At 58.3% G+C, this 228696-nt stretch carries 210 protein-coding genes, 6 tRNA genes and 1 pseudogene (1 of these 217 running past the window's edge); 53 read left to right on the forward strand and 164 right to left on the reverse strand.

Annotated features, from left to right (window positions below; translation table 11 throughout):
- Together ACOYXH_RS16770 and ACOYXH_RS16775 are read right to left on the reverse strand one after the other, a co-directional pair.
- Positions 1 to 870: the 5' portion of a putative 2-dehydropantoate 2-reductase gene (locus tag ACOYXH_RS16770; protein ID WP_095048465.1), read on the reverse strand. The gene continues 87 nt to the left of window position 1, outside the view; the window shows 870 of its 957 coding nt (coding positions 1-870); its start codon is at positions 868 to 870; the stop codon falls past the left edge of the window.
- Complete coding sequence (locus tag ACOYXH_RS16775; RefSeq protein ID WP_194933999.1) at positions 867 to 1253, reverse strand: thioredoxin family protein; 387 nt, start codon at positions 1251 to 1253, stop codon at positions 867 to 869. Before ACOYXH_RS16775 ends, ACOYXH_RS16770 begins: the two co-directional genes overlap by 4 nt.
- Here ACOYXH_RS16775 and ACOYXH_RS16780 point away from each other — a divergent pair.
- Entirely contained in the window at positions 1252 to 1695 is a 444-nt protein-coding gene (locus ACOYXH_RS16780; RefSeq protein WP_095048467.1) for a PilZ domain-containing protein, read from the forward strand. The two genes, ACOYXH_RS16775 and ACOYXH_RS16780, sit on opposite strands and share 2 nt — an antisense overlap.
- Before the next feature lie 130 nt (positions 1696 to 1825).
- Complete coding sequence (locus tag ACOYXH_RS16785) at positions 1826 to 2902, forward strand: 3-deoxy-7-phosphoheptulonate synthase (RefSeq protein WP_007908583.1); 1077 nt, start codon at positions 1826 to 1828, stop codon at positions 2900 to 2902.
- 60 nt (positions 2903 to 2962) lie between these two features.
- On the opposite strand, the gene ACOYXH_RS16790 is transcribed toward ACOYXH_RS16785, so the two are convergent.
- On the reverse strand, positions 2963 to 3244 hold the full coding sequence (locus tag ACOYXH_RS16790; RefSeq protein ID WP_003226804.1) for a GNAT family N-acetyltransferase: 282 nt from the start codon (positions 3242 to 3244) through the stop codon (positions 2963 to 2965).
- A 638-nt stretch (positions 3245 to 3882) separates the two neighbouring features.
- Between ACOYXH_RS16790 and oprI the strand changes: the two genes are divergently transcribed.
- Positions 3883 to 4134 carry an outer membrane lipoprotei OprI gene (gene oprI / locus ACOYXH_RS16795; protein ID WP_003199355.1) on the forward strand — a complete coding sequence of 84 codons (252 nt, stop codon included), beginning with the start codon at positions 3883 to 3885 and terminating at the stop codon, positions 4132 to 4134.
- Positions 4135 to 4260: 126 nt separating this feature from the next.
- Here oprI and ACOYXH_RS16800 read toward each other — a convergent pair whose 3' ends face one another.
- The 3 genes from ACOYXH_RS16800 to ACOYXH_RS16810 all read right to left on the reverse strand — a co-directional run bounded on the left by ACOYXH_RS16800 (position 4261) and on the right by ACOYXH_RS16810 (position 6369).
- On the reverse strand, positions 4261 to 5232 hold the full coding sequence (locus ACOYXH_RS16800) for a L,D-transpeptidase family protein (protein ID WP_093435185.1): 972 nt from the start codon (positions 5230 to 5232) through the stop codon (positions 4261 to 4263).
- A gap of 180 nt (positions 5233 to 5412) precedes the next feature.
- Positions 5413 to 5706, reverse strand: coding sequence for a hypothetical protein (locus tag ACOYXH_RS16805; protein ID WP_007908575.1), 294 nt, complete (start codon positions 5704 to 5706; stop codon positions 5413 to 5415).
- 57 nt (positions 5707 to 5763) lie between these two features.
- Complete coding sequence (locus ACOYXH_RS16810; protein ID WP_016985507.1) at positions 5764 to 6369, reverse strand: arylesterase; 606 nt, start codon at positions 6367 to 6369, stop codon at positions 5764 to 5766.
- A gap of 10 nt (positions 6370 to 6379) precedes the next feature.
- Between ACOYXH_RS16810 and ACOYXH_RS16815 the strand changes: the two genes are divergently transcribed.
- The 3 genes from ACOYXH_RS16815 to greB are packed head-to-tail and all read left to right on the forward strand — an operon-like array spanning position 6380 to position 10099.
- A complete protein-coding gene (locus tag ACOYXH_RS16815; protein ID WP_220556660.1) occupies positions 6380 to 7063 on the forward strand; it encodes an ABC transporter ATP-binding protein in 684 nt (227 codons plus the stop codon).
- Complete coding sequence (locus ACOYXH_RS16820; protein WP_460409824.1) at positions 7063 to 9567, forward strand: ABC transporter permease; 2505 nt, start codon at positions 7063 to 7065, stop codon at positions 9565 to 9567. The genes ACOYXH_RS16815 and ACOYXH_RS16820 overlap by 1 nt, the downstream gene beginning before the upstream one ends.
- Before the next feature lie 34 nt (positions 9568 to 9601).
- Complete coding sequence (gene greB / locus ACOYXH_RS16825; RefSeq protein WP_003226818.1) at positions 9602 to 10099, forward strand: transcription elongation factor GreB; 498 nt, start codon at positions 9602 to 9604, stop codon at positions 10097 to 10099.
- Between the two features lie 6 nt (positions 10100 to 10105).
- Here the strand turns inward: greB and ACOYXH_RS16830 are convergent, their stop codons facing one another.
- The 3 genes from ACOYXH_RS16830 to ACOYXH_RS16840 all read right to left on the reverse strand — a co-directional run bounded on the left by ACOYXH_RS16830 (position 10106) and on the right by ACOYXH_RS16840 (position 12631).
- Positions 10106 to 10414, reverse strand: coding sequence for a hypothetical protein (locus ACOYXH_RS16830; RefSeq protein WP_093435191.1), 309 nt, complete (start codon positions 10412 to 10414; stop codon positions 10106 to 10108).
- Positions 10415 to 10663: 249 nt separating this feature from the next.
- The gene (locus ACOYXH_RS16835) at positions 10664 to 11098 is read right to left on the reverse strand and encodes a DoxX family protein (RefSeq protein WP_007908568.1); all 435 of its coding nucleotides are present in this window, start codon (positions 11096 to 11098) and stop codon (positions 10664 to 10666) included.
- Positions 11099 to 11209: 111 nt separating this feature from the next.
- Positions 11210 to 12631, reverse strand: a complete 1422-nt coding sequence (locus ACOYXH_RS16840) for an MltF family protein (RefSeq protein WP_095048524.1) — start codon at positions 12629 to 12631, stop codon at positions 11210 to 11212.
- Positions 12632 to 12867: 236 nt separating this feature from the next.
- Here ACOYXH_RS16840 and ACOYXH_RS16845 point away from each other — a divergent pair, with 236 nt between their 5' ends.
- From ACOYXH_RS16845 to ACOYXH_RS16855, 3 genes are all read left to right on the forward strand, one after another.
- Positions 12868 to 13674, forward strand: a complete 807-nt coding sequence (locus tag ACOYXH_RS16845; RefSeq protein ID WP_095125143.1) for a TatD family hydrolase — start codon at positions 12868 to 12870, stop codon at positions 13672 to 13674.
- Between the two features lie 175 nt (positions 13675 to 13849).
- Entirely contained in the window at positions 13850 to 15331 is a 1482-nt protein-coding gene (locus ACOYXH_RS16850) for a methyl-accepting chemotaxis protein (protein WP_095048526.1), read from the forward strand.
- 213 nt (positions 15332 to 15544) lie between these two features.
- Entirely contained in the window at positions 15545 to 15910 is a 366-nt protein-coding gene (locus ACOYXH_RS16855) for a DUF962 domain-containing protein (RefSeq protein WP_095048527.1), read from the forward strand.
- Between the two features lies 1 nt (position 15911).
- On the opposite strand, the gene ACOYXH_RS16860 is transcribed toward ACOYXH_RS16855, so the two are convergent.
- The 3 genes from ACOYXH_RS16860 to ACOYXH_RS16870 all read right to left on the reverse strand — a co-directional run bounded on the left by ACOYXH_RS16860 (position 15912) and on the right by ACOYXH_RS16870 (position 18062).
- Positions 15912 to 16706, reverse strand: coding sequence for an acyl-CoA thioesterase (locus ACOYXH_RS16860; RefSeq protein WP_093435202.1), 795 nt, complete (start codon positions 16704 to 16706; stop codon positions 15912 to 15914).
- 234 nt (positions 16707 to 16940) lie between these two features.
- The gene (locus ACOYXH_RS16865; protein ID WP_220556665.1) at positions 16941 to 17705 is read right to left on the reverse strand and encodes a CHAD domain-containing protein; all 765 of its coding nucleotides are present in this window, start codon (positions 17703 to 17705) and stop codon (positions 16941 to 16943) included.
- 78 nt (positions 17706 to 17783) lie between these two features.
- On the reverse strand, positions 17784 to 18062 hold the full coding sequence (locus ACOYXH_RS16870) for a hypothetical protein (protein ID WP_007908543.1): 279 nt from the start codon (positions 18060 to 18062) through the stop codon (positions 17784 to 17786).
- A 216-nt stretch (positions 18063 to 18278) separates the two neighbouring features.
- Here ACOYXH_RS16870 and ACOYXH_RS16875 point away from each other — a divergent pair, with 216 nt between their 5' ends.
- Entirely contained in the window at positions 18279 to 19328 is a 1050-nt protein-coding gene (locus tag ACOYXH_RS16875) for a patatin-like phospholipase family protein (protein ID WP_258708621.1), read from the forward strand.
- Between the two features lie 141 nt (positions 19329 to 19469).
- Here the strand turns inward: ACOYXH_RS16875 and ACOYXH_RS16880 are convergent, their stop codons facing one another.
- From ACOYXH_RS16880 to kdpF, 6 genes are all read right to left on the reverse strand, one after another.
- The gene (locus ACOYXH_RS16880) at positions 19470 to 20168 is read right to left on the reverse strand and encodes a response regulator (protein ID WP_095048530.1); all 699 of its coding nucleotides are present in this window, start codon (positions 20166 to 20168) and stop codon (positions 19470 to 19472) included.
- A gap of 48 nt (positions 20169 to 20216) precedes the next feature.
- On the reverse strand, positions 20217 to 22868 hold the full coding sequence (locus ACOYXH_RS16885) for a sensor histidine kinase (RefSeq protein WP_095048531.1): 2652 nt from the start codon (positions 22866 to 22868) through the stop codon (positions 20217 to 20219).
- A 130-nt stretch (positions 22869 to 22998) separates the two neighbouring features.
- A complete protein-coding gene (gene kdpC, locus ACOYXH_RS16890; RefSeq protein ID WP_095048532.1) occupies positions 22999 to 23544 on the reverse strand; it encodes a potassium-transporting ATPase subunit KdpC in 546 nt (181 codons plus the stop codon).
- Positions 23545 to 23999: 455 nt separating this feature from the next.
- The gene (gene kdpB, locus ACOYXH_RS16895; protein WP_258708622.1) at positions 24000 to 26063 is read right to left on the reverse strand and encodes a potassium-transporting ATPase subunit KdpB; all 2064 of its coding nucleotides are present in this window, start codon (positions 26061 to 26063) and stop codon (positions 24000 to 24002) included.
- 10 nt (positions 26064 to 26073) lie between these two features.
- Entirely contained in the window at positions 26074 to 27768 is a 1695-nt protein-coding gene (gene kdpA, locus ACOYXH_RS16900; protein ID WP_095125148.1) for a potassium-transporting ATPase subunit KdpA, read from the reverse strand.
- 8 nt (positions 27769 to 27776) lie between these two features.
- Positions 27777 to 27866 (reverse strand): K(+)-transporting ATPase subunit F, encoded by a 90-nt coding sequence (gene kdpF, locus ACOYXH_RS16905; protein ID WP_007899818.1) that lies wholly within the window; start codon positions 27864 to 27866, stop codon positions 27777 to 27779.
- 399 nt (positions 27867 to 28265) lie between these two features.
- Here kdpF and eat point away from each other — a divergent pair, with 399 nt between their 5' ends.
- The 3 genes from eat (at position 28266) to ACOYXH_RS16920 (ending at position 30711) form a co-directional block, all read left to right on the forward strand.
- Complete coding sequence (gene eat / locus ACOYXH_RS16910) at positions 28266 to 29630, forward strand: ethanolamine permease (protein ID WP_095125149.1); 1365 nt, start codon at positions 28266 to 28268, stop codon at positions 29628 to 29630.
- A 221-nt stretch (positions 29631 to 29851) separates the two neighbouring features.
- Positions 29852 to 30019: a DUF2897 family protein gene (locus ACOYXH_RS16915; RefSeq protein ID WP_007908505.1), complete on the forward strand. Its 168-nt coding sequence runs from the start codon at positions 29852 to 29854 to the stop codon at positions 30017 to 30019.
- Between the two features lie 137 nt (positions 30020 to 30156).
- Positions 30157 to 30711 carry a TetR/AcrR family transcriptional regulator gene (locus tag ACOYXH_RS16920; RefSeq protein ID WP_258708623.1) on the forward strand — a complete coding sequence of 185 codons (555 nt, stop codon included), beginning with the start codon at positions 30157 to 30159 and terminating at the stop codon, positions 30709 to 30711.
- On the opposite strand, the gene fabF (ACOYXH_RS16925) is transcribed toward ACOYXH_RS16920, so the two are convergent.
- The 37 genes from fabF (ACOYXH_RS16925) to mtnA form a co-directional block, all read right to left on the reverse strand.
- Positions 30708 to 31982: a beta-ketoacyl-ACP synthase II gene (gene fabF, locus ACOYXH_RS16925; protein WP_095048537.1), complete on the reverse strand. Its 1275-nt coding sequence runs from the start codon at positions 31980 to 31982 to the stop codon at positions 30708 to 30710. The genes ACOYXH_RS16920 and fabF (ACOYXH_RS16925) overlap by 4 nt on opposite strands.
- A gap of 22 nt (positions 31983 to 32004) precedes the next feature.
- The gene (locus ACOYXH_RS16930) at positions 32005 to 32808 is read right to left on the reverse strand and encodes an SDR family NAD(P)-dependent oxidoreductase (protein WP_220556668.1); all 804 of its coding nucleotides are present in this window, start codon (positions 32806 to 32808) and stop codon (positions 32005 to 32007) included.
- Positions 32809 to 33024: 216 nt separating this feature from the next.
- On the reverse strand, positions 33025 to 33360 hold the full coding sequence (locus ACOYXH_RS16935; protein WP_093435238.1) for a ComEA family DNA-binding protein: 336 nt from the start codon (positions 33358 to 33360) through the stop codon (positions 33025 to 33027).
- Between the two features lie 110 nt (positions 33361 to 33470).
- Positions 33471 to 35465 (reverse strand): polysaccharide biosynthesis protein, encoded by a 1995-nt coding sequence (locus tag ACOYXH_RS16940; RefSeq protein ID WP_460067268.1) that lies wholly within the window; start codon positions 35463 to 35465, stop codon positions 33471 to 33473.
- A gap of 114 nt (positions 35466 to 35579) precedes the next feature.
- Positions 35580 to 36599, reverse strand: coding sequence for an MraY family glycosyltransferase (locus tag ACOYXH_RS16945; RefSeq protein ID WP_460409825.1), 1020 nt, complete (start codon positions 36597 to 36599; stop codon positions 35580 to 35582).
- Complete coding sequence (locus ACOYXH_RS16950; protein WP_460409826.1) at positions 36596 to 37567, reverse strand: UDP-glucose 4-epimerase family protein; 972 nt, start codon at positions 37565 to 37567, stop codon at positions 36596 to 36598. Before ACOYXH_RS16950 ends, ACOYXH_RS16945 begins: the two co-directional genes overlap by 4 nt.
- Before the next feature lie 460 nt (positions 37568 to 38027).
- Complete coding sequence (locus tag ACOYXH_RS16955; RefSeq protein WP_309475297.1) at positions 38028 to 39137, reverse strand: glycosyltransferase family 4 protein; 1110 nt, start codon at positions 39135 to 39137, stop codon at positions 38028 to 38030.
- Positions 39134 to 40279 carry a glycosyltransferase family 4 protein gene (locus ACOYXH_RS16960; RefSeq protein WP_095125155.1) on the reverse strand — a complete coding sequence of 382 codons (1146 nt, stop codon included), beginning with the start codon at positions 40277 to 40279 and terminating at the stop codon, positions 39134 to 39136. Before ACOYXH_RS16960 ends, ACOYXH_RS16955 begins: the two co-directional genes overlap by 4 nt.
- Positions 40276 to 41175: a GDP-mannose 4,6-dehydratase gene (locus ACOYXH_RS16965; RefSeq protein WP_336463929.1), complete on the reverse strand. Its 900-nt coding sequence runs from the start codon at positions 41173 to 41175 to the stop codon at positions 40276 to 40278. Before ACOYXH_RS16965 ends, ACOYXH_RS16960 begins: the two co-directional genes overlap by 4 nt.
- A complete protein-coding gene (gene gmd, locus ACOYXH_RS16970) occupies positions 41175 to 42206 on the reverse strand; it encodes a GDP-mannose 4,6-dehydratase (protein WP_095048546.1) in 1032 nt (343 codons plus the stop codon). Before gmd ends, ACOYXH_RS16965 begins: the two co-directional genes overlap by 1 nt.
- A gap of 764 nt (positions 42207 to 42970) precedes the next feature.
- Positions 42971 to 44941 (reverse strand): hypothetical protein, encoded by a 1971-nt coding sequence (locus ACOYXH_RS16975; protein WP_460409827.1) that lies wholly within the window; start codon positions 44939 to 44941, stop codon positions 42971 to 42973.
- Positions 44931 to 45743: a glycosyltransferase family 2 protein gene (locus ACOYXH_RS16980; protein ID WP_460409828.1), complete on the reverse strand. Its 813-nt coding sequence runs from the start codon at positions 45741 to 45743 to the stop codon at positions 44931 to 44933. Before ACOYXH_RS16980 ends, ACOYXH_RS16975 begins: the two co-directional genes overlap by 11 nt.
- 11 nt (positions 45744 to 45754) lie before the next feature.
- Positions 45755 to 46111 (reverse strand): SMR family transporter, encoded by a 357-nt coding sequence (locus ACOYXH_RS16985; protein ID WP_460410881.1) that lies wholly within the window; start codon positions 46109 to 46111, stop codon positions 45755 to 45757.
- Positions 46112 to 46113: 2 nt separating this feature from the next.
- Positions 46114 to 46950 carry a sugar phosphate isomerase/epimerase family protein gene (locus ACOYXH_RS16990; protein WP_460409829.1) on the reverse strand — a complete coding sequence of 279 codons (837 nt, stop codon included), beginning with the start codon at positions 46948 to 46950 and terminating at the stop codon, positions 46114 to 46116.
- Positions 46947 to 47741: an NAD-dependent epimerase/dehydratase family protein gene (locus tag ACOYXH_RS16995; RefSeq protein ID WP_460411477.1), complete on the reverse strand. Its 795-nt coding sequence runs from the start codon at positions 47739 to 47741 to the stop codon at positions 46947 to 46949. The genes ACOYXH_RS16990 and ACOYXH_RS16995 overlap by 4 nt, the downstream gene beginning before the upstream one ends.
- Before the next feature lie 22 nt (positions 47742 to 47763).
- On the reverse strand, positions 47764 to 48915 hold the full coding sequence (locus tag ACOYXH_RS17000; protein WP_460409832.1) for an NAD(P)/FAD-dependent oxidoreductase: 1152 nt from the start codon (positions 48913 to 48915) through the stop codon (positions 47764 to 47766).
- Positions 48915 to 49940 (reverse strand): glycosyltransferase, encoded by a 1026-nt coding sequence (locus ACOYXH_RS17005; protein ID WP_460409833.1) that lies wholly within the window; start codon positions 49938 to 49940, stop codon positions 48915 to 48917. The genes ACOYXH_RS17000 and ACOYXH_RS17005 overlap by 1 nt, the downstream gene beginning before the upstream one ends.
- 1230 nt (positions 49941 to 51170) lie before the next feature.
- Positions 51171 to 54797, reverse strand: a complete 3627-nt coding sequence (locus ACOYXH_RS17010; protein ID WP_460411478.1) for a glycosyltransferase — start codon at positions 54795 to 54797, stop codon at positions 51171 to 51173.
- Positions 54797 to 56116 (reverse strand): FkbM family methyltransferase, encoded by a 1320-nt coding sequence (locus ACOYXH_RS17015; protein ID WP_460409836.1) that lies wholly within the window; start codon positions 56114 to 56116, stop codon positions 54797 to 54799. Before ACOYXH_RS17015 ends, ACOYXH_RS17010 begins: the two co-directional genes overlap by 1 nt.
- Positions 56113 to 57336, reverse strand: a complete 1224-nt coding sequence (locus ACOYXH_RS17020) for an ABC transporter ATP-binding protein (RefSeq protein WP_460409837.1) — start codon at positions 57334 to 57336, stop codon at positions 56113 to 56115. The genes ACOYXH_RS17015 and ACOYXH_RS17020 overlap by 4 nt, the downstream gene beginning before the upstream one ends.
- Entirely contained in the window at positions 57336 to 58133 is a 798-nt protein-coding gene (locus tag ACOYXH_RS17025; protein ID WP_460409838.1) for an ABC transporter permease, read from the reverse strand. The genes ACOYXH_RS17020 and ACOYXH_RS17025 overlap by 1 nt, the downstream gene beginning before the upstream one ends.
- Positions 58130 to 59497 carry a phosphohexomutase domain-containing protein gene (locus ACOYXH_RS17030; RefSeq protein ID WP_460410882.1) on the reverse strand — a complete coding sequence of 456 codons (1368 nt, stop codon included), beginning with the start codon at positions 59495 to 59497 and terminating at the stop codon, positions 58130 to 58132. The genes ACOYXH_RS17025 and ACOYXH_RS17030 overlap by 4 nt, the downstream gene beginning before the upstream one ends.
- 126 nt (positions 59498 to 59623) lie before the next feature.
- On the reverse strand, positions 59624 to 61066 hold the full coding sequence (locus tag ACOYXH_RS17035; RefSeq protein WP_220556679.1) for a mannose-1-phosphate guanylyltransferase/mannose-6-phosphate isomerase: 1443 nt from the start codon (positions 61064 to 61066) through the stop codon (positions 59624 to 59626).
- Positions 61067 to 61504: 438 nt separating this feature from the next.
- On the reverse strand, positions 61505 to 62401 hold the full coding sequence (gene rfbA, locus ACOYXH_RS17040; protein ID WP_460409839.1) for a glucose-1-phosphate thymidylyltransferase RfbA: 897 nt from the start codon (positions 62399 to 62401) through the stop codon (positions 61505 to 61507).
- Positions 62398 to 63291, reverse strand: coding sequence for a dTDP-4-dehydrorhamnose reductase (gene rfbD / locus ACOYXH_RS17045; protein WP_258708631.1), 894 nt, complete (start codon positions 63289 to 63291; stop codon positions 62398 to 62400). Before rfbD ends, rfbA begins: the two co-directional genes overlap by 4 nt.
- Positions 63288 to 64364 carry a dTDP-glucose 4,6-dehydratase gene (gene rfbB, locus ACOYXH_RS17050; protein ID WP_095048559.1) on the reverse strand — a complete coding sequence of 359 codons (1077 nt, stop codon included), beginning with the start codon at positions 64362 to 64364 and terminating at the stop codon, positions 63288 to 63290. The genes rfbD and rfbB overlap by 4 nt, the downstream gene beginning before the upstream one ends.
- Before the next feature lie 203 nt (positions 64365 to 64567).
- Entirely contained in the window at positions 64568 to 64828 is a 261-nt protein-coding gene (locus tag ACOYXH_RS17055; RefSeq protein WP_095125174.1) for a lipopolysaccharide assembly protein LapA domain-containing protein, read from the reverse strand.
- Positions 64829 to 64855: 27 nt separating this feature from the next.
- Positions 64856 to 65152 carry an integration host factor subunit beta gene (ihfB, locus tag ACOYXH_RS17060; RefSeq protein WP_003189779.1) on the reverse strand — a complete coding sequence of 99 codons (297 nt, stop codon included), beginning with the start codon at positions 65150 to 65152 and terminating at the stop codon, positions 64856 to 64858.
- Positions 65153 to 65304: 152 nt separating this feature from the next.
- A complete protein-coding gene (locus ACOYXH_RS17065; protein ID WP_460409840.1) occupies positions 65305 to 65583 on the reverse strand; it encodes a hypothetical protein in 279 nt (92 codons plus the stop codon).
- Between the two features lie 203 nt (positions 65584 to 65786).
- Positions 65787 to 67472 carry a 30S ribosomal protein S1 gene (gene rpsA / locus ACOYXH_RS17070; RefSeq protein ID WP_093435292.1) on the reverse strand — a complete coding sequence of 562 codons (1686 nt, stop codon included), beginning with the start codon at positions 67470 to 67472 and terminating at the stop codon, positions 65787 to 65789.
- Between the two features lie 119 nt (positions 67473 to 67591).
- A complete protein-coding gene (gene cmk / locus ACOYXH_RS17075; RefSeq protein WP_064391442.1) occupies positions 67592 to 68281 on the reverse strand; it encodes a (d)CMP kinase in 690 nt (229 codons plus the stop codon).
- On the reverse strand, positions 68278 to 70485 hold the full coding sequence (locus ACOYXH_RS17080) for a bifunctional prephenate dehydrogenase/3-phosphoshikimate 1-carboxyvinyltransferase (RefSeq protein WP_256587195.1): 2208 nt from the start codon (positions 70483 to 70485) through the stop codon (positions 68278 to 68280). The genes cmk and ACOYXH_RS17080 overlap by 4 nt, the downstream gene beginning before the upstream one ends.
- A 28-nt stretch (positions 70486 to 70513) precedes the next feature.
- Complete coding sequence (hisC, locus tag ACOYXH_RS17085; RefSeq protein ID WP_186620523.1) at positions 70514 to 71626, reverse strand: histidinol-phosphate transaminase; 1113 nt, start codon at positions 71624 to 71626, stop codon at positions 70514 to 70516.
- 12 nt (positions 71627 to 71638) lie between these two features.
- Positions 71639 to 72733 (reverse strand): prephenate dehydratase, encoded by a 1095-nt coding sequence (gene pheA / locus ACOYXH_RS17090; RefSeq protein WP_016770924.1) that lies wholly within the window; start codon positions 72731 to 72733, stop codon positions 71639 to 71641.
- Complete coding sequence (gene serC / locus ACOYXH_RS17095) at positions 72733 to 73818, reverse strand: 3-phosphoserine/phosphohydroxythreonine transaminase (RefSeq protein WP_095048564.1); 1086 nt, start codon at positions 73816 to 73818, stop codon at positions 72733 to 72735. Before serC ends, pheA begins: the two co-directional genes overlap by 1 nt.
- A gap of 231 nt (positions 73819 to 74049) precedes the next feature.
- The gene (gene gyrA / locus ACOYXH_RS17100; RefSeq protein ID WP_093435302.1) at positions 74050 to 76824 is read right to left on the reverse strand and encodes a DNA gyrase subunit A; all 2775 of its coding nucleotides are present in this window, start codon (positions 76822 to 76824) and stop codon (positions 74050 to 74052) included.
- A 434-nt stretch (positions 76825 to 77258) separates the two neighbouring features.
- Positions 77259 to 78335 (reverse strand): S-methyl-5-thioribose-1-phosphate isomerase, encoded by a 1077-nt coding sequence (gene mtnA, locus ACOYXH_RS17105; protein WP_095048565.1) that lies wholly within the window; start codon positions 78333 to 78335, stop codon positions 77259 to 77261.
- Between the two features lie 108 nt (positions 78336 to 78443).
- Between mtnA and ACOYXH_RS17110 the strand changes: the two genes are divergently transcribed.
- The 5 genes from ACOYXH_RS17110 (at position 78444) to ACOYXH_RS17130 (ending at position 83312) form a co-directional block, all read left to right on the forward strand.
- Positions 78444 to 79778, forward strand: a complete 1335-nt coding sequence (locus tag ACOYXH_RS17110; RefSeq protein ID WP_220556684.1) for a TRZ/ATZ family hydrolase — start codon at positions 78444 to 78446, stop codon at positions 79776 to 79778.
- A gap of 56 nt (positions 79779 to 79834) precedes the next feature.
- The gene (gene ubiG, locus ACOYXH_RS17115) at positions 79835 to 80533 is read left to right on the forward strand and encodes a bifunctional 2-polyprenyl-6-hydroxyphenol methylase/3-demethylubiquinol 3-O-methyltransferase UbiG (RefSeq protein WP_093435309.1); all 699 of its coding nucleotides are present in this window, start codon (positions 79835 to 79837) and stop codon (positions 80531 to 80533) included.
- 4 nt (positions 80534 to 80537) lie between these two features.
- Positions 80538 to 81209: an N-acetylmuramic acid 6-phosphate phosphatase MupP gene (gene mupP / locus ACOYXH_RS17120; protein ID WP_095048567.1), complete on the forward strand. Its 672-nt coding sequence runs from the start codon at positions 80538 to 80540 to the stop codon at positions 81207 to 81209.
- A gap of 72 nt (positions 81210 to 81281) precedes the next feature.
- Positions 81282 to 82022, forward strand: coding sequence for a YciK family oxidoreductase (locus tag ACOYXH_RS17125; RefSeq protein WP_095048568.1), 741 nt, complete (start codon positions 81282 to 81284; stop codon positions 82020 to 82022).
- 363 nt (positions 82023 to 82385) lie between these two features.
- Positions 82386 to 83312 (forward strand): GGDEF domain-containing protein, encoded by a 927-nt coding sequence (locus ACOYXH_RS17130; RefSeq protein WP_220556685.1) that lies wholly within the window; start codon positions 82386 to 82388, stop codon positions 83310 to 83312.
- Between the two features lie 135 nt (positions 83313 to 83447).
- Here ACOYXH_RS17130 and ACOYXH_RS17135 read toward each other — a convergent pair whose 3' ends face one another.
- The 7 genes from ACOYXH_RS17135 to ACOYXH_RS17165 form a co-directional block, all read right to left on the reverse strand.
- Positions 83448 to 84209: a TenA family transcriptional regulator gene (locus ACOYXH_RS17135; protein ID WP_371857736.1), complete on the reverse strand. Its 762-nt coding sequence runs from the start codon at positions 84207 to 84209 to the stop codon at positions 83448 to 83450.
- 79 nt (positions 84210 to 84288) lie between these two features.
- Positions 84289 to 86748: an EAL domain-containing protein gene (locus ACOYXH_RS17140; RefSeq protein WP_460409841.1), complete on the reverse strand. Its 2460-nt coding sequence runs from the start codon at positions 86746 to 86748 to the stop codon at positions 84289 to 84291.
- A gap of 201 nt (positions 86749 to 86949) precedes the next feature.
- Positions 86950 to 88776 carry an ABC transporter ATP-binding protein gene (locus ACOYXH_RS17145; RefSeq protein WP_460065531.1) on the reverse strand — a complete coding sequence of 609 codons (1827 nt, stop codon included), beginning with the start codon at positions 88774 to 88776 and terminating at the stop codon, positions 86950 to 86952.
- On the reverse strand, positions 88769 to 89371 hold the full coding sequence (locus ACOYXH_RS17150; protein WP_176471270.1) for a DsbA family protein: 603 nt from the start codon (positions 89369 to 89371) through the stop codon (positions 88769 to 88771). Before ACOYXH_RS17150 ends, ACOYXH_RS17145 begins: the two co-directional genes overlap by 8 nt.
- A gap of 35 nt (positions 89372 to 89406) precedes the next feature.
- The gene (gene trhO / locus ACOYXH_RS17155; RefSeq protein ID WP_095048574.1) at positions 89407 to 90348 is read right to left on the reverse strand and encodes an oxygen-dependent tRNA uridine(34) hydroxylase TrhO; all 942 of its coding nucleotides are present in this window, start codon (positions 90346 to 90348) and stop codon (positions 89407 to 89409) included.
- A gap of 102 nt (positions 90349 to 90450) precedes the next feature.
- Positions 90451 to 90750 carry a BolA family protein gene (locus ACOYXH_RS17160; RefSeq protein ID WP_007908388.1) on the reverse strand — a complete coding sequence of 100 codons (300 nt, stop codon included), beginning with the start codon at positions 90748 to 90750 and terminating at the stop codon, positions 90451 to 90453.
- Positions 90751 to 90762: 12 nt separating this feature from the next.
- Positions 90763 to 91284 carry a DUF2059 domain-containing protein gene (locus tag ACOYXH_RS17165; RefSeq protein ID WP_095048575.1) on the reverse strand — a complete coding sequence of 174 codons (522 nt, stop codon included), beginning with the start codon at positions 91282 to 91284 and terminating at the stop codon, positions 90763 to 90765.
- Between the two features lie 193 nt (positions 91285 to 91477).
- On the opposite strand from ACOYXH_RS17165, the gene ACOYXH_RS17170 reads away from it, so the two are divergent.
- Positions 91478 to 92872, forward strand: coding sequence for a class II fumarate hydratase (locus tag ACOYXH_RS17170; protein ID WP_007908383.1), 1395 nt, complete (start codon positions 91478 to 91480; stop codon positions 92870 to 92872).
- Between the two features lie 85 nt (positions 92873 to 92957).
- Here ACOYXH_RS17170 and ACOYXH_RS17175 read toward each other — a convergent pair whose 3' ends face one another.
- A complete protein-coding gene (locus ACOYXH_RS17175) occupies positions 92958 to 93911 on the reverse strand; it encodes a DMT family transporter (RefSeq protein ID WP_095048576.1) in 954 nt (317 codons plus the stop codon).
- A 210-nt stretch (positions 93912 to 94121) separates the two neighbouring features.
- Between ACOYXH_RS17175 and ACOYXH_RS17180 the strand changes: the two genes are divergently transcribed.
- Positions 94122 to 94316, forward strand: a complete 195-nt coding sequence (locus ACOYXH_RS17180) for a DUF6316 family protein (RefSeq protein WP_095125185.1) — start codon at positions 94122 to 94124, stop codon at positions 94314 to 94316.
- A 135-nt stretch (positions 94317 to 94451) separates the two neighbouring features.
- Here ACOYXH_RS17180 and ACOYXH_RS17185 read toward each other — a convergent pair whose 3' ends face one another.
- Together ACOYXH_RS17185 and pap are read right to left on the reverse strand one after the other, a co-directional pair.
- On the reverse strand, positions 94452 to 95636 hold the full coding sequence (locus tag ACOYXH_RS17185; protein ID WP_460409842.1) for a thiolase family protein: 1185 nt from the start codon (positions 95634 to 95636) through the stop codon (positions 94452 to 94454).
- Positions 95637 to 95738: 102 nt separating this feature from the next.
- A complete protein-coding gene (gene pap, locus ACOYXH_RS17190) occupies positions 95739 to 97253 on the reverse strand; it encodes a polyphosphate:AMP phosphotransferase (protein ID WP_095048579.1) in 1515 nt (504 codons plus the stop codon).
- A 172-nt stretch (positions 97254 to 97425) separates the two neighbouring features.
- On the opposite strand from pap, the gene mnmC reads away from it, so the two are divergent.
- The 5 genes from mnmC (at position 97426) to ACOYXH_RS17215 (ending at position 104862) form a co-directional block, all read left to right on the forward strand.
- On the forward strand, positions 97426 to 99405 hold the full coding sequence (mnmC, locus tag ACOYXH_RS17195) for a bifunctional tRNA (5-methylaminomethyl-2-thiouridine)(34)-methyltransferase MnmC2/FAD-dependent 5-carboxymethylaminomethyl-2-thiouridine(34) oxidoreductase MnmC1 (protein ID WP_320413349.1): 1980 nt from the start codon (positions 97426 to 97428) through the stop codon (positions 99403 to 99405).
- Positions 99406 to 99567: 162 nt separating this feature from the next.
- Entirely contained in the window at positions 99568 to 101340 is a 1773-nt protein-coding gene (locus ACOYXH_RS17200; protein WP_093435339.1) for an N-acetylglutaminylglutamine amidotransferase, read from the forward strand.
- Positions 101341 to 101343: 3 nt separating this feature from the next.
- The gene (gene ngg, locus ACOYXH_RS17205) at positions 101344 to 103089 is read left to right on the forward strand and encodes an N-acetylglutaminylglutamine synthetase (protein WP_194934054.1); all 1746 of its coding nucleotides are present in this window, start codon (positions 101344 to 101346) and stop codon (positions 103087 to 103089) included.
- A gap of 156 nt (positions 103090 to 103245) precedes the next feature.
- The gene (locus tag ACOYXH_RS17210; RefSeq protein ID WP_077574040.1) at positions 103246 to 104436 is read left to right on the forward strand and encodes an osmoprotectant NAGGN system M42 family peptidase; all 1191 of its coding nucleotides are present in this window, start codon (positions 103246 to 103248) and stop codon (positions 104434 to 104436) included.
- Between the two features lie 198 nt (positions 104437 to 104634).
- Entirely contained in the window at positions 104635 to 104862 is a 228-nt protein-coding gene (locus ACOYXH_RS17215; RefSeq protein WP_003199186.1) for a YheU family protein, read from the forward strand.
- Positions 104863 to 104867: 5 nt separating this feature from the next.
- On the opposite strand, the gene csrA is transcribed toward ACOYXH_RS17215, so the two are convergent.
- From csrA to ACOYXH_RS17230, 3 genes are all read right to left on the reverse strand, one after another.
- Positions 104868 to 105053, reverse strand: coding sequence for a carbon storage regulator CsrA (gene csrA / locus ACOYXH_RS17220; protein WP_016985988.1), 186 nt, complete (start codon positions 105051 to 105053; stop codon positions 104868 to 104870).
- A gap of 135 nt (positions 105054 to 105188) precedes the next feature.
- The gene (locus ACOYXH_RS17225) at positions 105189 to 105521 is read right to left on the reverse strand and encodes a YnfA family protein (protein ID WP_008088571.1); all 333 of its coding nucleotides are present in this window, start codon (positions 105519 to 105521) and stop codon (positions 105189 to 105191) included.
- A 63-nt stretch (positions 105522 to 105584) separates the two neighbouring features.
- Complete coding sequence (locus tag ACOYXH_RS17230) at positions 105585 to 106400, reverse strand: SDR family oxidoreductase (protein WP_095048583.1); 816 nt, start codon at positions 106398 to 106400, stop codon at positions 105585 to 105587.
- A 323-nt stretch (positions 106401 to 106723) separates the two neighbouring features.
- Between ACOYXH_RS17230 and ACOYXH_RS17235 the strand changes: the two genes are divergently transcribed.
- Positions 106724 to 106882: a DUF3309 family protein gene (locus ACOYXH_RS17235; protein WP_169432680.1), complete on the forward strand. Its 159-nt coding sequence runs from the start codon at positions 106724 to 106726 to the stop codon at positions 106880 to 106882.
- 74 nt (positions 106883 to 106956) lie between these two features.
- Here the strand turns inward: ACOYXH_RS17235 and ACOYXH_RS17240 are convergent, their stop codons facing one another.
- From ACOYXH_RS17240 to ACOYXH_RS17285, 10 genes are all read right to left on the reverse strand, one after another.
- On the reverse strand, positions 106957 to 109050 hold the full coding sequence (locus ACOYXH_RS17240; RefSeq protein ID WP_095048584.1) for an LTA synthase family protein: 2094 nt from the start codon (positions 109048 to 109050) through the stop codon (positions 106957 to 106959).
- A gap of 300 nt (positions 109051 to 109350) precedes the next feature.
- Positions 109351 to 109956, reverse strand: coding sequence for an START domain-containing protein (locus tag ACOYXH_RS17245; protein ID WP_095048585.1), 606 nt, complete (start codon positions 109954 to 109956; stop codon positions 109351 to 109353).
- Positions 109957 to 109997: 41 nt separating this feature from the next.
- Positions 109998 to 110252 carry a YkgJ family cysteine cluster protein gene (locus ACOYXH_RS17250; protein WP_007908349.1) on the reverse strand — a complete coding sequence of 85 codons (255 nt, stop codon included), beginning with the start codon at positions 110250 to 110252 and terminating at the stop codon, positions 109998 to 110000.
- Positions 110253 to 110418: 166 nt separating this feature from the next.
- The gene (locus ACOYXH_RS17255; protein WP_095048648.1) at positions 110419 to 110889 is read right to left on the reverse strand and encodes a translation initiation factor 2; all 471 of its coding nucleotides are present in this window, start codon (positions 110887 to 110889) and stop codon (positions 110419 to 110421) included.
- A gap of 79 nt (positions 110890 to 110968) precedes the next feature.
- Positions 110969 to 112408: an aminotransferase-like domain-containing protein gene (locus ACOYXH_RS17260; protein WP_016985994.1), complete on the reverse strand. Its 1440-nt coding sequence runs from the start codon at positions 112406 to 112408 to the stop codon at positions 110969 to 110971.
- Between the two features lie 201 nt (positions 112409 to 112609).
- Complete coding sequence (locus ACOYXH_RS17265; RefSeq protein ID WP_460065544.1) at positions 112610 to 113422, reverse strand: OmpA family protein; 813 nt, start codon at positions 113420 to 113422, stop codon at positions 112610 to 112612.
- Complete coding sequence (locus ACOYXH_RS17270) at positions 113419 to 113775, reverse strand: DUF4398 domain-containing protein (RefSeq protein ID WP_093435356.1); 357 nt, start codon at positions 113773 to 113775, stop codon at positions 113419 to 113421. Before ACOYXH_RS17270 ends, ACOYXH_RS17265 begins: the two co-directional genes overlap by 4 nt.
- Before the next feature lie 9 nt (positions 113776 to 113784).
- Positions 113785 to 114606, reverse strand: a complete 822-nt coding sequence (locus ACOYXH_RS17275; RefSeq protein ID WP_095048587.1) for a substrate-binding periplasmic protein — start codon at positions 114604 to 114606, stop codon at positions 113785 to 113787.
- A 79-nt stretch (positions 114607 to 114685) separates the two neighbouring features.
- Positions 114686 to 115615 carry an electron transfer flavoprotein subunit alpha/FixB family protein gene (locus ACOYXH_RS17280; protein WP_093435361.1) on the reverse strand — a complete coding sequence of 310 codons (930 nt, stop codon included), beginning with the start codon at positions 115613 to 115615 and terminating at the stop codon, positions 114686 to 114688.
- Positions 115616 to 116365 carry an electron transfer flavoprotein subunit beta/FixA family protein gene (locus ACOYXH_RS17285; protein WP_095048588.1) on the reverse strand — a complete coding sequence of 250 codons (750 nt, stop codon included), beginning with the start codon at positions 116363 to 116365 and terminating at the stop codon, positions 115616 to 115618. It lies immediately after the preceding gene.
- 548 nt (positions 116366 to 116913) lie between these two features.
- Between ACOYXH_RS17285 and ACOYXH_RS17290 the strand changes: the two genes are divergently transcribed.
- Complete coding sequence (locus ACOYXH_RS17290; RefSeq protein WP_064120345.1) at positions 116914 to 118578, forward strand: electron transfer flavoprotein-ubiquinone oxidoreductase; 1665 nt, start codon at positions 116914 to 116916, stop codon at positions 118576 to 118578.
- 183 nt (positions 118579 to 118761) lie between these two features.
- Here the strand turns inward: ACOYXH_RS17290 and ACOYXH_RS17295 are convergent, their stop codons facing one another.
- Positions 118762 to 119652: an AraC family transcriptional regulator gene (locus tag ACOYXH_RS17295; RefSeq protein ID WP_007908334.1), complete on the reverse strand. Its 891-nt coding sequence runs from the start codon at positions 119650 to 119652 to the stop codon at positions 118762 to 118764.
- Between the two features lie 192 nt (positions 119653 to 119844).
- On the opposite strand from ACOYXH_RS17295, the gene ACOYXH_RS17300 reads away from it, so the two are divergent.
- Positions 119845 to 120897, forward strand: a complete 1053-nt coding sequence (locus tag ACOYXH_RS17300) for an NAD(P)-dependent alcohol dehydrogenase (protein WP_007908332.1) — start codon at positions 119845 to 119847, stop codon at positions 120895 to 120897.
- On the opposite strand, the gene ACOYXH_RS17305 is transcribed toward ACOYXH_RS17300, so the two are convergent.
- From ACOYXH_RS17305 to ACOYXH_RS17350, 10 genes are all read right to left on the reverse strand, one after another.
- A complete protein-coding gene (locus ACOYXH_RS17305) occupies positions 120894 to 121697 on the reverse strand; it encodes an IclR family transcriptional regulator (RefSeq protein ID WP_460410883.1) in 804 nt (267 codons plus the stop codon). The genes ACOYXH_RS17300 and ACOYXH_RS17305 overlap by 4 nt on opposite strands.
- A gap of 61 nt (positions 121698 to 121758) precedes the next feature.
- Entirely contained in the window at positions 121759 to 123069 is a 1311-nt protein-coding gene (locus tag ACOYXH_RS17310) for an MFS transporter (RefSeq protein WP_095048589.1), read from the reverse strand.
- A 174-nt stretch (positions 123070 to 123243) separates the two neighbouring features.
- Positions 123244 to 124392, reverse strand: coding sequence for a galactonate dehydratase (gene dgoD, locus ACOYXH_RS17315; protein ID WP_007908327.1), 1149 nt, complete (start codon positions 124390 to 124392; stop codon positions 123244 to 123246).
- Between the two features lie 47 nt (positions 124393 to 124439).
- Positions 124440 to 125060 carry a 2-dehydro-3-deoxy-6-phosphogalactonate aldolase gene (locus ACOYXH_RS17320; protein WP_449123076.1) on the reverse strand — a complete coding sequence of 207 codons (621 nt, stop codon included), beginning with the start codon at positions 125058 to 125060 and terminating at the stop codon, positions 124440 to 124442.
- A 19-nt stretch (positions 125061 to 125079) separates the two neighbouring features.
- Positions 125080 to 126069: a 2-dehydro-3-deoxygalactonokinase gene (locus ACOYXH_RS17325; protein WP_460409844.1), complete on the reverse strand. Its 990-nt coding sequence runs from the start codon at positions 126067 to 126069 to the stop codon at positions 125080 to 125082.
- A 105-nt stretch (positions 126070 to 126174) separates the two neighbouring features.
- Positions 126175 to 126705, reverse strand: a complete 531-nt coding sequence (locus tag ACOYXH_RS17330) for a hypothetical protein (protein WP_460409845.1) — start codon at positions 126703 to 126705, stop codon at positions 126175 to 126177.
- Positions 126702 to 127436 (reverse strand): alpha/beta hydrolase family protein, encoded by a 735-nt coding sequence (locus tag ACOYXH_RS17335; RefSeq protein WP_077574055.1) that lies wholly within the window; start codon positions 127434 to 127436, stop codon positions 126702 to 126704. Before ACOYXH_RS17335 ends, ACOYXH_RS17330 begins: the two co-directional genes overlap by 4 nt.
- Positions 127437 to 127441: 5 nt before the next feature.
- Positions 127442 to 127936, reverse strand: coding sequence for a PAAR domain-containing protein (locus ACOYXH_RS17340; protein WP_016986005.1), 495 nt, complete (start codon positions 127934 to 127936; stop codon positions 127442 to 127444).
- Complete coding sequence (locus tag ACOYXH_RS17345; RefSeq protein ID WP_460409846.1) at positions 127933 to 128595, reverse strand: hypothetical protein; 663 nt, start codon at positions 128593 to 128595, stop codon at positions 127933 to 127935. Before ACOYXH_RS17345 ends, ACOYXH_RS17340 begins: the two co-directional genes overlap by 4 nt.
- Positions 128596 to 128754: 159 nt before the next feature.
- On the reverse strand, positions 128755 to 129234 hold the full coding sequence (locus tag ACOYXH_RS17350) for a GNAT family N-acetyltransferase (protein ID WP_007908312.1): 480 nt from the start codon (positions 129232 to 129234) through the stop codon (positions 128755 to 128757).
- Between the two features lie 230 nt (positions 129235 to 129464).
- Here ACOYXH_RS17350 and ACOYXH_RS17355 point away from each other — a divergent pair, with 230 nt between their 5' ends.
- The 4 genes from ACOYXH_RS17355 (at position 129465) to ACOYXH_RS17370 (ending at position 132149) form a co-directional block, all read left to right on the forward strand.
- Entirely contained in the window at positions 129465 to 130118 is a 654-nt protein-coding gene (locus tag ACOYXH_RS17355) for an HD domain-containing protein (RefSeq protein WP_460409847.1), read from the forward strand.
- A 108-nt stretch (positions 130119 to 130226) separates the two neighbouring features.
- Positions 130227 to 131423, forward strand: a complete 1197-nt coding sequence (locus ACOYXH_RS17360; protein WP_460409848.1) for an MFS transporter — start codon at positions 130227 to 130229, stop codon at positions 131421 to 131423.
- An 82-nt stretch (positions 131424 to 131505) separates the two neighbouring features.
- Complete coding sequence (locus ACOYXH_RS17365; RefSeq protein ID WP_007908306.1) at positions 131506 to 131847, forward strand: hypothetical protein; 342 nt, start codon at positions 131506 to 131508, stop codon at positions 131845 to 131847.
- Between the two features lie 44 nt (positions 131848 to 131891).
- Positions 131892 to 132149 carry a hypothetical protein gene (locus ACOYXH_RS17370; protein ID WP_016986009.1) on the forward strand — a complete coding sequence of 86 codons (258 nt, stop codon included), beginning with the start codon at positions 131892 to 131894 and terminating at the stop codon, positions 132147 to 132149.
- Positions 132150 to 132315: 166 nt separating this feature from the next.
- Here ACOYXH_RS17370 and ACOYXH_RS17375 read toward each other — a convergent pair whose 3' ends face one another.
- The 27 genes from ACOYXH_RS17375 to ACOYXH_RS17505 all read right to left on the reverse strand — a co-directional run bounded on the left by ACOYXH_RS17375 (position 132316) and on the right by ACOYXH_RS17505 (position 157246).
- The gene (locus ACOYXH_RS17375) at positions 132316 to 133245 is read right to left on the reverse strand and encodes a PfkB family carbohydrate kinase (RefSeq protein ID WP_460409849.1); all 930 of its coding nucleotides are present in this window, start codon (positions 133243 to 133245) and stop codon (positions 132316 to 132318) included.
- Positions 133238 to 134704 (reverse strand): purine-cytosine permease family protein, encoded by a 1467-nt coding sequence (locus ACOYXH_RS17380; protein WP_150775188.1) that lies wholly within the window; start codon positions 134702 to 134704, stop codon positions 133238 to 133240. The genes ACOYXH_RS17375 and ACOYXH_RS17380 overlap by 8 nt, the downstream gene beginning before the upstream one ends.
- A 227-nt stretch (positions 134705 to 134931) precedes the next feature.
- Positions 134932 to 135930 carry an ADP-ribosylglycohydrolase family protein gene (locus tag ACOYXH_RS17385; protein WP_320413358.1) on the reverse strand — a complete coding sequence of 333 codons (999 nt, stop codon included), beginning with the start codon at positions 135928 to 135930 and terminating at the stop codon, positions 134932 to 134934.
- Positions 135927 to 136640: a GntR family transcriptional regulator gene (locus ACOYXH_RS17390; protein WP_095048600.1), complete on the reverse strand. Its 714-nt coding sequence runs from the start codon at positions 136638 to 136640 to the stop codon at positions 135927 to 135929. Before ACOYXH_RS17390 ends, ACOYXH_RS17385 begins: the two co-directional genes overlap by 4 nt.
- 312 nt (positions 136641 to 136952) lie before the next feature.
- On the reverse strand, positions 136953 to 137921 hold the full coding sequence (araH, locus tag ACOYXH_RS17395; protein ID WP_026000669.1) for an L-arabinose ABC transporter permease AraH: 969 nt from the start codon (positions 137919 to 137921) through the stop codon (positions 136953 to 136955).
- Between the two features lie 12 nt (positions 137922 to 137933).
- Complete coding sequence (araG, locus tag ACOYXH_RS17400) at positions 137934 to 139481, reverse strand: L-arabinose ABC transporter ATP-binding protein AraG (RefSeq protein ID WP_095048601.1); 1548 nt, start codon at positions 139479 to 139481, stop codon at positions 137934 to 137936.
- Positions 139482 to 139534: 53 nt separating this feature from the next.
- On the reverse strand, positions 139535 to 140539 hold the full coding sequence (locus ACOYXH_RS17405) for a substrate-binding domain-containing protein (protein WP_095120568.1): 1005 nt from the start codon (positions 140537 to 140539) through the stop codon (positions 139535 to 139537).
- A gap of 136 nt (positions 140540 to 140675) precedes the next feature.
- A complete protein-coding gene (locus ACOYXH_RS17410) occupies positions 140676 to 141494 on the reverse strand; it encodes an SDR family oxidoreductase (protein ID WP_095048603.1) in 819 nt (272 codons plus the stop codon).
- A 270-nt stretch (positions 141495 to 141764) separates the two neighbouring features.
- Positions 141765 to 142640, reverse strand: a complete 876-nt coding sequence (locus ACOYXH_RS17415; protein WP_460065567.1) for an SMP-30/gluconolactonase/LRE family protein — start codon at positions 142638 to 142640, stop codon at positions 141765 to 141767.
- A 132-nt stretch (positions 142641 to 142772) separates the two neighbouring features.
- Positions 142773 to 143489: a FadR/GntR family transcriptional regulator gene (locus ACOYXH_RS17420; protein ID WP_095048605.1), complete on the reverse strand. Its 717-nt coding sequence runs from the start codon at positions 143487 to 143489 to the stop codon at positions 142773 to 142775.
- A gap of 136 nt (positions 143490 to 143625) precedes the next feature.
- The gene (locus ACOYXH_RS17425) at positions 143626 to 144186 is read right to left on the reverse strand and encodes a DUF1285 domain-containing protein (RefSeq protein WP_053122580.1); all 561 of its coding nucleotides are present in this window, start codon (positions 144184 to 144186) and stop codon (positions 143626 to 143628) included.
- A gap of 15 nt (positions 144187 to 144201) precedes the next feature.
- Positions 144202 to 144807: a DUF4823 domain-containing protein gene (locus ACOYXH_RS17430; protein ID WP_007908280.1), complete on the reverse strand. Its 606-nt coding sequence runs from the start codon at positions 144805 to 144807 to the stop codon at positions 144202 to 144204.
- Between the two features lie 170 nt (positions 144808 to 144977).
- Positions 144978 to 145946, reverse strand: coding sequence for a GTP 3',8-cyclase MoaA (locus ACOYXH_RS17435; protein ID WP_220556707.1), 969 nt, complete (start codon positions 145944 to 145946; stop codon positions 144978 to 144980).
- Between the two features lie 137 nt (positions 145947 to 146083).
- Positions 146084 to 146722 (reverse strand): TetR/AcrR family transcriptional regulator, encoded by a 639-nt coding sequence (locus ACOYXH_RS17440; RefSeq protein ID WP_007908276.1) that lies wholly within the window; start codon positions 146720 to 146722, stop codon positions 146084 to 146086.
- Between the two features lie 351 nt (positions 146723 to 147073).
- Positions 147074 to 147865: a TatD family hydrolase gene (locus tag ACOYXH_RS17445; RefSeq protein ID WP_095048607.1), complete on the reverse strand. Its 792-nt coding sequence runs from the start codon at positions 147863 to 147865 to the stop codon at positions 147074 to 147076.
- A 14-nt stretch (positions 147866 to 147879) separates the two neighbouring features.
- A complete protein-coding gene (locus tag ACOYXH_RS17450; protein ID WP_093435417.1) occupies positions 147880 to 148236 on the reverse strand; it encodes a PilZ domain-containing protein in 357 nt (118 codons plus the stop codon).
- 42 nt (positions 148237 to 148278) lie between these two features.
- Positions 148279 to 149262 carry a DNA polymerase III subunit delta' gene (locus tag ACOYXH_RS17455; RefSeq protein WP_064120369.1) on the reverse strand — a complete coding sequence of 328 codons (984 nt, stop codon included), beginning with the start codon at positions 149260 to 149262 and terminating at the stop codon, positions 148279 to 148281.
- The gene (gene tmk, locus ACOYXH_RS17460) at positions 149255 to 149887 is read right to left on the reverse strand and encodes a dTMP kinase (protein WP_095048609.1); all 633 of its coding nucleotides are present in this window, start codon (positions 149885 to 149887) and stop codon (positions 149255 to 149257) included. The genes ACOYXH_RS17455 and tmk overlap by 8 nt, the downstream gene beginning before the upstream one ends.
- A 19-nt stretch (positions 149888 to 149906) precedes the next feature.
- Positions 149907 to 151082 (reverse strand): endolytic transglycosylase MltG, encoded by a 1176-nt coding sequence (gene mltG, locus ACOYXH_RS17465; protein WP_095048610.1) that lies wholly within the window; start codon positions 151080 to 151082, stop codon positions 149907 to 149909.
- 3 nt (positions 151083 to 151085) lie between these two features.
- On the reverse strand, positions 151086 to 151901 hold the full coding sequence (pabC, locus tag ACOYXH_RS17470) for an aminodeoxychorismate lyase (protein WP_258708665.1): 816 nt from the start codon (positions 151899 to 151901) through the stop codon (positions 151086 to 151088).
- Positions 151901 to 153145, reverse strand: a complete 1245-nt coding sequence (fabF, locus tag ACOYXH_RS17475; protein ID WP_093435430.1) for a beta-ketoacyl-ACP synthase II — start codon at positions 153143 to 153145, stop codon at positions 151901 to 151903. Before fabF (ACOYXH_RS17475) ends, pabC begins: the two co-directional genes overlap by 1 nt.
- A 108-nt stretch (positions 153146 to 153253) precedes the next feature.
- On the reverse strand, positions 153254 to 153490 hold the full coding sequence (gene acpP / locus ACOYXH_RS17480; protein WP_003175607.1) for an acyl carrier protein: 237 nt from the start codon (positions 153488 to 153490) through the stop codon (positions 153254 to 153256).
- A gap of 196 nt (positions 153491 to 153686) precedes the next feature.
- The gene (gene fabG, locus ACOYXH_RS17485; protein ID WP_034155354.1) at positions 153687 to 154430 is read right to left on the reverse strand and encodes a 3-oxoacyl-ACP reductase FabG; all 744 of its coding nucleotides are present in this window, start codon (positions 154428 to 154430) and stop codon (positions 153687 to 153689) included.
- 16 nt (positions 154431 to 154446) lie between these two features.
- Complete coding sequence (gene fabD, locus ACOYXH_RS17490; RefSeq protein ID WP_258708666.1) at positions 154447 to 155385, reverse strand: ACP S-malonyltransferase; 939 nt, start codon at positions 155383 to 155385, stop codon at positions 154447 to 154449.
- Between the two features lie 122 nt (positions 155386 to 155507).
- Positions 155508 to 156518 carry a phosphate acyltransferase PlsX gene (gene plsX, locus ACOYXH_RS17495; protein ID WP_095125201.1) on the reverse strand — a complete coding sequence of 337 codons (1011 nt, stop codon included), beginning with the start codon at positions 156516 to 156518 and terminating at the stop codon, positions 155508 to 155510.
- 4 nt (positions 156519 to 156522) lie between these two features.
- Positions 156523 to 156705, reverse strand: coding sequence for a 50S ribosomal protein L32 (gene rpmF, locus ACOYXH_RS17500; protein WP_003179396.1), 183 nt, complete (start codon positions 156703 to 156705; stop codon positions 156523 to 156525).
- A gap of 13 nt (positions 156706 to 156718) precedes the next feature.
- Positions 156719 to 157246 (reverse strand): YceD family protein, encoded by a 528-nt coding sequence (locus ACOYXH_RS17505; RefSeq protein WP_038364482.1) that lies wholly within the window; start codon positions 157244 to 157246, stop codon positions 156719 to 156721.
- Positions 157247 to 157351: 105 nt separating this feature from the next.
- Here ACOYXH_RS17505 and ACOYXH_RS17510 point away from each other — a divergent pair, with 105 nt between their 5' ends.
- Complete coding sequence (locus ACOYXH_RS17510) at positions 157352 to 157930, forward strand: Maf family protein (protein WP_095048614.1); 579 nt, start codon at positions 157352 to 157354, stop codon at positions 157928 to 157930.
- 86 nt (positions 157931 to 158016) lie between these two features.
- Here ACOYXH_RS17510 and ACOYXH_RS17515 read toward each other — a convergent pair whose 3' ends face one another.
- The 3 genes from ACOYXH_RS17515 to rluC are packed head-to-tail and all read right to left on the reverse strand — an operon-like array spanning position 158017 to position 160639.
- Positions 158017 to 159006 carry a S49 family peptidase gene (locus ACOYXH_RS17515; RefSeq protein ID WP_095048615.1) on the reverse strand — a complete coding sequence of 330 codons (990 nt, stop codon included), beginning with the start codon at positions 159004 to 159006 and terminating at the stop codon, positions 158017 to 158019.
- Positions 159007 to 159030: 24 nt separating this feature from the next.
- Complete coding sequence (locus ACOYXH_RS17520; protein ID WP_099756910.1) at positions 159031 to 159693, reverse strand: HAD-IA family hydrolase; 663 nt, start codon at positions 159691 to 159693, stop codon at positions 159031 to 159033.
- Positions 159680 to 160639, reverse strand: coding sequence for a 23S rRNA pseudouridine(955/2504/2580) synthase RluC (rluC, locus tag ACOYXH_RS17525; protein ID WP_034155359.1), 960 nt, complete (start codon positions 160637 to 160639; stop codon positions 159680 to 159682). Before rluC ends, ACOYXH_RS17520 begins: the two co-directional genes overlap by 14 nt.
- A gap of 699 nt (positions 160640 to 161338) precedes the next feature.
- Between rluC and rne the strand changes: the two genes are divergently transcribed.
- Entirely contained in the window at positions 161339 to 164578 is a 3240-nt protein-coding gene (gene rne / locus ACOYXH_RS17530) for a ribonuclease E (RefSeq protein ID WP_460409850.1), read from the forward strand.
- Between the two features lie 269 nt (positions 164579 to 164847).
- Here the strand turns inward: rne and ACOYXH_RS17535 are convergent, their stop codons facing one another.
- The 12 genes from ACOYXH_RS17535 to ACOYXH_RS17590 all read right to left on the reverse strand — a co-directional run bounded on the left by ACOYXH_RS17535 (position 164848) and on the right by ACOYXH_RS17590 (position 176309).
- Entirely contained in the window at positions 164848 to 165444 is a 597-nt protein-coding gene (locus ACOYXH_RS17535; RefSeq protein WP_220556711.1) for a nucleotidyltransferase family protein, read from the reverse strand.
- Entirely contained in the window at positions 165441 to 166421 is a 981-nt protein-coding gene (locus tag ACOYXH_RS17540) for an XdhC family protein (RefSeq protein WP_095048619.1), read from the reverse strand. Before ACOYXH_RS17540 ends, ACOYXH_RS17535 begins: the two co-directional genes overlap by 4 nt.
- The gene (locus ACOYXH_RS17545; RefSeq protein ID WP_095125206.1) at positions 166421 to 168742 is read right to left on the reverse strand and encodes a xanthine dehydrogenase family protein molybdopterin-binding subunit; all 2322 of its coding nucleotides are present in this window, start codon (positions 168740 to 168742) and stop codon (positions 166421 to 166423) included. Before ACOYXH_RS17545 ends, ACOYXH_RS17540 begins: the two co-directional genes overlap by 1 nt.
- Positions 168739 to 169209, reverse strand: a complete 471-nt coding sequence (locus ACOYXH_RS17550; RefSeq protein ID WP_095048621.1) for a (2Fe-2S)-binding protein — start codon at positions 169207 to 169209, stop codon at positions 168739 to 168741. Before ACOYXH_RS17550 ends, ACOYXH_RS17545 begins: the two co-directional genes overlap by 4 nt.
- Positions 169210 to 169454: 245 nt before the next feature.
- Positions 169455 to 170474 carry a UDP-N-acetylmuramate dehydrogenase gene (gene murB / locus ACOYXH_RS17555; RefSeq protein WP_095125207.1) on the reverse strand — a complete coding sequence of 340 codons (1020 nt, stop codon included), beginning with the start codon at positions 170472 to 170474 and terminating at the stop codon, positions 169455 to 169457.
- Positions 170471 to 170935 (reverse strand): low molecular weight protein-tyrosine-phosphatase, encoded by a 465-nt coding sequence (locus ACOYXH_RS17560; protein ID WP_093435454.1) that lies wholly within the window; start codon positions 170933 to 170935, stop codon positions 170471 to 170473. The genes murB and ACOYXH_RS17560 overlap by 4 nt, the downstream gene beginning before the upstream one ends.
- Positions 170935 to 171699, reverse strand: coding sequence for a 3-deoxy-manno-octulosonate cytidylyltransferase (gene kdsB, locus ACOYXH_RS17565; RefSeq protein ID WP_220556714.1), 765 nt, complete (start codon positions 171697 to 171699; stop codon positions 170935 to 170937). Before kdsB ends, ACOYXH_RS17560 begins: the two co-directional genes overlap by 1 nt.
- The gene (locus ACOYXH_RS17570; RefSeq protein WP_003174668.1) at positions 171696 to 171881 is read right to left on the reverse strand and encodes a Trm112 family protein; all 186 of its coding nucleotides are present in this window, start codon (positions 171879 to 171881) and stop codon (positions 171696 to 171698) included. The genes kdsB and ACOYXH_RS17570 overlap by 4 nt, the downstream gene beginning before the upstream one ends.
- Before the next feature lie 21 nt (positions 171882 to 171902).
- The gene (lpxK, locus tag ACOYXH_RS17575) at positions 171903 to 172913 is read right to left on the reverse strand and encodes a tetraacyldisaccharide 4'-kinase (protein ID WP_095048624.1); all 1011 of its coding nucleotides are present in this window, start codon (positions 172911 to 172913) and stop codon (positions 171903 to 171905) included.
- Positions 172913 to 173341, reverse strand: a complete 429-nt coding sequence (locus tag ACOYXH_RS17580) for an ExbD/TolR family protein (RefSeq protein ID WP_093435463.1) — start codon at positions 173339 to 173341, stop codon at positions 172913 to 172915. Before ACOYXH_RS17580 ends, lpxK begins: the two co-directional genes overlap by 1 nt.
- Positions 173338 to 173973, reverse strand: a complete 636-nt coding sequence (locus ACOYXH_RS17585; RefSeq protein WP_042560451.1) for a MotA/TolQ/ExbB proton channel family protein — start codon at positions 173971 to 173973, stop codon at positions 173338 to 173340. Before ACOYXH_RS17585 ends, ACOYXH_RS17580 begins: the two co-directional genes overlap by 4 nt.
- A 101-nt stretch (positions 173974 to 174074) precedes the next feature.
- Positions 174075 to 176309 carry a DNA internalization-related competence protein ComEC/Rec2 gene (locus ACOYXH_RS17590; protein ID WP_460409851.1) on the reverse strand — a complete coding sequence of 745 codons (2235 nt, stop codon included), beginning with the start codon at positions 176307 to 176309 and terminating at the stop codon, positions 174075 to 174077.
- Between the two features lie 136 nt (positions 176310 to 176445).
- Between ACOYXH_RS17590 and ACOYXH_RS17595 the strand changes: the two genes are divergently transcribed.
- Entirely contained in the window at positions 176446 to 176964 is a 519-nt protein-coding gene (locus ACOYXH_RS17595) for a DUF2062 domain-containing protein (RefSeq protein ID WP_095048627.1), read from the forward strand.
- Between the two features lie 143 nt (positions 176965 to 177107).
- On the opposite strand, the gene ACOYXH_RS17600 is transcribed toward ACOYXH_RS17595, so the two are convergent.
- The 4 genes from ACOYXH_RS17600 to ACOYXH_RS17615 form a co-directional block, all read right to left on the reverse strand.
- The gene (locus ACOYXH_RS17600; RefSeq protein WP_008087860.1) at positions 177108 to 177887 is read right to left on the reverse strand and encodes an ABC transporter permease; all 780 of its coding nucleotides are present in this window, start codon (positions 177885 to 177887) and stop codon (positions 177108 to 177110) included.
- On the reverse strand, positions 177884 to 178816 hold the full coding sequence (locus ACOYXH_RS17605; protein ID WP_093435472.1) for an ABC transporter ATP-binding protein: 933 nt from the start codon (positions 178814 to 178816) through the stop codon (positions 177884 to 177886). The genes ACOYXH_RS17600 and ACOYXH_RS17605 overlap by 4 nt, the downstream gene beginning before the upstream one ends.
- A gap of 123 nt (positions 178817 to 178939) precedes the next feature.
- Positions 178940 to 179563, reverse strand: coding sequence for a glutathione S-transferase family protein (locus ACOYXH_RS17610; RefSeq protein ID WP_095048628.1), 624 nt, complete (start codon positions 179561 to 179563; stop codon positions 178940 to 178942).
- Between the two features lie 43 nt (positions 179564 to 179606).
- Positions 179607 to 180266 carry a transglutaminase-like domain-containing protein gene (locus ACOYXH_RS17615; RefSeq protein WP_093435478.1) on the reverse strand — a complete coding sequence of 220 codons (660 nt, stop codon included), beginning with the start codon at positions 180264 to 180266 and terminating at the stop codon, positions 179607 to 179609.
- Positions 180267 to 180514: 248 nt separating this feature from the next.
- Between ACOYXH_RS17615 and ACOYXH_RS17620 the strand changes: the two genes are divergently transcribed.
- Both ACOYXH_RS17620 and ACOYXH_RS17625 read left to right on the forward strand, forming a co-directional pair.
- Positions 180515 to 182962, forward strand: coding sequence for an acyl-CoA dehydrogenase (locus tag ACOYXH_RS17620; protein WP_095048629.1), 2448 nt, complete (start codon positions 180515 to 180517; stop codon positions 182960 to 182962).
- Between the two features lie 74 nt (positions 182963 to 183036).
- Positions 183037 to 183444 (forward strand): PA2817 family protein, encoded by a 408-nt coding sequence (locus tag ACOYXH_RS17625; protein WP_095048630.1) that lies wholly within the window; start codon positions 183037 to 183039, stop codon positions 183442 to 183444.
- 108 nt (positions 183445 to 183552) lie between these two features.
- On the opposite strand, the gene ACOYXH_RS17630 is transcribed toward ACOYXH_RS17625, so the two are convergent.
- Complete coding sequence (locus tag ACOYXH_RS17630) at positions 183553 to 184551, reverse strand: LysR family transcriptional regulator (RefSeq protein ID WP_095048631.1); 999 nt, start codon at positions 184549 to 184551, stop codon at positions 183553 to 183555.
- Between the two features lie 90 nt (positions 184552 to 184641).
- Here ACOYXH_RS17630 and ACOYXH_RS17635 point away from each other — a divergent pair, with 90 nt between their 5' ends.
- From ACOYXH_RS17635 to ACOYXH_RS17645, 3 genes are all read left to right on the forward strand, one after another.
- The gene (locus ACOYXH_RS17635; RefSeq protein WP_095048632.1) at positions 184642 to 185268 is read left to right on the forward strand and encodes an alanyl-tRNA editing protein; all 627 of its coding nucleotides are present in this window, start codon (positions 184642 to 184644) and stop codon (positions 185266 to 185268) included.
- 88 nt (positions 185269 to 185356) lie between these two features.
- Positions 185357 to 186127: a 2OG-Fe(II) oxygenase gene (locus ACOYXH_RS17640; protein WP_095125212.1), complete on the forward strand. Its 771-nt coding sequence runs from the start codon at positions 185357 to 185359 to the stop codon at positions 186125 to 186127.
- 1 nt (position 186128) lies between these two features.
- Complete coding sequence (locus tag ACOYXH_RS17645; RefSeq protein ID WP_095048634.1) at positions 186129 to 186767, forward strand: LysE family translocator; 639 nt, start codon at positions 186129 to 186131, stop codon at positions 186765 to 186767.
- Positions 186768 to 186894: 127 nt separating this feature from the next.
- Here the strand turns inward: ACOYXH_RS17645 and ACOYXH_RS17650 are convergent.
- The 6 genes from ACOYXH_RS17650 to ACOYXH_RS17675 all read right to left on the reverse strand — a co-directional run bounded on the left by ACOYXH_RS17650 (position 186895) and on the right by ACOYXH_RS17675 (position 187518).
- A tRNA-Gly gene (locus ACOYXH_RS17650) sits at positions 186895 to 186970 on the reverse strand.
- Between the two features lie 2 nt (positions 186971 to 186972).
- Positions 186973 to 187048 (reverse strand) — tRNA-Glu (locus tag ACOYXH_RS17655).
- A gap of 57 nt (positions 187049 to 187105) precedes the next feature.
- Positions 187106 to 187181, reverse strand: a tRNA-Gly gene (locus ACOYXH_RS17660).
- Positions 187182 to 187184: 3 nt separating this feature from the next.
- Positions 187185 to 187260, reverse strand: a tRNA-Glu gene (locus ACOYXH_RS17665).
- Positions 187261 to 187364: 104 nt separating this feature from the next.
- Positions 187365 to 187440: transfer RNA gene (locus ACOYXH_RS17670), tRNA-Gly, on the reverse strand.
- Positions 187441 to 187442: 2 nt separating this feature from the next.
- Positions 187443 to 187518 (reverse strand) — tRNA-Glu (locus ACOYXH_RS17675).
- A gap of 383 nt (positions 187519 to 187901) precedes the next feature.
- Here ACOYXH_RS17675 and ACOYXH_RS17680 point away from each other — a divergent pair.
- A complete protein-coding gene (locus tag ACOYXH_RS17680; RefSeq protein WP_176471267.1) occupies positions 187902 to 188660 on the forward strand; it encodes a hypothetical protein in 759 nt (252 codons plus the stop codon).
- 607 nt (positions 188661 to 189267) lie between these two features.
- Here the strand turns inward: ACOYXH_RS17680 and ACOYXH_RS17685 are convergent.
- The 4 genes and pseudogenes from ACOYXH_RS17685 to ACOYXH_RS17700 all read right to left on the reverse strand — a co-directional run bounded on the left by ACOYXH_RS17685 (position 189268) and on the right by ACOYXH_RS17700 (position 193697).
- On the reverse strand, positions 189268 to 190149 hold the full coding sequence (locus ACOYXH_RS17685; RefSeq protein WP_460067272.1) for a methyl-accepting chemotaxis protein: 882 nt from the start codon (positions 190147 to 190149) through the stop codon (positions 189268 to 189270).
- Positions 190129 to 191412 (reverse strand): annotated as a pseudogene (locus ACOYXH_RS17690) (HAMP domain-containing protein); the annotation flags it as partial. The pseudogene ACOYXH_RS17690 and the gene ACOYXH_RS17685, both read right to left, overlap by 21 nt.
- The gene (locus ACOYXH_RS17695; protein ID WP_320413367.1) at positions 191345 to 192745 is read right to left on the reverse strand and encodes an aminotransferase-like domain-containing protein; all 1401 of its coding nucleotides are present in this window, start codon (positions 192743 to 192745) and stop codon (positions 191345 to 191347) included. The gene ACOYXH_RS17695 and the pseudogene ACOYXH_RS17690, both read right to left, overlap by 68 nt.
- Positions 192746 to 192935: 190 nt before the next feature.
- Positions 192936 to 193697 (reverse strand): SDR family oxidoreductase, encoded by a 762-nt coding sequence (locus ACOYXH_RS17700; protein WP_016983635.1) that lies wholly within the window; start codon positions 193695 to 193697, stop codon positions 192936 to 192938.
- Positions 193698 to 193934: 237 nt separating this feature from the next.
- Here ACOYXH_RS17700 and ACOYXH_RS17705 point away from each other — a divergent pair, with 237 nt between their 5' ends.
- Positions 193935 to 194939, forward strand: coding sequence for an NADP-dependent oxidoreductase (locus ACOYXH_RS17705; RefSeq protein ID WP_095048639.1), 1005 nt, complete (start codon positions 193935 to 193937; stop codon positions 194937 to 194939).
- A gap of 125 nt (positions 194940 to 195064) precedes the next feature.
- Here the strand turns inward: ACOYXH_RS17705 and pyrF are convergent, their stop codons facing one another.
- Positions 195065 to 195763: an orotidine-5'-phosphate decarboxylase gene (gene pyrF, locus ACOYXH_RS17710; protein WP_176471268.1), complete on the reverse strand. Its 699-nt coding sequence runs from the start codon at positions 195761 to 195763 to the stop codon at positions 195065 to 195067.
- Between the two features lie 296 nt (positions 195764 to 196059).
- Between pyrF and ACOYXH_RS17715 the strand changes: the two genes are divergently transcribed.
- The 3 genes from ACOYXH_RS17715 (at position 196060) to xopAW (ending at position 198934) form a co-directional block, all read left to right on the forward strand.
- Entirely contained in the window at positions 196060 to 196809 is a 750-nt protein-coding gene (locus ACOYXH_RS17715) for a response regulator (RefSeq protein ID WP_442967424.1), read from the forward strand.
- Positions 196809 to 197858, forward strand: a complete 1050-nt coding sequence (locus ACOYXH_RS17720) for a sensor histidine kinase (protein WP_095048641.1) — start codon at positions 196809 to 196811, stop codon at positions 197856 to 197858. The genes ACOYXH_RS17715 and ACOYXH_RS17720 overlap by 1 nt, the downstream gene beginning before the upstream one ends.
- A 221-nt stretch (positions 197859 to 198079) precedes the next feature.
- Positions 198080 to 198934 carry a XopAW family type III secretion system calcium-binding effector gene (gene xopAW / locus ACOYXH_RS17725; protein ID WP_460065605.1) on the forward strand — a complete coding sequence of 285 codons (855 nt, stop codon included), beginning with the start codon at positions 198080 to 198082 and terminating at the stop codon, positions 198932 to 198934.
- 572 nt (positions 198935 to 199506) lie between these two features.
- Here the strand turns inward: xopAW and ACOYXH_RS17730 are convergent.
- The 9 genes from ACOYXH_RS17730 to ACOYXH_RS17770 form a co-directional block, all read right to left on the reverse strand.
- A complete protein-coding gene (locus ACOYXH_RS17730; RefSeq protein ID WP_460409852.1) occupies positions 199507 to 200559 on the reverse strand; it encodes an AI-2E family transporter in 1053 nt (350 codons plus the stop codon).
- Positions 200560 to 200628: 69 nt separating this feature from the next.
- Positions 200629 to 201435, reverse strand: coding sequence for a DUF4892 domain-containing protein (locus ACOYXH_RS17735; RefSeq protein ID WP_093442271.1), 807 nt, complete (start codon positions 201433 to 201435; stop codon positions 200629 to 200631).
- A gap of 115 nt (positions 201436 to 201550) precedes the next feature.
- Entirely contained in the window at positions 201551 to 202405 is an 855-nt protein-coding gene (locus ACOYXH_RS17740; RefSeq protein ID WP_095051072.1) for an alpha/beta hydrolase, read from the reverse strand.
- Complete coding sequence (locus ACOYXH_RS17745) at positions 202402 to 203208, reverse strand: alpha/beta fold hydrolase (protein ID WP_095051071.1); 807 nt, start codon at positions 203206 to 203208, stop codon at positions 202402 to 202404. The genes ACOYXH_RS17740 and ACOYXH_RS17745 overlap by 4 nt, the downstream gene beginning before the upstream one ends.
- 291 nt (positions 203209 to 203499) lie before the next feature.
- Entirely contained in the window at positions 203500 to 203949 is a 450-nt protein-coding gene (locus ACOYXH_RS17750; RefSeq protein ID WP_460065608.1) for a hotdog fold thioesterase, read from the reverse strand.
- Positions 203950 to 203980: 31 nt separating this feature from the next.
- On the reverse strand, positions 203981 to 205636 hold the full coding sequence (locus ACOYXH_RS17755; protein WP_095051069.1) for an AMP-binding protein: 1656 nt from the start codon (positions 205634 to 205636) through the stop codon (positions 203981 to 203983).
- Between the two features lie 209 nt (positions 205637 to 205845).
- Positions 205846 to 206298: a phosphohistidine phosphatase SixA gene (sixA, locus tag ACOYXH_RS17760; protein ID WP_095051068.1), complete on the reverse strand. Its 453-nt coding sequence runs from the start codon at positions 206296 to 206298 to the stop codon at positions 205846 to 205848.
- Positions 206295 to 206642, reverse strand: coding sequence for a DUF4389 domain-containing protein (locus ACOYXH_RS17765; RefSeq protein ID WP_008087808.1), 348 nt, complete (start codon positions 206640 to 206642; stop codon positions 206295 to 206297). Before ACOYXH_RS17765 ends, sixA begins: the two co-directional genes overlap by 4 nt.
- A gap of 21 nt (positions 206643 to 206663) precedes the next feature.
- Positions 206664 to 207689 carry an NAD(P)H-dependent glycerol-3-phosphate dehydrogenase gene (locus tag ACOYXH_RS17770; protein WP_090285290.1) on the reverse strand — a complete coding sequence of 342 codons (1026 nt, stop codon included), beginning with the start codon at positions 207687 to 207689 and terminating at the stop codon, positions 206664 to 206666.
- 196 nt (positions 207690 to 207885) lie between these two features.
- Between ACOYXH_RS17770 and ACOYXH_RS17775 the strand changes: the two genes are divergently transcribed.
- The 6 genes from ACOYXH_RS17775 to ACOYXH_RS17800 all read left to right on the forward strand — a co-directional run bounded on the left by ACOYXH_RS17775 (position 207886) and on the right by ACOYXH_RS17800 (position 215419).
- Positions 207886 to 210009: a TonB-dependent receptor plug domain-containing protein gene (locus ACOYXH_RS17775; protein WP_220556847.1), complete on the forward strand. Its 2124-nt coding sequence runs from the start codon at positions 207886 to 207888 to the stop codon at positions 210007 to 210009.
- Position 210010: 1 nt separating this feature from the next.
- A complete protein-coding gene (locus ACOYXH_RS17780) occupies positions 210011 to 210943 on the forward strand; it encodes an ABC transporter substrate-binding protein (RefSeq protein ID WP_258708676.1) in 933 nt (310 codons plus the stop codon).
- Complete coding sequence (locus tag ACOYXH_RS17785; protein WP_095125218.1) at positions 210940 to 212844, forward strand: ATP-binding protein; 1905 nt, start codon at positions 210940 to 210942, stop codon at positions 212842 to 212844. Before ACOYXH_RS17780 ends, ACOYXH_RS17785 begins: the two co-directional genes overlap by 4 nt.
- 247 nt (positions 212845 to 213091) lie before the next feature.
- A complete protein-coding gene (gene fabA / locus ACOYXH_RS17790) occupies positions 213092 to 213607 on the forward strand; it encodes a 3-hydroxyacyl-[acyl-carrier-protein] dehydratase FabA (RefSeq protein ID WP_003227150.1) in 516 nt (171 codons plus the stop codon).
- 11 nt (positions 213608 to 213618) lie between these two features.
- Entirely contained in the window at positions 213619 to 214839 is a 1221-nt protein-coding gene (gene fabB, locus ACOYXH_RS17795; RefSeq protein WP_007968959.1) for a beta-ketoacyl-ACP synthase I, read from the forward strand.
- Positions 214840 to 215230: 391 nt separating this feature from the next.
- Positions 215231 to 215419: a hypothetical protein gene (locus ACOYXH_RS17800; RefSeq protein ID WP_077574113.1), complete on the forward strand. Its 189-nt coding sequence runs from the start codon at positions 215231 to 215233 to the stop codon at positions 215417 to 215419.
- Positions 215420 to 215489: 70 nt separating this feature from the next.
- Here the strand turns inward: ACOYXH_RS17800 and ACOYXH_RS17805 are convergent, their stop codons facing one another.
- The 7 genes from ACOYXH_RS17805 to ACOYXH_RS17835 all read right to left on the reverse strand — a co-directional run bounded on the left by ACOYXH_RS17805 (position 215490) and on the right by ACOYXH_RS17835 (position 224050).
- Positions 215490 to 216032 carry a DUF2058 domain-containing protein gene (locus tag ACOYXH_RS17805; protein WP_016987455.1) on the reverse strand — a complete coding sequence of 181 codons (543 nt, stop codon included), beginning with the start codon at positions 216030 to 216032 and terminating at the stop codon, positions 215490 to 215492.
- A 25-nt stretch (positions 216033 to 216057) separates the two neighbouring features.
- On the reverse strand, positions 216058 to 216891 hold the full coding sequence (gene mazG, locus ACOYXH_RS17810; RefSeq protein ID WP_095125219.1) for a nucleoside triphosphate pyrophosphohydrolase: 834 nt from the start codon (positions 216889 to 216891) through the stop codon (positions 216058 to 216060).
- Between the two features lie 148 nt (positions 216892 to 217039).
- On the reverse strand, positions 217040 to 219283 hold the full coding sequence (relA, locus tag ACOYXH_RS17815; RefSeq protein ID WP_077574114.1) for a GTP diphosphokinase: 2244 nt from the start codon (positions 219281 to 219283) through the stop codon (positions 217040 to 217042).
- A 101-nt stretch (positions 219284 to 219384) separates the two neighbouring features.
- A complete protein-coding gene (gene rlmD, locus ACOYXH_RS17820) occupies positions 219385 to 220761 on the reverse strand; it encodes a 23S rRNA (uracil(1939)-C(5))-methyltransferase RlmD (protein ID WP_095051064.1) in 1377 nt (458 codons plus the stop codon).
- Positions 220761 to 221663 carry a cysteine synthase CysM gene (gene cysM, locus ACOYXH_RS17825; protein WP_026000780.1) on the reverse strand — a complete coding sequence of 301 codons (903 nt, stop codon included), beginning with the start codon at positions 221661 to 221663 and terminating at the stop codon, positions 220761 to 220763. The genes rlmD and cysM overlap by 1 nt, the downstream gene beginning before the upstream one ends.
- 253 nt (positions 221664 to 221916) lie before the next feature.
- Positions 221917 to 223341 carry a sensor histidine kinase gene (locus ACOYXH_RS17830; RefSeq protein WP_258708678.1) on the reverse strand — a complete coding sequence of 475 codons (1425 nt, stop codon included), beginning with the start codon at positions 223339 to 223341 and terminating at the stop codon, positions 221917 to 221919.
- Positions 223328 to 224050 (reverse strand): response regulator transcription factor, encoded by a 723-nt coding sequence (locus tag ACOYXH_RS17835; protein ID WP_093442208.1) that lies wholly within the window; start codon positions 224048 to 224050, stop codon positions 223328 to 223330. Before ACOYXH_RS17835 ends, ACOYXH_RS17830 begins: the two co-directional genes overlap by 14 nt.
- A 219-nt stretch (positions 224051 to 224269) precedes the next feature.
- On the opposite strand from ACOYXH_RS17835, the gene ACOYXH_RS17840 reads away from it, so the two are divergent.
- Together ACOYXH_RS17840 and ACOYXH_RS17845 are read left to right on the forward strand one after the other, a co-directional pair.
- The gene (locus ACOYXH_RS17840) at positions 224270 to 227023 is read left to right on the forward strand and encodes a response regulator (protein WP_095051076.1); all 2754 of its coding nucleotides are present in this window, start codon (positions 224270 to 224272) and stop codon (positions 227021 to 227023) included.
- A gap of 82 nt (positions 227024 to 227105) precedes the next feature.
- Positions 227106 to 228095 (forward strand): 2-hydroxyacid dehydrogenase, encoded by a 990-nt coding sequence (locus tag ACOYXH_RS17845; RefSeq protein WP_460409853.1) that lies wholly within the window; start codon positions 227106 to 227108, stop codon positions 228093 to 228095.
- 12 nt (positions 228096 to 228107) lie between these two features.
- On the opposite strand, the gene ACOYXH_RS17850 is transcribed toward ACOYXH_RS17845, so the two are convergent.
- The gene (locus tag ACOYXH_RS17850; protein ID WP_095051074.1) at positions 228108 to 228566 is read right to left on the reverse strand and encodes a hypothetical protein; all 459 of its coding nucleotides are present in this window, start codon (positions 228564 to 228566) and stop codon (positions 228108 to 228110) included.
- Positions 228567 to 228696: the final 130 nt, after the last annotated feature.

The following is a 228696-nucleotide window of genomic DNA, read 5'->3' on the forward strand; positions in this document are numbered from 1 at the left end:
CAATGGCCGAGCGTAGATCGCTTCCAGCTCCAGCGGTCGTTTATGCAAAAAGTCGTGGTACATGCTCGGCCAGTAGTCGGGCATTTTCTCGGTCATCATGAACAGATACTCGGCGTATCCCGGCGGCACGTCGTGGCCGCAGGCCTTGGCGCCCTGCACCACTTCGGCCATCAACGCCTGGATCAACGCGCGGCTGTCGACATCGGCCATCAACGGCGTGGTGCTTGCACCGAGCAACACCGAGAGTCCGTTGTAGGGAATATTCCACACCAGTTTCTGCCAGCGCGCCTGTTGCAGATTGGGCATTGCCTGGGAATCGATGCCGGCAGCGCGAAACAACCCGCTGCCCTCCTCGACAATCGCCATGCGCGCGCCATCATCCATGGCCGGGCCGCTGTGATAGCCAACGTTGACCGCGCCGAGTGCCTGATGGGTCACCAGACCCGGACCTTCGCGGTGTACGCAAATCAGGCACAAGCCGCCCAGCAGATGCAAGGAATCGGGAAGCACCTCACGCAAGCTGTCTTCGACGTCGAGACCGTTTTGCAGCACCAGTACTTTCGCGTCCGGTTTGGCCGCTTGAATGATTGAAGGCGCGAGACCTGCGTTGCTGGTGGTTTTCGCCCCCACCAGCAACCAGTCGCACTTGGGCATGTCTTCGGCGGACGAATAGGCCTGCGCCGGATGCAACGTCAGCGGGCCATGCACCGCGCTGTTGATTTGCAAACCGCGCTCAGCCACCGCCGAAAACTCGCTGCGCAACAGAAAGTGCACGTCGAAACCGGCGCGCGCCAGCATCACACCGTAAAAACCACCAATTGCGCCGGTGCCGATGATCCCTACGACCGGTTTATTCACTGCCCCCATCATGGCAACTCCTCTGCAATTCGCCCCAGTGCCTGCGCCAGCGCCGCGTTCAACGCATCGGCCGTCAGGCGCGTGTGCAATGCCCCAAAGAACTCGCCGTCGCGCACCACGAACAACGCCGGTAAATGAAAGACCTGATAGCGCTCGACCAACCCGCCGTTGTCGCCGGCATCGATCCAGCACAGACGATCAATCCCCAGCGCCATAGCCGGCAACACTTCGCGGGCATAACGGCAACTGGCGCAGCCGACGCTGGTGAAAATCACCAGCGAAACGCCGCTCATCGCCAACAGCCGTTGGTCGGCGTCGAAATCGGTCAGTTCGGATTCGACCACTATACTGGGGGAAACAATGTCAAATGGCTGACACAGGGAGTCTGTGCTCATGGGACGTTTCATTCCTCATCCGGACGAGGTGCCGGTTGAATTAACCTTGCTCAAGCCTGAGTGTATTTCCAGGCAACAGCTACACACTATCAGCCTCGGCGGCATCGCTTGCAATTACCACCGTGCCTGGCGCCATGGCACGGCGCTGCAAGTGCGCATGCCGTCAGTGAATGCCGACATTTGTTATCCGGGCTACGTGGCGTGGTGCCTGCGGCGCAAAAAAGGCTATCTGGTGGGCATCGCGTTTACCGATGAGCAGACGCTGTTCAGTGCGCGAATGGGTGAGCAAGTGTGTCAGATCGAGCGCTACTGCCGCATGCACGACACCCACGATGACCTGCAAGAAATTCAGGCGGTGGCCCTGCAATGGGTCGAGCAACACGCCGACGAGTTCTCCCACGACAGCGTGCGCAAGGCTTTTGCGCAGCCAGCGCTGGACTAAAGCACCTTTTGCCCATTGTCGAGCAGGCGCTTTACGCGCTAAGGTTCCGCTCCCCGACGCGCTTAAATCTGCTGTGCTCCGCCGCGCGGGGATCGCTGGCGGCCGGCACCCGTGACCTGACGAGTAAACGATGGCTGATTTACCGATCAACGACCTAAACGTCGCCTCTAACGAGACCCTGATCACTCCCGATCAGCTCAAGCGTGATATCCCTCTGAGCGATGCTGCCCTGCGCACTGTCACCAAGGGCCGCGAAGTCATTCGCAACATTCTTGATGGCACCGACCACCGTCTGTTCGTAGTGATCGGCCCGTGCTCGATCCACGATATCAAGGCTGCCCACGAATACGCCGATCGCCTCAAGGTGCTGGCTGCGGAAGTTTCCGACACCCTGTATCTGGTCATGCGCGTGTATTTCGAGAAGCCACGCACCACCGTGGGCTGGAAAGGCCTGATCAACGATCCATACCTGGACGACTCGTTCAAGATTCAGGACGGTCTGCACATCGGTCGTCAGTTGCTGCTGGATCTGGCCGAAAAAGGCCTGCCGACCGCGACCGAAGCCCTTGACCCGATTTCCCCGCAGTACCTGCAGGATCTGATCAGTTGGTCGGCCATCGGCGCACGTACCACTGAATCGCAGACTCACCGTGAGATGGCTTCCGGCCTGTCCTCGGCCGTCGGCTTCAAGAACGGCACCGACGGCGGTCTGACTGTGGCGATCAACGCCTTGCAGTCGGTCTCCAGCCCGCATCGCTTCCTCGGCATCAACCAGGAAGGTGGCGTGTCGATCGTCACCACCAAAGGCAATGCCTACGGTCACGTGGTGCTGCGCGGGGGTAATGGCAAGCCGAACTATGATTCGGTCAGCGTTGCCCTGTGCGAGCAGGCGCTGAACAAAGCGAAGATCAAGCCGAACATCATGGTCGACTGCAGCCACGCCAACTCCAACAAGGATCCGGCCCTGCAACCGCTGGTGATGGAGAACGTCGCCAACCAGATCCTCGAAGGCAACCAGTCGATCATCGGCCTGATGGTCGAAAGTCACCTGAACTGGGGCTGCCAGGCGATTCCGAAAGACCTCGCCGACCTGCAATACGGCGTGTCGATCACCGATGCCTGCATCGACTGGTCCGCTACCGAGAACACCCTGCGCAGCATGCACGCAAAGCTCAAGGATGTTCTGCCAAAACGCCAGCGCAGTTGATACACGTTTTACAGGCATAAAAAAACGCCGGGCAATGCCCGGCGTTTTTGTGTATGCGATTCAGATCTTGGCGGCGCGGCGCTGATGACGCTCCATGTAGCGCTCGACGTAGGAGCACGACGGGATCACCGTATAGCCCATTTCTTCGGCGTACTGCAGCGCGCTTTCGGTCAGCGCTGCGGCAATGCCACGGCCACGCAGGGCATTGGGCACGAAGGTGCGATAGATATCCAGGGTCTGTTTCCCCAGATCCATATAGGTCAGGTAGGCACGATGACCGTCCACATTGGTCTCGAACTGATGACCAGCCTGGTCATGGTGGATGGACAACGCCTCGCTCATCACTACTCCTCGCGGGTCTTGAATTCTGACCCCTACCTTACCGATGTTTTTCCGGCGAAGGAACATCTACGCCACCCCGTGCCTGATGGACACCGAGAAGAGCCACACCGATCTCGCGCAACCTGGCACCTGATAAATAGTAGGCACCATTGGCAAAAATGCTCAAGGTACGCTCGTCATCAAGCGGGTTGACGGGGGTTGCTCCGATGGACGCAGGGTGGGCCTGGAAGAAGATCTTGCCAAACCGGTCACCTGAACATTGCCGGATGTTGAGACTTAAGACGTGCAGCCTTTTTTAAAGTCACCTCAACATGGACAAAGATAAGCGAAGCAGCACGCAAATTCGGAACAAAAGTGTCGACGTATTCATCTAGAAAGACTTTAGCCAAGACTGCAAAAACAGCACGTGGCAACGGGAACTTTTTCGCATTAACTCGCTCAGCTCGGGGCTTGTAGCTGTATATTTTTTAAACAGCGCAGTTAAAAGTTGCTCGAAAAAGAATCAACGCCTACAATTTTTTTTGCTTCTTGCCTTACGTCAGTTTACTTACTACAAGTAATGGGTAGTATGTACGCCGGCTATTTCCTCAATCGTGAGGAGACAGCCACTTAATTGAAAGTCCTTGAAGGGGAACACGATGAACAACGTTCTGAAATTCTCTGCTCTGGCTCTGGCCGCAGTTCTGGCTACCGGTTGCAGCAGCGCATCGAAAGAAACCGAAGCACGTCTGACCGCTACTGAAGACGCAGCTGCTCGCTCCCAGGCTCGTGCAGACGAAGCTTACCGTAAAGCTGATGAAGCTCTGGCTGCTGCTCAAAAAGCACAACAGACTGCTGACGAAGCTAACGAGCGTGCTCTGCGCATGCTGGACAAAGCTAGCCGCAAGTAATAATCCTTCGGGGTTGTTATCGAGCCGACCCGATTTTTCGGGTCGGCTTTTTTGTGCCCGATGCTTTTGCCCGGGCATTAAAAAACCCGCCGGCGCTGTACGCATCGGCGGGCCTTTAACCTCGACTTACTGCTGCAAGTCGATCGGTGTACTCGAAACCATCGGGGCCGAGGCACTCGGCGTGCCGATTTCCGTTGGCAGGCCATCTTCGGCCGCGACCACATCACGCACCACATCCCAGTTCACGCGCAGGTTGCTGGTGACGTCTTCACGCTTGAGCATCGCGTTGATCACTGCGGTGTGCTTGTCGACCACAGACGGGTTGCCCTTGTCGTCGATCGGCGTGTGCGCTTCCAGATAAACCTTGCCGCCACTGCTGCCGAACTTGTAGGCATCGTTGAGGATACGCACCGACGTGCCTACCGGCACCATGCCGGCCATTTCCAGCACGTTATTGTTGAACATGCGGAAGCAGCCGTGGCTGGTACGCATGCCGATACCGAATTTCTTGTTCGAACCGTGGATCAGGTAACCCGGCGTACCCAGGGTGAACTTGAACGGGCCTAACGGATTGTCTGGGCCGGCCGGCACTACGTTTGGCAGCGGATCACCGTCTGCGGCGTGTTCAGCCTTGATCGATGCTGGAGGCGTCCAGGTCGGGTTTGGCGTTTTGGCGATGATCGAGGTGTGTGCGATTGGCGAACCCCACCCCTCGCGACCGATACCCAGCGGGAACGTGTACACCACGTTGCGGCCTTTCGGGAAGTAGTAGAGGCGGTATTCGGCAAGGTTGATAACGATGCCTTCGCGCGGGCCCGGCGGCAGAATGAAGCGGGTCGGCAAGACGATTTCAGTGCCGGCACCCGGCAACCAGGCATCGACGCCCGGGTTGGCCGCGACCATCTCCGAGTAGCCCAGATCGTACTTCGTGCCCAAATCGGCGAAGGTGTCTTCGTACTTGGCTTTGATCACCTGCACCTGACCGATGATGTCTTCACCGGGTGGTGGCAGGGGAAACTCCAATGCAGCAACGGGACCGGCCACACACAGGGCGGCAAGTGACAGGCAGCGGGTGACGGCAGGAAAGCGCGGCAACATCCGGAAAATCCTTCGCATGATCAACAAGGGTATAAGAGCGCGATTGTACACCGCACTTTGAATATTCGGGGAGCCACGCCGATGGAGCGTGCTGAATGCGAAAAGATCGCAGCCTTCGGCAGCTCCTACAGGATTACGCGAACCCATGTAGGAGCTGCCGCAGGCTGCGATCTTTTGCTCTTAAAGCTCGAAACGCAGCTCTGGCCAGATCGGCGAGGTGCCGCGCTTCTGCGATTCCAGAATCGCCCGGCACAGCGAACACAGGCGCTGATCCTGAAACACCCGGCGATCAACGCTCGACCAGCGCGGTTGTGCCGGCAGCAAGCTGCCGCACAGGGTGCGATCAGCCGAGCCACCGAGTTCGAGTTGACGGGTCACCAGATGCACCCGCACTTCCTGGCAGGCGAACAGATCCAGCTGTTCGTCAGGCTCGATCAGTTGGTAGGCAAACAGGGACCAGGCAGAACGCGACATCGGGGGCTCCAGATAAGGGGGCGCCACATTAGCCGAAAGCCTGTCCTTAGAAAAGCCTCATAACAGCGGTTTTAGCGTCGGCCAGACATTTTCCAGCAACTTGCCCTGAGCCCCGGCTGCCGGGTGCAGACCATCGGCCTGCATCAGGTCCGGATGACCGCCCACACCGTCGAGAAAAAACGGCACCAGGGGGATCTTTTTATCGTCGGCGAGTTTGCCGTAGACCTCGGCGAAGGCATCGGTGTAACGCTTGCCGTAATTGGGCGGCAGTTGCATGCCGAGCAGCAGCACCTTGGCCCCGCTCTGACGAGAGCTGTCGATCATCGAGGCAAGATTTTGTTGCAATTGAGTTGGCGGCATTCCACGCAAGCCATCGTTGCCGCCGAGTTCGAGGATCACCAGCTCAGGCTTATGCTCTGCAAGCAGCGCCGGCAGCCGTGCCTGGCCTCCGGCGCTGGTGTCGCCGCTGATGGAGGCATTGACCACTTTGTCGTCGAAACCCTCCTGTTTGAGCCGTTGTTCGAGCAACGACACCCACCCCAAGCGGGTATCCAGTCCGAAACCGGCGCTGATACTATCGCCAACGATCAGGACAGTACCCGCCGCTGCGTTCTGGGCCATGCACATCAAGGCCAGGCCAGCACTCAAAAACCACACACGCATCGGATTCTCCATGGGCGCAAGCATTCTCACCGCGAAGAACCTCAGCAAAGTGGTTCCCAGCGCGGAAGGTGAACTGACTATCCTGCACGAACTCAGCCTGGAACTGAACAAGGGCGACAGCCTCGCCATCGTCGGCGCGTCCGGTTCGGGCAAATCCACCCTCCTGGGCCTGCTCGCCGGCCTCGACTTGCCGAGCAGCGGCGAAGTCATCCTCGCCGGCCAGGGCCTGAGCAATCTTGATGAAGACCAGCGTGCACGCATTCGTGCCGAGCATGTCGGCTTCGTCTTCCAGTCCTTTCAGTTGCTCGACAGCCTCAACGCACTGGAAAACGTCATGCTGCCGCTGGAACTCGACGGCCGCAAAGATGCGCGTGACCGCGCCACCGAATTGCTCCAGCGCGTCGGCCTCGGCCAGCGCCTGACGCACTCGCCGCGCCAGCTCTCCGGTGGCGAGCAGCAACGTGTGGCCATTGCCCGCGCCTTCGCAGCCGAACCTGACGTGCTGTTTGCCGACGAACCGACCGGCAACCTCGATAGCCACACCGGTGAGCGCATCAGCGATTTGCTCTTCGAATTGAACAAGGAACGCGGCACCACCCTGGTGCTGGTGACACACGACGAACGCCTGGCCCATCGCTGCCGGCGCCTGATCCGTCTTGAAGCCGGGCTGTTGGTCGCCCCTCTGGAGCCTTGATGGCACGTTTGCCGCTGTTGCGTCTGTTCAGTCTCGCCATACGCCAACTCATGCGCGATGCCCGCGCCGGGGAATTGCGCGTGTTGTTCTTCGCGCTGGTGGTGGCGGTGGCGGCGAGTACCGCCATCGGTTATTTCGGCGCCCGCCTCAACGGCGCCATGATGCTGCGCGCGACCGAATTTCTCGGTGCCGATCTGGTGCTGGAAGGCAGCTCTCCAGCCCGTGAAGAACAGATTCGCAGCGGCACCGAACTGCGCCTGAAGCATGCGCAAGTGGTGGAATTCTCCAGCGTCATCGCCACTGACAACGGCATTCAGCTGTCGAGCATCAAAGCCGTCGACCGCGCCTATCCGTTGCGCGGCGAACTGAAGAGCGCGCCAGCGCCTTTCGCCACTGAAGAAACCGGCGGTGAACCGCAACCCGGCGAAGCCTGGGTCGAGGCACGCCTGCTGACCGCGCTGGATCTGAAAATCGGCGACAGCATCGATGTCGGCATGAAGACATTGAAAATGACCCGCGTGCTGACCTACGAACCGGATCGCGCCGGCAACTTCTATAGCCTTACGCCGCGGGTCATGATCAACCTCGACGACCTCGCGGCCACCGGCGTGGTACAGCCCGGCAGCCGCGTGAGTTACCGCGAACTGTGGCGCGGTGAACCGCAGGCGCTGGAGACTTATCGGCAACTGATCAAACCCGGGCTCGCCGCGAACCAGCGGATTCAGGACGCCCGCGATGGCAACCGGCAGATTGGCGGTGCACTCGGTAAGGCTGAGCGTTATCTGAACATGGCCAGTCTGGTCGCCGTACTGTTGGCCGGGGTCGCAGTGGCGTTGTCGGCTAACCGTTTTGCCAGTCGCCGCTTCGATGCCAGCGCCTTGCTGCGCTGCCTCGGTCTTTCGCGCCGGGAAACCATGGTGCTGTTCAGTTTGCAGTTGACCGTGCTCGGCTTGTTCGCCGCGCTCAGTGGAGCGTTGCTCGGCTGGTTGGCCCAACTGGGCCTGTTCGCGCTGCTGCATGATTTGTTGCCAAGCGACGTGCCACCGGGCGGTCTGTTTCCAGCCATCGCCGGGATCGGCACCGGGCTGGTGGCCTTGGCCGGTTTCGCTTTACCGCCGCTGGCCGCACTGGGTCGTGTGCCACCGTTACGTGTATTGCGCCGCGACATGCTGCCGATTCCGTCGAGCACCTGGATGGTTTACGGCGCCGCCCTGGGTGCGCTCGGCCTGATCATGTGGCGCCTGAGCCTCGATCTGCTGCTGACATTCGCTCTGCTCGGCAGTGGCGTGGTTGCCGCGTTGGTGTTGGGCGGTCTGCTGTTGTTGCTGCTGCAAAGCCTGCGGCGGATGCTCGCCCGTGCTTCGCTGCCGTGGCGGTTGGGTCTGGGCCAGTTGCTGCGCCATCCCTTGGCAGCGGCTGGTCAGTCGCTGGCATTCGGTCTGATTCTGCTGTCGATGGCTTTGATTGCCCTGCTGCGCGGCGAATTGCTCGACACCTGGCAAAACCAGTTGCCGAAAAATGCGCCGAACTACTTTGCTCTGAACATCCTGCCAGCAGACAAACAGGCGTTCACCGATCATCTGATCAAAGTGTCCGCGCAAGCCGCGCCACTGTATCCGGTGGTGCCGGGACGGCTGATCAGCATCAACGGCGACGCCGTGCAGCAAATCGTCAGCAAGGATTCGGCGGGCGACCGCGCCATTCAAAGAGATTTGAGTCTGACCTGGGCCGCTGACTTACCGGCGGGCAACAAGCTCACTTCGGGTGAATGGTGGAAGGATCAGCCGACCGACGATGTTCCCGGCGTATCGGTGGAAGGCAAAGTCGCCGAAAGCCTCAAGCTCAAACTCGGCGATCACATGGTGTTCAGTGTCGGCGGCGTCAATCGCGAGGCGAAGGTCACCAGCCTGCGCGAAATCAACTGGGACAACTTCCAGCCGAACTTCTTCATGATCTTCCAGCCCGGCACATTGAAGGATCTGCCGGCGACTTACCTGACCAGCTTCTATCTGGCGCCGGGCCATGACCAGCAGATCGTCGAACTGTCGCGTACCTTCCCGGCGGTGACCATTCTTCAGGTAGAAGCGCTGCTCGAACAGCTGCGCAGCATCCTCGCCCAAGTCACTTTGGCGGTCGAATATGTGCTGTTGTTTGTGTTGGCAGCGGGTATGGCCGTGCTGTTTTCCGGTTTGCAGGCAACGCTGGATGAACGTATCCGCCAAGGTGCGCTGTTGCGTGCATTGGGCGCGGAACGGCAGTTGCTGATCAAGGCGCGGCGCATCGAATTCGGCCTGCTTGGTGCAGTCAGCGGATTACTCGCCGCGATCGGCTCGGAAGTGGTGAGTCTGGTGTTGTATCGCTACGCGTTCGATCTGCCGTGGCACCCGCATCCGTGGTTGCTGGTGCTGCCATTGATTGGCGCGGCGTTGATTGGTGGCGCCGGCGTGTTCGGTACGCGCCGGGCACTCAATGCAAGTCCACTGACAGTGTTACGTGAGGGTTGATAGACTCAAGCGGTCTTAATCACAAGAAGTTGCCATGAGCCGTTATCGCCCTCCCCGCACCGCCGGCACCGCGCTGATCACCCCTGAAGGTGAAGCGCGGATGCGCGCCGAATTCCATGAGTTGTGGCATGTGCGCCGCCCGCAAGTGACGCAATCGGTCAGCGAGGCCGCGGCTCAAGGCGATCGCTCGGAGAACGCCGAGTACACCTATGGCAAGAAGATGCTGCGCGAGATCGACAGTCGCGTGCGCTTTCTGACCAAACGTCTGGAAGCGTTGAAAGTCGTCAGTGAAAAACCCAGCGATCCGAACAAAGTCTACTTCGGCGCCTGGGTGACCATCGAAGACGAAGACGGCAAGCAATCGCGCTACCGCATCGTCGGCCCCGATGAACTGGATCTGAAACTGGGCCTGATCAGCATCGACTCGCCACTGGCCCGCGCCTTGATCGGCAAGGCGCTGGATGCAGAAGTCCGGGTGCAGACGCCGACCGGCGAGCAGTTCGTTTACATCGTCGCCATCGACTATCCGTAAAGCGAATCAGCGGCGGGTGATCAGGCCCTGCCGCGCAACGCGGACCAGTTGCTTGATCATCTCCGGCGCATCTTCAGCGCTCGGTGTCTGAATCACCGCGAGATCAAAACTGTCACTGGCAAAACGTGACAGCGACTCGCCGTCTTCAACGAACTGGATCAGGAACGCGGCAGGACCGCCACTGCGCCGTGGCCAGCCATCGAGATAACGCAGCAGCGTTGGCTGATGTTTGCCGCCAAGAAGGATTTTCGGGTTGCGCTGGGTGATATGCGCCGTGATCGGTGCGGGACGTGCTGGAGGGCGTAGTGCATTCATCGTGTCGTGTCTCTGCCTCAAAAGTCTGCATGGCAGGTGAGAGGCAACACCGAACCAGCGCTTTAGCGGTATTTCGAAGCCCTGTTCCGGCTTCTGACGGCAACTGTTTAAGTCACCTGGCGCCCCGCAAGTAGCTGTTTAAATCGGCGCATGGGCAACATCCTAGAGAACGTGACCGATCAGTGTCAAGAATCAGCCGCAACAAAAAAAGGCCCGCACAATGCGGGCCTGTTCCTTGAGCCAGAGCGCTTAACCGGCGATGGCGCGATCCACCGAGAGCTTGCCGGCGCCTTCGATCAGGACGGCGAGGCTGCCACCGAGCAGAGCCAGGGCGAACTCGTAACCGTTGTTGGCCATAAACAGACCGTTGCTGATATGTACGGTGAAGATCGCCACCAGCGACAGGAAGGTCAGGCCCAATGCTGCCGGACGCACCAGCAGGCCAATGATCAACGCCAGGCCAGCGAAGAACTCAGTACCGCCCGCCAATGTGGCCATCAGGTAGCCCGGGTGCAGACCGATGCTGTCCATGTACTGCGCCGTGCCTGCCAGACCATAACCACCGAACAGACCGAAAAGTTTTTGCGAACCGTGAGCCGCGAAGATCACGCCGACAGCGATGCGCAGGATGGTCAGACCGTAGCCAGCGCGAGTGAACAGTACTTTGTTGATCAGAGAGCTCATGGGCATTCCTTGTTTTTGCGAGAAGTTGTGTGTGTTGGTTGGCCGCTATATTAATCAATAAATTTCATGTTAAAAGCGCAAATATTTCGCCATAACAATCAGTTTATTAGATCATTTACGTGAGACGACTTTTTGTGCCCCGGGCTCCAACGACTCCCGCTCCCGGTCGAACGCCAAGTAATACTTGTTCACGCTATTAACATAGCTGACCGGCCCCATTCCTACCTGCTCCATGGCGATGCGCTCGACCTGGAAGAACCACTGGTTGGGATTCAACCCGCGCCGCCGGGCCTCTGCGCGCATGCCCTGCACGCGCTCGGGGCCGATGTTGTAGGCCGCCAACGTGAAAGCCATGCGTTCACGCTCATTAAGCTTGGGACTGTTGAAAAACTTGCGGCGGATCATCGCCAGGTACTTGGCCCCGGCCTGCACATTCGCATCGAGATTCTGAATGTTGTTCACGCCGACTCGCTGAGCGGCAGAAGGCGTGATCTGCATCAGCCCGGTCGGACCACTGCCGCTGCGGGCATTGGGTTGCAGGCGTGACTCCTTAAACGCCAGTGCGGCCAGATTCAGCCAGTCCATGTTCTGCGCGTCGGCATGCTTTTGCAGGGTCGGGCGCAGTTTTTCCAGACGCTGGCGATCAGCCTTGGCCAAGGGATAGTGGACTTGATAGAGACGACGATAGATGCGCAAAAACGCCGCATCTTCATTGGATGGCTTCTTGTAACCGCCGAGAAAGCGATCGATGCTCGCGCGCAACATCGAGGCATCGCGGCGTACGAACCAGTACTCCTCGCCCGGCTCGCTGATTATCAGTTGCCGGTCAAAACGCAGCTTCGGCAAGATCTTGCCCCAGCGCTCGGCGATAGGTTGCTCGACGATGGTCAGGTGGAAAATGCCACCCTGAACCATCTCCAGCACGTCTTCGACCGCCAGGGTCGGATCGACCCATTCGATCTTGATCGGCGCCAGTTTGTGCAACGCCAGTTTCTGATTGAGCTGACTGACCGCCTCCCCCGCCGCACTGCCGGTGGGCAACGCCAGGGTTTTGCCGGAAAGCTGCTCGACCTTGGTGTAGCGCCGCTCGCCCTTGATCCCGACCAACACCAGCGGCACATTGCTGGCAATCGGTTCGCTGCTGGCTACGGCATAGCCCGGTTGCAGATCGAGCAATTCACCCGGCGCGACCAGATCACCTTCGCCACGTTGCAAGGCGCCGAGCAGTTGATCCTTGGCTTTGGGAATGATCTTGAGGGTGACTTCCTGACCATCGCGGGCGTGGCCATTGAGGTATTGCTCGAAGGCGCGCAGGCGATGGTATTCGACGCCGATGGCCTGGCCCTGGACTTCGCCGGAGCTGTTGCGGCTCTGATTGACCAGTACGCGCAACACGCGGCTGCTGCGAATCTCGGACAAGTCACGCACCTTGGCCGCCGGCACGGCTTGCAGTGGCCCGGGCAGGCGCGCGACCGCCGTCATCGGCAGTAGCAGCGAGCCACACAACAGGAGCAAAACCGAGGGACGAACCATCCACTCTCCGGAAAGAATACGGGGCGATTTCATCTTTAAAAGGTCGAAATCACCGACGAAAACAGAGCGCCATGAGCGCTGGCAACGTGCGAGAGACTGGCACAGTAATGGCACTTCTACCAAACCGGTCTGCGTCGCGGCATCAACAGACAGCTATAACTCGTTGTAGTTCTTGGCTTTTCTTATGAATCTACAGCTCTGGTATGCTTTCCGGCCTTCGGCCCGAGGTAGCAACCATGCAACTCATCGATATCGGCGTCAACCTGACCAACCCCAGTTTCGCCGACAAACATCAGGCCGTACTCGAGCGCGCCTATGCCGCGGGCGTATGCCAACTGGTGCTGACCGGCACCAGCGTCGAGGGCAGCGAGCAAGCCCTGGAGCTGTGCCAGCAACTCGATGAAAGCGGCCAGCGCCTGTTCGCCACCGCCGGTATTCATCCGCATTCGGCCAGCGACTGGAACGCAGACAGCGCGCGCCGCCTGCGCAATTTGCTGAAAGAATCCAATGTCGTCGCGGTAGGCGAATGCGGGCTGGATTTCAACCGGGATTTCTCCCCGCGCCCACAGCAGGAAAAAGTCCTTGAGGAACACTTGGCGCTAGCCGTTGAACTGCAAATGCCAGTGTTCCTGCACGAGCGTGATGCCAGCCAGCGCCTGCTGGAAATCCTCAGAGACTTCCGCGATCAATTACCCGCCGCTGTAGTGCATTGCTTCACCGGCGAGCAAAAAGCCTTGTTCAGCTATCTCGACCTGGATCTGCATATCGGCATCACCGGCTGGATCTGCGACGAGCGCCGTGGCACGCATTTGCATCCGCTGGTGAAAGAGATCAAACGCGGGCGCTTGATGCTGGAAAGTGACGCGCCTTACTTGCTGCCGCGCTCCTTGCGACCAAAACCGAAAAACGGCCGCAATGAGCCGGCGTATCTGACTGAAGTGCTGCGTGAAGTAGCGTTGCATCGTGGCGAAACCGAGGAAGATCTGGCGGCGCACACCACCGCGTGCGCCCGCGCGTTCTACAACCTTCCCGCATTGGCGTAAGCCACAAAAGATCGCAGCCTTCGGCAGCTCCTACAGGGCATACGCCATCCCAATGTAGGAGCTGCCGAAGGCTGCGATCTTTTGATCTCTTGACCCACATCAAATCGAGCCTTCTGCATAGCGGCACAATAATGGCACCTTGCCAAAACTGTTTCCGCTATCAGAGAAGACCTCCATGGGTGCCTGGCTTAGCAATATCTCGCTGAAATACAAATTCTGGGCGGTCAATGCGGTCGCCTTCGTCACCACCCTGCTGCTGGTGCTGTACGCCGTGCAACTCGAACAACAGGCGCGCAGTCACGCATCACAGGCCTCGGCGCAAGCCCAAGCACAACTGCTTAAAGCCTGGCCGGTCGGTCAGCCATTGCCCAAAGCCGATCAGGTGTTGACCTTCAAACGCGGCGAAGCACCGCGCCTGAACGATCAACCCTTGCTGGAAATCACGGAAAGCAACGGCTGGAACGAGATCAATCACCTGCCGCTGTTCGGCGAAAATCCGTTGATGGGCGCCGAAGTGTTCAGCCGCGCCGATGGCCAGCAGGTTGCGGTGATTGCCTATGGTCCGAGCCTGAGCCAAGTGTTCAGCGAACGTTTCGCCAACTATGCGGTGGCGGTGTTCATCCTGATGTTCGCCATGCTGTGCGCCTCGCAACTGTTAATCCGCTTCCTGCTCAGCCAGCTCAACACCTTGAAAGACGTGATGCTCCACGTCGAGAAAAGCGGCGATCTCTCGGCCCGTGTGCCGCTGGCCGGCAAAGACGAAGTCGGGCAGATGGCCAATGCGTTTAACGCGATGCAGGCCGGTTACCAGCGCGTTGTGACGACCGTCGCCAACACCGCGCGGCAACTGGATGTCGGCGCGGCACGGCTAGCGTCGAGCATGAACGAAGTGCGCCACGGCATGCTCGGCCAGCAGAGCGAAACCGATCAGGCCGCCACCGCGATCAACGAAATGACCGCCACCGTTTACCACATCGCCCAGCACGCCGGCGCCACCCGCGACCTGTCGCAGACCGCCGATGGCCTCGCCGGCAGCGGTCAGCAAGTGGTCGCGCGGGTGCAGCAGTCGATTGCCGGACTCTCCAGCGGAGTGCAGCAGACGGCCGAGATGATTCAACGGCTGGCCGAGGACAGTCAGAAGATCAACGGCGTGGTCAGCGTGATTCACAGCATTGCCGAGCAAACCAACCTGTTGGCACTGAACGCCGCCATCGAGGCGGCCCGCGCCGGTGAGATGGGCCGCGGCTTTGCGGTGGTGGCCGATGAGGTGCGCAACCTGGCCAAACGTGTGCAGACCTCGACCGACGAGATCACCACGATGGTCTCGGCCTTGCAGGCCGGCACTCGCGATGCGGTGGATTTCATGCAGGAAAGTTCGTACAAGGCCGACGATTGTGTGCAGCAGGCGCAGGAGGCTGGTGCGGCGCTGGCGGAAATCACCGGCGCGGTGGCGCAGATGCGTGAAAGCAATACGCAGATTGCCGTGGCAGCGGAGCAGCAAAGTCAGGTCGCCGAGGAGATGAACCGAGCGGTGGTGAGCATTCGCGATGTGACCGAGAACACGGTGCAGCAGACTGTGGATTCGGCGACCACGAGTAATGAACTGGCGACGTTGGCCGGGGAATTGAGCAAGGCGATCGGTCAACTGAAACTCTGATGCCCCCTTCGCGAGCAGGCTCGCTCCCACAAGGGGATTTGTGTGCGCACCGATCCAATGTGGGAGCGAGCCTGCTCGCGAAAGCGTCAGCCCCGGCAACATCGAATCTTGCGATGACGCCTATCACTTCAATAGCCAACCTTGATTCGCCGCCCTCCGTGCCCAGGCCTATTCTTCAACCATGTGTTCAACAAGGATCGAGGAGTAGAAAACATGGGCAAACGTCATCCCAACCTTCCCGCGTGGCAATGGCGCGCGTACCCGGGCAATCATCAGCATCCGACCAATCTGGTGCTGCACCTGATTGCCGTGCCGTTGTTTATCGTCGCGTTTCTGCTGATCGTCTCCGGGGTATTCAGCCTGAGTCTGGCCAGTGTGGCCATCGGCGTGATCGGCATCATCGCGGCGCTGGGTTTGCAGCGCCACGGCCACAGCCTGGAGGCGCAAGCCTCCGAGCCGTTCAGTGATCGTAAAGATGCGATGTCGCGTTTACTGGTCGAGCAGTTCCTGACCTTCCCGCGCTTCTTTCTCAGTGGCGGCTGGTGGCGCGCCTGGCGTGAACGCCACCGTCGGCATTGAGTCAGGCGAAAATCGTAACGGTTTGGCGACTCATCGCAATCAACTCTCCTTCCGCGCTCCACAACTTGGCGGCGACATGGCCGTAGCCGTCGGCGGCGTATTCGATATCGGCGAGATACTGACACCAGTCCAGCGTGCTCAAATCGTGTAGCGGCTGCACGAATTCGATGGTCCAGGTCAGCGTGCTACCCGGTGCCGGCCTCTTCAGATATGGCAACAGCGCGGGCGGCCACGCGTCCACCAGGGCCAGCAGATGCGCCTCGTTGACCGGTTCTTCTTTGACATCTCCGCGTAACCGCACCCAGCCGCCCATCAGCCGCGATTGCGTGCCGGTGAACGGCATGCCGCCGACGCTCCAGCGCATCGCCAAATGACGCATGAATTCTGGGGTCACGCCTTTGATGTAAGGCAACTCCTGGCATTCGTCCCAGTGCTTCATTGATGGCGCCGGATAGGCTTCGACTGCCACCTCCGACGGCCGCGAAGCACCGAAGCTGCCTTGAACGATCGTTACCACCTGACCATTCTGCATCGCCCGGCCCATGACCTGGCTGACGGCCTTGCCTTCGCGCAGTACATCGACTTCGAAACTCACCGGGACTTCAGGCTCGACCGGGCCGACAAAGGTGATCGCCAGCGAACGCACCGGGCGATCTGCCGGGACTTTCGCGCGCATGGCTTCGTATTGCAGCGCAGCCACCAGACCACCGAAACTGGCACGGCCCTGGCCCCATTCGGCAGGGATCGTCAGTTCCGGTTGGCGGCGGACCGCCTCAAGCAGATCGCTAAAGCGCATGGCAACCTCAGAAAACAAGAAAGGAATGCAGGGATCTTAACCAGACCTGCAGAGCGCCGCAGCGTCTATTCCGGTCAAATGGGCTGACAGAAAGGCCTTAGCGTATTTCAAATACAGACACAAAACCCTGTAGGAGCTGCCGAAGGCTGCGATCTTTTGATCTTGTTGTTAAAAATCAAAATCAAAAGATCGCAGCCTTCGGCAGCTCCTACAGGGGATATCGCGGGGCTAAAGTTATTTGAAGCAGGCTGAACTGAGTTTTTCCAGCACGCGATCAGCCTTGCTTTCGGCTTTGATCATGGTCGCCTGCCAAGTGGCGACACAGGGCTGCAGATCCGCCTCAAGCTCAGCCTTCGCCAGCCACTGCCAGCAATCGTGCCAGTCGCCCAGCGCGCCTTGGGCAGACTTGAGGCGAGCCAGCGCCGCCTCGGGCAAGCGATCCAGTTCGGGATAGGCGTCGATGCCGTAGCGCACGCGCTTGATCAACAGGCGCAGGCGATGACGGTCGTGAGCGGGATCGTGCAGCGCCTCGTCGAGTTTCTGCCATTGCTTGCCCAAGCGTTTTTCGATGCGTTTGTCCAAGCCCTTGAGCAAGCCCTGACGCTGAGACGCGCGCAGAAATCGCGGGAAAGCGTCGAGAATCATCAACAGCGAAGCCACCTCGGCGCTCGCCGCCAGCGCCGGATAGGCCTCGGCCATTTGCGCCATGCGCCGTTGCGCGGCCTCAGGCTGATCATGCAGGAGCAGATACGCCGCGAGCACTTCGCGATCGCGCCACGGCGTGGTCAATTGGCCGACCGCCGAGGCGGCATCTTCCAGTTGCTCGACCCCGGGCAAACCGCGCAGTGGCCGCAACAGACTGCGCAAGCGCCGCACTGTGGTGCGCAGATCATGCAGCGCCTCGGGGTCGGTCCGTGCAGTGAGCCGTGCCTGACAGGCTAGCAGGCGCACTTCCAGACTCAGGACATGAGCCACCAACCGGTCAACCAACGCAGACATCACTTGCTCCTGATTCAAATGGCTTGAAGATCATTCTGCTGCCCAGCGAACGCAGCCTCCTTGCTTCACGTCAGCAGCTTAGCGGCCGGCGCGGGATTCGCGAATGTAGAAACGCGCCTTCTCGGCTTTCTTGCTGCAGCCTTCGAACCCTTCGAATTGCTGCTGAGTCTTGGCAGCGGTCAGCAGCGACAACGCTTTGGAGTAGCTGACAGTGCCGGCAAAGCCTTCAGCCTTGGCCAGATCCAGCTCATGCCAGGCCGCGTCGAGCTGGCTGCCGCAGCTGTCGCGGTAAGCGGTTTTACCGGCGCAACCGGCCAATGCCAGAGCCATCAACGGCACACAGATCCAGGCTTTCATCACTCACACCTCAAAATAGGTCAACAGTCGTGCAGGTAAGACGGTAAGGCTGCGAAAAAGTGCCTTGCCGGCGGGTGAAACCGCGCAACTGAGAAGGATAGCGCTGAAGGGCCATGCAGTAGCGAAAAAACGACGTCACCGGCGCACTCAACGACCTCGGCGATTGAGCCTGCCCGGCGATGGGTGCATTGTGGAACCTTGTCGGGAGGACGCTGGATGAAAAAAAAACGTGTCGCGCTGGTACTGGGCTCCGGTGGCGCCCGGGGCTATGCCCATATCGGGGTCATTGAAGAGATCGAGAAACGCGGTTACGAAATCGCCTGCATTGCCGGCTGTTCGATGGGTGCCGTGGTCGGCGGGATCTACGCCGCCGGCAAACTCGACGTTTACAAGAACTGGATCGAAAGTCTCGATTATCTGGATGTGCTGCGCCTGGTCGACGTGAGTTTTCGCCTCGGTGCGATTCGCGGCGAAAAAGTCTTCGGCCAGATCCGCAAGATCGTCGGCGAGGTCAACATCGAAGATTTGCGCATCCCCTACACCGCCGTCGCCGCCGACCTCACCAACCAGCAAGAAATCTGGTTTCAGGAAGGCTGCCTGCATCAGGCGATGCGCGCCTCGGCGGCGATTCCCAGCCTGTTCACCCCGGTGATGCAAGGCAATCGCATGCTGGTCGACGGTGGCATTCTCAACCCGTTGCCGATCGTGCCGGTGGTGTCGAGCCACTGCGATCTGATCATTGCGGTCAATCTCAATTCGACCAATCAGCGTCACTACAAACTGCCGGTGATCCAGCGCCCTGCCGCTTTTCGCTCACGCTTCGATAGCCTGATCAGTTCGCTGGGATCGAAGATGCCATTCCGCCGTACACAGGCCGAGCAATTGTTGCGGCTCGAACAGGAAGCGCTGCGCGCCGAAGCGGCGGACATCAATCCCTGGCTGGACGGCGCCGAGCCGGAGAGCCAGCAACCGGCAGCCGCGCCCGAGCGTGAAGGCGCACCGAAATCGGCGACCGGTTCATTCATCATCGATAACGTCGGACCGGCCTCGTTGCTGGACTTGATCAACCAGAGTTTCGAGGTGATGCAGACCTCGCTGGCGCAGTACAAGATCGCCGGATATCCGCCGGATATCCTGATCAATGTGCCGAAGCGGGTGTGCCGGTTTTTCGAGTTTTACAAGGCGCCGGAGCTGATCGCGTTGGGACGCGAGATTGCCCGGGATACGCTGGATCGGTATGACAGTGAGCAGAGCAGAGAGCCCTGAAGTTTTCCGCAGTCTTTAAGGGCCTCATCGCTGGCAAGCCAGCTCCCACAGTGATCGAGGTGATACACAGATTTCAATCACAGCTGAAAAACCTGTGGGAGCTGGCTTGCCAGCGATGGCGTCTGCCGGGACAACAAATGGCTAAAGAGTGTTGTCACTCAACAGCCGATAGCCAACCCCCGCCTCGGTCACGATAAACCGCGGCCGCGTCGGATCATCCGCCAGCTTCTGGCGCAAATGCCCCACCACAATCCGCAGATAATGGCTGTCCTCGGTGTGGGTCGGCCCCCAGATATCCTTGAGCAATTGCTGCTGGGTAATCACCCGCCCCGGATGCCGTGCCAGTTGCGCCAGCACCGCGTATTCCTTGCGGGTCAGCGCCACTTCGACACCGTCGAGCAACACCCGCCGATAAGCTAGATCCACGGTCAGCGGGCCGAAGCTCAGCGCCGCCTGCTGCGCCTCCCCTGCCGGAGCCTGGCGCAACAAGGCGCGGACTCGGGCGAGAAACTCCTGAATGCCAAACGGCTTGGTCACGTAGTCATTGGCGCCGCCATCCAGCGCCTGGACTTTCTGCCCTTCGCTGGCGCGCACCGACAGCACCAGCACCGGCGCCGTCGCCCACTCGCGAAACTCGCGCAGCACTTGCTGGCCATCCATGTCCGGCAGGCCTAAATCGAGCACCAGCAGGTCCGGTTTGTTCAGCGCCGCTTGCGCCAAACCCTCGGCACCGTTGCCGGCCTCAAGCACTTTATAGCCCTGTGAGGTAAGGCTGATACGCAGGAATTTGCGAATCTGCGGTTCGTCGTCGATGACCAAAATGGTCGTGGTCTGGCTCATGAATTCACATCAACACAAATGATTGGCAAGAGAGTAGCGCAGTCAGCTTCAGCCTTCATCGTCCATCCCCGGTTGCGTCTGCAACGGCAAGTGCAAAGTGATGCAGGTGCCGTGTCCCTCGATGCCGTCGGCGACGCTGATGCGCCCGCCGTGTGCGCCGACCATGCCCTGACAGATCGCTAGGCCGAGGCCCGTGCCCTGGCCGCCACGATCCCCTCGGGCAGCGGTGTAGAACATGTCGAAAATCTTCGCCCGCTCATCCTCCGGAATCCCCGGCCCTTCATCGCTGACCGAGAAGAAAATCTCTTGGTCATCCGCGCCTGCGCTCAGTTGCAAGCGACCGTGAGCGGGTGAGAAACGTGCGGCGTTTTCCAATACATTGACCAGCGCCTGCTCGATCAGCGCGGCATGCACGAACAACAGCGGTAACTCGGCCGGCACATCAGTGCTGACCTGCAACGGCGCGAGCACCGCGCGCAGGCGATTGAGCGAACTGCCGACGATATCGGCCGGCGACACCCAGTCCCGCGCCAGCTTCAGCGCGCCGTGGCCGAGGCGGGTCATGTCGAGCAGATTCTGAATGTAGCGATCGAGGCGCTCGGCTTCATCGCGGGTGCCTTCGAGCAGTTCACGACGATCTTCCAGCGGGATCGCTTCGCCGAGGGCCAACAGGCTGTCGATGCTGCCGCGCATGGCCGTCAGCGGCGTGCGCAAATCGTGGGATACGGAGGCCAACAAGGCACTGCGCAGTTGTTCGGTTTCACCGTGCAGGCGCGCGGCTTCCAGGTCATCAGCCAACTGCGCGCGCGCCAGCGCTTGGGCGAGCGGCTGACTCAATGCGGTGAGCAAGCGCCGACGCTGGCCACTCAAGGTCTGGCCTTCTTTGGCGCAGACACCGAGCAGCGCCAGCGGCCCGTCCTCGACCGACAGCGGCCACCACCACCAGCGTCCGAACGGCAGCGTGCCAGTGCCCATGCCTGCCGGTTGATCGTGTTGCCAGGCCCAGTCAGCGGCGGCGCGTTCGGACTCGGTAAACTCCAACGGCCCGCCGGTCTCGACCTTCCAGCCGCCCTGCCCGTCCCGGTTGAGCAGACATAACTGCAGATCGCTCCAGCCATTGAGGTGTTGCGCGGCAGCGCTGACCACCGCTTGGCGATCCGTCGCGGCAGTGAGTTTGCGCGACAGGTCGAGCAGTTCAGTGGTCTCTTCCTGGGTGTCGCGCAGGGCCTGCAATTGCCGACGCTGACGCGCCGCGAGGTTGCCGGTGAGCGCCGCCATCAACAGGAAAAACAATAGAGTCAGGACGTCTTCTTCGCGCTGAATGCTGAAGGAAAAATTCGGCGGGATAAACAGGAAGTCATAGGTCAGAAACGACAGCGCGGCACAGGCCAGCGCCGGGCCGAGACTGCTGCGCACCGCCACCAACAGCACCGCCGCAAGGAACACCAGCGAGATGTTCGGCAGCGGCAGCACGCTCGACACTGCCCACGCCAGGGCGGTGGCCAATACGGTGGCGACCAGCGCCAAGGCATAGTCGAACCACACCAGGGTCAGCGCGTTGCGCGGGCGCGGTTGATGCTGTTGCTGATCGCTGTCGAGGACGTTGATTTCCAGTCCGTGGGCCTGACGCAGAAGGCGCGCTGCGAGTCCGCCGCCGAACAAACGACGGCGCAGACGTGGCCGGGATTGACCGACTAATACCAAGCTCGCACGGCGTTCGGCAGCGTGCTGGATCAGGGTTTTCGCCACCTCACCGGCGCGCAGCAACACCACTTCACCGCCCAGGCGCTCGGCCAGTTGCTGAGCGCTTTGCAGGCGCAGGCGCGATTGCTCGTCGCGTACGCTGCCGTTATCGACATGCACCAGACTCCACGGTAAATGCCGGCGCTGGGCAACGCGACTTGCATGGCGCACCAGGCGTTCGGCCTGAGCATCACCATCGACGCCGACCAGCAAGCGCCCGCGCACTGCCGGGGCCGCCTGACCGAGTTGGCGATAGCCTTGGGCGAGATCGTTATCGACCTGTGCGGCAGCGGTTTGCATAGCCAGTTCGCGCAATGCGGTGAGGTTGGTCTGGGTGAAAAACGCATCGATCGCCGCACGCGCCTGCTCCGGCACGTAGACCTTGCCTTCACGCAAGCGCTCGAGCAATTCGCGCGGCGGCAGGTCGATCAGCAGCAGTTCGTAAGCTTCTTGCAGCACCCAGTCCGGCAGGGTTTCGCGCACCTGCACACCGGTGATGCCGCGCACCTGATCATTGAGACTTTCCAGGTGCTGGACGTTGACCGTGGTGAACACGTCGATGCCGGCGGCGAGCAGTTCCTGAATGTCTTGCCAGCGTTTCGTGTGGCGACTGCCGGGGGCGTTGCTGTGGGCCAGCTCATCGACCAGCACCAGTTTCGGTTTGGCCGCGAGAATGCCGTCGAGGTCCATTTCTTCGAGCATCACGCCACGGTATTCCGAGCGCACCAACGCTTGCTGCGGCAAGCCGCCGAGCAGCGCTTCGGTTTCGGCGCGGCCATGGGTTTCGACGACGCCAGCGATGACTTTCACGCCTTGGCGCAATTGCGTGTGGGCGGCCTGGAGCATGGCGTAGGTCTTGCCGACACCGGGAGCGGCGCCGAGGAAAACCTTGAGCCGGCCACGGCCGTCACGGGGCAGGTCTGCTAACAGCGCGTCGGCGCGGCCGGAGTCGCTCATGCTTGATGTTCTCTCTTGCTGATAGTTATGCGATGTTCTTTCGGCCCTATTCGCGAGCAGGCTCGCTCCCACATTTGGAACGCATATTCCTGTGGGAGCGAGCCTGCTCGCGAATGGCCGCGCCGCTGATTCAGAGTTTTTCCAGTGCCATATTCAGCTCAAGCACATTCACCACCGGCGGCCCCACCAGCGGCTGTTCGATATGCGCATCGAGCAGTTGCTGAAGAGTCGATACCGGCAAGTTTCGCGCTGCCGCAACTCGCGCCAGTTGATAGGCAATTGCCGCCGGTGGCAAGTGCGGATCGAGGCCACTGCCGGAGGTGGTCAGCAGGGCCAATGGCACTGGGCCTTGGCCGGGAACCTGGAGTTTGTTGGCGTCGTCGATCACGCGGGTTGCCAGTGCCGGATTGCTCGGGGCCAGGTTGCTCGCGCTGCTGGAAACGGTCGCAAACGCACCGGCGGAGGGACGTGGATGAAACCACGCATCGCCGACAAAATCCTGCGCGATCAGGGACGAGCCGCGGACCTTGCCGTCGGCGTCTCGCACCAGGCTGCCATTGGCTTGGGCGGGGAATGCGACTTGCGCAACACCGGTCACCACCAGTGGATAGGCGACACCGGTGACCAGGGTCATCAGCACCAGCAGGCTCAGGGCCGGACGTATCATTGTGGACATTTCAAGATCCTCGAATTCGTTGGGCAAACTTTTGCGGGGTGTCAGGGAGATCTTTTCCCCCTCACCCCAGCCCTCTCCCCCAAGGGGGCGAGGGGGAAAGGGAGCCGATTTCCATGCTTTTCAAGACCTGAGTTCGGCTCGGTATCTCAAGTCGGTGTAGTTCATGCAACCACCTCAATCAGTCCCCTCGCTATAAGTGCGCGAGGGAAAGGGAGCCGATTTCTGTGCTTTTCAAGACCTGAGTTCGGCTCGGTATTTCAGGTTGGTGTAGCTCTCGCAAACACCTCAATCAGTCCCCTCTCCCACGAAGGTGACAAGAGGAAAGGGAGCCGATCCTTGTGCAGTTCAAGACCTGAGTTCGGCTCGGTATTTCAGGTCGGTGTACCTCTGTTGAACCACTCGGTCAGTCCCCTCTCCCTCTGGGAGAGGGTTAGGGTGAGGGGCTTTTTCCGGCCTCACACCAGATGCAGCGCCGTGAGCAACATGTCGATCGCCTTGATCCCCACGAACGGCACCAGAATCCCGCCCAGTCCGTAGATCAGCAGATTGCGTCGCAGCAACGCTGCCGCACTCGCCGCCTGCACGCGCACACCGCGCAGCGCCAGCGGAATCAGCACGACGATGATCAAGGCATTGAAGACGATCGCCGAGAGAATCGCGCTCTGCGGACTGGTCAGTTGCATGATGTTCAGCACGCCCAGTTGCGGATAGATCGAAGCGAACAACGCCGGCAGAATCGCGAAATATTTGGCCACGTCGTTGGCGATGGAAAACGTCGTCAGCGCACCGCGTGTCACCAGCAACTCCTTACCGATCTGCACCACGTCGAGCAGCTTGGTCGGGTCGCTGTCGAGGTCAACCATGTTCGCCGCTTCGCGGGCAGCCTGGGTGCCGTCGTTCATCGCCATACCCACGTCAGCCTGGGCCAGCGCCGGCGCATCGTTGGCACCGTCACCGCACATCGCAACCAGACGACCATCGTTCTGCTCGTGACGAATTCGCGCGAGTTTCTTCTCTGGCGTGGCTTCGGCGAGGACGTCATCAACGCCTGCTTCAGCGGCGATGGCGGCAGCGGTCAGCGGGTTGTCGCCGGTGACCATCACGGTACGAATGCCCAGTTTGCGCAGTTCGGCAAAACGCTCACGAATGCCGGGTTTGACCACGTCCTTGAGATGGATCGCGCCAAGCAGTTTGCCGTCGGCGCAGACCAGCAACGGCGTGCCGCCGCTCTGGGCGATCTTGTCGATTTCCCGCGACAGGGCCGGAGCCAGATCCGAGCGCTGTTGGCCGAGGAAACTCAGCAGCGAATCCACCGCACCTTTGCGGTAGACACGACCTTGATAGTCGACGCCGGACAAACGGGTTTCAGCGCTGAACGGCACAGCGGTCAAGGTTTCCAGCGCCGGCTCAGGCTGCGGGTGCAGACCACGCAGGTATTCGACGATGGATTTACCTTCAGCGGTTTCGTCAGCCAACGAGGCGAACAGCGCGCCTTCGGCCAGCTCGCGACCACTCACACCCGGCGCGGCATACACCGCACTGCAACGACGGTTACCGAAGGTGATGGTCCCGGTCTTGTCGAGCAGCAACACATGCACGTCGCCCGCCGCTTCCACCGCACGACCGGACTTGGCGATCACATTGAGGCGCACCAGACGATCCATCCCGGCGATACCGATGGCCGACAGCAGACCGCCAATGGTGGTCGGAATCAGCGTGACCAGCAGCGCCACCAGAAACACCAGCGGCAGGCTGCCGTTGGCGAAATGGGCGAACGGTTGCAGGGTCACGACCACCAGCAGGAAGATCAGGGTCAGGCCGATCAGCAGAATATCCAGCGCCACTTCGTTCGGGGTTTTCTGGCGTTTGGCGCCTTCGACCAGCGCAATCATGCGATCGAGGGTCGACTCGCCCGGATTGGCGGTGATCTGCACCAGCAGCCAGTCGGAGACCAGTCGCGTGTTGCCGGTGACGGCCGAACGGTCACCGCCGGATTCGCGAATCACCGGCGCCGATTCACCGGTGATCGCCGCTTCGTTGACCGCCGCGATACCTTCAATGACTTCGCCATCACCGGGGATCATCTCCCCGGCTTCGACGCGCACCACATCGCCTTTGCGCAGACTTGCCGCTGGCACCACTTGAAAGCTGCCGTTAGCCTGTTTACGACGTGCGCTGAGGCCTTCGCTGCCGGCCTTGAGGCTGTCGGCACGGGCCTTGCCGCGACCTTCGGCCAAAGCTTCAGCGAAGTTGGCAAACAACACGGTGAACCACAACCACAGGGCAATTTGCGCGGCCACGAAGGTCGGTACATCCGCGTCAGGAATGAAGCACAGCACGGTGGTGAATATCGCCGTCAACTCAACCACCAGCATCACCGGCGAACGCTTCAGTTGCCGTGGGTCGAGCTTGACGAAAGCTTGCACCAGCGCCGGCCGCCACAGGGCCGAGATCGCGGTTTTCGGTGCTTCTGCCGACTTGGTCGGCTCTGCAGGTTTTGCAGGAACGTGCATATTCATGATGGATTCCTTAGAAGCCCATACTTAAATGTTCGGCAATCGGGCCGAGCGCCAGAGTCGGCAAGAAGGTCAGGCCGCCCACCAGCAAAATGGTCACGGTCAACAGGGTCACGAACAGCGGGCCATGAGTCGGGAAACTGTTCTGGCCGATCGGTGCGGTTTTCTTCATCGCTAGACTGCCGGCCAATGCCAGAACCGGAAGGATGTAGCCGAAGCGACCGATCAGCATGCCCAGGCCCAGCATCAGGTTATGGAAAGGCGTGTTCGCGCTCAGGCCACCGAACGCCGAGCCATTGTTGGCGCTCGCCGATGTGTAGGCGTAGAGCAACTGGCTGAAACCGTGCGGGCCAGGGTTGCTGATGGTCGCCGCAGCACTGGGAACCGCGGCGGCAATCGCACCGAGCACCAGCACGCCAACCGGCATCACCAGCAAAGTCACCACCAGCAATTGCACTTCGCGCGCCTGGAGTTTCTTGCCGAGGTATTCCGGCGTACGGCCGATCATCAGACCGGCGAGAAACACCGCGATCAGCACGTTGAGCAACATGCCGTAGAGCCCGGCACCGACACCGCCGAAGATCACTTCGCCGACCATCATGTTGACCAGCGCGACCATGCCGCTGAGCGGGTTGAGGCTGTCATGCATGCCGTTGACCGAACCGTTCGAGGCGGCCGTGGTGGTCACCGACCACAGAACGGTAGCGGTGGTGCCGAAGCGCGCTTCTTTACCTTCCAGCGGCGCGGTCTGTTCGACAGCAGCGTTGTTCAGGGTCGGGTTCGGTTGATATTCAGCCCACAGCGAGGTCGCGCCGCCGATCAGGAACAGCGCGAGCATGCAGGCGATGATCGCGCGGCTCTGACGCAGGTCCTTGACGTAGTGGCCGAAAGTGAACACCAGCGCCACCGGAATCAGAATGATCGAAGCGACTTCGAACAAGTTGCTCCACGCGGTCGGGTTCTCGAACGGATGCGCCGAGTTGACGCCGAAGAAGCCACCACCGTTGGTGCCCAGTTGCTTGATCGCAATCTGACTGGCCGCCGGACCGAGCGGGATCACTTGATCAACGCCCTGCATCGTCACTGCGTTCACATACTGCGCGAAGGTTTGCGGTACGCCCTGCCAGACCAGATACAGCGCCAGCAGCAGGCACAGCGGCAACAGGCCGTAGAGGGTGGCGCGGGTCATGTCGACCCAGAAGTTGCCGAGGGTTTTCGTCGATTTGCGGCCGATGCCACGGCACAGTGCGACCAGAACGGCGAGGCCGGTGGCGGCGCTGACGAAGTTCTGCACGGTGAGGCCGACCATCTGGCTCAGATAGCTGAGCGTCGCTTCACCGCTGTAGGACTGCCAGTTGGTATTGGTCATGAAACTGACCGCGGTGTTGAACGCCTGGGTCCATTCCTGGCCGGGCAGATTTTGCGGGTTCAGCGGTAAGTGATCCTGAAACAGCAGAATCGCGAACAGTAGGAGGAAACCGGCGAGGTTGAAGGCCAGCAGCGCCAGCGTGTACTTCTGCCAGCTCTGCTCGGCGTTAGGATCAACCCCGGCGATGCGATAGCAACCGCGCTCGACCGGGCCAAGAACCGGCGTCAGCCAAGTCCGCTGACCTTCCATCACCTTGTAGTAGAAGCGCCCGAGGAACGGCGCCGGCAGCAAGACCACCGCAAAAAACGCGAGGATCAGCCAATAGTCATAACTGTGCATAGCCGCTCCTAGTTCCGATCCGCGCGCAACAGCGCAACCAACAGATAAATGAACAGCCCCACTGCCAACAGCAGTGACACCCCGTCCAGAACGCTCATGGAAGATCTCCGTGTTACGGCGTATTGCCGCGTGTGGAGGCATTGTCGGAAAGGAGGCTGTAAAGGAACGAGAGCGAGGGGTCTGGCTGGGCATAAAGAAAGCGTAAAGAGTGGGTTTATGCCGGCGTTACAGGTGGGTTTTGCGCCGTATGGGCAGGCCTCTTCGCGAGCAGGCTCGCTCCCACAATTTGAAATGCATTCCCCTGTGGGAGCGAGCTTGCTCGCGAAGACGGCATAACGAGCAACATCGCACTCAACTGGCGCACAAAAAGCAGCTATCCCACCGCGAACATCCCCGATACGACAGCTTTCAACTCATTACGACTTGTTTCACAGCAATGGCACGCCCACTGCACACGCCCTCCCCCGAGCTTTCCAAACCGTTCAGGGAGCAAATGCATGAACACACAACTCAAACCCACACTGGGCACCTTGCACCTGTGGGGCATTGCCGTAGGGCTGGTGATTTCCGGGGAATATTTCGGCTGGAGTTACGGCTGGGGCGTGGCCGGGACACTGGGTTTCCTGGTGACCTCGTTCATGGTCGCGACCATGTACACCTGCTTCATTTTCAGTTTCACCGAACTGACGACCGCGATTCCTCATGCGGGCGGGCCGTTTGCCTATAGTCGTCGAGCGTTTGGTGAAAAAGGCGGATTGATTGCAGGCCTGGCGACGCTGATCGAATTCGTCTTCGCGCCACCGGCCATCGCGCTGGCGATTGGCGCCTACCTGAATGTGCAGTTTCCGGCACTCGATCCGAAGCATGCGGCGGTCGGCGCTTACATCGTGTTCATGGGGCTGAACATTCTCGGGGTGAAACTGGCGGCGACCTTCGAGCTGGTGGTCTGCGTACTGGCGGTGGCCGAGTTGCTGGTGTTCATGGGCGTGGTCGCGCCGGCCTTCAGCTTCAGCAACTTCGCACTGAATGGCTGGGCCGGTTCGGATGTGTTCGGTGCGCCAGCGATTGCCGGGATGTTCGCCGCGATTCCGTTTGCGATCTGGTTTTTCCTGGCGATTGAAGGCGCAGCGATGGCTGCCGAAGAAGCCAAGGATCCGAAACGCACGATTCCAAAGGCCTACATCAGCGGCATCCTGACGCTGGTGTTTTTGGCCATGGGTGTGATGTTCTTTGCTGGCGGCGTGGGTGACTGGCGCACCTTGGCAAACATCAACGACCCGTTACCGCAGGCGATGAAAACCGTGGTCGGCGATAACTCCGGCTGGCTGCATATGCTGGTATGGATTGGCCTGTTCGGGTTGGTGGCGAGTTTCCACGGGATCATCCTCGGCTATTCACGCCAGTTCTTCGCCCTCGCCCGCGCCGGCTATCTACCGGCCTCGCTGGCGAAACTCTCGCGCTTCCAGACGCCGCACCGGGCAATCCTTGTCGGCGGCATCATCGGCATCGCCGCGATTTACAGCGACGGCCTGATCAACCTCGGTGGCATGACCCTTACCGCCGCGATGATCACCATGGCCGTGTTCGGTGCGATCGTGATGTACATCATGAGCATGCTCAGCCTGTTCAAACTGCGTAAATCGGAGCCGAATCTGGAACGCACCTTTCGCGCGCCGTGCTATCCGCTGATTCCGCTGATTGCATTGGTGCTGGCGGTGGTGTGTCTGGTGGCGATGGCGTGGTTTAACACGTTGATCGGCTTGATCTTCCTTGGCTTCATGGCGGTCGGTTTCTGCTACTTCCTGCTGACCGGACAACTGCGTGCCGACGCACCAGCCGATGCGATGCTCACCGGCCTGTAACGACCCGTCTCCTGTAGGAGCTGACGAGTGAAACGAGGCTGCGATCTTTGCTTTTCAAGATCAAAAGATCGCAGCCTTCGGCAGCTCCTACAGGGATTTCGGGTGTACCGGGTGCAAGCGGCCTAGAATGGAACCACTGCGAGTTCACTTCGCTCAAACGTGGTATGCAGCGTTGCACGGCGAAATCCTCGTCCGTCGACCTGCCCTTAAGGAGAGCCGTTATGCCTTGGTATGCCTGGTTGATTCTGGTCGTTGCAATCGGCTCGATCGTGGGTGGATTAATGATGTTGCGCGACACCGCCAATAAGGTCGATCTGACCGATGAAGAACGCCGACGCGTTGCCCAACGCAATGCCGAAGCGGACGCCAAAGACGCCCAAGACCGCTGAACACAACCCCGCCTGATCGGCGGGGTTTGCGCTTTTTATAGCCATTGGAGCTATCTGCACGCTTTTAAGAAGTAGAAGTACAGTCACCATCTAATTTTCCTTGGTTAAGATGGGGACATTGTTGCGGAGAGTTCCAGATGCGTTATTCGCAGGACCATAAAGCCCAGACCCATAAGCGCATCATCAAGGAGGCTTCGGCACGCTTTCGCAAGGACGGAATCGGCGCTACCGGCCTGCAACCCCTGATGAAAGCGCTGGGTCTGACCCATGGCGGTTTCTACTCACATTTCAAGTCCAAGGACGAGTTGGTCGAGAAGGCCTTGCAAGAGGCCGGCAACCAGGTCGACGGGTTATGTGCCGAGATTTTTGCCCAGGACAACGCGCTAGATGTGTTCATCGAGACGTATCTGTCCGAATGGCACCAGACATCACCAGACGAAGGCTGCCCGCTGCTGACCATTTCTTCCGAGTTGGGGCTGCGCGGGCAACCAAGCCCCACCAGCGACGTGGTACTCAACGCACGGCTGGAGCAGATCGAAAACAGCCTCGAAGGCGAGAACAGCGCTGACCGCGCCATCGTCATCATGTCGACCCTGGTCGGTGCACTGCTGCTGTCGCGCAGTGTCGCGGATGCCGGGTTTGCGCAACGCATCCTCGATATCACCCGCGATCACCTCAAGAACCGGGACTAAGCCTGCCAGCGCTTGAACAATACGCTGGCATTGACCCCGCCAAACCCGAAACCATTGGACAGTGCATATTCGATCGGAATTGACCGCGCCTCGCCATGGACGATATCCACACCGGCACTCGCCGGATCCGGGTTGTCGAAGTTGAGCGTCGGCGGCACCACCTGATCACGGATCGCCAATAGAGTGAAAATCGCTTCAAGCCCACCGGCAGCGCCGAGCAGATGACCTGTGGCCGATTTTGTCGACGTCACCGCGATTTTATTCTCTTCGCCGAAAACACTTTTGATCGCCGCCAATTCACCCAGATCCCCGACCGGGGTCGACGTGGCGTGGGCATTGAGATGCTGCACCTGATCCGGCTCGATACCCGCCTGCGCCAATGCCAGCGTCATCGCCCGACGTGCCCCACTGCCATCTTCAGGCCCGGCCGTCAGGTGATAGGCGTCGGCGCTGGTGCCATAGCCGACCAGTTCCGCCAGCGGCGTCGCGCCACGCGCCAGCGCATGCTCCAGGGATTCGATCACCAACAACCCCGCGCCCTCGCCCATGACGAAACCGTCGCGCCCGCTGTCGAACGGCCGCGAGGCGCGCTGCGGGGTGTCGTTGTAACCGCTCGACAGTGCCCGTGCTGCCGCGAAACCGGCCAGACTGACGCGGTCGATGCAGGCTTCCGCACCGCCACACACGGCAATATCCGCTTCGCCGGCGCGGATCAAGCGCGCCGCATCGCCGATCGCTTGGACACCCGCAGCGCACGCCGTCACCGGCGCACCCAAAGGCCCCTTGAGGCCGTGTTGAATGGACACGTGACCTGCCGCGAGATTGACCAGAAACGACGGGATGGTAAACGGTGACAAACGCCGAGGACCGCGACTGTCGGTCGTGCGTACGGCGTCAGCAATCGCGCCGAAACCACCGACACCGGAACCGATGATCGTTGCGCTACGCTCCTGACTTTTGCTTTCTGAAGGATGCCAGTCGGCCTGCTCCAGCGCCTGTCGGGCAGCCTCCATGGCGAACAGAATGAAGCGATCCATCTTCTTCTGCTCCTTGGGCGGCGTGGCGCGATCCGGATCGAAACCTGCTTCAGCGTCCTCTTCCAGCGTCGGCACCGCGCCGCCGACTCGCGTGGGCAAATCAGCGACCGTTGCCTCAGGCAAGTTACGCAAACCAGAACGCCCAGCCAGCAAACGCTGCCATACGACTTCGAGATCGCTGCCCAAGGGTGAAACCAGGCCCATGCCCGTGACGACTATTCGACGCGAATCCATACTGTGGTGACCTCTGATCAATTCAATTGCCGGACTTATAGCGTTGCGCAGCAGCACTGCGGGAAAGGTTCGGCGCCATGACATGGCGAGCCGCAACAAAGGCGTGCCATTCGCCTGCGTCAGGCAGCGAAGGAATGGTGATCAACTCGCCCTGATCCAGACCGGCCAGCGCCGCATCAACCATCTCGCCCGCCTCCATGACCATTTCTGCCGGAATGCCACGGGCATCGATACCGGACCGCTCCCAGATTTCGGTGCGGGTCACACCCGGCAGCACGGCCTGGATCTGCACGCCGGTGCCTTCGAGTTCAGTGTTCAGCGACTGCGTCAGGCTCAGTACATAAGCTTTGCTGGCGCTGTAAGTAGCGTTGAAACGTTCCGGAAACAATGCCACCACCGAGGCGATATTGATGATCGTGCCACGCCCGGCCTTGGCGAAACTGGCAGCAGCCGCCGATGCCAGGCGCGTGACGGCGGTGATATTCAACTGGATCAACCGCTCCAACTGATCCATGTCGGCGTTAGCCAGTAAACCGTCCGACGCCACACCGGCGTTATTGACCAGCAAACTGATGCTGGAATCGCTGCGCAGGCGTTGTTCGAGTTTGAGTACATCATCCTTTTGCGTCAGGTCTGCTTTCAGCACTTCGACCTGAACGCCGTGGGCATCCCGCAACTGGCTCGCAGCACTTTCCAGACGATCCTTGTCACGGGCAACCAGCAGCAAATCAAAACCACGCGCCGCCAGGCGCTGAGCGTAAATCGCACCGATTCCGGACGATGCGCCAGTGACGAGAGCAGTACCTAGAGATTGTGCGGAATTCATGAGAATGCTCCTGGAATGCTTGATGAAGGGAGTTGCCGATGAGATGTGTTGGCTCGACGCAGCGGCAAATTATTATAGGCATAATCCAAACGCAATATGATAGCCGTAATTTTAAATCGTCGGACTGCTGCCCTCTCTTCCACTACCCGCAGCCATGCGCTGCGCAAGTAAAAAAGGCCGGTCAATGACCGGCCCCCTTGACATTAAACACTCAGCTTAGTTGACTTCCAGCTTGTCGCGATTGCGATCCAGAATCGCCTTACCGATACCCTTCACTTCCAGCAACTCATCCACCGACGCAAACGGCCCGTTTGTTTCACGATAAGCAACAATCGCTTTGGCCTTGGCCTCTCCGACTCCCGCCAGTTCCTTTTGCAGCGTTGCCGCATCGGCATCGTTGAGGTCGACTTTTGCGCTTTGGGAAGGTGCAGTTGTCTCCATCACCAACGGCGCCTTGGGTGACTCCGCCGGCGCAACAGGCGCGGCAATAGCGGCGATCGAGGCGCTGGTGAGGAAAGCAAAGATCAGAGAATAGAAGTAACCGGTACGCATTAGTGACGCTCCATCATCGTTTGAGAAAGCAGCTTTTCCGAAGCTGCTCTCCAAACTTAGGTCATGGTGGAGGGATGTCAAAAATGCGTGCGTTACAGAATGTGAAACAATCAGGGTTCGAGACGACGCTGCTGGTAGATCCAGTCGACGATCTCGCCATCGGGGGTATAGCCGCTGACGGTTTCGCGCAATAACTGGCGAACGCGCGAGTAATCATCCTCATCAACCGCCGCCAACAAACTGGCCAACCTAACCTTTAACACTTCCCAAGGTAGATGATCCTCATTGGCCGTCATGATCATCGGATGCGGTGTTGCAGCGACGTTGTCGCCGATCAACAGCTCTTCATAGAGCTTTTCACCTGGACGCAACCCCGTGAACTCGATGGAGATGTCGCCCTGCGGATTGCGGTCGGAACGAATACTCAAACCGGACAAGTGGATCATCTTCTCTGCCAGTTCGACGATTTTCACCGGCTCGCCCATGTCCAGCACAAACACATCGCCACCCTGCCCCATCGAACCGGCCTGAATAACCAGTTGCGCGGCTTCGGGGATGGTCATGAAATAACGGGTAATCTTCGGATGAGTGACGGTCAGCGGCCCGCCGGATTTGATCTGGCTGTGGAACAGCGGAATCACCGACCCGGAGGAGCCCAGCACATTGCCGAAGCGAACCATCGTGAAACGGGTTTTGTTAACCCGGGAAACTTTTGCATTGTCTCCGAACAATACCGGCGCGACTTCACGACTGAGCGCCTGAAGCGTCAACTCCGCCAAGCGCTTGGTACTGCCCATGACATTAGTAGGCCGCACCGCCTTATCGGTCGAGATCAGCACAAAATTTGCTACTCCGGATTGCAAGGCAGCCTGAGCAGTATTGAGCGTCCCGATTGCATTGTTCAACACACCTTCGGCGATGTTGTGTTCGACCATGGGCACATGCTTGTAGGCGGCCGCATGATAAACCGTGTCGACCTTCCAGGTTTTCATCACATCGAGCAATTTATCCTGGTGGCGTATGGACCCGAGTATGGGAAGCAATCGAACCGGAGCCGACTCTCGAGAGCTGCGTTGCTCCAGCTCTGAAAGAATGTTGTAGAGATTGAATTCACTGTGTTCGAACAACAGAAGCGCGGTTGGCTCCAACGCAAAAATCTGCCGACACAACTCCGAACCGATCGAACCGCCGGCACCTGTGACCATGACAGTCTTGCCTTTGATACAACGCTCCAGAAGATCAGGCTGAGCTGGAACGGCATCGCGCCCCAGCAGGTCCGCAATATCGACTTCCTGAATATCTTCGACTTTGACCCGGCCACTCGCCAGATCGGAAAAATTCGGCACACTACGAACATGCAGTGGAAAGCCTTCCAGCAAGTTAAGAATTTCCCGGCGCCGAGCACGAGTCGACGATGGCAACGCGAGAAGGATTTCCTGCGCTCCTGTGACGTCGATCATCTGCTGAATATGCTTGGGTTTGTAAACCTGCAGGCCTGAGATCGAGCGATCGGAAATACCCGGGTCATCATCGATAAAGGCAACAGGGCGCATAACGCGCCCCATACGCAGTGCGGCAACGAGTTGATTGCCTGCTACACCTGCGCCGTATATCGCAACTTTGGTCAGACCATCGTCACGGTTGGCAAAAGGAACATGCTGCGCGGCTGTAAACCAGTCCCCCATGAAGTATTGCCGCATACATAACCGCAACCCCCCAATGATGACCAGGCTCAACCACCAGTAATTGAAAATGATCGAGCGAGGCACAACCGCTTCGTGATTGCTGTACCAATAAACGACAACCGCCAGAATCAGCGAAGACAAACTGACAGCCTTGATAATCGCAATCAACGCGTCATTGCCAAAATAGCGCATGACGGCACGATACATGCCGAAGCGAATGAACAATGGAATGGCCACAACAGGGGCGCAGACGAATAGCCAGAAGTGGACTTTGAAGGGGTTGTACATATCATCGATACCCAAGCGCACGATGAATGCCAACCACAGGGCCACCCAAACCAGAAAGATGTCTGTGCCAACCTGTATCAGTCGTTTGCGCCGCCGTGGAAGTCCAACGAGACGCTCTCTGACTTTATCCATTAACTCTTCAAGCACCTCAGTTTCCCTCTTTCAAATGCTGATCACCGTAATGAATCACCACAAGCCGCCATCATGACTCTAAACCTGGATACCAGAACTGTGTTCTTTTCCATACTAAGCGGTCTTTTCGAGCTCTCCCGCATGAAACCTGATCGCGAGAAAAACCAGAGGGATATAGGCTAAAAGTACACCCCATACGCCGCCCAGCCCAAACCGTGTAACACCTACCGCAATCGGCAACAGCCAGCATAGATTGATCAAGCCTGTTGCCAAGGTTACGGGCAAATGCCGGCCAAATTGCCTGGAAGCAAACTGATAGGCGTGGCTTCTGTGAGCCTCATACAGTTTGTCTCCTCTGAGCAGGCGCCGGAACAACGTGAAGGTGGCATCCACGATAAACACACCGAGCAGGATGAGCCAGCCCCAAAATAGTGAAGGATCATGCCACGCAGCCTGCAGAGAAAGACCGCCCAGAACAACGCCAAGAAATCCGCTACCCGCATCACCCATGAAAATTTTTGCCGGCGGAAAATTCCAGCAGAGAAAGCCCATCACCGCCGCAGCCAACATCAACGGAGCCCAGATCAACGCTGCTGCACCGACAAGCCAATACAACACACACGCCCCAAGACAAACACAAACCGCCTCGACACCTGCGATGCCATCGATGCCATCCATGAAGTTGTAAAGATTGAGCAGCCATACGAGATAAAACAGTGCCAAGAAATGACCAAAGATACCCAGATCGACCTGCGCTCCGAGTACCTCCACCACGGGCATGCCGCCCATCCAGAACAACAGCCATCCCGCAGCCAGAAAATGCCCCAGCAGACGCCAGCGCGCCGCGATATGGCCGTGGTCATCCATGAAGCCAATCACTGCAACCAGACTTCCAGCGCCGGCAACAGCGAGAAAAGCGCTACCCGAAGTAATTCCGACGCCCCATAACATTACTTGCGCAAAAACAAATGCGATCACTATCGCTACGCCACCGCCACGAGGAGTAGGCACAGAGTGCGAACTGCGCGCATTCGGAATATCCATCAAACTGCGCGCCAACGCGTAACGGCGTAACGCCCAAGTGAGGGAGAAGGATAGGCAGAGAACGACGGAAAGGAACCATCCATAAGTCATGATTTGCGGGTTTCCAGAAAATGCTGTGCGGTCAGGCCTAGGCCCTTATCGACACTGATGGGCGGGGTCCAACCCAGTAACTGTCGATTTTTACTGATATCGACCTGCAGAGAGCCGAAAAGCCGCTGAGATATAGACCGCCGTCCTACCAATGCCAACAGCCGCTCCATCATCCATACCGGAACAGGCAAGAGATAACTGGTCTTCCCCAACGCTTGGCCCAGCTTGCGCAACAGGTCACTTGTAGAAACATCTTCGCCATCGCTCGCCATAAAAGTTTGATTGGCAGCACCCGGATGGTCGGCACAGGTCACGATGAGATCCACAAGATTGCCTACTGACACCAGACTGCGGCTATTACGCACTGAGCCAAATGGCAACGGAACACCACGATCCAGCCATTGCATCATAGTGAGAAAATTAGCTTTCACCCCCGGACCGTAGACCAGAACCGGGCGAATAATCACCACTTCCATATCCGTAACCTGCGCCAGTCGCTTCAAGCCCTGCTCGGCTTCAAATTTGGAAATGCCATAAGCGTCAAGCGGGGCAGGCACATCATCAGCGTAAAAAGGAGCGCCTGGAGAAGTGCGCTCGCCGTTAACTTTCACCGAACTGACGAAGATAAACCGTTTAACTCCCGATGCCGCAGCCTGACGAGCGAGGTTCAAAGTCGCGTCGACATTGATTTCCCGGAAGGCAGCCAAGGGATCGACCGCGACTTCGTCCATGACGTGAACGCGCGCTGCCGCATGGACGACAACATCAACTTCTGTGAGGACGCGACTCCAATCGTTAGCCCCACTGAGACCTTCGAAGGGTATAACGTCCACACCTGGAGCATGCTCATGAGTTCTCGTACGCATCGGCGCGACGACAGAACAATCCGACTCCAGTATTAGCCGATCTATGAGTGCTCTCCCCAGAAAACCATTACCGCCGGTAATCAGGAATGTCTTGGATCTCATGAAAGCACCTTGAGCTAAGAAATCAATGCTTGCCTGTCGACAACAGCCTCGTTGAAGCGGCAAATGGACGCGTGACTGTAGCAACCATGGAGATCGCGTCGTCGAGGGATATGCGAGCGGCAGTCTATTGAATTACGCGATTCTTGGCCACTTCAAAGCAGCAGGAAAAGACAACTTGCGCCACGTCAGAAAAACACACCCTGAAACCTGCCTTCATTGAGGCAAAATTCACTGCTACATTTTGCGCGACTGACATACTGTTAACAAACAAGTTCTTTGGCAAACTCGCGCATAGACTCTGCAACAAGCAATATAAACTCAAACAAACTTTTCTGGAGAAAAACTTGCACGCAAGCATCCAGATAATAAAACGCAAAAAACTACGATTCTAATTATCCGCAAACATCCGCCAGACTGGGGTATTGCCCTAACAGCCCATTAACATGGGTTGCGAAAAGTTTTAAAGCAACGAGCGATAAATATCAGCGTAAGATTGCGCCATTAAACTTGAGGAAAACACCTCCTCAAACCGGCGTTCGGCGGCCAAGCCCATCCTGGCAGCTGTAGCGGGTTCGCTCCACAGCCTTGTCATAGCCTGTGCCAATGCAATGGAATCCCTGGGAGGGACGACCAATCCGGTTTCTCCGGCAATATTGATGTAGGTGGTGCCCGATCCAATTTCACAAGAGATCATCGGTTTTCCGTACATAGCCCCTTCGAGCAGGGAAATTCCGAAAGACTCCGATCTCAAATGCGACGGAAAGACAAAAGCGTAGCAAAGTGTCAGCAGCGCAGCCTTGTCTTCGTCAGGTAACAACCCCAGAAAATGCACGTTGGACACACCCGCTTCCGCGGCTTGAGCCTTGAGTTCTGCTTCAAGATGCCCGCCTCCAAGAATGGCCACCGGTAACCCGGTCGTCCTGGCTGCCTCAAGCAAAAAATCCAGGCCCTTGTAATAACGCAGGGCACCTACAAAAAGAAAAAAACGCTCACCCAACCGGTCTCGCCAGAATGCCAGTTTCTCTGCAGAAGGGACGGGATAAGTCGAGCGATCCAGACCGTAAGGAACAACACGTACCTTATCTTCAAATCGGGTCAAAACCGGGCTGCTTGCCAGATAATTTGGCGACGACGCGACAATACAGTCAACACTGGACAGGAAGCGATTCATCAATGGCTGATAAAGTTTGAGCAGCGTTTTCTGCTTGACGATATCGGAGTGATAGCTAACCACACTGGGCTTGCCGACTCGACTCGCAAAATGAACGAGATCCATGTAAGGCCACGGAAAATGGTAGTGAACAATATCCGCTTCTCGAGCCAGCTCGATGAAATCCCTGAGCGCCGAAAACGAGAATCCCGTAGAAGCAACGTGAAGATCCAGTTTTGAGCGATGGGTCAGATGATGCGCAATCGGTTCATTGCGTGCAGCCCCTCGCTCACTGAGATAGAGCACCTGGGACTCGTACCCGTGTTGTAAACCACCTTCGGCAATCTGAAAGATGACTTGTTCGATGCCCCCCATTGTCTCCGGGTAATAAGTCTTGAAGAAGTGCAGAACCTTGATCATCGCCCGTCGACCACCTTCTGATAAACCTCGAACGTTTCTTTTGCGCACCGCTCCCAGGAAAACTTCGCTGCGTGCAGTAATCCCTGTTCAATGGCGCTGGCGCGCCACACCTCATCTTCAAGGCCTCGGCGCAAAAGCTCAGTCAACGCCAGCGTGTCCGTTGCTTCGCACATAAGTGCCGCATTACCGGCAACCTCTGGCAGGGAAGAACTGTTGGAGCAAACGACGGGAACGCCCGAACTCATAGCCTCTAGCACCGGTAAACCGAAACCCTCGTACAACGAAGGGAAGGTAAATAGCCGCGCACCGGCAAACAACAGAGGCAAGTCTTCGCTGGGAACAAAACCGAGATAGTAGGCCCAGCCCTCGCGACGTGCGCTTTCAAGCCGGTTATGAATATCCTCGTTTTGCCATCCATAGTAACCCGTCAACACGAGCGGCCAGCGCTTGCGCAGCTCCAGTGGCAGACGTGAATAAGCATTGAGCAAGGTATCAATATTCTTGCGCGGCTCGATGGTACCCACAAACAAGCTGTAGCCGCCCGCCTCAAGACCATGTCGCGACAGAGTCAACCGGAGGTCGTCCGCGGACCGAGGATGAAACTCGGCAGAACTGGCCAACGGCACAGTGTGTATCCGCTCAATAGGCCAGGAAAAATAGTCGGACAACTCTTTACGCGTGTATTCAGAGTCCGTTATCAAAGCGTCAGCCCTGACCAACGTCGTCTTGAGCTCCTTCTGCAAATAGCGCACAAGTTGCGGCGCATGACAGTGGGACCACGTAAAGGGAGAAAGATCGTGAAAGGTAGCAACACTGCGTCCGGCAAACGGAGGCAGATAATAATTGGGGCTGTGGTAAAGAAATTCACCATGACCTTTAAGCGCTCGCTTCCTGAGCAATGGCATCAGCAAACGATAGGCCTCAACCGCCAGGAAATTCTTCTGAACGGCTCGCTTCAGACCATAACCGTTACCCGACGTATCGGAAGCAGCAGGCAACGACGGTAGAAATCGCCGACCTGCAAAAAACTGCAGGTCAGTAATTTCACGATTCTGCTGCAGTCGCAGCGCCAACTCATAGGTGTAGCGACCAATGCCGGTCAGTGGAAAACGGACCGGCTCAACAGAAAGAATTAACTTCATTTATCAACCGTCAGCATCCAGCTCAGGGTTTCGCTCAAAGGCGCCGTTGCCCATCCGGGAACCAGATCCCGCAGCTTCGAGTTATCCCCGCACAAGGTTTTCACCTCGTTGGCGCGAACAAACGCTGGATTCACGTCGACTTCGATGTCATGCCCAGTCAGCGACTTGCACAACTCGATAACCTCTCGAAGTGAGTGCGTTTGTCCCGAACTGACATTCACGATTTGCCCCAAAGGTTTCGCGTCGATCAAACCACGATAAGCCTTGACCAAAGCCCGAACATCACTGAAGTCGCGCCAAACGTCGAGGTTACCCAATTCAATCCTAGGCGCCTTGCGCAGGAAATGGGAGACGATTTTCGGCAACAGGAAGTTCTCGGCCTGCCCAACACCTGTGTAATTGAATGGCCGCGCGATAACTATGGGAAGACGATCCATCCAGAGCTTGGCCATGTACTCCATGGCCAGCTTGCTAACGGCGTAATCGTTGGCAGGAGCCGGCACTGTAGCTTCCGACAACATGCCACCTGATGCATTGCCATAGACATTGGCGCTGCTGGCAATCAAAACGCAATCCGGAGCCTTCCCGCTAGCGGCAACAGCATCCAGCAGATTACGCGTGCCTATCAAGTTGACTTGATAGAACGCATCCGCCGCACCATGTCCGACAAATGCCAGAGCTGCAAGGTGCACAACGACATCCGGCTGAATCTTTGCCAGCAACGTGCGTAGACCAATACCGTCAGCCAGATCGACTTGATGATAATTGTGATCGTCGGAGGGTTGACTGCCCATCCCGACAACTTCGTAGCCATGAGCTTGCAACTCAGCCGCCATGTAGCGACCGGTAAATCCATGAATACCCGTAATCAGCGCACGTTTGCCAGCATTGATCATCAGAAAGAGAACCCTTGCTTGTTACGGCGCAGGTCAGCCTCGACCATCATGCGGCAAAGCTCTTCAAGCGAAGTTTTCGGTTCCCAACCCAATACTTCCTTGGCCTTGGCCGGGTTGCCGATCAGCAACTCAACTTCGGTAGGACGGTAGAACTTCGGATTGATGGTAACCAGTACCTTGCCGGTAGCAGCATCAGTGCCCTGTTCGGCTTCAGCAGTACCCGACCAGGAAATAGTGATACCAGCGGCCTTGAATGCCATCGATACGAAATCACGGACGGTCTCGGTACGATTGGTCGCCAATACGAAGGTATCCGGTACGTCGGCCTGCAGCATGCGCCACATGCCTTCTACGTACTCCTTGGCAAAACCCCAGTCACGTTTGGCATCGAGGTTGCCCAGCTCCATTTTATCGAGCAGACCGAGCTTGATCTTGGCCACGGAGTCAGTGATCTTGCGGGTTACGAACTCACGACCACGCAGAGGCGATTCGTGGTTGAACAAAATGCCGCTGGTCGCAAAAATACCGTACGACTCACGGTAGTTGATGGTCATCCAGTGAGCGTAAAGCTTGGCGACACCGTAAGGGCTGCGCGGATAGAAAGGCGTGCTCTCGACCTGCGGAATAGCCTGTACCTGACCAAACATTTCAGAAGTCGATGCCTGGTAGAAACGCACCTTTGGATTGACGATGCGGATCGCTTCCAGAAGGTTCACGGCACCAAGGCCGGTGATTTCGGCCGTAGTGATTGGCTGCTCGAACGACACGCCCACAAAGCTCTGCGCGGCGAGGTTATACACCTCGGTGGCTTCAGTGGTTTGCAGCAAACGGATGCTGGCAGAGAGATCTGTCAGATCATATTCGACCAAATGCAGGTTAGGGTTCTGCTGGATACCCAGCTCTTCGATACGCCAGAAATTGACAGAACTGGTACGACGGTAGGTACCGTAAACGGTGTACCCCTTCTCCAGCAGCAGTTCCGCCAGGTAGGCGCCGTCTTGACCAGTGATGCCAGTAACGATTGCTTTCATGCGAATCCTCTAAACTCCATTTATCGCCTAAGCAGGCATGATGAGTAAATATTATGTTTGGCTCCGCAGGAAAATCCGCAGAGCGGCCTAGCTGTGAATCATACAGAAGCCTAAAGGCTTAGACGATAGGCGAAACGAGGTGCTGCGCATGAATGGTCGCACGCGATCCATGAAGCATACGTTCCGCCAGATGCGCTTTCTGTTTACCGCGACATCTCTGGCGAACAGCTCGACGGTAACAGCGCTTCGCACCTTCCACTGACTACCCTTTGAACTTCGCTGTCTCGACAAAGCTGTAGATATCCGAGCTAGCTGCGGCGCAGGGTGTATCGCAGCATCGCCATGCGCCAATACGCTTTGCAGTGGCAAGCCGTCGACATACTGATCACCCCGTACTAATTTCCTACCAGCATTACCCCCATGATTAAATCCAAGCCTTCTCACACCTCTGTAGCAAATTATAAGCAACTATTCTCAGCTCCTACCACGAGTGCTGCCATCGCTATAATTTTTTTCGAAAGGGGCCAATTACCGTGACAACTGAATGCCCTTACAGAAAGGGCTATCTAGAGTTGCGCGAGCGGACTACGACCCTCCCGCTGAAATCACCCGAGCACCACGAGCCGGCGCGCTGAAATGCGTCGGCTCAGTTGGATTTTGCTGTTCTCACTGAATACAATCTCTTGAGAATCTATGTATTCACTCCACAGTTACCGGCCAAAGAAACATAGCTCAAAATAGAAAGCTATTTCAGAGACAGGAAACTAGCGATTGCAACCGAAACTCAAAGAACGCAGAGAAATTGCCAACACCCTGAGATCTCCATTATTTGGTGTGGTTGCGTCTGGCAGATCAAGATCCAACTTAATAGCACTCCTACCACTGGATTCCAATCTGCCTATTTTAATCACACTCTCAAATTGGCCATTTAGCTTCTCTCTACTTACTTCAACCCCATTTATATAAGCAGAAAGCGACTGCTCACCTAGAGTACTTCCACTAATTGCAACAAAGGGAGTACAACCCTCAGGCACGCCATCTATTTTAAACAGCATGGTTGACTTGTATCCTTCCGTCCATAAGTGCCCAGGCTCTGGATATGACCAACCATTAAAAAACAAAACCTTGTCAGTATTATAGCTATAACTCTCACCAACAAAAACTGTTGGAATAGCTATATCGGATAAATTTTGCAAAGAGCAAAGATAAGGATCCCACAACATATTAGTGTGCACCTTCTTGCAACTGAAGACATCATCACCAAATAAACCATTTAAGTAGCTACTACTAGATCGAGGATCTACTCGAGAATACTGCAAAAAATACACCTTTGACTTATTCGATATATCAACACCCTTAGGATCAATTGGATTTCCATACCGATTTGAATCATACCATGGCTGAGAAAACAAATTTCCGAAGGGGATATTTGAAGATTTCAATTGCGGAGAAAGATAAGAAAGTCGCTCATCTGCATAAAAAATAATATCCGCTCTATTTCCACCAATCACATCGACTAAATCACTCTTGTAAAATTCATCTTGCCATACTCGTCTACCCCAGTTCGGGTAAACAGTGATGCAATACAGAAACCAAGACGCTGCTATTACCGCCAAACACTTTTCTAAATATTTTTTTTCCTGTCCAAAAAAGACTGAAATCCCAATTAGAAAAATTACTCCTGACAGCAACTCAAGAACAACGAGATATCGGTATATCCGAAAAATCAGAATCCACGAAAACCATGACACCAAGAAAAAAAACACAATGAAAAATTGTTTTTTTGTGAGGAATTTTTTTTGGAGTGAGGCTGCAAAAATTAACGCAATCCCTATATACGCAAGTAAAAATCTTCCATCTCGAACGTCTTTAGCTTCGGAGAAATCACTAGCGGTGAGCCAAACTAATGGTAGCGACAAATAATAAGGGATTTTTCCAAACTCAAAAGAACTAAAAGACTTCCATTCAACTGGAAAATAGGGTGATTTAAAAATATTGTTTGCCAGTGGAAATACAGGATTTCCAACCACCTCAAATCGTAAGACCATAAATAGGCCATCTGCGACTAAAACCCCAAGTCCAACACCTAGGCATACAAAAAAAATAATTTTCAAATTAAATTTGCTGCACACAGATATCGTTGCCAGGAGCCCGATCGCATACGAAATTGCGGTAAGCTTAAAACCGACAGCGATACCAAGAAAAATTCCTGCAGCAAGAAACGCCCCCCCGCCGCCGACGTCAATATTTCTTACCGCAAGAATTAGAGCTGCCAATACAAACAAAGCTATTACATGCTCATTTGTAAATGATCCAAACAAGGAAACAGTCATCGCACCTGTGGCACCAATGACAACAGCAGCAATAACACCTAATTTATATCTATCTATTGCAACCGAAAAACTTGCCAAAAAATATAAAAAAAGTATCACCACAGAGAGTACAGCAGCATGAAAGGCGGCACCAACATATGGATGCACCGTAAAAGCCTTATAATTTACAATATCTATAAGTGGATTTAAGTAAGTATGATACTGGGCTACCGCACCAAACTCATACGGTGAAAGATTTAAAGCAGCCCAACCTATAAACAAGTGATAGTTAGCAGTATCCCAAAACCCATCCATGCCAAGCGTGTAGTGCAAAAAAACAGCGTAGAGAAAACCCAACACCAAAACAAAAAAATAGTGCGATAGCTGTCCAGCACGAACTTTAAAAGTTGAATCAATCTTCATTATAAAAACCAAAACATGTTTTCAAGAGGACGGTAAAAACCTGAAAGTTACCCTTCACACTACTGATCTTGGTCGGCACTTCACCTTTTGGGTAACGTCGAACTGTCGGCAACTCCACGCAGCGATGACCCAGCTTCGGTGCCCGATAAGAAAGATAAGCTAGCAATTCGTATGTCATAAATACATCACGAAAGGGAGCCACTTTCGGGTCTAACAGCATTTTCCGGCTGTAAGCCCGAAAGCCTTGAGTGGTGTCAGTCCACTCAAATCCGGAGAAAAGACTTAGCATCGGCGCATGAATGAATCGAATGGCAAAATCTCGTGACTTCGGAGTGTTCTCAGCGACGCCTCCCGCAATGAAGCGCGAGGCCTGCACAAAATCAACGCCCTGTTTCAGCGCATCAATAAAGCGCGATATCGCCTCGGGATCATCCTTGTCGTTACCATCAATGGTCACGATTCCCTCATAGCTCTTATCGAGTGCAAAGGCGTATGCACAACGAAGCTGGGCACTGAGTTTTCCGGAGGCGGTCTTGACCAGCAACCCGCGTACGCCGACCCGTTGTAACGCTGACAACTCCAGCGAGCCATCCGTGGTGCCGCCATCGACAATAATGATATCAGCAATATTTTCAATATTAAGCGCTGCCATTCTATCCAGCAGGCTCTTGATTCGTTCACCCTCATTAATAACTGGGATTACCACGCACCAAGGGTGCTGACGGCCAAGCCAGAGTTGCGTGTCAAACGAGGGTACTTGCCACGTTTCGCGGGCAGAATGAGCAATTTCAGGAGAGGTCATCATGTTTACCATCAAGCCACGCGAGCTGTAATCAGCCCTACGCCGGCAATTACCAGTACGATCCCTGCCCCTGTAGTCCAGTGGAAGGATTCACGAAAAAACACGACCGAAAACAGGGCGACAGTAGCCACCGCTCCTGCAGTCAGAACCGGGTGTGCCACATTCAGCGGCAGACGTGCCAGGGCAGCGGCATAAAGCAGAAAGGCCGCACCATATAGCACAAGCCCCAGCCAAAAAGGCCAATTACTCAGCGCGGCCAATGGGTCGCTGAGGGAAGGAAACTTGCGCGGCGACATCATGGCCATCTTAACCAGTACACTGGCGGAAGCATTGGAGAGAATGCCGAGAATAAGGATGAGCCACTTCATACTCATACACTCACTCCAACACCGACACTGCGATAATCCCGCATCGCTACCTGAAGGGATCGTTCAATTGACATCAGATGCGACTCATTCTTGGTCGCCAACATTTCAATGGAGATCACATGAGCAGGCAGATACCGCGACAGCGCGGCAGCCATTTTTCCATGCTCAGTGCCGCCATCACCCAAAGGCAACAGATCGGGCTCACTGACATGTACATGCCCAATCAGAGTGGCACACTCCTGTAATATCACCAGAGGATTTTCGCCATTAATGGTTAGCGCACCTGTATCTAGCTGCATCCGGATGGCCGGATGCGCAACGCATTTCACAACATTGGCTGTTTCCGCACTGGTGGTCATAAAGTTAGCGCCGTAACAGGTTGGGTTGGGCTCAAGGCAGATAGTTACCCCGCAAGCTTGCGCGATATCCCCCAGCTGTCGGAAAAAAGGAATCGCTACGTCCAAAGCCTCTTGATCGTTCAACCCACTGCGATCACGATTCTTGGGTGAGCCAAAAACCAACCGATTTGCCCCCAAACCAGCACCAATGCGGCAAATCGCCGCCAAATGCGTTAGCAAGGTTGCTTGGCTTTCTGCAGAGCCAAAGATATTTAGTCCCGTTGTGCCGAATAACAGCGCCTGCATGCCGGTTATCTCGATGCCACGCTCTGCCCACCAGTCTTTGACTCGAGCAATATCTTCATTCGTAGCTTTATCGGGTTTTGGAAAATACTTTCCAGGCGCGATATCTATGGCATCAACCGCATAGCGTTGAAGCATGGTCGCGATCGCTTCATCTTCGGGGGCGTCCCACGCAATATTGGAAATCGACAACCTCATACGCTCGTCTCCGCATCAGCTTTAATCTTTAGCGGTTCAGACTGCGCGTAGGCTCTAACCGCTTGGATCGTTTCGCGGGCGCTGTATTGATAGCCGCCCGACGAACCAAATACTCGGGCATGCTTGGTCCGGAGGTCATAGGCCGCAACGGGGTGAGCCAAGGTGTTGGTGAAGGCTTTACCGAAGCCCTGTTGGGAAATTTCCTCCACGCGAACGGGCTCTGCGGTGAGATGAACCAATTTCAAACCGGCATTGAGTGCGACTTGAATGTCATACCAAAGGTTAACCATCGGGTAGAACTGGAACACCCCCCGGGTATCAATTGCCTGAAGGTTGTTGTCATTCAGAAAATCGAAGATAACGTTCTTGCGCAGACCTGGACCAACCAGTCCTGGCAGACGAACAATCAGGTGACGCGGGAAATTTTCTTCGACGAATGTCTCCAGCAGTCGTCGATGCAAACCATAGGCATGCAGGCCCGACTCATCTACAGAAGTGTCCTCGTCAACACCAATAGGATTCTTAAAGACATCCACCGTACTGATCAAAATAAAGGTTTTGCACTGGATGGTTTTGAGGTGCGCGATCAGCTCCTCAATTTTTTGTCGATCCGCTTCGGGCTCCCGGTTGGCGATCCACTTCTGTGCCGGAGCACCGGCACACACCACCATATCAAATGACTGGTTGTCGATATCGCCAATATTGGATGAGCGATAAAGAGACGTGAAATTTTCCTGTTTAAGAAGCGTGCCGCCCACGTAACCCGAATAACCAATAAGCGAACTAAACATTCACTTCTCCAAATATATATTTTTATAGACCATCGACACTGACAATGCTCTCAGCTTCAAGCTTTTCAAGAACGTCATAAATATTGTCAATTTTACCCCCAAGCACCGAATAACATCCTGGCAACTCTGCGTGCTTCTCAAAAAGGATTGGCCTTCCGTCATCGCCCTCGTTCTTAACAAGAACGGTTTTAATCTCGAATAATGAGTCGATGTGTTTGGCTTTCAGCACCTCAGGGATATAGCGCCCCACATCCCGGACCATCCGATCCACACGGGTATCTCGTTGGTAGTGGCGCAGCTTTTCGTAGGGGTCGACTCCTTGTTGATCATTCCAGTGCAGGTGCGGCGTATAGCGAACATGTGACAAGGTATGCAGTCGACGCGCGGGAAAGGGCATCATCGAGAAAAACGGACCATCCATTACCGTGATACCCAAACCATCGAGTGATTCGGGCATCTGCATCAGGGTCATTTCCGTGATTTCTTGCTTGAGACCGATACTAACACCGGGAAAATCGCCCTTGAACTGATTAAGGCCGCTATAGGTGCAGTTGAATACATAGCGACAGTTGATGACTTCCTGGCCGCCCTGCGACATCTCGGCCACAACCTTCAACGGCAGCTCTGCCCCTTTCAAGATCGCAGTCACCCGTGTTTGGTAGTGGATCTGCACCCCGCTTTCTCTCAGCTCGCGCTCTGCCCAGTTCACGAGCTGTGTCGTGTCAAACGCATATTCTTCGACCAGGTACACATCTTCGATCAGACGGGGTTCAAATAGAGCCCGCGACACGTGATCTGCTGGCTGGATATCCGCCCCAATGTCCCGACAAAAGCGTTCGAACTGTTTGGCCGTAACTTTCGAGTTTCTACGGGCGATGGCGTAAAGCTTGGTGAAGTCTCGCTTAACAGCAAGCGGCCAGTCCCGTACAAATTTGGGCAAGTTTACCCGGCTTCGATAAGCGGTCGTGAAACTACGTGGGTAGTGATAACCGTTATGCACACGCGCCTGATTGTTGTAAGAGGCACGCATTAGCAACGCCGGCTCACGTTCAATTAGCAGAATGCGCTTAAGGCCGCGCTGCTTGGCAAGATACACAGCGATAGCCGCACCGTAGAACCCACCCCCGATTATCACGGCATCCTGAGTGGATTGGTTTGGATCGAGGTCCAACATCAGGAAATACGTTCAATGGTCGGGTTTTTCGTCTCGGCTGAACCTGACACAACTTCTTCGATGTTCAGCTTTTCAAGCCGGGTCATACGGGCACTGGTAAATTCTTGGCCTACATGATAAAGCGGGCCCTCATTCGACAGGCTAGCCATGTTCAAAATGTATTCACCTAAGACCAGCAGAACTAGCGAGATCAGAAAGAACATCCCCGACTGTTGTAAGGAAAAGCTGATCCAACCCGGAGCAACATCGGTTTTTAGAATGCCAACCGCGAGTACATAAACGCAGTACAGCAGGTTGGCGACCGCACCGAACAGGGAGAGCGAGGTCACCAAACGCATCGGCGCACGAGTGGTCGACACCAGCAAGCGCATGCCACGGTCAATGCTCTCGCCCAATCGCTTTGGCCGAGATGCCCGCGGCGCGGAACTATAATTCAAGTAAGCACGCGCGAACCCACCCGTTGCAGGCAGGTGCCTGTAGGTCATCGCCGGCTGTGGATGCTGCAGGATGAAATTGATCACCCGCTTGCTCAGAATGCGGTATTGCGGCGCCTCCTTAGCCAGATGAACACCATTGAAGTGATTGTAAAGGCTATGAAATACGGCGTAAGCGCCGCGATAAGCAAGGCTCTGAGCGGGTTTTTGCGCATTATTAGCAAACACCACATCAGCACCGCTGACCGCTTGATCGAGCATCTTAGGGACAAAACTAATGTCATCGACCAACGGATCGACAACGACAACGAAATCACCAAGTGCATTCTCCAATCCAACCCACGAGGCGGTATCCGCATCCACCTCTTTGGTCAGGGCATACACTTGTAAATTGGCCAATCCGTTTTCAGCGGTCAACCGCTTCATCATCAAAATACTGTCGTCATCCGAGGCGTTATCCACCACGATCAACTCATAATCACTGACGACATTCGCAACGACTGCTGCCGCGTCGGACAGGATTTTTTCAATATTTGCTGACTGGTTTCTCAACACAAACACAACAGACAAAAAACAAGGAAAAAAGGGCATTTTGGTATTCTTAAAATGGATAACCTAAGACATTGTCAGCTAAAACCAAAATCCAGGGCATCCTGACTGAACGAAAAAATACGCCCTGTTGAAGCGGGGCGTGGCGACACGGCCAGTATTACCTAGCCTCTAGGAGGCGGACCAACGGCTAGCTGCGAGCGTGGGCATTTTTATCTCTGGAATCGCCCCATTAGGAGACTTTTCGAGGCGTCCTAAGGGGGTTGTACGGCTGAAATGGTTCACGTTTTTGCGCTCATCGTAAAAAACCTAATTCTAATGGATAAGAAATTTTTACGCCTTGGGAATAGTGCTCTGTGCTTGATCTTGTCCGTGTCAAGGAACGAAGAATTTACCATAAACAGAGTTAGCAGTGGTCTCGCTCGCTAACCATAACTCGGCTTCGCGGTCGGAAAGCATCGGCTGCTGGGTCGAACCAACGCGGCACAAATCCCATAACCGTTCGCCGGGTTAATATCTGTATTGGCCTAACAAAACCGGATCCATTTAGGCGAGAATGCTTATCAAATAGAGGATTCTGATAACCAACCCGTGTCTTTACTCTCCGCTAAATTCAAGCGCGAGCACTCTGGCCTCGTGATAGATCAAGACTCTCGCCATGTCAACGTCAGCCGCTCGCTTAGAGTTGCCGGGCAAGCGGTGCGCCGCAGGGTCAATCTACTTCAGCGGGAGAGGATTTCCACCGGTCGCAGCGGCAGTTCGGAAAAGCACATAAGGTCGAACGCGGCGACCTTGATATCCAGCTCGACCAGAGCGAACGCGCCACCGGTGGATCTTCACAAGTTCAATCGCTAAGGGTCGAGGTACACTAATTAGAATTTGGCGTCGGGTCGCATCATGAGTTGCCGGCTAATGAAAAGAATCGGAAGCGCAGCATCCGGGAACACTCGATGGCTTTTAATGTAGGATCATAGCTCACTTACGCCGAAGGCAATATATAACTATCTAAAAAAGCTGGTTTTAGGGGTTGATATCGCAGTATCTGATCTGTAACGTGCTGTAGACTGTTGAAATATATCTATCTTAATGCGCCAGAGCAAAAAACCATCACATACTGGAAAGCTCAAAAATAGCATCTCAACAGGAAGCATTAATACGCAGCAAAGACCGCTAACTTTTTTAACAGACTCAACCTGTTGGGCTCTAGCTACCGACAGCCAAACCAATAAAGTGAGTGGCTGTCGAATAGCAATTAAAAAACCGGCTAATTAATCAACGCATCTGAACATGAAGAGCGCGAAGAGTATTGTAAAGTCTGTTCGAAACCTTAGAATAACGATGCGCGGCTCTCCAGCGCTCTGCATTTAATGCAACGTTCTGCCCTTTTTCAGACGCAATATCCCCCATCAATAATTCAATCCCAGATGCAATTGCCTCTGGACTCGTACCCGGCAAATGATGAACGGCTGGTTTTACATCATCAAAAATTGCAAGGGGAGTTACTGCAACAGGCCTCCCCGTAACCAGCCCATATCTCACTGCCGCACTGGATGACTCACCAGTGTCTTGATACGGAAAAACAATAAGATCCATTTTACTTAAAGATTCCAGACACTCACTATCAGGTAAAAAAGCCGTATTCAAGCTTATAGTATCCTGAAGTGACAGTTCCGAAATCTTATCCTTTGCCTGCTGAATTATATTCTTTGACTCTGCCGCCGGATACTCGGCATTTATCATGTGAAGCTCAACTTTCACACCTTTACCACGAAGTAAACCTATCGCCTCGATCAATTCAAGAAGCCCTTTGTGGGGCAAGAAAAAACCATATGATGCGACTTTAAATACAAGATTTTGCGTCGGCGCTTGAATAGAGTGATCCAATACTCCGTGCGGAAAAATCGCAACGTTATCGACTAATGAAAGATCTTTCAATCTATTCATATCCGCAATCGAATGCACGAACACCCTGTGACAACGAGATAACGCGTCTCTGAGCATGCTCAATTTTCTATGAGGTACGTGTATCGGATCTACCGTTGCATGCATAACAACTACAACTACTTTCTCTTTATCCAGTTGCGCATTAAGAAAATCAGAAAAAGCCTGAAAATTATAGAACCCGTAATTAAACTGGATAACTAATATATCAAGATCTAACGATTCAATCTGTGCAGAAAGCTCCGTTAATCGTTCATCCTCAGACATCGTCCAGCAGCGAACTACTGTTTCATCATCGATGGCTACTTGGTCACTAGCATAAGGCGCCAGAATTTTAACAGGGGCAGGAAAATTGTTTACTAGATGCTCTGAATAACTTGCGATGCCGCAGCGTGTATTCCAAGAGGTTATCCAACCAATCGAACCGTTGACAATTTCCGGGTTTGCGGACCATTTTTGTGCAGCTGCAACAAGCCGGGCACAAACAATTTCCCAGGTAAAATTCTTTAAAAGGAGCTCGCTACCTCTTATCGATTTCTGCTTTCTTTCTTCTAGAGGAGTTTTGTAGACCTCCAGCATGATTTCCCCTAGATGAGCCTGCTTCGGTTCAGCCCAAACGGATCCAAATAATCCGAAATGCGTTTCAGCAGGGGAAAAGCTGTAGTCAACCAACCAAGAAGTATCAACGTTGCAAAAATCGGTTTGCCCACCCCAACCTGTTGTAATTACAGGTAGACCAGAAAGCATCGCTTCTGCCATAGGCAAACCAAAACCTTCGGCTCTGCTAGGAGCAACCAACACATCCGAGGCCAAATATAGCGACTTTAATTCACCGTCTGTTAAATCATCTTCTATAATTACAACATGTGGAAAATCTGGCTTCTGGCTGGCAGCGTCGACTAGCCACTCATGAATTAAATTATGAGGATTTTTGAACGTTTTTATTATCAAAGTCACTGGATCTGCACTGCTAAAGACTTCGCCATATGCCTTGAGTAAAACATCCGCCCCCTTTCGCGGAAAGCATGAAGAGACATGCAGAAATTTAAAATCTTTTCCTTCGACAGCAAAAGAGCTATCAGCTTGAATCCGCAACCAATGATCAACCCCGCATCCAGATGTCATTAACGGGACAGAAACACCATTATCAATCAGTATTTTCTCTACGTGACGAGATAGACTTGTAATCCCTTGTAGATACTCATTGAAGTTCTCAACCCACTCTATAGGAAAACCGCCCTCTTCCCAGGCGTAATGATGAAGCATGTTGAAATTACTATCCATATCCTCCACCCTAGGCGGATATAGATTTCGACTTACCACATCAGAGTTCAGAGAGCCAACTTCAAAACTACGATCATACAAACTCTTTAATTTAGGTTCTTTTGTGAAAATGCTTTCATTCGGATAGAAATCCCCCCCCCCTTCCGTTGAATGCAACACGACATGATGCCCCAAAGAATCGAGCGCAATGGCTGTCTCGCGATTCAATAGGGCCAAACTGTAAGAAGAATCAAAAGGCCCTTCAATTCGCCATGTCAGTTTTTCTTGGCGCAACACAGTGCGATGAGCATTCCGAATGACTTCTAAATTTCTATTAATTGCTACGGAACACTTCACCAACTGCTCATCTTGAACATCGGAATATTTAACTGTTAGTGCGGCAACTTCAGAGATAATGCGCTTATATTCCACCTCTTCAATAGCATGACTCTCGGACCACGCAAGTGCCACTGTAGGAGCGGCAAGCTTTTCCATCTCATCAATTATGATGCGAGCACTGTCCTTCCAAGAAAACTTTCCAACTTGCAGTTTGGAATGAGCCTTAAACAGTCGCTTAAACTCTTCGTCGCGCAGCCCTTTTTCAATAGCATCCTTAATGGAACTTAGTGAATAGGGATCAAACAAGGCATCGGAGTAACCGATAACCTCTGGAATACTGGAAATATTCGAGCCCACAACCACCGCCCCACAAAGCATAGCTTCTAACGGTGGCAGGCCAAATCCCTCATGCCAAGAAGGAAATACAAAAAGCTCGCACATATTATAAAGATAAGCCAAGTCTTGATCTTCAATATAACCTACGAATACAAGCTCATCCTGATGCAATCCAGCAGCTTCGGCAGTCGCCTTTAATCTATCGAGTTCAGAGAGGGTCATTCGCCCTGCGAGAACCAATTGATGCGTTTCCCTTAGGTCTTTTGAAATATCAGAATATGACTGAATCAGAGCGTTTAAATTTTTCCGCTCATCTGCACCGCCAGTATATAAAATAAATGCCCCTTTTATAGAGAAGCGTTCTAAAATTTCAGCACGCTCTTCGGAGGAAATATCTTTAATACAAAACAGATTCTCCGAACCGATAGATGCATTAACAATAGAACCACCAAACTCTTCTAAGTGGTCAATTCCTTCCTGCCGCGAAGACTCCGATATAGCCAGAAGCACAGATGCCGACTTCAGACTCTTTATCCTGTCCATGTAAAAACTTTTATAATTTGAGTTAAAATCCAGATACTTATCTGGATTCATCAACGGTATCAAATCATAAAGAGTTACACACACCGGGGCCGTATCGTAGAACCTACCCACGGACACCACCGCATCATCCACATAACCTTCAAATAGGCTAGGTATATAAACCACGTCAGGCTGCAAGGAAGCTATAAAGTGTTCTCTTAATAGCTGCGCAACTTCCTTACGCCAGGCATTACCTTCCTCCATAGAACGAACCGGCCCAACAGCATTCCATACTTTGATGTTCGCAGGATCAATAATTCCGTCAAATTCAGCAAAAACTGCAGAAGTAGTTTCGGACAGCATGCCATTCAACACCAGATAAATTTGGTGTCCGCGGCAATTTTCAATAATGGCCTTTGTTATAGACGTCGTAAAACGGCCGATACCTCGAAACCTGCTTTCCGTTTGAGCGCCTTGAAGATCTATAACTATACGCATCAAACTTCACCCTTCAATTTTTGAATTTCCTGCTTTAAATCAAAAAGCACTTTCCTGGAATTCGGCGAAATAGCCAAATAATCAACCTTCTGCTTCTTGACATGTTCATTAGATACTACAAATCCGGGCGAGGAGACACGATAATAAAACTTTCTGGCCGCGCTATTTAGTCCTAAATTATTTACAAGGAAAAGTATTGATCGACGAAGCTTAGGCGAAACATTTATAAAACCGACCGTTTTTCTGAAACACACGCGAAAAACTTTTTTGGCCAGCCCCAAAACAACACCACTCATAGGTTTGTTTATTGCACCAGTCATACAATTTTTAATATAGCGTAATGGCGCAGTTATGCGCCAAGAGTTACTGGTAACGATGTTATTTATATCAAGATTTAATTTCGCGACCTCGTCACCTAACGGAGTAAACTGCTCGACCAATTTTGCAATCTGGCGGTCTAGCTGTTCAATATGATTATCCAGATGCACAATACGCTTGTCCAGTCGTACAACATGATCATTTAACTGAGCAATATTGTTACCACTCTGAACATTTTGGCTTCTCATATCCTCGACCTCAGCTTGCGCTTTCAGAACTAGAGCCTCGTTATTTTGTGCCCATTCAATTAGAGACTGTTCTTTTTTGGTTGAGAACTCGTCAAATATATTAGGTGGATACTTGAAATACTTCTCAAGAGAGCTTTGCTCTTCGGCCAAATAAAATCTATTAAGTCCATCGGCGTATACAAACTTATAATTATTACTGGTCAGTAAAAACTCCCAGTCTTCATAGTTTTCGATCGCAGTCCCAGGAATTGAGGCCTCTACGACAACCACCCAAGGGCGAAATGACTTGAAATTCGCCCCCCGAAGTACCTGTTTTTCATAACCCTCAACATCAATCTTTAAAAAATGCACCTCTAAAGGTGAGTACTCTTGAGTGATCTCTGCCAGCGTTCTGACCTGAGTAGTCTTCCACTCCCCGTTAAACCCCTTCGCCTCATGCGCATCCGCAACCGATTTATCTAAAGTTTCCCAGCCACGGACATCACACGACCATATATCGAGGCTGCCAGGACTGTCACTCAACGCACATTGAATATTCTTATCGCGAGGTCGGGACTCTTCGAGCAATGCGATATAACTCTCCAGCGGCTCTACATTGATACCCTGCCACCCCAATTCATAAAATGCTTTAGTGACAGAGTCTTCAACAGGATGATTTGCTCCAACATCAATATAAAAGCCATTTGCGACATGCTTTAGCGCTCTATAAAGCATGACATCTTCATAATTTTGGGCATAGGATACAAAGGTCATTGGGTTTCAATACCTACGACAGGGTCAATCCAGGCACACCCAACAAACTTAGATTTGCTGAGGTTGACTACATTAAAGATCAGCGCCAAGTCACGCCACTCGTAATTATTCACCAAATGATTTTCTGTACTCACAAGCGCAGTCTGTATGGAGTATGTGCCCTCTCCTAACGCCGCTTGGAAATCAAAGGTGAATATATGAGAACTGCCGGCTTTAACAGAATATAGCGGCGCACCCTTCAGATCGGTATTGGTTCCGTACACTACTTGGCCGAGTCGATCTTTAATGCCATAACCTAGTACCAGCCGATCGATATCCTCACGTACCAGTACCTCAACCTTCAGCCTGACAGGTTGGCCAACATCTACGACTTCTAATTCATCACCTTGGGCATTCAATATCTTAATATCAGTAACGGTTGCTTCACCAGTTCCCGACACTGTCTGAGTCTGGCCATTCGATAACACTGCCTGTGTAACATTTTGGTTTTGATTGTCAGCTAACATTGCATTGTAGTAATCCATAACAGCTTCTGGATCGCCTTGCATTGCCAGCTTTCCCTTACTCAGCAAAATGGCCCTATCACATATAGACTGAATAGCAGATTTATCGTGTGAAACAATCAATAAAGTTGTTCCTGATCGTCGAAACTCTCGAATTCTCTCAAAACTTTTGTGTTGGAAGTACGCATCCCCTACAGACAGAGCCTCATCGACAATCAGTACATCGGGCCTATGGGCGGTAGCCACGCTAAATGCCAATCGCATTTGCATACCGCTTGAATACATTCTTACAGGCTGATCCATGTATGTGCCAATTTCTGCAAAAGCTTCAATAGAAGGCATTAATCTATTAATATCGTCTACCTGATACCCGAGAAGTTGGCCCGCCATCAGTGCATTTTGTCTACCGGTAAAGTCTGGGTGAAACCCCATACCCAACTCTAGTAGTGCAGCAACTTTACCGGAAAAACTTACCTCACCCGTAGTAGGAAGCGTGGTTCCTGTGATCATCTTTAGGAGAGTACTTTTACCCGCACCGTTGATACCGATAATTCCAACGGCTTCGCCAGCGCCAACTTCGAAACTGACGTCTTCCAACACCCATTTTAATTTGTGTTTCTCCCCGGCAAACGGGAAGACCCATTCAATAAGGCGGGACAAACGATTTGGATATTGCTTGTAAGCCTTCCCTAATCCACGAACACTTATAGTACCCATTATAGTTCGTCCACCAATTCGCCAGAGTGTTTCTTGAACAGGCGCAGCCCCCAAAAGCAAAGCAGAATTCCTAGCAAGGCAACAGGCCATAGTGTGGACCAATGCGGAACAGCACCGTAAACCACTACACCTTGGTAAGCAGCGATTAGAGGCGACATTGGGTTAAACTGCATAAACTTCTGAACACTTTCTGGAAGTATATTTGCAGGATAGACAATAGGCGTGAGCCAAAACCAGAATTGCAGTATGACACCGAACAACTGCCCTACATCCCTAAAAAAAACGTTCAAAACACCTAATGCAATCCCCAACCCTACAGAAAACATTACTTGTATTGCAAGCAATGGAATCAAAGTCAAAATCACCAAACCGGGAAAATTACCGGTAACAATCATAAACACCAAAAACAATCCGAATATGATCGAAAAATTGACAAGAGCATTTAGCACCAGAATCACTGGCAAGCACAGCCTAGGAAAACTTAGCTTCTTGAGTAAGTTAGCATTATCAATGAATACATTCTGAGCTCTCCCCACCACTTCAGAAAAAAGCCCCCAAGTGATAACGCCTGCACACAAATACAGACTATATCCAAACATACCTTCAACACCGGGCAGTTTAGATTTCATTATTTGTGAAAAAATCACCGTATAAACAACAATCATTGCCAACGGCTGAATAACAGTCCAAGCAATCCCAAGAATGGAGTTCGCATACTTAGACTGAAACTCACGCTTCACACTTCCGAGAATAAAGCCTCTATAACTCCACAGGGCTTTCAGTGCTGCCGGGCTCATCCTTCAACCTCAATTATATTGCTTATCTCTTGCACACGCTTTTCCAGCAGCTCAAGATCTCGTCTGGTCTCAACATTCAAACGTAATAGCGGTTCAGTATTCGAACCTCGGACATTCAGTCTCCAAGTCTCAAACTCGAGACTCATGCCGTCGATACTTTCAGCCTTTATAACCGCACCGTCATAGAAAGCTTTAATTCGGTCGATAACCGTCGAAATATCTTTAACCCTAAAGTTAATCTCACCACTGCATGGATAAGCAGATATTCTTTCGTCCACCATCGCAGCCAGACTTGTAGAAGTCTCTGACATCAGTCCTGCGACCAATAACCACGGAATCATTCCACTATCGCAATATGCAAAATCTCGGAAGTAATGGTGGGCACTCATTTCGCCACCATACACCGCGTCTTCGTGGCGCATACGCTCCTTGATAAAGGCATGCCCGGTTTTGCTTTGTACGGCAATCCCCCCTGCCCGCTCAACCTGATCAATGGTGTTCCAAGTCAGACGCGGATCGTGAATGATCTTGCTGCCAGGGTGTTGTTTGAGCAGCATTTCGGCCAGCAGGCCAACGAGATAGTAACCCTCGATGAACCGGCCATCAGAGTCGAAGAAGAAGCACCGATCAAAGTCTCCGTCCCACGCCAGCCCCATGTCGCATTGATTGGCCAGTAGGGCCTGACGAGTCAGCTCGCGATTTTCGGGCAGAAGCGGATTCGGGACACCGTTCGGGAAGTGACCATCAGGTTCTTCATTGATAAATACCCACTCCAGAGGCAGGCGTGCCGCTAGCGCCCGAAGTACAGGCCCGGCAGCGCCATTGCCCGGATCAGCAAGAATCTTTAAGGGCTTCAAAGCACTGACGTCGATGTAGGTCAGCAAATGTTCGATGTACGCAGTTTTGTCGAACGCTTGGCGAACAGAGCCTTTTGCCGCAGCGACGTCCCCCAGATCACCTTGATCTACCCGCACTCGGATCGCGTCCAGCCCCGTGTCGCCGCTGATTGGGCGAGACTCGGCCTTGACGAGCTTCATCCCGTTGTAGCCTTTGGGGTTATGACTGGCGGTAATCATCACTCCGCCATCGACTTTGTAGTGACTAGTAGCGAAATAGACTTCCTCGGTTCCGCATAGGCCGATGTCGATTACGTCGGCACCCGCCTCAGTAATGCCACGCTTCAGCGCTGCCGCCAAAGGAGGACTTTCGAGCCTCATGTCCTGGCCGACTACAAAAGCCTTTCCCTGCAACTCAGTCACGAGTGCTCGACCTATACGGTAAGCGATATCTTCGTTGAGTTGAGCGGGAACCTGACCACGAATGTCATAGGCTTTGAAACACTGCGTCACGATAGGAGGATACATTCTACTCACATAGCTGAAATGTCCGATGCCGCCCTGAGGCGGCAACGGCAAGAATGGACCGCCAGGCTTGATGTCACTGGCGCTTGAACCCTGCAAGGCGCAGGGCTCGCATCGGGTTCAGTGTCGTTATTTGTCGACACGACCATAGTTATCTTCAAAACGCACGATGTCGTCTTCACCCAGGTAATCACCACTCTGCACTTCGATCAGCACCAGATCGATGACTCCCGGGTTCATCAGGCGATGTTGGTGGCCGGCGCGAATGAACGTGGACTCATTGGTGTTCAGCATCAGCTCCTGCTGATCGTTGACCACGATTGCCATACCGCTCACAACGATCCAATGCTCACTTCTGTGGTGATGCATTTGCAGTGAAAGAGAAGCTTTTGGCTTGACCACAATGCGCTTGATCTTGAAACGCTCGCCGTTTTCCAGCGTGGTGTAAGTACCCCAAGGACGATGCACCGTACGGTGAAGCAAATGTACCGTATGACTGCAGGCCTTTAGCTGATTGACAATATGCTTCACGTCTTGAGCGTGATCCTTGTGAGCAATCATCACCGCGTCGGGAGTATCAATGACCAGCAAGTCCTCAACGCCGACAAGCGCAGTCAACCTGTCTTCACTGTTGACATAGTTATTGCGCGAATCATGGGACAGTACCTCGCCCTCAAAGCGGTTACCGTTCTCGTCGGGCTCGGTCAATTCGCTGACAGCGTTCCACGAACCGATATCACTCCAACCAATGTCACAGGGAACAGTCGCAACTTTGGAAGAGCGCTCCATCAACGCGTAATCGATGGAAATATCCGGCACCGCTGCGAATGCTTCGGCATCAAGGGCCAGGCAACGGTATTTGGCGGACGAGGTCAGACGCGAGCTATCGATCGTTTTGCTAACCGCCTCGACTACATCCGGAGCATGTTGACGAAGCTCTTCCAGGACGGAGCCCACACGGAAGCAGAACATCCCGGAGTTCCAGTAGTAGTTCCCCGCGCTGACGTAGTTTTGAGCGGTTTCAAGATTAGGCTTTTCGACAAAACGCGCGACTTTCAAGCCACCTTTAAGAGGGGCATCCTTCTGCGCTTCAATGTAACCGAACCCAGTCTCAGGGTAGGTTGGCTGAATACCAAACGTTACCAACCAGCCGTCGGCAGCCAGCGCCATGGCGCTGGAAACGGCCGCAGCGAAAGCCTTTTCGTCTTTGATCAGGTGATCAGCAGCCAACACCAGCATCTGGGCATCGGGGCCGTGGGTGGATTCGAGTTGAAGTGCCGCTGCGGCAACGGCCGCCGCTGTATTGCGACCAAAGGGTTCAAGAATGAAAGCCTGAGCATGCTTGGCAGAATTGACTGCGCTGTACTCATCTTCAGTCTTGAACAAGAGTTCGCGGTTGGTCACCGTCAGAACTTCCACGACACCTTCCAGACGCGAAGCACGAAGGAACGTTTTCTGGATTAGATTCTGGCCATCTGGCAGTGCCATGAACGGCTTTGGATGGGTTTCTCGAGAAACAGGCCACAACCGGCTGCCCACTCCGCCAGACATAATTACGGGAATCAGTTCCATGCTCTCAATCCTTAGTCCCCTCTCCAGTGGATACTTCCAGAAACGGGTTCAATTATATTTCCGGTCATTTGTGCGTCCTGACTGACGCAAATACTTGCCCCAAGCCGCAAGAAAAAAACAGCCGCTCGGCCTAAATCCAAATCAATACGCAACACCCGGATCCTTGCCGATCAACGATTGGGGCAGGGCTTCTTTTATGAGGCGTACCCAATGAGGCGAAGCTGCCCGCCCACGACCGCGAGTCGTAAGAACCGGTATGATTGCTGATCATTCTACAGCTTGTGCTTGGACATTAATAACTCCCTCCCGGCGGAAGGCACAAAAAAACGCCCTTAAAATTGAAAGCATCCGAACAAGATCGATATCAAACCGACATCAACCCGGCTCGGCGTAACCACATCACAATCTCTACGAAAAATGGCTACTGCGCCAACAATGTCAGCCCTCGCGCACTGCGGAATCCAGAAGCTTCTCCAGGTACTGCCCATAGCCGGTTTTCTTCAGACGCTCGGCTTGAGCACGCAACTGCGCCATGTCAATCCAGCCATTACTGTAAGCAATCTCTTCAAGGCAGGCGACCTTCAAGCCCTGGCGCTTTTCGATGGTATGCACGAAGTGACTGGCCTCTAGCAGCGAATCATGCGTACCGGTATCAAGCCATGCGAAGCCTCGACCGAGCATTTCAACCTTCAGCGACTTCTGTTGAAGATAAGCGAGATTGACATCGGTAATTTCGAGCTCACCGCGCGCGGACGGCTTGATCTTCTTGGCAATATCGACAACCTGATTATCGTAGAAATATAGACCTGTCACAGCGTAGCTGGACTTGGGCACTATCGGCTTTTCCTCGATACTCAATGCTGATCCATTAACGTCAAACTCAACCACGCCAAAGCGCTCGGGATCGGATACGTGATATCCGAAGATAGTTGCACCGTCCTCCTGCAGACCGGCCGAACGCAGGTTGTCCGAGAAGTGCTGACCGTAGAAAATGTTGTCTCCCAGGATCAGACAGCACGGATCATCGCCGATGAACTCCTCACCGATAATGAAAGCCTGAGCCAGCCCGTCCGGGCTTGGCTGTTCGGCGTAACACAGCTTGATGCCATATTGGCTACCGTCGCCCAACAGCTTTTGAAAGCACGGCAAATCTTCAGGCGTGGAAATAATCAGAATTTCGCGCATCCCCGCCAACATCAGCACGGACAAGGGATAGAAGATCATCGGCTTGTCGTAGATCGGCAGCATCTGCTTGGACACGCCAAGGGTCAGCGGGTGCAAACGAGTACCCGAACCGCCAGCGAGGATGATGCCTTTACGATTTATCGTGGTCATTTATTGAGAACTTCCGTAAGCATTCGGGTTACGCCACTGCGCCAATCCGGCAAGTGCAAAGAAAAATTGTCGCGCAGCTTTCCCGTATTCAACCGGGAGTTCAGTGGGCGACAGGCTGGCGTTGGGTAGACAGACGTTTCGATCGCATTGATGCCTTTCACACAGAGCTCTTCCCCATGCGCTTTGGCGAAGTCAATCACGTGAGTTGCATATCCATGCCAAGAGACTTCGCCAGCGGCCGCCAAGTGATAAAGACCCGACAATTCAGGACGCAGAAAAACCTGTCGAAGGGTCAAGGCACTGATGTCCGCAATCAGGTCTGCACCGGTTGGCGCCCCGATCTGATCAGCGATGACACTCAGACTTTCGCGCTCTTTTGCCAGACGCAACATGGTTTTGGCGAAATTATTGCCACGAGCGCCATAAACCCAGCTGGTGCGAAAAATAAGATGCTTGCAGCCGGATTCGATGATCAATCGCTCTCCCGCAAGTTTGCTGGCACCGTAGTGATTCACCGGAGCCACGGCGTCACTCTCCCGCCATGGTGCAGATCCATGCCCATCGAAGACATAATCTGTCGAGTAATGAACCAGCCACCCGCCAAGCGCTCTGACCTCTTGCGCCAATACTCCAACAGCACGCGCGTTCACAAGATCTGCCAGCTCAGTCTCGACCTCAGCCTTGTCGACTGCGGTGTAAGCAGCCGCATTGACAACGACATCTGGCCTGATTGCGCGGAGAGTTGCCCGTAACCCATCAATATTGCTCAGGTCACCGCACAAGCCATCGGTTACTTGACGATCCAGTGCCACCAACTCACCGAGGGGCGCGAGAGATCGCTGCAACTCCCAACCGACCTGGCCGTTTTTTCCCAGAAGAAGGATTTTCATGCCTTGCCCGTACGATCTGCGTAGTTCTGATCAATCCACTGCTGATAGCTGCCGCTCTTCACATGCGCGACCCATTCAGTATTGTTCAGATACCACTCCACCGTTTTGCGGATACCACTATCAAACGTTTCTTCCGGCGCCCAACCAAGCTCTTGCTGTATCTTGCTTGCATCAATCGCGTAACGCTGATCATGACCGGGGCGGTCCTGCACGTAAGTGATCAGACTCGCATGGGGGCAATGAGGCGAAGCCGGGCGCAACTCATCAAGCAGCGCGCAGAGAGCATGCACTACTTCGATATTTTGTTTCTCGTTGTGGCCACCAATGTTGTAAGTCTCGCCGATGACGCCATCGGTGACGACTTTGTAGAGCGCGCGAGCGTGATCCTCCACATACAGCCAGTCACGTACCTGGTCGCCCTTGCCGTAAACCGGTAGCGCCTTGCCTTCCAGAGCGTTAAGTATGATTAGCGGAATCAGCTTTTCCGGAAAGTGGTACGGACCATAGTTGTTCGAACAATTGGTAACCAGGGTCGGCAGACCATAGGTGCGAGACCACGCGCGAACCAGGTGATCGGAGCTAGCCTTGCTGGCAGAGTAAGGCGAACTTGGCTGGTAGGGCGTGGTTTCGGTAAACAGATCTTCAGGCCCTTCCAGATCGCCGTACACTTCATCAGTAGAGATATGATGAAAGCGAAAAACGGCTTTACGACCTTGCTCCAGGCCGCTCCAGTAATGACGCGCTGATTCCAGAAGCGTGTAGGTGCCAATGATGTTGGTCTGGATGAATTCCGACGGACCCGATATGGAGCGGTCAACGTGCGACTCTGCCGCCAAATGCATGATCGCGTCAGGCTGGTGCTCACGCAGAACTCGATCCATTTGACCGCGATCACAAATGTCTACGCGCTCAAATGCATAGCGCGAGCTCTGACTCACATCAGCCAGAGACTCCAGATTGCCGGCATAGGTCAGCTTATCGACGTTAACGACAGAATCGCCGGTATTGGAAATGATGTGACGGATAACTGCTGAGCCGATAAACCCGGCGCCGCCGGTTACTAGAATTTTCACGCGGTACCATGCCTTTGAGCTGCTGACAGCGATTCGGGAGCGCTGTCCAATCCACGAATGCAAAAGCTACCAATCGTAGCTTTTATCAAATTCAGTCTGAATGGGTGTGAAAACCTCACAACCAAAAGAGGATCGCATTTTACAGCTTCATAGGCGTTTTACTATTGGATATAGCTAAGCCTGGAAGCAAGCATATGAGGCTTTCACTCTGTCAAATGCTTGCGCGCAGCTCTGTTTCTACTCGCGACTCTTGATGAGCGCCCCAAAAACCAGCCTAACACCGGCCCGATCAGCATCCCGACAAGCAAAGCCAAAACCACGATCAACGAAATCGGCAACTGAGGCCCAGACAAACCCAGAAACAATAACGAAACCGACTGCTGATTCTCGAGAACAAACGCCAGAATCACCAAAATCAGTAAAAGAATAAAAACGCCAAGAAGTATGCGCTTGAGGTTACGCATCAGCGCCCCCTTGAAAAATAGCGAAGATCAAACCCCCTCCTCCTCTTCCTCATTCACCCGATCACGCAGCTCTTTACCCGGCTTGAAATGCGGTACGAACTTACCGTCCAGACTAACCGACTGACCGGTCTTCGGATTACGACCGACGCGCGGCGCGCGGTAATGCAGGGAGAAGCTGCCAAACCCACGGATCTCGATACGATCACCGGTGGCGAGGCACTGGGACATTTGTTCAAGCATGGTCTTGATGGCCAGCTCCACATCCTTGGATGAGAGTAGCCCTTGATGGGTGACAATTCGTTCGATCAACTCCGACTTCGTCATATTTTTCCCTTCTTTTTCAAGCAGCTAGATCAGCGCTTGAAAGGTTTTAGCACGCCCGGAAGATTTTGAACAGCCCAGGGATTGACATATCTTCCTCCGCGTCGAAACGCCCGTTTTCAGGGCATCACAGCAACAAACAGGGCACAGCATGCTTAACGGCATATCACCAGCATGGTTCGTGTCACGTAGCCTGCCGGGTTGAAGCCAAAAGGAAACTCGTCCTCATCGTTGGCATCATCTGATCGCGTGATCACTTTGTACCCCGCGCCCTTGCACTCCTTAGCCGCGCGCTTCTGGCACTTCTCCCAGCCTGAGCCCAACCCGGAGCAGTCGACCTCTATACCACTGACACCACGCACGGCATGGGTCTTGGCACTGGTCGTACAGCCAGCCAGAGCCAGCACAGCCATGAGGACAATAAACTTGTTCATCCACTTCCTTATGCCAGGCAATGCCCGACCGCTACACGCTTAAGATCAAGCTTAGTCGTGAATAGGCGATTGATCCGATTAAAGAAACAGACCACCCGGAAGCAAGATTGGTTTCACCAAAAACCCTAAACAAGCCGTGAGCACTAAATCGCAGGCACAAAAAAGGGCGACCGAAGTCGCCCTTTTTCATGATCAAGCAGAACTTAGTTCTGTTTGGCCATTGCTTGACGCAGCAGTGCAGCCATAGTGGTATCGGCAGGAGCAGCAGCTTCACCTTCTTTCAGGCTCTGGATAGCTTCTTTCTCTTCAGCATCGTCTTTCGATTTGATCGACAGCTGAATTACACGGCTCTTACGATCAACGCTGATGATCTTGGCTTCTACTTCCTGGCCTTCTTTCAGAACGTTGCGCGCGTCTTCAACGCGGTCACGGCTGATTTCGGAGGCTTTCAGAGTCGCTTCGATATCGTCGGCCAGAACGATGATGGCGCCTTTGGCGTCAACTTCTTTCACGGTGCCAGTAACGATTGCGCCTTTGTCGTTAACCGAGACGTACTCGGAGAACGGATCGCTTTCCAGTTGCTTGATACCCAGGGAGATACGCTCGCGCTCTGGGTCAACCGACAGGATAACGGTGTCCAGCTCGTCGCCCTTCTTGAAACGACGTACGGCTTCTTCGCCCACTTCGTTCCAGGAGATGTCGGACAGGTGAACCAGACCGTCGATGCCGCCGTCCAGACCAATGAAGATACCGAAATCGGTGATCGACTTGATGGTGCCGGAGATTTTATCGCCCTTGTTGAACTGGCCAGAGAAATCTTCCCATGGGTTAGATTTGCACTGCTTGATGCCCAGGGAGATACGACGACGCTCTTCGTCGATGTCCAGAACCATAACTTCCACTTCGTCGCCGACTTGTACGACTTTCGAAGGGTGGATGTTCTTGTTGGTCCAGTCCATTTCCGAAACGTGTACCAGACCTTCAACGCCTTCTTCCAGCTCAGCGAAGCAGCCGTAGTCGGTCAGGTTGGTTACACGAGCGGTAACGCGAGTGCTTTCTGGGTAACGGGCTTTGATAGCAACCCATGGATCTTCGCCCAGTTGCTTCAGGCCCAGGGAAACACGGTTGCGTTCGCGATCGTATTTCAGAACCTTAACGTCGATTTCGTCACCAACGTTGACGATCTCGGAAGGATGCTTGATGCGCTTCCAAGCCATGTCGGTGATGTGCAGCAGGCCGTCCACGCCACCCAGATCGACGAATGCGCCGTAATCGGTGAGGTTTTTGACGATACCTTTGACTTGCTGGCCTTCCTGCAGGGATTCCAGCAGAGCTTCACGCTCGGCGGAGTTCTCGGCTTCCAGGACGCTGCGACGGGAAACGACAACGTTGTTGCGCTTCTGGTCCAGCTTGATGACCTTGAATTCCAGCTCTTTGCCTTCCAGGTGCGTGGTGTCGCGCACTGGACGGACGTCAACCAGGGAACCTGGCAGGAACGCACGGATGCCGTTAACGTCGACAGTGAAGCCGCCTTTAACCTTACCGTTGATAACGCCCTTGACCACTTCCTCGGCTGCGAAGGCTGCTTCCAGAACGATCCAGCATTCAGCGCGCTTGGCTTTTTCACGGGACAGCTTGGTTTCACCGAAACCGTCTTCAACCGAGTCCAGCGCAACGTGAACTTCGTCACCGACATTGATAGTCAGATCGCCAGCGTCGTTGTAGAACTGCTCAAGCGGGATGAGTGCTTCAGACTTCAGGCCAGCGTGAACGGTTACCCAGCGAGCTTGGTAATCGATATCAACGATAACACCGGTGATGATGGAGCCTGCCTGAAGGTTCAGGGTTTTTAGGCTTTCTTCAAAGAGTTCCGCAAAGCTTTCGCTCATTTTAATTCCTGTAAATGAGGGCGAAGGATACGCCCATCTCCACACCCCAGACGGTGTGGGTTAGTTTCATATAGAAGAAGCGTCGCAGGACTATGACTGGTCCCCTGCGGCCTTCTTGGTCACCCGGCGATATCGCGAATGGCGATCTCGCTCATGATGCGTTCAAGCACCTGATCGATGGACAACTCCGTGGAATCCAGCTGTATGGCGTCAGCCGCCGGCTTAAGCGGGGCTACCGCTCGCTGGGTGTCACGCTCGTCGCGTGCACGGATCTCATCTAGCAGACTCGACAGACTAACACCCTCGACTTTGCCCTTCAACTGCAAATATCGACGGCGCGCCCTCTCCTCGGCACTGGCGGTCAGGAAAATCTTCAGCGGTGCATCCGGAAAAACCACCGTGCCCATGTCGCGACCATCGGCCACCAGACCCGGCGCTTCCTGAAAAGCACGCTGGCGCTGCAGCAGCGCCTCGCGTACGGCCGGCAGTGCAGCCACTTGCGAAGCGCCGGAGCCGACGCTTTCGGTGCGGATCACATCGCTGACTTCGTCACCTTCCAGAATGATCCGTTGCAACTGACCTTCGGTCGCCGCAATGAACTGAACATCCAGATGAGCGGCAAGCTTCTTCAGCAGCTCTTCATTGGTCAGGTCGACACCATGGTTATGCGCAGCAAATGCCAGCAAGCGGTACAACGCACCGGAATCCAGCAGGTTCCAGCCCAGACGCTTGGCCAGTATTCCGGCTACGGTGCCTTTGCCCGAGCCGCTTGGCCCATCAATGGTGATGACCGGTGCAATGTTTTTCACGACTGAGCCTCTTGTGCCACACGAATGCCGACCTGCCCGCACAGCGCGAGGAAGTTGGGGAACGACGTCGCGACGTTGGCGCAATCATGGATGCGGATCGGTGCGGTGGCGCGCAGGGAGGCCACACTGAAAGCCATCGCGATACGGTGATCGCCGTGACCATGCACTTCGCCGCCGCCGATCTGGCCGCCGTCGATGATGATACCGTCCGGGGTTGGTTGGCATTTCACGCCCAGCGCCAACAGACCGTCCGCCATCACCTGGATACGATCCGATTCCTTGACCCGCAGCTCTTCAGCGCCAGTCAGCACGGTACGCCCTTCGGCGCAGGCAGCCGCCACGAACAGCACCGGGAATTCGTCGATGGCCAGCGGAACCAGCTCTTCGGGAATCTCGATACCTTTGAGTTTAGCTGCCCGCACGCGCAGGTCAGCCACAGGCTCGCCGCCGACTTCACGCTGGTTTTCCAGGGTGATGTCAGCACCCATCAGGCGCAGGATGTCGATCACGCCGGTACGGGTCGGGTTGATGCCGACGTGCTCAAGCACCAGTTCCGAACCTTCAGCGATCGACGCTGCGACCAGGAAGAACGCCGACGACGAGATGTCGCCCGGCACTTCAATATGGGTCGCAGTCAGCTTGCCACCGGACTCAACCGATGCCGTAGCGCCATCAACGCTTACCGAATAACCAAAACCACGCAGCATGCGTTCGGTATGGTCACGGGTAGGTGCCGGCTCGGTCACTGTGGTCTTGCCTTCCGCGTACAGACCGGCGAGCAGCAGGCAGGATTTCACCTGAGCACTGGCCATCGGCATGGTGTAAGTCAGGCCTTTGAGTTTATGCCCGCCACGAATGGTCATCGGTGGACGACCTTCGGCAGCAGTTTCGATCACGGCGCCCATTTCGCGCAGCGGATTGGCCACGCGGTTCATCGGGCGCTTCGAAAGCGAGGCATCACCCGTCAAAACACTGTCGAAGTTTTGCGCAGCCAACAGGCCGGACAGCAGACGCATCGACGTGCCGGAGTTGCCCAGATAGATCGGGCCCGGCGCCGGTTTCAGGCCGTGCAGGCCGACACCGTGAATGGTCACGCGGCCGTGGTGCGGGCCTTCGATGACCACGCCCATGTCGCGGAATGCCTGCAAGGTCGCCAGGGCGTCTTCACCCTCAAGGAAACCTTCGACTTCGGTGACACCTTCGGCCAGCGAGCCGAGCATGATCGAACGGTGGGAAATGGATTTGTCACCCGGTACGCGAATCCGACCGGACAGGCGGCCACCAGGTTGAGCCAGGAAGATCAGATCGTTGGAATTCATAGCGTCCACATAGGCCCTGCGGGCCAGGATTTTACTGAAATGCTCGCGGGCAACCCGGGCGCGCGTGAAGACGCCCAACAATTGGTGCCCATCCCCTGCATCGACCGCGTCGCGCAAAGCGTCGAGGTCGCTGCGAAATGTATCGAGTGTGCGCAGGACAGCCTCGCGGTTGGCGAGGAAGATGTCGTGCCACATCACCGGGTCGCTTCCGGCGATTCTTGTGAAATCGCGGAAACCGCCCGCAGCGTAACGGAAGATCTCAAGATTTTCATTGCGCTTGGCCAATGAATCGACCAGACCGAAGGCCAGCAGGTGCGGCAGATGACTGGTCGCGGCCAGCACTTCATCATGACGCTCGACTTGCATGTGCTCGACATCGGCACCCAATTCGCGCCACAGACGATCGACCACAGCCAATGCGGCCGGGTCGGTTTGCTCAAGCGGCGTGAGGATCACTTTGTGGCGACGGAACAGCTCGGCATTGGAGGCTTCCACCCCGCTCTGCTCGGAGCCGGCAATCGGATGGCCCGGCACGAAACGCGCCGGCATGCCGCCAAACGCCTCGGTCGCCGCGCGCACCACATTGCCTTTGGCGCTGCCAACATCAGTCAGAATCGCCGCCCCCAGATCAATACTCGCCAAACGCGCGAGCACTTTTTCCATGGCCAGAATCGGCACCGCCAACTGAATTACGTCAGCGCCCTGACAGGCCACCACCAGATCATCTTCACAACGGTCGACCACACCCAACTCGACCGCCAGCTTGCGCGATTGCGGATCGAGATCGACCCCGACCACTTCGCGGCAGATGCCACTTTCACGCAAGCCTTTGGCAAACGAACCACCGATCAACCCCAGACCGACCACCACAAGGCGCCCGATCATAGGTGCAGCAGATTGCAGTGCAGTGACATCACCCACGAGCCAGAACCTTGCGCAGCGCTTCGAGGAAGCGGCTGTTTTCCGCCGGCAGACCAATGGTCACCCGCAGGTGGTTCGGCATGCCGTAGTTGGCCACCGGACGCACGATCACGCCTTCGCGCAGCAAGCCCTGAAATATCGGAGCAGCTACCTGACCGAGATCGACGCAGATGAAGTTGCCTTTGGATTCGATCCAGCTCAGGCCCAACTCACGGAAACCGGCTTGCAGCTGCTGCATACCCGCCTCGTTGAGCTGGCGGCTTTGCGCCAGATATTCCTCATCCTTCAGCGCCGCACAGGCTGCCGCCAAGGCGAGGCTGTTGACGTTGAACGGTTGGCGAACACGGTTCAGCACGTCCGCCACCACCGGGGTCGACAGACCGTAGCCAACACGCAATGCCGCCAGACCATAAGCCTTGGAAAAAGTGCGCGAAACCAGCAGATTGGGGTAAGCCGCGAGGAAATCCAGACCGTCCGGCAGATCGCTGCCTTCGGCGTACTCGATGTAAGCCTCGTCCAGCACCACCAGTACATGCTCCGGAACATCCTGCAGGAACTCGTCCAGCGCTTCTGCGCCGAACCAGGTGCCGGTCGGATTGTTCGGATTGGCGATGAACACGACACGGGTATTGGCATCGATGGCCGCGAGCATCGCCGGCAGGTCATGCCCCCAATCCTTGGCCGGCACCACTTTGGCTTGTGCGCCGACGGCCTGAGTGGCGATCGGGTACACCGCGAACGCGTGCTCACTGAACACGGCATTCAGGCCCGGCGCCAGATAGGCACGCGCGACCAACTCAAGAATGTCATTGGAACCGTTGCCCAGAGTGACCTGGCTCAGTTCGACACGGCATTGCTCGGCCAGCAGGGATTTCAGCGCAAAACCGTTGCCATCCGGGTAACGGGTCAGCTCGGCCAGCTCTTCGCGGATGGCTGCCAAAGCTTTCGGACTGGCGCCTAGCGGGTTTTCGTTGCTCGCCAGTTTGACGATTTTGGCCGGATCCAGGTCCAGCTCGCGCGCCAGTTCATCCACAGGCTTGCCCGGAACGTACGGCGAAAGTTGTTGCACGCCCGGCTGTGCCAGAGCGAGGAAATTGCCACTCATTTGCTACCGCCCTTAGAGAACTGCTTTCGGGTAGGAACCCAGCACTTTGAGTGCTACTGCTTCCTGACTGATCTTTTCCAGCACACCTTTGATCAACGGATCACGGTGGTGGCCGACGAAGTCGATAAAGAACACGTAGGTCCATTTGCCGCTGCGCGACGGACGGGTTTCGATGCGGGTCAGGTCGATCCCGTTGTCATGGAACGGCACCAGCAGCTCGTGGAGCGCTCCCGGCTTGTTGCTCATCGAAACGATGATCGAGGTCTTGTCGTCGCCGGTCGGCGGCACTTCCTGGTTACCGATCATCAGGAAGCGCGTCGAGTTATCCGGACGGTCTTCGATCTTCTCGGCCAGACGGGTCAGGCCATACAGACCGGCCGCCATGTCGCCGGCAATCGCCGCCGAGTTCCACTCGCCCTTGACCCGCTTGGCCGCTTCAGCGTTGCTCGACACCGCGACGCGCTCGACATTCGGGTAATGCGCGTCCAGCCACTTGCGGCACTGGGCCAGCGACTGCGCGTGGGAATAGATACGGCTGATGCTGTCGGTCTTGGTGTTTTCACCGACCAACAGGTGATGGTGAATGCGCAGCTCGACTTCGCCACAGATGACCATGTCGTGTTCGAGGAAGCTGTCCAGCGTGTGGTTGACCGCGCCCTCAGTGGAGTTTTCCACCGGCACCACGCCAAAATTTACCGCACCGGCCGCCACTTCACGGAACACTTCGTCGATCGCCGCCATCGGCTTGCTGATCACCGCGTGACCGAAGTGTTTCATCGCTGCAGCCTGGGTGAAGGTGCCTTCAGGGCCGAGGTAAGCCACTTTCAGCGGCTGCTCCAGCGCTAGGCACGAGGACATGATTTCGCGGAAAAGCCGCGCCATCTCTTCGTTGCCCAGCGGCCCCTGATTGCGCTCCATCACGCGCTTGAGCACCTGAGCTTCGCGCTCAGGACGATAGAACACCGGCACTTCGCCTTCGGCCAGCGAGGCCATCTTTACTCGCGCGACTTCCTGGGCGCAACGCGCACGCTCACTGATCAGCTCAAGGACTTTGGTGTCCAGAGCGTCAATACGAACGCGCAGTGCCTTGAGTTCTTGCTCGGACATCAGCCGTGTTCCTTCTCGAATTCAGCCATGTACGCCACCAGCGCGTTAACGGCGGTGATGTCGACGGCGTTGTAGATGGAGGCGCGCATGCCGCCCACGGAGCGGTGGCCCTTCAGATTGAGCAAGCCGCGCTCTTCGGCACCGACCAGGAAAGGCTTGTCCAGACGATCATCAGCCAGACGGAACGGCACGTTCATCCACGAGCGGTCCGACTTGTTGATCGGGTTGCTGTAGAGGCCGCTGGCGTCGATGAAGTCGTACAGCGTGCGCTGCTTGACGTCGTTGAGCCTGGCGATCGCTTCAACGCCACCCTGCTCTTTCAGCCACTGGAACACCAGACCGGACAGGTACCAGGCCAGCGTCGGCGGGGTGTTGTACATCGAGCCGTTATCGGCCGCGACTTTGTAGTCGAGCATGGTTGGGCACAGCGAACGCGCCTTGCCGAGCAGGTCTTCGCGGATGATGTTGACGACGATGCCGCTCGGGCCGATGTTTTTCTGTGCGCCGGCGTAGATCATGCCGAAACGCGAGATGTCGACCGGACGCGAGAGGATGTCCGAAGACATGTCCGCTACCAACGGCACGTCACCGGTTTCCGGGATCCACTGGAATTCCAGACCGCCGATGGTTTCGTTCGGCGCGTAGTGAACGTAAGCGGCGTCTTTCGACAGTTTCCACTCGTTCTGGCCCGGGATGGCGAAATAGTCGTAAGGCTTGGCGGTGGCGGCAACATTGACGTGACCGTAGCGCGAGGCTTCTTCGATGGCTTTCTGCGACCAGATACCGGTGTCGATATAGTCGGCCGAGCCGTTTTCCGGCAGCAGGTTCAGTGGAATCTGCGCGAATTGCTGGCTGGCGCCACCTTGCAGAAACAGCACTTTGTAGTTCGACGGGATATTCAGCAGGTCACGCAGATCCTGCTCGGCCTGAGTGGCGATGGACACGAACTCATCGCTGCGATGGCTCATTTCCATGACCGACAGACCCTTGCCGTGCCAATCAAGGAGTTCACCCTGGGCACGTTGCAGGACAGCTTCAGGAAGCGCCGCAGGACCGGCGCAGAAGTTATAGGCTCGCTTGCTCACATCCAATCTCGCTCTGATTTGGTGGTATCACGCAATAAATCACACTACCGATCAACACGGCCCTGTGGGAGCGAGCCTGCTCGCGAATGCATCACCGCGGTGCGTCAGAGGTACCGCAGCGCCTGCATTCGCGAGCAGGCTCGCTCCCACAGGGGATCTCCATGATGTCGAAATTTCATACCGGACAAATAACAAGGGGGCGAATTCTCATCCGCCCCCTCGTTTGTCCGCTTATTCTTGCGGTTCTTCGTCTGCTGCGGCGTCGAGTTGCTGGTCTTCGGCAGCATCGTCGATCACGACATTGCCTTCGAACTCCTCGCCCTCTTCACCCTCAAGCTCTTCACCTTCAACTTCCGAAGGCTCCTGAACCCGCTCCAGCCCAACCAGGGTTTCATCCTTGGCCAGCTTGATCAGTGTGACGCCCTGAGTGTTACGACCCAGGCTCGACACTTCGTCGACACGGGTACGCACCAGAGTGCCCTGATCGGAGATCAGCATGATTTCTTCACCGTCCTGCACCTGAACCGCGCCGACCAGACGGCCGTTACGCTCGTTGCTGACCATGGCGATAACGCCCTGACCGCCACGCTTGTATTCAGGGAACTCGGTGATCGCCGTACGCTTGCCGTAGCCGCGCTCGGAAGCAGTGAGAATCTCGCTGCCTTCTTCTGGAATCAGCATTGAGATCAGCTTCTGCCCTTCTGGCAGACGCATGCCACGCACACCGCGGGCGGTACGGCCCATGGCGCGAACTTCGGATTCCTTGAAGCGAGTCACTTTGCCGCCGTCGGAGAACAGCATGATTTCCTGCTCGCCATCGGTAATGGCGGCGGAGATCAGGATGTCGCCTTCGTCCAGTTCCAGCGCGATCAGACCAACGCTGCGCTGACGGCTGAAGGCCACCAGCGGGGTCTTCTTCACGGTACCGTTGGCGGTCGACATGAAGATGAACGGGGCTTTCTTGCGGTCAGCAGCCTTGATGCGAGCACGACGTTCTTCATCGGTCTCGTTGCTGTTTTCGATTTCTTCTACATCAGCCTCGGCGCCTTCGGCTTCTTCTTCATCAGCCTGACGCTTCATGGCTTCGAGATCGACCGGCAGCATGGTGGTGATGTATTCACCTTCGCTCAATGGCAGAAGGTTGACCAGCGGACGACCACGGGCGGCGCGGGACGCTTCCGGAATCTCGTAGGTCTTGAGCCAGTAAACCTTGCCTTTGCTGGAGAACAGCAGCAGCGTGGTGTGGCTGTTGGCAACCAGCAGGTGAGCGATGTAGTCCTCATCCTTGACGCCGGTGGCCGACTTGCCTTTACCGCCACGACGCTGAGCCTGGTACGCAGCCAGTGGCTGGGTCTTGGCGTAGCCACCGTGGGAGATGGTCACGACGCGTTCTTCTTCCGGGATCATGTCACCCAGGGTCAGATCGAGACGGGCATCGAGAATCTCGGTGCGACGCTGATCGCCGTATTCGGCGCGGATCACTTCCAGCTCTTCGCGGATCACTTCCATCAGGCGCACGGCGCTGTTGAGGATGCGGATCAGCTCGCCGATCTGGTTGAGGATCTCTTGATACTCGGCCAGCAGTTTTTCGTGTTCCAGACCGGTCAGACGGTGCAGACGCAGTTCCAGAATGGCTTGCGCCTGTTCTGGCGACAGGAAGTACTTGCCTTCACGCAGACCGTATTGCGGATCGAGGTTTTCCGGACGGCACGAATCGGCACCGGCACGCTCAACCATCGCCACCACTGCCGAGGATTCCCACGGCGTGCTGACCAGCGCTTCTTTGGCTTCCGACGGCGTCGGCGAAGCCTTGATCAGGGCGATGACCGGGTCGATGTTCGACAGGGCAACGGCCTGGCCTTCGAGGATGTGCCCACGCTCGCGCGCCTTGCGCAGTTCGAACACGGTACGACGGGTGACGACTTCGCGACGGTGACGAACGAAGGCTTCCAGCAGATCCTTGAGGTTAAGGATGCGTGGACGGCCGTCGATCAGCGCAACGATGTTGATGCCGAATACCGATTGCAGCTGGGTCTGGGCGTAGAGGTTGTTGAGGATCACCTCAGGCACTTCGCCGCGACGCAGTTCGATCACGACGCGCATACCGTCCTTGTCGGACTCGTCGCGCAGTTCGGTGATGCCTTCCAGCTTCTTCTCTTTGACCAGCTCGGCGATCTTCTCGATCAGACGCGCCTTGTTCAGTTGGTACGGCAGCTCGGTGATGACGATCTGCTGACGGCCACCGACCTTGTCGATGTCTTCGATGATCGAGCGGGCGCGCATGTAAATACGGCCACGACCGGTACGGTAGGCTTCGATGATGCCGGCGCGACCGTTGATGATCGCGGCGGTCGGGAAGTCCGGACCGGGGATGTATTGCATCAGTTCATCGACGGTCAGCTCAGGGTTGTCGATGAGCGCCAGGCAACCGTCGATGACTTCACCGAGGTTGTGCGGCGGAATGTTGGTCGCCATGCCCACGGCAATACCGCTGGAGCCGTTGACCAGCAGGTTGGGGATACGGGTCGGCATGACCGCCGGGATCATTTCGGTGCCGTCGTAGTTCGGCACCCAGTCCACGGTTTCTTTGTGCAGGTCAGCCAGCAGCTCATGCGCCAGCTTGGTCATGCGCACTTCGGTATATCGCATGGCCGCAGCGTTGTCGCCGTCGACCGAACCGAAGTTGCCCTGACCGTCTACCAGCAGGTAGCGCAGGGAGAAAGGCTGTGCCATACGAACGATGGTGTCGTACACCGCGGTATCACCGTGCGGGTGATACTTACCGATCACGTCGCCGACAACACGGGCAGATTTCTTGTACGGCTTGTTGAAGTCGTTGCCCAACTCGCTCATCGCGAACAGTACGCGACGGTGCACGGGCTTGAGGCCATCGCGCGCATCCGGCAGTGCACGGCCGACGATCACGCTCATCGCGTAGTCGAGGTAGGACTGTTTCAGCTCGTCTTCGATATTGACCGGGAGGATTTCTTTGGCCAGTTCGCCCATGAGAAGCCTGATTCCTTTTTCTGGTGAAACTTCGTCATATCCATATGGGACCAACGAAGCTCGTCGGGGCAGACCGAGTGCCATGCACCGACTTACGACAAATCAACATTGGATCGCGGATTTGCGCAGTAAAGACAGCTCCGTGGAGCTGCCTCGGAAAACGCCGGATGTTATCACAAGAGCCGCCACGCACCTATCCCCCTGATGCGCATGGAGCATAGTTAGTTGACCGGTGACAGGCTTAACGGGGACGAGAGAGGCTCAGAGCTTCTTTGAATGCAGAATTGGGGCTTGGTTTAGCGATGTTTATTGACATTTAGGACCCCAAACACCTGTAGGAGCTGCCGAAGGCTGCGATCTTTTGATCCTGACCTGTAAAAAGCAAGATCAAAAGATCGCAGCCTTCGGCAGTTCCTACATTGAGCAGGCCAGCATCAATGCAGGCGTTTGCGGCACATCAACTGGGCCATTTTCGCGGTATCCGGGCGCTCGACGATGCCTTTTTCGGTGACGATCGCATCGATCAGGTCGGCCGGCGTCACGTCAAATACCGGGTTGAACGCTTCAACGTCCGCGCCGACGCGCTTGCCACCCACTTCGAGCAACTCGGCGCCATCACGCTCCTCGATCGGGATGTCGTCACCGCTGGCCAGATTCATGTCGATGGTCGAACTTGGCGCCACCACCATGAAACGCACACCGTGGTGCATGGCGTTGACAGCCAGTTGGTAGGTGCCGATCTTGTTGGCCACGTCACCGTTGGCGGTGATGCGGTCAGCACCGACGATCACCCAGGTCACGCCTTTGGTTTTCATGATGTGCGCAGCGGCGGAGTCGGCATTCAGGGTGACCGGAATGCCTTCGTTGGCCAGTTCCCAAGCGGTCAGGCGCGAGCCCTGCAGCCACGGACGGGTTTCATCGGCGTAAACACGCTCGACCATGCCTTCCAGATAAGCCGCGCGAATCACCCCCAGCGCCGTACCGAACCCGCCGGTAGCCAGCGCACCGGTGTTGCAGTGAGTCAGAATCGCCTGCGCATTGCCCTGGTGCTTGCGGATCAGATCAACGCCGAGCTGGGCCATGGTCAGGTTGGCTTCGCGGTCGCTTTCATGAATGGCAATGGCTTCGGCTTCCAGCGCCGCCAACGGGTCGGCGTTGCCTTTCAGACGATCCAGTCGATCGTGCATACGGCCCAACGCCCAGAACAGATTGACTGCGGTCGGACGAGAATCGGCCAGCAAGGCGAAATCTTCTTCCAGCGCCGCAGCCCAGTCGCCACCTTCGGCCAGACGGGCACGGGCCGCCAGCACAATGCCATAGGCCGCGCTGATGCCGATGGCCGGCGCACCGCGCACCACCATCGAACGAATCGCCTCGGCCACGCCGGCGGCGCTGGTGTAGGCAATCCAGGTTTCCTCGAACGGCAAAATACGCTGATCCAGCAGGTGGAGCGCGCCATCTCGCCAATCGATGGCCTTTACTTTCTCCGCAGCCAACAGTCGATCGCGCATCCCTCACCCCGCACTCATGAACAAAAGCCGCCGATTATAGCGATCCCCCCGCGAAGACGCTCGGGTATACTTCGCCATCCTTTACAAAAGCACTGGAACCGACCCTCGATGCCGAAACCTGCCATTGCGCTCGACTTATTATTGCTGCCGACCTGGCTGGTACCCGTCGAACCTGCAGGTGTTGTGCTCAAGGAGCACGGCCTGGGCATTCGCGACGGTCGCATCGTGTTTATCGGCCCGCGCGCCGAAGCATTGAAGTGTAACGCCACTGAGATCCGGGAATTGCCGGATGTGCTGCTCGCCCCCGGTCTGATCAATGCGCACGGTCACGCGGCGATGACGCTGTTTCGTGGCCTGGCCGATGATTTGCCGCTGATGATCTGGCTGGAAAATCACATCTGGCCGGCCGAGGCCAAGTGGGTCGATGAAGATTTCGTTCGCGATGGGACTGATTTGGCTATCGCCGAGCAGATCAAGGGCGGCATCACCTGTTTTTCGGACATGTATTTCTTCCCGAAAGTCGCCAGCGAGCGTGTGCACAACAGCGGCATTCGCGCGCAGATCGCCATTCCGATCCTTGATTTCCCGATTCCGGGCGCCAGCAGCGCCGATGAAGCCATTCGTCAGGGCGTCGAACTGTTCGGCGATCTGAAGCACCACGAACGCATCAAGATCACCTTCGGTCCTCATGCACCGTACACCGTCGGCGACGAAAACCTGGAGAAAATCCGCGTGATTGCCGAGGAGCTGGACGCCTCGATCCATATGCACGTGCACGAAACCGCTTTCGAAGTTCAGCAAGCGCTGGAGCAGCGCGGCGAACGTCCGCTAGCGCGCCTCGGTCGTCTCGGCCTGCTTGGCCCGCGCTTCCAGGCCGTGCACATGACCCAGATCAGCGATGACGACCTGGCGTTGCTGGTAGAAAGCAACACCAGCGTGATCCACTGCCCGGAATCGAACCTCAAACTCGCCAGCGGCTTCTGCCCGGTCGAGCGTTTGTGGCAGGCTGGCGTCAACGTGGCCGTTGGCACCGATGGCGCCGCCAGCAATAACGATCTCGATCTGCTCGGCGAAACCCGTACCGCTGCACTCCTAGCCAAAGCCGTCGCCGGCTCGGCCACTGCGCTGGATGCCCATCGAGCACTGCGCATGGCCACGCTGAATGGCGCGCGCGCACTGGGGATCGAGGCGCAAGTCGGCTCGCTGGAAATTGGCAAAGCTGCCGACATCGTCGCTTTCGACCTGTCCGGCCTGGCCCAGCAACCGGTATATGACCCGGTCTCGCAGCTTATATATGCCACCGGTCGCGATTGCGTGAAACACCTGTGGGTCGCCGGCAAGCAACTGCTCGACGACCGCCGCCTGACGCGCATGGACGAAGAGCAACTGGGCGCCACCGCCCGGACCTGGGGCCAGCGCATCAGCGGCCACACCGAATCGTAAACACCTTGGCGCAAACGCCAGGGCTACAGCACTTTTAAAGTTTTAGAGGATTTAACATGAGCAACGTCGACCACGCTGAAATCGCCAAATTCGAAGCCTTGGCCCATCGCTGGTGGGACCGCGAAAGCGAGTTCAAACCACTGCACGACATCAACCCGCTGCGGGTCAACTGGATTGACGAGCGGGTCAATCTGGCCGGCAAGAAAGTCCTCGACGTCGGTTGCGGTGGCGGCATCCTCAGCGAAGCCATGGCGCAACGCGGTGCCACGGTAATGGGCATCGACATGGGCGAAGCGCCGCTGGCGGTCGCGCAACTGCATCAGCTGGAATCCGGCGTCAGCGTTGAGTACCGCCAGATCACCGCCGAAGCCCTGGCCGAAGAAATGCCGGAGCAGTTTGACGTGGTCACGTGCCTGGAAATGCTCGAGCACGTGCCGGATCCGTCGTCAGTGATCCGCGCCTGCTTCCGCATGGTCAAGCCGGGCGGTCAGGTGTTCTTCTCGACCATCAACCGCAACCCGAAGGCCTACCTGTTCGCCATCATCGGCGCTGAATACATCATGAAGCTGCTGCCGCGCGGCACCCACGACTTCAAGAAATTCATCCGCCCGTCCGAGCTGGGTGCCTGGAGCCGCATGGCCGGCCTGACCGTCAAAGACATCATCGGCCTGACCTACAACCCGCTGACCAAGCACTACAAGCTGGCCAGCGACGTTGACGTCAACTACATGATCCAGACCCTGCGCGAGGAGTAAGCCGATGGCGATCAGAGCAGTTCTCTTCGACATGGACGGCACCCTACTCGACACGGCGCCGGACTTCATCGCCATCTGCCAGGCCATGCGTGCAGATCGCGGCTTGCCGCCGATCAACGACAAGCACATCCGCGACGAGATCTCCGGCGGCGCCAAAGCGATGGTTGCGGTGACGTTCTCGATGGACCCGGAGTCGCCGGGCTTCGAAGAACTGCGTCTGGAGTTCCTTGAGCGCTATCTGGTTGGCTGCGCCGTGCACAGCAAGCTGTTTGACGGCATGGGTGAACTGCTGGCCGATATCGAAAAGGCCAAGCTGATCTGGGGCGTGGTGACCAACAAGCCACTGCGCTTTGCCGAGCCGATCATGCAGCAACTGGGATTGGCTGAGCGTTCGGCGCTGCTGATCTGCCCGGATCACGTGAAGAACAGCAAGCCGGATCCGGAGCCGTTGATCCTCGCGTGCAAGATGCTTGATCTGGATCCGTCGACGGTGCTGTTTGTCGGCGATGATCTGCGTGATATCGAATCGGGGCGCGATGCCGGTACGAAAACGGCAGCGGTGACGTTCGGCTACATCCACCCGGACGACAACCCGCGGCATTGGGGGGCGGACGTGGTGGTGGATCATCCGTCGGAGCTGCGCAAGGTGCTCGATAGCGCGCTTTGCAGTTGCTGAGACCTGACGCAGAGCGTCATTGGCTGCATTCCCACGCAGAGCGTGGGAACGATCTGACTTGATGAGGTTTTTATGTTTGATTACTCCGCTCGTCCCGAATTGCTCAAGGATCGGGTCATTCTAGTCACCGGTGCCGGTCGTGGCATTGGCGCGGCGGCCGCGAAAACCTACGCCGCCCATGGCGCTACGGTACTGCTGCTGGGCAAGACCGAGGCCAATCTGACGCAGGTGTATGACGAGATCGAAGCTGCCGGGTATCCGCAACCGGCGGTGATTCCGTTCAATCTGGAAACCGCCCTGCCCCATCAGTACGATGAGCTGGCCGCGATGATCGAGACCGAGTTCGGCCACCTCGACGGTCTGCTGCACAACGCTTCGATCATCGGTCCACGCACGCCGATCGAACAGTTGTCCGGTGAAAACTTCATGCGCGTGATGCAAGTCAACGTCAACGCCATGTTCATGCTGACCAGCACCCTGCTGCCGCTGCTCAAACTGTCGCAGGATGCCTCGGTGGTGTTCACCTCCAGCAGCGTCGGTCGCAAAGGCCGTGCGTACTGGGGCGCTTATGGCGTATCGAAGTTCGCCACCGAAGGCTTGATGCAAACCCTGGCCGATGAAGTCGACGGTGTCGCGCCGGTACGCTCCAACAGCATCAACCCGGGCGGCACGCGCACCAGCATGCGCGCCCAGGCGTATCCGGGGGAAAACCCGCTGAACAACCCGACGCCGGAGGAGATCATGCCGGTCTACCTGTACCTGATGGGCCCGGACAGCTCGGGCATCAACGGCCAGGCCTTCAACGCGCAATAACTGCCATACGTCGCTTTTGTTGCCGCGGCAGATTCCTGTCGCGGCATGCATTTGCCGCTGGCGACCGTCATATTTCAGTCAATTTTCCAGCACACTCCTCCCCCTTGATCAGCCAACTTATTGATTCAAAACGGTTTAAATAAAACCGAACCGAATGGCACGACTTTCGCTCTAAATTTCCTCAAAGCATGCCGTGTGAAGGCAGTGGGGCAAAGCCGATTTCGATAGCTGACTAATCGTCTTCAGGCAGACTAAACTTACGCCAAATGTCCTACGGGACTGATGGATCAGTATGACGCGCAGCCCATAGCCGCTCTCACCCAGCCTGTAAGACAGACTTACTGCTTTAGGGGCTCACGCCATATGAAATCACCCTCCCAGACCAATGCAATTGACTTTGACAGTGCCAAATTGCAACGCCTGGGCTTTGGTCAGCTGCCTCCCCTTCTGGAGCGACCGGCCAGTCTTGCGCAATTGCGCCAGCAAATGAGCCTGCAACTGCAAACCAGCCTCGAACCGCAACGCATCCTCGGTCTGTTTTTCCGCGAAGTTCAGCGCCTCGTGCCCCTGGACGCGCTCAGCTACGTGCATCAGGGCAGCGACCTGCGCCTGGAATTCGGTGCCCGCGGCCACCACTCGATCAGCTATACCCTGAGCCACGAAGGCGAGCACATGGGCGAACTGGTGTTCCGTCGCAATCAGCGCTTCAACGACACGGAACAAGGTCAGCTGGAGTCGTTACTCTCATCCTTGCTGTACCCGATGCGCAACGCGCTGCTTTATCGCGAGGCGACTCAGAGTGCCCTGCGCGATCCGCTGACCGGCGCCGGTAACCGCATCGCCATGGAGCAAACCCTGCAGCGGGAGATCGATATGTCTCGCCGACATCAACAACCGTTGTCGCTGCTGATGCTCGATATCGACCACTTCAAGCGGGTCAACGACAGCCATGGCCACAGCGCCGGCGATGACGTGCTTAAAGCCATCGCCGCGACAATCAAGGCGCAACTGCGCAACGTCGATATGGTGTTCCGTTACGGTGGCGAAGAGTTTCTGGTGCTGCTGTCCAACACCAGCCGGGAAGCGGCAGCGATGGTCGGCGAACGACTGCGTTATGCGACGCAGGCGGCCGAATACTATGCGGATGGACATTTGATTGAATTGACGGTGAGCCTGGGCTGCTCGACGTTGTTGCCGGGGGAATCGGCCGACAGCTTGCTGCGCCGCGCTGACAGTGCGTTGTATGTGGCCAAGCGTGAAGGTCGCAACCGCCTGGCGATGGCGGGCTAAGCTATTCAACCAACACAAAACAGTGTGGGAGCGAGCTTGCTCGCGAATGCGATCTGACATTCAACCATGAGTTGACTGGCATACCGCTTTCGCGAGCAGGCTCGCTCCCACATTGGTTTTGCGTGAAGACGAATATCAGCTCTCGACTACCGCCCTGCGCTCTCGGTTGACCAGCAAGCGTTCCGACGTCTCCAGTTGCATGCAACGCTCCAGAAACAGATACATGTAGTCATAGCTCTTGCAGACGGCCTGACGCAACTCGGCCTGCAAGGCCTTGCTAGGGTTCATCCCGGCCAGGGTGCAGATGATTTCCAGCGCCTCCCACGGATGGGCATCGTCGTACTGGGCATGCATCTTCAACCACTTCATCGCGCGCTTGCGATCCTCTTCGGGAAACGCTGCGGCATACACGCCGGTGGAGCAGACCAGCGCCGACCACTCCCCGGTCGCGCCTTCGATGGCATAGTTGGTGGCCGCGATGGCCACAATCAACGAATCGGCTGAGCTGGTGTGCCAGCACCAATGACTCAAGGCATGCAGTTCGGGCGGCACATGTTGGGCCTGAAGGTCTTCCAGACTGACGCCATGTGCACGACTCCAGTGCACCCAATAATCCGCATGATTGAGTTCGACGCGGATATTGCGCATCAGCCAGCGCCGCGCCATGTCTTCGCCCGGATGCCGGGCAAACCTGGTTTTGGTGAGATTCTGCGCCATGTACAACGCAAACTGCTCAACCACCGGCCAGCCCCCGATCAGGTACTGACGCATGGTTCTGGCGCTGAGTTTGTTATCACGCATGCGCAGGTAAAGTTCATGTTCGACAACCCGGCGCTTGCTCTCGCTGCAATCCTCAATGAGCTGTTGTGCCCAGGCAGGATAACTTGCAGCTTCCATGAGTGGTCCGGTTCGGTTGAATGTGTCGATCACTGTTCGGCTCCTTTTGATTTGTGATTGTAAGGATCGGCGAGAGACTTCAACGGAACGTGCCAGGCGCTTTGAATAACAGCGGTTGCGGTCTGGCGGGCCGACTTTGCAAACTGTCGCAGGTAAACAACTGTGGGCGTTCTATAACATAACCCTGAGCGTAATCCACACCAATTTCAAGCAGGGCCTGCTCGATCTGGGTTGTTTCAACAAACTCGGCAATTGTCTTTTTACCCATGACATGCCCGATGTGATTGATCACTTCGACCATTGCGCGGTTAATCGGGTCGTCCAGCATATCCTTTACGAAACTCCCGTCGATCTTCAGGAAGTCTACAGGCAAATGTTTCAGATAAGCGAATGAAGACATTCCGGCGCAAAAATCATCTAACGAAAAATAGCAACCTAAGCCTTTGAGTTCATTAATAAATCTTATTGCACTGCCCAGATTTGAAATTGCACTGGTTTCTGTAATTTCAAAACAAATCATTTCAGGCGGTATTGCATAGTTAACAAACTGTTCCCGCAGAAAGTGCAAAAACGCGTCATCTCCTATAGTAATGCCTGACAGATTAATCGCACACATTGCTAAAGGTTGTTGATGTTCTTGTGCAATACATTGAGCAATAACCTTAAATACATTCTGAACTACCCAACGATCCAGTTGACTCATCAAACCATAGCGCTCGGCTGCGGGAATGAAACTGTCCGGCAGAATCATCCGCCCGGCTTCATCGTGCAGACGCAGCAGAATCTCGATATGCCCACCGTTGTTGTCACCCGACTTGAGCGGAGCGATTTCCTGGGCGTACAGACAAAAACGGTTTTCTTCCAGGGCCATGTGCAAGCGTTGCACCCAGGCCATCTCACCAAAGCGCAGGGACAGTTCGGAATCGTCAGCGTGATAGACCTGCACGCGGTTACGGCCCTTTTCCTTGGCCATGTAACAGGCCATATCTGCGGCACGCAATGAGGCTTCGAGGGTCGTCGGGATTTGTGCGATATGCACCAGGCCAATGCTCACGGTGGTCAGGAACGGCCGCCCCTTCCAGACAAAGTGCAGATTCTGCACAGTCTGACGCAGCGCCTCGGCAATCTTTTCCGCCGCATCCGGCGCGCAGTTCTCCAGCAAGATGCCGAACTCATCACCACCCAGTCGCGCCAGCGTATCGCCCTCGCGCAGTCCGGACTGCAGCAGCGTACAAATGTGCCGCAACAACTCATCGCCGGCGGCATGGCCGCAGGTGTCGTTAACCAGTTTGAATTGATCAAGATCGAGGAACATCAGCGCATGCCGCCCGGTATGGCGCGCGAGATTGTGCAGCGCCTGCTCCAGGCGATATTCGAACTCGCGACGGTTAGCCAGCCCGGTCAGCGCGTCATGGGTGGCCTGCCACGACAGATTGGCGATGTATTGCCGTTCCTGGGTCATATCGTGCAAGACCAGCACCGTGCCACTGACCTTTCCGGCATTACGGATCGGCGCGCCGACCAGGGTCACCGACAATGTCGTGCCATCGAGGCGCTGGATCAGCTTCGAGTGCTCGCTGCCGCCACTAAGCTTGCCGCTGAGAATGTGCTCGATCAGGGTCAGCCCTTCGGACTGGGCGTTGTCGTCGAGCAGATTGAACAATGCCGCCAGCGGCAAACCCGCCGCCTGTTCGGCTTTCCAGTGGGTCATGGCTTCAGCGGCCGGGTTCATGTAATCGATAGCGCCGCTGACGTCGGTGGTAATGACGCCATCACCGATCGAATGCAAGGTAACGTGCGCCCGATCCTTCTCCAGTTGCAGCGCCTCGGCAAAGGCATGGCGCTGTTTGAGCAACTTGTGCGTACGCCACAGGGCCAGCACGATCAACCCCAGCGCCGTGGCGAGATTGGTCAACAGCAGCAGCCGCAGGATCATCCGCGAGCCTTCGCCCAAGGCATCGCTGAAGGCTTTCGCGGCCGGAGTCACGCCATCGTTGATGGCGAAAATCCGTGCCTTCCAGTGCTGGATATCAGTGCTGCTGGCACTGTTTTGCGAAATGCTGCGGTGCATCTCCTGCGCCACGTCATCCAGCTCGACCAGGTAGGCGTCACCGACCGTCCAGCGGTCAATTGCGGTTTCCAGATAACTGAAATGGCGGAAGTTGAGGTACAGCCAGATCAGGCTGGAAACGTCGTCCGGGTGGTTACCACCCTTTAGAATGCCTTCGCGCGCCGCGGCCAGATCCGGTGGTTGATGATCCAGCGCCAGACGCAACTGATGCCCGCCTTGCGGCACACCGATCGCAGTGCGGTACTTGAGGAAAATCGCCTCATCACGGCTGTCGGCGTAGAGATTGAGGTAGTAAATCGCGTCTTTCTGGCCCTTGGACCAGAGGCTTTCACCAGCGACGTAACCGCGAACCGCCGAGAGCACGTAAAGACTCACGCCGCCCAATAACGCTTGAAACAACACGACGGCAATAAATGGCCAGACGATGCCCAACAACCGTGGCGTTCCGAGAGTCCGCTTTTGCTTCATGAGATCCCTTGCGCAAGCACTGCCAGATGAACACCGGAAAATCCCGCTCCTGACAGCTCAGCCTAGGCTAATTTTCGCCAAGTCAAAGGGACAGCTCTGCCGTCCTCTAGGTCGATTGTGCAAATGGCGGGACTGTACGGGCGTTCCGAGTGATTTTACTTAATGCAATTCAAGCACTAAGCACAGAAACCGGCACGAAACTCAAGGGCGCTGGATCTGCTGCAGATGACCATAGAGCTTGGCATACAGGCCACCGTCGGCAATCAACTGCTGATGATCGCCGTCTTCAGCGACCTGGCCACCATCGAACACCAGCACGCGATCAGCCTGTTTCACCGCCGACAGTCGGTGGGCAATGATCAGCGTGGTGCGGCCACTGAGGAAGCGCGCCATGGCCTGGTGCAGGTTGTACTCGGTGGCCGCGTCGAGGGCCGAGGTGGCTTCGTCGAGGATCACGACTTTCGGTTCGGCGAGGATCATCCGCGCGATGGCCAGACGTTGCCGCTGCCCACCGGACAGGCGCACGCCGGAGCGGCCGACGATACTGTCCAGACCATTGGGCAAGGCGCGGATGGTCGCTTCGAGCTGAGCGATTTCCAGCGCCTGCCAGCACGCCTCGTCACTGCGGGTGCGGCCCATGGTCAGGTTGGCGCGCACGGTGTCGTTAAACAGCGCCGGGTGCTGCAACACCACCGCGACGTTTTCGCGAACCGTGTCCAGACCGATTTCCTGCTGGGTCGAACCGCCGAAGCGGATGGTGCCGGACAGTGGCGTATACAGCCCGAGCAGCAATTGCACGAGGGTACTTTTGCCGCCGCCACTGGCGCCGACAATCGCGACTTTTTCACCGGGAGCAATCGACAGATTCAGCTGATCCAGCACTAGGTCATCGCCGTAGCCGAAGCTCAGGCCCTGTACCTGAATACCTACGGTGTCACGGCCCTTGAACGGATCGACACCGCCGGGATATTGCGGCTCATCGGCGCGCGCCAGCAGTTCGTTGATCCGCGCCAGCGCCCCGCCCGCCGCGTAATAGGCGTATTGCAGATTGAGCAGTTGCTCGACCGGGCCGATCATGAACCACAGGTAACTGAACACCGCGAGCATCTGGCCGATCGACAGGTCGGAGAACAACACCGTGAGCATCGCCGCCGCGCGGAAGATGTCGATACCGAACTGGAACAACAAACCGCTGGCACGGTTGGAAGCGTCGGTTTTCCACTGCGAGTTGACCGCGTAGTTGCGCACTTCCTGCGCCCGCAGACCGAGCCGCCCGAGGAAGAAACCCTGACGGTTGCCGGCACGGATCTCCTGAATCGCATCAAGGGTTTCGCTCAACGCCTGGGTGAAGCGCGAGGTGCTGTCGTTCTCGAGTTTCTTCAGGTGTTTGACGCGTTTGCCCAACTGCACCGTGGCGTAGATCACCAGCGGGTTGAACAGCAGAATCAGCAGCGCCAGTTTCCAGTGCATCCACAGCAGGATGCTCGCGGTGCCGACCAGCGTCAGCATCGCCACCAGAAAGCGACTGAGGGTTTCGCCGACGAATTTGTCGAGGGTATCCAGATCGGTGACCAGGTGCGTCGTTACTGTACCGCTACCAAGGCTTTCGTATTCGCCGAGGGAAATCCGCTTGAGGCGTTCGATCAGACGCACGCGAATACGATAGACGATGTCCTTGGCCAGCCGTGCAAACAGCCGCGACTGCAACACGCCGAAGCACAGCGAACTGCAACGCAGGGTAAGGGTCACCAGCAGCATCAGGCCTATATAGCCGGCCGCTTGCTGCCACATCGTCGGCAGCACATGGTTCATGACTTTCAGCGCGGCATCGCCATGGCCGAGAAGGACTTCGTCCACTAGCAATGGCAGCAGCAATGGGATCGGCACGCTGCACAGCGTCGCCAGCACAGCCACGCCGTTGGCAATCCATAGGGATTTTTTGTGAGTGAGTGCCAGTCGCCGGACTTCTGCCCAGCTCAGCCGGTCGACACGCTTTACGGCTGGCGTGTCATCGGCCAGGTCAGGCACAGGCGGCGCGCTCCAGCCAGCGGCCGAGCAATGGCGACAGTTCGCTGAGCGGTTGATAGCCATTGGTCAGCAGCGCCAGTTGGCCATTGCGTTCGGCGAGCAGGGTCGGGAAACCGGCGATGCCCAGATCCTGCACCCAACTGAAATCGGCCTGAGTGGCTTTGTGTTGATCGGCATGATCGAACAACGCCGCGAACTCGATGCGCGGCACACCCGCCTGCTCCGCCAACTCGACCAGTACACTGGCCTGGGTGACATCGCGGCCTTCAGCGTAAAACGCCTGCTGGATCAGGCCGACCAACTTCCACGCGCAATCCGGCGCCAGACTGCGCGCCGTGACGATTGCGCGGCAGGCAGGCTCAGTGTCGTAGACAAAACCGTCGGGCAACGCGCCGTCAAATTTGAACGCCTGGCCGGTGGCATCGGTGACCGCTTGCCAGTGTTCAAGAATGTAGCGACGCGTGGTCGGCTCCAGCGCCGAGCCGCTGCCGGTGCGCAAACCACCGACCACCAGATGCAACTCCACCCCGGCTGCTTGCGCCTGCTCGACCAATGCCTTGGCCACCGGAGCAAAACCCCAGCACCACGAACACATCGGATCCATCACATAGAGCAGGCGCGCAGACATGGTTAAGCCTCGGTGGATGCTTGCTTGTAGTTGTAGCCGATCGGGTGCGGCTGGTTACGCGCCTTGGCCAGTTCGATCTGTTTCTGCCGATCGATGGCGCTGCGGCGGGTTTTCTCGCTCAACGTGTCCCAGCAATGCGGGCAGCTGATGCCGGCAACGTAATGCTCGCTGGTGCGATCTTCAACGCTGACCGGTGTGCGGCAGGCATGACATTGATCGTAGTCGCCTTCGCTGAGGTCGTGACGCACGGTCACGCGGTTGTCGAACACGAAGCAGTCGCCCTGCCACTTGGTTTCTTCCTGCGGCACCTCTTCGAGGTACTTCAGGATGCCACCCTTGAGGTGGTAAACCTCTTCGAAACCCTCGCCGAGCATGTAGCTCGAAGCTTTCTCGCAGCGAATGCCACCGGTGCAGAACATTGCGACCTTCTTGTGCACGGCCGGGTCGAAGTGTTCTTTGATGTAGTCGGGGAATTCGCGAAAACTGGTGGTTTTCGGATCGATGGCGCCTTCGAAAGTGCCGATCGATACTTCGTAATCGTTACGGGTGTCGATCAACAGCACTTCCGGGTCACTGATCAGCGCGTTCCAGTCTTGCGGATCAACGTAGGTGCCGACCTTTTTGTTCGGGTCGACGCCTTCGACACCGAGGGTGACGATCTCTTTCTTCAGTTTGACCTTGGTGCGATAGAACGGCTGCTCGTCGCAGTACGACTCTTTGTGATCGATGTCGATCATGCGTGGGTCGTTCTTCAGCCAGGCGAGCAGACCGTCGATGCCTTCGCGAGTGCCGGACACCGTGCCGTTGATGCCTTCTTCGGCGATCAGCAGGGTGCCTTTGATCTGGTTGTCGACCATCGCTTGCAGCAGCGGCTCGCGCAGGTTGACGTAATCTTCGAGGGTGACGAACTTATACAGTGCCGCCACGACAATCGGTTGTGTCATGGGTATTTCTCCAGGTGGCTACCCTCGCAAAGGGTGAACCGGATTCAAAAAAAAACGCGCCGGGTGAGCGGCGCGTTGCGGATTCTAGCAAAAAACCGAAGCTTAATGCTTACTGCCGCCAGCACAGGTCGGCGATGCCGGAGCGGCGCCGATCTCTGCCCATTCCTGCGGGGTGTAGGTGTGCAGCGCCAACGCATGGAACTCGCCCATCAGCTCACCGAGCGTGCCGTAGACTTTCTGGTGGCGCTTGACCCGGTTCAGGCCGTCGAACTGCGCGCTGACCACTACGGCCTTGAAGTGCGTCTGCAACCCGCGACTGTGCATGTGGCTTTCATCCAGCACTTGCAGGTGCTCAGGCTGAAGCAGGGCCAGCGTCGATTCGATGCGTTGTTGCATGGTCATCACGAACTCCGCTTACTTCTTCTTGGCCGGCGCAGCAGCGCTTTTCGGGTCCAGCTCTTTGGTCATGTCGTCGAGCAGCTTGTTGACGACAGGCACGGCGCTTTCCAGTTTGGCCTGGGTCATCTGGGCCGATTGCTGAGTCAGCTGCGGCATTTTTTCCAGGACTTTCTTGCCCAGTGGCGACTTGTAGAACGCGACCAGATCTTTCAGCTCGGATTCGCTGAAGTTGCTGGTGTAAAGCTTGACCATGTCAGGCTTGAGCTTGTTCCAGCCGATGGCCTGGTCCAGGGCGGCGTTGGCCTTGGCCTGGTAGGTTTCCAGAACGGCTTTCTTGGCTTCCGGGGCTTTGGTCTGTTCAAAACGCTGAGCGAACATTTGCTGCACTTGCATGTACACCGGAGTGCCCAGCTTGTCAGCGTGCGCCAGGGTCAGGAAAGCTTCAGCACTGGCGTTGTGGCTGGCGGTATCGGCAAGCACCTGGCCGCTGGCGCAAACCAGTGCAACCGCGGTGCAGATGGCACGAAGACGAGTCATCGAGTTTCCTTTTCAGCTAGGCGAGGTAAAACCCCAAGGGCGACCATTCTGCGCCTAAAAAACCTCGTGGCTCAACCCCCGAGCCTTGCCGTGCTTGATTGGCCGGGTTTTACCGGTCAACAATCGGTTCGAGGGAACCACCACGGCCGATGCCGGCCTAAACTGCGCAAACAGACCAACAGGAGTGTGCACGATGAGCCGTATCGAAACCGACAGCCTGGGCCAGATCGAAGTCCCGGACGACGCCTACTGGGGTGCTCAGACGCAACGCTCGCTGATCAACTTCGCCATTGGTCAGGAACGCATGCCGCTGCCGGTACTGCACGCTCTGGCCCTGATCAAGAAAGCCGCTGCACGGGTCAACGACCGTAACGGCGATTTGCCCGCCGACATTGCCCGCCTGATCGAGCAGGCTGCCGACGAAGTGCTCGACGGCCAGCACGACGACCAGTTTCCGCTGGTGGTCTGGCAGACCGGCAGCGGCACGCAGAGCAATATGAACGTCAACGAGGTGATTGCCGGGCGCGCCAACGAACTGGCCGGTAACCCGCGCGGCGGCAAGACGCCGGTGCACCCCAACGATCACGTCAACCGCTCGCAAAGCTCCAACGACTGCTTCCCCACCGCCATGAGCATTGCCACCGCCCAGGCTGTGCAGGAACAACTGCTGCCGGCGATCGCCGAGCTGTCCGGTGGTCTCGCCGAACTGGCGGCGCGGCACATGAAACTGGTAAAGACCGGTCGTACGCACATGATGGACGCGACACCGATCACCTTTGGTCAAGAGCTTTCCGGTTTTATCGCGCAGCTGGATTACGCCGAACGCGCAATCCGCGCTGCATTGCCAGCCGTGTGTGAACTGGCTCAGGGCGGCACCGCGGTCGGCACCGGGCTGAATTCGCCGCATGGTTTTGGTGAGGCGATTGCTGCAGAACTGGCGGCGCTGTCCGGCCTGCCCTTCGTCACCGCGCCGAACAAGTTCGCCGCCCTCGCCGGCCACGAACCACTGACCAGCCTGTCAGGTGCGCTGAAAACCCTCGCCGTGGCGCTGATGAAAATCGCCAACGACCTGCGCCTGCTCGGCTCCGGTCCCCGCGCAGGTTTTGCCGAGGTGCGGCTGCCGGCAAATGAGCCGGGCAGCTCGATCATGCCCGGCAAGGTCAACCCGACCCAGTGCGAAGCGCTGTCGATGCTCGCCTGTCAGGTGCTGGGCAACGATGTGACCATCGGCATTGCCGCGAGTCAGGGTCACTTGCAGTTGAACGTGTTCAAACCGGTGATCATCCACAACCTGCTGCAATCGATTCGCCTGCTCGCCGATGGCTGCAGCAACTTCCAGCAGCACTGCATTGCCGGGCTGGAACCAGATGCCGAAGTCATGGCCAGACATCTGGAACGAGGGCTGATGCTGGTGACGGCACTGAATCCGCATATTGGTTATGACAAGTCGGCGGAGATCGCCAAGAAGGCTTACAGCGAAGGGCTGACTTTGCGTGAGGCGGCGTTGGCGTTGGGCTATCTGACGGATGAAGAGTTTGATGCGTGGGTGCGGCCGGAGAATATGATCGAGGCTGGCGCCAAGGGCTAAACAGCAAAAGATCGCAGCCTGCGGCAGCTCCTACATTGGAATGCGTCCTCTGTAGGAGCTGCCGCAGGCTGCGATCTTTTGATCTTCAAGCCATACGCATGCGCCGCGCCTTGAGCCCGGCAATCAACGAAGGCCCCAACGCCACCAGCGCCGAACCCAACACCACTAACACCGCCCCGCCATAGCCAAGCCCATTGATCTGCTCGGCATGCACATAGTCCGGCCAGATCCCAGCCGCAATGGCCACTGCGCCAAACGTCACCAACGGCGTAATCGCCAACGTCGCACTGACCCGCGACGCCTCCCAATGCGCCAGCGCTTCAGCGAACGCGCCATAGGCAATCAGCGTGTTCATACAGCACGCCAGCAGCAGCCAGCCCTGTAACGGGCTGAGGTTCAGCGCTTCGAGCGGATGCACCCACGGCGTCAGCAACAGTGCGCAGAACAGGTAGATCACCATCATCACCTGCAACGAATTCCATACCGTCAGCAATTGCTTCTGGCCCAGCGCATAGAAGGTCCACACCGTCGACGCCAACAGCACCAGCAAAACCCCGGCGGTGTAATCCGACAACGAGGTCAGCAGCTCCGCCAGACGCTGATTGAAAAACAGCACGAAACCGATCAACAGCACCGCCAACCCGATTCCCTGACCAATACTGAAACGCTCCTTGAACACAAACAGACTGGCGATCAACAACATGATCGGGCCCATCTGCACCACCAGTTGCGCGGTGCCGGGGCTGAGCAGATTGAGCCCCATCAGGTACAACACATAGTTGCCGACCAGCCCGAGCACCGCCATCAGCACCAGCCAACCACCCCTGGGACCCAGCACTTTGCGACTGGGCAGGCGTTTTACCACCGCCAGATAAATAAACAGACAGCCACCGGACACCAGCAGACGAAACCAGGTCACCGTGACCGGGTCCATCACCAGCAACACCTGTTTGAGCTTGATCGGCAGGATGCCCCACAGAAACGCGGTCAGCAGCGCCAGGAACAAGCCGTACACCCAGCGACCCGATGAAATGTGCATGGAAACCCCAAAGCCTGCTGACAAGTGCGCTCATTCTAGGCGCGCCATGAACCGACACACAGGGACAGTTAAGGCCAGGACGCGAATGAAACTGTGCAGGTCGCAGCATTAAATTGACGCGCAGCCGTTGATCGGCTAGGTGGGCGCGTCAAGTGCTTCAGGCATAAGCTCATTGGATCCCTTCCAGCACATCCGCCAAGGAGACCGATCATGTTAGCAATGCGCGCGCAGGACCCAGCACCTGCTACGCACTTTCGCAGCGACCGGGTGTGTCGGGTCAATGGTGAACTTTATTTCAGTACACGGGAAAATACCCTTGAGGGGCCGTTTGAGAGTGCCGTACAGATTGAGAAGGAAATCCAGGCTTACATCGCGCGGATGCAAGGACTGAATTCCAGTCGCTAAGCGGTGGTGATCCAATCGCTGGCAAGCCAGCTCCCACAGGATTAGTGGCGTACACAATTTGTGCGACCGCTACGAAACCTGTGGGAGCTGGCTTGCCAGCGATAGCAATGGAACAGACAACAAAAATGCTCTGGCTTAGCTAACCGCCTCAAACAACCCGGTCGCGCCCATCCCGCCACCCACGCACATGGTGACAATGCCATAACGCAAATTACGCCGCTGCAACTCCCGCACCAGATGCCCGACCTGCCGCGACCCGGTCATACCAAACGGGTGACCAATGGAAATCGAGCCGCCATTGACGTTGTATTTCTCATTATCGATCTCCAGCCGATCCCGGCTGTACAGGCACTGCGAAGCAAACGCCTCGTTCAGTTCCCACAGATCGATATCCGCCACCTGCAAGCCTTTGGCTTTGAGCAGCTTCGGCACCGAGAAAACCGGGCCGATGCCCATTTCGTCCGGCTCGCAACCGGCCACGGTGAAGCCGCGAAAAAATGCTTTCGGCTTGAGGCCCAACTGCAAGGCTTTCTCCAGGCTCATCACCAGCGTCATCGACGCACCGTCGGACAGCTGCGACGAGTTGCCCGCCGTGACCGAACCATCCTCAGCGAATACCGGTTTCAACCCGGCGAGACTTTCATAGGTGGTGTCCGGGCGATTGCAGTCGTCGCGATCAACCACACCGTCGAGAATCTGCACTGCACCGGTGTTTTTGTCCTCGACGCGGTACTTCACCGCCATCGGCACGATTTCATCGTTGAACAGTCCGGCAGCCTGCGCCTGAGCGGTGCGGATCTGGCTCTGCAATGAATAGCGATCCTGCGCTTCACGGCTGACGGCATAACGCCGCGCGACCACTTCGGCGGTCTGGCCCATCGTGTAGTAGATGCCCGGCGTTTGCTGTTTGAGCAGCGGGTTGATCAGGTGATCGGTGTTGACGCTTTTCATCGTCAGGCTGATCGACTCGACGCCGCCGGCAACGATGATGTCGCTGCAACCCGAGGCAATCTGGTTGGCAGCAATCGCAATCGCCTGCAAGCCCGATGAACAGAAACGGTTGAGGGTCATGCCGGCGGTGCCGGTGCCCAAACGCGACAGCACCGCGACGTTACGGCCGATGTTGTAGCCCTGCGCGCCTTCGTTGGAGCCGGCGCCGACGATGCAATCCTCGACGCTGGCCGGGTCGATGTCGTTGCGCTCAAGCAGCGCGTTGACGCAATGAGCCGCCATATCATCGGGGCGGGTCTGGTTGAACTTGCCGCGAAAGGACTTGGCCAGGCCAGTCCGCACGCTGTCGACGATCACCACTTCACGCATGGCATACCTCATTGTTGTAGTCGGTTGAGAGTGGACCGAGCATAAGTCCACCGCATCAACCACCGCGACAATCATTCACCCCGCGTATGCGCGTCTATCGGCTCAGTCCTTGTGTTTCTTCGCGTGCTTGTCGGATTTCTCGAAGGCCTCTTCCAGAGCACGGTTGATCGTGCGCAACACCTTCACCCGAGCCCAGCGCTTGTCATTGGCCTCGATCAGCGTCCATGGCGAGATTTCCGAGCTAGTGCGGTCGACCATATCGCCGACGGCAGCGCGATAGGCGTCCCACTTGTCGCGGTTGCGCCAGTCGTCTTCGGTGATCTTGAAGCGTTTGAAGGGGATCGCTTCGCGCGCCTGAAATCGCTCCATCTGCGTGTCTTTATCAATCGCCAGCCAGAACTTGACGACGATCACTCCGGCGTCGGACAGCTGCTCTTCGAAATCGTTGATTTCGCCATAGGCACGCAACCAGTCGGCCGGCGTGCAGAAACCCTCAATCCGCTCTACCAGCACCCGGCCGTACCAAGAGCGGTCGAACACGGTGAACTTGCCGCGCGCCGGAATGTGCCGCCAAAAGCGCCACAAGTACGGCTGAGCGCGCTCCTCCTCAGTCGGTGCGGCGATCGGCACGATGTTGTATTGACGCGGATCGAGCGCCGCCGCGACCCGACGGATCGCCCCGCCCTTGCCGGCGGCATCGTTGCCTTCGAACACCGCCACCAGGGCGTGGCGGCGCATGCGTTTGTCGCGCATCAGCCCAGACAAGCGCGCCTGCTCGGTGATCAGTTGTTCTTCGTAGTCTTTCTTCTCCAGACGCTGGGTCAGGTCGAGGCTGTCGAGCAGGTTCAACTGATCGACCGGCGTGCCCAACGGCGCGGCGCTGACATCGTGCGGATGCACGTCCGGACGCTTCAGCGCATTTTGCAAACCTTCGAGGAGAATCTTGCCGACCGCCAGGCTGCGATAGTTGGCGTCGGCGCCTTCGATCACATGCCACGGCGCGTAATCGCGACTGGTACGGCGCAGCACGCGCTCGCCGTATTTGACGAACTTGTCGTAGGTTTCCGATTGCTGCCAGTCCAGCGGGCTGATGCGCCAGCTGTGCAGCGGGTCATCAGCCAGCGCCTTGAGCCGGGCCTTCATCTGTTTCTTCGAGAGATGAAACCAGAATTTGAAAATCAGTGCGCCTTCATCGCAGAGCATCTTTTCCAGACGCTCGGCGCCGGCGATCGCCTGATCCAGACGCGGATCCTTGAACAGGCCATGCACCCGCCCCTGCAGCATCTGGCTGTACCAGTTGCCGAAAAAAATGCCCATGCGCCCCTTGGCCGGGAGCATTCGCCAGTAGCGCCATGCCGGAGGCCGTGACAACTCCTCATCGGTCTGCTGATCGAAGGTGCGCACTTCGATCAGGCGCGGGTCCATCCACTCGTTGAGCAACTTGACCGTCTCGCCCTTGCCCGCGCCTTCAATGCCGTTGATCAAGATGATCACCGGAAAACGCTTCTGCTGCTGCAGTTCGAACTGAGCTTCGAGCAAGGCTTCACGCAATGCCGGGACGGCCGCATCAAAGGTGTCTTTGTCGATGGCGTGACCGATTTCAGCGGATTCAAACATGGGACGGCTCCTTCCAGGATTCAGCAAGACTAGCGGATTGGGCACAGCAGCGGCGCAGAAATTCCCGCGGCTGGCGGATTGTCCGTGAGTCAACGGGCGCAAGCCTTGCCATGGATCAAGCAGCCCCTGCGCGATCGGCTAGAATGGCCGCCTTGTCGTTGCCGAGCCTGCCATGAAACCTGTATTGCCCCACGCCCAACTCGATTGGGATGACCACGGACGCCCGCGTTCGCGGGTGTTCGATGACGTGTACTTTTCCGATCAGTCGGGGCTGGAAGAAACCCGTTACGTGTTCCTCGAACAGAACCGCCTGGCCGAGCGTTTTGCCGCGCTGCCGGCGGGTGGGCGACTGGTCATCGGTGAAACCGGTTTTGGCACCGGGCTGAATTTTCTCTGCGCCTGGCAGTTGTTCGAGCAACACGCCATGGCGGGTGCGCGCCTGCATTTCGTCAGCGTCGAAAAATACCCGCTGAGCCCCGCCGACCTGAAACGTGCCTTGGCCCTGTGGCCGGAACTCAAGCCACTGGCCGATCAGTTACTACGGCATTACGTGGCGATCCATGCCGGCTTTCAGCGCATCACCCTGGCCCACGGCCGCGTGACGCTGACGCTGTTGATCGGCGATGCCCTGGAACAACTGCCGCAGCTCGACGCGCAGATTGATGCGTGGTTTCTCGACGGTTTCGCCCCGGCAAAAAACCCCGACATGTGGACTGCCGAACTGTTTGTCGAGCTGGCGCGACTGGCAGCGCCCGGCTCAACCATCAGCACCTTCACCAGTACCGGTTGGGTCCGCCGTTTGCTCAACGCCGCCGGGTTCAAAATGAAGCGCACGCCGGGCATCGGTCACAAGTGGGAAATCCTCCGTGGCGAGTTTCTCGGCTGGCCGGCGGAAGTGACGCCGCCGACACCGGAAAAACCCTGGTTCGCTCGTCCTGTACCGATCGCGGCTGAACGTCGAGCGCTGGTGATTGGCGCCGGTCTCGCCGGCTGCGCCACCGCGTCCAGCCTGGCCGCACGTGGCTGGCAGGTGACGTTGCTCGAACGCCATGCGGCGGTGGCGCAAGAAGCCTCGGGCAATCCGCAGGGCGTGCTGTACCTGAAATTGTCCGCCCACGGCACGGCGCTGTCGCAGCTGATTGTCAGCGGTTTCGGTTACACCCGACGCCTGCTGGAAACCCTGCAACGCGGCACCGACTGGGACGCTTGCGGCGTGCTGCAACTGGCGTTCAATACCAAGGAAGCCGAGCGTCACGCCCAGTTGGCCGAAGCCTTCCCAGAAGACCTGTTGCAGTGGCTGGATCAGCCCGAGGCGCAGGCCCGTGCCGGAGTCGGTCTGGCCCATGGCGGCTTGTACTATCCCGAAGGCGGTTGGGTGCATCCGCCGGCGCTGTGTCAGGCGCAAGCGGCGCAGGCGAACATCGAACTGCTCAACCATTGCCAAGCACTGCAACTGCGCAGGGTCGATGACCAGTGGCAAGCCCTCGACGGTGACCGCTTGCTCGCCAGCGCGCCGGTCGTGGTGTTGGCCGGTGCTGCCGACATCAAATGTTTTGCGCAGAGCGCCGAGTTACCGCTCAAGCGCATTCGCGGACAGATCACCCGTCTCGCCGAAACTGCAGAAAGCCAGGCACTGGCCACTGTGGTCTGCGCCGAAGGCTACGTCGCTCCTGCCCGTCTAGGCGAACACACCCTCGGCGCCAGTTTCGATTTCAACAGCGATGACCTGACGCCAACCACCGCCGAACACGTGGGCAATCTGGCGATGCTCGAAGAGATCTCAAGCGATCTGGTTACGCGTCTGCACATCAGCGAACAGCCCGTCGAAAATCTTCAGGGCCGCGCAGCCTTCCGCTGCACCAGCCCTGACTATTTGCCGATTGTCGGCCCCCTCGCCGACCGCGAAGCGTTCCTCGACACCTACTCGGTGCTGAGCAAAGACGCGCGCCAAGTGCCGGACATCGCCTGCCCTTGGCTGGACGGTTTATACGTCAACAGCGGCCACGGTTCTCGCGGGCTGATCACCGCGCCACTGTCCGGCGAACTGCTCGCCGCATGGCTGGACAACGAACCGCTACCGCTGCCACGCAGTGTCGCCGAAGCCTGTCACCCCAACCGCTTTGCATTACGTCGGTTGATTCGCGGCAAATGAACTGAAGACCACGGGCCATGACGGTGGCCCACTGGTCTGACGGCGCCGCTTATAACTTATCGTTCTAAAACTCCCACAACCGCACCGGGTCAGTTTCTGAGTACCGGCCATTTCGGCCGCTGAAGAAACACCCTCCCCAACGGAAAAACCGGTAAGGACTTTATGTGCGGATTAGCTGGCGAGTTACGTTTTGATCAACAACCTGCAGACCTTGCAGCGATCGAGAGAATCACCCATCACCTGGCCCCTCGCGGCCCCGACGCGTGGGGTTTCCATGCCCAAGGGCCGATTGCCCTGGGTCACCGTCGCCTGAAAATCATGGACCTGTCGGACGGCTCGGCGCAGCCGATGATCGACAGCCAGTTGGGCTTGTCCCTGGCCTTCAACGGCGCGATCTACAACTTCCCGGAACTGCGTGCCGAACTTGAAGCGCTGGGTTACGCCTTCTACTCCGGTGGCGACACCGAAGTGCTGCTCAAGGGCTACCACGCCTGGGGCGAAGCGCTGCTGCCGAAGCTCAATGGCATGTTCGCGTTTGCCATTTGGGAACGCGACGCCAAACGCCTGTTCATAGCCCGCGACCGTCTCGGCGTGAAGCCGTTGTACCTGTCGCGCACCGGTCAGCGTTTGCGCTTTGCTTCGGCCTTGCCGGCGCTGCTCAAGGGTGGCGACATCAACCCGATCCTCGATCCGGTGGCGCTCAATCATTACCTGAATTTCCATGCCGTGGTCCCCGCGCCACGCACCCTGCTGGCCGGCATCGAAAAACTGCCACCGGCGACCTGGATGCGCGTTGAAGCCGACGGCACCACCGAACAGAAAACCTGGTGGACGCTGCCTTACGGCCCACACGATGATGAGAAAAATCTGACCCTCGAAGATTGGGTTGATCGCGTCCTCGACAGCACCCGCGAAGCGGTGGCGATTCGTCAACGCGCGGCAGTGGATGTCGGTGTACTGCTGTCCGGCGGCGTCGATTCGAGCATGCTCGTCGGCCTGTTGCGTGAAGTCGGCGTCGACAACCTTTCGACCTTTTCCATCGGTTTCCAGGATGCCGGCGGCGAACGCGGTGACGAATTCCAATACTCGGATCTGATCGCCAAACACTACGGCACTCAACATCATCAACTGCGCATCGACGAGAAAGAGATCATCGAGCAATTGCCCGCCGCGTTCCGCGCGATGAGCGAGCCGATGGTCAGCCATGACTGCATCGCCTTCTATCTACTGTCGCGCGAAGTGGCCAAGCACTGCAAAGTGGTGCAGAGCGGCCAGGGTGCTGACGAGTTGTTCGCCGGTTATCACTGGTATCCGCAAGTCGACGGTGCGGCGGATCCGTACGCGGCGTATCGCAATGCGTTTTTCGACCGCAGCTACGATGACTACGCCGCCACCGTGCAGCCCAAATGGCTCACCGCGAACGATGCAGCCGGCGACTTTGTGAAAGAACATTTCGCCCAGCCCGGCGCCGATGCGGCGGTGGACAAAGCCTTGCGTCTGGACAGCACGGTGATGCTGGTCGATGACCCGGTCAAACGCGTCGACAACATGACCATGGCCTGGGGCCTGGAGGCGCGTACGCCGTTTCTCGACTATCGACTGGTAGAACTCTCGGCCCGAGTGCCTGGCCAATTCAAGCTGCCTGACGGCGGCAAACAAGTGCTCAAAGAAGCCGCGCGCCGAGTCATCCCGAGTGAGGTGATCGACCGTAAAAAAGGCTACTTCCCGGTGCCGGGCCTCAAACACTTGCAGGGCGACACGCTGAACTGGGTGCGCGAACTGCTGCTCGATCCGAGTCAGGATCGCGGTCTGTTCAACCCGGCCATGCTCGACAAATTGCTAACCGATCCGCAAGGCCAACTGACGCCGTTGCGCGGTTCGAAGTTGTGGCAACTGGCTGCCCTGAACCTGTGGCTCAGTGAACAAGGAATCTGATTGATGAAACCCCACGCCACGGCCATCAACCAACGGCTGCTACGCGGTCAGACGCCGTCCTATGAACGCTTGCAGGCGCGTCTGGCCGAAGACGGCAGCACGCTGGCCGCCGACCCGATTGCCGTACATTGCGGCTGGGGCCGGTTGCTGATCGGCCACACGTTTCCCGACCCGGCATCGCTGGCGCAGGAGCTGCTCAAAGAGCAGCCCGGCGAGCGTGATATCGCGCTGTACGTCGCGGCGCCGCAGCAGATCCTCGGCCTGGAACCGACGCAACTGTTTCTCGACCCGTCGGACACCTTGCGCCTGTGGTTCAGCGATTACCGCCAGGCCACCCGTGTGTTTCGCGGCTTTCGTATTCGCCGCGCGCAAAGTGAGGCGGACTGGCAGGCGATCAATCTGTTGTACCAGGCGCGCGGCATGTTGCCGATCGACGCCACGCGGCTGACGCCGCATCATCAGGGCGGCCCGGTGTACTGGCTGGCCGAGGATGAAGACAGCGGCGCGGTGATCGGCAGCGTCATGGGCCTGAACCATCAAAAGGCTTTCAACGACCCGGAAAACGGCAGCAGCCTGTGGTGCCTGGCGGTTGATCCGCAATGCTCGCGGCCGGGTGTTGGTGAAGTGCTGGTGCGGCACCTGATCGAGCACTTCATGAGTCGCGGCTTGAGCTATCTGGATCTGTCAGTTCTGCATGACAACCGGCAGGCGAAAAACCTCTACGCCAAGCTCGGCTTTCGCAATCTGTCGACCTTCGCCATCAAGCGCAAAAACGGCATCAACCAGCCGCTGTTTCTCGGCCCGGGGCCAGAAGCGCAGTTCAATCCGTATGCGCGGATCATCGTTGAAGAAGCTCATCGACGCGGCATCGACGTGCAAGTGGATGACGCCGATGCCGGGCTGTTCACTCTCAGCCACGGCGGGCGTCGCGTGCGTTGCCGCGAATCGCTGAGCGACCTGACCAGCGCGATCAGCATGAGCCTGTGCCAAGACAAAAGCCTGACCCACAAAGTGCTCAAAGGCGCCGGACTGAACCTGCCCTCGCAGCAACTGGCCGGTAATGCCGACGACAATCTGGCCTTCCTTGATGAGCATCAAAGGGTGGTGGTCAAACCGCTCGACGGTGAACAGGGCCAAGGCGTAGCGGTGGATTTGCAGAGCATCGAAGAGGTGCAGCAAGCCATCGAAACGGCGAAGCAATTTGACAGCCGCGTGCTGCTCGAAAGCTTCCACGAAGGGCTTGATCTGCGGATTCTGGTGATTGGCTTTGAAGTGGTGGCCGCGGCGATTCGCAAGCCGGCGGAAGTAGTCGGCGATGGCCAGCATTCGGTGGGCGCGTTGATCGAGGCGCAGAGCCGTCGTCGGCAAGCGGCGACCAGTGGCGAAAGCAAGATCCCGCTGGATCACGAAACCCAGCGCACCCTGCATGCGGCGGGCTATGACTACAGCAGCATTCTGCCGGCCGGCGAGCACCTGTTTGTGCGGCGTACGGCGAATCTGCACACCGGCGGCACGCTGGAAGATGTCACCGCAATCCTGCACCCGACGCTGGTCGATGCAGCGGTACGGGCGGCGCGGGCGCTGGACATTCCGATGGTCGGCCTCGACTTGATGGTGCCAGCGGCGGATCAACCGGAGTACGTGTTTATCGAGGCCAACGAACGCGCCGGTCTGGCCAACCATGAGCCGCAGCCGACGGCGGAACGCTTTGTCGATTTGTTGTTTCCGCACAGTCAGCCGGCTATTTAACCCTTTCCTGATCGTTCCCACGTCGAGGCGTCGAACCGTCTGCGTGGGAACGCCTCACCGGACGCTCTGCGTCCACTCTTGGGACGCAGAGCGTCCCCGGCTGCATTCCCACGCAGAGCGTGGGAACGATCAGTGCTCAACCCATCAGGAGTTTCCATGACCACGCAAATCCCCGAACCGGATCTCAACTACCTGCAAAAAGTCTTGCTGGAAATGCTCGCCATTCCCAGCCCCACCGGGTTCACCGACACCATCGTGCGTTACGTCGCCGAGCGTTTGGAAGAGCTCGGCATCCCCTTTGAAATGACTCGACGCGGCACCATTCGCGCCACGCTCAAAGGCAAGAAGAACAGCCCCGACCGCGCGGTTTCCGCGCACCTGGACACCATCGGCGCCGCCGTTCGTGCGATCAAGGACAACGGCCGCCTGACCCTCGCCCCGGTCGGCTGCTGGTCGAGCCGCTTTGCCGAGGGCAGTCGCGTCAGCCTGTTTACCGACAACGGCGTGATTCGCGGCAGTGTCTTGCCGTTGATGGCGTCCGGGCATGCCTTCAACACTGCCGTCGATGAAATGCCGATCAGTTGGGATCACGTTGAACTGCGTCTGGATGCCTACTGTGCGACCAAGGCTGACTGCGACTCGCTGGGCATCAGCATCGGCGACGTGGTGGCATTCGATCCGCTGCCGGAGTTCACCGAAAGCGGGCACATCAGCGCCCGTCACCTGGATGACAAGGCCGGCGTTGCCGCGCTGCTCGCGGCACTCAAAGCCATCGTCGACAGCGGCCAGGAGCTGATGATCGACTGCCACCCGCTGTTCACCATCACCGAGGAAACCGGCAGCGGCGCGGCGGCGGCGCTGCCTTGGGACGTTAGCGAATTCGTCGGCATCGACATCGCGCCGGTCGCTCCCGGACAGCACTCCAGCGAGCATGCGGTGAGTGTGGCGATGCAGGATTCTGGCGGCCCGTACGATTATCACCTGTCGCGACATTTGCTGCGTCTGGCCGGTGAAAACGAACTGCCGGTGCGCCGCGACCTGTTCCGCTATTACTTCAGCGATGCGCACTCGGCGGTGACCGCCGGCCACGACATCCGCACCGCCCTGCTCGCGTTTGGCTGCGATGCGACCCATGGGTATGAGCGCACGCACATCGACAGTCTGGCGGCTCTCAGTCGCTTGCTGGGGGCTTACATCTTGAGTCCGCCGGTGTTTGCCAGTGATGCAGCGCCGGCCAATGCCTCGCTCGATCGCTTCAGTCATCAGATTGAACATGACACGCAAATGGAGAGCGATACGCGGGTGCCGTCGGTGGACAGTCTGGTGGGGCAGCGTTCCGATAGTTGATCCGGCTTTGTGATAACAGGACTGGCCCCATCGCTGGCAAGCCAGCTCCCATAGGTATCGGAGGTGTACACAAATTTGTGTTGCCCCAATTACTGTGGGAGCTGGCTTGCCAGCGATGAGGTCGGTACAGGCAACACAAAACTGGCAGGCAAACCGCAATCGCCGTAGCATCCCGCCATTGATTCAGCCGAGGTGCCCATGCTTATTCCCCACGACCAACTTGAAGTCGACACTCTCACCCGCCTCATCGAGGATTTCGTCACCCGCGACGGCACCGACAACGGTGATGACACGCCGCTGGAAACCCGCGTGCTGCGCGTGCGTCAGGCATTGACCAAAGGCCAGGCGCTGATCGTCTTCGACCCGGAAAGCGAGCAGTGCCAGTTGATGCTCAAGCACGACGTGCCCAAGCACCTGTTCGACTGAAATCCTCAGCGAACTTTCTGCGTGGCTTGCTTGCGCTGAATCCGCTCATAGACCTCCGCGCGGTGCACGTTGACCTTTTGTGGCGCCTCGACGCCAAATCGCACGCTGGCACCATTCACTGACAGAACGCGCAAGGTGATGTCATCACCGATTGAAATCAACTCACCAACGACACGGCTGAGTACAAGCATGAGATTCGTCCTTCAGGGTTAGCGAACCCTGAAGATGCGCGGCTTGCCGCGCCTCTTCAATGCACGGCGCGCAAATCAGTTTTGCCTTACACCCATGATCGCCGCGAGCTGTCAGACACTTCCCACAAAAGGTCTTCAGGCAGCAGAAAAGCGTGGCCCGAACAGAATCACGCTGGCGCCGATCACGCACAGCGCCACGCCGATCCAGTCCGAACCCAAGGGACGCACGCGCTCGACCACCATCAGCCAGCCAATCGAAGCGACGATGTAGATGCCGCCATAAGCGGCGTAGGCACGACCGGCATAGTTGGCTTCAACACGGGTCAGCAACAGTGCGAACAGGGTCAGGCTGAGCAGCGCAGGAATCACCCACAAGGCACTTTTGCCCTGACGCAGCCACATGAAGAAGGCGAAACAACCGGCGATTTCAAACAGCGCCGCAAGAAAGAACCACAGGTAATTGAGCATTGACGTGTCTCGACAGGGTGACCATTGCGGCCACCCTAGCGACGCTGTCTCCGACGGGCAAGCTCAGCCGTTGCTCTGTTTGGCTTTGGCGCGCATTTTCTCCGCCATTGAGGTCATTTCGTTGTAGAGCAGTTGCGGGTTCTTCTGCTTCAGCGCCCAGGCCATGCGCCCTTGTTCGTGGGGCAGGATCATGAACTCGCCAGCGGCGACTTGCTGATAGATGTAGTCAGCGATATCCGCCGCCGTAATTGGCGAACTTTCCAGCAACTTGCCGACCTGCGCTTTCATCGCCGGGGTCGGCCCACGGAACGAATCGAGCAAGTTAGTCTGGAAGAACGAGGGGCAGACCACGTGCACGCCGACTTCCTGCTGCGCCAGTTCGATCAGCAGACTTTCCGACAGTGCTACCACGCCGGCCTTGGCCACGTTGTAGTTGCTCATCGCCGGGCCTTGCATCAGTGCCGCCATGGAGGCGATGTTGATGATTTTGCCTTTGCTTTGTTCAAGCAGCGGCAAGAACGCCTTGCAGCCCTTGACCACGCCCATCAGGTTGATCGCGATCTGCCAATCCCAGTCTTCCAGGGACAGTTCGCTGAAAAAGCCACCCGAGGCCACGCCGGCGTTGTTGACGATGATGTCGATGCCGCCGAGCTTTTCTTCACAGGCCTGAGCGAACGCGGTGAGCTGGCTGTAATCACGTACATCACAGCGCTGGGTAAAACCGTCGCCACCGGCCTCGCGGACCATTTTCAGGGTTTCCTGAAGACCGGGTTCGCTGACGTCGGACAAGGCCAGTTGCCAGCCTTCACGTGCCCAGCGCAGCGCGATTTCGCGACCCAGGCCCGAGCCCGCACCAGTGATCATCATGCGATTTTGCATAGCACACAGCCTTGTTGTTCTGGGAAAGATGCGCCGAGTGTAGCGAAGGATCGGCGCGCGCCCACGCTCCATCAAGTTGCTGAATGCAAGATCAAAAGATCGCAGCCTTCGGCAGCTCCTACACGCGTTCAATGTAGGAGCTGCCGAAGGCTGCGATCTTTTGATCTTGTGCTTCAAAGGAAATAAACGAGCAATCCAAATACATTAAAAAAACATTGAATTTTCTTTCACGCGCACCGGTCGGAATTTGTAAGCCGTCTGGAATTACTTAGTCTCCAGTCGCCCTTGAATACCAAGACTTCTCGAACACTATCAACAAGGAAATCGACATGGGCACAATTCTAATCATTATCCTGATCCTGTTGCTGATCGGTGGTCTGCCGGTCTTCCCGCACTCCAGAAGTTGGGGCTACGGTCCATCGGGCATTATCGGCGTGGTGTTGGTGGTGCTGTTGGTGCTGCTGTTACTCGGTCGGATATAACGATTCACGCGTAAAAAAAGAGGCCCTGTTAAGGGCCTCTTTTTTATTGCGCGGATCTTTCTGTTATAGATCGATCAGTCCGGCTTGCCGTGGATGACACCGGCGGTGTTATCCATCAGGCTCTTGGTTGCCGTTTGCAGGAACGCTTCGAGTTTGAGTTTCAACTCGGCGGTGCGCGGCGCATTCGGTACCACTTCGGCGTGCGGATTGGCCCCCAGTTGGTACTGCCACATCTTCGGCCCCATATCCTTGTCTCTCGGCAACACCAGAATCTGGTCAGCGGTGACGATAGCAGTGGTCTGCTCGCTGCCCGACGGCTTGATCACACCGAAACCGGTGTCGCCTTCCGGCAGGTTGAGCAAGTCGCGGCCCCAGCACTGGTGACGCACTTCGCCGCCGAGACGGCCCATGATGGTTGGCACGATATCGATCTGCGTACCCACTGTGTGGTCACGCGTACCGAACTTCTCCTGAATGCCAGGTGCGATCATCAGCATCGGTACGTTGAAGCGGCCCAGGTCCATTTCGGTGATCTGGCGCTCGTTGCCGAAGCCGTGGTCGCCGACGATGACGAACAGGGTTTCCTTGAAGTACGGCTCTTTGCGCGCCTTCTCGAAGAACTGACCCAGCGCCCAGTCGGAGTAGCGCATGGCGGTCAAGTGTTCGTTGAGGCTGCCGCGATCGGTCACGCGCTCGACCGGCAATGGCGTCGGCAAGGCGTATGGCGTGTGGTTAGACAGGGTTTGCAGCAGCGCGTAGAACGGCTTGCCGTTTTCCCGCGCCTTCAACTCCTGCAGACCACGGTCGAACATGTCCTGGTCGGACACGCCCCAGGTCGGATCGGAGAACACCGGGTTGACGAAGTCGTTACGGCCAACGAAGTTGGTCATGCCCTGGTTGCTGAAAAAGCCCGACTGGTTGTCCCAGGCGAAGTCGCCGTTGTAGACGTATACGTCGTCGTAGTTGCGGGCGCTGAGCACCTGCGGCAAGCCGGACAGTTTGTGGCTGCCTTCCGGGGTCTGCATCAGGTATTCGAAACCTGGCAGGTTGGGGAAGCAGGCCATGGTCGCGAACATGCCCTGATGGGTGTGCGTACCGTTGGAGAAGAAGCGATCGAACAGCAGACCTTCCTTCGACAGTTTGTCCAGGTATGGCGTGATGTTGCCTGGCGCGCCCAGTGCACCGACCGAGTGACCGGCCATGCTTTCCATCAGGATCACGACGACGTTCTTGATCGGCAGGGTCTTGTCGGCCGGCGGCGTGTAATCACGGCGCACAGCGGCAATATCGGCATCGACCAGTTTTTCGTCTGGCATCAGCAGCATGTCGCGCACGACTTTCTGCGCCTGCTCTTGCGGCAACGTCGCTTTCCAGATGTTGTCGCGATCTTCGCCCATGCGAGATTTGGCGGCCTCGATCAGCGACAGCGTGGCGTTGAGGCCGAGCTGGTTGGCGAAGTTGGAATCGGTGGTGTAGACATCACCCCAGCGCATCGGCGGGCCCTGACGCAAGGTGCCACGGGCGGCAGCCACGCAGATCAGCAGGCAGACCATGAACACCGCCAGACGGGTGTACCACGGCGCAACTTGACGAGTACCCACGCTGCCGCCGCTGAACGGTCCGCGTGGACGCGTGGCACGATCGGCGCCTTTGAACGCAAGGGTCAGGATGACAGTGCCGATGGCCCACGCCAGCAGATAGCGCACTACCGGAAAACCGTACCAGAGCATGCTCATCACGGTTTTCGGGTCTTCCTTCACGTACTGGAACACCAGGCCGTTGAGGCGCTGGTGGAACTCGCGGTAGAAGTCCATCTCCATCAGGCCGAGGAACAGCGCGATGCTTGAGGCGATGGTCAGCCACAAGCGGAAGAAGCCGCGTGCGGCCATGGCGCGGGCACTGAACAGCGCCAGCACCAGCGGAATGCACAGGTAAACCACCAGGCGCAGGTCAAAACGCAGGCCGTTGGCGAAAGCTTCGAGGAAGGTCGAAGCCGGGGTATCGAGGATCATCTCGCGGTTGTAGACCAGCAGCGCGAGGCGCAGCACGGAAAACATCACCATCATGACCAGCGCGCAAAGCAGCGTGTAGGCCAGATGCGATTTGACGGTCGGTTGCAGCAGGCGAGCAGAAGATCGCTGCTGATTCAGGGCGTCCGGGTTTGCCATGTCGTTTTAGGACCCATTGGAAGTTGAAGTTGCAAAAATACAGCGGCGCCATGCCCTCTATTGGTCATTCCAGACCCCGGGGCTTGCGCGGTGCGCAAATGTTGCACGATCACCCGCACCATTGCCATTGATTACTGCCCCGCCGCTAGACACTTTCATTTACAGCAGCGGACAAACAGCGCGGGCGAATTGTCAGGAACACTTTGTGAAAATTTCGTGCAACGCATATCTGGAAACACAATATAGATACAAAACAAAACGCCCCGACTTGTTCGGGGCGTTTCGTTGAACGCGGGCCGATTACTTCTCGGCGCGCTCTTTCAAAGCTTTGAGGGTGTTGAACGGAGCATCGACGACAAATTTGTTGGCAACCATTGCCGGCACGCTGCCACCTGGTTCGGTGTGCACTTGATAAGTGACTTCAACCTGGTCGCCCTTCGGTACGAACTTCCAGAAGCCTTTGACCTGCTGCACGCGGACAAAGCCTTTTTCTTCAGGAACGTACGTCGGCAGACCTTTGAGGTTGCGGGTCAAGCTGCCGTCGGCGCCTTCGACGGTGGTGACTTCGATCACCGAGTCACGCGGGGTGACTGGCCAAGGGGTGTTGAACTGGGTGTAGGTCCAGCTCTGATCGCCCTCGTGCTTGAGCAGTTTCTGGGTCTTGCACTCGTGAATCCAGGCGCAGGCGCCAGCGACGTCTTCCTGCAGTGCGCGCAATTTGGCGACGGTGGTTTTCATCAGCGCAACGCCCTGGTAGGACTTGTAGTCCGAACCTGGCACTTCACTCAGGGACACCTTGATACCGTCCTCGTTCTTGGCGACTTTCCAGTCTTCAGCCTGAGCGACGGAGGTGGCCAGCACAGCGGTCAAACCACACAACACAGCGATACGATGCAGCGAACCCATAGTCTTATTCCTTATTGTTGAAGTTCCGTTCGTTTGACACATCACGCCGCCGTCATCTGCTCCCACCAGCCAATCAACCTGATCGCTTCTTCCGAGCTGCTGCCACAGACTTCGACATCCGCCGCGAAGCCGGAACAGACTGCCGGGCGCTCGGGGCGGCCGAAAATGCTGCACAGGTTTTCGACCGAGAGTTGCACGCAACGTTCGCCGGCAGGTTTGCCATCAGGCATGCCGGGAATTGGCGAACTGATGGAAGGGGCAATGCAGCAAGCGCCACAGCCTTCACGGCATTTCATGACGAACAATTCCTCGCGACGGGCGATGTGTAAAAGGGACGCGGAACAGAGTAACCGCTAAAACGGCTGTTTCAAATTCCCGGAACCGGGGTTTTCACCGATAACTGAATGTGACTGACCAGTCTCCGACAAAGCGTCTGGTCTGCGGGTCACAGATGAGCTGAGTTTACTGCTTGAATTCAAAGTCCAGCGCCGCACCTTCGACTTCACGGCGCTCTTCATTGCGCAGTTGCAACTGCATTTCGTTGCTGAGCAAGCGGCCGTTGAGCTGGAATCCGTTGTTTTTCTCGCCAAACATCTGCGGCAGGATCGGCTCGCGCTTGGGCAATTCAACTGTGCCCTTGGGCTTCAATTCCTCGACCATGTCCTTGGGCAGGCTCAAATCGAGTTTGGCCGAAGGCAACTTGGTTTTTACCACTTCACTGGCGGGTTTCGATTTCGAGGCGACTGGCTTGCGCTTCTTGATGACTTTTTGCTGAGGTTTCTTCGCGGGAGTTGCCTTCTGCGCTGGCGTGTATTTTTTTGCCGGGCTCGTCGCCGCCGGTTTTTCCTGAGCCGCAGCGGCCACGACGCCAGGCGCATGACCGATCATCAGCAAACCCAGCAAAACCCAAGCGGCAGGAGCAATCGCTTTCATGAACCCAACAGTGGCAAACGGCAGATGGCCATATGCTCGCTTGTTGGGCGCCACAAGACAAGCATCACCCACCGCTCGTTCAGAATCCGCCAGCGGTTTCCTGACACAGTTGCGTCGCCAGCAACCCAAGGGTCATCAACGCCCGCTCCGCCTCGCGGTTCCACGGAATCCCGCAGTTCAGGCGGATACAGTGGTTGAACTGCTCGGTATTACTGAAGATCAGTCCCGGCGCAATGCTGATGCCCTGCTGCAGGGCGCGCACATGCAATTCCTGAGTATTCACCCTACCCGGCAAGCTCACCCAGAGGATGAAACCGCCCGTAGGCCGGGTCATTTGCGTGCCTTCGGGGAAGTACTGCTGCACCGCCAACTGGAAGGCACTGAGGTTTTTTCGGTATTCCTGGCGGATGTACCGTAAATGCCGGTCATAACCGCCGTTTTCCAGATAAGCGGCAATCGCCATCTGCGTCACGCTGCACGCCGAATGGGTGCTGAAGGTCTGCAGTCGCTGGATTTCCTGCTGGTACTTGCCAGCGATCATCCAGCCGATGCGCACACCGGGTGACAAGGTTTTGGAGAAGCTCGAACAGTAGATCACCCGATCCAGTCGGTCATAAGCCTTGAGCGCTTTGGTTTTGCCCTGCTCGAACATCAACTCGCCATAGATGTCGTCTTCGACAATCTGGATGTCGAAGTCCGAGGCCAGACGCAGCAACTGTTTCTGCCGCTCTTCGGGCATGGTGCCGCCCAGTGGATTGCTCAGGCGCGTGGTCAGCACCAGCGCTTTGATCGACCACTGGTTGGCCGCCAGTTGCAAGGCTTCGAGGCTCATGCCGGTGGCAGGATCGCTGGGGATTTCGATGACTTTCAGGCCGAGCAGATCGGCCAGTTGCAGCAAACCGTAATAGGTCGGCGACTCAGCAGCGATCAGATCGCCCGGACGGGTCAGCACACGCAACGACATCTGCAGAGCATCGACGCAACCGTGGGTGATCACGACTTCCGACGGATCGACCACCACACCGGCATCACGCATGCGGATCGCCACTTGCCGGCGCAGCGGTTCGAAACCGGGGCTGAACATGTAGCTGAAGGCGCGTGGGCTATGAAAACGCGTGACCTTGGCCAGTTGCTGATGCAAGGCGCGCACCGGCAAGTAATCGACACTTGGCACGGCAGCGCCGAGCGGGAACACACCTTCACGGCGTGATTCGACCAGCACCTGTTGAATGATGCTGCTGCGAGTGACCAGACCGGGACGTTCAACCCGCGCAATGTCCGGTGTCGGTGCAGTCAGCGCAGGCGTTTGGTGTACGTAATATCCGGACTGCGGACGTGCGCGAATCAGCCCCTGATCTTCGAGATTGGCGTAGGCCTGCAACACCGTCGCATGGCTGACGTTGAGCTGCGAACTCATCTTGCGTACCGAAGGCACGCGCTCCCCCGGTTGATAGACCCCACGGCGGATGTCTTCGGCCAGTTGCTGAGCAATACGTTGGTAGAGCAAGAGATTGGTCATGACGCAGCACTCGATTTCACGGGCATTTTATTCTTGTGTGAAACAATACCGGAACAGTTTAGAAGTGTACTGGGACAGTTGCCACATTACTCGACCATACAGTGCGGTGTCTGCCCCCTACTGTACGGATTGCGAGCCAATCGACAGACGTAAAAAAGCCCGGCACTGCATGACAGCCCGGGCTTTCCAGAGACGCAACCCTTAACGGGCGGCGCCGAGCTGGCCTTTTTCATCGGAGAAGACAATTTCAACCCGACGATTCTGTGCCCGCCCACGCTCGGAAGCGTTGGCGTCCACCGGGTATTCGTCGCCGTAGCCTTCGACCTGAATGCGTTTGTCGTCGATGCCCAGGTCCATCAGCACGTCCGCCACCGATTGCGCGCGGTCACGGGACAGCTTGAGGTTCTCCTGTTTGCCGCCGGTGCTGTCGGTGTAGCCCTCGATGCGCACTACACGTTTGGGGTTCAGTTGCAGGAACTGGACGATTTTCAGCACAACACGGTTGGCCGAGTTTTTCAGCTCCGCTTCACCGGTGTCGAACAGCACATCGCCGAGGGTCATCACCAGACCACGGTCGGTCTGCGTGGTGGCCAGTGCTACGATCTGTTCTTCCAGCCATTTGCCCTGTTGCTGCACGCTGAGCAACTTCGATTCACGCAAGGCCAGTTGCAGGCGCTGACGCTCCAGCTCAAGTTTGGCTGCGCGCTCCTCATTGAGCACCTGATTGGTATGCTCGCGGGCGATTTCGCTGTAGCGCTGGCTCAGGTAGGCGTAGTGCACAACATCGGAACCGCTGCCCCAATAGGTCGACAGGCGATCGGCACGAGCCAGGGACTCACCGGCGCGGATCACGTCTTTCGGCGCGATGCGCAGCACGTTGGAGTCTTCCTTGACCTTCTGAAAGTCGGCGCTGGCTTCCTGCAGAGCGGATTCGCTGTGCTGACCGGCGCAGCCGTACAGGCTGACGCAACCGACGAGGATCAGGCCACCTACAACTTTCGACTTGAGGCTCATTGGGCATCTCCCAGTTGCTTGCGCAGACGGACGATGCGGGTGTTAAGCACATTCACCTGTTCTTGACTTTTTTGCGTCAGCACTTTGGCTTCGGCCAGACGTGCATCCAGCTCGGCCTGTTCGGAGCGCATGCGCGCATTCCGGTAGGACTGGTCAGCCATGTTGCCTTTGGCGCGGTTGTACTTGGTTTCGGCCAGTTTCATTTCCGGCACTTCATCGGCGGTGGCGCCAACAGCCTTGGCCTGGGTGATGGCTTGCTCGGTCAGGCGCATTTGTTCATTGGGTGCCGGATCGGTCGCGCAACCGGCCAGGGCCAGAACGGCCACAGCCGCGAAAAGAGGTCGAATACTCACTAAGAATCCCTACTGTTTTGGGGCACTGACAGGTTGTGGCGGCTGTTGCTGCTGCGCCTTCCAGCGCTCGATATTGCGTTGCAGCGCGGCTTCCGTCAGTCCGGACGCGGGCAATTCTGTCATCTTTTTGGCCAACTGTCCGCGCAACCACGGATCGTTGCATGCCGAGTTATGCGAAACCGCGAGGAACAGCCCCGGCCGGTCGACCGGTTGCTCGAACACCAACAGGTCATTGGCCATACCCAATGCCTGCGCGGCGGCCATGCCCGAGTATCGGCCGGCGAGTACATATTCCACTTCGCCCAAGAGCAGTTTCTGTAGCGCCTGAGTGAGGTTGGCTGTCCGGGTCAGGGTCAGATTCTGCTCGGCGAAAGTGCCAAATGCCTGGGTCATACGAGACTTTTCCGACAACGCACCGACGTGACCGTGCAGGTCTTTGGCCTCGCTGTAGACCAGCGTCGAGCCTTTGCGGGTCCACACCAGATAGTCGTTTTCCAGCAACGGCGGATGGATGTAGTCGAGGTTTTCCAGCTCATTGAGGGTCAGCGGCGCGTCGGCGAGCATGTCCATGCGCCCGCTGCGCACTTCATCGAGGGCTTGCGAACGTTTGCCGGCGTAGAGCAATTCGACTTTGATGCCGAGGTCTTTGGCGACTTGTTGCAGCAGATCAGCGCTGGCACCGATCAACTGCTTGGGATTCTGCGGGTCCTGCCACAGGTACGGCGGCGCATCCGGGCTACCGGTGACGACGAGGCGCTCGCATTTGCCAGCGGCCATCGCCAACCCCGGCAACAGGGCCAACCCCAACAACCATCCGCAGCGCAGATCCATGGCAACACACTCCCACTCAAATCCGAGACAAAAAAAGCCCGACCAAAAGGTCGGGCTCTTTATAAGTGAAGCCGCTGGATTAGACCAGCTTCTCCAGCTCAGGGACGGCTTCGAACAGATCAGCCACGAGACCGTAATCGGCCACCTGGAAGATCGGCGCTTCTTCGTCCTTGTTGATCGCAACGATCACTTTGGAGTCTTTCATACCGGCCAAGTGCTGGATCGCGCCGGAGATACCGACGGCAATGTACAGCTGTGGCGCAACAATCTTGCCGGTCTGACCGACCTGCATGTCGTTCGGTACGAAACCTGCGTCGACCGCGGCGCGCGAAGCACCGACAGCAGCGCCCAGCTTGTCGGCCAGAGCGTACAGGTGTTTGAAGTTGTCGCCGTTCTGCATGCCGCGGCCGCCGGAAACGACGATCTTGGCAGCGGTCAGCTCAGGACGATCGGACTTGGCCAGTTCTTCGTTGACGAAGCTGGAAGTGCCAGCGTTGTGCGCAGCAGCAACTGCTTCAACGGCAGCCGAACCACCTTCAGCGGCAACCGGGTCGAAACCGGTAGCACGTACAGTGATCACTTTGATCGCAGCGGTCGACTGCACGGTAGCGATAGCGTTACCGGCGTAGATCGGACGCTTGAACGTGTCAGCGCTTTCGACCGAGATGATCTCGGAGATCTGGTCAACGTCCAGCTGCGCGGCAACGCGCGGCAGGATGTTTTTACCGTTGGAGGTCGCGGCAGCCAGGATGTGGCTGTAGCCAGCGCCCAGCTCTGCAACCAATGGCGCAACGTTTTCCGGCAGCTGATGCGCGTAAGCGGCATTGTCAGCGTTGAGGACTTTGCTCACGCCAGCGATTTTCGCAGCGGCTTCAGCCACGGCGCCAGCGCCTTGACCTGCAACCAGAACGTGGACGTCGCCGCCGATTTTGACCGCAGCAGCCACGGTGTTCAGTGTGGCCGGGGCCAGCACTTTGTTGTCGTGTTCAGCAATAACCAAGATAGTCATTTAGATTACCTTCGCTTCGTTTTTCAGTTTCTCGACCAATTCAGCTACCGACTTAACCTTGATGCCCGCGCTGCGTGCAGCCGGCGCTTCGACTTTCAGGGTCTTGTTGGTGGAGGCGGTGGAAACGCCCAAAGCGTCCGGAGTCAGCACTTCGAGAGGCTTCTTCTTGGCTTTCATGATGTTTGGCAGGGACGCGTAGCGCGGCTCGTTCAAACGCAGGTCGGTGGTGACGATGGCCGGCAGTTTCAGGGAAACCGTCTGCGCGCCGCCGTCGATTTCACGAGTCACGGCAACGCTGTCGCCGGAGACTTCGACTTTCGAGGCGAACGTGCCCTGACCGTAGCCGCTCAATGCAGCGAGCATCTGGCCGGTCTGGTTGTTGTCGCTGTCGATGGCCTGCTTGCCGAGGATCACCAGCTGCGGCTGTTCCTTGTCGACCACAGCCTTGAGCAGCTTGGCCACGGCGAGCGAGGTCAGATCTTCAGTGGATTCGACGAGGATGGCACGGTCGGCACCCAGAGCCAGTGCGGTACGCAGTTGCTCCTGAGCGGTGGTCGGGCCGATGGAGACGACGACGATTTCAGTCGCAACACCTTTCTCTTTCAGGCGTACGGCTTCTTCCACTGCGATTTCGCAGAACGGGTTCATCGACATCTTGACGTTGGCGAGATCGACGCCGGAATTGTCCGCCTTGACGCGAACCTTGACGTTGTAATCCACAACGCGTTTGACAGCTACAAGAACCTTCATGGATTCCTCGTTACTCTCCGGTGAAAAGAAAGTCGCCTAGGCGAACCTGGCGGTTGATGCTCATCAGGCTAAAGGGCACCTCTAAAAACGCCGACTCGGGTGTCAGGTGGCTGCACGGTGGAGGACCTGCGACCGTTCGTCAGGGGTGACCGACGGGTCATTGATCTTCACGCTGTGTAAACTGCGCGCCGGACCTGCGCTGCGCATCACCTTCTACTGCCTGTGCCCTGTCTTTAGACGTGCTCTTGAAACCGCCAGTCTGCCTACGACGAGCGCAAAACCGCCCGTATCTTGACCGGAACGCCTATTCCGGTCAATACAGCAAAATGACCATTCATAAGCCGCGCTTCTTTGATTTCTCTGGGCTGGAGCCAATTCAAACAAACGTTTGTATTGGACGCTCGGAGTGGTGTAGATATAATGCGCCGCCTAGAGAGAAAGGTCGGACTCCAATATTCCCCTTGACGTTAACGTAAAGGAATAGCGGATGCGACATCAAACCTCCAAATTAGAAAAAAAACTGTTGAGCCTTGAGTAGGAGATAGCCTGTGGAACGCGAATACATGGAATTCGACGTGGTCATCGTCGGTGCCGGCCCCGCTGGCCTGTCCGCCGCCTGCCGTCTGAAGCAGAAGGCCGCCGAAGCCGGTAAGGAAATCAGCGTCTGCGTGGTCGAAAAAGGCTCCGAAGTCGGCGCACACATCCTGTCCGGTGCCGTGTTCGAACCACGCGCTCTGAATGAACTGTTCCCGGACTGGAAAGAACTCGGCGCCCCGCTGAACACGCCAGTGACCCGCGACGATATTTTCGTACTGAAAAACGCCGACAGCGCGCAGAAAATTCCTGACTTCTTTGTGCCCAAGACCATGCACAACGAAGGCAACTACATTATCTCCCTCGGCAACCTGTGCCGCTGGCTCGCCCAGCAGGCCGAGAACCTCGGCGTGGAAATCTACCCGGGTTTCGCCGCTCAGGAAGCACTGATCGACGAACAAGGCGTAGTGCGCGGGATCATCACTGGTGATCTGGGCGTCGACCGCGAAGGCAACCCGAAAGAAGGCTTGTACACCCCGGGCATGGAACTGCGTGGCAAGTACACGCTGTTCGCCGAAGGCTGCCGTGGCCACATCGGCAAGCAACTGATCAAGCGCTACAACCTCGACAGCGATGCCGACGCCCAGCACTACGGCATCGGCCTGAAAGAAATCTGGGAAATCGACCCGGCCAAACATCAGCCAGGCCTGGTGGTGCACACCGCTGGTTGGCCGCTGGACATCATGGGCACCGAAAACACCGGCGGCTCGTTCCTCTATCACCTGGAAAACAACCAGGTGGTGGTTGGTCTGATCGTTGACCTGTCCTACAGCAACACTTACCTGTCGCCGTTCGACGAGTTCCAGCGCCTCAAGCATCACCCGGTGCTGGCCCAGTATCTGGAAGGCGGCAAGCGCATCAGTTACGGCGCTCGCGCGATTTGCAAAGGTGGCCTGAACTCGCTGCCGAAAATGGTCTTCAAGGGCGGCGCGCTGATCGGTTGCGACCTCGGCACCCTGAACTTCGCCAAGATCAAGGGCAGCCATACTGCGATGAAGTCCGGCATGCTCGCCGCAGAATCCGTGGCTGACGCGCTGTTCGCAGAAAAGGACGGCACTGAAGAGCTGACCACTTACGTCGACGCGTTCAAGAAGAGCTGGCTCTACGACGAACTGTTCGCCAGCCGCAACTTCGGCCCGGCGATCCACAAGTTCGGCGCCATCGTTGGCGGCGGTTTCAACTGGCTGGATCAGAACATCTTCGGCGGCAAACTGCCGTTCACCCTGCACGACACCAAGCCGGATTACGCTTGCCTCAAGCTAGCGGCGGACTGCAAGAAGATCGACTATCCGAAGCCGGACGGCAAACTCAGCTTCGACAAGCTCAGCTCGGTGTTCATCTCCGGTACCAACCACGAAGAAGAACAACCTTGCCACCTGAAGCTGACCGACCCGAGCATCCCGATCAGTAAGAACTTGCCGCTGTACGACGAACCGGCGCAGCGCTACTGCCCGGCCGGCGTGTACGAAGTGATCACCAAGGAAGACGGCGAGAAGCGCTTCCAGATCAACGCCCAGAACTGCGTGCACTGCAAGACCTGTGACATCAAGGACCCTTCGCAGAACATCACCTGGGTCACGCCGGAAGGCGCTGGCGGCCCGACTTACCCGAACATGTAAGTCGAACCGCTGAACATCAAGGCTCCCGAATCGGGGGCCTTTTTGTTGCCCAAAATTTACTGCATCACTTGACTCCCTGTGGGAGCTGGCTTGCCAGCGATGGCGGTGGATCAGGTGACATCTATGTTGAATGTGCCGGCCTCATCGCTGGCAAGCCAGCTCCCACAGGGATTGTGAAAATCCTCAGGCAGCGCGCTCGTCACCCGGGCTGCGCTCGAAATAGCGCTTATATTCACGGCTGAACTGCGACGTACTCTGATACCCCACCCGATGCGCCACCTGCGCCACACCCAGGCCTTCGGCGACCAACAACGTCTGCGCCTTCAGTAACCTCAGGCGCTTCAGATACTGCACCGGCGACAACAACGTGCTGCGTTTGAAATGCTCATGAAAGGTCGACACGCTCATGTTCGCGCAACCGGCCAGCGTTTCAACGTTCAACGGCTCGGTGTAATGCGCATGCAGATGACTGATCGACGCCGCCACCCGCGCGAATTGCCCTTGCTGCTCGACCAATGCCCGCAACACATCCGCCTGCGGCCCGCGCAACGCGGTGAACAACAATTCACGCACCCGAGCCGGCCCAAGAATCTGGCATTCCAGCGGATCGTGCAGGCAACTCAGCAAGCGCTCGACGCAACCGCGCATGGCATCGTCGAGTACCACTGAGGTCATCGACTCCGGGGTCTGCGCCGGGATATGCCGGCCCGGCGCCAGCCCCATGGCCAGCACCAGCTCACCGAGCAACACCCGATCAATCGCCACCGAAACACCGAGCAACGGCGCATCCGGCAAGGCAAACGTCTCGCATTCGAACGGCACCGGCAGCGCCTGAATCAGATAGTGCCCGGCGCCGTACTCCATGGTGCGCGGCCCGAGAAACGCCAGTTTGCTGCCCTGGGCGATGATCATCAGGCTCGGTTCGTAAATGTGCGGGCCACGGGCAACGTCGCAACTGGCGCGCAACACTTGCACACCGGGCAACCCGGTCGGGGAATAACCATCGCGCAGCGCCAGCGGCTCGATCAGCGAAACCAGCCGCGCATTGGCATCAAGATGACGGGTCAACTGCATCGAATTGCTCTTCACAAAAAATCACGAAAATAAGGGATGAAAGCATCATCGCAGATCCTTTTGCCAATGCGACCGATCAAACCCGCATGCCGGAGGATTAGGCATGAGACCCGGAGGAATCGTCATGGCCGGACCGACAGTCGGCGCCCAGAATGCGCCGCCTCACTTGTTCCTGCTTTTGCGAGGTTTCACATGTACACCGCCATCGGTTATGCCGCCCAATCGGCCACCACCCCCCTCGCCCCGATGAAATTCGAACGCCGCAGCCCGCGCGCCGATGACGTCGCGATCGAAATCCTTTACTGCGGCGTCTGCCACTCCGATATCCACCAGGCGCGCAACGAATGGGGTATCGCCGTTTACCCGCTGATGCCCGGCCACGAGATCGTCGGAAAAGTCACCGCGATCGGTGCGAATGTCACTCAACACAAGGTAGGCGACCTGGTCGGGGTTGGCTGCATGGTCGACTCGTGCCGCACCTGCGAAGCGTGCCAATCGAACCTTGAGCAATACTGCCTCGAAGGCCCGACCATGACCTACGCCACCCCGGATCGGGTCGATGGCAGCAACACCATGGGCGGTTATTCCGACAGCATCGTCGTCAGCGAGCACTTCGTCGTGCGCATTCCGGAAAAACTGGCGTTAGCCAGCGCCGCGCCAATCCTCTGCGCCGGTATCACCACCTACTCGCCGCTCAAGCACTACGGCGTGAAGGCTGGCGACAAGGTCGGGATTCTCGGCATGGGCGGTCTGGGCCACATGGGCATCAAGTTCGCCAAAGCCATGGGCGCCGAAGTGACGCTGTTCACCCGTTCGGCAAGCAAGGCTGAAGAAGGCCGCCGTCAGGGTGCCGATCATGTGATCGTCTCCACCGACGCCGAGCAGATGAAAGCGGCTGCCGGTTACTTCGACTTCCTGCTCGACACCATTCCGGTGCAGCACGATCTCAACCCGTACCTCGACACCCTGCGCTTCGACGGCGTGCACATTCTGGTCGGTCTGATCGAGCCGATTGATCCACCGGTACACGCCGGCAAACTAGTGATGAGCCGTCGCGTGCTGGCCGGCTCGTTGATCGGTGGCGTCGCCGAAACCCAGGAAGTCCTGGATTTCTGCGCCGAGCACAACATCACCTGCGACATCGAAATGCTCGACATCCGCCAGATCAACGAGGCTTACGCCCGGATGATTGCCGGTGACGTGAAGTACCGCTTCGTGATCGACATGGCGACGCTCAAGGTTTAAACCTTCAGGCCTAGCTCTGCCGACAGCCGGGCTGTGACCTCTTTGATCAGGGGAATCAGCTCGGCCATTTTTTCCAGCGGCATGTACGGCACGGTGCTGGCGATACTGATCGCCGCCACGATGCCCTTGCTCGCATCCCGAATCGGCGCCGCCACGCAGCGGATCGACGGTTCGTTGTCCTCCAGATCGAAGGCGTAGCCCCCGGCGACGTACTCGGTCATACGCTGCTCAAGCTGCTCCCACGACTGCTGAGGATGCTGCGGCCAGAACTGACTCTTCCCACCTGCCGGCAGACTGATGTCGTACAGACGTTGCCAGTCTTTCGGTGAGTCATCGAGCATCAATGCCTTACCAATACCGGTGCGCGCCAGCGGCATGCGATGGCCGACCCGCGAACGCATTTCCGGGCCGTTGCGCCCCGGATTTTTCAGCAGATACAACACTTCATCGCCTTCGCGAATGCCCAAGTGCACGGTGTCACCAGTCAGCGCCGACAACTCGTCCAGATACGGCCCGGCCAGGCTCACCAGCGGCAACTCTTCACGCGCCTGGAAACCCAATTCGATCAGCTTCGGTCCGAGCAGATAACCGACTTGCGGCACCACGCGCAGGTAGCGCTCGTCGACCAGGCAACTGGCCAGTCGATGGGTGGTGCTGCGCGTGGTACCGATCAGCCGGGCAATCTCCTTGAGATCGCGGGCGCCACTGGCCACCGCTTGCACCACGCCGAGACCGCGCAATAGCGTCTGGGTGCCGGTGGGTGCGGCGTCCTTGGTTTTTTCCGGAGCGTCTTCCTGCATATCCAGCCTTTTACCGTTGAGCGAAGGAACGGGCGGCATTATGGTCGCCCGACGCAGACCACTACAACTCGATACGCTCGACCTTGCCGACCAGCAGCACGTAGGACAAAGCACCGATCAAGGCGAGAACCGCGATATAGGTGATCGCCGGGGCGAACGAATCGCCGCTGGCAAGGAAACCGATGACGATCGGCGTAGCAATTGCCGACAGGTTGCCGATGAAATTGAACACCCCGCCAGTCAGCCCCAACAACCGCGCTGGCGCTAACGTCGACACCAGTGACCAAGTGATCGAGGCCAGACCGTTGCCGAAAAATGCCAACGCCAGAAAGGCAATCACCAGCGGCGTCGACTCAACGAAGTTGGCGCCGATGATCGAGGTGGAAATAAGCAGCCCGCCAATGATCGGCAACTTGCGCGCAAACCCGACGGTGTAGCCGCGACGAATCAAGAAGTCGGAAAAGAACCCCGAACACAGCACACCGATGAACGCGGCGAGAAACGGCAGCGACGCCAGCAGGCCGGACTTGATGAAGTCCATGCCGCGATATTTCACCAGATAGGTCGGGAACCACGTCAGGAAAAACCACAGCGTCGAGTTCAGGCAGAACTGGCCGAGGTAGATACCCCACAACTTGCGCTTGGTCAGGACGATGCCCAGATCGGTCCAGCTGAATTTGGCTTTGACCTTGGCCGACTCTTGCTGAATATCAACCAGACCACCGCCCTCGCGGATCAGGTCGATTTCCGCTTCGTTCGCGCCTTTGAAATCCCGTGGCTCGCGATACACCGCGTACCAGATCGCCGCCCAGATAATGCCGACAGCGCCTGTTGCGACGAACACCATGTGCCAGCCGAATTCATGTTGCAGCCAGGCGAGCACCGGAGTGAGAAATGCCAGACCAACGAACTGTCCCGACGTGTAAAAACCAATCGCCGTGGCGCGTTCCCGCTCGGGAAACCACGTCGTGACCACACGGCTGTTGATCGGATAAGCCGGCGCTTCCAGCGCACCGACCGCCATGCGCAATACAAACAACGCGATGAAACTCGCAGCGAAACCGAGCATCACCGTAGCCACAGACCACAACAACAAAGCGACGCTGTAAAGAATGCGCGGTGGCACGCGATCGACCAACCAGCCGCCGGGGATCTGCATCGCGGCGTAAGTCCAGCCGAACGCGGAGAAAATCAGACCGACGTGAATCGGATCGATGCCCAGCTCACTGGTCAGCGCCGGCGCAGCAATCGACAGGTTGCTGCGGTCGAGGTAGTTGATGACCACGGTGATAAACAGCAACACCATGATGAAAAAACGCTTACGGCTGGGCGTGACTAAAGACGCCTGCCCGGTGAGGGTTTGCGGTTGCATGGGGAGAGCCTCTTTTTATGTTTATTGAGGTCGGCCTGAGGCCTGATCGTTCCCACGCTCCGCGTGGGAATGCAGCCCGGGACGCTCTGCGTCCCAAAAGCGCACGCAGAGCGTCCATTGAGGCATTCCCACTCAGAGCGTGGGAACGATCTCATCGGGTGTGTCAGGGACGACTCACCACTCGGCAAAACTGCCATCGGCATGACGCCAGATCGGGTTGCGCCAGCGATGCCCGACCGCTGCGCGCTCGATCACATATTCTTCGTTGATCTCAATGCCCAACCCCGGGCCGTTCGGAATCTTCACAAAACCTTTGTCGTAATCGAACACCCGCGGATCCTTCACGTAGTCGAGCAAGTCGTTGCTCTCGTTGTAATGGATGCCCAGGCTCTGCTCCTGGATAAACGCGTTGTAACAAGCCGCGTCCAATTGCAAACACGCCGCCAGCGCAATCGGCCCCAACGGGCAGTGCAGCGCCAGTGCCACATCGTAGGCCTCGGCCATGTTGGCGATCTTGCGGGTTTCGGTGATGCCGCCCGCGTGGGAGGCATCCGGCTGGATGATGTCGACGTAACCTTCGCTCAACACGCGTTTAAAGTCCCAACGCGAGAACAGCCGCTCACCCAGAGCAATCGGTGTGCTGGTCAACGGCGCCAGCTCTTTCAACGCTTCATAGTTTTCGCTGAGCACCGGCTCTTCGATAAACATCAGTTTGTACGGGTCGAGTTCCTTCATCAGCACCTTGGCCATCGGCTTGTGCACGCGGCCATGGAAGTCGACGCCGATACCGACGTTCGGCCCGACCGCGTCACGTACGGCGGCGACGTTGGCCAGCGCCAGATCGACTTTCTCGAAGGTATCGAGGAATTGCAGTTCTTCGGTGCCGTTCATTTTCACCGCAGTAAAACCACGGCTCACCGCCTCTTTCGCCGCACGCGCGGTGTCCGCTGGACGGTCGCCGCCAATCCACGAATACACGCGAATCTTGTCACGCACCTGACCACCGAGCAGATCACTCACCGACACGCCAAGGGCCTTGCCCTTGATGTCCCACAACGCCTGATCGATACCCGCCAGCGCGCTCATGTGGATCGCACCGCCACGGTAGAAACCGCCGCGATAGAGCACAGTCCAGATGTCTTCGATGTTGCGTGGGTCTTTGCCGATCAGGTAGTCGGACAATTCTTCAACGGCAGCTGCGACGGTATGCGCGCGCCCTTCAACCACGGGTTCGCCCCAACCGGTCACGCCTTCGTCGGTTTCGACTTTGAGGAAACACCAACGCGGCGGGACGATGAAGGTGGTGAGTTTGGTGATTTTCATCTTTTTTGTCTCTCTTGTAGATGCAGCGCACGCAGCGCCAAAAAGTCTTAGCGAAGGGCCTTCCACGCGGCCACGTAGGCCTTGGCATTCACCGCCACTTGCTCCGGGGTCATGCCCGGTTTGAACAGGCCCGAACCGAGGCCAAAACCTTTCACACCGGCATCGATAAACGCCTGCATATTGTCCGGGGTGATGCCGCCGACCGGCGCCAGTACCGTTCCCGTCGGCAACACTGCGAGCCAGGCTTTGACGACCGCCGGGCCCATTTGCTCGGCCGGGAACAACTTGAGAATGTCCGCGCCCTCCTCCAGTGCCGCGAAGGCCTCGGTCGGCGTGGCGACGCCCGGCGACAGAAACAGCCCCGCCGCTTTCGCCGCGCGCAAGACCTTGGCATCGCTGTGCGGCATGACGATCACTTGGCCGCCGGCCTCTTTCACGAGCTCGACCTGCTCCGGGGTCAGCACCGTGCCGGCACCGATCAGGCAATCGGCGGGCAAGGTCGTGCGCAGGATGCGGATACTTTCGTACGGCGAAGGGGAATTGAGCGGTACTTCGATGACGCGAAATCCAGCCGCATACAGGACTTCTCCGACAGCGGCGGCTTCCTGCGGATGCAGGCCACGCAGAATCGCGATCAGACCGTTTTGCGCCAATGCTTGCTTGAGCATGTCAGGCCTCCAGTCAGGGTTAACGGGATGAGGAATCGATCAGTCCGGCGGCCAGCGCCAGTTGCCACAGACCACGCTCGGTGGCCTGTTCGGCCAGCGTCACGTTGGCGAAACCGCAGGCAGCGAGGGCACGGCTGTAGCGCGTGCAGAGTTGCGCGTTGCCGATGAGGATGATCGAAGGGAGATTCGGGTTGTTGCGGCGACGCCGCTGAACCGTGGCGAGCGCCGCCAGTTCATGGCCGATCATCAGGCCGGACAGATAATCCGCCTGCGCGGTCGGGCTGAGTTCGCCGGTCAGGCCCAAGGTACGGGCACTGAACAACGTCGACAGCACGCCGAGTTCGCCGTCCACCGACTGCGCAACCTGCACACCACGGTCAAACGCCAGAGCATCGAACGCCGCCCCCTGCTTCAGGGTACGGCCGAGAATGCTGTGTTCACTGAGCACGGCGAACACTTCGCCGGTCATGAACGTGTCGAAATGGGTGATGCAGCCATCGACGACGTCCACCCATTTCGAATGACTGCCCGGCAGACCGATCAACAGATCAACACCCGCCTCAATCGGCAGATTCTGCAGCACGCCGAGCACTTGGGTTTCTTCGCCGCGCATCACATTCGGCAGGCGCGAACGCTGAATCACACCCGGCACGATATGCACGCGGGTGCCGCGCAGGCTGACAATTGTTTGTAGGGAGTTTCCGAGATTGGCGACGTTCGTCGGCGTCTCGCAGTAGGCTGCTTCACGCCAGCCCTGTGCACTGCCGACCATGCCGCAAGCTATCACCGGTAGATTCGGCTGCGCATCGAGCCAGTCGCCGCACGCCTCGTCGAACGCCAGTTCAAAACCATCGGCGCATTCGCGACCGTTGATGACTCGCGGAGTCTTCGGCAGTTGCATGATCCCGGACGACAGCGCGCGCTGCTCCAGCACCACACCGTCCGCTGCGAGTTTGTAAGCACGTAATGAGGTCGTCCCCCAATCGAGCGCGATCAATTGCGCCAGCATCGCTTCACCTGTTTTGTTTTTGGCAGTGAGTGCGACGGACTATAGACCTCTCAGACGGGAAATCTCAATATGTAATTTTGCATCCCACATTATGGGATATAGCAATCATTGCACGCGCTGCTGTTCAATGACGTGTACGAGGTCAGTTGCTGGAATCAGCATTGACTTCGAATAGTATCCCCCGAATGAGTAAGCTGAGGTAAACACTCTGCAAGAGACGGCGTTACGTTCATTTAATAATGCCAGCAGTTCTTCCGCGCTCATGAAAACATTTGAAACGCCCTCATCCTCCTTTCTCACTGCGGACAATCTAGACGTATAAATATGGTCTAAACCAGACTTATCGGCGTCAACCTCAACAAGATTACCAACAAAATAATTAGTCAATTTATCGGAGTTTTCAAATTCAAGCTCTTTATCCAGAGAGCAAAACAATGTTTCACCCAACTGTGTTTCTCCCGTCGCATCCTTAAAAAAATTCAACACATCGGTCTTCGAACTAAAGCGAACACTCCAAGACAAACTATCGCCCCCTGTAGCGACAGAAATGAATTCAATCTCGGTATCAGGAAGAATCGACCGCTTGGCACAAGAACTACATAGAAGCATCGTCAGCACAATAAATAGTCGTATCATTTTTTCGATTCCAAATATTGAGTCACTCGCTCATAAACTATATCGCACGCAGACTTTCCACTTTGAAGTTTGGAGGCGAACAGCATACCTGCTTGCCGGTGATTCGCACTGACCGCCTCATTTATATTCGGTCCAGATGTCATGATCCAGCGCTCTCCCAAACTGGCAACAGTATCTGAATCGTCTTTTTCCTTGGGGGATGCCAATATATTTATCCAGTAATCTGCCACGGGCTTTGGCGTCGTAAAATAGATATCAGAGAACATCCATACACCTGTACCACCGCCAACAGGATCGAGTGTTACCAACATCTTGACTGTATAACCTCGTTCTTTCAAAATCGAGGTCAAATGTGCACCATTCCACCCCCCAAGGCTATGACCAACAATCACAAGATAAACCGTCTTATCACCTTTTAACGGGCGTATTACATACTTCTCGATATCCTTCTCACCGCGAACATCCTTATAGCTTATATAAGGTAAATTAACGTCGAGCTTTTGTTCCGGAGACAGTCTGTTCGACAACTGATTCCACGCATTTTGCACGTTATGATGAGGAGGTTCATTCTGATAATACTCCTCTTTATCCCCAGCACCGCCAATAAAGAAAACGGCTACCTTTTTCACTTTGACAGTAACTTGCTTGACGCTCTGGTCAGTCTTGCAGGTCAACTCATGGCCAGCCACTTCAGTTTTGCAGTCTCTGAGTGCAGGATTTTCGACTTCCATTTCGATCACTCTACAAACAATTTAATAGTTTCAGCCAAGTGAGAACTCACCATATGGGTAAAGCCCTGCTCATTGGTGATGCCATGTTCTATGCGCCCATCACCTCGCTGGATCGCATACGGATGATCGGGGATAGGCTCGCCAGTCGCCTCGTTAACCACTTGCAACCTGTCCGTAAAATGCACCGGCATCGGCAACAGCCCACTAAACGCTGCCCCTCCGCCACTCTGGCCGATAATCACCGTCCCCGAGCCACCCACCACGACATTGCCGTGGCCTCCGGTGCTGTCGAGCGTGGCGGCATTCAAGCCGTTGATAAAAACGGTGCCGGAAACTGCCCCGGTAATCGGACTGCCGCACGCCGATTTATCGGTCATGCGCGCGGCGGCGAGGCCGTCGAAGAAGACGTTCGGCGAGCCGGAGGCAATCGGGTTGGTGCCATGGCCTGGCAATGGGCAGGCGGTAGGGTCGGTGACGCGTGCAGCGGGTTTACCACTCAATTCAAAGCTCCTTGCTTCAGGGGTTCCGGGTGCGGCTGATAAATATCGATGTCGGTCGCGGCGAACCGCCAGCGGTTGTCGACGGGGTCGAACAGGGCGTGGCAATGCTCACGGCTGTCGGGTGATGCGGCGGTTTGCAGGTGTCGCCAGGCTTCGTCGGTTTGCCAGGCCAGTTCGGCCGGCGAGGCGTCGTCGAGTTCGTTGAGCCAGGCGTTGTAGTTGCGCAGGTGATTACGCTCGTAAGTCGATTGCAGCAGTTCGGCCATTTGTGCGCCGAGGTCGAGATGATGCTGGGCCGTCCACTGGCCGATCTCGGAATAGACGTACCAGCCCATCGGCATCAACCCGCCGTCCTTGAGCAGCGAATGCCCGGCAGGGGCGACGAAACCACAGCAAATGTGCAGCATCAGCCAGCCTTGATGGGCGTCGATAAACGCCGTCGGATCGAAAGTGCGCAGCGGTATCACGCGGTAATCGGCGAGCCCGGCACTGCGCGTCATCAACTCAGCATCGAGGCGTGACACGAACGCACGAATGGCGCTGCCGCCCATGCGGTTTGTCATGCACAGAATGTCGACCGGTTGGCGCTGGGGGTTGTCGCTCGAGCCTGAGTTTTTCACTAGGCCATACAGACGCATTGTCGCCCGTAGTCCGCTCATCGCCGGTCACTCGTTGACGCAGCGAAGGCTCCACGGGCGTGGAGAAGTTGTGCCAGAGGCATTGCAGGTGTCGTCCGTGAGCGCGCAAAAATGGCGCGTAGAATGCCGGACTAGAGCGCTGGCGACAATCGAATTACTGCCGGATTGCCATCATCGTGTTCAACCCTCGGCAAACTCACGCAAAACCTGGCCATCCATGCGGTAGCGCACCCACTCTTCCTGAGGTTGCGCGCCGAGGGATTTGTAGAATTCGATCGCCGGCGTGTTCCAGTCGAGCACGCTCCATTCGAAGCGGCCGCAGTCGTTGTCGCAGGCGATTTTTGCCAGGTGGCGCAACAGGGTTTTGCCGGCACCGCCGCCGCGTTGCTCCGGGGTGATGTAGAGGTCTTCAAGGTACAGGCAATTGCTGCCGAGCCAGGTCGAATAGCTGAAGAAAAACACCGCGAAACCGATCGGCAGACCATCCCGCAGGCAGATCAGACCGTGGGCGGTGGCGCCTTCGCCGAACAGGCTGCGTTCGATGTCGGCGACGCTGGCGATGACTTCGTGACGGGCCTTTTCGAAATCGGCGAGTTCAGTGATGAAGGCGAGGATTTGCGGGGCATCGCTGGGGGTCGCCGGGCGGATTTCGATCGTCATGGACGGGCCTTGTCGGAAAAAGGAAAACGCCATACTAAGACGGTGCGCGGCGCTCGTCACATGGCAAAACACACACTACCCTGCGCAATGTTGCAAAAACAGCAGTCCCCTGTGGAAGCGAGCCTGCTCGCGAAAGCGTCCTTTCAGTCACCTGCATTGTTGATTGACAGACAGCATTCGCGAGCAGGCTCGCTCTCACACAGTGACTTCGACAGTCTAAAAGGATGTTTATGAACCTTGAGTTTTTTACACCGGTGGCGGCACTGGCAGCAGAGTTACTGCCTTACGCATTGGAGCCGTCCGACGACGGCGCTCACGACCTCGCCCACCTGCAACGGGTCTGGCACAACGTGCGTACGCTGCATGAAGAAGAAGGCGGTGATCTTGAGGTGTTGTTGGCCGCCGTGCTCTTGCACGATTGCGTGGCCGTCGAGAAGAATTCGCCACTGCGTTCGCAGGCTTCGCGGCTGGCGGCAGATAAAGCTTCGTCAGTGCTGGCCGATCTGAACTGGTCCGAAGAGAAAATCGCCGCCGTCGCCCACGCCATCGAAGCCCACAGTTTCTCCGCCAACATAACCCCGCTCACCCTCGAAGCGAAAATCGTCCAGGACGCCGATCGGCTCGACTCACTCGGCATGCTTGGCGTCGCCCGCACTTTCTACATCGCCGGGCGCGTGGGTTCGGCGCTGTACGACCCGCAGGATCCCGAAGCGAAACAACGCGATTACGATGACACGCGTTTTTGCCTCGATCATTTCCAGACCAAACTGCTGCACCTCGCCGACGGTTTTCAGACCACCGCCGGCCAGCGTCTTGCGCAGGTCCGTCATCAACGTCTGAAGGGTTTCATGGAACAGTTCAAGGAAGAGATTGGCATCGTTTAAGCCGTTACTCCGGCGTGCGCTGAACCTGACTTCGCCAACTTCAGACCTAACCCGCTCACCTGGCGTGCTAAACAGATGACGCTGAATTTCCGGTCAAGGAACCGCGTCATGTCGCAAGCATCACCCCAGGTATCAGGCAAGCTGTTCGGCTTGTTCTGCCTCGCGAGTTATCTGCTGTCGTTGTCCTATGGCTCGACGTTTTTGCTGTCGCTGTTGATCGGTGCACGCGGCGGCAATGAACACGATGCCGGCAGCGTGATTTCGGCGGCGATGCTCAGTACGTTTGTCGCAGTGCTGGTGTCCGGGCATCTGTCGGACTGGCTCGGTGCGGCGCGTTCGATTGCCCTGTTTGGTCTGTTGCTGGTGGCGGCGAGTCTGGGCTTTGCAATGACGCCGGGATTCGGTCATCTGCTGTTGTTTTTTGGTTTGTTACTGGGCCTGGGCTGGGGGGTGTTTTACACCTTGGGACCGATCATCGTTGCCAGTCTGGTGACGCCGGCGCAACGGGCCAGGTATTTCGCGTTGCTGTCGGGCAGCATGATGACTGGCATCGGCAGCGGCCCGTTACTCGGGCGCGCCGCCAGTGCGTTGGGTATGCCTGTGACCTCGGCGTTTTATCTGGCGGCGCTGGCAAGCCTGATCGGCGCGCTGCTGTTCTGGCAACTCGGCGCAAAACTGAAAAGCACACAGGCGACAACCACCGCGAAAATCAGCTGGCAAGCAACCACTCAAGTGCTGGGCTCGCGCGCCGTGTTCCCGATCATCATGGTCGGTCTCGGCGGTTGCGTATTCGGTGGCCTGTCGAGCTTTCAGACCAGCTATGCCGCTGCGCGCTCGCTGGATTATTCATTGTTCTTTCTGGGCTTCATGAGTGCGGCGATCAGCAGTCGAATGTTGATCGCGGGGTATGTGGTCAAGCGTGACCCGTTGCGCGCGTCGAGCCTGCTGTCAGGGTTGATGTTGAGTTCGATTGTGCTGTTCGCGTTCGGCGTGCACGGCGGGTTCACTTACCTGCTGGCGGCAGTGCTGCTGGGTGTTGGTTATGGCCTGACCTATTCGGTGATCAACGGTCTGGCCGCCAACGAAGCACCGGCCGGCACCACATCACAGGCGCTGTTGCTGTTCAGTCTGGCGTACTTTATCGGCGTATTCGGCTTCCCGTTGCTCGCTGGCAAAATCATCGTCGAACACGGCATGGCAACGCTTTTACACACTGTGTTGGTAGTGGCATTGATGAACTGGCTGATCACCCTTGGTCGTCTGCTCTGGCGTCGACTGAATGTCAAAACCGTACCAGCGATTTAGACCGTTCGTCGTTCATCAGGCACCAAACCGCTCAGAGGGCAGACCAACGACAGGTAAGGATTCCAATCACTGGAGACGCCCTATGATCCCGTCAAGGTTGACCGCTTTCGTATTCAGCGCCCTGCTCTGCCCTGCGGTTTTCGCCGCATCCGCCACGGCTGCGGGCACTGGCCCTACCGACCCGACCCCGCCACGCGCCCCCGCCATCAACAGTGCCCCCGGTATGAACACCGATGGCTCGGGCGTGCCTTTGATCAATCAGCCTCCCGCCACCGGTACTGATCCGCGCACCCAGGGCAGTGACCCGGGTCGTCAGGGCGGGATGAACACTCCCGACGCCCCCGCCACGCCTGACAATGCGGGCCCCGGCGTTGGCTCAAAAACCACCACAGGTGGCTCCGGTTCCGAAGGCTCCGGTCAGTAGTTCGCCGACGCGAGCGTCCTATTCAATCCAATGAAGAGGTAACCATGAACGTCGATAAAAACCTGGAAAAAGAAGTCCTCACCCGCCTGCTGCATGCTCATCCGAGTGGACTGGGCAAGGAAGTGTTGGACAATTACCGGGGCGAGAAAGTCGTGGCCAGCGCCCTCGCCGCTTTGCAGGATCGTGGACTGATTCACCACGGGCATGTGACCTGCAACGAGGCTGGCGAACATTCGTTGAACCTGCCGATCAAGCTCAGTGCCGCTGGCGTTGAAGCGGCGCGCAAGCTGGATCTGCAGTAGTGATGAAGCCGCTCGCTGCTGATGCGGCGAGCGGCCAATTCAAGTTTTGATTTGAAGCTGATGGCCTAATCGCTGGCAAGCCAGCTCCCACAGAAACCGGGTTGTACACAAATGTGTGTTCACCACAAAAACTTGTGGGAGCTGGCTTGCCAGCGATGGCGGTAGATCAGGCGCCGCCGGACTCGCGGATAAACGCATCCACCTCAGCCGCACCCGGCGAAGTCGCCGGCCCCCAACGTGTCACGGCCAAAGCCGCTGCCGCATTCGCCCGCCGCGCAGCTTCATGCGCGGTCAAACCCTGCGCCAGTCCCGCGACAAAGACGCCGGCATGGGCATCGCCGGCACCATTGCTGTCCACCGCTTTCACAGCAAACCCCGGCACATGCCGACGCTCGTCACCTTGATGAATCCAGCAGCCTTGCGGCCCGTCACGCACAACCATCAGCACGTCGCTGGGCAGATGCTCAGCGAGACGATCAAGCGCGACCGCGATGTCTTCAGCGCCGGTAAACCGCAGCGCTTCAACACTGTTGCTGGTCCACACATCGATGCGCGGCAGCAACGCCTGCATCAGCGGCGAGTCCGGCGATTCAACTAGCGGGCCGGGATCGAACACCACGTTGATTGTCGCCGGCAACGCCAATGTCCAATCGAGCAACGCCTGCGCCTTACCCTCGTGGAGCAGACTGTAGCCGCTCAGATAAACGTAATCGCCCGCCTCGGCCGCGACGCTGTTCAGATCCTCTTCGGTCACCTCACCTTCAGCGCCGATATAGGAAATGAAGCTGCGCTCGGCCGACGCATCGGTCAGCGCCACACACAACCCCGTGTCGCGCTGCGCAGGTTCAGGAATGCCGATCTGAATGCCTTCAACGTTCATCGCCTGTCGCGCCAGATCGCCGAAACGCCCGCTGCCATGCCAGCCCAGATAAACCACCGGCAGGCCATTACGCACCGCTGCCGCCATCACATTGAACCCGCCGCCTGCTTCGAAACCGGCCGACTGCGCCAGCACGTCACCGCCAATCTGCGGCAGCTTATCCACGGCCATGACCAGGTCGATAATGACCTGGCCGGTGTGCAACATCTTAGGCATGAGCATTCTCGGTTTGCGCGGCGCGGCGGTCTTTCGCCCCGCCGAGGACAAAGTAAATGCCACCGGCGACCACGAAGGTCACGATCCAGCCGAGGCCGTTGTGGCCCAGCCAAGAGTCGGACAGGAAGCCTTTGAACCAGACGTTTTCAGCAGTGGTGCCAATGGTGGTGAAACTGAAGCCAAGGACGATGGCAATCGCCCAGGCGCCGAACGCGCGCCACTCGATGCCGCCGCGATACCAGTAGGCGCTGCTCGGGCTGACGTCGAGCAGGTCTTTCGGGCTGTAGTAATGACGGTGAATCAGGTCAACGACGAAGATCCCGACCCACGCGGTGATCGGCACCGCCAGCAGGGAAATAAAGGTAATGAACGGGCCGTAGAAACTGTCGGCGATCAGCATGAAGTAGATCGAACCGGCGAAGATCGCGACGATATCCACTACCACGGCGTAGACGCGTTTGACCTTCAGGCCAAGGGTCAGCGTGGTCAGACCGGCGGAGTACACCGACAGGTTGTTCGACAGCAACAAGCCACCGAACGCGGTGATCAGGTACGGCACGGCCATCCACGTTGGCAGCATGTCGCGGATCGCCACGATCGGGTCAGTCGCCGAAGCGAGGTCGTTGTTGCCCACCGACAGCAGACCGCCGAGGGTAATCAACAGCACCAGCGGAATGCCCGCACCGAACGCTGCTGATGCAACCAAACGCACGGCTTTGACGCTGCGATGCTGATAGCGCGACATGTCGGCGCCAGCGTTGGCCCAACCTATGCCAGTGCCGGCGGCCATGGTGCCAATGCCGATGATCATTGCGCTCATCGGCGCGGGCGTGGCGTTGAATACCGCGCTCCAGTCGATGGTCGCGCAAAGGAAACCACCGACGAGAATGTTCAGCGCGCCGAACACGTAAGTGGCCCACTTCTGGATCACCAGCAGCGTCGCGTGGCCGAGGCCGGATACCGACAGAGTCAGCAGCACGAAAATCGCGATGAAGATCAGCGTCAGTATCGGCGCACTTTTCGCTTCCACTGGCGAGCCGAACAGGATCGAGCACAGCGACAACAGCACAAATGCAGCGGTGGTGGTGTTGACCGTTTCCCAACCGAGACGCGACATCAGCGAGACCAGTGTCGGGCCGATATTGCCGCGTACGCCGAAGATCGCCCGCGACAAGGTCAGGCTCGGCGCGCGGCCACGGCGACCGGCAATCGAGATGATCCCGACCACCGCGAACGAACCGGCAGCACCGATGATCGCGACGATGATCGCCTGCCAGATCGCCAACCCGCGAAATGCGACCAGCGTGGCGCCCAGTGGCAGACCGAGGATGGAGATGTTAGCGGCGAACCAGACCCAGAACAGTTGCAGCGGATGCCCGTTGCACTCGGCTTCCGGTACCGGTTCGATGCCGCGGGTTTCCAGTTGCCCGGCGCTTTGCCCGACGGTTGATGAACTCATGAAGGTGCTCCTGTTTGCCTTTTTTGTGGTTGTGGCAATGATGCAAAACGACAAGACATCGCGGCCGTCCTCGGCCTGTCTGCGCGATCCATTGCGGGTTGTAAATTCGATTATGCGGTGCGCCTATCGCTGGCAAGCCAGCTCCCACAGGGATCAGGGTGTACACAAATGTGTGTTCACAGCAAAAACCTGTGGGAGCTGGCTTGCCAGCGATGGCGTCATTTCACTCAGCGCAACGCCAACAGCCCCTGCACCAACGGCTCAAGCTCCAGATGATTAACGGCCCTAACCGTCTCGATCATCTCGGCAGGCCAACTCTCAAGCCCCAGGCAGGCCCCAAGCATCGCGCCAAGAATCGCCGCGATGGTGTCAGTGTCACCGCCAAGACTGGCGGCCATGCACAACGCATCAAACGCGCTCATCTCGCCGACGGCCACTTGCTGCGCCAGGGCAAAGGAGACCACCACCGATTCCTGCGACGCCACCGAAGTACCGATCACGTCATAGAGCAGATCCGCCAGCAAAGCCTTGTCGCTATCGACACTGATGGTGCGCGCCCAACTGATTCGCGAGGCAATGCGCCCACCGGCCACCCAGTGCCCGTGCGCCTCGGCTTGCTGAGCGATGTGCTGGCCGAGGTTCAACGCCTCGCCCAGGTCCATGCCATTGATGCCGGCAGATACCACCGCTGCCACCGCCGCCGCACTGGAAATCCCCAGCGTGGTGTTGTGGGTGACCTGACAGGCCTGTACCACCGCTGCGATAAACCGCTGAGGATCGGCAACATCCGCCGCGATCCCTACCGGCGTAATGCGCATGGCCGCGCCGTTAGTGGTGCCGTAGCGTCCGGCCTCTTCCGGCGAATGGCCGGCGAGGATCATTTCGATGGCGCGCTTGGTCGACGGCCCGAGCAAGTCCTGCGAGCCCTTGGCCTGCATCTCGGCCTCCCACTCGATCAAGCGTTGCGCGAGGATCGCCGGTTCGATGCGGCCTTTGCCTTCGACCAGCAACTCACCGACCAGAATGGCTTGTTCAGTGTCGTCGGTGATCGAGCCTTTGGGCATGTTTGCGGCGATGGGTTGCAAGGGACCTGCATCCTGCAGATCGGTGATTGTGCCGAAGCGGGTCTTGATGGTTTCGCGGTTCAGCGATTGCGTCGGCATGCCCAGCGCATCACCGAGGGCCAGGCCATAGAAAGCACCAAGGGCACGGTTGAGCGCGGTCATTTCGATTCTCCAAATTGCAGGTGCAAACGGAAATGCACCGGGTCGAGCAGGCTTTCGACCAGCTCCATAAAACGGTTCTGGCGATCGTAGGTGGTGCGCAACGCCTTGAGGAAAACCGTGCCGACCGGGCGCCCGAGCAATTCGGCGTCTTCGGCATTCAACGGCTCGGCACCGATCCACTGATCACCGCGTTCGCCGATGTAGCCGTAAGCGGCCAAGGTGATGGTCAGGGAATTGTCGATCAGGCCGACACGCGGCAGGCTTTCCAGGCCGCCGGTGGCCGGCATCAAAGAGCGTTCGAGAGAGACCAGCGTGCCGTCGTTGGAGCGCCGACGGCGGTCGAGGGTAATGAATTGGTCAGTGCCGAACCGCGAGAGCAGATCGGGCCGGGTCACGGCTTCCAGACGCAGCACTTCGGTATTGATCAGCGCGCCGCTGTCGGCCAGCGCCTGCGCCCAGCCGCTGCGCTGGTCGAGCGCGACACCGTCGAAAGTGACGATGGAGCCGACGCCGCTTTGCGTGGCGATGTAATTGCGCCGTTTCAGTTCGGCCAGCGCTTCGCGCAGCGTGCCTCGGCTGACTTTGAATTCTTGAGCCAACTGATGTTCGCCGGGCAACAGAAAGCCGTCCTCCATGAGGCCGCTTTCGATGCGTCGGACGAGTTCGTCGACCACCCGTTGTTTCTTGTCAAATCGTACCTGTCTAATCATGTACAAATTGATACCCGAAACTAGCGTGGGCGGGCAAGGGATATTTAGCGAGAGTGACGAAAGGCGGGAGAATCAAAAGCCCCTCACCCTAGCCCTCTCCCGAAGGGAGAGGGGACTGAATGGGGGATGCTCAAGAAGTACGCCGACCTGAAAGTGCTTCGCCGAATCCACAATCGACCTGAAAGTACTTTGCCGAATCCATAATCGACTAGGTCTTTCAGGTCGATGCAGGACGCAAAGCACCCCGGTCGGCCCCCTCTCCCTCCGGGAGAGGGCTGGGCGGGCGGCGTTCCGATGAGGGGCTCTTGATTTTTAGCGTTGTTTCAGACGGTCGATGACGACGGCCAACAGCAGGATCGAACCACGGATAACATATTGGTAGAAGGTATCAATGTTCTTCAGGTTCATCGCATTCTCAATGATCGCCAAAATCAACACCCCGGCAATCACATGCCGAATCATGCCGATCCCACCGCTCAACGACACCCCGCCCAACACGCAAGCCGAGATCACCGTCAGCTCAAATCCCTGACCTATCATCGGCTGCCCAGAGGTCATTCGCGACGCCAGAATCACCCCGGCCAGCGCACCGATCACACCGTGCACGGCAAAGATAATGATCTTGGTCCGATCAACGTTCACACCCGCGAGCAACGCCGCTTCCTGATTGCCACCAATGGCCATGGTGTTGCGCCCGTAGGTGGTGTAATTCAACAGCCAACCAAAAAACAGGAAGCAAACAATGGTGATCAGAATCGGCACCGGCACGCCAAACAGCTGGCCGTTACCGAAGACGAAGAATGATTCCTGCGACACGCCCACCGCTTTGCCGTTGGCAAAAATGTAAGCCAGACCGCGAACAATCTGCATGGTCGCCAACGTCGTGATCAAGGCGTTGACGCGCAACTTGGCAATCACGATGCCGTTGATCAACCCGACAATCAGGCCCATCACCAGCGCCGCGCTGACACCGAGAAACACGCTATTGGTGTCGCGCATCACCACCGCCGCAACTACCCCGGCGCAGGCAATCACCGAGCCGACCGACAAGTCGAAATGCCCCGACGCCAGGCAGTACAACATCGTGCACGCGGCGATCCCGGTGGTGGAAATCGCCAAGCCCAATCCGCGCATGTTCAGCGGCGAAAGGAAGTTGTCGATCAGCAAGGTGCAGGCGACAAAAATGCCCACGGCCGCCAGCAGCATGACCCAGTCGTCGAGGAAGCGGCGCATGTCCAGAGGTTTGCGCTCTTTGGGCAGGGTTTCGTTTTGGGTTGTCATCATAGTCACCTCTCAGTTCGCCACGCCGTCAGCGCGGTGGCGCGGCAAAGCCAGTTGCAGCAGGTTGGATTCATTGGCCTGATCGCGGCCGATTTCGCCGCGCAGGGCGCCTTCGCAGAGCACCAGAATGCGGTCGGAAATACCCATCACTTCCATCAGGTCGCTGGACACCACGATCACCGAAATGCCGTCGGCGGCGAGGTTATGGATGATCTGGTAAATCTCGGCTTTGGCACCGATGTCGATGCCGCGCGTCGGTTCGTCGAGCAGCAGGACTTTCATCGGCATCGACAGCCAGCGACCGAGAATGGCCTTCTGCTGATTGCCACCGGAAAGGAATTTGATCTGCTGACCGGCGTGCGGGGTTTTCACTTTCAGGGCTTTGATCTGTTTGTCGGCGTTGCCCTTTTCCCACAGACCGCGAATCAGGCAACCGAGGCCCGAATGGGCGCCGCGTGCGCTGATATTGATGTTTTCGGCAACGCTGGCCAGCGGGATAATGCCTTCCTTCTTGCGATCTTCCGGGCAGAGCAGAATGCCCGCAGCAATCGCGTCGCGCGGTGAGCGCAGTTTCAGTTCGTGACCGCGCAATTCGAGGCGTCCGGCGGTGTTGCGTTCCAGCCCGCTGAGCAAGCGAAACAGCTCGGTGCGCCCTGCCCCGACCAATCCGAACAGGCCAAGAATTTCACCTTTGTGCGCTTCGAAACTGATCGGCTCGCGCAGACCCGGGCCGAGCAAACCATCAACCTTCAGCGCGACGGCACCGCGTGGTCGATGGCGATAATCGTAAATGTCCTGAATGTCGCGGCCGACCATGCAGGTCACCAACTGATCGTGGCTCAACTGGCTCATGTCGTCGAAGGTGCGCACGTAGCGACCGTCCTTGAACACCGTCACGGCGTCACAGATGCGGAACACTTCTTCCATGCGGTGGGAAACGTAGAGCACGACTTTGCCCTCGTCACGCAGGCGTCCGATGATCGCCATCAAGCGGTCGATCTCACGGGCCGAAAGGCTGCTGGTCGGTTCGTCGAAAGCGATGACGTGGGCGCCGCGCGACAGCGCCTTGGCGATTTCCACCAATTGCCGCTGGCCGAGGGACAAGCGCCCGACCTTGGTTTGCGGATCGATTTCGTCGGCCAGGCCTTTGAGGCAGTTCAACGCTTGCTGGCGTAAAGCACCGCGATTGATCAAACCGAAACTGGCCGGCAGATGGCCGAGGAACAGGTTTTCGGCGACGGTCATTTCCGGCACCAGATGCAGCTCCTGGTGAATCACCGCGACGCCGCTGCCGATGCTGTCAGCGGTCGACTTGAACGCCATGGTCTGCTCGCCGATCTGCAACTCGCCGCTGCTCGGGATGTAAGCACCGCCGAGGATTTTCAGCAGGGTCGATTTGCCGGCGCCGTTCTCGCCCATCAAGGCGTGAACCTGGCCGGGATGGGCGACAAAGCTGATAGCGTCCAGCGCTTTCACCCCGGGAAAGGTTTTGCCGATCCCGTTGAAGCGCAGGCTGCCGCTGGCGCCGTGTTGTTCTTGTGTTTGTACTTGCGCGTGCATAAAGCCACCTCTTCACACCGAAAAACGGCCCGGCTGCCCGGGCCGTCGCGGCATCAGTTCCACAGGCCGATTTTTTCCAGCTCTTGCTTGAAGTTCTCGCGGGTGATCAGGGTGACGTCGTCCATCGCGGTGTACTTCGGCGGTTCTTTGCCGGTGGTGACCCACTCGTACATCATCTCTGCGGTTTTGTAGCCTTCGATGTGCGGGCTTGGCAGCATCGAGCCGAAGAAACCGCTATTAGGCTTTTTCAGTTCGCCGATGGCGTCGGTGCCGTTGATGCCGATGCCGATCACGTTGGCCGCAGCAAACCCGGCGGCTTCGGTGGCGCGCACGCCGCCGAGCACGGTGTTGTCGTTCATACCGCCGATGATCAGGTTTTTTGCGCCGCTCGGCAGTTTCACCAGCGCCGAGTTGGTGGCGTCCATGCTGCCCGGTACGTCGAGGGTTTTCAGCGCAGCGAACAGAATGTGGTCTTTCGGCATACCGGCGTCTTCAAGGGACTTCACCGAACCGTCGGTGCGCTTCTTGCCGGTATCGAGCTCGTTGTAGGTGTTGACCACCGCGTAAGTGTCTTTCCAGTCCCAGTTACGTTTCTTCGCTTCGGCGACCATGGCGTTGCCCTGTTTCTGGCCAACTTCAAACGCGGCCATGCCGAGGTACGGCACGTCTTCCATGAACTTGCCGTTGGCGTCGACGAAACGGTCATCGACGGCAATCACTTTCAGGTCGTTGAGTTTGGCTTTGGCCATGATTGCCGGGCCGAGCGAGACGTCCGGCGGGCAAATCACAAAGCCCTTGGCACCGTTGGCAGCAAGACTGTCGATCGCCGAGAGGGTTTTCTCACCGTCCGGCACGGCAATCTTGATCAGTTCAAAGCCCTTGTCCTTGGCGGCTTTCTCGGCGAAGGCCCACTCGGTCTGGAACCACGGTTCTTCCGCCTGCTTGACCAGAAAACCGATTTTCACGGTGTCGGCAGCGAGCAGCGCACTGCTCAGGCTGAACGCGGTGACCGCCAGGGCGGTACTGCACAGGGTACGAATCCCGAAACGACGTTTCATAAGCTGACTCCTTGTTATTTTTTTTGAGCAATGTTTGAAAAGCGTTAAAGCGTGTTCCTGCAAAATCTTCTGACAATAGTCATATCGTATGATGATTGGATTTCACACGGATTTATCCGCGTGAAAGCCACTGTGCTCAGTCGTGGTACATCACCGAGCGCCCACCATCAATGGTGATGCATGCAGCATTGATGAACGGCGCTTCATCACTGGCCAGAAACACCGCGGTCATCGCCACTTCAAGCGGCTGACCGATGCGCTTCGGCGGGTGCAGATCGAAGGCGCGCTGACGCTCGGCGTGCGGGTCGGCGAATCCGTTCCAGTAGTCGACGTTCAACTGCGTCTCGATATAGCCCGGGGCGATGGCGTTGACGCGGATGCCCTTAGCGGCGTACTCAATGCCGAGCGCGCGGGTCAGGCCGAGCAAACCGTGTTTGGCCACCGGGTACGGAAAGCAGCCGGGAATGATGTGGCTGGAATGGGTCGAAGCAATGTTGATGATGCTGCCGACGCCCTGCTCGATCATCTGTGGCAGCACCGCTTTGCAGCCGAACCAGGCGCCGTCCAGATCAATAGCGAAGCAGCGACGCCAATCTTCTTCGGTCATGACCAGCGGATCACAGAACACGTTGACCCCGGCGCAGTTGACCAGCACATCGATGCGCCCGTGCAGCTCAACGGCGCGTTTGGCCATGGCATGCAGGTCGGGCTGATGCGAGACATCCGCCTTCAGCGCTTGCACGTCGTAACCTTGCTCACGCCAGTGCACGGCAACCGTTTCGACTTTTTCCGCCTGAATATCACTGATCACCAGTTTCGCTTGCTGCGAGGCGAACGCCGCAACAATGGCTTCGCCGATGCCTTGGGCGGCGCCGGTCAGCAGCACGACCTTGTTTTTCAGACGCTCGCCCCTCGGCGGCGCAGGCACCGGCGGCAGGGAAAGAGGTTCAGCCATGGATCAGGACTCCTGTTTCGCAAGCACAAAAAAACCGGGCATCTGTCGATGTCCGGTCTGGAAGGCGGTTGGAACGAAACAGGCAAGCGCAGGCGACAGCTTGGGGCCGTTGCGAGACGCGGACTCCACACGGGAGTGCGATAGACATTCGCTGCATCACTTCACCTGTTTTGTTTTTTTAAGTGTGAGTGCGTGTTACTGCTGGAGCCGACTATAAACCCGACTGCCGAATAATCTCAATATATAATTTTGCATCCCATATTTTGGGATTTAACCAGCAAACCGCGTACAGAGTTTTCCTGCAACATCCACGCGCATCGACAGCACTGCGCCATCCAATGGATGGTTGTTCGGGCTCTGGGCGCTGGTGATGAACAGGGTTTTCAGGTCTTCACCGCCGAATACACAACTGGTCGGGCGGCTGACAGGCAGATCGATCCTGCGGTCGACCTTGCCGTCAGGCGTCAGGCGCAGCAGGCAGCTACCGTCCCAGCGGGCATTCCATACATAGCCTTCGGCATCCATTGCTGAACCGTCCGGGCCACCGTTCTGATCAGGGCCGTACCAGGGAGTGGCCACATCAAGGTTGCCGTCGGCGTGAATAAAATAGCGATACAGCGTGTCATCGAGACTGTCACCGAACAGGACAGTGGTGCCGTCGTCGCTCCACAGCAGCGTGTTGGGAATGCCCAGGCCGCGCAGCAATGGCGTGACACGTTTATCCGGATCAATGCGGAAAAGGCCACCGGAGCGCTGGGTGATCGGCAGATCTTCGCCCTGCTCACCGATGTTGTTTTGCATGGTGCCGAGCCACAGTCGCCCCTGAGCATCGCAACGCGCTTCGTTGGGGCGATTGCCCGGTTGCGGGTCGGCGACGCAGAACAGCGTCAGGCGTGGTTCGAGGCCCGGGGAATCTAGGTCGAGGCGATAGACGCCGCTGCTCAGGGTGACCAGTGCATCGCCGCTGGCGCAGGGGATGAACGCGGAAACGTGTTCGGGCATCTGCCAGATCTGCACGTTCTGGCCGATCAGACGCAGGGCCTGTTTGCCGGCGATGTCCACCCAGTACAACGCCTGCGTCGGTGCGTCCCAGAACGGGCCTTCACCGAGTCGGGCGCGGTGTTGGGTCAGGGCGGTCCACGGCATATAACGGTCTCCATTGTTCTTGTGATTTTCTGTAGGAGTGAGCCTGCTCGCGATGGCGTAGTGTCAGTTGACTTCAATGCGGCTGATATACCGCTATCGCGAGCAGGCTCACTCCTACAGGGGATCTGGGTGTTAGCCGGCTTTTTTGTCGGCCATGACTTTCGGGTAAAAACGTTTGATTGCCAGGTCGGCGTTGTCGATCAGGGTCATGCACGCCCACACGCCGCGCGCTGAATCGCGGGCGGCAATGGCATCCGCCATGTCTTTGTGAATCGGCAGCGTACGGCGTAGTTCATCGGGATCAGCGGCGGAGACTTCGAACGATACCGCCAGCAACGCACCGAGCGCCGGAACCATTTGTTCAATGAATTGATTGTGGCTGGCCGCGAGGATGCATTCGTGGAAGAACTGGTCGGCGCGGTTGTAATCGGTGCCGCTGTCGACCGCGCGCTCGAGGGCGTTGTAAGCCAGTTGCACCGCTTCGATCTGGTCCAGCGTCGCCCGCTCACATGCCCAGCGCACGGCCATCGGTTCGATGGTGCGGCGCAGGTCAAGCAAGTCATCGACAAAATTTTCCGGCAGGCCGTTGCGCGACAGCCAACCGACCACTTGCGGATCGAACAGGTTCCAGCGCCGCACCGGCAGCACGCGGGTGCCGACTTTCGGCCCGACTTCGAGCATGCCTTTGGCGACGAGGGTTTTGATTGCTTCGCGAATAACCGTGCGACTGACGCCGAGCTGTTCACCCAGATCGGCCTCGACCTTGATGGTCTGCCCCGGCTTGACCTGGCCAGCGGCGATCCAGCTGCCCAGCCAGTCGACCGTGGATGCGTGAAAGCTGCTGGACATGAACACCTCAAAGCGGGTCGCGATGGGTGATCAAGCTAATCATCATACGATTAGCTGTCAACGACAAAAAAGATCGCAGCCTTCGGCAGCTCCTACAGGTGTAAGCCATGTAGGAGCTGCCGAAGGCTGCAATCTTTTAAGGTTCGAGGCCGATGCGGAAGAACTCTCCGCCGCTCCATACACCGAGCCAACGCTGCCCGTCGATTTCACGGCTCACCGCCAGTTCCACCAGTTGATAGAACACATTGCGATGAATCAGCGCTTCAAGATTGGTACGCACATGCACGTAAGGCGCCGGCTCTTGGGTCGTGGGATCAATCTCGACGCGGATCGGATGCTCCGGCCCGGCCTCAGCGGTTTCATCAACGTTGGTGGTAAAGCGCAACAGCTGCGCCTCCCCTTCGCCTTCAACCTCGACCGCAATCGCCACAAACGGCGCGTCGTCGACCTTGATCCCGACCTTCTCGACCGGGGTAATCAGGAAGTAATCATCGCCGTCGCGGCGCATGATCGTGGAGAACAATTTGACCATCGGCTTGCGCCCGATCGGCGTGCCCAGGTAATACCAGGTGCCGTCGCGGGCGATGCGCATGTCGATATCGCCGCAGAAGTCCGGATTCCACAAGTGCACCGGCGGCAAGCCTTTGGTTTTCGGGATCTGTCCCAACAGGTCATTGGCTTTTTGCGGGCCACTCATGGCGTTCTCCTTGAATTATTGGTCGCCGACTCCCAACAGGCTGCGCGCGTACTGTGCCAGCGGCGGGCCGATCAGGTCTTCGGGCTTGCTGTCGTGGAACGTCAGTAAACCGCCACGACTCTTGATCCGTGCAGTATCAATCAAATACTGGGTGCTGGTCTCGATCAACATGATCTGAATCACGCCGCCGTCGATGCCGAGGCGATCCACCGCTTCTTCATCGAGCCACTCATCGGAGTTGCCGATGCGGTCGTCAGCCTTGGCGAAACGCGTGTACAGCAGATAGTGCGCACCGGCATCACGAGCTTCACCCATCGCCTGATCGAGGCCTTCCGGCGCGCGAGCACGGCGGACCATCGGGAAGTACTCGACGAAGCCTTTGAAGGCTTCTTCGGCCACCACGTTCGGGCGCGGGTAGGAACCGCCCGGCGGTGCGAACGCGCCTTGGGCGATGTAGATGAACGAGTCCGGCTGAATGCGGAAATTGTTCACGCGACGGCTGTCGCTGTGATCCAGCAAGCCCGCGTCGCTCATCTGGTAGCGAGTGCCTTCGGCCATATCGCTGACAGTCATACAGCCGCCAAGCGCCAAAACGGCCAGCAGCAAAACCAGGCTACGCATCCTATTCCTCCAGAGGCCGGTGACGGAAAACCGGCGAATGGCCGTTGGATGCAGCTTTTGCGCCAGCTCTGGTTCTTCGTTGATTGTTAGATCGTATTCGCGAGCAGGCTCGCTCCCACCAGTGGAATGCATTCCAAGGTGGGAGCGAGCCTGCTCGCGAAAGCGGTTGATCAGCCGCCGATAATTTTCATCACTGTCGCGCCGCCAGAGAACGCCACTTCCTGCTTGTCGCCCAACGCTTTGACCAGCAAACGCTGGAGCGCCGGCAGTGCTTGATGGCGCGGCTTGTCGAGCAAATCGCCGACATAGTGACGGTTGCTCGACGACAGGCAGCCATGCAGCCAACCGGTCGACGACAGGCGCAAGCGCGAGCAGGTCCGGCAGAACGGCACGCTTTCGTTGGCGATCACGCCAAAGTTGCCCAGGCCAGGAATCGCATAGCGCACCGCCGTAGCGTCAACTGGCGCGTCGGTTTGCGCGTACTCGTAACGTTCGCCAATCAGCTGCAGCAATTGCTGCAGGCTGACGAACTGTTGCAGGAACGCATTGGAGTCCTTGGCCAGATGGCCCATGCGCATCAGCTCGATAAAGCGCAGTTCGTATCCGCGCTCCAGGCAGTAATCCAGCAGCGGCATCACCTGGTCGAGGTTCTGCCCGCGCAATGGCACCATGTTGACCTTGATCTTCATCCCCGCCGCTGCCGCTTGATCCATGCCGTCGAGCACCGTGGCCAGATCGCCGCCACGGGCGATGCTGCGGAAAGCAGCGGCGTCGAGGGTATCGAGGGACACGTTGATCCGGCGCAGACCGGCATCCACCAGCAGCGGCAGTTTTTTTGCGAGGAGTTGACCGTTGGTGGTCAGACTGATGTCTTCCAGGCCCATCTTGCCGACAGCGGTCATGAACGATTCGAGTTTGGGGCTGACCAGCGGCTCGCCACCGGTAATTCGCAGCCGCTCGATGCCGGCGGCTTCGATCAGATACGCCACGCCACGCGCCATGGCTTCGGCCGACAGTTCATCCTGCGCAGCCACCAACCGCTTGCCGTTCGGCACGCAGTAGGTACACGCGTAATTGCAGGCTGAAGTCAGACTGATCCGCAAATTGCGAAAACGCCTGCCTTGACGGTCAACGATCATGATCACTCCGGCGATAGAAAATCGAGCCGCTAAAACTTGACTCACAAATCAAGTTTTAGCAAGCCCTATGCCTGAGTATATTCCTGCGTTACTGCGTCATGTAGCGAAATCATGGCGCAATAAGGCGGCTGAATGGCTCAGCTGCTTGGCGTTTCCGGGTCACGCTTGCGTTTGTTGCCCATGCGCACGCCAATGTCCATCAGGAACTGGAAGAAACCTTCCTGATCTTCCAGCACATTGCTCCAGAACGGCGAGTGATACAGCGCAACAGCGCCGTGCACCAGCGCCCAGGAGGCGCAGTAGTGGAAGTATGGCGGCACGTCTTCGAGCTTGCCTTCGCTGATACGGCCCTTGATCAGCAAGGTCAGGCGTTCGAAGTTCGAGGCACGGATCTTGTGCAACTCCTCGACCATTTCCGGCACCTGATTGCCTTTGACGACCTTCTCTTCGAGACGGTCGAACAGGCGATAACGCTGCGGGTCGCGCATGCGGAATTCGAAGTAGGCGCGGGACAGCGCTTCCTTGTCCTTGTCGACATCGGCCGAATGCAGCAGCTCGTTCAAATCGCGCTCGTAATCAAGCATGAGGCGCAGATAGATCTCGGCCTTGGATTTGAAGTGCTTATAGATCGTGCCTTTGCCGATACCCACGGCATCAGCAATCATCTCGACGGTGACACTGTCTTCACCTTGGTCGAGGAACAGCTTGAGCGCGGTATCGAGAATTTCTTGCTCGCGGCGACGAAACTCACGGACCTTACGAGGTTCTTTGTGCATAAGAAAAGGTCTGAAGGGTCAAAATTCGAAGCCGCGTATTATGCCTAACTTGCGCAAAAATGCACGGATCATCCGACCATATCTGTGTTTCATGTTCATTTTGAGAACGTTTTGGGCGCAATGAGAACTCAACTGAAGCGAACGTATTCCAAATTTGTTTAAAAACCCCGACCGGCTAACTGGACTGCACGCCAGACTGATCAATACTTGAACTGTCGGGCGACATCTCCCCCAAGTGTCGCGCCGATAAAGGTACCAAGGGACCGCGTGCCTTTGTTTTACTCCTAATGGTCTTAACCCGGATTCACCCCCCAGAACCCGGGTTTTTTTTGCCTGCGATTTGGCTAAGGCCTACAGGGCAGATTTAACACTGGCCAGCGGGAACAGACGCTTGAAGTTTTCGGTGGTCTGCTCAGCAAAATGTTCGTAGTTCTCTCCGCGCAACATCGCCAGGAATTCCGCCACTTCGCGCACGTACTGCGGCAGGTTCGGCTTGCCGCGATAAGGGATCGGTGCCAGATACGGTGAATCGGTTTCCACCAGCAAGCGATCCGCAGGGACCTTGCTCGCGACGTCGCGCAACGCATCAGCATTGCGGAACGTGACAATACCCGACAGGGAAATGTAATAACCCATGTCCAGTGCAGCCTTGGCCATGTCCCAGTCTTCGGTGAAGCAATGCAGCACACCGGCCTGAGGCAACGCCGCTTCGCGCAGCAATTCAAGGGTATCGGCACGCGCGCCACGGGTGTGGATGATCACCGGTTTGCCGGTCTGCTGCGCCGCTTGCAGGTGCAGACGAAATGACTCCTGCTGCAGTTCGGCAGCTTCCGGCTCATAGTGATAATCGAGGCCGGTCTCACCGATCGCCACGACTTTCGGGTGATTGAGTTCGTGCAACAGCCAGTCCAGCGCTGGCGCCGCACCGGGTTGTACATCGAGCGGATGCACGCCGACCGAACAATCGACATCGTCATAACGCTCAGCCAGGGCTTTGACGTCGGCGGCGTTATCGGCACTCACGCCGATGCACAAGAAGTGCCCTACTCCGCGCTCACGGGCCGCATCCAGTGCAGCATCCAGCGAGCCGTCATGGGCGGCGAGGTCGAGGCGATCAAGGTGACAATGGGAATCTACAAGCATAAAAAGACGGCTACTTACATCGTATGAGTGGGACGGTCGGATTTAAGCGCTCCGGCCAGATGGGTTTCGATGCGACTGCGCGCCGTGTTGTCGCCATCGTTGAACTGTACGCCGACACCGGCAGCACGATTGCCTTGCGCCCCTTTGGGGGTGATCCACGCGACCTTGCCGGCCACCGGGATCTTCTCGGCCTCGTCCATCAGGTTGAGCAGCATGAACACCTCATCGCCCAACCGGTAACTCTTGTTGGTCGGGATGAACAAGCCACCGTTCTTGATAAACGGCATATAAGCGGCGTAGAGCACCGACTTGTCCTTGATGTTCAGGGACAAAATGCCGTTGCGCGGCCCTGGGCTGACGGATTCATTCATGTTGACCTCCACTGCTGATGTTCAGAGTCTAGGTACACATTCTTATCTTTGACCAGGCAATCCCGCCCATTGCACCAACAACGCTTCCAGCAGCAAGGCCGGATTGAGGTTGGCTTTGCTCATGACCTTCTGCCGCTGGGCGAGAATCCAGTCCTGAATCTCGAGGACTTTGCCTTGCGCACTTTTCTGCGCCAGGTACTGCACGACTTTGCGCATGTCGGTCAGGCCGAGGCCGGCTTCATCCTGAGTCAGTTGATAACGCAGGATCAGGCTCGACCAATCGCAGAACCAGTCAAACAGACGCAGCATCGGAATGCTTTTCCACTCCTCAGCCAGTTGCGTCGGCGATTGCTGCTGCTTGAGCAACTTCTTCACGCCTTCGACCACTTGCGCGCGCTGCTCGCGCACGCCCTGGGATTGCAGACTGACGGCCATCAACGGCGAGCCGGCGGCCAGCGTCAGCAGTTCGACACGTTCGTCTTCGGAGCAGTCCGGCAGCGCCTGAGCCAGCCATTGCAGGCTCATCGCCTCGCCCGGCAGCGGACAGGCCTGCTGCACGCAACGGCTCTTGATCGTTGGCAGCAAGCGGCTGGTCTGGTGGCTGACCAACAGCAGAACGGTATCGCCGGAAGGCTCTTCAAGGCTCTTGAGCAAGGCGTTGGCGGCATTGATGTTCATCGACTCGACCGGCTCGATCAGCACCACTTTGCGCCCGCCCAGTTGCGCGGTCTGCACCACGAAGCTGACCAGATCGCGGACCTGATCGACCTTGATCGCCTTATCGGCTTCTTCCGGTTCGAGAATGTAATTATCGGGGTGACTGCCGGCCTTGAGCAGCAGGCAGGATTTGCACTCGCCGCAGGCTTGCGGCGTCGGCCGCTGGCACAACAGGCTGGCCATCAAGCGTTCGGCCAGCGCACGTTTGCCGATGCCGGCCGGGCCATGCAGTAGATAGGCGTGGGCGTGCTGTTTACGCCCGGCCAGTTGCTGCCAGAGGCTGTCCTGCCATGGATAGGCCTCAGCCACGGGCCAGCTCCAGCAAATTCGGAATCAGGGTATCCAGCGATTGTTGAACCTTGGCCAGTGGCTGACCGGCATCGATGCGCACATAGCGCGCGGGATCGGCTTCGGCGCGCTTCAGAAACGCATTGCGTACAGCCTCGAAAAACGCCCGGCCTTCCAGTTCGAAACGATCCAGACGGCCACGGGCACTGGCGCGGGCCAGGCCGATTTCTACCGGCAGATCGAAAATCAGCGTCAGATCCGGACGCAGGTCGCCCTGCACGAAAGTTTCCAGTGTGGCGATGCGCTCCAGCGACAAACCGCGACCGCCGCCCTGATAGGCGTAAGTCGAATCGGTGAAACGATCACAAAGCACTACCGCCCCCCGGGCCAGCGCCGGTCGAATCACTTCAGCCAGGTGCTGAGCGCGCGCGGCGAATACCAGCAACAACTCGGCGTCCGGGTTCATGACCTCGTCGGCCGGCGCCAGCAGCACGTCGCGAATCCGCTCGGCCAATGGCGTGCCACCCGGCTCGCGGGTCAGCACCACTTCGATACCGGCGGCGCGCAGGCGCTCGGCAAGGTATTCGCGGTTAGTGCTTTTGCCGGCGCCTTCCGGGCCTTCCAGGGTAATAAACAAGCCAGTCACAGGCAGTCCTTAATCAAAGTCATTGCGTGTTTTGTGGGGCGGCAGCTTCTGGAGCCGGCGCAGATTCCTGAGGCGCAATTTGTGGCAACGATTCCGGCGCTGTATCCGGAGAGGCAGCGGGAATCGCCTCTTCAGGAGCGGGAGCGGTTTCAGGCGTTGTCGCCGGCGCAGGGCTGGAACGGTAATCGGCACGGCGTTTGAGCTGGTACTCACGCACCGCATTATTGTGCGCATCCAGATCATCGGAGAACACATGGCTGCCATCGCCACGCGCAACGAAGTACAGGCTGGTGCCATCCACCGGGTTCAGCGCCGCATGAATTGCTTCGCGCCCGACCATCGCAATCGGTGTCGGCGGCAGGCCGGGAATTACGTAGGTGTTGTAAGGCGTCGGCTCTTTCAAATGCGCCCGAGTCAGCTTGCCGGTGTAGCGATCGCCCAGACCATAGATGACGGTCGGGTCGGTTTGCAGCTGCATGCCCAGCGCCATTCGACGTACGAAGACGCCGGCAATCTGCCCCCGTTCCTGCGGCACACCGGTTTCCTTCTCGACCAGCGACGCCATGATCAGCGCTTGATAGGGTTCGCTGTACGGCACATCGGCAGAACGACTTTCCCACTCTTTCGCGAGCACTTCATCGAGGCGATCAAAGGCTTTCTTCAGCAGTTCGGCATCGGACATGCCGCGCACAAAGCGGTAAGTGTCCGGGAAGAAACGGCCCTCCGGGAACAACCCTTTATGACCAATCTTCGCCATGACGTCGCTGTCGCTCAAACCGTTGAGGGTCTGCTCGACCTTATCGTCTTTGGCCAACGCCGCGCGCACTTGATGGAAATTCCAGCCCTCGACCAGCGTCAGGCTGTACTGGACCACTTCACCGCGCTTCCACAAGTCGATCAGACCGTTGACGGTCATGCCCGGCTGCATACGGTATTCGCCGCTATGGATCGGTGTACCGGCGAGATTGAAGCGCCAATAGACTCGCAACCAGAATGCGTCCTTGATGACGCCATCGGTTTCGAGGGAAAGGAACGTACGGGTCGGAGTGGAGCCTTTCGGCACATCCAGCAGTTCTTCCTGCGTGATGTTCAGAGGCTGTTCCAGTGCGGAGTGAATCTTCCAGGCGCTGGCGCCCATCAACAGCCCTGCCAGAACCAGTCCGGTTTCCAGCAGCAGCAAAAGTTTACGTCTCACAAATCAGGCATCCAGTAGGGCGCGGGCAATGGTTTGCAGTTTACGGGTGAGCGGGCCAACCGGCCAGCTCAGTGCAGCGTAGGCGCGTACCGGCCAGACGCCATACACGCTGTTGCAGACAAACACTTCATCGGCCCATTGCAGCTGTTCGAGGCTGATGTCGGCGATCTGCGTGGGAATGGCCAGTGACTCGGCCTGAAACAATATTTCGGCGCGCATCACACCGGCAACGCCGCAGCGTTTCAGATCCGGCGTGATCAATACACCGTCGCGCACCAGAAACACATTACTGAACACCCCTTCGATCACTCGACCGGCTTGATCAAGCATCAAGCCTTCGGCGTGCTCGCTGTCCTGCCATTCGGCACGGGCGATGACTTGTTCCAGTCGATTGAGGTGTTTGAGTCCAGCCAGTAAAGGCTGTCTGGAGAGTCGCGTGTTGCACGGAAACAGGCGAATGCCTTGTTCAGTATGCACAGCGGGATAAGCTGCCGGAGGATTGCCTTGCAGAATACGTCGGCCAGGCGCCGCCGGATCAGGTGCATAACCGCGCAGACCGTCGCCACGGGTGAGGATCAGCTTGAGTACACCCTCGCCCATCGCTGCCGCATAACTCAGCAGCTCGTGGCGAACCCGTTCAATATCGGCGGCGATGGCCAGACGCGAACAGCCATCGGCCAGACGCGTCAGGTGCCGATCCAGCAGGATCGGCTGTCCAGCACGCACGGCGATGGTCTCGAACAGACCGTCGCCGTAAGCCAGGCCGCGATCTTTCAGCGACAGAGCGTCAGCCGGTTGACCGTCGACCCAGCTGTCCATCAGCCTGCGAACCGACGGAACGCCAAGGTGCCGTTGGTGCCGCCAAAACCGAAGGAGTTGGACAGCACGACATCGATGTCCATGTTGCGCGCAGTGTGCGGCACGAAATCGAGATCGCAGCCTTCATCCGGCTCATCGAGGTTGATGGTCGGCGGTGCCACTTGGCTGTTGATCGCAAGAACGCTGAAGATCGCTTCAACCGCGCCCGCCGCACCTAACAGGTGACCGGTCATCGATTTGGTCGAGCTCACTGCCAGTTTGTAGGCGTGATCACCGAACACGGTCTTGATCGCATTGGCTTCGGCGAGGTCGCCGGCCGAAGTCGAAGTACCGTGAGCGTTGATGTATTGCACTTGATCGGCGTTGATCTTCGCATCGCGCAGCGCGTTGGTGATGCAGCGTGCTGCACCGGCGCCGTCGGCAGGTGGCGAGGTCATGTGGAACGCGTCGCCACTGGTGCCAAAGCCGATGAGTTCAGCATAGATGGTCGCGCCGCGCGCCTTGGCGTGTTCCAGCTCTTCGAGAACCAGTGCACCGGCACCGTCGGACAGGACGAAACCATCACGGCCCTTATCCCATGGACGGCTGGCGCGGGTCGGTTCGTCATTGCGGGTCGACAGCGCACGGGACGCGCCGAAGCCCCCCATGCCCAGACCGCATGCGGCCATTTCGGCACCGCCGGCAATCATCACGTCGGCTTCGTCGTACATGATGTTGCGTGCCGCCATGCCGATGCAGTGCGTACCGGTGGTACATGCAGTGGCGATGGCGTAGTTAGGTCCCTGTGCCCCCAGGTGGATGGACAGGAAACCGGAAATCATATTGATGATCGAGCCAGGTACGAAGAATGGCGAGATTCGACGCGGGCCCGTCTCATGCAGGGTACGGCTGGTTTCTTCGATGTTGGTCAGACCGCCGATCCCCGAACCCATGGCCACGCCAATGCGTTCACGGTTGGCGTCGGTGACTTCCAGACCAGCGTTGCGTACAGCCTGAAAGCCGGCAGCGAGACCGTACTGAATGAACAGGTCGAGCTTGCGCGCTTCCTTGACCGACAGGTATTCCTCGACATTGAAGCCCTTTACCGAGCCGCCAAAGCGGGTGGAATAGGCAGAAAGGTCGGTGTGTTCGATCAGACCAATGCCACTGCGGCCAGCCAGAATGCCCTGCCAACTGCTCGGCACATCCGTGCCCAGTGGCGACAACATACCCATACCGGTGACTACGACGCGTCTACGCGACACAGCACTCTCCTTTTTCAAATGACGATTTTGCATCAGGCCTAAAGAAAAAACCGCACGCCATGATGGCAGTGCGGTTTTTCCATGACAGCAAACAACGATTACAAACTATTACGCCTGGTGGCTAGTAACGTAGTCGATTGCAGCTTGTACAGTAGTGATCTTCTCAGCTTCTTCGTCAGGGATTTCGGTCTCGAATTCCTCTTCCAGAGCCATCACCAGCTCAACGGTGTCAAGGGAGTCGGCACCCAGGTCTTCTACGAAGGAAGCAGTGTTGACCACTTCTTCTTCTTTAACACCCAGTTGCTCGGCAACGATTTTCTTGACGCGCTCTTCGATGGTGCTCATACCTTGTTTTCACTCCTAATGGACAAATTCAGGCAGCTGGCCAGTGGGTAAGTGTATAGAAAGACTTTTCAGTTTTTCAACTGAAAGCTTCACTCCTCAAACCCTGCAGCCCTCTGCCTATAAATAGATTGCAGCTTTATAACGGATTTTAGACAGCTCGTATGACATTTTTTTGAAGCAATCCGTCACATTTTACTTACATGTACATCCCACCGTTCACCGGGATTGTAGCCCCAGTGACGTATGCCGCACCGTCGGATGCAAGAAAAGCGACCACAGACGCGATCTCTTGAGCTTGCCCCAGACGACCCAGCGGAATCTGCGTCTGCAAGGCTTCACGCTGTGCTTCAGGCAGTTCGCGCGTCATATCGGTGTCGATAAACCCTGGGGTTACCGAGTTGACCGTAATCGAACGCGAACCGACTTCACGCGCCATTGCACGGCTGAAACCTTCCAGACCGGCCTTGGCGGCTGCATAGTTTACTTGGCCTGCGTTGCCCATGGCACCCACCACCGAGCCAATACTGATAATTCGACCCCAGCGCGCCTTGGTCATACCGCGCAGAACGCCCTTGGACAGGCGATACAGACTGTTCAGGTTGGTATCGATTACGTCGTACCACTCGTCGTCTTTCATGCGCATCATCAGGTTATCGCGGGTGATGCCGGCATTATTGACCAGGATTGCCACCGGCGCACCGAACTGTTCCTGAATACCCGCCAGCACTGCACTGACCGATTCATCGCTGGTGACATTGAGTTCGAAGCCGGCGCCCTGAATACCGTTTTCCTTCAGGGTCGCAGCGATACGCTCGGCGCCCGAAGCGGAAGTCGCGGTGCCAATGACGATGGCGCCCTGACGACCCAGCTCCAGTGCGATAGCCTGGCCGATGCCGCGGCTTGCACCGGTGACCAGTGCAACTTTACCTTGCAGACTCATGCAAGTTTCTCCTGATTCAGGCTTGCGCTGCGCGAGCGGCAGCGAAAGCGTCTGGGGTATTGAGGTTGGAAGTCGCCACGCCTTCGGCGCAACGTTTGTTCAGGCCGGCCAGGACTTTGCCCGGGCCGCACTCGACCAGATTGGTCGCGCCTTTGGCGGCCAGGGTCTGTACCGACTCGACCCAGCGCACTGGCTTGTACAGTTGTTCGAGCAGATCACGCTTGAGGGTTTCCAGATCGGCCGGCACTTGTGCGCTGACGTTCTGTACCACCGGGATCTGCGGCACCTGCCAGTCGATGGCAGCAATGGATTCGGCGAAGCGCTCAGCGGCCGGACGCATCAGCTCGCAGTGCGACGGCACGCTCACCGGCAGCGGCATGGCACGCTTGGCGCCACGCGCCTTGCAGCCTTCGATCGCGCGCTCGACGGCAGCCTTGGCACCGGCAATGACCACTTGGCCCGGCGAGTTGAAATTGACCGCGCTGACCACTTCACCTTGCGCCGCTTCGGCGCAGCCAGCCAGCACATCGGCATCTTCCAGGCCGAGGATGGCAGCCATGCCGCCCTGCCCGGCCGGAACAGCTTCCTGCATCAACTGACCGCGACGCTCGACGAGCTTCACCGCATCAGCCAGTGTCAGGCTGCCAGCAGCAACCAGCGCGCTGTATTCACCCAGGCTGTGACCGGCAACAAAGGCCGGACGCGCACCACCTTCCGCCAGCCACAAACGCCACAGAGCGATCGAAGCGGTCAGAATGGCCGGTTGGGTTTTATCGGTTTGATTGAGCAGCTCTTCCGGGCCCTGCTGGGTCAGCGCCCACAGGTCATAGCCCAGAGCCTCAGAGGCTTCTTTGAAAGTTTCGAGGATCAACGGATATTCCGCGCCCAGCTCGGCCAGCATGCCGAGGGACTGCGAACCTTGTCCTGGAAAGACGAATGCGAGGGAAGCAGACATGTAACAAGCCCCTAATGATCTTGTCGTCGGAAAATGGCGCCCCACTGGGGACGCAAGAAACTGACAGTTGGATGGCCCTTTGAACCGGGCGGTCACATTTAAGCATTGTCCGACGAAAACGCCTAAGACAACAAATCCTCCAGACGACCATGGAGACGCTCGGGAAGATTTTCCTGAATCTCGATCAGCGCACGGGAAATAGCACTCTGAAAGCCCTGAACACCGGCCGAACCGTGGCTTTTCACCACGATACCCTGCAAGCCGAGAAAGCTTGCGCCGTTATGTCGCGCCGGCGCCAGATCCGCCTGCAAACGCTTCATCAGCGGCAACGCCAACGCCCCCACGACACGAGAGGCCAGATTTTTTTTGAACAGCGCCTCGATACGCGCAGCGATCATCGTCGCCAGACCTTCGCTGGACTTGAGCAGGATGTTGCCGACGAAACCATCACACACCACAACATCCGCCTCGCCGCGATACAAACCGTCGCCTTCGATAAAGCCGATGTAATTGATGCCACGGGCAGCCTGCAACAGCGTCGCAGCCAGCTTGACCTGCTGATTGCCCTTAATGTCTTCGGTGCCGATGTTCAGCAGCGCGACGCGCGGGCGATGGATGCCCAGCGTCTGCGCCGCCACCGAGCCCATTACCGCAAACTGCAGCAAATGCTCGGCGCTGCAATCGACGTTGGCGCCCAGATCAAGCAACTGGCAATAACCCTTCTGCGTCGGGATAGCCGCCACCATTGCCGGCCGATCGATACCGGGCAGCGTCTTCAGCACGAATCGTGACAGCGCCATCAACGCACCGGTATTGCCGGCGCTGACACAGGCCTGAGCCTTGCCGTCACGCACCAGCTCAAGGGCGACACGCATCGACGAGTCCGGCTTGCCACGCAAGGCCTGGGTCGGTTTTTCGTCCATGGTGATGACTTCGCTGGCCGCAACAATCGTCAGGCGCGCGCGATCGGCAGCCGATTGGCCGTGGATCAATTCTTCAAGAAGGGAGGGTTGACCGACGAGGGTCAGGTGCAGCGAGGGCGTAGCAGACAGGCAAGCAAGGCTGGCCTGAACAATGCTGCGGGGACCGAAGTCCCCGCCCATTGCGTCAATCGCGATGACTTGAGCGGACAAGTGATTACTCGTCAGCGCCCTTGTCGATCACTTTACGGCCACGGTATACGCCTTCTGGCGATACGTGGTGACGCAGGTGAACTTCACCAGTGGTTTTTTCTACAGACAGGGTGCTAGCCTCGAGAGCGTCGTGCGAACGGCGCATGTCACGGGCAGAGCGGGATTTTTTGTTCTGCTGAACAGCCATAATTGATTAACTCCTAAACGTTTGGGTCACGCTTTAACTGCGCCAATACACTGAACGGGTTGGACCGCGTTACCTCGTCCTCGCTCGGTTCGGGCTCATCTGCTCCCGCCGGCTGCTGGCATTCTTCCGGATGATGAGCAGGCACAATAGGCAAGGCAAGCAAAAGCTCTTCCTCGACCAGTGACTGCAGATCCAATGGATCTTCGCCCAGTTCCAGCACGTCATAACCTTTCGGTAACGACTGGGTATTCGCACCCTCCTTCACTACAGCGTAACTGCATTCGCTGTGGATCGGCAGGGTGACCAGCTCAAGACAACGCTGGCAAACCATTTTGACCTCGGTGTCGATAAAGCTGTGGATCACCACAGATTTACGTTCATCTCGTTCAAAAACGAATTTCGCCTGCACCGTACCGACATCGTCGGAAAGCGGGTCGCAGAGTCTCTTCAAATCGGCCAGCAGCAGTTCACCTTGAAGGGTGGTGCCACGGTCAGCCAATTTGCGCGGGTCAACGTGAGGTGGAATCGGGTCATTCAACATAGGCGCAGCATTATAGGGATGCACCCACCCATGTCAAAGGAAATTGTGCCCTGTCCGTCACTTGCGTGCCTCCGCTAGAATTCGCACCTGCCTCAGGAGACGCGAATGCTGCCTTTATTACTCGCTTCAAGCTCGACCTATCGTCGGGAATTGCTCGCCCGCCTGCACCTGCCGTTCGTCTGCAGCTCGCCGGATATCGATGAAAGTCACCGCCCGGGCGAATCGGCGATCGAACTGGTCAAGCGCCTCGCCGAACAAAAAGCCCGGGCATTGGCTGACAGCTATCCCGCCCATCTGATTATCGGCTCGGACCAGGTTGCCGTGCTCGGCGAGCAGATCATCGGCAAGCCGCACACCTTTGAGAAGGCGCGCGAGCAACTGATGGCCGCCAGTGGCGCCAGCGTGACATTCCTGACCGGCCTTGCGCTGCTTAACAGTCAGACCGACCAGTGCCAGGTCGATTGCGTGCCGTTCACGGTCCACATGCGCACGCTGGATCAGGCAAGCATCGAACGCTATTTGCGCATTGAACAGCCTTACGACTGCGCAGGCAGCTTCAAGGCGGAAGGCCTCGGTGTGAGCCTGTTTCAATCTACCGAAGGCCCTGATGCCACCAGCCTGATCGGCCTGCCGCTGATTCGCCTGATCGACATGCTACTGGTTGAAGGCGTACAGATGCCTTAAAGCAAAAGATCGCAGCCTGCGGCAACTCCTACACCGATCTCTGTAGGAGCTACCGCAGGCTGCGATCTTTTGATCTTTACAACGAACTAACGCAACGAAGGTCCGTGGAAACCCATCCACATCGCCAATTGCTCTGCCACGCTGGCACCGAGCTTCTTCGAGAAACGATCGAACGGCGACTCCTGAACAGTGAAGTCGACCAGCTCTTTCTCGCCAATCACATCACGCGCCACCGAACTGGCATTGCCCAGACCATCGATCAAGCCCAGCGGCAGCGCTTGCTCACCCGACCAGACCAGCCCGGAGAACAGCTCCGGATGCTCTTTGTCTTTCAGACGATCGCCACGGCCCTGCTTGACGCTGTTGATGAACTGCTTGTGCGTGGTGTCCAGCACCGTTTGCCAGAACGCCGTTTCATCAGACTTCTGCGGCTGGAACGGGTCAAGGAACGACTTATGCTCGCCCGAGGTGTACGTGCGACGCTCGACACCCAGTTTCTCCATGGTGCCGACAAAGCCGTAACCGGCCGCCGTCACACCAATCGAGCCAACCAGACTCGCCTTGTCGGCATAGATCTGATCCGCCGCACTGGCAATGTAATAAGCACCGGAGGCGCCCAGATCGGAAATCACCGCGTAAAGCTTGATCTCCGGATGCAGACCGCGCAGACGCTTGATCTCGTCATACACATAACCCGATTGCACCGGACTGCCGCCAGGACTGTTGATGCGCAGGATAACGCCTTTGACCTTCTTGTCCTCGAACGCCGCCCGCAGGCTGCCAACAATGTTGTCGGCACTGGCGGGCTCTTTGTCGGCGATCATGCCGGTGACGTCGATCAACGCGGTGTAGTTCGGCCCGCGCGTGGCGCTCTTTTCCATGTCCATCAGCGGCGTGAACAGGATCAGCGCCACAAACAGATAAACAAACGTCAGCAGCTTGAAGAAAATCCCCCAACGCCGCGAACGACGCTGTTCCTGAACACCAGCCAGCAGAGTCTTTTCCAACAGCTTCCAGCTTTTTTCGTCACCGCCGTCGGCACTTGCCTTGGCCGGTGCTTTCCATTCGTCGGTCATGCCATCCACCCCAGCAAAAACGTATTAGGCCTGCTTCCCCAGCCAGGCATGCAATTCGGAAAAACGGTCGATCGACAGACGTGGCTCGAATTGTTGCAGCGATTCGATCGATTGCGCGCCATAACTGACCGCGACCGAATCCATCCCCGCATTACGCGCCATCAACAGATCGAAGGACGAATCGCCGACCATCAAGGCCTGCTCCGGACGCACACCACAATGAGCAAGGATCTGCTCCAGCATCAGAGGGTGCGGCTTGCTCGCAGTTTCATCGGCAGCGCGGGTGATATCGAAATAATCTTCCCAGCCATTAGCCTTGAGCACTCGATCCAGTCCGCGACGATTCTTGCCGGTCGCCACCGCGAGGTGATAACCCTGCTCGCGAAAGGACGCCATCGACTCGACTACGCCTTCGAACAACGGCGAAGGCACAGCTTCTGCGGCGATGTAGTGATCGGCGTAATACTCGCGAAACGCGGTCATTTCGGCGTCACTGATCTCGGGATACAGCGTGCGAATCGCCTCGGGCAAGCCCAGACCGATAATGCCTTTGACAGCAAAGTCGTCGCGCAACTCGAAACCGGAGCGCCCGGACGCCGAATGCATGGCTTCGACAATCCGATGAATGGAATCGGCCAGGGTGCCGTCCCAATCGAAAATCAGCAGTTTGTAATCAGATGGGCGCACTCAATCGCTCCACGGTCTTGGCCCACATTTCATCGACCGGCGCCTGCAAGGTCAGCTTGCCGCCATCGGGCAGCGGCACGGTCAGCATGTAGGCGTGCAGGAACAGGCGCTTGCCGCCCAGATCACGGATTTCCTTGGTGAAATCCTCATCGCCATACTTGCTGTCGCCAGCAATGCAATGACCGGCATGCAAGGTATGCACGCGAATCTGGTGGGTGCGACCGGTCACCGGTTTAGCCTCGACCATGGTGGCGAAGTCACCGAAGCGGCGCAGCACTTTGAACATGGTCAGGGCTTCTTTGCCCTCGTCATTGACTTCGACCATGCGCTCACCGGAACGCAGATTGCTCTTGAGCAATGGCGCGCTGACTTTCTTGATCGAAGTCGCCCAGTTGCCGCGGACCAGCGCCATGTAGCGCTTGTCGACGCCATCGCCGCGCAATTGCTCGTGCAAGTGGCGCAACATGCTGCGCTTTTTCGCGATCATCAGCAGGCCGGAGGTATCACGGTCGAGACGGTGCACCAGCTCCAGCTCTTTGGCATCGGGACGCAACTGACGAAAGGCTTCGATCACGCCGAAGTTCAAGCCACTACCGCCGTGAACCGCAATGCCGGCGGGCTTATTGATCACGATCAGGGCTTTGTCTTCGAAGACAATCGAAGCTTCCAGGCGCTGCAACAGACCCTGCGCCAGCGGCACCGGCTCATCGCGCTCAGGCACGCGAACCGGCGGCACGCGCACGATATCACCGGCCTGCAGCTTGTATTCGGGCTTGATCCGACCTTTGTTCACACGCACTTCGCCTTTACGCAAAATGCGGTAAATCAAGGTCTTGGGCACGCCTTTGAGCCGGGCGAGGAGAAAATTGTCGATTCGTTGGCCGGCATACTCCGGCGAGACTTCAAGCAATTGAACGCCTGGAGTCGAAGGGGCAGTAGTTGTCATGCCGCGGATGATAACAATTTTTATGGAATTGAAGCACTTAATCATTGCTGCTATAGTCGCGAACGCCGCCAAAAGCGGCCTGGACAGAGGAACCACGGTCAAAAACCGGCCCTGACCAACGCAATTCACCAGGACGCGAGGCCGTCCTACGGGGCTTTCGCTACGTAACGGTGGAGTTTGCAGTTGTAACAAGCGCAGGTGACATGAGGCCTGAATTACACCGTCGAGCAGAGTTTTTACTCGCCTGACAGGCACACATTCAAGGCCAGTTCACAAAGTGCAGTCAGCTACAGATGACCCCGAGCGAATGCTTCGGAAACAACGCCTGAATTAGCCATGATGCGTGACCTCCCCTTTCGGAGCTCACGGTAAATGCCAACCCGCTGCGGATTCTGCGCGCGGCAGCACCCGAATTATCAGGGATACGTGTAGGGTGGAGATGCACAACCGCTGGACTGTGTAGCAATAGGCTTTATCAAGACGCTTCATCTCGTCCACAGCCGCTGGTTGATTCCTCCTCCTGACTGAGTGCTTAAGTAGCCACAGCAAGCAGGACGCGTACGTCGCTATATCGGCCCAATTGGCCGCATATCGCTGGACACGGGAATGGCCAACCACTCCCGACGCACCTGACACCGACCGTGAGAAGTCGTGTGTGCCGAACGCCGTTTCCGGCAGCCCGGAAACCGACGGTACTACATGAAAAGAATGCTGATTAACGCAACTCAACCCGAAGAGTTGCGTGTTGCACTGGTAGATGGCCAACGCCTCTACGACCTGGACATCGAATCCGGTGCACGCGAGCAGAAGAAGGCCAACATCTATAAAGGCCGCATCACTCGCATCGAACCAAGCCTTGAGGCTGCCTTTGTCGATTTCGGCTCCGAGCGCCACGGCTTCCTGCCCCTCAAAGAAATCTCCCGCGAATACTTCAAGAAAGCCCCTGAAGGCCGCGTCAACATCAAGGACGTCCTGAGCGAAGGCCAGGAAGTCATCGTTCAGGTCGAAAAAGAAGAACGTGGCAACAAGGGCGCAGCCCTGACCACCTTCATCAGCCTGGCCGGTCGTTACCTCGTGCTGATGCCGAACAACCCGCGTGCCGGCGGTATCTCCCGTCGCATCGAAGGCGAAGAGCGCAACGAACTGCGTGAAGCGCTGAACGGTCTGGTCGCACCAGCCGACATGGGTCTGATCGTGCGCACTGCCGGCCTTGGCCGCAGCAGCGAAGAAATGCAGTGGGACCTCGACTACCTGCTGCAACTGTGGACCGCCATCAAAGAAGCCTCGCTGGATCGCTCCGCGCCATTCCTGATCTACCAGGAAAGCAACGTGATCATCCGCGCCATCCGCGATTACCTGCGCCAGGACATCGGCGAAGTGCTGATCGACAGCGTTGAAGCCCAGGACGAAGCCCTGACCTTCATACGCCAGGTGATGCCGCAATACGCCAGCAAGATCAAGCTGTACGAAGACAGCGTGCCGCTGTTCAACCGTTTCCAGATCGAAAGCCAGATCGAGACCGCTTTCCAGCGCGTCGTTGAACTGCCTTCCGGCGGCTCCATCGTTATCGATCCGACCGAAGCCCTGGTGTCGATCGACATCAACTCGGCGCGCGCCACCAAAGGCAGCGACATCGAAGAAACCGCTCTGCAGACCAACCTTGAAGCTGCCGAAGAAATCGCCCGTCAGTTGCGCCTGCGCGACATCGGCGGCCTGATCGTCATCGACTTCATCGACATGACCCCTGCCAAGAACCAGCGCGCCGTGGAAGAGAAAGTCCGCGAATGCCTGGAAGCCGACCGTGCCCGCGTGCAGATCGGTCGCATCTCGCGCTTCGGCCTGCTGGAAATGTCCCGTCAGCGCCTGCGTCCATCCCTGGGCGAAAGCAGCGGTATCGTTTGCCCGCGTTGCAACGGCACCGGCATCATCCGTGACGTTGAATCGCTGTCGCTGGCGATCCTGCGCCTGATCGAAGAAGAAGCCCTGAAAGACCGCACCGCCGAAGTGCGCGCCCAGGTGCCGATCCCGGTCGCCGCGTTCCTGCTCAACGAAAAACGCAACTCGATCACCAAGATCGAACTGCGCACCCGTGCTCGCATCATCATTCTGCCGAACGACCACCTCGAAACCCCGCATTTCGAAGTTCAGCGCCTGCGTGACGACAGCCCGGAAGCTGCGACCAACCAGTCCAGCTACGAAATCGCAGCTGCCGCTGCCGAAGTCGAAGAAGTCCAGCCAGCCGCTGCGACCCGCACCCTGGTTCGCCAGGAAGCTGCGGTCAAGACTGCTCCGGCACGTGCCAACGCTCCGGTTCCGACCGAAGTCGCCGCCCCGGCCGCTGCTGCACCAGCTCCAGTCGCTGCACCAGAGCCAAGCCTGTTCAAAGGTCTGGTGAAATCGCTGGTCAGCCTGTTCGCCACCAAAGAAGAACCAGCCGCTCCGGTTGTGGTTGAAAAACCAGCCACCGAACGTCCGGCCCGCAACGAAGAGCGTCGCAACGGTCGTCAGCAGAGCCGCAACCGTAATGGTCGCCGCGATGAAGAACGCAAGCCACGCGAAGAACGTGCTCCACGTGAAGAACGTGCGCCACGCGAGCCGCGCGAAGAGCGCGCGCCACGTGAAGCCCGTGAAGTCCGCGAACCACGTGAAGCTCGTACCGAAGCGCCAGTTGCCCGCGAAGAACGTGCACCACGCGCTCCGCGTGAAGAACGTGCACCACGTGCACCGCGCGAAGACCGCAAGCCACGCGGCGAGCGTGAAGAGCGTGTGCGTGAACTGCGCGAGCCACTGGACGCCGTTCCAGCCGCTGCTGCTGACGTTGCCGTTACCGCTGAAGAACGCCCGACCCGTCAGCCCCGTGAAGAACGCGCACCGCGTCCGCCACGTGAAGAGCGTCAACCGCGTGCCGAACAGGCCGCTGCTGCCGTCGCTGAAGAAGAAGTGAACACCAACGAAGAGCAACTGCCGGAAGACGGTTCGGAGAACGCCGAAGGCGATCGCCCACGTCGTCGTTCGCGCGGTCAGCGTCGTCGCAGCAACCGTCGTGAGCGTCAGCGTGATGCCAACGGCAACGTGATCGAAGGTTCGGAAGAATCCGAAGCCGGCGAAAACGCTGAAGCGCCAAGCACTGCCGATCTGGCTGCTGGCCTGGCTGTGACCGCCGCTGTTGCCAGCACCGTGATCAGTGCACCGGCTGAAGCACAAGCCCACGAGCAAGCTGAACGCGCCACCGCGGCTGTTCAGGAAACCGCTCCAGTGGAAGCGCCGGTTGTTGAAGCGACTACTCCAGTAGAAGTGGTTGCTGCTCCGGAAGTCGAAGTGGCACCGGTTCAAGAGACCCTGCCTCAGGTAGAGCCAGCGCCAGTTGTGGCTGCGGAGCCGGTGGTAGAAACCGTCGCAGAAACCGTAACCGAAAGCGTACGTGAAGTTCGCGAAGAGCAGACTGCCTTCAACTGGGTTGCCGAGCCGACTGTTGCTGAAACCCCAGCGCCAGTGGTGGAAGCACCGGTTGTTGAAGCGCCAGTGTTCGAAACCCCAGTGTTTGAAGAACGTAAGGCTGCCGAACCAGCACCTGTCGTTGAAGCACCGGTTGTCGCAGCCCCCGTGGTGACCGAAGCGCCAGCCCCTGTGGTTGAAGCTGCAGCACCGGTCAGCGCTCTGACGCCAAGCGGCCGCGCGCCAAACGACCCACGTGAAGTGCGTCGTCGCAAGCGTGAAGAAGAGCGTCTGCAGAAGGAAGCTGAACTGGCTGCCGCTGCTGCGCCAGTCGCTGCCGAGCCAGCCGTGGTTGCTGAAGTGGTCGAGGCAGCGCCTGCCCCGGTGACTGAAGAAGCTGTGGTTGAGTCGGTGATTGCTGAAGCACCACGCTCCGTTCAGGACGCGGTCGAGCAGCACCAAGAGGCCGAGGAAAAAGAACACGAGCCTAAACCACGCGTGTAATTTCCAAAGCCAATAAAAAGCCCCGCCCGATTATTCAGACGGGGCTTTTTTATGCCTCGATTTTTTGTGGTGGACTCTAGATCCAACCCCCTCACCCCAGCCCTCTCCCCGAGGGGGCGAGGGGGAAAGGGAGCAGATCTCCGTGTGTTTCAAGGCCGGAGTTCGACTCGAAGTTTCAGGTCGGTGTACCTCGAAAGAACACCTCGGTCAGTCCCCTCTCCCTCTGGGAGAGGGTTAGGGTGAGGGGCTCTCAGGAATTTACGCAGCTCTCAAGACGAAGTAAAAACCAAAGCCTCCGGCACATCGATATCCCACAACACCCCAGGATCATCCACCGCCACTTCCACCACCCTGCCCTGCTTGAACAACGGCCGAGCCCCTCGATCGCCACTCAAAGCCTGCAACCCCGCACCAAACGACCGCCCAAACCCCACAGGATGACCAAACCCCCCTTCCTGCACCGGCACGCTCACCGCATCATCAGTAATCGCCGCGACCACCCGCTCGATACTCGACGGCAAGATAAACGGCATGTCACCAAGGACAATCAACCAGCCATCGGCATCAGGGCAAGCGGCGACCCCGGCGGCAATACTGTCACCCATTCCAGTCGATTCAATCGAGACCACGTCACAGCCATAGGCCTGGGCCATGCGCATCGCCTGCGGCCGCGCCTCGGTCGTCACCAGCACGCGCCTGTCGAGGCTGCCCGGCAGATTCAACAGCACCTGCTCAATCACCGAACGCACTGCACCATCACGCCCGGTGCAGTCCGCCAGCAACTTGTCCTTATCGGCACCTGCCACCTGGCGAAAACGACTGCCCTCACCCGCCGCCAGCACAATCACTGCAATGGATCGACTCATGCGTCCTCCAAAGTTTTCTTCTGCTTCAACTCGACGCCGTTCTTGATTGCGACGATCTCCGCCAACAGAGACAAAGCAATTTCCGCTGGCGAATGACTGCCGATATGCAAACCGATCGGCCCGTGCAGTCGATCGATCGCCTGCACCGACAAGCCTAGCTGAGCAAGATTCTCCCGACGCTTTCGGCTGTTAACCCGAGAGCCGAGAGCGCCGACATAGAAGGCCGGAGAATCCAGCGCCGTGAGCAGCGCCATATCGTCCAGACGCGGATCGTGGGTCAACGCGACAATCGCCGTACGTTCGTCGGTCTGGATACTCAACACCGCCTCATCCGGCATGCCCGAGACGAAACGCCCGTGATGCTCTTCCCAGCCGTAGACGAATTCGCTGCGCGGATCGCAGATCAGCACCTCAAAATCCAGCAACCGCGCCATATCCGCCACGTAACGCGACAACTGCCCGGCACCGATCAATAGCAGGCGCCAGCGCGGCCCGTAGATCGCTCGCAGGGTTTTGCCGTCGAACTCCAGCGAGTCGGACTTGCTGGCCGGCGATAGAAGCACTTCACCGGTTTCAATGTTCAACTCACGGGCAACGATCTCGTGTGCTTCGCACCGCGCGAGCAACTCGGCAACCCACGCGGGATCGCCGATCCGTTCTTCAGTCAGGCGCAACGTACCGCCACAAGGCAAGCCAAAGCGCGCCGCCTCCTCGCGTGTAACGCCATAAGTGATCAACTGCACCGGCGGCCCATCGGTGGCGATGCGTCCGTCGTGCAGGCGGGCGATCAAGTCATCCTCGACGCACCCGCCCGACACCGAACCGATCACCACGCCATCCTCGCGCAAGGCGAGCATGGCACCGGGCGCCCGCGGCGCCGTGCCCCAGGTCTGCACCACGCTGAACAGCACCACCCGCTGCCCGGCGCGGCGCCATTCAAGGACGCTGCGCAGGACATTGAGGTCGACGCTGTCCATTACGCCTCTGCCTTCTGCCAGCCCTGCAACTGGTAACGCACCGGCAGATTACGGATGCGCTTGCCAGTAGCGGCAAAGATCGCGTTACACAAGGCCGGAGCAATCGGCGGCACGCCCGGTTCGCCGACACCGCCCAAGGGCACGTCGCCCGGCGGCGTCACCAGATGCACGGCAACTTCTTTCGGCGCCAGCGACATGCGCGCCACTTCGTACATGTGGAAGTTGTCCTGCTGGACCTTGCCGTCCTTGAAGCTGATTTCGCCCAGTACTGCGTTGCCCAGGCCCATCACGCAGGCGCCTTCGAACTGCGAACGGATACGTTCAGGGTTGATCTGCGGCCCGCAATCCACGGCAATATCGGCCTTGTGCACGATCAGCGTACCGTCGTCCTTGACCTCGACTTCGATCACCGCCGCCACGTACGTGACGAAGCTGTAATGCACCGCCAGACCCAGACCACGGCCCTTCGGCAGTTTGCGCCCCCAACCGGCTGCTTTCGCGGCGGTTTCCAGCACGGTGCGCATGCGCCCGGTATCGATCGGATACCGCTCGGGCGATTCGCCGTAGTTCCACTCTTCGCTCAAGGTGCGCGGGTCGATCTGCCGATCAGCGCCGAGCAGTTTGATCTGGTATTTGAGCGGATCCTCGCCGGCCTTGTGCGCCAGCTCATCGACGAAACTCTGGATGGCAAAACCATGAGGAATATTCGACACCGAGCGATACCAGCCAACCCGTGTGTGCACGGTCGCCTCGGGGTTTTCCAGGCGTACGTTGGGAATCGCGTAGGCCATGTTGGTGAAACCCATGCCCAGCTCGAAAGCCGCTTCATGGTTCATCCCCGGCGCGAACAGCGCGGTGATGCTCGGCGCCACGGTGCGATGCAACCAGCCGGACGGCATGCCGTCCTTGCCCACGCCAGCCTTCAGATACTCGGCGGACACAGTGTGGAAATACGAGTTGTGGATGTCATCTTCACGCGTCCACTGCACCCGCACGGCTTTGCCGGGGAACTCTTTGGCGAGAATCGCCGCTTCGACGACGAAATCCGGTTTCGACTTGCGACCAAAACCACCGCCAAGCAAGGTGACATTGAATGTGACATTGTCGAACGGCAGTCCAAGACGCTCGGCAATGCGCTCGCGGGTGACTTGCGGCGCCTGACTCGGTGCCCACGCTTCGCAAACGCCGTCCTTGTAGCGAGCGATGGCAACCATTGGCTCCATCGGTGCCTGGGCCAGATGCGGCAGGTAGTAGGATGCTTCAAGCGTACTTGCAGCACCGCTCAGGGCCTTGTCGATATCGCCGGTGTTGCGCACCACTTTGCCGGGTTTCAGCGAGGCGGCTTCAAGCTCTTTGCGATAGGCGATCGAGTCATAACTGGCGTTCGGACCGTCATCCCATTCGATTTTCAACGCTTCACGGCCCTTGATCGCGGCCCAGGTATTGCTCGCCACCACGGCCACACCACCCAGTGGCTGAAACTCAGAAGGCAGCGGCCGGCTTTCGATCTGCAGCACTTTGAGCACACCGGGGACTTTCAGCGCAGCGCTGTCATCCAGCGATTTGACCTTGCCGCCGTACACCGCCGGACGGGCGATAGTTGCGTACAGCATGCCGTCGAAATGCACATCGGCGCCGTACACCGCACGACCGTTGACGATGTCTGCGCCGTCGATGGCTTTCGTACCTTCCTTGCCGATGTAGCGAAACTCCGACGGCTGCTTGAGGCGCAGGCTGTCACGCGCCGGTACCGGCAACGCACTGGCTGCGGCGGCCAGTTCGCCATATCCCAGCTCACGGCCAGACGGTTTGTGAATGACTTTGTGCAGTTGCGCGTGGCACTCACCGACCGGCACTTTCCACTGCGCAGCGGCGGCCTGTTCAAGCATGGTCCGCGCCGCCGCACCGCAACGCCGCATTGGTTCATACCAATGGCGCATGCTGCGCGAACCGTCGGTGTCCTGGTTGCCGAAGCGCACTTCATCACCCGGCGCCTGCTGCACTTTGACGCGCGCCCAATCGGCTTCCAGTTCATCAGCAACAACCATGGTCAAACTGGTGCGCACGCCCTGGCCCATCTCGGAACGGTTGCACACCACAGTGACCGTGCCGTCAGCGGCAATGCTGACGTAGACCTTCGGATCGTCGATCCAGCCATTGGGCATGCCATCGGCGCCGAATTGCTTCGGTTTGTCTTCAGCCAACGCATCCTGCCAACCCCAACTGGCGGCCAGCACCAGCGCGCCGGTGGCGCCGACGCCTTTGAGGAAACCGCGACGGCTGAGATTGCTCAGGGCGAAATCATTCGGAAGGCGACTCATGCCTTGGCCTCCTTCAAGTGAGTGGAAGCCTGGCGGATCGCAGTCTTGATCCGGTTGTAGGTGCCGCAGCGGCAAATGTTACCGACCATGGCTTCTTCGATCTGCTCGTCGCTCGGGTTCGGGTTGGTCTTGAGCAACGCGGTAGCTGACATGATCTGCCCGCCCTGACAGAATCCGCATTGCGCTACAGCGGTGTCGAGCCAGGCTTGCTGGACCACCTGCCCCACCGGGTCGGCGTGCAGGTTGTCGATGGTGGTGACGTTCTGGCCGACCACCGAACCGATCGGCGTGATGCAACTGCGCGCCGGCAAGCCGTCGATATGAATGGTGCAGGCGCCGCACAGCCCCATGCCGCAGCCGAACTTGGTGCCGTTATAACCGGCGACATCACGAATCGCCCACAACAGCGGCATGTCTTCGGTGACATCGAGAGGATGGTCTTGACCGTTGAGTTTCAGGGTAATCATGGGCACGCCCGCATATTTTTAGTGGTTATGGGGTCGAGCAATCTGCCGCCGTTGAATCGGCGGTGGTTCACGCAGATCGACTCAGGCTAATCAGGCTCTCTTGTGCCGACGCGAACGTCTGCACCGGGCCTTTGGTGGAGCAAATGACGGTTATCGTTAGCTCGCTAAGTTAACCCAGCGTTAACAAAAAAGCCCTGCACTTTTTATCAGTGCAGGGCTTTGGATGGCGCTTTGAAAGCGTAGCCTCAATAGCGATTAGGCTCCATCTCCAGGTCGACATTGAAACGTTCGGCAATGTCTTTCTGGATGCGTTGCGCCAGATCGAGCAGTTGCAGCCCGGTTGCCGCGCCGTAGTTGACCAGCACCAGCGCTTGCAATTTATGCACGCCGGCATCGGCTTCACGGAAACCTTTCCAGCCGGCACGCTCGATCAGCCAGCCTGCCGCGAGCTTCATTTGTCCGTTCGGCTGCGCGTAGGCGACCACATCCGGATGCTGTTCCTTGATCCTCGCGACGATGGCCGCCGACACCAGCGGATTCTTGAAGAAGCTGCCGGCATTGCCGAGTACCGCCGGATCCGGCAGTTTTTCGCTGCGGATACTGCAAATCGCACGGCTGACGTCGGTAGGCGTCGGCTGCTCGATGCCCTGCTCGGTCAGGCGCTGACGCACCGGGCCGTATTCCAGATGCAAATGCGCGATGCGGTCGAGTGCAAAGCGCACGCGCAGAATCAGCCAACGCCCCGGCTGCTGCTTGAACAAGCTGTCGCGGTAGGCGAAGTTGCATTCTTCGAGGGTGAAATCGCGCAGCTCGCCGGTCTGGCGATCCAGCGCGGTGAGGCCGGCGAATACATCCTTGATCTCGACGCCGTAGGCACCGATGTTCTGCATCGGCGCAGCGCCAACCGTGCCGGGAATCAGGCTGAGGTTTTCCAGCCCGGAGAGTCCTTGCGCCAACGTGTGCTGCACAAACGGATGCCACGGCTCGCCCGCTTCCGCCTCGATCACCACACGGTTGCCGTCATCGCTGATCACACGAATCCCGCGCGTGGCCATGCGCAGCACCAGCGCCGGAATATCTGCCGTTAGCAGCAAGTTGCTGCCACCGCCGATCACCAGCAACGGCACATCATGAGCAACGGCATAGGCCAGCGCTTCACGGACATCGGCATCGCTGTGGGCTTCGGCGAACAGTTGCGCGCGCACATCCACGCCAAAACTGTTGAACGGTTTCAGGGAAACCTGCGGTTGCACCTGCAAACTCATAACCGGCCCTTCACTTCGATCAACAATTGGTCACAGGCTGCTTCGATCAGATCCAGCACTTGCTCGAAACCCTGATCGCCGTCGTAATACGGATCCGGCACTTCATCGACGACACCGGCATAACGGCGCAAAAACAGGTCCAGCTCGGCTTTGCCGGTGGACGGCTGCAACGCCTTGAGGTTGCGCAGGTTGCTGTTGTCCATGGCCAGAATCAGGTCGTAACTGGCGAAATCGGCACGGCGGACCTGCTGCGCGCGTTGCGCCGACAGGTCATAGCCGCGCACTTTGGCCGCGGCCTGGCTGCGTTTGTCCGGCGGGTTGCCAACGTGCCAGTCACCGGTGCCGGCGGAGGCTACTTCGACCTGATCCGCCAGCCCTGCTTCACGCAGTTTGTGGCGCAATACGCCTTCGGCCGTGGGCGATCGACAAATGTTGCCCAGGCACACAAACAGAACGCGCATCAGGCCTCCAGCAGGCGACGAACGCGCTCGAGGTCTTCGGCCGTGTCAACGCCAGTCGGCGGTGCGATCAGCGCGTCGGCGACATGAATCCGCACACCGTGCCACAGGGCACGCAGTTGCTCGAGGGATTCAGTGTTTTCCAGCCAGCACGGGCCCCAACTGACGAAGTCCTGAAGGAAACCGGCGCGGTAGGCATAGATGCCGATATGGCGACGGTATGGCACGCCCTCCGGCAATTGCTCGCGGCTCTTGGCAAACGCATCGCGCGCCCATGGCAAAGTCGCACGGCTGAAGGTCAGCGCCAAACCGTTGAGATCACTGACGACCTTGACCACGTTCGGATTGAACAGGGTATCTACGTCTTCGATCGGCTCGGCCAGCGTGGCCATGCGCGCTTCGGTGTGGGCAGCCAGATTGGCGGCGACCTGATCGATCACGCTCGGCGGAATCAGCGGCTCGTCACCCTGCACGTTGACCACGATCGCGTCGGGTTCAAGACCCAGTTTCGCCGAGACTTCGGCCAGACGATCGGTGCCGGAGTTGTGATCTTCACGGGTCAGCACCACTTCGGCACCAAAAGCCTTGCAGGCCTCGACGATGCGCGCATCGTCAGTCGCGACGACCACACGGCTGGCGCTGCTTTTGCTCGCCTGTTCCCAGACGTGCTGGATCATCGGCTTGCCGGCGATGTCGAGCAGCGGTTTGCCGGGCAGGCGGGTCGAGGCGAAACGCGACGGGATGACAACGGTGAAGGCAGTGGTCATTTATCCAGACGCTCGTCGGTGGTCAGGGTGCGGGCTTCGCTTTCGAGCATGACCGGGATGCCATCGCGGATCGGGTACGCCAGACCGGCGCCCTTGCTGATCAGTTCAGTTTTGTCGGCGCTGAGCTTGAGCGGGCCTTTGCAGATCGGGCACGCGAGGATATCGAGCAATTTGGTGTCCATGAACATTCCCTGAGTAAAGAGTTAAGGCAAAAGACGATCCGGCAACAGGCGCATCAGCTGCGTGTCGAACCAGGCCACAAAGGCCGGCGACGGCAGCGCATCGACCGCCAGATACCACCAGTCGTCAGCCGCAAAGGCACGGCACTTCACCGCGTCCTTTTCGGTCATCACCAACGGCAATGACGGTGTGAAATTTAACGCCTGCACGCTGTATTCGGCGTGGTCGGCAAACGCATGGGGGACTGCTCGCCAGTCTAGCGCTTCGAGGGTATTGAAGAAACGTTGCGGATTGCCGATCCCGGCGACCGCGTGCACGGCCTGGCCGGGTGGAAAATGATCGAGCGACTTGCGCTCGCCGCTGCGCAGATTGACCAGCGCGGTCGGTTGCAGACGGAAAGCGAAACCGTCATCGCGATCCTCGGTGGCACCATTGAACAGCACGCCGTCGACACTTTGCAGGCGCTCGATCGGCTCACGCAACGGCCCTGCCGGCAAGCAGCGTTTGTTGCCCAAACCACGGGCGGCGTCGATCAGCACCAGCTCCAGATCCCGCGCCAGACGATAATGCTGCATACCGTCGTCGGAGAGGATCAGATCCAGTGGTTCACTGGCGAGCAAGGCTTTGACCGCTGCGCTGCGATCGGGGTCGATCATCAGCGGCACGCCGGTGCGCTGGACGATCAGCAACGGTTCGTCACCGGCGATGTCAGCGGTTTGCTCGGCCGCAACGCGCCACGGCAGTTGCGGTGGTTTGGCGCCGTAACCACGACTGACCACGCCGACGCGCAAACCGCTGCGCCGGCAATGTTCGATCAACCAGAGAATCATCGGCGTCTTGCCGGTGCCACCGACGGTGATGTTGCCGACCACGATCAACGGCACCGATGGCTGGTAGATCTGACCTTCACCGGCAAGAAAGCGCTGGCGCTTACCCACCACCACGCGGCGATAGAGCATTTCCAGCGGCCGCAGCAGCGTCAGGGCCGGGTGCCCCTGATACCACGCGGCGAGCAAACGATCGGACAGGCTCATCAGGATTTGGGCGCCGCCTCGACCGTGGTCATGCGCAGATGGCTGAAACCGAGCTTGCCGGCCGCGTCCATGGCAGTGATCACGGATTGATGCTGAGTCTTGCCATCGGCACTGATCGACAACGGCATGTTGGTATCGCCGTTGGACTCTTTCTGCATGGCTTCCATCAGGGTCGCCAGGTCGTTCTTCGGCAGAATCTTGTTGTTCACCGAAAACACGCCTTCGGCGCTGATGGCCACGTCGATCTGCTTGACTTGCTGGTCTTCGGCCGGGGAGCCGCTGACCGCTTCCGGCAGGTCAACACGCAACTGGGTTTCGCGAGTGAACGTGGTGGTCACGACGAAAAACAGCAGCAGAATGAACACCACGTCGATCAGCGAAGCGAGGTTGATGTCCACGGTTTCCCGGGGTTTGCGACGGAACTTCACGCGCGGCCCTCGGCCAGGTCAACGTCACGGTCGCCCTGTACCACTTCAACCAGCTTGATCGCTTCCTGCTCCATGCCCACCACCAATTCATCGATACGGCGTTGCAGGAACCGATGGAAGAACACCGCCGGAATACCGACCATCAGGCCCGCAGCGGTGGTGATCAATGCCTTGGAGATACCGCCTGCCAGCACCGAGGCATTGGTGGTCATACCGGAGCCAGTGAACGCGCTGAAGATATCGATCATGCCCAGCACGGTGCCAAGCAGACCCAGTAATGGCGCCATGGCTGCGATAGTGCCGAGAGCATTGATGTAGCGCTCGAGTTCATGAATGACCCGGGCGGCGGCCTCTTCGATGCACTCTTTCATGATCTCGCGACCATGTTTGGAGTTGGCCAGGCCCGCCGCGAGGATTTCCCCCAGCGGCGAATTGGCGCGCAATTCCTTGAGTTTTTCTTTATTGAGCTGCTTGTCCTTGATCCAGACCCAGACCTGGCCCAGCAGATGCTCGGGGGTAACGCGACTGGCGCGCAGGGTCCACAGGCGTTCGGCGACAATCGCCATGGCCGCGATGGAGCTCAGAATGATCGGCAACATCATCCAGCCGCCGGATTTGACCAATTCCCACACAGTGACAGTCCCCTCGAAAAAGTGCGCCACTTTACCATACCGATCCACGATTAAGACCCGCCGCCCCGACGACCGTGACGCCCCATCAACCCACGTCCCGATCAGCGGGCCAGTGCGGGCGGATCACGCCAGAAACGCCGCTGATGACGCATCGTGCGTGGCGCCCTGAAGGTGCCCAGTTGCAGATGAATGGCGCCCTGCTCGGCACTGTCGTAAATGTGCAGGCCCAGTTTGCGATAACGCGCCAGCACGGTCGGGTGCGGATGGCCAAAAGAGTTGCCATGACCTCGAGAGATCAGCACGGACTCGGGTTTCAAGACGTTGAGCAGCGCCATTGACGATGAACTGCGGCTGCCATGATGGGGCGATTGCAGCCATTGCGTCGGCACGGCCAGTGGACCGTCGAGCAGCACGCGTTCGGCATGGCTGTCGATGTCGCCGGTCAGCAGCAGGCGCTCGCCATTGGCCTCGATCTGCAATACGCAGGAACGCTGATTGCTGTCGTCAGCGTCCGCCCACTGCCAGAGTTGAAAACGTACGCCGTCCCATTGCCATTGCTGGCCACTTGCACAGGCTTCGGCGTTCAATTGCGCGGGCAGCCCCGCCGGGTCACCGCTGATTACCTGATCGACAGTCAAACCCCGGCTGATCGCCAAAGCGCCGCCGGCGTGATCGGCGTCGGCATGGCTGAGCAGCATCAAATCGAGTTTTTCCACGCTCAGTTTGCGCAATGAAGGCAGCACCACACGCTCGCCGAGATCGAACTCACCAAAGCGCGGCCCCGCATCGTAGAGCAACGCGTGATGGCGGGTCCGGATCAGGATGGCCAAGCCTTGGCCGACATCAAGCTGCCAGATATCGGCCAATCCTTCATCTATCTGATCGCGTGGCGGCACGACCAGCAGCAGCAACAACGGCCAGCCCAATGGACGCAGCGGCACGCCGCGCGGCAATAGCAACAACCCGGCGCCGAGGCTGCCAATGACCCAGACCCAAGCGGGTATCGAGGGTGCGATCCATGCCGGCCAATGCCCGGCAATCGTCGCCAGCGCGTGAAACAACCCATCGATCAAACCGCCGGCCAGCCACAGCAGGCCGGCGCCGACAAAAGGAACAGGCAGCAACACGGTTCCAAGCAGCGCCGGCGGTAACACCGCAAGACTGACCCAAGGCACTGCAAGCAAATTGGCCAGCGGCCCGCTGAGGCTGATCGGCAGATTCAGCGCCAGCAACACCGGACATAAGCCGATCGCGATCAACCACTGCGCCCGCGTCCAGGTCTGCCACCAGCGCCACGCACCCAAGCGGCCGCCAAAGGTAAAGATCAACACCGCCACCGCCGCAAACGAGAGCCACAGACCCGGACGCAAACTGGCGAGCGGGTCCAGCAACAGCACAGCGTTGAACGCCAGCAACAACGGCCATCCTGCGCCAAGATGACGAAAGCGCAGGCGCCACAACAGCACCAGCCCGACCATCACGCAGGCGCGCTGCACCGGCACGTCGAACCCGGCAAGCAGGCCATAACCGAGCGCTGCCGCGAACCCCAGACCACATGCCCACGGCAGCCACGGCCAGCGCAGCGGCCACAGGCCATATCGCGCCATGCCGGCGACCAGCCCATACATCATCGCCGCCAGCAAACCGATGTGCTGACCGGAAATCACCAGCAAGTGCACGGTGCCGGTGTCCTGCAGAGTCTGCCAGTCCTCGCGACTGAGCCCCGAGCCGTCACCCAGCACTAACGCCGCCAATGCGCCATTTCGCCCCTGCGCATCCACGCTCAGCAAACGCTGGCGAATACTGTCACGCCAGGCCCAGCGCGCTTCGCTCAAGCGCTGGCCGTCCTTGATTGTGCCGGTGGCGCCAATGCGTTGCGCCAGCAGCCAAGCCTCGTAGTCGAAGGCCTCGGGATTGCGCAATCCACTGGGACGCTTGAGCTTGACCGCCAAGCGCCAACGCTCGCCGCTGTTGACCTGCGGCCCGGCGTACCAGGCAAGCCGCATCAGCGATGGCAGTTTTTCATGACGCGAGTGCGCATCAGCCAATTCGAAGCGCACCACGCCGTCGCTGTTCTGCGGCAAACCGACGATCCGCCCTTCAACCCACCGGGTTTCGCCATCCAGCCCGGCCGGCAAACGATCATTCAACGCCCATTGCGCACCGACGCTGGCCCACGTGAAGCCAAACAGCAAAAACGCCAGCGGATAGCTGCGAAACGGCAGCAGCATCAAAGCCACGACCGGCAACAACAGCATCAACCAGACCGGCGGTAATGCCGGCATAAAAACCGCGACCAGCAGACCGACTGCGAGCGCCATCATCCCTGTGCGCATAAGCCCGTCCTTGAGAGTCCCGCACTTAGGCATAGCGGTTGTCAGTTACACGCGTCGTCAACAATTGTCACAAAGTCTGAATAGGCGCTTCGTAGAATCCAGACATACTTGCCGCCTTAACCGACCGAGAAGCCTTATGCCCCGGCGCTTATTCAAACGTTATATGCCCGACCCGACGAGCATCAGGGAACACAAATCCTTACGCTTTCTCGGCAAGTTGCTGCATGACCCGAACCTCTGGCACCTCAATCGTCACTCGGTCGCCCGGGCGATGGCGGTTGGCCTGTTCGCCGCGTTCCTGCCGATCCCGGCGCAGATGCTGGTGGCCGCCGCCCTCGCCGTCACGGTGCGCGGCAACATGCCGATTGCGGTCAGCCTGGTCTGGCTGACCAATCCGATCACCATGCCGGCGGTGTTCTTCTGCACCTATCAGGCCGGGGCGTTTTTGATGGATGTGCCCGCCCGACATCTACCGGACGAGCTGACCTGGGAGTGGATCAGCGGCGAGTTGTCGACGTTGTGGCAGCCGTTTCTGCTCGGCTCGGTGGTAGTCGGACTGGTACTCGGTGCCCTCGCCTACTGCATTGTGATGATGTATTGGCGTTGGTGGGTGGCGCGGCAATGGGCGCGGCGCAAGAAGAGTCGCATGCGCTGAACGCAAAACGGCCTCCGCAGTGGGAGGCCGTTCTGATTTGTGGCGTCTGGATTGGCCCCATCGCAAGCAGGTTCACTCCTACATTGGAATGCGTTCCCCTGTAGGAGTGAGCCTGCTCGCGATGGCCACGACTCGGTCTGGAGTCAGGTACGCATCCCGCGCCCGCTTACCAGCAACCGAGCACAACCGAGATACAGCACCACCGTCGCCACCAGCATAAAGGTGATCGCGATGCCGATCTTGATATCCGACACACCCAGAATGCCGTAACGGAAGGCGTTGACCATGTGCAGCACCGGGTTGGCCAACGACACGGTCTGCCAGAACGGCGGCAGCAAGGTGATCGAGTAAAACACCCCGCCCAGGTACGTCAGCGGAGTCAGCACAAAGGTCGGGATGATCGAAATATCATCGAAGTTGCGCGCAAACACTGCGTTGATGAAGCCCAGCAGCGAGAAAATCGTCGCCGTCAGTACCACCACCAAAATGGTCACGCCTAAGTGATGCACCTGCAAATGGGTGAAGAACAGCGACAGAATGGTCACGATCACGCCAACCATCAGACCACGCAACACGCCGCCAATGGTGAAACCGATCAGAATCGTGTGCGGCGACACCGGCGACACCATCAGCTCTTCGATGGAGCGCTGGAACTTGCTGCCGAAGAAACTCGAGACCACGTTGCCGTAGGAGTTAGTGATCACCGACATCATGATCAGCCCCGGCACGATGTACTCCATGTAAGTGAAGCCACCCATGTCGCCGATCTGCCGACCGATCAGGTTACCGAAGATCACGAAATACAGAACCATGGTGATCGCCGGCGGCAGCAGCGTCTGCGGCCAGATCCGCGTGAAGCGTTTGACCTCGCGGTAAACAATGGTCTGCAGGGCGACGAGGTTGGGACGGAATTCGGAACTCATACCGCCACCTTCGACAGATTTTTCTCCACCAGGGACACGAACAGCTCCTCGAGGCGATTGGTTTTGTTACGCAGGCTCAGCACTTCGATGTTCTGCTGCGCCAACTGGGTGAACAACGCCGTGATGCCCATGGATTTGTCGACCTGGACTTCCAGGGTATGGCTGTCGATCAACCGGGCAGGGTAGCCGAGCAATTGCGGCGCGGCGTTCAAGTCGTTTTTCAGGTCCAGCAGGAAGGTCTCCACGTGCAACTGGCCCAGCAATTGTTTCATGCTGGTGTTCTCGACGATGGTGCCGTGGTCGATGATGCCGATGTTGCGGCACAACTGCTCAGCCTCCTCCAGATAGTGCGTGGTGAGGATGATGGTGATGCCTTTCTGGTTCAGCTCGGTGAGGAACGTCCACATCGAACGGCGCAACTCGATATCGACGCCTGCGGTCGGTTCATCGAGGATCAGCAGACGTGGTTCGTGCACCAGCGCACGGGCGATCATCAAGCGCCGCTTCATGCCACCGGACAGCGAACGCGACGGCACGTCACGTTTGTCCCACAGGCCGAGCTGGGTCAGGTACTGCTCGGCGCGTTCCTTGGCGATCTTCGCCGGAATGCCGTAGTAACCGGCCTGGGTCACGACGATGTCGAAAGTCTTTTCAAACTGATTGAAGTTGAATTCCTGGGGCACCACGCCGATCGAGCGCTTGAGCTGCGCAGGATTTTTGTCCAGGTCATGACCAAAGATATTCACTGTGCCGCTGGTCTTGTTCACCAGGGTCGAGAGAATGCCGATGGTCGTGGATTTGCCAGCACCGTTGGGGCCGAGCAAGGCGAAAAAGTCACCTTCGGCGACGTCCAGATCGATACCACTCAAGGCCTGGAACCCGTTGCCGTAGGTTTTGGTTAGCTGCCGGATGGACAGAGCGGAACTCATATCTGATTTACGCACCATTGAAGGGAAAAAGGAGACGGCGGCGAAGGATCGAACCGCAGCGCAAGTGCGCAATGGTGCTTGCCGCCGCCGTACAAGTACAGTCAAGTGTGTCGATAGTAGGTATTAAGTCAACGCGGTCATGACGGCTTTCTGGTAGGGCGGACGCTGCTTCAAGCGCTCGTACCAAGCTTGCAGATGCGCTTGTGGTGCGCGTTCGATGGGCATCTCGAACCAGGCATAAATGAAACTGCCCAATGGGATATCGCCCATGCCGATGTCTTGTCCAGAGAGATAAGGCTGACTGGCCAAGGCATGGTCGGCCATGCTCAGCAACTCATTGCATTCCTTGATCGCAGCGTTGATCGCAGCCCAGTCCTGCTTGTCCGCCGGGGTGCGCAACACGCCCCAGAAAACCGTGCGGAACGGGCCGGCAAAACTCGACGTGGTCCAGTCCATCCATTTGTCGGCGATGGCGCGAACTCGCGGATCTGCCGAATACCAGTTGCTGTCGGGCGCATGCTTAGCCAGCAGATAGCGGACGATGGCGTTGGACTCCCACAGCACGAAACCGTCGTCTTCGATCACCGGCACCCGGCCATTCGGGTTCATCGCCCGGTACTCGGGTGTGTCGACTACGCCGAATGTGCCACCGGCATCGATTGCCTCGTAGGCCAGGCCAAGCTCTTCAGCCGCCCACAATGGCTTCCTGACATTCGATGAGTTTTTCCGTCCCCAGATCTTCAGCATGAGCGCCTCTTTTCAAATGAGTGGGCAGGCAGCATACGCCGGATCAGGTACGGCTCAAATCACTCTGCATATCGCCCAGCCGTTGCGGCTGCTGATCAGTGAATAGATGCGGATAGCACTTTTGCAAATGTTCGAAGAAGAACGTTTCCGGGACATCGGCGAATTGGCCGTGATCGACCAGATACTCCATGAGCTGCGCGCCGTCGCGATTGAATGGGTGGAAAACGCTGTCGTTGATACCGTCGAACTCCAGCGGTGCTACGTTGAACAATTCGCAAAGCTTCTGATTGAACGCCGGCGTGGCTTTGACCCAGCGTCCATTGAGGAACAGTTCGGTGTACCCGTGCATGGCGAACATGTCGCTTTTCAGCAACTCAAGCAGACGTGGCGTCGATAAGTGATTTTTTACGTCGGCCAGACCGATACGCGCCGGGATCCCGCAATGCCGGGCACAACCGGCAAGCAGCGTGGCTTTGGGCACGCAATAACTCTCCCCCGTCGTCAGCGCATAGCTGCCACGCAAGGTCTGCGGATCGCGACTGAAGGTGTAGGGGTTGTAGCGCACCGCCTCACGTACCGCGTAATAAAGATTGATCGCCCGCTCGAGCGGATCGCGGCTGGCACCCCGATGTTGTTCGGCGAACTCCACCACTGCCGGGTGGTCACTATCGATGAAGCGGCCGGGACTCAGATACTCGCGCATGACGACAATCTCCTGGGTGAGCCCCGAGTCTAGCGACAGCGTCAGCACAGAGATAACGACGTTTCGGCCAAACTTGGACGCAAAGACGCGGGATCAGCGAACGATTTCCCACACGTGTTGCCCACCGAACCTACGAAAACCATCCGGGGTTTCCCACGATTTCAATCACCTTGGTCTGACCACCCGGTTTTACAGATGCCGTCTAAGCTCTGGAGGGTCGATTTGCCTTGGTTCACGGAGGACTGAATATGCTGTTGTTGTGGATACTGGTTTTGATCGTTGGTGTGGCGTATCTCGCCCACCGGCGTATTTCACCTCTGCCTGCGTTGGGCATCGTGGCCGTCTACCTGCTGGCGATGGGTATTTTCAGTCATGCGCCGGGCTGGCTGTTGCTGGTGTTCTGGGTGCTGCTCGCGGTGGTCGCTGCTCCGCTGCTGCTGCCTGATCTGCGTCGCAAGCATTTCACTGCGCCGTTGTTCAACTGGTTCCAGAAAACCCTGCCACCCATGTCGCAGACCGAACGCGACGCAATCGACGCCGGCACAGTGTGGTGGGACGGTGAGCTGTTCAGCGGCCGCCCGGACTGGGACAAACTGCTGGCCTATCCCAAGGCGCAATTGAGCGAAGAAGAACAGGCGTTCATCGACGGCCCGACCGAAGAGCTTTGCGCGATGGTCACTGACTGGCAGATCGGCCAGTCGATGGACCTGCCACCCGAAGCCTGGGCGCATATCAAGGAACACGGTTTCTTCGCCCTGATCATCCCGAAAGAATTTGGCGGCAAAGGCTTCTCGGCTTACGCCCACTCGCAGGTGGCGATGAAACTCGCTACCCGTAGCGGTGACCTCGCCTCCACCGTGATGGTGCCGAACTCCCTCGGCCCGGCCGAACTGTTGCTGCATTACGGCACCGACGAACAACGCAATCACTACCTGCCGCGCCTGGCTCGGGGCGATGACATCCCGTGCTTCGCCCTCACCGGTCCGCTCGCCGGGTCCGATGCCGGTGCGATGCCCGACACCGGGATCATCTGCAAAGGTCAATGGGAAGGTCAGGAAGTCATCGGCCTGCGCCTGAACTGGGAAAAACGCTACATCACCCTCGGCCCGGTCGCGACCCTCCTCGGCCTGGCTTTCAAGGCCTACGACCCGGAGCATCTGCTGGGCGACAAGGAAGACCTTGGCATCAGCCTCGCGCTGATTCCGACCGACACCGCAGGCGTGGAAATCGGTCGTCGTCACCTGCCACTAGGCGCGGCGTTCATGAACGGCCCGAACTCGGGCAAAGATGTGTTTATCCCTCTGGACTTCCTCATCGGCGGTCAGGAGATGCTCGGCAAGGGCTGGATGATGCTGATGAACTGCCTGTCGGTCGGCCGTTCGATCTCGTTGCCGGCGGTCGGCACTGGTGCGGCCAAATTCACCAGCCTGGTCACCGGTCAGTACGCGCAGATTCGCGAGCAGTTCAATGTACCGCTGTCGGCTTTCGAAGGTATTCAGGAAGCCATGGCGCGCATCGGCGGCAACGCGTGGATGATGGACGCGGCGCGCATGCTCACTGCCAACGCGGTGGATCTAGGCGAGAAACCGTCGGTGCTCTCGGCGATTCTCAAGTATCACCTCACCGAACGCGGCCGCGAGTGCATCAGCCACGCCATGGATGTGCACGGTGGCAAGGCGATCATCATGGGCCCGAACAACTACCTCGGGCGTAGCTGGAACGGCGCGCCGATCTTCATCACTGTAGAAGGTGCGAACATCCTCTCGCGCAACCTGATGATCTTTGGTCAGGGCGCGATTCGTTGCCATCCATTCGTGCTGAAGGAGATGGCCCTCGCCGGTCGTGAGGACAAGGATCAGGCGCTGAAAGAGTTCGATGGTTTGCTGCTCAAACACATCGGTTTCGCCGTGAGCAATGCCGCCAGCACGCTGGTACTGAACCTCGGCTTCGGTCACTTCGAACATGCGCCGGGCGACAAGATCAGTCAGGGTTACTTCCGCGCACTGAACCGTCAGGCAGCGGCGTTCGCCATGCTCGCCGACTTCAGCATGATGTTGCTGGGCGGCGAACTGAAACGTCGCGAGCGTCTGTCGGCACGTTTGGGTGATGTGTTGAGCAACCTGTATCTGGCCTCGGCCGCGCTCAAGCGTTATCACGATCTGGATTCGCCGGCGTACATGGAGCCGCTGTTCAGATGGGCGATGGAAGAAAGCCTCGGCCAATCGGAACGGGCGCTGGATGAATTGCTGCGCAACTTCCCGAACAAGGTATTCGGTTGCCTGCTGCGAGCCATCGTGTTCCCGTTCGGTCGTCGTCACAAAGGCCCTTCGGACAAACTCGGTGCCGAAGTGGCAGGCGTGATTGGTCGCGCCAAAGGTGATCCGGCGCTGGAAGAGTTGCTTGCCGGTTGCTATCGCCCGCAGTCGGCAGACGATGCAGTCGGCGCGCTGCAACACGCCAGTGATTTGCTGAATGCCGCGCAGCCACTGCACAAAAAACTGCACACGTCGCTGAAAAGCGGTCAGGTCAAACCGGTCGCAGGTGAGCACGCCATCGATGCGGCGCTTGAGGCCGGGGTGTTGCAACCGGGAGAAGCACAGAGCCTGCGCGATGCCGAAGCCGCACGACGCAAGGTGATCGACGTGGATGACTTCGAGAAAGAGGAACTGAAACTGGCAGAGGGCAAAGTCCGCTGATCCTGACAACCATGTCCAAGAGGGCGCGGGAGCTTTATACTCCCGCGCCCGTTTTGCTCTTGAGGACTTATCTCGTGTCCAACGTCGTTGCCGATCATCTTGTTTTGCTCGACCACCTGCGCAGTATCCTGGTCGCCGTAGGTGAGGCCGAACAGGTTCCCGAAGAAAGCCATGCCTTGTTCCTGGAGCGCTTCGACGAACTGCTGGCATCGCTGCCGATCGATCCGATCGAAAGCCAGTACCTGGGCCAGGACATCCTGACTCAAGTGATTACCCGTTATCCGCAAATCGCCCACCTGATCCCGCGCGATCTGTTGTGGTTCTTCGCCGGCGACTGCCTGCATTACTTGTCCGATGAAGAGATCGACCTGTATCAGTCACTGGAAGAACGTCGCTACGAAGCCGAACAGAACGATGAACCGTTCGACTGGAACCAGGAAAAACAACTGCTGGCGATGTCCGCTCAGGACAGCAAGCACTGATTTAACAGTGGGTTGAAGATCAAAAGATCGCAGCCTTCGGCAGCTCCTACAGTGGACTCACGCAATCCCCTGTAGGAACTGCCGAAGGCTGCGATCTTTTGCTTTGCGCTACAACAACCCTTCGCTTTCGGGCAATTCATACGCCATCGCCGCGTTGCTTTCCCCCACTGATTTGCCCGGTTTGCTCAAGGTCGGCTCTTTCTCCAGGCACTCCACCAGATAGTCGATGAACACCCGCAACTTGGGTGGCAGATAGCGCGTCGGCGAGTGCAGTAACCACAGTCCGCCGTGATAGGACGCGAGGAACGTCCAGTCCGGCAACACCTGCACCACCAACTTTTGCTCAAGCGCGTAACGGGCGGTGAAATACGGCAGGCTGCCGATGCCGATGTGCTGCAACACCGCGCCCAGCCGCACACCGGTGTGATTGGCGGCATACCGACCGCGGACACCTACCGTCACCGCCTTACTGCCCTTCTTGAATTTCCAGCGCGCATCACTCGGGGTTTCCCCAAGATAAATACAACTGTGATTGAGCAGATCATGCGGGTGAGTCGGTATGCCGTGCTCGGCCAAGTACTGCGGCGTGGCACAGAGCAAATGGTCGATGGTCAGTAACTGCCTGCCGGCCAGCCCGGCCGGTGGTCGATCCGTAATACGAATGGCCAGATCGACATGGTCGTCGATCAAATCGACCTGGCGATCCTCCAGCAACAACTCGACATCGACCTTGGGATAACGCCGCAGGAACTCGGGCATGTGCGGATGAATCACGAAGCGCCCCACCGCTTTCGGCACGCTGACGCGCACCAGTCCTTCCGCTTCATGGGTGAACTGGCCGCTGATTTCCATCACCGACTTAGCCGCGCTGACCATCTCCTGGCAGCGTTTGAATACCTCCTCGCCGCCGTCACTCAAGCGCAGCTTGCGCGTGGTGCGCTGCAAGAGTCGCGTGGCCAGGGCTTTTTCCAGCCGCGAAATACTGCGACTCACCGCTGACGGCGATGAACCCAACTGCCGAGCCGCTTCAGAGAAGCTTCCGGTCTCGACGACCTTGACGAAAATCGCCATTTCACCAAGCAGCGGTAGCGGCAGATTGATGCTCACAGCGCACAAGTCCTTTGATGTTTGAACGGATTATCACGTTATTGCACGATTCATATAATAAAAAAAGAAACTTTAATAAGGGCATGGAATATGACGCTTCGCCTCTTTTTCCATAGTGATGACCTCAAGGCCAATGTGGAAGTCCTCGACTGCACGCCCCAAGAGAACGAATTCGCCGTGGTCTTGCGCGCCACGCTGTTTCACCCGCAGGGCGGTGGTCAGCCGTGTGATACCGGCTGGATCGGCGAAAGCCAGGTACTGCGTGTAGTGCAGGAACCGGACCGGATCATTCATTTTGTCGACCGACCGGTAAAGCTCGGCATGACCTGCATCCGCATCGACGAACAGCGCCGCCAATTCAATACACGCATGCATTCGGCCGGGCACCTGATCGGGCATTTCGTCCAGGCGCTGGGCTGGATGCCGATCAAAGCCCATCACTGGCCGGATGAAGGCCGAGTGCAATTCAAACCCGGCGACACCGCGCAGGAAGTCGATGCAGAGACCGTTCAACACGGGATCGACCAGTGGATCGAGCACGACCTGCCCCGCCTGACCTCGCTACGCGAAGGTGCGCGGGAAATCGGTTTTGGTGAACTGCCCGCCTATGGCTGCGGTGGTACCCACGTACGCAGCCTGAAGGATCTGGGCACAGTCACGATCGCGTCCCTTTCGCAGAAGAAAGGCACGTTATCCGTCCACTACAACGTGGATTGAGCATTTCGGGCGCTGCTTCAGGCAGCGCCCGACGCCGGGGAACCGCATTCGCAGGTTCCGTTGACTATCGATAGATGGACCTAAAAAAATGATGCTAGACGTCGAGCGTCTCGATGAGACGTGCATAAAAAAACTGGCCAACGAAGAAGTCCTCGCCATCCGCGTCAAAGGCTTTTTGCCTGAGCCGCTGGCCATTCAGATTGGCGACAAGATTCTCGCTCCAGGCTTCGAGGGTTACATCAACGCACCGAGTATCGGCCGCATCGGCATGGCGTTTTACGAGGCGGAAAACCAGCCGCTGCTGATTGAGGACTACTTCGAACGCGCCACCAGCAACATCGCTGAACTGCGCAATCGCTGCGCGCCCTACTCCTCACCGATCGACACCTTGCGCTGCATGCTCGACGAATCCTGGCCGGCCGGCGCGCACCTGGAAAACCTCTACGGCCGGAAAATGTATGTCGGCCTTTCGCGCGTGGTGAAGCCCGGGGTGTGCTTCCTCGCCCATCACGACATCTTCGCCAAGGACGCTCCGGACAGTTTCCAGGCCCGCAGCCTGGAGGCGCAGTTCGCCTGCAATGTCTACCTGAACATGCCGACCGAGGGCGGTGCGTTGCAGATGTGGGACGACGACATCACCCCGGATCAATTCGACGAGATGCGCGGTGACAGTTACGGCATCGAACCGGCACTGCTCGGCCCACCCGCGCTGGAAGTCCGACCGCAACCCGGCGATTTCATCATGTTCAATTCGCGGCGCATGCACTCGGTGACCCCGGGCGTGGCCGATCCGCGTTTGAGCCTTTCCTTTTTTGTCGGCTATCGCGGCAATGCTTCACCCCTGACCTATTGGAGCTGAGATGTATTCGAATTATCTGGGCGAGTTTCTGGCGCTGGCAACCATTCACTTTCTGGCTGTGGTTGCTCCCGGCCCGGACTTCGCAGTCACCATTCGCCAAAGCGTACGGTTCGGCCGATTGGTAGGGATCTGCACGGCGCTGGGTATCGGCGCGGGGATTTCCGTGCACGTGCTCTACACGTTGCTGGGTGTCGGGGCATTGATGCACACCACCCCGTGGTTGCTGACCGTCGCCAAGGTGATTGGCGGTGCCTATATCCTGTATCTGGGCGTCAGCCTGTTGCGCAGCAAACCCAAATCGGCCGTTGAAGGTGAAAAAGCTGCGGATGAACCCGTGGTCGAACAAACCCTGTTCAAAGCTTTCAGCACCGGTTTTCTGACCAATGCAACCAACCCCAAGGCCACGCTGTTTTTCCTGGCCATCTTCACCACGATCATCAGCGCCAGCACGCCCCTGCAGATCCAGGCCTTTTACGGGCTGTGGATGTGCTTTGTGAATGCGCTGTGGTTTGTCGTGGTCGCGCTGTTCTTCTCAAGCAATCGGGTTCGCCTGCTGTTCATGCGCATGGGCCATTGGTTCGAGCGCACCATGGGCGTGGTGCTTATTCTGTTTGCTGGCCGACTGATGCTGTCCTGGTAAGCAGACGCAAAACGCAAAAAGGCCCGCCGAATCGCTTCGGCGGGCCTTTTTCTTTATGACAGATGACACAACCACAAATCGCGCGCATACAAAAACGCCGCTCTGTTGAGCGGCGTTTTTGTGAATATGGAGCGGGAAACGAGACTCGAACTCGCGACCCCGACCTTGGCAAGGTCGTGCTCTACCAACTGAGCTATTCCCGCAATGGCGTCCCCTAGGGGACTCGAACCCCTGTTACCGCCGTGAAAGGGCGGTGTCCTAGGCCACTAGACGAAGGGGACACAGACTACAACTTTCACTAATAAAAACGCCGCTCACTGAGCGGCGTTTTTAGAATTTGGAGCGGGAAACGAGACTCGAACTCGCGACCCCGACCTTGGCAAGGTCGTGCTCTACCAACTGAGCTATTCCCGCAAATGGCGTCCCCTAGGGGACTCGAACCCCTGTTACCGCCGTGAAAGGGCGGTGTCCTAGGCCACTAGACGAAGGGGACACGCTACCCGGAACACATGGTGTGTGTTTCGGTGTCCAGATCCGTATCCGAAGACTTGGTTCTGGTTTCACTCAGCACCGCCCGAAAGCGCTACTGTTTAAAATTGGAGCGGGAAACGAGACTCGAACTCGCGACCCCGACCTTGGCAAGGTCGTGCTCTACCAACTGAGCTATTCCCGCATTGGCGTCCCCTAGGGGACTCGAACCCCTGTTACCGCCGTGAAAGGGCGGTGTCCTAGGCCACTAGACGAAGGGGACACACTACAACATTCACTCCCTGCCGCGCTTCGCTGTGTGCTTTACGCTGCAAGTGGCGCGCATTCTATGGATGGATTGAGAGGTCGTCAACCCCCTGATATAAATTTATTTAAATCAATGACTTCGACGACCTTTACGGCGGCAATCAGGCTTTTCCGTCGCCCGACGATTGACGCCTATATTCCGCCACTCGCCAAGACGCTATAGTCCACCCACAGTGATGGCAATCTGCACTCGCAGCGCCAGCATTCATATAAGCAGCGTGCGGCCGATACAGATTGAACCTGCCGATCCAACTCGTCGAGCGGCGCTAGGCGACTAAATGCCCAGCCACTACACTCGCATGCGAACCCTATAAAGAGGTCTTACCGGTGACACCACTCATGATCACCCTGCTAGTCGTAGCCGGGATCGCAATTCTGATCGCCATTGGCTACATGAACCATGTGGTGGAAAACAACAAACTGGAGAAGGCCCGCACCAAGGTCGAACTCAACGACCGCCTGCGCCGTTGCGGCGAACTGACCGAAACCTTCCCCGGCCAGTTCATGACCCCGGCGCTCAAGCTGCTGCTGACCCGTCTGGAACTGAACGTCTGCCAGCGCCTGCTGAACCTGGAAAAAACCAGCGCCACCACCAAAGCACGCATCACCGAACTGAGCGCCCTGGTCGCCCAAGGCGAATCGATCCCGGTCAACAACCCACCGGCACCGATCCTGACCGAAGCCAAAGCCAAAGACGTGCGCTTCCTGCTCGAAGCCCTCCACGGCCAGATCACCCGCGCCGCCCACGATGGTTTCCTGCCACCGAATGAAGCCAAACACTGGATCCGCGAAGTCCGCCACATTCTGGTGCTGCTGCACATCGAATTCTTCAACAACCTCGGCCAACAGTCCCTGCAACAAAACCAGCCCGGCCAGGCCCGCCTCGCCTTCGAACGCGGCGTGCAATACCTGCGCAAACAGCAGGATCCGCAGATGTACGCAGAACAACTGCAATACCTGGAAAAACTCCTGGCCCGCGCGAACGCCCAGGTCATGGACAAGATTGCACCGGTTGAAGGTGAAGAGAACCAACTGACCGCCGGCCTCAAAGATGTCGAGGCCGATGCGGACTGGAAGAAGAAAGTGATTTACGACTGATTGCAGAAGTTGAAAGAGAAGCCACCGATAGGTGGCTTTTTTGTGGGCTCGCGGGAGTGAACCTGATAGATACCCGGTGGACGTGAGGCCGTCATCGCGAGCAGGCTCACTCCTACATTGGGACTGAGTACATCCGATAGCGGATTGGTCGGCTGTCAGGCCGCCTTCGCGAGCAGGCTCGCTCCCACAGAAAAGCAAAAGCAACGCCCACCTCACAACCGCATCTGCTTCTCACCACTCAACAGGATGAGCGTTAGCTCGGCTGCCGCTCTTGATCTTGATCTGAAAGCCCGTCGGCAGGCTGAGTGGAAGGATTGATCCGGGGGTGGGAGCGCAGCGACCGTTCGACGAAGTCGAACACATCGAGAGGAGGTGCAGCGAAGCAAACCGTAGGCGATGCCCCCGGAGCGATCCCGGAGCGAAGGAACCCCGAGCCCCAGCGAGCGGGCCGAACGTCAGGGCGAAGACCTTTTGGTTACTTTTGGGGCGTTTGCCAAAAGTGACCCGCCGTAAGGGCGGAACCCTAATCAGCAACACCCGCAGCAACGGATATCCCCCCAAAACCCCAAGAACCTGGTCGGCCCAAAGGCCGCCAAGCGTCAAAGCGTCAAAGCCGAAAATGCCCAACCATCCCGCGCAACTCACTCCCCAACTGCGCCAACTCAACACTCGAAGCCGCATTCCCACGCATCGCAATCGACGACTGATCCGCACTCGCACGAATACTCGTCACACTGCGATTGATCTCCTCCGCCACCGAACTCTGCTCCTCCGCCGCCGCCGCAATCTGCTGATTCATCTGCTGAATCAACGACACCGCCGCCGCAATACTCCCCAGCGCACTCTCGGTCTGCAACGCATCACTCACCGCCAGCTTCACCAACTCGCCGCTGCTCTGAATCTGCTGCACCGACGAATGCGCCGCCAAGCGCAAAGCACTGACCAGCCGTTCAATCTCCTCAGTCGATTGCTGCGTGCGCCGAGCCAGTGCGCGCACCTCATCGGCCACCACCGCAAAGCCCCTGCCCTGCTCCCCGGCCCGCGCCGCCTCGATGGCGGCATTCAGCGCCAATAGATTGGTCTGTTCGGCAACACTTTTGATCACCCCGAGTACCGTGCCGATATTCTGGATTTCAGCACTAAGGCTTTCGATGCTCGAACTGGCCGACGTCGCCGAGTCAGCCAATTGCTCGATGCGCGCCATGCTCTGGCGCACCACCTGCTGTCCACTCTCGACCTTGTCATCCGCCGTCTGCGCGGCCAGCGCCGCTTCTTCGGCGTTGCGTGCAACGTCGTGAACGGTGGCGGTCATCTGGTTCATCGCCGTGGCAACCTGCTCGGTTTCTTCCTTCTGGCTGCTGACCTCAAGGTTGGTCTGCTCAGTGACTGCCGACAACGATTGCGCCGAACTGGCCAGTTGCTCGATCCCCGCCTGCAAACCACTGACGATGGTACTCAGACCCGCGCCCATCTGTTGCATCGCCAGCATCAACTGGCCAATCTCGTCGCGACGGGTCACTGCCACAGTCGCACTCAAGTCACCGGCGGCAATCTGCTGCGCGACCTGAATAACACTGCGCAATGGCGCGACGATAAGTCGGGTGATCAGCCACGCGGCGAGTAATCCCACCAGCAATGCCAGCGCCGATGAGCCGATGATCAGCAGCGAGTTTTTCTTCAGTTCTGCCTGCATCGCGCCGTCTTCAGCGACATACGCCTGATTCACCCGCTCGACCACTTCGTTGGCACGCTGGTGCAATTGCTCGTAGACGGTTTTTTCCTGCGCGAGCAACCCGGTGTACTCGGCCAGTTTGTCGTTGAAACCGGCGATGTGCCCGGACACTTCATTGAGCACGGTCAGATAGCCCTCGTCCTTGACCGTAGTTTTCAATTCTTCGGCCTGCGCCTGCGCCTGTGCGGCCTGTTCGATATTGCCCTTGCCGGCACTGTCGGCATCGCCCTTGCGGCTTTGATCGAGGCGAATCCGCGCTTCATTCATCGCTTGCAGCATCAACCGCGAAACCTGGCTGACCTGACTGGCCTGCTCGATGAACTGCGCGCCATCCTTGCCCTCGGTGTCCTTCAAGGTATAAGCACCGTCGTCGGCAAGCCCGGCCTGCAATACGTCGAGGTTGTTGGCCACACTGGACACCGACCAACTGGCCATTTCCAGCGCCAGGTCCTTGGCCTGAGTCAACGAGACAAACTCGTCGAACGCCTTACGATAAGCGCCCAGCGACTGCTGCACATCATTCATTACCGGCCCATTCGCCGCTGACTGCGTCTTGAGTTGATCAGCCAGAGCAACCAGTTCGTCGACGCCCTTACGCAGGGCATCGGCCGTCTTCGGATCGCCCCGCAAGGCATATTCCTGCTCGAGCAGGCGCACCTTGAGCAAACCACTGTTGAGCGAAGACATCTGTTTCAGCCCGTCGAAATGCTGACTGATGGTTTGCAGGGACCAAACGCCGATGGCCGCCACCAGCGCGGTCAGAAGCAAAACCAGCACAAACCCGATACCCAGTTTTTTCGCCATACCGAGGTTGGCAAAACGTCCTTGCATGGCCGAAATCATTGCGCGTAGTCCCCTGCCATTGTCAGTAGAGCGAAGAGTCGCAACGGCCATGAAGCAGCACAAGTCTCTGGCGTCGGAATAATGGCAAAAAGCTACGCTTGCGTCGTTTTCAGAACACTTGAGGTCGATCCGAACCGGTGTTGCGAAAAAACTGCCGGGCGCGTGGATCACAAGCATAGGCGACGTTGATGCGCAGCCAGTCGCCCGACTCGCCACTGGGGCTGAACGCGTCAGACGCTGAGAGCAATACGCCGCAGCGTTGAGCCTGCCGACGCACCCGAACCTGATCGGCCATGCGCGAGCGGGCCCAGATGAACAAGCCACCCGCAGGCTTGCCGAAAACCTCCCAATCGGCGTCCTCCAGCGCCTGCAATGCGGCCGCGCGATCGGCATTCAGGCGTTGACGCTGGCGCTGCACCAGTTTGCGGTAAGCGCCGCTGACCATCAGGCTGGCCAGCACCGCTTCGGTAAACCTTGACGCCCCCAGACCGCTGATCATCTTGACCTGCGCCAGCCGTCTGACCATGTCGCTGTCGGCAAAAACGAAACCGACCCGCAACGAGCTGCTCAGCGTCTTGGAAAAACTGCCCACGTAAAGGACTCGCCCCTCATTATCCAGAGCCGCCAGGCGCGTGCCGTTGCCGGTGTGCAAGTCTGCGTAGACATCGTCTTCGATCACGCGCAAATCATAGGTCTTGCTCAGTTGCAGGATGCGTTGCGCTACGCTCGGCGACAGGCAACTGCCGGTGGGGTTGTGATGATGGCTGTTGATGAATAACGCGCCGGGGCGAAACTGTTGTAGCAAAGTCTCCAGCGCGTCGATATCCGGCCCGTTCGGGGTGCGACGCACCTCGAGCATGTGCACGCCGTGCATCCGCAGGAGATCGAACAACGGCGCGTAACCGGGCGTCTCGACCACCACACAGTCTCCAGCCTTGAACAAGGTGCGCACGATCAGATCAAGCGCATGGCTGGCGCCGCAGGTACTCAGCAACTGCGCACTGCGGGCCTCGATACCGAACAGTTTCAGGCGCTTGGCGATTTGCTCGCGCAACGCTGGAAGCCCCAAGGGCGTGCTGTAGTTGAACAGGCTGGCCATGTCGGTGCGCGCCACCTCGCGCAGCGCATAGCTGAGGTCGTCAGGCTCGCGCCAGCTTTGCGGCAGGCTACCGGCACCAAGCTTCAAGCCACCTGCTGTATCGCACACGGCATCGCACCAGGCAAACCGGCCCTCGAATGGCGCCAGTTCGTCCTCTGCGCCGGGTGTCGATGGCGAGGCGGCGACAACGAAACCGGTGCCTTGGCATGAGTTCAGAACGCCCTGCGATACCAACCGTTCACACGCCTCGACCACGCACGACTGGCTGAGCAGATTGCCCCGGGCGATTTGCCGCACGGACGGCAAACGGGTGGCCGGCGGTACGCCACTTTGCAGGATCCACTCGGTCAGTCCGTCAACAATCTGCTGCACGACCGGCACCATTGCCTGTCGATCAATTCTCAATTCCATGAGCAAGCAAACTCCTGTCCGTTTTGCTGGCGGCAGTAAATCACAGCCGCGCCGGACAGGCTGTGCGACAACGCCGCCAAAAGCGACCGTTCTAACCGTTTGATACACATTGTTTAAGAGGCTTCACGGAACTGACCGCTGCCGACAAAAAAGCCCGCAACGAATGCGGGCTGTTGTTCTTGGGCGTGATTCAGAAAGCGGTGACGCCGCCATCCACTGCCAGCGAGTGGCCGGTGGTGAATGCCGCACCGTCGCTGCACAGGTACAACACGGCACTGGCGATTTCCTCGACTTTGCCGATGCGCCCGACCGGGTGCATGGCGTTGGCGAACTCACCCTTCTTCGGGTCGGCCTCGTAAGCACGTCGGAACATGTCGGTATCGATCACCGCCGGACACACAGCGTTGACACGGATTTTCTTCTTCGCGTATTCGATGGCCGCCGATTTGGTCAGACCGATCACCGCATGCTTGGACGCCGCGTAGATGCTCATCTTCGGCGCCGCGCCCAGTCCCGCTACCGAGGCGGTGTTGACGATCGCCCCGCCGCCCTGCGCCAGCAACAGCGGCAGTTGATACTTCATGCACAGCCAGACGCCTTTGACGTTGACGCCCATGATCGCGTCGAATTCATCCATCGAGCCGTCGGCCAGTTTGCCTTTTTCGATTTCGATGCCGGCATTGTTGAAGGCATAGTCGAGACGGCCGTAGGTGTTGATGACCTCGTCCATCAGATTTTTCACTTCGCTTTCGACGGTCACGTTGCAGCGCACGAAGGTCGCTTCGCCGCCGGCTGTACGAATCAGCGCCACCGTGCCCTCGCCCCCTGCCGCGTCCAGGTCGGCGACCACCACTTTCAGGCCTTCGGCGGCGAACGCCTGGGCGGTCGCACGGCCGATGCCGTTGGCCGCGCCAGTAACTACAGCAACCTGACCGGAAAACGTCATGCTCATTGTTATGTCCTCGAAGGGATAGATGCAGGGGATGTATGGAATGGCAGCATAGCCATTGGGGTCTGCCGTGCGTCAGCACTATCCAATGGCTGTTTATGTGCCCATGCGTTGCAGTGATAGAACCATCCCGGTGATCATCACTGCACTGGATCGGCGTGCATTCGCCGCATCAGCCAACCTTGCGCCAATGCCGGCGAAGGTCTATCAACAAGGCTTCATTCCGTTCGAGTGCCTGCCATGTCCAACCACACCAATCGCCAGTTCCTGCTCGCCAAACGCCCGGTGGGTGCGGCTACCCGCGAGACCTTCACCTATCAGGAAGTACCGGTCGGCGAACCGGCGGCGGGCCAGATTCTGGTCAAGAACGAATACCTGTCCCTCGATCCGGCGATGCGTGGCTGGATGAACGAGGGCAAGTCCTACATCCCGCCGGTCGGTATCGGTGAAGTCATGCGCGCGCTGGGCGTAGGCAAAGTCATTGCTTCGAACAACCCTGGCTTTGCGGTCGGGGACTACGTCAACGGCGCCATTGGCGTGCAGGATTATTTCCTCGGCGAGCCAAGAGGTTTCTACAAAGTCGATCCGAAACTGGCACCGCTGCCGGTGTACCTGTCAGCGCTGGGCATGACCGGCATGACCGCCTACTTCGCCCTGCTGGATGTCGGCGCACCGAAGGCCGGCGACACCGTGGTGTTGTCCGGTGCAGCGGGCGCAGTGGGCAGCATCGCCGGGCAGATTGCCAAGCTCAAAGGCTGCCGCGTGGTTGGCATTGCCGGCGGCGCCGACAAGTGCAAATTCCTTATTGATGAGTTGGGTTTTGACGGTGCCATCGACTACAAGTCCGAAGATGTCGTGGCCGGGCTTAAACGCGAATGCCCGAAAGGCGTCGATGTGTATTTCGATAACGTTGGCGGCGACATCCTCGATGCGGTGTTGAGCCGTTTGAACATGAAGGCGCGGGTGGTTATCTGCGGCGCGATCAGCCAGTACAACAACAAGGAAGCGGTCAAAGGCCCGGCCAACTACCTGTCGTTGCTGGTCAACCGTGCGCGGATGGAAGGTTTTGTGGTGATGGATTACGCGGCGCAATACGCCAGCGCCGCGCAGGAAATGGCCGGCTGGATGGCCAAGGGGCAGCTCAAGAGCAAGGAAGATATCGTCGAAGGCCTGGAGACCTTCCCGGAAACGCTGATGAAGTTGTTCAGCGGTGAGAACTTCGGCAAGTTGGTGTTGAAAATCTAAAACCACCACAAAACAAATGCAGGAGTGAGCCTGCTCGCGATAGCGGTGTGTCAGTCAACATTAACGTTGTTTGACACACCGCTATCGCGAGCAGGCTCACTCCTACAGGGTTTTGCGGTGCCTGATCAGGCGATTTCGGCGACAACCGAAGCCAGTGCCTTGGCCGGATCCGCCGCCTGGCTGATCGGACGGCCAATCACCAGATAATCGGAACCGGCATCCAGCGCCTGACGCGGGGTCAGAATGCGGCGCTGGTCGTCCTGCGCGCTGCCCGCCGGACGAATTCCCGGGGTCACCAGTTGCAGCGAAGGGTGCGCAGTTTTCAGTGCCGAGGCTTCCAGCGCCGAGCACACCAGACCGTCCATGCCAGCCTTTTCGGCCAGCGCGGCCAGACGCAGCACTTGCTCTTGCGGCTCGATATCCAGACCGATACCAGCCAGGTCTTCACGCTCCATGCTGGTCAGCACGGTCACGCCGATCAGCAACGGCTGCGGGCCGCTGCGTTTATCCAGCTCTTCACGGCAAGCGGCCATCATGCGCATACCACCGGAGCAATGCACGTTGACCATCCACACGCCCATCTCGGCAGCGGCTTTCACGGCCATCGCGGTGGTGTTGGGAATGTCGTGGAATTTCAGGTCGAGGAATACTTCAAAACCCTTGTCACGTAGGGTGCCGACAATTTCGGCGGCGCAACTGGTGAACAGTTCCTTGCCCACTTTGACCCGGCACAGTTTCGGGTCCAACTGGTCGGCCAGCTTCAGTGCGGCGTCACGGGTAGGGAAATCCAGGGCGACGATGATAGGAGTCTGGCAGGCGGACATGAATGGGCTCTCAGGCAGGTCGAAATCGGCGCGCATTGTAGCGGAACCGGCGGCAGCGCGGCACCCGATGATCGGTAAATCGTCGCGCTGGCCGTGATCAGCATAGCGCTCGCTGCTATTGTGTCGACTCCGATACACAACCGACACGCCAGCAACAAGCACCCGCGCTAGCCTCGCCAGCCGCAATACGTCCTTACATCAGCACTTCCCGCCTCACGGCCGGACGCCTATGCTGAAACCACAACCTCGCAGCCCATCTTTTGTGGTTGGCGGCCTACTGGCAGATGAACAGCCTCATGCACAACACCCAAATGACCGCGACGGATGAGCCTAAAGACGACAAGCGCTGGAGCATTCGCGCGCTGATCGTCGATGATGACGTGCCGATCCGCGAGCTGATGATTGACTACCTCGCGCGTTTCAATATCCACGCCAGCGGCGTCACCGACGGCGCGGCGATGCGTCAAGCGATGCAGGCCGAACATTTCGACGTTGTCGTGCTGGATCTGATGCTGCCCGGCGAAGACGGCTTGTCGCTATGCCGCTGGCTGCGCGCTGAATCGGACATCCCGATCCTGATGCTCACCGCACGTTGCGAACCGACCGACCGCATCATCGGCCTGGAACTGGGCGCCGATGACTATATGGCCAAACCGTTCGAGCCACGCGAACTGGTCGCGCGCATTCAAACCATTCTGCGCCGGGTGCGCGACGATCGAACCGAACAGCGCGCGAACATTCGTTTCGACAACTGGCGTCTGAACAGCGTCCTGCGCCAGTTGATCGCCGACGATGGTCTGGTGGTGCCGCTGTCCAACGCCGAATTCCGCCTGCTGTGGGTGTTTATCGAACGTCCGCGTCGGGTACTCAGCCGCGAGCAACTGCTCGATGCGGCCCGGGGTCGCTCGATCGAAGCCTTCGACCGCAGCATCGACCTGCTGGTCTCGCGTCTGCGGCAGAAACTCGGCGACGACCCGAAAGCACCGCAGTTGATCAAAACCGTGCGCGGTGAGGGTTACCTGTTCGACGCGCGAGACATCGGCTGATGCGGGCGCGCTTCGACACGCTGTTCGGGCGCCTGTTTGGCGTGCTGTTCGTGGCGATTGTCCTGGCGCACCTGCTGGCGTTCGCCTGGTTCCGCCTCTACGGGCCACCGCCGCCCCCGCCGCCACCGGAGTTCTCCCAAGGCGCCGAAGGGCAACCGATGGCACATGATCCGCGCTACCCGCCACGGCCACCGCGTCCGTGGTTCGGTGGCCCGGTGGTGCCGCTGACCTTTCAGTTCATCACGCTGATGATCGCGGCCTGGTACGGCGCCAAACTGCTCAGTCGCCCGATCCAGCGCCTGAGCGACGCCGCCGAACGTCTCAGCGAAGACCTCGACAGCCCGCCACTCGACGAGTCCGGCCCGCGGGAATCGCGACAAGCCGCCTACACCTTCAACCTGATGCAGCAACGCATTCGCGAACAGGTGCAACAGCGCGCACGGATGCTGGGCGCGGTCTCACATGACCTGCGCACACCGCTGTCACGCTTGAAACTGCGCCTGGAGAACATCAGCGATGAAAAGCTGCAAGGCCAGATGCGCCAAGACCTCGACGACATGATCGGCATGCTCGACGCCACCCTCACCTATCTGCACGAACAGCGCACCAGCGAAGCCTTGCAGTTGATGGATGTGCAGGCGCTGGTCGAATCGCTGTGCGAAAACGCTCAGGACCAAGGTGCCGACGTGCAGGTCAGCGGCCATTGCGCACCTCTGCCGGTGCAGCCGATGGCGCTGCGTTCGTGCCTCAACAACCTCATGGACAATGCCCTGCGTTATGCCGGCCAGGCACGCATCGAATTGCAGGATCAACGCGAGCAACTGCTGATCCGCGTGATCGACCACGGCCCGGGGATTGCCGAGGACAAGCGTGAAGCGGTGTTTGAACCGTTTTATCGCCTGGAAGGCTCGCGCAATCGCAACTCCGGCGGCGTCGGGCTGGGCATGACCATTGCCCGCGAAGCGGCGCAGCGTCTGGGTGGTCAGCTCAACCTCGAAGAAACCCCCGGCGGCGGCCTTACCGCCATCATTCGCCTGCCGCGCACCTGAGAACACCACCGCCCCCCTGCTCGCGAAGGCGTCAGTTGATCCAGTATCTCCTTTGAATGTACCGCCCTCTTCGCGAGCAGGCTCGCTCCCACAGGGTTCGGGGGTGTTCATTGCATCGTGTGTACTCACCGGTACAAACCCCACATACCCCCGACAACTTGCGCCCCGACGCTGCATAAGCCGGTACACCCACCGGTTTTCCATTCCAGGGAGTGAGTCCGATGATCGGTAGCGTCAGCAACTACACGAGCTATACCAGCACCAGCAGTACCTCCACGCAAAACGCCCGTAGCCAGCAACTGCAAAAAGAACTGTTCGCCAAACTCGACAGCAACGGCGACGGCGCGGTGGATCAGGACGAACTGAAAAGCGCCCTGTCGCAGAAGAACGACGACGGTCTGCTGGTCAACCTGAGTAAACAATTCGGTGATCTGGACAGCGACGCCAGCGGCAGCCTCAGCGCCGAAGAAATGACCGCCATGGCGCCCCCGCCACCGCCACACGATCAAGCACCGGACACCGACCTCGCCGACGCCCTGATCAGCGCCCTCGACAGCGACGGTGACGGCGCCATCAGCAGCGACGAACTGAGCAGCGGCCTGACCAGCGCCGGCAGCACTGCCGACAGCAACGAAATCTTCTCCGCCCTGGACAAGAACAAGGACGGCACCGTCAGCCAGGACGAACTCACCGCCAGCCTGACCCCACCGCCGCCTCCGCCACCACAAATCAACAGCGACGAACTGTTCAGCCAACTCGACGCCGATGGCGACGGCAGCGTGTCCGCGACAGAACTGAACAGCGCATTGCAAACCAGCAACAACAGCACCGCAACGACCAGCACCGACACCAGCGCCGCGCTGCTCAAGGTGCTCGATAGCGACAGCAGCGGCGGCGTGAGCAGTGATGAACTGAAAGCGGCGTTACAGGCTGGGAGAGAACGACCGGAGGAAGAACAGACCGCTTCGACCCAGAGCACCACTGAAGCGCTGAACCGCATGATTGCCAATCTGAGCAAACAGTACTCGCTGGAAAAAACGGCGTCGGTGGGCAAGTATTTGAATGTGGCGACTTGAGTCGACGACACTATTTGCCGCGGACAATCAAAAGCCCCTCACCCTAGCCCTCTCCCAGAGGGAGAGGGGACTGACCGAGGTGTTTGGGAGAGGCACGCCGACGTGCGATACCGCGTCGAACTGAGGCTTTGAAAAGCACACATTTCGGCCCCCTCTCCCTCGGGAGAGGGCTGGGGTGAGGGGCAGCTACAACGCAAATCAAACGCCGAACACTCCACGCTCTTCACCACTCAACAGGATGAGCGTTAGCTCGGCTGCTGCTCTTGATCTTGATCCACCAGCGACGTCGGAAGGCTGAGTGGAGGGATTGATCCGGGCGTGGGAGCGCAGCGACCGTTTGGCGCAGCCAAACACAGCGGGAGTAGGTGCAGCGAAGCAAACCGGAGACGCTGCGCCCGGATCGATCCCGCAGCGAAGGAACCCCGAGCCCCAGCGAGCGGGCCGCACGTAGGAGCAAGCCTTTTGGGTTACCTTTTCGGCGTTTGGAAAAGGTGACCCGCCGTAAGGGCGGAACCCTAAGCCGCCGTTACCGCAGCAACGGATATTCACCCAAAACCCAAAACCCAAAACCGCTAGCGCCGCTCCTCAACCCGAGACTGACTCTTGCTCCAATCCGTCAACAAACTATAAGCCACCGCCAACAACGTAGGCCCGATAAACAACCCGATAAACCCAAACGCAATCAACCCGCCAAACACCCCAAGCAACACAATCACCAACGGCAAATTCCCCCCGCGGCTGATCAAATACGGCTTGAGCACGTTGTCCACGCCACTGATGATGAACGTCCCCCAGATCCCGAGAAACACCGCCATCCCGTACTCACCCTTCCACGCCAGCCAGGCCGTCGCCGGCACCCACACCAACGGCGGCCCCATCGGAATCAGACTCAACAGGAAGGTGACAATCCCGAGCACCAGCGCCCCCGGCACCCCGGCAATCAAAAACCCGATCAACGCCAGAACCGCCTGCGCCGCCGCCGTGCCGATCACCCCGTTGACCACCCGCTGCACCGTACCCGCCACCAACTCGATGTAATACCCGGCACGATCCCCGATCAAGCGCTCCAGCAGACTGTGCACAAACGCCGCCAGCCGAGGCCCGTCACGATAGAAAAAGAACACAAAGACAATGCTCAACGTCAGCTCGAGAATCCCGCCACCAATCTGCGCACTGCGCGCCAGCAGCCAGTTACCGACCTGCCCCAGATAAGGTTTGATCGACACCATCAGCGCGGCGCCCTGCTGATCGATGCTGTTCCACAGCCCGACCAGGCGCTCGCCCACAAACGGCAAAGTCCCCAGCCACACCGGCGCTTCCGGCAGACCGTCGACCTGCACATCCTTGATGAACGCCGTGGCATCACGCACATGATCCCCCACGTTGAACCCCAGCCAGACCAGCGGCGCGGCCACCAGCAGCATCCAGCTCAGCGTCAGAATCCCCGCAGCCAGCGACTCACGGCCATTAAGCCAGCGGGTCAACAGACGCATCAGCGGCCAACTGGCGAATGCCAGCACCGCGCCCCAGAACAGGGCCGACCAGAACGGCGCCATCACCCAGAGGCTGGCACCAAACAACACCAGCAGCAGGATCTGCACCAGCAGGCGATCGTTATTGAGCATGTAAGGTCTCGAAAAAGTCAGTCAGGCAAAGAGTAGGCGAACACGCGGTTCGTGCTCGCCCGAAACAGCTTAACGCAACAGATCGATGCGCAGGCCAGAGCCTTCGACACTGCCGGTCTCCATGCGTGCCGCCCGCACGCCCTGATTGATCAGAGCCTGTCGCCAGGCCTCGGCTTTCGGCCCGGACACCGTCACGCGCAACGTCGTATCGAGATTAAGGCCACGGGAAATCAGGCGTAGCCATGTATCGTCCGGGTCATTCACGCGATCAGGAAAATCCAGCTCACCGGTGCTTTTCAACTGACGCAACAGGGTCGCCGAGGTCGGCAGCAGCTCACCCAACGGTGCAGCCGCCTCGAACTGTTCGACATGCAGATAGGCTTTGCGGTTGCCGCGCGTGATGCTGTAAAGCGCCACCAGCGTGTTGTCACGCGGTGCGGCCAGTCTCAACAACAGATACGCCTGTTGTTCGTCAGCACCGTACAACTTGGCGTTGCCGAACACCTCGTTGGCCCACAGGCTGCTTTCGCCGCAATCACGCGCCTGACACCAGAACAGCAATTCGGCGTCCTGCTTTTGCAGGGCTTCACGAGCGGCGGTAAAAGCTTCGGTGGCGGAGTGTTCGGGGGGTAACTCGTAGGTCACCGAAGTGGTCTGGCCACGGGCGGTGACCTGGCCGTCGAAACGCAACTGCCCGCTGATCTTGCGGATCGAACCCAGCGGATAGATCCGCTCAAGCTCCACAGGCGGGCGGTAGTCGACGATCTGTGCATCGGCCAGACGCGGCACGATCTGCAGATCCTGACTGCCCGGCACATCGGCGGCGAACGAAACGGTACTGAAACAGCACAGTGCCAACAGACTGAGTGACCGCATAGTCAGGCTCATCGGATCGGCATGACTGGGTAATTCGAGGTCGCAGCGGTATAGAAATCCATCGTAGTTGTCTCCCATTTCAACCCGCCCAGCCTCGACAGTTGCCCGCAGCAAGTCAAGGAATGGCGAAGAACCGATTGAAACAGTCTGCGACAAGGATCGCCCCGGCCTCATCGTTCAGGTGCAAATGGTGCCCGCCCGCCAACTGTTCCCGGCTAAAGGGTAGACGCTCCAGCAGCTCCGGATGTTTGGCCAGCATGCCGTCAGCCGCGACCACCAGCTGCGCCGGACAACTGACCCGCAGCGCGAAAGCCATTGCCTGTTCCTGGGTCAGACGCAGCGGCGATGGCAGGGTCAGGCGATTGTCGGTGCGCCAGGTGTAACCGCCGGGCACCGGCATCAAACCGCGCTGGGCCAACAATTCAGCCGCCTCACGGCTGACCGCCACCAGACCTTTCATGCGCGCTTCGATGGCACGGTCGAGGGTGCTGTAAACCGGTTTGCGCTTCTCGCGCAGATCCAGTTGCGCTTGCAGGGCCATGCCCATGCGCTCGGCGGCGTTTTCGCCTTTGTCTGTAGGAGGAATGACGCCGTCGATCAGCGCCAGATGGCTGATGCGTTCCGGCAGCGAACCCGCCAGCACCATGGAAACGATGGCACCCATCGAATGCCCGAGCAGGCCGAAACGCTTCCACCCCAGTTGTTCGGCGACTTGCAGCACGTCATGGGCGTAATCCCACAGCGCATAGCCGGCGCCGTTCGGCCGATGCCCGGAATGACCGTGCCCGGCCATGTCCAACGCAATGATGCGCAAGCCTTTGAGTTTGGGCGCCAATCGGGCAAAGCTGTTGGCATTGTCGAGCCAGCCATGCAGTGCAATCACCGGCAGACCGTCCTCGGGGCCGAACAAATGCGCGGCCAGCTCGATATGCGGCAGGCTCAGGCGCACTTCTTCGAAGGTCGGGCTCATGCGCAATCCTTGTCCTGACGGTTTTCCCAGCGAGTAAACAGATTCTTCAATAGTCGTGCGGTGTCCTGTGGCCGCTCAAGCGGGAACATGTGGCCGCCAGGCATGCTCAGCGCCTCGCCCTGGGCCAGACGCGAAACGAAACGGGTGTGATGACGCATGACCACGCGACTCTTGTGCCCGCGCACCACCGCCAGCGGTACCTGTAATTGGCGGGTACGACCAGGGCTGGTATGCGGCACGCCACGATAGATGCTGATTTCGGTCGCCGGATCGAAGCGCAGGCGCAGCTTGTCGCCGACCTGGTGCAAACCATGTTGCAGGTAGGCATCGAAGCATTCCGGATCGAAACCACGGAACAGTGTCTTGCCAGCAAAATAGCTGCGCGCACTGTCGAGGTCGGCGAACTCTTCCCGCCGGCCCAGGGTGCGGCCGGCCGGGGTCAGTCTGTCGATGAAGCCAAAGCGCTTGGCCGCGCGAATCACCCATTGATCAGTGCGGGTCAGCACCGGCGAATCGAGCATCACCACGCCGCGATACAGCTCAGGGCAACGCAGCGCCGCGTGCAAATGCAGTACGCCGCCGAACGAATGGCCGACGCCCCACACCGGCTGATCCTGCTGCTGCAAATGGTGGATCAACTCGTCGACGAGGTTGTACCAATTGTCATCCGCCGGGAAACGCGGGTCATGGGCATGCTGCTCCAGATGCGCAACCCGGTACTCGGGCGCCAGCGCCGCGAACAATTTGCCATAGGTGCCCGAAGGGAAGCCGTTGGCGTGGGCGAAAAAGATCGGTTGCGACATACGGGCAAATCCATGAGCGGGAAACGTGGCGTTGATTGTCCGTAAGACCGCGCCTTACAGCAATGACCGTAACTGCCAGGAATGATGACAGTCCGGTCAGCGTGATGGTGTGTCAGGGAGATCGCTTCCCCCTCACCCCAGCCCTCCCGAAACGTCGGACCGCCCCCAAGGGGGCGAGGGGGAAAGGGAGCCGATCTGCATGCTTTTCCGAATCTGTATTCGACTCGGTATCTCAGGTCGATGTACTTCGAATAAACCACTCGGTCAGTCCCCTCTCCCTCTGGGAGAGGGTTAGGGTGAGGGTGAGGGTGGCTGCTCACCCAGCGGTACCACCGCCATGGTCAACCGCGACACACAACTGGCCTTGCCTTCATCGCTGGTCAAACGGATATCCCACACATGAGTCGTGCGACCGATGTGAATCGGCTTAGCCACCGCCGTCACCCGCCCACTGCGCAAGCCGCGCAGATGGTTGGCGTTGATCTCAAGTCCCACGCAGTAAAACTTGCTGGCATCGATGCACAGATAGCTGGCCATCGAACCGACGGTTTCCGCCAGTACCACCGAGGCGCCGCCGTGCAACAAACCGTAGGGCTGATGGGTACGATGGTCGATGACCATGCTCGCGGTCAGCGATTCTTCGTCGAACGCTTCGAAGCGGATGTCCAGCACTTCGCCGATGGTGTTCTTCTGGATTGCGTTCAACTGCTCGATGTTCGGAGTGGTACGCCACAAGCTCATCGCAGACTTCCTTTATTGTTTTAGTGGTCGCTCAATCCTGCCACAGCACCGCCTCGCTGCGCTCGCTCCATTCTTCGAAACGCGCGCCATAGGTGTCTTCGATGACGTTGCGCTTGATCTTCAGGGTTGGCGTGAGGAAGCCGTTTTCCACCGCCCAACTGTCCTTGACCACCACCAACCGGCGCAGGCGTTCATGCTTGTCGAGTACGGCGTTGACCTCCTCCAAGAGTTTTTCCAGGCTCGAGTGCAGGCTCGCCCGGCCCTCTTCCTGATTGACCGTGGACAGCACACACAAACCCAGCGGCGCACTCAGGCCATCACCGACCACGCACACCTGTTCAATCCGCGAATGCACGGCCAAGCGATTTTCGATCGGTGCCGGGGCAACATATTTGCCCTTGCTGGTCTTGAAGATCTCCTTGAGTCGGCCAGTCAGGCGCAGGCGCCCTTCAGCATCCTGTTCGCCCTTGTCACCGGTGCGCAGAAAGCCGTCCTCGGTCAACGTTTCGGCGGTTTTCTGCGGTTCCTTGAAATAGCCGAGCATGTTCGCCTGACTGCGCACCTGCACCTCGCCCGACTCATCGATGCGTACTTCGACATCCGGACACGGCTTGCCGATCCAACCCTGCTTGTATTGCCCCGGCAGACAGATGTGCGAGTAGCCGCAACTCTCGGTCATACCGTAGACCTCCAGCACATCCAGGCCAAGTTTCTGATACCAGGCGAGCAAGGTCTGCGGCACCGGCGCGGCGCCGGATAACGCCACGCGCAAAGCATCCAGCCCCAGGCCTGCCAGTACCTTGTGACCAACGCGCTTGCCAATGAATGGCAGGCCGAGAAGAAAATCCAGACGTTTCGCCGGGATCTTGCTGTACACGCCCATCTGGAATTTGGTCCAGATGCGCGGCACACCGAACATCGCGGTCGGCCGTGCTCGCTGCAGGTCAGTGATGAAGGTCTCAAGGCTCTCGGCGAAGAAAACCGTCTGCCCGGTGTAGATCGACGCCAGTTCCACGAACATGCGCTCGGCGACGTGGCACAGCGGCAAGTACGAGAGCAATCGATCGTTCTCGTTAAGCCCGAACAGTTGCGTGCCGCGGGTGGTGGCGAAACCGAGATTGGCAAAACTGTGCATCACGCCTTTGGGCAGGCCGGTGGTGCCGGAGGTGTAAATGATCGTCGCCAATTGCTCGGCCGCCGGACGTGGATCGTCCTGAATTGGCGAGCTGCGCTGCAAGTCCGCCCAACTGAAATCGAAATCCCCGGGCGGGTGCAGTGGCAGACTAATGGTCGGCAGATCCGCCGGCACGCCTTTGCACATGCCCGGCCAGTCGTCGAGCTTGCCGATGAAGGCCAGCGCGCTTTCCGAATGATTGAGCACTTGCGCAACGGAGTCGGCAGTGAGGTTGGGATACAACGGAACCGAGACGTGCCCGGCCATCCAGATCGCCAGGTCGGCGATGATCCAGTGCGCGCAGTTTTTCGAGATCAGGGCGATATGGCTGCCCTGCGGCAACTCCCGCGCACGCAACCAATGTGCGGCGCAGCGGGCCTGATGGCCGACATCCGCCCAGCTCAGCGTCTCGACCTGGCCGCCGCCAATGGGCTGCACGAGGAAGCGCTGGCGCGGGTGCCGGGCTTCACGTTCGTAGAACACGTCCAGCGGCAAACGGAAGGCGGCAGACATGCGACTCGCTCCTGTTTTTTGGGTCTGGAGCAAGCGTAGTCAACCAAGCAAGTGCTTGGTTGGAAAATTCACACAAATAATTTCATGGTGTACGCAGTACCTGTAGGCCTTCGCCTGCTCGCGATAGCGGGTTGTCAGTCAACATAAATAGCGACTGATATACCGCTATCGCGAGCAGGCGAAGGCCTAGAGGGTCGGTGTTTACAACTTCAGGGATGTTTGAGGCTGTTGAGGTTCATCGAGCCGATCAGCAGTTCAGGGCTTTCCAGCTCAGCCAACCCGGCAGTACTGACCTTCTCCGGCGGATACCCGGCGCCATGTTGCAGATAACTCAGCAGATTGCCCACCAGCGGGTTGTGACTGACCAGCAGGACGTTGCTCACCGACACCAGTTGATCGGTGACCTTATCCGGATCAACCTCCGGCGTCAGCCACTCGACCGTGCGAATCTCCGGCTCGAAACCCAGCGCCTCACGAACTATCTGCGCAGTCTGTTGCGCGCGCAGATAAGGGCTGGCGTAGATCGCCGTCAGCGGTTGGCCGATCAAATGGGCCGCGCTGTTCAAGACTTCTTTACGGCCGTGATCGGTCAGTTCCCGTTCGGAGTCGGGGCACGAGCCGTAAGGCACGGCTTCACCGTGACGTAATACCCAGAGTTTCATAGCTTGGGTTCCTCATCTCGAACCGGATGCGGTGCCGGTGCGACGGCGTGCGGCGCTTCACCTTCCGGAGTACGCGGGGTTGGCCAGTCGGCGAACGGCCACGGTTTCTGGTCGCTGTGGAAACTGCCGAAACGGCCGATCTGCGCCAGAAACTGGCTCAGGCTGTCGCCGAAATTCATCAGGCTGGCGCTCGGGGCGCCATAGATCAAACGATAGATCAGTTGCACCAGCACCACCGCGCCGAGGATGAACTGCGCCACTTGCCAGACCAGCACGTAGACGATCATCCACAACACGCGCAGAAGGATGGATTCGTACTTGGCTTCGGTTTTCGGATCGTTCATGGCTTGCTACTCCCGGCTCACTCAGTTGAAACCACTGGTGGAAATAAAGTCGACGTCGGTTTTCGGTTCGGCTCGCATCAGTAGACCGATCACCTGTTCCAGCGTGCGTCCTTCGAACAGGATTGCGTGCAGCCCGGCGACCAGTGGCATGTACACGCCGACTTCCTGAGACTTGGCCTTGAGCACCTTCAAGGTGTTGACCCCTTCAGCGACTTCACCGAGACGTGACACCGCTTCGTCGAGACTCAAGCCCTGACCCAGCGCAAAACCGACTTGATAGTTGCGACTCTTCGGCGACGAACAGGTCACGATCAGATCGCCGACACCGGCCAGACCGAGGAAGGTCATGGGGTTAGCGCCCTGATTCACGGCAAAACGGGTCATTTCCGCCAGTGCCCGGGTGATCAGCATGCTCTTGGTGTTCTCGCCCATCTCCAGCGCCACCGCCATGCCGGCGATGATCGCGTAAACGTTTTTCAACGCCCCGCCCAGTTCCACACCGAAACGGTCGGCGCTGGCATAAACGCGGAAGGTACGACCGTGCAGCGCGGCTTGCACGGCTTTACACAGTTCTTCGTCTTCGCTGGCGACCACGGTGGCGGTCAGTGCGTGTTCGGCAATCTCGCGCGCCAGGTTCGGCCCGGACAACACGCCGATGCGCGCCTGCGGGGCGATCTCTTCGAGAATCTGGCTCATCAGTTTGAAGGTCTGGGCTTCGATGCCCTTGGTCAGGCTGACCAGCATCTTGCCGCTCAACCGCTCGGCGTGGGCGGCAAGCACCGTGCGCAACGCGCTGGACGGCAGCGCGACAAAGCACAAATCGCAGGCGTCGAGGGTTTCCTGCAGGTCGGTGACGGCAGTCACCCCCGGCAGAATCTTGATGCCTTTGAGGTAACGCGGGTTTTCGCGATTGACCCGGATGGCCTCGGCCTGCTCGGGGTCACGCATCCACTGCCGGACTTGATGGCCGTTCTCGGCCAAAAGATTGGCCACGGCGGTACCAAAACTTCCGCCTCCCAGGACCGCAATCGGGCGCTGTTCAGTCATATGCAATCCGTTAATCCATACCAGTGGCGATGCCGGCATTATACGGGGCGGCCAACGCGCGGCCAGCCCCAGCAACAATTACCGACACTTGTAGGAAGAAGACCAATAAAACCTAGGAAAATGCCTGCAACGTGACTGGAAAAGTCACTGCCCTCGGTTAACATGCGCGCCAATTCTTCGCTATCAAGGTTGTGTCGTGTCTTTTGGCTCTGCGTCCCCGCGTTCGTCCGTCTTACTGGCGCTGCTGTTCAGCCCGCTAGTGCTGGCCGACGACCTGTTCATGGACAACGAAGCACTGCCACAGGTGCTGACTGCCACGCGCCTGAAACAAACCCCGGCGGAAGTGCCAGGGAGCATGACCGTAATTGACAACGAACTGATCCACGCCAGCGGCGCCCGCGATGTCAGCGAACTGCTGCGCCTGGTGCCGGGGATGATGGTCGGCAACATCAGCGGCAATCAGGCGGCGGTCAATTACCACGGCACCAACGCCAGCGAAGCACGGCGCATGCAAGTGCTGATCGACGGCCGCTCGGTGTACCGCGCCGGTTTGTCCACGGTGGACTGGAGCGATATTCCGGTGGCCATGGAAGACATCGAGCGCATCGAAGTTTTTCGCGGCCCCAACACTGTCAGCTATGGCGCCAACGCGCTGATGGCGGTGGTCAATATCATCACGCGAAACCCGGCGGACAGCCACGGTACACGGCTGAAGTACACCCGTGGTCAGCGCGGCATCAACGATTTCTACGCCAGCCAGGGCACCGGCTGGAATGGCGGCGATCTGCGCCTGTCGCTGTCCGGGCAAGAAGACGACGGCTTCGACAGCGATCGCAGCGGCGCCGATTATCGTGACAGTCGCCGCTTGAACCGTTTCAGTCTCGCGGTCAGCCACACCCTCAGCGATAACCAAAGCCTCGACTGGCAGGTCAATGCAAAGGACGGCAGCAACCAGCGGCCCTACACCTATCGTCCGGTGTTCTCAGGGATTACCGCCGCCGGGAACAATTCCGACGTAGTCGCCAAAGATTACGCCGGCTCGGTGCGCTGGAACCTCGATATCAACCCGGAGCACAGCCTTTATATACAAGGCTCGGCGCAACACTGGGATCGCCAGCAAACCTGGCGCGCCTGTGATGCCGAGGTGTCATTCAGCCCCGAGCTGACGCAACTGTGGCAGCTCAATCCGAATTACACCGAACGTCTGGCGCGCAACATCACCCGCTTCACCGGCCCCGGCGCGGCGCCCGGCACTCCGCAAGAAATGGCCCTGGCCAATCAGGTGCTCGAGCAATGGCGTAACGGCGCCAGCCGCACCCTGTGCGGCGACATCGACCAGAGCGCGCGGGAATCGCGTTACGACCTCGAATTGCAGGACACCCTCAGCCTGTCCGACAGCCTGCGTCTGGTCAGCGGTATGAACTATCGTTACGACCGCGCCGACTCCGAAACCTACTTCAACGGCACACTGGACGACACCACGTGGCGCGCGTTCGGCCAACTGGAATGGCGCGCCACGGAGCACTGGCTGTTGCAGGGCGGTGCGATGTTCGAAAACACGCAACTGATCGGCAGTTCGCTGACCCCGCGATTTGCCGTCAATTACCTGATCAACCCGCGCCACGGCCTGCGCGCGGTTTACTCGGAAGCGATCCGCTCGCCGGACATGTTCGAGAACAACGTCAACTGGAGCTATCAGGTCAGCAACCTGCGGCCTTCGGCTTACGGCCAGTCGTCGGCGCGTTACTTCGTCAAGACACGCGGCCCGGGCGATCTCGATCAGGAGCACATGCGCTCACGGGAGCTGGGCTACAACGGCTATTTCGCCGAGCTCGGTCTGGCCCTGGATGTGAAGCTGTTCTACGACGAGATCACCGGAATGATCAGTGAGCCGCTGCGTAACAACCAATACATCGCCAGCAACGCTAACAGCTCGCGGTTTCGTGGCGCCGAAACCCAGCTCGACTGGCGCGTGAGCCTGGCCGACCGCTTGCGGTTCACCTACGCCTTCGTCGATGCCGAAGCGAGCAATCCGCTGGATCAACAATTCACCTCACGCAATAGCGGTTCGGCCGGTTGGCTGCGCGATTGGGGCCATGGCTGGAACAGCGCCCTCTTCTATTACGGCGACAACGCGCTCAATGGCTACCGTTTCGAGCGGGTCGACACACGCATCGCCAAACGCATCCCGCTGGGCAAAGCCCAGCTGCAACTGGCCGGCGTGCTGCAACAGCGCCTCGACCATGAGCCGACCACCTTCGTCGACAATAATTACGACGAGCGTCGGGTGATGTATTTCAGCGCTGAGCTGGAGTTCTAGGATGCGCTACGGGCCGTCACGGAAGCTGCCAACCCTTGGCCACTGGCTGGCCGGGGTTTGCCTGTTTCTGACCGCATGGCTGCATGGCATGGCGGTGCAAGCCGCCGATATTCTGTTGACCGGTGCCGAGGAAAGTCCTGGCGTGCAAGCATTCGTCCAGGCACTCAGCGAATTGCGTCCGACTGACAACGTGCGTTTCCAGCCGTTGGCCAGTCTGCCGGCACCGGGAAAACTGCCTGCCAGTCTGCGCCTGATTCTGCTCGACCTGCCGAGCCTCGACTGGCGCCTGCAAGACCCCCAAGGCCCGGCAACGCTGGTGCTGCGCATCAGTCGTCTGCAAGCGCGCCAGCGCCTCGGCAGCGCGCAACCGGCGCACCTGAGTTTGCTGTGGAGTGATCCACCGCTGAGCCGCCAGTTGCAGTTGATCCGACGCATTCTGCCCCAGGCCCAGCGGATCGGCGTGCTCTTCGATCAACACAGCGAATTCCTCCTCAAGGAACTCAATCTCGCCGCCGAACCACTGAACCTGCAAATCGTCAGCCAGCGCTGGGACAACATCCACGACAGCCGCCCGCTGCAAACCGTGCTGAAGAACAGCGATGTGTTACTCGGCCTCGACGACCCCGATCTGTACAACCCGAAAACCGCGAAAAACCTGCTGCTCAGCAGCTATTCACGGCAAGTCGCGCTGGTCGGTCCCAACGTGGCGTTCGTCCGCGCCGGCAGCCTGGCGAGTACCTACAGCGATCAGAACGACTGGCTGGCCGTGCTCGATCATTTGCTCGACCAATCGCCGGCCAGTTGGCCGCGAACGCTTTACCCCGCACGTTTTAAAGTCTCAAGTAATGCGCAGGTCGCTCGTTCCCTAGGGATCGAGCCGCTAAATGAAGCGTCTGTCGCCCAAGCGCTGGCTGAAGGAGAACGCCGCCCATGAGTTTTCGTCGCCGTTGGGACATCAACACCCGCACCCAGCTGATCAGTCTGGGCCCGGCGCTGTTGTTGACCCTGTTGTTGATCAGCTTCTTTACCTTTGTGCGCATTCAGGATTTGCGCCAGGAGCTGAACCACACCGGCCAACTGATCGCCAACCAACTGGCACCCGCCACTGAATACGGGGTGATTTCCGGCAATAACGAAGTGCTGGAAAGCCTGCTCAAAGCGACACTGGCCACGCCCAACGTGCGCTTTCTCGAAATACAGGACAGCGCCAACCGGATTCTGGTGTACGTCGAACAGCCCGCCGCCGCGCACAGCCGCCCGCATCAGGTTGAAGTGTTTCAGGCACCGGTGCGCCTGCAACGCATCGCCCTGCACAATGATTTCTTTCAGGACGGCAAGGTCAGCAACGGCGGGGCCAGCGAGGACTATCTGGGCCGAGTGATCGTCGGCTTATCCAACGATGCCTTCAGCCAGCGCCAGCAGGAGATTCTGTTCAAGGCCGGGATTCTCGCGCTGTTCGCCCTGCTCTTCACTTTTGTATTGGCACGACGCCTGGCCGGCAGCCTGTCGCAGCCAATTCGCGACATCGGCGATGCGGTCAAGGCGATTCAGGACGGCGATTACAAAACGCCGCTACCGATTGTCGATGACACCGAACTGGGCGCGCTGTCGCAGCACATCAATAACCTCGCTCAAGCGCTGGAACAGGCCAGCCGTGAGCAGCATCAAGCCATGGCGCAACTGATTCAGACCCGCGAAGAGGCGGAAAAGGCCAACAACGCCAAGTCGGACTTCCTGGCGATGATGAGCCACGAACTGCGCACGCCCATGAACGGCGTGCTGGGTATGCTGCAACTGCTGGAAACCACCGAGATGACCGAGGAGCAGGTCGAATACGCCGCACTCGCCTCGGAGTCCACCGAACACCTGCTGAAAGTCATCAACGATATTCTCGACTTCTCGCGCATCGAACGCTCGGAGCTGGAACTGGAGCACATCCCCTTCAACCTCGCCGAACTGATCAGCGCCTGCGCGCAGTCGTTCCAGCACAGCGCGGTACAGCGAGGGCTGGCGCTGAATCTGCGGATCCCGGACGACATGCGCGGTTTGCAGGTGCAGGGCGATCCGACGCGGATCCGGCAGATTCTGGTCAACCTGGTTGGCAATGCGCTGAAATTCACCGAACAGGGCCGGGTCAGCATCGAGGCGCAGTGGCAATCGCTGGATCACGAATTGCTGTGGTTCACCTGTTCGGTGCGTGACAGCGGCATCGGTATTTCTTCTGAAAGTCTGGAGCTGATGTTCAATGCCTTCCAGCAGGCCGACAGTTCGATTTCACGGCGCTATGGCGGCACCGGTCTCGGTCTGCCGATCGCCCGCACGCTGGCCGAACGCATGGGCGGCACCTTGCGCGCGCAGAGCGAGGAAGGTCGCGGTTCGGTATTCACTCTGGAAATTCCGCTGGCACTCTATAAGCAGGCGCTGCCGCCCCTGGCTGCGCCGCGTGCACTGAACGGCAAAGAGCATGGTGAAGGGCGCAATGTCTTGCTGGTCGAAGACAATCCAGTGAACCAGACAGTTATTGAAGCGATGCTGCGCAGTCTGGGCTTTACTGTCAGTGTTGCTACCGATGGCGCACAAGCCGTGCGCAGCGCCGAGGGCAGCGACTTCGAAGTGATTCTGATGGATTGCCGTTTGCCGATCATCGATGGCTATGAGGCCACCCGACAGATCCGTTGCCTACCCGGACGCAGCGAAGTGCCGATCATCGCGCTGACCGCCAACGCCTTGCAGGGCGACCGGGAAACCTGCCTGTCGGCGGGCATGAACGATTATCTGGCGAAGCCGTTCAAACGTAATGATCTGCAGCAGATTCTGCAGCGCTGGGTGTCGTAGTGTGGGCCTTTCGACCATCTGCGACTGGCGTGAAAAGCGAAAGTGCGGCAGTCTTAGGCACCCGAACGAGCCTCAAAAGGGGCTTGAATAAAAATTTCAGTGCACAAGTGTACATTCATGTCCTTGGTGCTGTGACTTTCACCACAACGCAATAGTCTATGAGTAGGCTGCCGGTTCGAGGCATGAACGCTTCGAACGGTCGGGAAGATTTGCCCCACCTGCCGCATGGGATTATTGAGGAGCTCGCATGACCAAACAAAACGCCTTTACTCGGGAAGATCTGCTGCGCTGCAGTCGCGGTGAGCTGTTCGGCCCAGGTAACGCGCAACTGCCCGCCCCGAACATGCTGATGGTCGATCGCATCACCCTGATCAGCGAAGAAGGCGGCAAGTACGGCAAAGGTGAATTGGTCGCCGAGCTGGATATCAACCCTGACCTGTGGTTCTTCGCGTGCCACTTCGAAGGCGATCCGGTGATGCCGGGCTGTCTGGGTCTGGATGCCATGTGGCAACTGGTCGGTTTCTTCCTGGGCTGGCAAGGCCTGCCGGGCCGTGGCCGTGCGCTGGGTTCAGGCGAAGTGAAGTTCTTCGGTCAGGTGCTGCCGACCGCCAAGAAAGTTACTTACAACATTCATATCAAACGCGTCCTCAAGGGCAAGCTGAACCTGGCCATTGCCGATGGTTCGGTGACTGTCGACGGTCGCGAAATCTACACCGCCGAAGGCCTTCGCGTCGGCGTGTTCACCTCCACTGACAACTTCTAAGGGTTATTCGCATGCGCCGCGTCGTTATCACTGGTCTGGGCATCGTTTCGTGCCTGGGCAATGACAAAGAGACCGTCTCCGCTAACCTGCGTGCAAGCCGCCCTGGCATCCGGTTCAACCCGGAATATGCTGAAATGGGTCTGCGTAGCCAGGTTTCCGGCTCCATCGACCTCAACCTTGAAGAACTGATCGATCGCAAGATCTATCGCTTCGTCGGCCACGCAGCCGCGTACGCCTACCTGGCCATGAAAGACGCCATCACTGACTCCGGCCTGACCGAAGAGCAAGTGTCCAACCCGCGTACCGGCCTGATCGCTGGTTCCGGTGGTGCTTCCACGCTGAACCAGATGGAAGCGCTGGACATCCTGCGCGAGAAAGGCGTCAAGCGCGTTGGCCCGTATCGTGTAACGCGGACCATGAGCAGCACCGTTTCCGCTTGCCTGGCCACGCCATTCAAGATCAAAGGCCTGAACTACTCCATCGCATCTGCCTGCGCCACCAGTGCTCACTGCATCGGTACTGCCATGGAACAGATCCAGATGGGCAAACAGGACATCGTTTTCGCCGGTGGCGGTGAAGAAGAGCACTGGAGCCAGTCGTTCCTGTTCGACGCAATGGGCGCTCTGTCCAGCAAGCGTAACGACACCCCAGAACAAGCTTCCCGTGCCTACGACGCCGACCGTGACGGTTTCGTCATCGCTGGCGGTGGCGGCATGGTCGTGGTTGAAGAGCTGGAACACGCTCTGGCCCGTGGCGCGAAAATCTACGCCGAAATCGTTGGCTACGGCGCAACGTCCGACGGCTACGACATGGTTGCCCCAAGTGGCGAAGGCGCGATCCGCTGCATGCAGATGGCGATGTCCACCGTTGATACGCCGATCGACTACCTGAACACCCACGGCACCTCGACTCCGGTCGGCGACGTCGCGGAAATGAAAGGTGTGCGTGAAGTGTTCGGCGACAAGGCACCGGCGATCAGCTCGACCAAGAGCCTGTCCGGTCACTCCCTGGGCGCCGCCGGCGTTCACGAAGCGATCTACTGCATGCTGATGATGGAAGGCAACTTCATTGCCGGCTCCGCCAACATCGACGAGCTGGACCCTGAAGTGGCCGACCTGCCGGTGCTGACCAAGACCCGCGAGAACGCCACCATCAACACTGTGATGAGCAACAGCTTCGGCTTCGGCGGCACCAACGCCACGCTGGTACTGAAGCGCTGGGAAGGCAAGTAACTCCCCCCGCTTGAGCCACACATGAAAACGCCCCGACTGGTTCGGGGCGTTTTTTTTCGCCTGTAGAAAATAGCCGGGACACCGCTGATCCCTGTGGGAGCTGGCTTGCCAGCGATAGCGGAGTGTCAGGCAACGAAGATGCTTGCTGTGCCGACGTCATCGCTGGCAAGCCAGCTCCCACAGGGATCCAGAGCGTTCTGGAGATGAAACTTCTGTCATGAAACTTACCGCCCTGCGACCGAATGTCGCGGATTACGCGGGCTGCAGCACTGTTGCAAAAAACGCAATAACACCTTGCGCAAATCAAGCGTTTACTTAGCAAGCTAACAAATCATATAAAAGAGTCCTGCACACGCCTTGCTGCAGATAACTTGAGATTTGGAGCTAGCAGATGACTGTAAAAGTAACTGAACGCGACGATTCACACATGTCCCACGAAGGCGTAGCCGCCGGTATCCGCATCTGGGACGTGCATCAACAAGACTTGCTGGTCGGCATGTTCCACAACGAGATCGATGCCCACAACTACAAGGCCGAACTCGAAGTACAAGAGCAACAACGCGAAACCCGTTCCTCCTGATTCAACCACAGCATTGAAAACGACAAACCCCGCCATGAGCGGGGTTTGTCGTTATTACAGCTTTATCGATTTACCACATCAGATCATCAGGGATCTGATACGCCGCGTACGGATCGTCCTCGGTGCTGACCTCTTCGGTCTGCACGTTGAGCTGGACGATGCGCTGTGGATCGCGCTCCTGGATCTTCAGGGCCGCTTCACGCGGGATCACTTCGTAGCCGCCGGCATGGTGCACGATCGCCAGCGAACCGCTGCTGAGCTTGTTGCGCATCAGCGTGTTGACCGAGATGCGCTTGACCTTCTTGTCGTCGACGAAGTTGTAGTAGTCCTCGGTGGTCAGCTTCGGCAGACGCGAGACTTCGATCAGTTGCTTGACCTGTGCTGCACGCGCCTTGGCTTCGGCTTTCTCTTTCTGCTGGCGGTTCAGCTCCTGGTCACGCTTGACCTTCTCAGCCATGGCTTCCTGGGCGGCACGCTGCTGCGAGTCATCCAGTTCGATCTGACCTTTGTGCGCCAGACGTTGCTGCTTCTGCTTGTCCTTGCTGACCTGCTTGGCCTGCTTTTGGTTGACCAGGCCTGCTTTGAGCAACTGGTCGCGAAGGGAAATACTCATGGTGCTTACTCACTTGGGCAGTGGCTCAGCCGCAGCCGGGCAAATTCTTTTCCTGACGTTTGGCTTCACCCCACAGGGCGTCCAACTCTTCGAGGGTGCAATCTTCTATGGGACGGTGGGTGTCGCGCAATGCCTGTTCGATAAATCGGAAACGTCTTTCGAACTTGCCGTTGGCGCCACGCAGCGCAGTTTCCGGGTCGACCTTCAGATGCCGGGCCAGGTTGACCACGGAAAACAGCAGATCGCCGATCTCGTCAGCCACGGCGACGGGATCGTTTTCGGACATGGCTTCGAGGACTTCATCGAGTTCTTCACGCACCTTGTCGAGCACCGGCAAGGCGTCTGGCCAGTCGAAACCGACCTGGCCTGCGCGCTTCTGCAACTTGGCCGAACGCGACAATGCCGGCAACGTCGCCGGCACGTCATCGAGCAGTGACAGTTGCTCGGGCGCGGCAGATTTCTCGGCGCGCTCTTCAGCCTTGATCTCTTCCCAGCGCTGCTTGACCTGTTCTTCACTCAAGCGCGGCACATCCAGCGGTGCGTAGAGATCACCGGTGGGGAACACGTGGGGATGACGACGGATCAGTTTGCGGGTGATGCTGTCGATCACCCCGGCAAATTCGAAACGCCCTTCTTCCCTGGCCAACTGGCTGTAATACACCACTTGGAACAGCAGATCGCCCAGCTCGCCCTGCAAGTGATCGAAGTCGCCGCGCTCGATGGCGTCGGCCACTTCGTAGGCTTCTTCGAGGGTGTGCGGAACGATGGTCGCGTAGGTTTGCTTGATGTCCCACGGGCAACCGTATTGCGGATCGCGCAGACGGTTCATCAGGTGGAGCAGGTCTTCAAGGCTGTACATACAAAATCTCACTCAACCCTTTCTGCGATCTTGATCGTTCCCACGCTCTGCGTGGGAATGCAGCCCATGACGCTCCGCGTCACTGGACGCAGAGCGTCCCTAGAGGCATTCCCACGCGGAGCGTGGGAACGATCAATCGAAGTCATCTTCAAGGGGTACGGTTACGCCGCGTTTCGATGATGTTCGGCAACTGCGAAATCCGCCCGAGCAACCGCCCCAGTGCATCCAGTCCCGGGATCTCAATGGTCAGCGACATCAGCGCGGTGTTGTCTTCCTTGTTCGAGCGGGTGTTGACCGCGAGCACGTTGATACGCTCGTTGAGCAATACCTGCGAGACGTCACGCAGCAGACCGGAACGGTCGTAGGCGCGGATGACAATGTCCACCGGGTAGGTGAGCACCGGCACCGGGCCCCAGCTGACCTGGATGATCCGCTCCGGCTCGCGTCCGCCCAGTTGCAGCACCGAGGCGCAGTCCTGACGGTGAATGCTCACGCCACGACCCTGAGTGATGTAACCAACGATCGCATCGCCCGGCAGCGGCTGGCAGCAGCCGGCCATCTGCGTCATCAGGTTGCCGACGCCCTGAATCTGAATATCGCCACGCTTGCCCGGTTTGTAGCCGGTGGCCTTGCGCGGAATCAGTTCTAGCTGCTCGTTGCCGCGTTCCGGTTCGACCAGTTGCTGCGCGAGGTTGACCAGTTGCGCCAGACGCAGGTCGCCGGCACCGAGGGCGGCGAACATGTCTTCGGCGGTTTTCATGTTGGCCTTGTCGGCCAGCTTGTCGAAGTCCACCGCTGGCAGGCCGAGGCGCGTCAGTTCGCGCTCGATCAGGGTTTTACCGGCGGCAACGTTCTGATCGCGCGCCTGCAATTTGAACCAGTGAACGATCTTCGCCCGCGCCCGCGAGGTAGTGACGTAACCGAGATTCGAGTTCAGCCAGTCGCGGCTCGGCGTACCGTGCTTGCTGGTGATGATCTCGACCTGCTCACCGGTCTGCAGGCTGTAGTTGAGCGGCACGATGCGCCCGTTGATCTTCGCGCCACGGCAGTTGTGGCCGATCTCGGTGTGCACGCGATAAGCGAAGTCCAGCGGTGTCGCGCCCTTCGGCAAGTCGATGGCGTGGCCATCGGGGGTGAAGATGTAGACCCGATCCGGCTCGATATCGACGCGCAGTTGTTCGGCCAGACCACCGATATCGCCCAGCTCTTCGTGCCACTCGAGGACCTGTCGCAGCCAGGAGATTTTCTCTTCGTAGTGGTTCGAGCCGGATTTGACGTCGGTGCCCTTGTAGCGCCAGTGCGCGCAGACGCCGAGCTCGGCTTCTTCGTGCATCGAGTGCGTACGGATCTGCACCTCGAGCACTTTACCCTCAGGGCCGATCACCGCCGTGTGCAGCGAGCGGTAGCCGTTCTCTTTCGGGTTGGCGATATAGTCGTCGAATTCTTTCGGGATGTGCCGCCACAAGGTGTGGACGATACCCAGCGCGGTGTAGCAGTCGCGCATTTCCGGGACCAGCACGCGCACCGCACGCACGTCGTAGATCTGGCTGAATTCCAGACCCTTGCGTTGCATTTTGCGCCAGATGGAATAGATGTGTTTGGCCCGGCCGCTGATGTCGGCATCGACGCCGGTGGCTTGCAATTCATCCTTGAGCTGGGTCATCACATCGGCGATGAAACGCTCACGGTCCAGCCGTCGCTCGTGGAGCAACTTGGCAATCTGCTTGTATTGATCCGGCTCGAGATAACGGAAGGACAAGTCCTCCAGTTCCCATTTGATATGACCGATGCCGAGGCGGTGCGCGAGCGGCGCATAAATGTCGAAGACTTCGCGGGCGACGCGGTTACGCTTTTCGTCGTCGGCGGTTTTCACCGCACGAATGGCGCAGGTGCGTTCGGCGAGTTTGATCAGGGCAACGCGAACGTCATCGACCATCGCCACCAGCATCTTGCGCAGGTTTTCCACCTGCCCTTGCGTGCCCATAACCATCGACTGACGCGGGCTGAGGCTGGCACTGATGGCGGCCATGCGCTGCACGCCGTCGATCAGTTTGGCCACCACCGGGCCGAAGCGCTGGCCGACGGCCGCGAGTTCGATCTGGCCTTCACGCACGCCGCGATACAGGACCGCTGCGACCAGCGAATCCTGATCGAGCTTGAGGTCGGCGAGAATCTCGGCGATTTCCAGGCCAGTACTGAAGCTGCCGGAGCCTTCGGCCCACAGATTCTTCCTGGCATTGGATTGTTGTTCGGCCTCGCGAGCGAACTCGCAGGCTTCTTTCAAGGCTTCGCGATCCAGTGCCAGATCGACACTGACCGCGTGATCGAGCCAAGCCTCGAGATTGATACTGCCGTCAGTGTTGATCGGCTGGTGTGCTCTCACCTGTACCATCTTGCTTTACCTTCCCTACGACGCAGATTCAATGCGTCAAATCGCTGATCCTTGTTGCCCGTTTGCGCTCGCGGGGCTAAAGCGAGCGCTGCGCGGACAGATCAGGCGGATTCAGACGAGCCATCCTGGCTCGCTTCAAATAACGCCATGGCCTCGACATGTGCCGTCTGAGGAAACATATCGAGAATCCCGGCACGTTTTAACCGGTAGCCCTGCTTGATCAATTCGACCGTATCGCGCGCCAGAGTTGCAGGGTTGCACGACACATACACCAACCGTTTGGCACCCAGGGTCGCCAGCTTGCGAACTACCTCGAAAGCACCGTCACGCGGTGGGTCCAAGAGTACCGCAGAAAAGCCGTTTCCGATCCACTGGGCATCGGTCAAAGGCTGGGATAAATCGGCTTGAAAAAACTTTGTGTTATGCAAATTGTTACTAGCGGCGTTGGCTTCAGCGCGATCAACCATGGTCTGCACGCCTTCGACCGCCACCACTTCCCGAACGGTTTTGGCCAGCGGCAAGGCAAAGTTGCCCAGGCCGCAGAACAGATCCAGCACGCGCTCGTCGCTACCGGGTTTCAGCCAGTCCAGCGCTTGCGCAACCATGGCTTCGTTGACGCCGGCGTTGACCTGGATGAAGTCACCCGGGCGGTACGCCAGATCCAGATCCCACTGTTCCAGGCGATAGCCCAGCGCCTGGGTCGCATCGACCGGTTGCGGCTCGCCTTCGCCATGCAGCCATAATTGCGCTTCATGGAACTGGCAGAATTCCTTGAGAATGGTCAGATCCGCTTCCGACAACGGCGCCATGTGCCGCAGCAGCACCGCCAGTGACGAGCCACTGAACAACTCGACATGGCCCAATGCTTGCGGTTTGCTCAAACGACGGAGCATCTCCGGCAAACGGGTCATGATCGGTTGCAAGGGCTGTACCAGCACCGGGCATTCGTTGATCGCGACGATGTCCTGGCTGCCGGCGGCACGGAAACCGACTTCGAGTTTCTTCGCCTTCATGTCCCAGCGCACGGCGATGCGGGCGCGACGGCGATAGCCGAATTCGGGACCGGTCAGCGGCGCTGCCCACGCTTCAGGTTCGACACCGGCGACACGCGACAATTGCTCGGCGAGCATGCGCTGTTTCAGGGCAAGCTGTTCGCTGTGGGGCAAATGCTGGACGCTGCAACCGCCACAACGACCGGCGTGCTGACACGGTGCCGGGCGACGCAGTTCGCTGGCCTTGAACACCCGCTCGGTGCGCGCCTCGACCACTTTGCCGTGGGCGCCGAGCACCCGCGCTTCGACCTCTTCGCCGGCGAGGGCGCCGAGGACGAACCAGGTTTTGCCTTCGAAAAACGCGATACCGCGACCGTCATTGGCCAGGCGCTCGATGCTCAAGCGCTGTTTTTTGCCGGTCGGAATTTGCGCGGCCTTGCTCCCACCCGTGGGCTGGAAGCGCAGGCCTCTCTCGTGCTTGGCCATCAGTTAGGCGCGTCGAAAATGCCGGTCGACAGGTAACGGTCGCCACGGTCGCAGATGATCGCGACGATCACCGCGTTTTCAACTTCTTTGGACAGGCGCAGCATCGCTGCCACCGCACCGCCCGAGGACACGCCGCAGAAGATACCTTCTTCGCGGGCCAGACGACGGGTCACGTCCTCGGCCTCGCTTTGCGCCATGTCGACGATACGGTCGACGCGGTCGGCCTGATAAATTTTCGGCAGGTATTCCTGCGGCCAGCGGCGGATGCCGGGAATGGCCGAGCCTTCCATCGGTTGCAGACCGACGATCTGCACGCTGTCGCTCTGCTCTTTCAAGTAGCGCGACACGCCCATGATGGTGCCGGTGGTGCCCATCGAACTGACGAAATGGGTAATGGTGCCCTGGGTCTGACGCCAGATTTCCGGACCTGTGGTGGTGTAGTGCGCCTCAGGATTGTCGCCATTGGCGAACTGATCGAGCACCTTGCCACGGCCTTCGGCTTCCATCCGCTGCGCAAGGTCGCGGGCGCCTTCCATGCCTTCTTCCTGGCTGACCAGAATCAGCTCGGCACCGTACGCGGTCATCGCCGCTTTACGCTCGGCGCTGGAGTTGTCCGGCATGATCAGGATCATCTTGTAACCCTTGATCGCAGCGGCCATGGCCAGCGCGATCCCGGTGTTACCCGAGGTCGCTTCGATCAGCGTATCGCCGGCGTGGATCTGCCCGCGCAACTCGGCGCGGGTGATCATCGACAACGCCGGACGGTCCTTGACCGAACCCGCCGGGTTATTCCCTTCGAGCTTGAGCAATAGGGTGTTGCTGGTAGCACCGGGCAGGCGCTGCAAACGCACCAGCGGCGTGTTGCCGACGCAATCGGCGATGGTTGGGTACTGCAAGGTCATGGCGTATTCGCAATCCAGACGTGCGGGGGCGCCTATCATACCGGCAAACCCGCGCAGGCCATATCACGCAAAGTGCGGTGCTTATGGTTTATGGGAATAAGGGATTGAAAGTCGCACCAGTGGTGCGACTTTTACGGTGGGTCATCTTAATTGGCGGTGATGCGTATGGCCTCTTCGCGAGCAGGATCGCTCCCACAGGGAGTAGTGTCATTCGCAGAATAGTGTCAGCAGTGATGACACTATTAACTGTTGATCACACAATCTGCGGCGAACCGAGTTCCAATGTGGGAGCGAGCCTGCTCGCGAAGGCGTCAGTCGGCGCAACACCGTCATCCGCCAGCAACCGCAAATTCAACCGCAACCCTGCCCCGCTATTTTCCGCCCAAATACTCCCGCCCTGACGCTGCACGGCATTGCGCGCGATGCTCAGCCCCAAGCCAAATCCACCGTCGCCGGGCCGCGAGCCGTCAAGGCGGGTGAAAGGCGAGAAGATCCGTTCCAGATCCCCTTCCGCTACGCCGCCGCCCTGATCTTCCAGCCACAGGTGCCAGTAATCGCCATCGCGCCGTCCATCGAGCCGCACAATCCCGCCCGCAGGCGAATGCCGAATCGCGTTGCGCAAAATGTTCTCCAGCGCCTGCGCCAGGGTATTCAAGTTGCCGCGCACCCAGCACGACGCCTCGACCGAACACTGCAATTGCAGACTCGGCCAGCCGCTTTCATAACAGGCATTGTCGGTGAGCATTTCCCACAGGGCCTGAATCTGGATCGCCTCGTCGGGCAATGGCGAGCGGTCAGTATCGAGCCAAGCCAGTTGCAGGGTGTCTTCGACCAGTCTTTGCATACCGTCGACTTCGCGACCGATACGTTCGCGTAGCTGCACCAAATCCTGCTCGCTTTCGCTGGCCACGCGCAGCCGGCTCAGCGGCGTGCGCAATTCGTGGGACAGATCGCGGAGCAATTGCTGTTGCAGGGCGACGGTGGATTGCAGGCGCTCGGACATGGAGTCGAACGCCCGCGCCAGCTCGCCGAGTTCATCCGGGCGCTGGGTGATACCGCTCGACAGGCGCACATTCAATTGATCGGCACGCCAGGCGTTAGCCTGTTCGCGCAGGTTGTTCAGGGGCACGACCAGCAAGCGGTACAGACCGACACAGAGCAATAACGTGAACAGACCTGGAATCACGCCGTTGGTGATGACGCGCCAGAACACCCGGTACTTACCCGGAACAAATCGTTCGGGCAATTCGATCACCAGGCTGCCGGCAGACGGCTCTTTGGGGAAAGGAATGCGCAACCACGGGCGGCCTTTCTTGTGGATCGGCCAGTCGAGCCCACGCAAGAAGGTCAGGTGCTGAATTTCCTGATCATTCAGCGGATCATTGCTCAGCGACTGTAAGTTGCCACCGATCACACCGACCCAACTGGCTTCACGCAACTCCATGCTCTGCAACCAGTCATCGACCCCGCTGCGGCCGCCGTGCTGCCAGGCCTGTTCCGCTTGCGCGGCGTAACGCGTCAGGGTGCCGCGCGCTTCGTCGGAGAGGAACTGGTTGCGCTCCTCCATATAACGGCCCCACGACCAGCTCAGCCAGATCATCAGCAGACAAAATGCGACCAGCAGAAACGCCAGTTTCCAGAACAGTGAATGCCGCCCCGGCAGTTCAGAGCGTTTCATCAGCGGCGCTCAACACGTAACCCTTGCCCCAGACGGTGCGCACTTCACGCTCGGTGTAACCGATGGCTTTCAGTTTGCGGCGGATCTGGCTGATATGCATGTCGAGGCTGCGATCGTGGGCCGCGTAGCCGCGCTGCAAAACGTGCTGATAAAGGAAGGCTTTGCTCAGCACTTCCTCTTCGTTGCGATTGAGGGTTTCGAGCAAACGGAATTCGCTGCGGGTCAGCCCGGCGGGTTGTTCGCGGAAAAACACATCGCACTGTTGGTCATCGAAGCGCAGCGTACCGACCGCCACTGGCGCCGCCAGCGCTGCCGGGCGCCGATCCAGCGCAACCCGGCGCAGGATCGCTTCGATGCGCACATGCAACTCGGCCATGCTGAACGGCTTGGGTAAATAATCGTCAGCACCGAGACGGAAACCGCTGATGCGATCCGCCTCGGCGCCGAGGGCCGACATCAGCAGTACCGGTGTCGAATGGCTCTGGCGCAATTGCGTCAACACCTGCAAACCGTCCAGGCCCGGCAAGAGAATATCCATCAGCACCACGTCGAACGGCTGGCGCGTGGCGATGTTCAGGCCTTCCTGACCGTTCTGGCACCAGGTCACCTGAAAGCCGCTGCGGCCCAGATGTTCGTGAACATAGGCGCCGAGTACCGGATCGTCTTCGATGGAGAGAATGCGTGGCTGGCCAGCGGAAACAGGAGTCATGAGTATCTGCAAGTAATTCTCAGTTGAGACTGATTATTCAAGATTGCCGGGCATCGGGCAACTCAAGGTTGACCGAGCTGACCAACGAGCAGCGACGCCCTGCCCCGACGCGAGCGCATTTTTCCGGAGATTGCCCGCGAGCAAATCGCTACACTGCGCCAATGTCGCGTGCCGGATGCACGCATGAGTCAACAGATCAGCGGGATGCAGGAGATAGGCGTGCTCAAGAAACTGGGAATCAAAGGTCGCGTGTTATTGCTGACCTTGTTGCCGACCAGCCTGATGGCGCTGGTGCTGGGTGGTTATTTCACCTGGACGCAGCAGGCCGACTTGCAGACCCAATTGATGCAGCGCGGCGAAATGATTGCCGAGCAACTGGCGCCGCTGGTGGCACCCGCCATGGGCCATGGCAACAGCGAATTGCTGGAGCGCATCGCCACGCAATCCCTTGAACAGCCGGACGTGCGCGCGGTGACCTTCCTCGCCCCGGACCGCTCGCCGCTGGCGCATGCCGGCCCGACCATGCTCAATCAGGCACCGAGCGGCGACAGCGCGCATTTGCAACGGCGCAGCGGCAATGACGCGACGCGTTACCTGATGCCGGTGTTCGGCAAACATCGCAACCTCGCCGGCGAACTGATCCCGGAAGAATCCGAGCGACTGCTTGGCTGGGTCGAATTGGAGCTGTCGCACAACGGTATGTTGCTGCGCGGTTATCGCAGCCTGTTTGCCAGCCTGCTGCTGATTGCCGCGGGTCTGGCGGGGGCCGCACTGCTGGCGTTGCGCATGGGCCGCACCATCAACCGGCCGCTGAGCCAGATCAAGCAAGCCGTCGCGCAACTCAAGGACGGCCATCTGGAAACGCGTTTGCCACCGCTCGGCAGTCAGGAGCTGGATGAACTGGCCTCCGGGATCAATCGCATGGCCGGCACCTTGCAGAACGCCCGCGAAGAACTGCAACACAGTGTCGATCAGGCCACCGAAGACGTGCGCCAGAACCTGGAAACCATCGAGATCCAGAACATCGAACTGGACCTGGCGCGCAAAGAAGCGCTGGAGGCGAGCCGGATCAAATCCGAATTCCTCGCCAACATGAGCCACGAGATCCGCACGCCGCTCAACGGTATTCTCGGCTTCACGCACCTGTTGCAGAAAAGCGAACTGACCCCGCGCCAGCTCGATTATCTGGGCACCATCGAAAAGTCTGCCGACAGCCTGCTGGGGATCATCAACGAGATCCTCGACTTCTCGAAAATCGAGGCGGGCAAACTGGTGCTCGACCATATTCCGTTCAACCTGCGCGACCTGTTGCAGGACACCCTGACCATCCTCGCCCCCGCCGCACACGCCAAGCAATTGGAGCTGGTCAGTCTGGTCTACCGCGACACGCCGTTGTCGCTGGTCGGTGACCCCTTACGCCTGAAGCAGATCCTCACCAACCTGGTCAGCAACGCAATCAAGTTCACCCGCGAAGGCACCATCGTTGCCCGCGCGATGCTTGAAGATGAACACGAAGACAGCGTGCAGTTGCGCATCAGCATTCAGGACACCGGCATCGGCCTGTCGAATCAGGACGTGCGCGCGTTGTTCCAGGCCTTCAGTCAGGCCGACAACTCGCTGTCGCGGCAACCGGGCGGCACCGGCCTGGGACTGGTGATTTCCAAGCGTCTGATTGAGCAGATGGGTGGTGAAATCGGCGTCGACAGCACACCCGGCGAAGGCTCGGAATTCTGGATCAGCCTGAGCCTGCCGAAAACCCGTGACGACGCCGAAGACTTGCCGGCCCCGCCGCTACTCGGGCGCCGCGTGGCAGTACTGGAAAGTCATGAACTGGCGCGTCAGGCCTTGCAACATCAACTGGAAGATTGCGGCCTCGATGTCACGCCGTTCAATACGCTGGAAACCTTGACCAATGGCGTCACCGGCGCGCACCAGACCGATCAGGCGATTGATCTGGCGGTCATCGGCATCACCAGCAACGACATGCTGCCCGAGCGTTTGAATCAGCACATCTGGGACCTCGAACATCTGGGCTGTAAAGTGCTGGTGCTGTGCCCGACCACCGAACAGACGCTGTTCCATCTGTCGGTGCCGAACCCGCACAGTCAGTTGCAAGCCAAGCCGGCCTGCACACGCAAACTGCGTCGTGCGCTGGCCGATCTGGTCAACCCGCGCCAGCCGCGCAATGAGCCAGGGGAACCGCTGTCGAGCCGCGCGCCGAAAGTGCTCTGTGTCGACGACAACCCGGCCAACCTGCTGCTGGTGCAAACCCTGCTCGAAGACATGGGCGCCAAGGTACTTGCGGTGGAAAGTGGCTACGCGGCGGTCAAAGCCGTACAAAGCGAGTCCTTCGATCTGGTGTTGATGGACGTGCAGATGCCGGGCATGGACGGCCGCCAGAGCACCGAAACCATTCGCCAGTGGGAAAGCGAGCGGCACTGCACGCCGCTGCCGATCGTCGCCCTCACCGCCCACGCCATGGCCAACGAAAAACGCGCGTTGCTGCAAAGCGGCATGGACGATTACCTGACCAAACCGATCAGCGAACGGCAACTGGCGCAGGTGGTGCTGAAATGGACCGGCCTGGCCTTGCGCAATCAAGGGCCGGAGCGGATCAGCGACAGCGCGGCGGGCAATAATGAACTGCCGGTGCTCGATCACGAGGAAGGTTTGCGCCTGGCCGCCGGCAAGGCTGATCTGGCGGCAGACATGCTGGCCATGTTGCTCGCCTCACTGGAAGCCGACCGCGAGGCCATCCGCGCGGCGTGCGAAAACCGCGACCAGAATGCATTGATCGAACGCGTCCATCGCCTGCACGGTGCCACCCGTTATTGCGGCGTACCGCAATTGCGCGCGGCCTGCCAGCGCAGCGAAACCCTGCTCAAGCAGGACGACCCCAAGGCCGTGGCAGCGCTGGAAGAACTGGAGCGCGCGATCAACCGGCTCGCGGCACAAGCGAAGATCAGCGCCTGATCCACGGCAATGCCGGCCAACACCGGCAGCGCTAAAGTGGGTTCGGGTGATTCAATCCGTGTCGATGTTCCAGGAGGATTTCATGCGCACGCTCGTTTTCAGCAGCCAGACCTATGACCGCGACAGCTTTCTCGCCGCCGCTTGCCCGGCAGGTATCGAGCTGCACTTTCAAGCGGCCCGGCTCAGCCTCGATACGGCAGCGCTGGCCGATAGACATGAAGTGGTCTGTGCGTTCATCAATGATGATCTCAGCTCTCCCGTGCTGGAGCGCCTGGCTGCGGGCGGCACGCGTCTGATTGCCCTGCGCTCGGCGGGCTACAACCATGTCGATCTGGCCGCAGCGAAACGTCTCGGACTGGCCGTGGTGCGCGTGCCGGCCTACTCGCCGCATGCGGTGGCCGAACACGCCGTGGCGCTGATCCTGGCCCTCAACCGTCGCCTGCACCGTGCCTATAACCGCACCCGTGAAGGCGATTTCAGCCTCCATGGCCTGACCGGTTTCGACCTGGTCGGCAAAACCGTGGGGATTGTCGGCACCGGACAGATCGGCGCCACGTTCGCGAAAATCATGCACGGTTTCGGTTGTGAGCTACTGGCTTACGATCCCTTCCCCAACCCCGATGTTCTGGCGTTGGGTGCGCGTTACCTGAGCCTGCCGGAACTGCTCGCACAGTCGCGGATCATCAGCCTGCACTGTCCGCTCAACGAGCAAAGTAAACACCTGATCAACCGCGATTCACTGGCGCACATGCAGGCGGGCGCCATGCTTATCAATACCGGCCGTGGTGGGCTGGTCGACACACCGGCACTGATCGATGCATTGAAGGACGGCCAACTCGGCTATCTGGGGCTGGATGTCTATGAGGAAGAGGCACAACTGTTTTTCGAGGATCGCTCCGACCTGCCTTTGCAGGACGATGTGCTGGCGCGATTGCTGACCTTTCCCAACGTGATCATCACCGCGCATCAGGCCTTTCTGACCCGCGAAGCGCTGGGTGCAATTGCCGCAACCACCCTGCACAACATCGCGACCTGGGCGGCGGGAACGCCACAGAACCAGGTCGAGGGCTGAGGTTTTTTGCGCTTATTTCGGTGAAAGCGAAGACGCCAGAATCAGCATCGCCAGCCAGCCGAAACCAAAAAAGCGCTGTTTCATCGAGTGGCCGTAGCGCAGCAGGAACCAGACGAAAAACATCGGCAGCAGGAAGATCATGATCTTCAGCCAGCCTTCCACCGGACGACTGCCGTCGGCATTGGCCTGCTCTGTGGCCGGTTGCTCGGTTGGCTGCTGGCGCCGACGCCGTGCGGCGGCCGGCATGACTTTCGGTAAAGGTTGCGGTTCAGGCGCTGGAGCAGTGACTTCGGGCACAGCCTTGTTACGCGGCAGACTGCCAAAAGAAATCGTCGAAGGCTGAGCCGGGGCCGCAGTTGCCTGCGCCTGGGCGTGAGCGGTTTGCTCCGCCATCGGAGCTCCACAATGAATGCAGGCCGAGGCTTCGGAGCTGATGCTCTTTTTGCATTCATAACATTCGATCAGCGCCATGTTCCGTTCCTTCAGATTCGAGGCCGGCAGTTTGCCATGAGTGTCGCGGTATTTGAACCGGATCGAAGGTCGCACGCGCGCATCATTCTGCAATCAACCCCGTGCTAGCATGTCGCGCATATTTGGAGGA

It is taken from the genome of Pseudomonas sp. Mb7 (genome assembly GCF_054790525.1).

What these genes read in the sequence shown, in the direction of transcription:
- ACOYXH_RS16780 (WP_095048467.1), top strand. Translation starts at nt 1,252, where the DNA reads ATGGGACGTTTCATTCCTCATCCGGACGAGGTGCCGGTTGAATTAACC.
- ACOYXH_RS16775 (WP_194933999.1), bottom strand. Translation starts at nt 1,253, where the DNA reads ATGAGCACAGACTCCCTGTGTCAGCCATTTGACATTGTTTCCCCCAGT.
- ACOYXH_RS16785 (WP_007908583.1), top strand. Translation starts at nt 1,826, where the DNA reads ATGGCTGATTTACCGATCAACGACCTAAACGTCGCCTCTAACGAGACC.
- ACOYXH_RS16790 (WP_003226804.1), bottom strand. Translation starts at nt 3,244, where the DNA reads ATGAGCGAGGCGTTGTCCATCCACCATGACCAGGCTGGTCATCAGTTC.
- oprI (WP_003199355.1), top strand. Translation starts at nt 3,883, where the DNA reads ATGAACAACGTTCTGAAATTCTCTGCTCTGGCTCTGGCCGCAGTTCTG.
- ACOYXH_RS16800 (WP_093435185.1), bottom strand. Translation starts at nt 5,232, where the DNA reads ATGTTGCCGCGCTTTCCTGCCGTCACCCGCTGCCTGTCACTTGCCGCC.
- ACOYXH_RS16805 (WP_007908575.1), bottom strand. Translation starts at nt 5,706, where the DNA reads ATGTCGCGTTCTGCCTGGTCCCTGTTTGCCTACCAACTGATCGAGCCT.
- ACOYXH_RS16810 (WP_016985507.1), bottom strand. Translation starts at nt 6,369, where the DNA reads ATGCGTGTGTGGTTTTTGAGTGCTGGCCTGGCCTTGATGTGCATGGCC.
- ACOYXH_RS16815 (WP_220556660.1), top strand. Translation starts at nt 6,380, where the DNA reads ATGGGCGCAAGCATTCTCACCGCGAAGAACCTCAGCAAAGTGGTTCCC.
- ACOYXH_RS16820 (WP_460409824.1), top strand. Translation starts at nt 7,063, where the DNA reads ATGGCACGTTTGCCGCTGTTGCGTCTGTTCAGTCTCGCCATACGCCAA.
- greB (WP_003226818.1), top strand. Translation starts at nt 9,602, where the DNA reads ATGAGCCGTTATCGCCCTCCCCGCACCGCCGGCACCGCGCTGATCACC.
- ACOYXH_RS16830 (WP_093435191.1), bottom strand. Translation starts at nt 10,414, where the DNA reads ATGAATGCACTACGCCCTCCAGCACGTCCCGCACCGATCACGGCGCAT.
- ACOYXH_RS16835 (WP_007908568.1), bottom strand. Translation starts at nt 11,098, where the DNA reads ATGAGCTCTCTGATCAACAAAGTACTGTTCACTCGCGCTGGCTACGGT.
- ACOYXH_RS16840 (WP_095048524.1), bottom strand. Translation starts at nt 12,631, where the DNA reads ATGGTTCGTCCCTCGGTTTTGCTCCTGTTGTGTGGCTCGCTGCTACTG.
- ACOYXH_RS16845 (WP_095125143.1), top strand. Translation starts at nt 12,868, where the DNA reads ATGCAACTCATCGATATCGGCGTCAACCTGACCAACCCCAGTTTCGCC.
- ACOYXH_RS16850 (WP_095048526.1), top strand. Translation starts at nt 13,850, where the DNA reads ATGGGTGCCTGGCTTAGCAATATCTCGCTGAAATACAAATTCTGGGCG.
- ACOYXH_RS16855 (WP_095048527.1), top strand. Translation starts at nt 15,545, where the DNA reads ATGGGCAAACGTCATCCCAACCTTCCCGCGTGGCAATGGCGCGCGTAC.
- ACOYXH_RS16860 (WP_093435202.1), bottom strand. Translation starts at nt 16,706, where the DNA reads ATGCGCTTTAGCGATCTGCTTGAGGCGGTCCGCCGCCAACCGGAACTG.
- ACOYXH_RS16865 (WP_220556665.1), bottom strand. Translation starts at nt 17,705, where the DNA reads ATGTCTGCGTTGGTTGACCGGTTGGTGGCTCATGTCCTGAGTCTGGAA.
- ACOYXH_RS16870 (WP_007908543.1), bottom strand. Translation starts at nt 18,062, where the DNA reads ATGAAAGCCTGGATCTGTGTGCCGTTGATGGCTCTGGCATTGGCCGGT.
- ACOYXH_RS16875 (WP_258708621.1), top strand. Translation starts at nt 18,279, where the DNA reads ATGAAAAAAAAACGTGTCGCGCTGGTACTGGGCTCCGGTGGCGCCCGG.
- ACOYXH_RS16880 (WP_095048530.1), bottom strand. Translation starts at nt 20,168, where the DNA reads ATGAGCCAGACCACGACCATTTTGGTCATCGACGACGAACCGCAGATT.
- ACOYXH_RS16885 (WP_095048531.1), bottom strand. Translation starts at nt 22,868, where the DNA reads ATGAGCGACTCCGGCCGCGCCGACGCGCTGTTAGCAGACCTGCCCCGT.
- kdpC (WP_095048532.1), bottom strand. Translation starts at nt 23,544, where the DNA reads ATGTCCACAATGATACGTCCGGCCCTGAGCCTGCTGGTGCTGATGACC.
- kdpB (WP_258708622.1), bottom strand. Translation starts at nt 26,063, where the DNA reads ATGAATATGCACGTTCCTGCAAAACCTGCAGAGCCGACCAAGTCGGCA.
- kdpA (WP_095125148.1), bottom strand. Translation starts at nt 27,768, where the DNA reads ATGCACAGTTATGACTATTGGCTGATCCTCGCGTTTTTTGCGGTGGTC.
- kdpF (WP_007899818.1), bottom strand. Translation starts at nt 27,866, where the DNA reads ATGAGCGTTCTGGACGGGGTGTCACTGCTGTTGGCAGTGGGGCTGTTC.
- eat (WP_095125149.1), top strand. Translation starts at nt 28,266, where the DNA reads ATGAACACACAACTCAAACCCACACTGGGCACCTTGCACCTGTGGGGC.
- ACOYXH_RS16915 (WP_007908505.1), top strand. Translation starts at nt 29,852, where the DNA reads ATGCCTTGGTATGCCTGGTTGATTCTGGTCGTTGCAATCGGCTCGATC.
- ACOYXH_RS16920 (WP_258708623.1), top strand. Translation starts at nt 30,157, where the DNA reads ATGCGTTATTCGCAGGACCATAAAGCCCAGACCCATAAGCGCATCATC.
- fabF (WP_095048537.1), bottom strand. Translation starts at nt 31,982, where the DNA reads ATGGATTCGCGTCGAATAGTCGTCACGGGCATGGGCCTGGTTTCACCC.
- ACOYXH_RS16930 (WP_220556668.1), bottom strand. Translation starts at nt 32,808, where the DNA reads ATGAATTCCGCACAATCTCTAGGTACTGCTCTCGTCACTGGCGCATCG.
- ACOYXH_RS16935 (WP_093435238.1), bottom strand. Translation starts at nt 33,360, where the DNA reads ATGCGTACCGGTTACTTCTATTCTCTGATCTTTGCTTTCCTCACCAGC.
- ACOYXH_RS16940 (WP_460067268.1), bottom strand. Translation starts at nt 35,465, where the DNA reads ATGGATAAAGTCAGAGAGCGTCTCGTTGGACTTCCACGGCGGCGCAAA.
- ACOYXH_RS16945 (WP_460409825.1), bottom strand. Translation starts at nt 36,599, where the DNA reads ATGACTTATGGATGGTTCCTTTCCGTCGTTCTCTGCCTATCCTTCTCC.
- ACOYXH_RS16950 (WP_460409826.1), bottom strand. Translation starts at nt 37,567, where the DNA reads ATGAGATCCAAGACATTCCTGATTACCGGCGGTAATGGTTTTCTGGGG.
- ACOYXH_RS16955 (WP_309475297.1), bottom strand. Translation starts at nt 39,137, where the DNA reads ATGATCAAGGTTCTGCACTTCTTCAAGACTTATTACCCGGAGACAATG.
- ACOYXH_RS16960 (WP_095125155.1), bottom strand. Translation starts at nt 40,279, where the DNA reads ATGAAGTTAATTCTTTCTGTTGAGCCGGTCCGTTTTCCACTGACCGGC.
- ACOYXH_RS16965 (WP_336463929.1), bottom strand. Translation starts at nt 41,175, where the DNA reads ATGATCAATGCTGGCAAACGTGCGCTGATTACGGGTATTCATGGATTT.
- gmd (WP_095048546.1), bottom strand. Translation starts at nt 42,206, where the DNA reads ATGAAAGCAATCGTTACTGGCATCACTGGTCAAGACGGCGCCTACCTG.
- ACOYXH_RS16975 (WP_460409827.1), bottom strand. Translation starts at nt 44,941, where the DNA reads ATGAAGATTGATTCAACTTTTAAAGTTCGTGCTGGACAGCTATCGCAC.
- ACOYXH_RS16980 (WP_460409828.1), bottom strand. Translation starts at nt 45,743, where the DNA reads ATGACCTCTCCTGAAATTGCTCATTCTGCCCGCGAAACGTGGCAAGTA.
- ACOYXH_RS16985 (WP_460410881.1), bottom strand. Translation starts at nt 46,111, where the DNA reads ATGAAGTGGCTCATCCTTATTCTCGGCATTCTCTCCAATGCTTCCGCC.
- ACOYXH_RS16990 (WP_460409829.1), bottom strand. Translation starts at nt 46,950, where the DNA reads ATGAGGTTGTCGATTTCCAATATTGCGTGGGACGCCCCCGAAGATGAA.
- ACOYXH_RS16995 (WP_460411477.1), bottom strand. Translation starts at nt 47,741, where the DNA reads ATGTTTAGTTCGCTTATTGGTTATTCGGGTTACGTGGGCGGCACGCTT.
- ACOYXH_RS17000 (WP_460409832.1), bottom strand. Translation starts at nt 48,915, where the DNA reads ATGTTGGACCTCGATCCAAACCAATCCACTCAGGATGCCGTGATAATC.
- ACOYXH_RS17005 (WP_460409833.1), bottom strand. Translation starts at nt 49,940, where the DNA reads ATGCCCTTTTTTCCTTGTTTTTTGTCTGTTGTGTTTGTGTTGAGAAAC.
- ACOYXH_RS17010 (WP_460411478.1), bottom strand. Translation starts at nt 54,797, where the DNA reads ATGCGTATAGTTATAGATCTTCAAGGCGCTCAAACGGAAAGCAGGTTT.
- ACOYXH_RS17015 (WP_460409836.1), bottom strand. Translation starts at nt 56,116, where the DNA reads ATGACCTTTGTATCCTATGCCCAAAATTATGAAGATGTCATGCTTTAT.
- ACOYXH_RS17020 (WP_460409837.1), bottom strand. Translation starts at nt 57,336, where the DNA reads ATGGGTACTATAAGTGTTCGTGGATTAGGGAAGGCTTACAAGCAATAT.
- ACOYXH_RS17025 (WP_460409838.1), bottom strand. Translation starts at nt 58,133, where the DNA reads ATGAGCCCGGCAGCACTGAAAGCCCTGTGGAGTTATAGAGGCTTTATT.
- ACOYXH_RS17030 (WP_460410882.1), bottom strand. Translation starts at nt 59,497, where the DNA reads ATGTATCCTCCTATCGTGACGCAGTGTTTCAAAGCCTATGACATTCGT.
- ACOYXH_RS17035 (WP_220556679.1), bottom strand. Translation starts at nt 61,066, where the DNA reads ATGGAACTGATTCCCGTAATTATGTCTGGCGGAGTGGGCAGCCGGTTG.
- rfbA (WP_460409839.1), bottom strand. Translation starts at nt 62,401, where the DNA reads ATGACCACGATAAATCGTAAAGGCATCATCCTCGCTGGCGGTTCGGGT.
- rfbD (WP_258708631.1), bottom strand. Translation starts at nt 63,291, where the DNA reads ATGAAAATCCTTCTTCTGGGAAAAAACGGCCAGGTCGGTTGGGAGTTG.
- ACOYXH_RS17055 (WP_095125174.1), bottom strand. Translation starts at nt 64,828, where the DNA reads ATGCGTAACCTCAAGCGCATACTTCTTGGCGTTTTTATTCTTTTACTG.
- ihfB (WP_003189779.1), bottom strand. Translation starts at nt 65,152, where the DNA reads ATGACGAAGTCGGAGTTGATCGAACGAATTGTCACCCATCAAGGGCTA.
- ACOYXH_RS17065 (WP_460409840.1), bottom strand. Translation starts at nt 65,583, where the DNA reads ATGAACAAGTTTATTGTCCTCATGGCTGTGCTGGCTCTGGCTGGCTGT.
- rpsA (WP_093435292.1), bottom strand. Translation starts at nt 67,472, where the DNA reads ATGAGCGAAAGCTTTGCGGAACTCTTTGAAGAAAGCCTAAAAACCCTG.
- ACOYXH_RS17080 (WP_256587195.1), bottom strand. Translation starts at nt 70,485, where the DNA reads ATGATCGGGCGCCTTGTGGTGGTCGGTCTGGGGTTGATCGGTGGTTCG.
- hisC (WP_186620523.1), bottom strand. Translation starts at nt 71,626, where the DNA reads ATGAGTGGCAATTTCCTCGCTCTGGCACAGCCGGGCGTGCAACAACTT.
- pheA (WP_016770924.1), bottom strand. Translation starts at nt 72,733, where the DNA reads ATGTCCGAGCAAGAACTCAAGGCACTGCGCGTTCGTATTGACGCTCTG.
- gyrA (WP_093435302.1), bottom strand. Translation starts at nt 76,824, where the DNA reads ATGGGCGAACTGGCCAAAGAAATCCTCCCGGTCAATATCGAAGACGAG.
- mtnA (WP_095048565.1), bottom strand. Translation starts at nt 78,335, where the DNA reads ATGCGCGATCGACTGTTGGCTGCGGAGAAAGTAAAGGCCATCGATTGG.
- ACOYXH_RS17110 (WP_220556684.1), top strand. Translation starts at nt 78,444, where the DNA reads ATGCCGAAACCTGCCATTGCGCTCGACTTATTATTGCTGCCGACCTGG.
- ubiG (WP_093435309.1), top strand. Translation starts at nt 79,835, where the DNA reads ATGAGCAACGTCGACCACGCTGAAATCGCCAAATTCGAAGCCTTGGCC.
- mupP (WP_095048567.1), top strand. Translation starts at nt 80,538, where the DNA reads ATGGCGATCAGAGCAGTTCTCTTCGACATGGACGGCACCCTACTCGAC.
- ACOYXH_RS17125 (WP_095048568.1), top strand. Translation starts at nt 81,282, where the DNA reads ATGTTTGATTACTCCGCTCGTCCCGAATTGCTCAAGGATCGGGTCATT.
- ACOYXH_RS17130 (WP_220556685.1), top strand. Translation starts at nt 82,386, where the DNA reads ATGAAATCACCCTCCCAGACCAATGCAATTGACTTTGACAGTGCCAAA.
- ACOYXH_RS17135 (WP_371857736.1), bottom strand. Translation starts at nt 84,209, where the DNA reads ATGGAAGCTGCAAGTTATCCTGCCTGGGCACAACAGCTCATTGAGGAT.
- ACOYXH_RS17140 (WP_460409841.1), bottom strand. Translation starts at nt 86,748, where the DNA reads ATGAAGCAAAAGCGGACTCTCGGAACGCCACGGTTGTTGGGCATCGTC.
- ACOYXH_RS17150 (WP_176471270.1), bottom strand. Translation starts at nt 89,371, where the DNA reads ATGTGTTCGTGGTGCTGGGGTTTTGCTCCGGTGGCCAAGGCATTGGTC.
- trhO (WP_095048574.1), bottom strand. Translation starts at nt 90,348, where the DNA reads ATGACACAACCGATTGTCGTGGCGGCACTGTATAAGTTCGTCACCCTC.
- ACOYXH_RS17160 (WP_007908388.1), bottom strand. Translation starts at nt 90,750, where the DNA reads ATGACCATGCAACAACGCATCGAATCGACGCTGGCCCTGCTTCAGCCT.
- ACOYXH_RS17165 (WP_095048575.1), bottom strand. Translation starts at nt 91,284, where the DNA reads ATGACTCGTCTTCGTGCCATCTGCACCGCGGTTGCACTGGTTTGCGCC.
- ACOYXH_RS17170 (WP_007908383.1), top strand. Translation starts at nt 91,478, where the DNA reads ATGAGCCGTATCGAAACCGACAGCCTGGGCCAGATCGAAGTCCCGGAC.
- ACOYXH_RS17175 (WP_095048576.1), bottom strand. Translation starts at nt 93,911, where the DNA reads ATGCACATTTCATCGGGTCGCTGGGTGTACGGCTTGTTCCTGGCGCTG.
- ACOYXH_RS17180 (WP_095125185.1), top strand. Translation starts at nt 94,122, where the DNA reads ATGTTAGCAATGCGCGCGCAGGACCCAGCACCTGCTACGCACTTTCGC.
- ACOYXH_RS17185 (WP_460409842.1), bottom strand. Translation starts at nt 95,636, where the DNA reads ATGCGTGAAGTGGTGATCGTCGACAGCGTGCGGACTGGCCTGGCCAAG.
- pap (WP_095048579.1), bottom strand. Translation starts at nt 97,253, where the DNA reads ATGTTTGAATCCGCTGAAATCGGTCACGCCATCGACAAAGACACCTTT.
- mnmC (WP_320413349.1), top strand. Translation starts at nt 97,426, where the DNA reads ATGAAACCTGTATTGCCCCACGCCCAACTCGATTGGGATGACCACGGA.
- ACOYXH_RS17200 (WP_093435339.1), top strand. Translation starts at nt 99,568, where the DNA reads ATGTGCGGATTAGCTGGCGAGTTACGTTTTGATCAACAACCTGCAGAC.
- ngg (WP_194934054.1), top strand. Translation starts at nt 101,344, where the DNA reads ATGAAACCCCACGCCACGGCCATCAACCAACGGCTGCTACGCGGTCAG.
- ACOYXH_RS17210 (WP_077574040.1), top strand. Translation starts at nt 103,246, where the DNA reads ATGACCACGCAAATCCCCGAACCGGATCTCAACTACCTGCAAAAAGTC.
- ACOYXH_RS17215 (WP_003199186.1), top strand. Translation starts at nt 104,635, where the DNA reads ATGCTTATTCCCCACGACCAACTTGAAGTCGACACTCTCACCCGCCTC.
- csrA (WP_016985988.1), bottom strand. Translation starts at nt 105,053, where the DNA reads ATGCTTGTACTCAGCCGTGTCGTTGGTGAGTTGATTTCAATCGGTGAT.
- ACOYXH_RS17225 (WP_008088571.1), bottom strand. Translation starts at nt 105,521, where the DNA reads ATGCTCAATTACCTGTGGTTCTTTCTTGCGGCGCTGTTTGAAATCGCC.
- ACOYXH_RS17230 (WP_095048583.1), bottom strand. Translation starts at nt 106,400, where the DNA reads ATGCAAAATCGCATGATGATCACTGGTGCGGGCTCGGGCCTGGGTCGC.
- ACOYXH_RS17240 (WP_095048584.1), bottom strand. Translation starts at nt 109,050, where the DNA reads ATGGCAAACCCGGACGCCCTGAATCAGCAGCGATCTTCTGCTCGCCTG.
- ACOYXH_RS17245 (WP_095048585.1), bottom strand. Translation starts at nt 109,956, where the DNA reads ATGGGTTCGCTGCATCGTATCGCTGTGTTGTGTGGTTTGACCGCTGTG.
- ACOYXH_RS17250 (WP_007908349.1), bottom strand. Translation starts at nt 110,252, where the DNA reads ATGAAATGCCGTGAAGGCTGTGGCGCTTGCTGCATTGCCCCTTCCATC.
- ACOYXH_RS17255 (WP_095048648.1), bottom strand. Translation starts at nt 110,889, where the DNA reads ATGAAAGCGATTGCTCCTGCCGCTTGGGTTTTGCTGGGTTTGCTGATG.
- ACOYXH_RS17260 (WP_016985994.1), bottom strand. Translation starts at nt 112,408, where the DNA reads ATGACCAATCTCTTGCTCTACCAACGTATTGCTCAGCAACTGGCCGAA.
- ACOYXH_RS17265 (WP_460065544.1), bottom strand. Translation starts at nt 113,422, where the DNA reads ATGAGCCTCAAGTCGAAAGTTGTAGGTGGCCTGATCCTCGTCGGTTGC.
- ACOYXH_RS17275 (WP_095048587.1), bottom strand. Translation starts at nt 114,606, where the DNA reads ATGGATCTGCGCTGCGGATGGTTGTTGGGGTTGGCCCTGTTGCCGGGG.
- ACOYXH_RS17280 (WP_093435361.1), bottom strand. Translation starts at nt 115,615, where the DNA reads ATGACTATCTTGGTTATTGCTGAACACGACAACAAAGTGCTGGCCCCG.
- ACOYXH_RS17285 (WP_095048588.1), bottom strand. Translation starts at nt 116,365, where the DNA reads ATGAAGGTTCTTGTAGCTGTCAAACGCGTTGTGGATTACAACGTCAAG.
- ACOYXH_RS17295 (WP_007908334.1), bottom strand. Translation starts at nt 119,652, where the DNA reads ATGCAGTTGACCCGTCATCTTGATGCCAATGCGCGGCTGGTTTCGCTG.
- ACOYXH_RS17300 (WP_007908332.1), top strand. Translation starts at nt 119,845, where the DNA reads ATGTACACCGCCATCGGTTATGCCGCCCAATCGGCCACCACCCCCCTC.
- ACOYXH_RS17305 (WP_460410883.1), bottom strand. Translation starts at nt 121,697, where the DNA reads ATGCAGGAAGACGCTCCGGAAAAAACCAAGGACGCCGCACCCACCGGC.
- ACOYXH_RS17310 (WP_095048589.1), bottom strand. Translation starts at nt 123,069, where the DNA reads ATGCAACCGCAAACCCTCACCGGGCAGGCGTCTTTAGTCACGCCCAGC.
- dgoD (WP_007908327.1), bottom strand. Translation starts at nt 124,392, where the DNA reads ATGAAAATCACCAAACTCACCACCTTCATCGTCCCGCCGCGTTGGTGT.
- ACOYXH_RS17320 (WP_449123076.1), bottom strand. Translation starts at nt 125,060, where the DNA reads ATGCTCAAGCAAGCATTGGCGCAAAACGGTCTGATCGCGATTCTGCGT.
- ACOYXH_RS17325 (WP_460409844.1), bottom strand. Translation starts at nt 126,069, where the DNA reads ATGCTGGCGCAATTGATCGCGCTCGATTGGGGGACGACCTCATTACGT.
- ACOYXH_RS17330 (WP_460409845.1), bottom strand. Translation starts at nt 126,705, where the DNA reads ATGATACGACTATTTATTGTGCTGACGATGCTTCTATGTAGTTCTTGT.
- ACOYXH_RS17335 (WP_077574055.1), bottom strand. Translation starts at nt 127,436, where the DNA reads ATGGAAGTCGAAAATCCTGCACTCAGAGACTGCAAAACTGAAGTGGCT.
- ACOYXH_RS17345 (WP_460409846.1), bottom strand. Translation starts at nt 128,595, where the DNA reads ATGAGCGGACTACGGGCGACAATGCGTCTGTATGGCCTAGTGAAAAAC.
- ACOYXH_RS17350 (WP_007908312.1), bottom strand. Translation starts at nt 129,234, where the DNA reads ATGACGATCGAAATCCGCCCGGCGACCCCCAGCGATGCCCCGCAAATC.
- ACOYXH_RS17355 (WP_460409847.1), top strand. Translation starts at nt 129,465, where the DNA reads ATGAACCTTGAGTTTTTTACACCGGTGGCGGCACTGGCAGCAGAGTTA.
- ACOYXH_RS17360 (WP_460409848.1), top strand. Translation starts at nt 130,227, where the DNA reads ATGTCGCAAGCATCACCCCAGGTATCAGGCAAGCTGTTCGGCTTGTTC.
- ACOYXH_RS17365 (WP_007908306.1), top strand. Translation starts at nt 131,506, where the DNA reads ATGATCCCGTCAAGGTTGACCGCTTTCGTATTCAGCGCCCTGCTCTGC.
- ACOYXH_RS17370 (WP_016986009.1), top strand. Translation starts at nt 131,892, where the DNA reads ATGAACGTCGATAAAAACCTGGAAAAAGAAGTCCTCACCCGCCTGCTG.
- ACOYXH_RS17375 (WP_460409849.1), bottom strand. Translation starts at nt 133,245, where the DNA reads ATGCCTAAGATGTTGCACACCGGCCAGGTCATTATCGACCTGGTCATG.
- ACOYXH_RS17380 (WP_150775188.1), bottom strand. Translation starts at nt 134,704, where the DNA reads ATGAGTTCATCAACCGTCGGGCAAAGCGCCGGGCAACTGGAAACCCGC.
- ACOYXH_RS17385 (WP_320413358.1), bottom strand. Translation starts at nt 135,930, where the DNA reads ATGACCGCGCTCAACCGTGCCCTTGGTGCTTTCTATGGCCTGGCCCTC.
- ACOYXH_RS17390 (WP_095048600.1), bottom strand. Translation starts at nt 136,640, where the DNA reads ATGATTAGACAGGTACGATTTGACAAGAAACAACGGGTGGTCGACGAA.
- araH (WP_026000669.1), bottom strand. Translation starts at nt 137,921, where the DNA reads ATGACAACCCAAAACGAAACCCTGCCCAAAGAGCGCAAACCTCTGGAC.
- araG (WP_095048601.1), bottom strand. Translation starts at nt 139,481, where the DNA reads ATGCACGCGCAAGTACAAACACAAGAACAACACGGCGCCAGCGGCAGC.
- ACOYXH_RS17405 (WP_095120568.1), bottom strand. Translation starts at nt 140,539, where the DNA reads ATGAAACGTCGTTTCGGGATTCGTACCCTGTGCAGTACCGCCCTGGCG.
- ACOYXH_RS17410 (WP_095048603.1), bottom strand. Translation starts at nt 141,494, where the DNA reads ATGGCTGAACCTCTTTCCCTGCCGCCGGTGCCTGCGCCGCCGAGGGGC.
- ACOYXH_RS17415 (WP_460065567.1), bottom strand. Translation starts at nt 142,640, where the DNA reads ATGCCGTGGACCGCCCTGACCCAACACCGCGCCCGACTCGGTGAAGGC.
- ACOYXH_RS17420 (WP_095048605.1), bottom strand. Translation starts at nt 143,489, where the DNA reads ATGTCCAGCAGCTTTCACGCATCCACGGTCGACTGGCTGGGCAGCTGG.
- ACOYXH_RS17425 (WP_053122580.1), bottom strand. Translation starts at nt 144,186, where the DNA reads ATGAGTGGCCCGCAAAAAGCCAATGACCTGTTGGGACAGATCCCGAAA.
- ACOYXH_RS17430 (WP_007908280.1), bottom strand. Translation starts at nt 144,807, where the DNA reads ATGCGTAGCCTGGTTTTGCTGCTGGCCGTTTTGGCGCTTGGCGGCTGT.
- ACOYXH_RS17435 (WP_220556707.1), bottom strand. Translation starts at nt 145,946, where the DNA reads ATGATCGTTGACCGTCAAGGCAGGCGTTTTCGCAATTTGCGGATCAGT.
- ACOYXH_RS17440 (WP_007908276.1), bottom strand. Translation starts at nt 146,722, where the DNA reads ATGCACAAAGAACCTCGTAAGGTCCGTGAGTTTCGTCGCCGCGAGCAA.
- ACOYXH_RS17445 (WP_095048607.1), bottom strand. Translation starts at nt 147,865, where the DNA reads ATGCTTGTAGATTCCCATTGTCACCTTGATCGCCTCGACCTCGCCGCC.
- ACOYXH_RS17450 (WP_093435417.1), bottom strand. Translation starts at nt 148,236, where the DNA reads ATGAATGAATCCGTCAGCCCAGGGCCGCGCAACGGCATTTTGTCCCTG.
- pabC (WP_258708665.1), bottom strand. Translation starts at nt 151,901, where the DNA reads ATGGACAGCTGGGTCGACGGTCAACCGGCTGACGCTCTGTCGCTGAAA.
- acpP (WP_003175607.1), bottom strand. Translation starts at nt 153,490, where the DNA reads ATGAGCACCATCGAAGAGCGCGTCAAGAAAATCGTTGCCGAGCAACTG.
- fabG (WP_034155354.1), bottom strand. Translation starts at nt 154,430, where the DNA reads ATGAGTCTGCAAGGTAAAGTTGCACTGGTCACCGGTGCAAGCCGCGGC.
- fabD (WP_258708666.1), bottom strand. Translation starts at nt 155,385, where the DNA reads ATGTCTGCTTCCCTCGCATTCGTCTTTCCAGGACAAGGTTCGCAGTCC.
- rpmF (WP_003179396.1), bottom strand. Translation starts at nt 156,705, where the DNA reads ATGGCTGTTCAGCAGAACAAAAAATCCCGCTCTGCCCGTGACATGCGC.
- ACOYXH_RS17505 (WP_038364482.1), bottom strand. Translation starts at nt 157,246, where the DNA reads ATGTTGAATGACCCGATTCCACCTCACGTTGACCCGCGCAAATTGGCT.
- ACOYXH_RS17510 (WP_095048614.1), top strand. Translation starts at nt 157,352, where the DNA reads ATGCTGCCTTTATTACTCGCTTCAAGCTCGACCTATCGTCGGGAATTG.
- ACOYXH_RS17515 (WP_095048615.1), bottom strand. Translation starts at nt 159,006, where the DNA reads ATGACCGACGAATGGAAAGCACCGGCCAAGGCAAGTGCCGACGGCGGT.
- rluC (WP_034155359.1), bottom strand. Translation starts at nt 160,639, where the DNA reads ATGACAACTACTGCCCCTTCGACTCCAGGCGTTCAATTGCTTGAAGTC.
- rne (WP_460409850.1), top strand. Translation starts at nt 161,339, where the DNA reads ATGAAAAGAATGCTGATTAACGCAACTCAACCCGAAGAGTTGCGTGTT.
- ACOYXH_RS17535 (WP_220556711.1), bottom strand. Translation starts at nt 165,444, where the DNA reads ATGAGTCGATCCATTGCAGTGATTGTGCTGGCGGCGGGTGAGGGCAGT.
- ACOYXH_RS17540 (WP_095048619.1), bottom strand. Translation starts at nt 166,421, where the DNA reads ATGGACAGCGTCGACCTCAATGTCCTGCGCAGCGTCCTTGAATGGCGC.
- ACOYXH_RS17545 (WP_095125206.1), bottom strand. Translation starts at nt 168,742, where the DNA reads ATGAGTCGCCTTCCGAATGATTTCGCCCTGAGCAATCTCAGCCGTCGC.
- ACOYXH_RS17550 (WP_095048621.1), bottom strand. Translation starts at nt 169,209, where the DNA reads ATGATTACCCTGAAACTCAACGGTCAAGACCATCCTCTCGATGTCACC.
- murB (WP_095125207.1), bottom strand. Translation starts at nt 170,474, where the DNA reads ATGAGTTTGCAGGTGCAACCGCAGGTTTCCCTGAAACCGTTCAACAGT.
- ACOYXH_RS17560 (WP_093435454.1), bottom strand. Translation starts at nt 170,935, where the DNA reads ATGCGCGTTCTGTTTGTGTGCCTGGGCAACATTTGTCGATCGCCCACG.
- kdsB (WP_220556714.1), bottom strand. Translation starts at nt 171,699, where the DNA reads ATGACCACTGCCTTCACCGTTGTCATCCCGTCGCGTTTCGCCTCGACC.
- ACOYXH_RS17570 (WP_003174668.1), bottom strand. Translation starts at nt 171,881, where the DNA reads ATGGACACCAAATTGCTCGATATCCTCGCGTGCCCGATCTGCAAAGGC.
- lpxK (WP_095048624.1), bottom strand. Translation starts at nt 172,913, where the DNA reads ATGAGCCTGTCCGATCGTTTGCTCGCCGCGTGGTATCAGGGGCACCCG.
- ACOYXH_RS17590 (WP_460409851.1), bottom strand. Translation starts at nt 176,309, where the DNA reads ATGCGCACAGGGATGATGGCGCTCGCAGTCGGTCTGCTGGTCGCGGTT.
- ACOYXH_RS17595 (WP_095048627.1), top strand. Translation starts at nt 176,446, where the DNA reads ATGCCCCGGCGCTTATTCAAACGTTATATGCCCGACCCGACGAGCATC.
- ACOYXH_RS17600 (WP_008087860.1), bottom strand. Translation starts at nt 177,887, where the DNA reads ATGAGTTCCGAATTCCGTCCCAACCTCGTCGCCCTGCAGACCATTGTT.
- ACOYXH_RS17605 (WP_093435472.1), bottom strand. Translation starts at nt 178,816, where the DNA reads ATGAGTTCCGCTCTGTCCATCCGGCAGCTAACCAAAACCTACGGCAAC.
- ACOYXH_RS17610 (WP_095048628.1), bottom strand. Translation starts at nt 179,563, where the DNA reads ATGCTGAAGATCTGGGGACGGAAAAACTCATCGAATGTCAGGAAGCCA.
- ACOYXH_RS17615 (WP_093435478.1), bottom strand. Translation starts at nt 180,266, where the DNA reads ATGCGCGAGTATCTGAGTCCCGGCCGCTTCATCGATAGTGACCACCCG.
- ACOYXH_RS17620 (WP_095048629.1), top strand. Translation starts at nt 180,515, where the DNA reads ATGCTGTTGTTGTGGATACTGGTTTTGATCGTTGGTGTGGCGTATCTC.
- ACOYXH_RS17635 (WP_095048632.1), top strand. Translation starts at nt 184,642, where the DNA reads ATGACGCTTCGCCTCTTTTTCCATAGTGATGACCTCAAGGCCAATGTG.
- ACOYXH_RS17640 (WP_095125212.1), top strand. Translation starts at nt 185,357, where the DNA reads ATGATGCTAGACGTCGAGCGTCTCGATGAGACGTGCATAAAAAAACTG.
- ACOYXH_RS17645 (WP_095048634.1), top strand. Translation starts at nt 186,129, where the DNA reads ATGTATTCGAATTATCTGGGCGAGTTTCTGGCGCTGGCAACCATTCAC.
- ACOYXH_RS17680 (WP_176471267.1), top strand. Translation starts at nt 187,902, where the DNA reads ATGATCACCCTGCTAGTCGTAGCCGGGATCGCAATTCTGATCGCCATT.
- ACOYXH_RS17685 (WP_460067272.1), bottom strand. Translation starts at nt 190,149, where the DNA reads ATGCTGGCGATGCAACAGATGGGCGCGGGTCTGAGTACCATCGTCAGT.
- ACOYXH_RS17695 (WP_320413367.1), bottom strand. Translation starts at nt 192,745, where the DNA reads ATGGAATTGAGAATTGATCGACAGGCAATGGTGCCGGTCGTGCAGCAG.
- ACOYXH_RS17700 (WP_016983635.1), bottom strand. Translation starts at nt 193,697, where the DNA reads ATGAGCATGACGTTTTCCGGTCAGGTTGCTGTAGTTACTGGCGCGGCC.
- ACOYXH_RS17705 (WP_095048639.1), top strand. Translation starts at nt 193,935, where the DNA reads ATGTCCAACCACACCAATCGCCAGTTCCTGCTCGCCAAACGCCCGGTG.
- pyrF (WP_176471268.1), bottom strand. Translation starts at nt 195,763, where the DNA reads ATGTCCGCCTGCCAGACTCCTATCATCGTCGCCCTGGATTTCCCTACC.
- ACOYXH_RS17715 (WP_442967424.1), top strand. Translation starts at nt 196,060, where the DNA reads ATGCACAACACCCAAATGACCGCGACGGATGAGCCTAAAGACGACAAG.
- ACOYXH_RS17720 (WP_095048641.1), top strand. Translation starts at nt 196,809, where the DNA reads ATGCGGGCGCGCTTCGACACGCTGTTCGGGCGCCTGTTTGGCGTGCTG.
- xopAW (WP_460065605.1), top strand. Translation starts at nt 198,080, where the DNA reads ATGATCGGTAGCGTCAGCAACTACACGAGCTATACCAGCACCAGCAGT.
- ACOYXH_RS17730 (WP_460409852.1), bottom strand. Translation starts at nt 200,559, where the DNA reads ATGCTCAATAACGATCGCCTGCTGGTGCAGATCCTGCTGCTGGTGTTG.
- ACOYXH_RS17735 (WP_093442271.1), bottom strand. Translation starts at nt 201,435, where the DNA reads ATGCGGTCACTCAGTCTGTTGGCACTGTGCTGTTTCAGTACCGTTTCG.
- ACOYXH_RS17740 (WP_095051072.1), bottom strand. Translation starts at nt 202,405, where the DNA reads ATGAGCCCGACCTTCGAAGAAGTGCGCCTGAGCCTGCCGCATATCGAG.
- ACOYXH_RS17745 (WP_095051071.1), bottom strand. Translation starts at nt 203,208, where the DNA reads ATGTCGCAACCGATCTTTTTCGCCCACGCCAACGGCTTCCCTTCGGGC.
- ACOYXH_RS17750 (WP_460065608.1), bottom strand. Translation starts at nt 203,949, where the DNA reads ATGAGCTTGTGGCGTACCACTCCGAACATCGAGCAGTTGAACGCAATC.
- ACOYXH_RS17755 (WP_095051069.1), bottom strand. Translation starts at nt 205,636, where the DNA reads ATGTCTGCCGCCTTCCGTTTGCCGCTGGACGTGTTCTACGAACGTGAA.
- sixA (WP_095051068.1), bottom strand. Translation starts at nt 206,298, where the DNA reads ATGAAACTCTGGGTATTACGTCACGGTGAAGCCGTGCCTTACGGCTCG.
- ACOYXH_RS17765 (WP_008087808.1), bottom strand. Translation starts at nt 206,642, where the DNA reads ATGAACGATCCGAAAACCGAAGCCAAGTACGAATCCATCCTTCTGCGC.
- ACOYXH_RS17770 (WP_090285290.1), bottom strand. Translation starts at nt 207,689, where the DNA reads ATGACTGAACAGCGCCCGATTGCGGTCCTGGGAGGCGGAAGTTTTGGT.
- ACOYXH_RS17780 (WP_258708676.1), top strand. Translation starts at nt 210,011, where the DNA reads ATGCGCTACGGGCCGTCACGGAAGCTGCCAACCCTTGGCCACTGGCTG.
- ACOYXH_RS17785 (WP_095125218.1), top strand. Translation starts at nt 210,940, where the DNA reads ATGAGTTTTCGTCGCCGTTGGGACATCAACACCCGCACCCAGCTGATC.
- fabA (WP_003227150.1), top strand. Translation starts at nt 213,092, where the DNA reads ATGACCAAACAAAACGCCTTTACTCGGGAAGATCTGCTGCGCTGCAGT.
- fabB (WP_007968959.1), top strand. Translation starts at nt 213,619, where the DNA reads ATGCGCCGCGTCGTTATCACTGGTCTGGGCATCGTTTCGTGCCTGGGC.
- ACOYXH_RS17800 (WP_077574113.1), top strand. Translation starts at nt 215,231, where the DNA reads ATGACTGTAAAAGTAACTGAACGCGACGATTCACACATGTCCCACGAA.
- ACOYXH_RS17805 (WP_016987455.1), bottom strand. Translation starts at nt 216,032, where the DNA reads ATGAGTATTTCCCTTCGCGACCAGTTGCTCAAAGCAGGCCTGGTCAAC.
- mazG (WP_095125219.1), bottom strand. Translation starts at nt 216,891, where the DNA reads ATGTACAGCCTTGAAGACCTGCTCCACCTGATGAACCGTCTGCGCGAT.
- relA (WP_077574114.1), bottom strand. Translation starts at nt 219,283, where the DNA reads ATGGTACAGGTGAGAGCACACCAGCCGATCAACACTGACGGCAGTATC.
- rlmD (WP_095051064.1), bottom strand. Translation starts at nt 220,761, where the DNA reads ATGGCCAAGCACGAGAGAGGCCTGCGCTTCCAGCCCACGGGTGGGAGC.
- cysM (WP_026000780.1), bottom strand. Translation starts at nt 221,663, where the DNA reads ATGACCTTGCAGTACCCAACCATCGCCGATTGCGTCGGCAACACGCCG.
- ACOYXH_RS17830 (WP_258708678.1), bottom strand. Translation starts at nt 223,341, where the DNA reads ATGAAACGCTCTGAACTGCCGGGGCGGCATTCACTGTTCTGGAAACTG.
- ACOYXH_RS17835 (WP_093442208.1), bottom strand. Translation starts at nt 224,050, where the DNA reads ATGACTCCTGTTTCCGCTGGCCAGCCACGCATTCTCTCCATCGAAGAC.
- ACOYXH_RS17845 (WP_460409853.1), top strand. Translation starts at nt 227,106, where the DNA reads ATGCGCACGCTCGTTTTCAGCAGCCAGACCTATGACCGCGACAGCTTT.
- ACOYXH_RS17850 (WP_095051074.1), bottom strand. Translation starts at nt 228,566, where the DNA reads ATGGCGCTGATCGAATGTTATGAATGCAAAAAGAGCATCAGCTCCGAA.